A 219,634-nucleotide genomic window follows, 5' to 3' on the forward strand; every position below is an offset into this window, starting at 1 on the left:
GCACGTAATCGCGCACCGGCGCGGATTCGCGGCGAAGTTCGTACAGGTTGTGCGTCAGGCTGCCGGAACCGACGATCAGCGCCCCCTGTTCACGCAGCGGCGCCAGCGCGCGGCCGAGCTGCAGGTAATGCGCAGGGCCGAAATGCGGATGCAGCGAAACCTGCACGACCGGAATGTCGGCAGCCGGATACATGTGCATCAGCGGCACCCAGGCGCCATGGTCGAGCCCGCGCCGGGGATCGGCCTGGGCGGAGATGCCGGCGGCGGCGAAGGCGTCCAGCGCGCGCTGCGCCCAGGCAGGCGAGCCCGGAGCAGGGTAGGCCAGCTCATACAGCGGCTGAGGAAAGCCGCCGAAATCGTGGATCGTTTCCGGGTGCGAGCCGGATGTCACCGACAGGCGTGGCGCCATCCAGTGCGGCGAGGCGATGATGATGGCTTCGGGGCGTGGCAGGCGCGCGGCCAGCGCGTGCAGTTCGCTGCCGGCGATGCCGGGTTCGAGCGCGAACAGCGGGGAACCGTGCGAGACGAAGAGGCTGGGCAGCCCGGGAGCGGAGGACGGGGGCATGGCGTGTTGATGTCGCGCAGATGAGTGGAGTGGGGTGCAAATGGCGAGGCCGGCGGCCTTGATGGCACGGACCATCTTAAGCATGTGGCACGCCGGGATAAACAGCGTGATTGTTGATTGACTGTTCCATTTTCAGCGCCAGTCGCCAGCGGCTGGCGCCGGGGAAGGCGCCGTCCGCTAGAATCCACGGTATCGAAAGACAGGTATCCGGATGAACGACGAAGACTACATGCGTGCCGCGATGGACGAGGCCCGCCAGGCCGGCGCCTGCGGCGAAGTACCGGTCGGCGCGGTCGTGGTGCTGGACGGTGAGATCGTCGGGCGCGGTTTCAACCAGCCGATCGGCCGCCACGACCCCACCGCTCACGCCGAGATCATGGCCCTGCGCGACGCCGCCGCGCGGCTGGGCAACTACCGTCTGCCGGGCTGCGAGCTGTTCGTGACGCTGGAACCCTGCGCGATGTGCTCGGGGGCGATCATGCATGCGCGCATCGCGCGGGTGGTGTTCGGCGCCCGCGACCCCAAGACCGGCGTCGCCGGCAGCGTGCTCGACCTGTTCGCCGAGCCGCGCCTGAACCACCATGCCGCGATCGAAGGCGGCGTGCTCGGCGAAGACTGCGGGCGCATGCTGTCCGATTTCTTCGCCGCGCGCCGCAGCAGGACGCTGGTGGCCTGAATGCACGTCCGCATCGACATCGGCCGCCAGTGCCTGGCGCTTTTCGGCGACGACGGTGCCTGCATCCGCCGCTATCCGGTGTCGACCGCGCTGAACGGCGCCGGCGAGGAAACCGGTAGCCATCGCACGCCGCGCGGCCGCCACCGCATCCGCGCCCGCATCGGCGCCGGCGCGCCCTGTGGCGCGGTGTTCCGCGGCCGCCGGCCGACCGGCGAATGCTGGACGCCGGAATTCGCCGCCGCGCATCCGGGGCGCGACTGGATTCTCAGCCGCATCCTGTGGCTGTGCGGCGAGGAGCCGGGGCGCAACCGCCTCGGCCGCGTCGATTCGATGCGGCGCTACATCTACATCCACGGCACCGGCGACGACCAGCCGATGGGCGTGCCGCTGTCGCACGGCTGCGTGCGCATGCGCAACCGCGACATCATCGAACTGTTCGAGCTGGTGCAGGCCGGAACGTGCGTGGAGATCTGCGAATGAAGGATGGGGAGCTTGGGGGCAGGGCCGAGGACATCCGTATCGACATCGTCGACTGGCCGGCCGCGCAGGCGCGCGTGGTGCCGCTGCGCATGCGGGTGTTCGTCGTCGAGCAGGGCGTGCCGGCCGAAATCGAGCTGGACGAGTTCGATCCGCAAAGCCGCCACGCCATCGCCACCGATGCCGGCGGCGGCGTGGTCGCCACCGGCCGGCTGCTGCCGGACGGCCACATCGGCCGCATGGCGGTGGACGCTGCCTGGCGCGGATGCGGCGTGGGCGGGGCGGTACTCGAAGCGCTGGTGGCGGAAGCCGGCGCGGGCGGTATGGCGCAGGCGCTGCTCAACGCCCAGGTGCAGGCGCTGGATTTCTACCGCCGGCATGGTTTCGAGGAGTACGGCGAAGTCTTCATCGAAGCCGGCATCCCGCACCGGGCGATGCGGCGCACGCTCGCGGAGCGGCGGGACGGCACGGGATGAGCGGGCAGCAGCACGACAACCCCTGCGTGTCCGACTTCGGCGACCTGCGCTCGCTGCAGTTCGACGGCCTGACGGTGCAGAGCATGATGTCGATCACCTGGCCGCATCTGCTGGCGCTGGACTACACGCGGGCGATGATGGGCTTCCTGCTGTTCAGGCCGCAGCCTCGCCACATCCTGATGATCGGCCTCGGCGGCGGTTCGCTGGCCAAGTACTGCCTGCATGCGATGCCGGAAGTCCGTTTCACCGCGGTGGAAATCAATCCCGAGGTGATCGCGCTGCGCGAGCGCTTCGGCATTCCGCCCGACGACGAGCGCTTCCGCGTGATCTGCGCCGACGGTGTCGACCATGTGCGCGATTGCGGCGATGGCGACGATGGGCCAGACGTGCTGCTGGTCGACGGCTTCAATGCCGCCGGCATGCCCGAGCGCCTGGGCAGCGCCGCCTTCTATGCCGATTGCCGCCGTGCGCTGGCGCCCGGCGGGGTGCTGGCGATCAACCACTGGGCGGGAGACAGCCGCTACCCGATCTACGCTTCGCGGCTGCGCCAGGCCTTCGACGGCCGCGTGCTGTCGATTCCGGCGGAAGAGGGCGACAACCGCATCAGTTTCGCGGTCGCCGATACCGCCTTCCCGCCGTCGCGCAGCCAGATCCTGGCACGCAGCACCGCGCTGGACGCGATGCACAGCTTCGACATCGGCAACATCGCCCAGCGCGTGCTGGCGCGGCTCGACCGGATGCCGGCCCATCGAGCCGGCAGCACGGGCTAGCGGGCAGACCCTCCGGGCGAGGAGAGGTGAAAGTCAGGACACAGGCTGCGGGTCGCCGGCCGGCTGTTGCACAGTGAAGCGATGGGTGACGTCGCCGTGCAGGTCACCGTGCGTGTCCCAGGTCCATTCGCGCAGGCGGGTGCCGCCCTGGCGGTCGACCGTCAGCAGGCTCGAGCAGCGTGTGCCGTAGCCCGGTGCGCGGATGAAGGCGGGCGACAGCCAGCGTTCCCATTCCAGGCTGACGCCGGTTTCCGGCAGATGGGGGTCGGGGGCCGGCGTGCTGTCGCGCAGCAAGGCCAGCAAGGCATCGTCGTCCGGCAGCTTCGGCAGCAGCGCGGCGAGGCCTTCGCGCAGCTTCAGCAGCTTGGGCCAGGGCGTGTCGAGCAGGTGGTTCGACAGGCCGTAGATGCCGGGTGCCAGCATCCTGACCGCGCCGGTGGCGCTTTCCAGCACGCCGAGACTGCGGCCGTCGCCGACCAGCAGGTTGAAGGCGGCGTAGGCCGCACTCTCGCCGGCGAGGCGTTTCAGCGTGGTCTCGGCATCGTCGGTGGATTCGAGCGCGTTGCGGACCAGTGCGCCGCGCGACGGTGCGCCTTCGATGTGGCGGCTGGGGTCGCGGTAATTGGTCAGCGCGGCGAAGCGGCCGCTGCGGCTCAACCCCATCCAGGTGCCGCCGGCTTCCAGGTCGCGGCCGGCGAGCAGCTCGGGAGCGTCGGTCCACCAGTGCGCGGGGACGGCCGGGCGGGCGAGGTATTCGTCGCGGTTGGCGGCGACCACCAGCGGATAGTCGGGATGGCGCTGCCAGGCGAAGACGATCAGGCACATGGGTTCAGGCTTCCTCGGTGAAGCATTCGACGTGGCGTGTGCCGCCGGCTTCGAGCAGATCGGCCAGGCCGTGGGCAAGCGCGGCGGCGTCCAGCGCCTGCATGAAGGCGGCGCGGTCGGCGACGCCTTCGTAGACTTCCATCCAGGTCAGCGGGTCGTCTGCACGCCGCATCAGCCGCCCCTGGATGCCGGTGTGCCGTGCCAGCCCGGCCTGCATCGCGCGCACACGGCTCCGTGCGACGTGGACCCCGGCATCGGGCCTGAGCTTGTAGTACAGATAAAGATGCACGGCGGCCGTGAACATGCCGGTCCGGGACGAGGCGGCTGCGGGTGCGATGTTCCCGGAGCCGCCGTCGGCAGGCATGGCGGGCGATGTGCTCATCTCGGAGGCGCCGGAGTGCTGCGGGCGGACCTGGCGCGAGCCGCTCAAGCGAGCGCGTAGGGCAGGTCGAGCAAGGCCAGGCGCGGACCATCGACGCTGCCGAGGTGGAGTTCGCCCGCTTCGGCGCTGCTGGTCTGCAGCACCGCGAGCGCCTCGAAGCCGCCGTCGGCCGTCGCTGCGGCATTGACGATCTTGCCGGCGGACTGCTCGCCGAAGGCCGGCGCGTAGACGTCGGTGCCGGCAGCCGGCAGCGCCGTGCCGGACGGGCCGGCGACGCGGTACATGCGCTTCTTCAGCTTGCCGAGGTATTGCGTGCGGGCGACGATCTCCTGGCCGGGGTAACAGCCCTTCTTGAAGTCCACGCCGCCGATCAGATCGTAGTTCAGCATCTGGGCGACGAATTCTTCCTGCGTCGGCTGGGTGATGAGCGGGATGCCGGCGCGGATCATCGCCAGTTGCCAGGCGCCGGTGCCGGCCTTGACGGCGCCGGCTGCCTGCAGCGCGTCGAACAGCGCGGGCGCGGCGTCGGCCGCCACCGCGACGATGAAGTTGCGCTCGTCGAGGCGGATGCAGCGTGGTCCGCTGGTGCCGCCGGTTTCGTCGCCGCCAGCCTGCTTCATCGCCGCGTCCGGTACCGCGACGCCGGCGCGGGCGAGCACCGCGCCGGCGTCGGTGCCGCCGACCCCGAGCAGCACCAGCGCTTCGCTGGCATCGGACAGCTTCACCTTGCTGCGCAGCACGTACATCGAGAACTTCTTCAGGAAGGCCGGCAGCACCTCGGCCGACAGCACCATCGAATGGCCGTCACTCTCCGGCCAGATCAGGAAGCTGGCGATCATGCGGCCCTTGGGCGAGTTGAAGCTGTTCCAGGCCGCGCTGTCGGCGGCCATCTTCTGCACTTCGTTGGAGACCAGGTTGTGGATGAAGGCGGCGGAATCCGGGCCTACCGAGCGTACCGTGCCGAGATGCAGCAGTGGCACGGCGACGGTGGATTCGGCCACGGCGCGGGCTTCGGCGGCGGGGTCGGCGAAACGAAGATGGTGGTCTGCCAGCTCGGCGCCCTGCCGGGCGAGGAAATCGGTCCAGGCGGTCATGTTCTTGCTTGTGTGTTCCAGCGGGTTGGGGGTGGAGAAGGGCTGCGCCGGGCGGGCCGGCGGCGCGATGCAGTATTATAGGCGCCCGCCAAACGGTGGTCGCCCCTGCGCCCGCCATGGTCTTGTCGATCGACGATGATACGTTTCCTGCTTCGTTCCGTATTGCTGCTCGTACTGCTGGCCGCCCTCGCGGCGGGCGCCGGCACATGGTTCGCCCATCGTCCGCTGGCGCTGAAGAGCGAAGTGGTGGACTTCACCGTGCAGCGCGGCCTGGGCATGCGCCAGGCCGCCAAGGTCATCGCCGAGGCAGGCGTGGACGTCGACCCGGCGTGGCTGAGCTGGCTCGCCCGCATCGGCGGCCGTGCCAACACGATCAAGGCGGGCAGCTACGAAGTCCACGCCGGCATCACGCCCTGGCAACTGGTATTGAAGCTCTCGGACGGCGACGTGTCGCAGGCGGACGTGCTGCTGGTGGAGGGCTGGACCTTCAGCCAGGTGCGCAAGGTGCTGGAAAGCCACCCCGAGCTGGAGCCGGATACCGCGGGCCTCGGCGACGCGGAAATCCTCGCCCGCATCGGTGCCACCGAGGCGCATCCGGAAGGCCTGTTCTTCCCGGACACCTATCTGTTCGACAAGCGTTCGAACGCGTCCGGCGTGCTGCGCCGCGCCTACCATGCGATGCAGCAGCGGCTCGACCAGGCCTGGGCCGCGCGCGATCCGGCGCTGCCGCTGAAGACGCCCTACGAGGCCCTGATCCTGGCCTCCATCGTCGAGAAGGAAACCGGCCGTGCCGAGGATCGCGGCCTGGTCGCCTCGGTCTTCGCCAACCGCCTGCGCATCGGCATGCCGCTGCAGACCGACCCGACGGTGATCTACGGTCTCGGCGCCGATTACGACGGCCGGCTGCGGCGCAGGCATCTCGAAACCGACCATCCCTGGAACACCTATACGCGCGGCGGCCTGCCGCCGACGCCGATCGCGATGCCGGGCCCCGACGCGCTGCTGGCGGCAGTGCGGCCGCAGCAGAGCGAATTCCTCTATTTCGTCTCGCGGGGCGACGGCAGCAGCCAGTTCTCGCGCACGCTGGCCGAGCACAATCAGGCGGTGAACCGCTTCATCCGCAACGCCGGCAAGTCCGGGAGCAAGCCTTGAACGAGGAAATCTTGAACGGGAAGGCCTCGAGCCGCGGCGAACAAGCGCCGCGCGGGCGCTTCATCACCTTCGAAGGCATCGATGGCGCGGGCAAGAGCAGCCAGATCGCCGCCACCGTCGAACTGCTGCGCGCCCGCGGCATCGATGTCGAGCAGTCGCGCGAACCCGGCGGCACGCCGCTCGGCGAGCGTCTGCGCGAACTGCTGCTGCACGAGCCGATGCACCTGGAAACCGAGGCCATGCTGATGTTCGCCGCGCGCCGCGAACATCTCGCCGCCCGCATCGAGCCGGCGCTGGCGGCCGGGCGCTGGGTGGTGTGCGACCGCTTCTCGGATGCCACCTTCGCCTACCAGGTCGGTGGCCGCGGGCTGGCGCGCGACAAGTTCGAGGCGCTCGAAGCCTGGGTCCATCCCCGGCTGCAGCCCGACCTGACGCTGCTGTTCGACCTGCCGCCGGAAACCGCCGCCGCCCGCGTCGCGTCGACCGGCGCCGATCCCGACCGCTTCGAGCGCGAGCGGCGCGACTTCTTCGAGCGTGTGCGGGATGCCTATCTCGAACGCGCACGGCTGGCGCCGCGGCGCATCCGCGTGGTCGATGCCGACCGCGCGCCCGAGTTGATCCGTGCCGACATCGAGCGCATCGTGCGCGAGAGTCTGTTGACATGATCCACCCCTGGATGCAGCCGGCGTGGACGCGCCTCGTCGAGCTCGGCGGGCGCCTGCCGCATGCGCTGCTGTTCGTCGGCCCGCCCGGCCTCGGCAAGCGCGAACTGGCCGAGGCGCTGGCGGCGCGGCTGCTGTGCGACAGCCCCGCTGCCGACGGCCACGCCTGCGGTCGCTGCGAGCCCTGCCAATGGCGGCTGGCGGGCAACCACCCCGATCTGCGTCACGTGGTGCCGGCTGCCGATGCCGCAGCCGACGGCGCCGAAGGCGAGGGGGCGGAAGCAGCGCCGGCCAAGGAAGGCAAGGCCAAGTCCGAGCAGATCCTCATCGAGCAGATCCGCGACCTGCAGTCGGCGCTGAGCGTCACCGGCCACCACAGCGCGCGGCGGGTGGTGGTGCTCGATCCCGCCGAGGCGATGAACGTGTTCACCGCCAACGCCCTGCTGAAGCTGCTGGAAGAGCCGCCCGAAGGCTGTGTGTTCCTGCTGGTGTCGTCGGCGCCGCGCCGCCTGCTGCCGACGATCCGCAGCCGTTGCCAGCAGTGGCCGTTCTCGCGCCCGGACGATGTGGCGCTGGCGCAGTGGAAGGCAGGTGCGGCGCCTTCGATGCAGGCCTTGCTGGCGATCGGCGGCGGCATGCCGCTGGCGGCCGAGCGCATGGCGCAGCGCGGCGCCGATGCCTTGCTCGATCGCTTCGTGCGCGACGTCTCCGGGCTGCAGGCAGCGGATGCGCTGCGCATCGCCGGCCAGTGGGAAGCCTGGCTGAAATCGAAGGAAGCGCTGGCGGCCGGTTTCGGCCTGCCCGAGCTCACCGACTGGATGCAGCGCTGGGTCAGCGACCTGGCGGCCTTGCGGCTGGGCGGCAGGGTCCGCTTCTTCCCGGCCCAGGAAGGGCTGTTGTCGGCGCTCGCCAGCCGCGCGAGCGTGGCCGCGGTGAGCGGCTGCTACAATGAGATCGCGCAGATTCGCAAGGTATCGCGCCACCCCCTGAGCCTGCGCCTGGTTCTCGAAGACATGTTGCTGCGCTATGCGCGCAGCTTCCCCGGAGCAAGAGGATGAGCAGCCACGCCAAACCGCAGACGGCGCGCCCCAGCGTGCTGTCGCTGAACATCAACTCGAAATCCGCGCTGTATGCGGCCTACATGCCTTTCCTGAGCAACGGTGGCTTGTTCGTGCCCACGCCGAAGCACTACAACCTCGGCGACGAAATCTTCATGCTGCTGCAACTGATGGACGACCCGACGCGCCATCCGGTGGCAGGGCGGGTGGCCTGGGTGACGCCGCAAGGGGCACAGGGCGGCAAGACGCAGGGCGTCGGCGTGCAGTTTGCGGATGACGACGCCAGCAAGGTGCTGCGCGGCCGCATCGAACAGGTTCTCGCCGGCCATCTCGGCTCCAGCCGGCCGACTCACACGATCTGAACGCTGCCGACCCGATCCATCCTTTCCGGTTTTCCCGATGTTCGTCGATTCCCACTGCCATCTCGATTTTCCCGATCTCATCGCCCGCGAGGACGAAGTGCTCGCCAACATGGCGGCCAACGACGTCGGCACCGCGCTGTGCATCAGCGTCAAGCTCGAGGATTTTCCGCAGGTGCGCGCGCTGGCCGAGCGGCATCCACACCTGTGGGCTTCGGTGGGCGTGCATCCCGACAATGCCGACTGCGATGAGCCAGACGTCGCCCGCCTGGTCGCGCTGGCCGACCATCCCAAGGTGGTCGCCATCGGCGAGACCGGCCTGGACTACCACTGGCAGAAGGACGCGCCCGAATGGCAGCGCGAGCGCTTCCGCACCCACATCCGCGCCGCGCGCGAAACCGGCAAGCCGCTCGTCATCCATACCCGCAGCGCCGCCGAGGACACGCTGCGGCTGATGCGCGAGGAAAAGGCCGGCGAGGCCGGTGGCGTCATGCACTGCTTCACCGAAAGCCAGGACGTGGCCGACGCCGCGCTCGAGCTGGGTTTCTACATTTCCTTCTCCGGCATCGTCACCTTCCGCAACGCCAGGGAACTGAAGGAGGTCGCCCGCCGTGTGCCGCTCGACCGCCTGCTGATCGAGACCGATGCGCCCTATCTGGCACCGGTGCCGCATCGCGGCAGGACCAACGAGCCCGCCTGGGTCGTGCATGTCGCCGAAGAAATCGCCCGCCTGCGCGACGAACCGCTGGCCCGCATCGAACAGGCCTGTACCGACAACTTCTTCCGACTTTTCCACCATGCACAAAGACCAGCCTGAAACCTCCCTGCGCCAGAATCGCAAGCATTCGGTCCGCCGCCTGCTCGCCGCGGCCGCCATCGCCACCCTCAGCCTGAGCGCGCATGCGGCCGGCACCTTCGACGATGCGCGCAACGCCGCCGTGCTGGGCGATGCGAAAGGCCTCGCCAGGCTGATCGACGGCGGCATCGATCCGAACAGCGTCGATGCCAGCGGCAACACCTTGCTGATCCTCGCCGCACGCGAAGGCCAGGCCGCCACGGTCGAAGCCTTGCTGCAGCGCGGCGTGCCGATCGACCAGCAAAACCCCAGCGGCGATTCGGCGCTGATGCTGGCGGTGCTGGGCGGCTACGACGATGTCGTCCGCGCGCTGCTGAAGGCCGGTGCCAAAGTGAATCACGACGGTTGGGCGCCGCTGCACTACGCCGCCTTCGAGGGCCGCGAATCCATGCTCGATGCACTGTTCGCCGCCGGCGCGGACGTCAATGCCCGGGCACCGAACCGTGCCACGCCGCTGATGCTTGCCGCGCGCAACGGCCATATCGGCGTGGTGCGCCGCCTGCTCGCAGTGCCGGAGACCGACCTGAACGCGCTGAACGACGCCGGCCTGTCCGCCGACGCCTGGGCGCTGCAGAACCGCAACACCGACATCGCCAAACTGATCGAGGCCGAGCGCAAGCGCAGGGGCCTGCCGGCGCCGTCGATGCGGATCACGATCGAATAAAGGAAAGAAGCATGAGCAGTCTGCCCAAGTGTCCCGAATGCAGCTCCGAATACACCTACGAGGACGGCATCAACTACGTCTGCCCCGAATGTGCGCACGAGTGGCCGCAAGCCGCGGAGGAAGCGGGCGAGGCCGAAAAGGTGTTCAAGGACGCCAATGGCAACGTGCTGCAGGACGGCGACAGCGTCACCGTGATCAAGGACCTGAAGGTGAAGGGCTCGTCGCTGGTGGTGAAGGTCGGCACCAAGGTCAAGAACATCCGCCTGATCGACGGCGACCACGACATCGACTGCAAGATCGACGGCATTGGCGCGATGAAGCTGAAGTCGGAGTTCGTGCGCAAGGCTTGATCACGTCCGCCGGACAGTCTGGCTCAAAGCGGCGGCAGGCTGCGCCAGCGGCGGATCGCGCGCTGGAAGAACAGGCTGTTGGGGATGTGCAGCACGGTGTCGCCGCCGTCGGGCAGGCGCTCGTGCAGCGTGGTGTAGATCAGGTTGATGTCGGTCACCTGTCCCTTCAGTCCGGGCTTCTCGCCGTTTTCGATCACTTCGATGTGATCGTGGAGGCGGAAGGGCCGGGTGGTGAAGATCAGCAGCGTGCAGAAGATGTTGGACAGCACGCTCCAGGCGGCGAAGAAGGCGACGGCGGCGACTGCGGCAAAACCGGTGAAGGCGGTCCACAGCACGGTGCCCGACACGCCGAAGCGGTCCAGGATCGTCAGCAGCGCGCCGGCATAGATGATGAATGCGATGCCTCGGCGCACGATGAGGGTCAGCTCGGGAGGCAGGTTGTAGCGCTCGCTCAGGCGGCGGACGATGCGCCGGACCAGCATGTTCAGCACCCAGGCGGCGAGCAGGATCAGCATGACCTGCAGGCCGAGCGTGATGAATTCGAGCCAGGGGTGGAGCCATTCGGGAAGCAGGGGTTTCATCGTCTTGCTGATGCGGCTCAACCCGCATTCTCTCCAGGGCGTGTGTCTTCTTCGAGCATGCGGGCGAAGGCGCGATCCAGCAAGCGCAGCTTGCGCTCGCTGTCTTGGGTGGCGCCGGATGCTTCGGCCTCGGCGACCACGCGCAGGCGTTCGGCGATTTCCAGCAATACGCGGTGAAGGCCGAGCTGCTGCTTGCGGCTTTCGTCCAGGTGGGTCCGGATCGGTTCCAGGGATTGCTGGAGCAAGGTAGCGAGGGTCTGTAGCGGCTGGCTGGTTCTCGCACGGGCCAGCGCGGCGACGTGGCGGGCCTGCTGGGTCTGTGCCTTGGCCGATTGCAGCAGGGCAGCGAGGATTTCCGCCCAGGGTAGTGCTTCCTCGGGCCGAGTGGCCGCCTGTTCGGCCAGTGCGGCGGTGTGGCGGGTGGCTTCGACCAGGTCCATCAATTGCACGACGATCTTGCCGGCGACGTCGGCGTCGCTGCCGCCGATGGCCTTGTTGCGCAGGTAGTCACGCTTGATCTGTGCCCAGCGAACGGCATCGTCGCCTCTCAGGCTGCCGCGAAGTTCGGCGAGCTTGAGCAGGTTTTCCTCCGCCCCGCTGGTGAGCAGTTGGGCCTCGCCGACGTAGTGGTCGGCCAGCAATTGCTGGAGCTCGGCGTCGTTCATTACCGCCGAGATCTTTTCCGCTAGCTTGTTCATGTTGCGGTAGGAGCCTTGCAGCTTGAACGGCGGCTCCGTGCGGTAGGCCTCGGCCTGGGCGGCGCTGGCGATGTATTGCTGGTTGATGCGATAGACCACTTCGCGCACCTGCAGCATGCGCTGCAGCGTGGTTTCGATGTCGCGCAGTTCGGCGGCACTGTAGCCGTGGCTGAGCGCGTTGGCGGAAAATTCCTTGCCTTGCAGCTTGTCGATGATGCGGTAGAGATCGTTCAGGTCGCGCGTAGCCAGCGGCGCCAGCACCGGGTTGCTGGTGAGGCTGTTCTCGATGTAGCTGAGTTTGAACACTTCCTCCATGCCGCCCAGCACGTCGCCGAGGTTGTAGATGTCGGCGCGGTTGGCGAGCATGTCGGGAATCTTGAAGACCTCGCCGGATTCGGTGTAGGGGTTGCCGGCCATCACCACGCAGAATTTCTTGCCGCGCATGTCGTAGGTGCGCGTGCGCCCTTTCCATACACCTTCGATGCGGCGCGTGCCGTCCGACAGCGAGATGAACTTCTGCAGGAATTCCGGGTGGGTGTGCTGGATGTCGTCCACATACAGCATCACGTTGTTGCCCATTTCCAGCGCCAGGTTGAGCTTTTCCAGCTCCTGGCGCGAGGTGGCGTCGGGTGCCTGGGCCGGGTCGAGCGAGCGCACCTCGTGGCCCAGCGCCGGGCCGTTGATCTTCATGAAGATCAGCCCGAGGCGGTGCGCCACGTATTCCATCAGCGTGGTCTTGCCGTAGCCGGGTGGCGAGATCATCATCAGCAGGCCCATCAGGTCGCTGCGCTTGTTGCTGCCGGCGGTGCCCATCTGTTTGGCGAGGTTGTCGCCGATCACGCCCAGATAGACGTCGTTGATCAGCTTGTTGCGCACGAAGCTGCTGAGCGGGCGCGGCTTGAACTCGTCCAGCCGCATCGCCTCGCGCTCGCGCACCAGGATGTCGTGGCGCAACTGCTGGTAGCGTTGCAGCTGCGGCATGAATTCGTGGCGGTGCCAGTGCTCGCGCCGTGCCACGTCGTCCACCGCCAGCACCAGTGCGCCATCGACGATGCGCGGGTGCTCGCCGAGCAGGCCGGTCACGCTGGCGCGCAAGGCCACGCTGCTGAAGCGGTGCGGCACGGCCTCGGCCGCCACCAGCCAGGCGGCGGCCTCGCTGGCGTAGTCGCCGAGCGCGGCCAACCCGGCGTTGGCATCGCCGGACGCGGCACACAGTGCCTGCGCCCATTGCAGCGCGCTTTGCCAGCGCGCTGCCAGCGGCAGGCCGTCGCCGGCGCTGTGGCGCCAGTCCTGCAGCAGACCGCTCCAGCGCCCGTCGGCCTCCAGCCGTGCCTGCAGCGCTTCCACCAGTTGCCGCGCCTGCCCGGTGAAGCTGAAACGCGGAGCCGCATCACCCAGCTCGCTCAGCAGGTAGTCGGCTGCCGGCGCACTCAATGCGGGGTCGATGGCGAGCGCGTGCTGCTCGATGAAGGTCCGCAGCGCCGCGGCCATGTCGTCCACCAGGCTGCGGCGGGCAGCTTCGCTGCCGAACAGCCGCCGCATGTCCATTGCATGGCGGGCCCGCGCCGGCCATTGCGCCAGCGCGGCGCTGGCCTCGGGGTTGAGCACCTGGTTGCGCTGCCCCCAGAACAGCACCGCCAGCGCCCGCGCGTCCGGTGCCGTGGCGAGCACGCCGGCGGCTTCGCGCATCGGCACCAAGGCCCGCAGGATGCGCGCGGCGTCGTGGTCGTGGATGCCGCGCTCGTAGCCTTCGCGGTAGCGCGGCGCAGCGAATTCGCGCAGCGCGCGGTCGAGCGCCTCGGGTTGCAGCAGCAGGCGGTGCAACTGGTCGCGGTCCCAGCCGTCGGCCTGCCGCTCGGCGGCATCGATGACTTGCAGCGCCAGATATTCGCCGCGGTACAGTTGCGGCGACTCTGAGGCCAGCGACACGTCCCAGAACGGCCGCAGCGCGGCCAGTTGCGGGTCGTGCAGCGCTTCCATGTAGTCGGTGCCGACCAGATGCAGGTACAGCGTGTCGCCGCGCGGCATCAGCGTGAGGTCGAGCACCTGGTTGTTGACGCTGAAGCGGTGGCGGCCCAGGCGGATCACGTTGCCGCCGCCCTCGAACAGCTCGCTGCGGTCGCGCAGCGAGCGTACCGCCTGGTCGCGCACGCCCTTGAGGCGCGCCTCGACGTCGTCGGCCTTGACGCTGTCCTTGAGTTCGCGCAGCCGCTCGGCCAGTTCGCGCAACTTGAGGATCAGCGGATCGCCGGCGAAGAAGGCGTTCAGTTCGTCCAGCGTCGCCAGCCGCTCGGTGCGCCGGCCCAGGCCATCGACAATGCGCACGGCGGCGTCCTGCACCGACTGTGCCTTGCGCTGGCGCTCATCCAGCAAGGATTGCTTGTGGCTTTCGAAGCTCTCCAGCAGTTCTTCGCGCTTGGCGACGATGTCGCCAAGAAAGGCCTCGTGCTCGCCGAACTGGCTTTCCAGCTCTTCGAGCTGGATCAGCAGGCGCGACAATTGTTCGTCGCAGCGTTCCGGGTCCTGCGCCTGCGCCAAGGCGCTGACGATGCTCTGGCCGAACAGCGAGAACTGCGCGCCGAACTGCGCCACCCGCTCGCTGGCGCCGAGGCCGCGGCGGCGCTGCTCGGCGCGCGCCTTGGCCTGGTTGAGGCGCGCGTAGATGGCCGAGATGGCCTCGACGATACGGGTGCGCTGGGTGGCGTCATCCACCTTGAGGGTGGCCATCAGTTCGGACAGCATGTCGAGTTCGCCGGACATCGCCTGCATGGCCTGCAGCGGTTCGTCCAGCTGCATGCCGGTGTCGGCCTTCTGCGCCTGCTGGTCGAGTTCGGTGAGACGCTCGCCATAGGGCAGCAGCGCTTCCTCGCTGGACAGGAACGCGGCGGTGTCGGCGGCCACGCTGGCCTGGCTGGCGAGCAGCTCGCTTTCCATCGCGTCGATGCGCGCGGTGTCGACGTAGCGCAGGTCGCGCACGCTGAGCAGGTGGCCGCGCTCGGCGGCGATGCGCTGCAGCGCCTGCACGTAGTCCTGCACGTGCTTCCAATCCTGCTGGCGCAATTGTGTCAGCAAGGCCTTGTGGCGGGTTTCGGCTTCGGCCATTGCGCGCGCCGAGGCGGCGCGGATGCTTTCGACTTTCTCGAATTCGTCGAGCACCGCTTCGCCCGAGGCGACGATCTCGTGCAGCGTCCGGGCCAGCGTGCCGTCGCAGGCTTCGGCCATCCAGTGATAGCGGTCGAACAGCCGCCGCGCCTGGTCGATGAGCCGCTGGTAGCGCTGCACCGACACTTCCGCGGCGCCGATCTCGCGCACCAGGCTGAACAGTTCGGAGATGCCGCGCACCAGTTCGGCGTTGCCGATGCGGCCGAAAAAGCTGCCGCCGGGCGCCTGGCGTGCGGCGAACTCCTCGCTGAAGAAGGGCGTGCGCCACACCTGCATCGGATGGATGCGTGTCGGCTCGTCGGATTCGGAGCTGAACAACACCATGCGCCCGTCTTCCAGCCGCGCGTAGCCGTGGCCGATCAGAGGTGGCTGCAACTGCCGCTCGATGAGGTTGTAGTTGAACAGCGCCATGCGGCCGCTGTGCGGCTCGTAGAACACGTACAGCACGTCTTCGCCGTTGGGCGAACGGATGCTGCGGCGGTAGCGCATGCCTTCCATCTGCTGCTCGAAGGCCTTGCTTTCGCCGTTCTGCAAGTAATAGCCGCCGGGGAAGATGATGCCGTGGTCTTCCGGCAACTGGATGCAGGCCAGGCCGATGGCGTCGATGCGCTGCACCTTCTGCGTCAGCGTGTTGAACACCAGATAGCGCCACTGCTCTTCGCGATACGGCAGGATCTTGAGCAGGATCAGGCTGCCGACGCGGGCGTATTCCACCGTGGCGTCGTCGAGCGACTGGGTCTTGTCCACCACCGCTTCGCGGTAGATGCCCATGCCGTCCTCGGTGTTGTTTTCCACCTTGACGGTGAGATCGCCGCCCAGGGTCTCGACGAACACGGTGTCGAGGATGTTCAGGTGCGGGTGGCGGCCATGCACCGCGCTGTCGCGCCCGGCGCGTATCCATTCGAAGTCGAACGGTGCCGGCAGGGCGATGTCGCGCTCGCCACGGTTGTCGATGTAGCGCACCTCGCGGCCATCGGGCGACACCGACCAGCGGAACACGCGGATGTCGGTGATGCGCGCGCCGATCTGGAAGCTCGCCAGCAGCTTGCCGTCGCGCACCGCCAGTTGCAGCAGGCGGGCGTCCTTGTAGTAGGTGTACAGCTCGCGGAAGTCCTGCACGAAGCTGGTGATGCCGAGAAAACTCTGCGCCGCGTCGAGCGGCACCACGTCGTAGCCGGCCTCGGTCTCTTCCAGCCGGTACAGCGAGAACACGTCTTCGATGCGGGTTTCCTGCTTCAGCCCGATGAACACGTTGTAGCCGAACAGCAGCGTGTCGCCGACCTGCACGACGTCGCGGCCGACGCAGTTGTTCTCGCTGCGCAGGCGGAAGCGCCCCAGCAAGGCCATGCCGCTGCTGCCGAATTCCTCGATGCGGCCGGCGTTGATCTGCGACGCCAGGCCGCGCAAGCCGGCACCTTGTTCGGCCAGCCGCTTGCGCAGCACTTCATAGGCGCCGCCGCTGGCGACGGCCTGATCGACGAGGGCGGAGTCGGATGAGGGCAGGGTGTCGGACATCGTCGTTCTTCGCTTCGGGAATTGGCTTGCTTGAATTGAAGGCGGATATGGGGGTAGGCAAGAGGGTGTCGGCGAGATGGGTGACGTGTCGTGTATGGAGTCTGCGACCTACCTGCTGAATACTTTTGCAGGAGTGGCGGGGTAGGATGGGTAGAGCCGAAGGCGAAACCCATCACATCGGTAAAAACTCTGCCTTTGCCATTGATGGGTTTCGCTGCGCTCTACCCATCCTACTTTCACTGCTGACACAGTGTGATCAGGGTCTGTCCGCGGGTCACGAATTGCGGTCGGCTTGCCCAGGCGCCGTGGCCTGGTCCAGCGCCCTGGGCAGGTCTGCCTTGCCGCCGCTGGTGAAGCGCTGCAGCAGCTCGTCGACGATGGGGCTCTTGCCGGCCACGCCCTCGATGAACTTGCCGACCGACAAGCCTTTGGCGAACTGGTCGAAGAAGGCGCCTTCGCCGCCGACGATGTCGATGTTGGCCTTGGACAGCGCCGACGACAGCACTTCGGCCTGCTCGCGGGCGATGTGCTTGCTGGCATCGATGCCGGCGATCGCCTGTTCGAAGTTCTTCTCGAGCTGCATGCGGAATTCCTCGTGGGCGCGGGCGTTGTCGCTGAGGCTGGCGAGCGCGGCGAATTTCTCCACCAGGCCCTGGGCTTCGGCGATGAACTTCTCGCGCAGTACTTCGGCCTCGGCTCCGCCGACCTGCTGCGTGACCTTGGCCTTGGCTGCGCCGAGCTCGCTCTCGCCCCGCGCCTGGGCAAGCAGGCGTTCTTCGAGGACCTTGGCATCGGCCAGGCCTTCCTTCTCCTTGGCGTCGGCCAGTGCCTCGGTGACGCGCGCCTGCGCCAGGCCCTTTTCCTGCTCGCCCTTGGCTTCGGCGATCAGTTTTTCGGCGGTCACATGCGCTGCGGCCATGCCTTCCTTCTCGATCGCCGCGGCAGTCACTTCGCGCACGCGTGCATCGGCCAGCCCTGGTGCAGCGCGCTCGGCTTCGATGCCTTCGGCGAGCTTCTTCTTGGCTTCGGCCTGCTTGGCGGCAGCTTCCAACTCGGCCTGCGCGAGCACGGTGAGTTCCACTGCGCGGTGGCGTGCCGAATCCTCGTCGGCAGAGGCCTTCTTCACCTGGCGCACCAGTTCCTCTTCCGCCTGGGCTTGCGCAGCCAGCACCGTCACCTGCTTGAGGCGTTCGGCTTCCGACACTTCGCGCACTTCCTTGATGCGCTCTTCCTCGATTGCCACGGTCTTCTCGACCGCGATGCGTTCGCGGATCACGTTGGCGATGTGGGTGCGCTGCTCTTCCAGCGCCTTTTCCTTCTCGATGCGCTGGAGTTCCACGTCGCGTTCGCGGGCGACGATTTCCAGTTGCTGCGCGCGCACGACCTTTTCCTTCTCGATGACGACGGCGCGTTCGCGGTTCTGTTCGGCGACCTCGACTTCGCGGTTGGCGTTTTCCTCGCGGATGTCGATCTGTTCCTGGGTCTGGATGCGCGCCTGCTCGGCCTTCAGGCGTTCTTCTTCCTGCACGCGCAGGATCTCGGCCTGTTCGCGCGCCTGCACGGTCGCCACTTCGCGCTTCTGCCGCGCTTCGGCGTCGGCCTGCTGGCGTTCCAGCGCGAGCATGGCTTCGCGCGTCTCGACGTTCTTCTTGGTGATCGCCAGTTCCTCGTTGCGTTCGAGTTCGTTGGTGATGATGTTCTGCGCGGCGGTCAGCTCGGTGATCTTGCGGATGCCCTCGGCGTCGAGAATGTTGTGCGGGTCGAGCGAGGCCTTTGGCGTCTGCTCCAGGTAGTCGATCGCCACGTCCTCGAGGACGTAGCCGTTGAGGTCGTTGCCGATCACCTCGATGATGCGGTCGCGGAATTCCTGGCGGTTCTCGAACAGCTTGACGAAGTCGATCTGCTTGCCGACCGTCTTCAGCGCCTCGGAGAACTTGGCGTTGAACAGTTCGTTGACTGCCGCCTTGTCCGATGCGCGCTCCACGCCGATGGCCTTGGCGACCTTCAGCACGTCTTCCTGGGTTTCATTCACGCGCAGGTAGAAGGCCACGGTGATGTCGGCGCGCATGTTGTCGCGGCAGATCAGGCCGTCCTTGCCGCGCCGATCCACTTCCAGCGTGATCAGGGAGATCCGCATGAACTCCTTCTTGTAGATCACCGGGTAGACCAGCGCGCCGGTGAAATGCACCTTGGGTGTCGCCGACAGATCGTTGACGATCAGCGCCGTGCCTTGCGGCACCTTGATGTAGAAGGCCTTGAACAGCGCGAAAAGGCCGATCACGACCAGTACGAATGTGCCCACGCCGATCAGGAATGGCATGACCTGTGCCAGATTCATTGAAATGCTCCCTGCTTGTTCATTGCTTGGTTCATGGAGTCCGGACGTTTCGTCGCATGTGACTGGCATCAGCCCCTGAATTCGTCCTCGCCGACGACACGGTACAGATTCATGTCATTGACGTATTCTATCAGTATCACCCGGGTACCCCGCTGGAATTCAGCTTCTGCTGTCGCACTGCGCACTTGCAGGATCAGGCCGGCGCCGCCGTCTTCCACCCAGGCGTAGCCCTGCCCTGCGGTCACGCTGGGACTGCGCACCACGCCGACCTGGCCGAGCAGGCTTTTGCTGGTTGGCGGCGCGGCCTTGCGCAGCAAGGCGCGCACCGGCCGCAGCACCAGCGAGGTGAGCGGCACCGCGGCGAGGAAGGCGCCGGCGGCGATGCCTGAGCCCAGCAGGTAACGCATTGCGCTTGTGCCGAGCAGGGGAGACAACAACCAGGCTGCGTAGTAGCTGATGAGCCAGCAGAAGAACACCAGCACCGTCAGGATGATGGTCAGCGGAATGCCGGCCAGACCCAGACGCATCAGCAATCCCGCCAGCCCTTCCAGTTGCAGTCCGTCGCCATCGGGCAGGGCGAGGTTGTCGAGCAGCTCGATCTCGGCCAGCCCCAGCAGCGCGATCAGCCAGTACACCACCATGACGGCCAGCATGAAGCTGAACACCACGGTGGGAAAGGCAAGCGAAATGTTCAGGAATGCTTCCAAGGTCGTCCCTCGTGCCTGGTGTCTTCAACAGCTCATGCGCCGCGCTTTTCCTTCAGCCGTGCCAGCACCGCGTTGGCACTGCCGGTGTCGGAGGAGATGCCGGCGCTGCGCAGTTTGGCGTCGAGCGCATCCTCGCCGCTTTCCTGTGCCAGCTCCGACGCTGCCTGCATCCGCGCGCCGCGTTCGGCCTGCTTCTGCTTGATGCGTTCGAGCGAATCGAGCGCCGTTTGCACCCGTGTCTGCGCGCCGCTGTAGCGTTCGGCCACGGTGGCCTGTGCGCGCTGCACGCTTTCGGTCGCCTTCACCATGTCCACCTGCTGTTTCAGGCGCTTGATGTGGCTCTCGGCCTGGGCGATGGACTTGCGCAGGTCGGCGACGCTGGCGGTGTATTGTTCAACGACTGCGTTTTCCTCGTTGCGGCTGGCTTCCAGCGTGGCGATCTTGGCTGCGACTTCCAGCGCCAGCGCCTCGTCCTGCGCTTCGAGCGCCTTGATGGCGTAGTCCTCGTATTCGTCGATCCTGGCCTGTTGTTCCTTCACGCGCGATTCGGCGAGCTTCTGCTTCGCCATGATCTCGGCCAGCGCTTCTTTCGAGCGCCGCAGGTCGGCATCCGCGTCGCGGATTTCCTGGTCGAGAATGCGCAGCGCCTGGCCGTCCACCACCGCTTCGCCCAATTCGTGTGCGCCGCCGCGCAGCGCGGTCACCAGCTTGCTCCACATGTTCATCTTTGCTCTCCGGGTGTCTGAATGTCGGTTGGCTGCGTCAGTCTGCCGTGCGCAGTTGCGGCTCGAAGGCTTCGGTGGCGCGGATCACGTTGTCGGCCAGGGTCTCGATTTCGAGCACCACGTCGGGCAGGCCCGATGCCGCGCTGAGGGTGCCGAACATGATGTAGACCTCCTCGCCGTCGGGCAGGGTCTCGATGCTGATGCTCGACAGCGGGAAGAGTTTGTGGGTGCGCAGTACCTGGTCGTTGAATACCGCCACGTCCTGCACCAGCGCCACCGGCCACAGCAGGGATTCGACGACGATGTGCTCGCCGACCCCCGCCAGGAACACCGGCAGGTCGCCGTATTCGTGCATCTGCAGCAACAGGCTGGGGTCGGCGCCATCCAGCAGTTCCAGCCGCGCCGTGCCCGAAGCCACCAGCGGGTTGCTCCGCAGCGCGTCGTGCAGGGCGGTGACCGTCCACAGGGCTTTTTCCGTCATCGTGTTCTCCTTCTCCTGGCCTGGTTGTACGAGACCTGCCGCGCTCCGCGGCTGGCGCATGCTCTTTTCGATCGAGGACAGCGTTTCCAGGTGCTCGGGCAGTACCCAGAGCTCCTTCTTCACCAGGCCTTGCTCACGCAGACGGGCGCGATGGAGGCGTTGGTAGTAGGCTGATGTCTTGCGTTCCATGCGGCATACTCTAGAGCATCACATGTGATACTGCAAGGGATTACATGTGATGTTTTCCGGTATAGGGGGTGCCGGCTATCCAGCCTTCGAGCGGATCGGTCTGCGCCGGCAGGCCGTAACGGGGAGCGCCGGCGCGTGCGCAGGCTGCTGCCTGCATCAGGGCAAGTACCGCATCGAGATGGTCGCCGCTGGCGTCGTCGATCAGGCTGCCGGCCTGTGAGGGGGAGAACTGCAGTTGCAGGCCGTTTGCCAGGTGGCCCGTGCCGAGAGCGGCAAGGATGCGCTCGCGGGCGTTGCGGCGCTCGGTCGTCTGCTTGCGCTTTTCGTCGCTTTTATAGGAGTCGCGGGTGATGCTGCGCGCAAGCAGGCCGGGATAGGCTTCCAGCGCGATCCGCTGCGGATCGCCGGTGTGCAGGCCAGGCAGGCTGAGGCCGGCGGCGAGCAGGCGCGGGGCGCCTTCGAGGAACATCAGCCCGACCGGCGGATTCACCAGCTTCAGCGGGCTATGCGAGCGTGCCGGCAGGTCGGTGGCGCGGTGCGCGTAGCGGCGGCCGGCGGGGCGCGATTCACGGTAGGCGTCGAGCGCGGCGCGGAAGCCGGCTTTGCCGAGGGCGGCGCAGTGGCGGACGAGCTCGGGCCAGCTTTGCGGCCAGCCGAGATCGACGACCGCTTCGCGCGGCAGGCCGAAGGGGAAATCGAAGGCGCCGAGCCAGGGGCCGGGACGGGCGAGCAGGGCTTCGAAAGCGGGCCAGTCGTCGAAGGCTTCCAGGCCGGTCAGTTCGACCCTCGGTTCGCTCCTCTGTTGGGGCTCCTCGCCCGCGAGGCGGCCGAAAGCGGCAGTGATCGGCTTGGCCCGGCGTGGTGCGGAGGTGAAATCGACGCCGATCAGCAGCATCCCGCTTGCCTGCGCAGGCTGCCGTTCAGCGGCCATTGCGCAGCAGGCGGGCGGCGGTGGTCACGGTGTTGAAGTGGATGCTGACGGTGTCGTCGATCGGCTCGGCGTAGCCGCCGGCCATCGCGATCGCGACCGGCACACCGGCGCCGTGGCAGGCGCCGAGCACGCGCTCGTCACGCACCCGCAGGCCGTCGATGCTCAGCGCCAGGCGGCCGAGGCGGTCGCCGGCATAGGGGTCGGCGCCGGCGAGGTAGATCACGAGTTCGGGGCGGGCGCGGGCGAAGGTCGTTGCCAGCGCCTGGTCCAGTACCGCCAGGTAGGCGGCGTCGCCGGTGTCGTCAGGCAGATCGATGTCGAGGTCGCTGGTCTGCTTGCGGAAGGGGAAATTCTTCGCGCCGTGCAGGCTGCAGGTGAAGACTTCCGGCTCGCCGGCGAGGATCGCGGCGCTACCGTCGCCCTGATGTACGTCGCAGTCGATGATCGCCACGCGCCGTACCCGGCCTTCGGCGCGCATCGCCAGCGCGGCGATGGCGGCGTCGTTGAAGACGCAGAAGCCTGAGCCGAAGTCGCGGTGGGCGTGGTGAGTGCCGCCCGCCAGGTTGGCGGCGCAGGCGCTGCCGCCGTCGCCCGCCAGTGCGCTGCGGCAGGCGGCGAGCGTGGCGCCGGCCGAGCGGCGGGAACGCTCGACCATCGCCGCCGACCACGGAAAGCCGATGCGGCGGACTTCTGCCGCATCCAGCGTGCCGGCGACGACGCGCGCCAGATAGCCGGCGTCGTGCGCACGCAGGATTTCCTCGTCGCTGGCGGCGGCGGGCACGACGAAATCGGTCTCGTCGAATTCGTCGCAGGCCAGCAGGCGGGTGCGCAGGCGCGAATACTTCTCCATCGGAAAACGATGGCCTTCCGGCAGCGGCAGCACGAAATGGTCGGCGTAGTAGAGCTTCATGGCGTGCCTCGTCGATCGCTGTTGCGCATTTCTCAGACGGCGCCGCGGCGGCGGAAATCGCGCAGGCGGAAGCCGAGTACGAACAGCGTGGCGAAATAGGCCGTGGCGCCGGCAAGCACCACGGCCGCCAGACGCAGGCCGCGTTCCAGCCCGCCGATCTCTACCCACAGCGTTTCCGTGCCCATGCCGAACCACAGTACCGCGCCCATCGCCGCCAGCGCGGCCAGCAGCTTGAGCGCGAACAGGCCCCAGCCGGCTTGCGGGACATAGACGCCGCGCTTGCGCAGGCCGTGGTAGAGCAGGCCGGCGTTGAGGCAGGACGCCAGCCCGATCGACAGCGCCAGCCCGGCATGGCGCAGCGGCACGATGAAGGCGAGGTTCATCAGCTGGGTGGCGATCAGCGTGACGATGGCGATCTTGACCGGCGTGCGGATGTCCTGGCGGGCGTAGAAGCCGGGTGCCAGCACTTTCACCAGGATCAGGCCGGTGAGGCCGACGCTGTAGGCGACCAGCGCGCTGCGCGTCTGCATCACGTCACCGGCGCCGAAAGCGCCATAGTTGAACAGCGTTGCCACCAGCGGCACCGCCAGCAGCGCCAGGCCCAGGGCGGCGGGCAGGGTCAGCATCAAGGTCAGGCGCAGCCCCCAGTCGAGCAGCGATGAGAACTCGCCCGCCTTGTCGTCGGCGTGCAGTTTGGACAGGCTGGGCAGCAGGATCGTCCCCAGCGCCACGCCCAGCAGGCCGGCGGGGAATTCCATCAGGCGGTCGGCGTAGTACAGCCAGGACACGCTGCCGCTTTCGAGGAAGGAGGCGAAGATGGTGTTGATCAGCAGCGAGATCTGGCTGACCGAGACGCCGAGGATGGCCGGCGCCATCAGCTTCAGGATGCGGCGCACGCCGGGGTCCGACAGATCGAGGTCGAAGCGCGGCAGCATGCCGATCTTGCGCAGCGGCCGGATCTGCAGCGCCAGCTGCAGCAGGCCGCCGATGAATACCGCCCAGGCCAGCGCCAGCACCGGCGGGTCGAAGTACGGAACGGCGAACAGCGCCATGCCGATGAAGGCGATGTTCAGCAGCACCGGCGTGAACGCCGGGATCGCGAAGCGGCTCCAGGTGTTGAGCACGCCGCCGGCCAGCGCCACCAGCGACATGAAGAAGATGTAGGGGAAGGTGATGCGGGTGAGTTCGACCGTCAGCTCGAACTTGCCGGGGTCGCCCGAAAAGCCCGGTGCCGAAACGTAGATGATCAGCGGCGCGGCCAGCGCGCCCAATGCAGCGACGAGGGCGACGGCCAGCCCGAGCAGGGTAGCGACCCGGCTGACCAGGGTGTGGGTGGCCTCCGGGCTTTGCCGGTTCTTGTACTCGGCCAGGATGGGCACGAAAGCCTGCGAGAATGCGCCTTCGGCGAACAGCCGCCGCAGCAGGTTGGGCAGGCGGAAGGCGACGAAGAAGGCGTCGGTGGCCATGCCGGCGCCGAAGGCGCGGGCGATGACGAGGTCGCGCACGAAGCCGAGGATGCGGGACAGCAGCGTCATGCCGCTGACGGTGGCGAGGGCGCGAAGCAGGTTCATCTATGGCTGGAAAACGGATTCATGGCGGGGCGAGGCCTGCATGATAGCCGGTGCCCTGGCAACTGTAAGCCGGAACGGTGGCGCCGGCTTGTCGGCCATGCTTGCGTTGCGCTCCATTGGCGGATAGAATCGCGGGCTTTCCAGAACCATTCATCAACGGAATCAAATTTATGGCCAACTCGGCACAAGCTCGCAAGCGCGCCCGCCAGGCAGTCAAGTCTCGCGCCCACAACGCCAGTCTTCGTTCCCGCCTGCGTACCGCGATCAAGGCCGTGCGCAAGGCCATCGTGGGTGGCGACAAGTCGGCGGCTCAGTCGGTCTTTCGCACCTCGATGAGCACCATCGACAGCATCGCCGACAAGAAGATCATCCACAAGAACAAGGCCGCTCGCCACAAGAGCCGCCTGTCCGCCGCCATCAAGTCGATGGCTGCCTGACCGGTTCATGATCTTCGCTGCGGCCCTGGCCGCAGCAGGCAAAAGGCGACCCGCGGGTCGCCTTTTTATTTTCAGGGGGTGCAGCCTTCAAAGCGGCGTGTCGCCGACCCAGTCGATCTGCAGGTCGTTGTCCCTGGCGAAATTGATCATGAAGTTGTACGCCATCGGTTCGACGTCGTAGAGGCCGGCATCGACCAGTACGGTCTTGTCGCCCTTCAGCGTGCAACCGGGGCGGACATAGGGCGAGTAGGTCATGCGGTTGTCGGCGCCGAAGGCCGACATGACGCCGCACAGGCGATCGGCCCAGTCGCTCGGGCGGAATTTCTTCCCGTCATTGGTGATGCCGACGATGATGAAATTTTCGATCTTGTGAGTCATGTATGCGCCCTGGCGGCAGAGATGGTGCGCCCGGTGCGCCGTCCTGCGGGCGGCGCCCAAAGCGCCGCGCATTCTAGCAGAATGTCTCCATCGGCGGCGTACCGCGTGATATCGGCCGCTGTCGGCGGCGCCTGTACAGGGGCGGCGGTTTTGGCTTAAGATTCCGCTTCATTTCTGCACGGCGGCACCTGCCGCCGTGCGCATTTTCAGCTTCGTTCCGATCGAGGTTCCGATGTCCCATGTCATGAACACCTACGCCAGGCTGCCTGTTGCATTCACGCACGGGGAAGGCGCCTGGATGTATGACGAGACTGGCAAACGCTATCTCGATGCCTTGTCCGGCATTGCCGTCAATACGCTGGGCCACAACCATCCGCGCCTGGTCAAGGCGATTGCCGAGCAGGCCGGCAGGCTGATCCACACGTCCAACCTGTACCGCATTCCGCTGCAGGAGCAACTCGCCGACCGCATCGCCGAGACTTCGGGCATGGACGAGGTGTTCTTCTGCAACTCGGGCTGCGAGGCCAACGAGGCGGCGATCAAGCTGGCGCGCATGTACGGCAACAAGAAGGGCGTCGCGCTGCCGCACATCATCGTGATGGAAAACGCCTTCCACGGCCGCACCATGGCCACGCTGTCGGCCACCGGCAACCGCAAGACGCAGGCCGGCTTCGAGCCGCTGGTGCAGGGCTTCATCCGCGTGCCCTACAAGGACATCGAGGCCATCCGCAAGATCGCCGCGCACGACAACAGCGTCGTTGCCGTGATGCTGGAGATGATCCAGGGCGAGGGCGGCGTCAATGTCGCCGACGAAACCTTCCAGCGCGAGCTGCGCGCCCTGTGCGACGACAAGGGCTGGCTGATGATCTGCGACGAAGTGCAGTGCGGCATGGGGCGTACCGGCAAGTGGTATGGCTGGCAGCATGCCGGCGCCATGCCCGACGTGATGACCCTGGCGAAGGGGCTGGCCTCCGGCGTGCCGATCGGCGCCTGCGTGACCTCCGGCCGCGCCAAGGGGCTGTTCGGCCCGGGCAACCACGGCTCGACCTTCGGCGGCAATCCGCTGGCCTGCGCCGCCGGCCTCGCCACTTTCGACACCATCGTCGCCGATGGCCTGATGGAGCAGGCCGTCGCCATCGGCGAGCAGATCCGCAAGGGCCTGGCCGAAGCGCTGGACGGCGTCGCCGGCGTGGTCGACATCCGCGGCCGCGGCCTGATGATCGGTGTCGAGCTCGACCGCCCCTGCGGCCCGCTGATGGCGCGCGCAGCCGAACAAGGCCTGCTGCTCAGCGTCACCGCCGAGCGCGTGGTGCGCCTGCTGCCGGCGCTGACCTTCAGCGCCGAGGATGCCAGGGCCCTGGTGTCGATGCTGGCGCCGATGATTCGCGACTTTCTTGCGAACGGCTGAGGAATGCCGATGACCTCGATCAAGCACTATCTCCAATTCAAGGACTTCACCCGCGAGGAGTACGACTACCTCTTCGAGCGGGCGAAGTGGATCAAGGACAAGTTCAAGCGCTACGAGCCTTATCACCCGATGTTCGACCGCACGCTGGTGATGATCTTCGAGAAGGCCAGCACCCGCACCCGCCTGTCCTTCGAGGCCGGCGTGCAGCAGCTCGGCGGCTCGGCCATCTACCTCAACACGCGCGACTCGCAACTCGGCCGCGGCGAATCGGTGGAGGACGCGGCCCAGGTCATCTCGCGCATGAGCGACCTGGTGATGATCCGCACTTTCGAGCAGGAAATGGTCGAGCGCTTCGCCGCCAACTCGCGCGTGCCGGTCATCAACGGCCTGACCAACGAATACCATCCCTGCCAGATACTGGCCGACATCTTCACCTACATCGAGCATCGCGGCTCGATCGCAGGCAAGACCGTGGCCTGGATCGGCGACAGCAACAACATGTGCAACACCTGGCTGCAGGCTGCCGAGGTCCTGGGCTTCAACGTCCACGTATCGACGCCGCCGGGCTACGAAGTCGAGCCCGAGCGGGCAGGGCTGTACGGCACCGGCAATTTCGAGCAGTTCTCCGACCCGATGGATGCCTGCCGCGGCGCGCATCTGGTCACCACCGACGTGTGGACCTCGATGGGCTTCGAGGCCGAGAACGAAGCGCGCATGAAGGCTTTCGCCGACTGGTGCGTCGATGCCGAGATGATGTCCGTTGCCGCCGGCGATGCGCTCTTCATGCACTGCCTGCCGGCTCATCGCGGCGAGGAAGTCACCGCCGAAGTCATCGACGGGCCGCAGTCGGTGGTCTGGGACGAGGCCGAGAACCGCCTGCACGCGCAGAAGGCACTGATGGAGTACCTGATGCTCGGCCGCGTGGAGCCCAGGTAAGCCGCAACGAACAAGGAGGCGCGCACGGGCGTGCGCGCCGGCAACACAGCAGGAAACAGGAAAACAGCATGAGCGACGTCAAGAAAGCAGTGCTCGCCTACTCGGGCGGGCTGGACACTTCGGTCATCCTGAAGTGGCTGCAGGACACCTACCAGTGCGAAGTGGTCACCTTCACCGCCGACCTCGGCCAGGGCGAGGAGCTCGAGCCCGCGCGCACCAAGGCGCTGCAGTTCGGCATCAAGCCCGAGAACATCTTCATCGACGACCTGCGCGAAGAGTTCGTGCGCGACTTCGTCTTCCCGATGTTCCGCGCCAACACCGTCTATGAAGGCGAGTACCTGCTCGGCACCTCGATCGCCCGTCCGCTGATCTCCAAGCGCCAGATCGAGATCGCGCGCGCCACCGGCGCCGATGCGGTGTCGCACGGCGCCACCGGCAAGGGCAACGACCAGGTCCGCTTCGAGCTGGGCTACTACGCGCTGATGCCGAACGTGAAGGTCATCGCGCCGTGGCGCGAATGGGATCTGCTGTCGCGCGAGAAGCTGCTCGCCTACGCCGAGAAGAACGGCATCCCGATCGAGATGAAGCACAAGCAGGGCGGTTCGCCCTACTCGATGGACGCCAACCTGCTGCACATCTCCTACGAAGGCCGCCACCTCGAAGACCCGGCGGCCGAGGCCGAGGAATCGATGTGGCGCTGGACCGTGTCGCCCGAGGCCGCGCCGGACGCCGCCGAATACGTCGACCTGGAGTTCGAGAAGGGCGACCTGGTCGCCATCAACGGCACCCGCACGAAGCCGCACGAACTGCTCGCCAAGCTCAACGAACTGGGCGGCAAGCACGGCATCGGCCGCCTCGATCTGGTGGAAAACCGCTATGTCGGCATGAAGAGCCGCGGCTGCTACGAAACCCCGGGCGGCACCATCCTGCTGAAGGCCCACCGCGCCATCGAATCGATCACGCTCGACCGCGAAGTCGCCCACCTCAAGGACGACCTGATGCCGCGCTACGCCAGCGTGATCTACAACGGCTACTGGTGGAGCCCCGAGCGTCTCGCCATGCAGGCGCTGATCGACCAGACCCAGCAGACGGTCAACGGCTGGGTGCGGGTCAAGCTGTACAAGGGCAACGTCATCGTCACCGGCCGCGACTCGAAGACCGATTCGCTGTTCGATCCGACCATCGCCACCTTCGAAGACGACCAGGGCGCCTACAACCAGAAGGACGCGCACGGCTTCATCCGCCTCAACGCGCTGCGCATGCGCATCGCGGCGAACGCGAAAACCAGACGGCAGGGCTGAGTCCGGTTTTCGGAGCGCGTTGATTCGGGAGACGGATGATGGACGACATACTGATCTTCGGCCTGACCATGGCCGAGTTCGAGGATTGGTCGCTCAAGCTCGGCCTCGGGGCGCTGATCCTGTACATGATGTTCATCATCTGGAACCTGGGCAAGGAATCGAAAGCCGGCAAGTACGGCATGATGTGGATGTTCATCGGCCTCGGCGTCGGCTTCGTCGGCTTCGTCGCCAAGGGCATCATCCAGAAGCTGCTCGGCATCGAATGAGGAAAGCATCACCATGAGCATCACTGAAAAGATCGACGGCGTCGCCGTCGCCACCAAGGCCAGCGTCTATTTCGACGGCAAGTGCGTCAGCCACGGCATCCAGTTCGCCGACGGCACGAAGAAGTCGGTCGGCGTCATTCTGCCGGCCGCGCTGACTTTCAACACCGGCGCGCCAGAGATCATGGAAGGCGTGGCCGGCAGCTGCCGCGTGCGCCTGAAGGGCAGCGACGAATGGAAGACCTACGGCGCGGGCGAATCCTTCGACGTGCCGGCCAACTCCAGCTTCGACATCGAAGTGTCGGGCGAGCCCTACCACTACATCTGCCATTTCGGCTGAACCGAGCAGGACGAGGGGAAGCGATATGCCTTCATTCGACATCATGTCCGAGGTCGACCAGCCCTCGCTGCGCAATGCCGTCGAGCAGGCCAACCGCAAGGTTGCCGGCCGCCACGATTTCAAGGGCACCAGCGCGAACATCGAGCAGGCCGACAAGCTGCTGACCCTCTATGGCGACAGCGATTTCCAGCTCGACCAGATCAAGACCATCCTGCTGCCCGAGATGACGAAGAAGAACGTCGACGTGCGTTGCCTGGACTACGGCGACGTGCAGAAGATCTCCGGCAACAAGGTCAAGCAGGAAGTGAAGGTCTGCGTCGGCGTCGACCAGGACCTGGCCAAGAAGATCGTCAAGCTGCTGAAGGACAGCAAGCTCAAGGTGCAGGCCGCGATCCAGGGCGACGCGGTGCGCGTGTCCGGTGCCAAGCGCGATGTGCTGCAGGAAGCGATCGCGCTGGTCAAGAAGCAGATCACGGATTTTCCGCTGCAGTACGGCAACTTCCGCGACTGAGCTCCGGCGGCGCGGGAACATCCCGCAGATCACCCTCAAGCGGCCGCATTTGCGGCCGTTATCGCTTGAAGAGCGCCATGCCGCATTCCGGCTGGCACCACAAACGTTTTGGAGTACAGATCATGGACGTTTCCTCCATCGCCGCCGCAGCCAGCGCCAATGCGGCCGCCAAGGTTCAGGCCGAAGCTTCGGTCAAGGTGCTGAAGATGGCGCTGGACATGCAGGCGGAGAGCGCCTTGCAGTTGTTGCAGGCAATTCCGGCGCCGGTACAGCCGCCGGTATCGGCGGTGGGCAGTGCGGCGGGTGGGGTGGTGGATACCTGGGCTTGAGCAGGGTTTGATGAATCGATAATCGGCTATTGCAGGCAGGACAGTGTCCCCTGTCTACCGGTTGTTTTACCAGCAGGTGCCGGTACCAGTGGCGGTGCGCTTCCCGGTATTGGTCAGCTCCAGCGTGCCGCAACGGTCATGGGCCTGCGTGCCCGCCGGTGTCGCGGTCAGCTTGAAGCTCGCACCATCATCTTCTTGCTCGTACTCCAAGTCATAGGTCGCTGTGCCTCCGCCGACCGGGCAAGAGAAGCCGTTGAGCGCGTTTTCCGGGTAAATACTGTTGACCGAAAACTGTCGCTCAAGTGCATTTGCGTAGCTGAGCATCACCGCCTTGCAGTCCGCGCGACGGGAGTCGCGCAGGTAGTTGGTGTAGTTCGGATAGGCCACTGCGGCCAGGATGCCGACGATGGCGACTGCGATCATCAGTTCGATCAGGGTGAAGCCGTCCGCATGCCATGCCTTCATTTTGCCCCCCCGTCAGCGGCTGGGCTTTCATTCTCGTCCTTCAGGATGTGGAGCATCGTGATGAGGTAGCGGCTTTCGTGCTCGTAGGCGTCGAGCCCGATGTTCATGCCAATCATGTCGGGGCTCAACTCGGCTCGCGTCGCTTCTTTGCTGCCGATCCAGATTCGTGTTTCGGGTTGCAGGTAATAGTTGCGGCCGTCGGCGAAAAGTACGCCGCTTGCCGGGTCAAGGCGCTGGATCACTGTGTAGTGCTCGAAGGGTGGTACCCCGGCCTCTTCGTCGGATTGTTGTGCATGGATGCCGTGCGGCATCGTGACCAGGATGGCGGTGAGGCCGCCGAGAAGGAGCGAGTGGTATTTCATGGTTCGAATCTCGGTTCGTTAAGTTTTATGCCTTACTGTATTTGCTGCCAAGACTGACGGTTGACCAAATTAGGGTCGGGCTTGTTGGCAATACTCTGGTTGGCGCCGGTCTGGGTACCGATCTTGTACGATTTGTCGGCCCCATGCAGGATCGCTGGAGTGGCGCCGCCCGGGGTGCGCTGGCCACTGACGACGGTGTCGCCCTTGCGGTCGCCGCCATTGAAGAGCCCGTCGCGGTTCATGTCGAACACCGAATAATCGGTGCGCCCCCCTGAAAAGGGGTCGATTTCGATGAGCCAGCCGTCGGCTCCCTGTTCGCAGGGGTCGTCGTTGGGCAGGATCGTGGTAAAGATCACCCGGTCACTGAAGGCGACGCTGGCGGGGCCAGTCACACGCTCGCCCTTGGCAATACCTGAAGGCGGCGTCAGCGTGATGAAGAAGCCACGATGTTCAGCGGGGTCAAGTGCATTCTGCGTGATCAGGCGATAGTCTTGGTATATATCGTCGAATTCGGCGTTGCCCTCTTCGTAGATATCCTGTTCCAGTAGTTCGGATTTAAGCACGCGCTGTGCGCGGGTGACGCCTGTGTCGACATTGGCGCTTGCGCAATCATCGCTGAAGGAGCTGCCGCACAGATCAAAGATGCCATATAGCGCCTGTTCGGACATGTCGCCCTGGTCCCCCACCAGCATCAGCTTGCCAGTGCCAAAGTAGACCACCAAACCACCTCTGCTCGGGTGGCGTCGTACCGTGGGCTGGACGGTGATGGGCTGGCTGTTGCCAGCGCTGTCCGTGGCCTTGAACAGCGGCTTGCCGCCGAAGGCCACTTTCCATGCGCTGGAGGTAGCGCCCCTCAGATCGAACTTCCAGAGATTGCCGCGGTAATCGCCGGCATAGACCAAGTCGGCATTGCCGTCGAGGTCGACGTCCACCACCTGCGGTGCGGCCAAGCCATTCGATTGGCTGGAGTTGCCGACGCCGGTATCGATTGCCTTGATAAGCTCGCCAGTGCTCAGGTCGACGATGAACAACTGGGCGCGATGGGAACTGCTGTTGTAGCCATTGCCAAAAATCGCCACCCAGCGACCGTTTGCGGCGTTGCCAACACGGGCGATCGTGGCTTGGCCGATGCTTAGGCCGAGTTCGTCATGGGTGAACTCCCACAGCACTTTGCTGGCGTTCATGCTGCTGGGGGTCTCGATATCCAGGGCGAAATAGCTGCGGCCGCCGGCTCCGGTGGAGCCGACCAGCACCGTCTTCCAGGTGCCACCGATCCAGGCATCGCCGGCGACCGGGCTGCCATCGACGAAGTAGAGGTGGCGGTCTACGTAGTCGGGGTGGGCGAGGGCGGGCAGGTTGGCGTAGACGGCGGCGGGCACATAGGCGAAAGTTTCGACGCCATTGCCGTTATTGAAATCCTTGATGGGGTCGAAGACGCCATCACCGTCGTCGGCATAGGTGCCGGTATTGAAGGCATGGAGCATGCCGTCATTGGCGCCGACATAGACGGTGCGCTGGCGCTTTCTGAAGGCATCGGAAGTAAGGCGGGTCTGGTAGGCCGCGCGTTGGTTCTGCGGGATGCCGCTTGCCCATGCATAGCCGTCGTTGCGCGCGCCGATGTACAGGGGCTTGGAGTTGACGATGTCGCCGATCAGGCCGGTGCTCTTGCGTTTGCGGAAGGAGCCGCCGGGTTCTTCCTGGCTTTGATTGCCACGCACCCAGTTCAGCACCCCTTGTGCACCGAGGCCAGGCTTGCTACCCAGCAGATCTTTCTGTGCATCGCTGATGTTGGCCCACTGGAAGGATGCCCCGCTACTGGTTGCGGTATTGTAGGTCAGGATATTGCGCGTGCCGGGCAGGCTGGATGTCCATGCCGTGGTCGCTTTGAGATTGCCTGCGACCGGATCGAACTCGGTGGCGGTCAGCCAGCCCGACCAGTCGCTGGTGTCGAATTTGGCCTGGTACAGCATCGTGTCTGCTGTCGAACTCGACGAACTCTGGCCCAGCGGAGCGATGGCGCCGACTTGGTCGGAAATGGAGGCCAGGGTGTCGAGCATGGCTGCGGCAAATTCTTCGGGGTTGCCGGCGCTGAAGAAATCACCACGGCCGTTGACCGCGGCGTGCAGCAAGTCGGCGATGTTGTTGCTGGAGTTCGCACCGGGTGTCGGCCAAGTGATAGTCGGTGCCGATGGATTGCCGAGTGCCGCAAAGACCGTGTCGCGCACGTTGCTCGTCAGTGTGGTGCCATCGGATTTGACGCCGGTCGGCTCGAAACCCATGCTAATGGTGTAAGTGGCCATGTGCTGCCAGGTCGCGGGATTGCGAGTAGTGGGGGGAACCCTGTTTTCGAGGCCACCCAGCAAGTCGCGGCTCCAGTAGTACCACGCTATGTCCGCAAGCGTGTTGCTGTCTTCGTCTTCGAATGGATTGCCTTCACCACCATCATTGTTTTCACGGGCGCCGGAAGTTGCTGCTTGTGCGTCGTTCCAATATCCGTCTGTCATTAGAATGGTGAAGCTCTTGCGGCAGGAAAGAAGATTACCGCCCGTAACGCCCGGTGTGGTGCTCCAGGGGCCGTTTGCTGCATCGTTTTCGTAATATTGCCCGGCCGCATCCAAGGCGCGCCGCAGCGGGGTGTTGCCGGATGAGTTGAGCGCAAATAGCCAGTCGAAGAACTGTTTACGATTGTTTGTGGTGTTGCCGTCCTTGTCGACATCGCTGAACTCGCGCACTCCACGCATGATCGTGGTGATGGACTTTCCGTCGATGGTTGAAGCAGCGCTTTTGTTTATTCGCCCGTAACCGAGGCGGGCACCTTCACCGAGCTGAGCAAAGGCACGACTGATGCCTGCTTTGGAGGCCATTTCCCTCGAACGATAATAGGAATACCAGTTGGCAAAATTCTGCCGCTGCGCAGTGGTGACGGTTCTTTTGACGTAGCAACTGTCGTTGGTGATGCTGCCTGTACCGCTGCAACCGGATTGGGGTGGTGAAAACTCATGGTAGAACGCGGTTTGCTCTGGCCAGGTTCCCGTTCCAGCAAAGCCGAAACTCGTTCCGTTTACACTGGTCGGGACACGGAACTTGGTCGACAGGTTTCTTTTGTATGAATTCCGGTTCGACAGGTAGCCGTTTTCCCAAGCGTCGGTAAAGCTTGCATTGCCCAGGCTCTCTCCCTTGTGATCAAGGGGCGGGAGATAATCTATGTCCGGATTGAAATAGCTGCCGTTCCATGAATGAGATGTATAGCGCTTCAGCGAAGAACTACTATTGCTGTCCGGCATGTAGGTTCGTTGCATTGAACCCGAATCATCTTGAATGTAGAGAATGTTCGGTGCCAGCGTCTGCCCCAGCGCGGGAGGAACCTGAGAAACGTCCAGTGGTGCCGCAGTTGCCGTCGTCAACGTGCCGGCCAGCCCGAGGATGGCCAGGGTGAAAACTGAAAACCGGGGAAGAGCCTGAGCGGGGGTGTTCATGGAAAGCTCCTGCTGGAACATGGGCTGGCTGATGTCTGTGGGGGTGTCAGAAGACGGGAACGCCGAAAGTGGTTTGCAGCACCACGGTGGTGCCGGGGCGATTACCGTAGCCGATGGCGCTGAGGCGGTAGATCGCGGGCTGGCTGTCGGAAACCTTGATCTGACGTTCGATGCGGTAGCGGGGGGCGCTGGAAATACCGTCGATTGCCGGTGCGCTCAGATAGCCGTCGTCCCAGGCGTCGATATCGCTGGGGGCAGGCTGAGGCGTGTCAGTGTTCAGGTCATAGACGGCTGTACCCGTTTCCACATCGAGGTTGGCGTTGTTCTTTTTATTTACATGATCTTCCGCGCGTCTGAGCGCCATTTCGGCAGCTTGGAAGGCGAGGTTGCGGTCCATCAGGCTGCCCGACATCCGTTCCTGCAAAGTGACGTTGGAAATTGCCGTAACGCCGAGCAGCGTCAGGATCAGCAGCATGATCAGGCCGATGATGAGTGCCGCACCGCGCTGGCGATCTGGAGCATGGTGGGGAAAATTCATGGGCTGTTTCATGGCTGGCGTACCTGATTGCGCAGGCCGACGGTGGTGCTGAAGACCTTGTACATGCGGCGATTGAGCACCAGTTCGTCCTCATCGGGCTGGGGGCGGTCGCACAGCGTTGGTACCGCGGCGCGGGTATCGACCACATTGTCGTCAACGCTGGCGAGCAGCAGCTCGACGCGGACGGCGATGACCTGCTTCCAGTCTTCGACCTCGTCTGCCTCGACATATTCGCCAACTGCCTCGTTACTGGAATTGGCCGCGATGCCGTAGCGCACGCACAGATCGCGGGCACCCTCGATCAGTTCATCATTGTTGCGGAACAGTGCCAGCACGGTATTGCCATTGTTGTCATTGCGTTCTGTTTCGCGTATCGAATAGCTGACGGCGGAAATCGGCGTGACGCTGGCGTCGGTATCGTAGGCGCGCTGGAATGCGTAGCTGGCGTGCGCGATCGTCGTGCCCGCTACGGCGACCAAGAAGGCCTCGGCAGGGGCGGGAACGCCGGTGGGTGTCGTGTCGGACAGGGAAAGGCTGTCGAAACGGCAGTCGGAAATGATCGCGGGGCCTGCGGGCACGGTGTCGGTGGTGACGATGTCAGCGGTGCCACTGCTCATGGGCGTGTCGAGTGGAATTTCGGTTGAGCCCGACAGCACCGTCAGGCTGTCGGTGCCTGAAACCTGGTCGGTGACTTCATGGCTGAAAACGAAACCGCTGTCTGCAAGCTTCAGTTCGCTTAGGCCCAAGCTGGTTTTGACAGCGTTGGTGAATTCGTCAGAAAAATAGATCGACGAGGCCGAAATACTGCCTGCGGCGGTAGGGGGCGGCAGGTAGGCCGCCAGCCGGCGGCAGCCGATGAAGCCGGCCATGCGCAGGTCCTGTCCGATCATGTCGATGGCCATGCGGCCGTTCTCCTGAAGCCGTCCCATCGTGTCGTTGTACTTGTAGGTGAGGCGGGAGCCGAGGAAGACGTAGAGCACCGCGCCGATGACGAGCATGCCGACGATCAGGCCGATCATCAATTCGACGAGGGTGAGGCCGCGTTGCTGCCCGATCCGGATAGAGATTCGTCGCATCACAGCCTCCCGACCACGATCAGCGTCTGGGTGCCGCCGGCCAGCGAAGTGGTGCCATCGGCATTTTCGATTCCGGTTTCTGTCCACTGCACACTGATGCGAAAGACGTCCGAGCTTGTGTCCGTGCAGTCCGTGTCGGCTGGGGCAGCGATGCGGCAGACCTCCCCCTCGGCTGATGCGCCGAGCGAACGGGTGACTTCGTCGCGCCAGGCTGCGAGGGCACTGCCTTCGGCGGGCTCGCCATCGTAGTCGCCAGCCTTGGCTGCAGCGGTGTCGGAACGCATCTGATCCAGGATGCTGTAGGCGAGGATGGTGGCTTGCGAGCGTTGCATCGAAGTCTGGTTGAGCTTGAGTGCGTTGGCTTGCAGGCCGGCCATGCCGAGAAGGCCGATGGACAGCACGACGACGGCGACGAGCGCTTCGATGAGGGTGGTGCCGCGCTGGCGGAAGGCGTTGCCACGGGTGGGGCGGATGAGTGTGTGCGGGGACATGTCGTGTTCCATGTGCCGTGTGATTCATGAGCAGTGGTCGCGCGAAACGCTGACGCGGCCGATGGCGTTGATGCCGATAAGCCGTTTGGGACTGTCCGATTCGCAGATCTTTGGGGCGATTTCGATGGTTCTGGCGTCAGCAGGTGTGACGAGCGCGCCGAGACGGTTGAAAGCAATGTGGGGTTTCTGGGGAGGGGGCGGTGCGTTGGTGTCGGCCAGTTTGAGCCGGGCGTCGAGAGCGGGATGGTCGAGCAGGTCGGGGGGGGATGCGGTGCCGCAATCATCGTCGCTGGCGCGCACGCACCAGCCCTTGTTGAAGTCGTCTTCCTTGGCGATGAGCCAGATGGGCCTTCCGGTGCGGATGGCTTCTGCGCGGGCAGCATTGAGCGCGGTGACTAATTCATTGACCTGCGTGCTGAGCCGGGCGTTTTCGATGGCTTCTCTGAAAGATGGCACGGCCATTGCCAAGATGATCGACATCACCGCGACGGTGATCATCATCTCGATCAGGGTGAAGCCACGGGCACTGGTTTGCATGTTTGCCTCCATGAGCAAATTATCGGCGGCAGCAAATGGGGATTGCATCCGGCAGCGGACGAGCGTGCAGCTTTGGGGGGCGAATGGTTGGATTGCTTGTATGATCGGGTGCGGCATGACGACGAGACAAAGTGTGGCGGGAAGGGAGCGCTGGATGAGGTGGCGAGGCTTGAGGGGAATGCTGGCAGGCATGCTGCTTTGCGCCAGTGTGCTGAGTTCGGGGGCAGCAGATGCCGCCGGCGTCGGCCTGTCCGGCGTGTTCGGCAATCGCGCGGTAATCGTCACTGATGGCGACCGTCTGCATACCTTGCGTGTGGGACAGGCGACGCCCGATGGTATCCGGCTCGTTTCGGTCGGGGCGGATTCGGCGGTGGTGGAAATCGGTGGCGTGCGCCAGACGCTGCGACTGGGCGAGCGGGTGGTCAGCGCGGCGTCGGAGGACACGGCCCAGCGGGTGATGATCGAAGGCGACAGCCAGGGGCATTTCGTTGCGCAGGGCAGCGTCAATGGTGCGTCGATGCGGTTTTTGGTCGATACTGGCGCGACCGCGGTGTCCATGGGGGCGGCGGATGCCAGGCGGGCGGGGATCGATTTCCGCCAGGGGCGGCAGGCGTACAGCCAGACGGCCAATGGCGTGGCGCCGATATGGATCGTCAAGCTGAATTCGGTGCGTCTCGGTGGAATCGAACTGGCGGGCGTGGATGCGGCCATCCACGAGGGCGACATGCCGGTGGTACTGCTGGGCATGAGCTTCCTGAACCGCATGCAGATGAGCCGGGAAGGGAACCGCCTGATACTGGAACGGCGTTATTGATCGATGGGAGGATGAGGTGAGTCTGGGGCAACACGTGGCGCCCGAAATCTGGTCCGAGCCACTGGATCGCCTGCGTACGATCCTGCAGCAGGCGCCGGGGCAGCCGGGCGGGGATTGGCCCGAGACGATGGAAGACAATCGTCATCGCCCCGCGGCGGTACTGGTCCCGGTGGTTGCCGGGCAGTTCGCGCCCGCGCTGCTCCTCACCAAGCGCACCGACCACCTCCATCACCATCCAGGCCAGATCAGCTTTCCGGGCGGGCGGGTCGAAGCACAGGATGCTTCGCCGGTCGAGACGGCGCTGCGCGAAACGGAAGAGGAGATCGGCCTGGACCGCAGCCATGTCGAGCTGCTCGGCGCCTTGCCCGATTACTATACCGGCACGGGTTTCCGCGTGACGCCGGTGGTGGGGGTGGTGCACCCGCCCTTCGAACTGCAGTTGGATACCTTCGAGGTGGCCGAGGCTTTCGAAGTGCCGCTGGCGCATTTTCTCGACCCGGCCAATCATCTGCGCCACAGCTTGATGCACGAAGGGCGGGAGCGCCAGTTCCACGCCATGCCCTACAAGGATTACTACATCTGGGGCGCGACGGCGGGAATCATCATGTCCCTGTACCGCCTGCTGTCCGGGCAGGGCGGCCGGGTCTGAGCCGGCAGTGAGGTGCCGGTGAAGGTGCCATCGCGGCGGTTCCGGGCCCTGTGGTATCTTGGCGATATCCTGATTGCGTTTCCACAGTAGTCCGGCATGACTCTTTTCGTCCTGATCATTGCGCTGCTCATCGAGCAGATTCGTCCGCTGCCAGTAGATCGCTGGGTACTCCAGCCCTTGCGTTCCCTGTCCGGGAATCTGTTCGCGCGTTTCGGCGACGGCCAGGGCGGGCATGGCCGCCTGGTCTGGCTGAGTGTCGTGGTGCTGGGGACGCTGCTGACGGCGGTGCTGCACTATCTGCTGTGGGAACTGCATCCGGTGTTCGCGTTCGCGTTCAATGTCGCGGTATTGTTCCTGACGATGGGTTTCCGCCGGGAGAACCGTTTCTTTTCCGAGATCCATCTGGCCTTGCGCATGGGTGAGCTCGATCGTGCGCGGGCCTTGCTGGCTGACTGGCGGGGGCGCGACTGCGGCGGGGCGGATGCCAGCGAGCTGGCTCGGCTCGCCATTGAGCAGGCGCTGGTGGGCGCGCATCGCAGCTTGTTCGGCGTCGCTTTCTGGTTCGTGATTCTGCCGGGGCCGAGCGGTGCGGTGATGTACAGGCTGGCGAGGTTCTTTGCCGACGAATGGGGGCGCGGCGCGCAAGCGGAGTCCGATGATTCCAGCCGGTTCGCACGGCGCGGATTCGAGCTGATCGACTGGCTGCCGGCGCGGCTGACGGCGGCATCGTTTTCGGTCGTGGGCGATTTCGAGGGCGCCGTCTATTGCTGGCGCACTCAGGCGGTGCTGTGGCCGGACAAGTCGTCGGCTATACTGCTTGCAAGTGCTGCGGGTGCGCTGGGCGTCAGGCTCGGCATGCCTGTCCATGAGTCCGGCGGCATCGTCGATCGGCCCGAACTGGGGCTGGGCGACGAGGCGAGCGCCGATTACATGCAAAGTACCGTAGGCCTGATCTGGCGGGCACTGCTGGTATGCTTGTTTCTGCTTGTCCTGGTTGGCCTGGCCGGCTGGGTGGGCGGATGATTTTCGTACCCAATAGGAGGGAGTGTGCATGGCAAATCGTGAAGTCGTTGTTCTGAGCGCTGTTCGTTCCGCTGTCGGTGGTTTTGGTGGCTCGCTGAAGGACATGGAGCCGTCCGATCTCGGCGCAGTGGTGATCAAGGAAGCGATCGCGCGTGCCGGTGTGGACCCGAAGGCGGTTTCGTTCGCTTCCGTCGGCCATGTCATTCCGACCGATGCCCGCTATGCCTATGTGTCGCGCGTCGCCACCATCAACGCCGGCATGTCGATGGATTCGGTCGCGTTCCAGGTGAGCCGCCTGTGTGGCTCGGCCCAGCAGGCGATCGTCAGCTCGGCCCAGGCGATCATGCTGGGTGATGCCGATTACGCCATCGGTGGCGGTGTCGAAGTGATGTCGCGCGGCGCCTACCTGCTGCCGGCGCTGCGCAGCGGTGCGCGCATGGGCGATACCAAGGCGATCGACTCGATGGTCGCGGTGCTGACCGACCCCTTCGGTGTCGGCCACATGGGGATCACTGCCGAAAACCTGTGCTCCAAGCACGGCATCAGCCGCGAAGAGCAGGATGCCTTTGCGCTGGAATCGCAGAAGCGTGCTGCCGCAGCCATCGCCGAAGGCCGTTTCAAGAGCCAGATCGTGCCGATCACCTTCGAAACCCGCAAGGGCACCGTGGTGTTCGATACCGACGAGCATCCGCGCATGACCACCATGGAAGCGCTGGCCAAGATGAAGCCGGCTTTCAAGAAGGACGGTTCGGTGACGGCCGGCAACGCGTCGGGCATCAACGACGCTGCTGCTTTCCTGCTGCTGGCCGACGCTGCCAAGGCGGCATCCGCCGGCCACAAGCCGATCGCCCGCCTGGTGTCCTACGCCATCGCCGGTGTGCCGAACGAAGTGATGGGCGAAGGCCCGATCCCCGCCACCAAGCTCGCGCTGCAGCGCGCCGGCCTGACGCTGGACCAGATCGACGTGATCGAATCCAATGAAGCCTTTGCGGCGCAGTCGATCACGGTCAACCGTGGTCTGGGCCTGGATCCGGCCAAGGTCAACCCGAACGGCGGCGCCATTTCGCTGGGCCACCCGGTGGGCGCGACCGGCTCGGTGATCATCACCAAGCTGCTGCACGAGCTGATCCGCACCAATGGCCGTTATGGCGTGGCCACGATGTGCATCGGCGGCGGCCAAGGCATCACCACGGTGTGGGAACGCGTGTAAACGCTGCTTCCACCCATGAAAAACCGCGCTTGCCTCAGGGCAGCGCGGTTTTTTTCTGACTACCCAACTGCCGGATTACGGCGGAGAGGGTTTGTCCGTGTCTTCTTCCAGCTCGATCGACGCCGAGTTGATGCAGTAGCGCAGCCCGGTCGGCTGCGGGCCGTCGTCGAACACGTGCCCGAGATGGGCGCCGCACTGGCTGCAGAGCACTTCGGTGCGCACCATGTAGTGGCTGTGATCAGCCGCGGTGGCGACGTTGTCGGGTTCGGCCGCGGTCCAGAAGCTGGGCCAGCCGCAGCCTGCGTCGAACTTGTGCTCCGAGCGGAACAGCGGGGCGCCGCAGCACACGCAGTTGTAGGCGCCCTTGTCCCAGGTATCCCAGTACTGCCCGGTGAACGCGCGCTCGGTACCCTTGCGGCGCGTCACCCGATACTGCTCGTCGGTAAGCTGGGCGCGCCATTCGGCGTCGCTCTTGTCGATCTTGCTCATGCTTTCCGATCTCCGTCAGTGGCTGCAACAGCGATTAGTGCAGATGGCGGGGCATTTGTTCCATCTGCTCTTCCGGCATTTCGGCATGCACGGTTTCGCCTTCGGCGGAGGGGTACATCGGCGCTCCGCAGTCGTCGCAGTATTCGAGCGGGAACTGGTGGTCGAGGTGGATGACGTCGGTGAGGCCGCATTCGCGCAGCACCGCTTCGATCTGGCCGGGAATGTCGGTGCTGTCGTCTTCGGCGCCGAGCAGGGGCCAGACCACGCCATGCACGACCTGCTCACCGCCGCGCACGCTGAAGCCGATGCGGTATTCCTCGAGCTCACGGTCCCAGAACGGCGCGATGACGGCGCGCAGGTTGGAGGCAGGGACTTCGAGCGCCGTTCCCAGGTAGGCGACCGAGGCGCGCACGGAGTACGGGCGGCTGTCCTTGTCGGCAGCGCGGCTGGCGGCGAAATAGGGCTCGGGCAGCACGAGGTCGACCGCACAGCCCGGCAGCAGGGGCGCCAGACAGGCGCCGCCCTGGATGCGCCATTGTTCGCGCGCACTGTCGCGGCTGCCGTCCCTTTCCTGCCAGCGGAAAACCGGCTTGCCGCGGGGCACGGCAGCGGCGGCGAGCAGGTAGCGGGTGTCGGACAGGAATTGTGCGGTGTCCGGCATGCCTTCGGTGTCGATGCGAAGGTCCGAATCGTTCATCGCCGCATTGCCGAGCATCTTGGCGAATTCCGCCGTGGCGCAATAGCCCTGGGGCAGTTGGTCGGGGCTGAACAGGAAGTTGGCGACGGCGAGGCGGGCGTCCTGGGCGAGGACGTGGGCCTGGAAATGGACGCGCAGATTGGCGAGCACGGCCGACGGCACGGCGACTGCCGGGATGCGGTAGCGCGACCAAGCAAGGATGGGTGCGGCGATGAGCACGACGTCATGGTCGGCGAAAGCACCGGTGGCACATTCGGCGCGCGACTCGATGAAATCGGCCAGTTCGTCGTACGCGCGTGCTTCGGTGCTGTAGAGGTGGTCCAGCGCGATGTTGAGTGCTTCTTCTTCGTTGTTTTCGAGGTGCTCGTCCAGCGCGGCACTCAACTGCTGCTCCCAGTAGCTGTCCTCGATGCGGCTGCTCGATTCGGCAAGGCCGTTTGCGAGCCATGTCAGTTGTTCAGCGATGCGTCCGAGGCCGCCGCGGCGCTTGATGCGCGTTCTTTTCATTGTGCAGTCCTGTTGCTTCTTGCGGTGACGCCTGTGTCGGATTGCAGGCGAGAGGATCACATTCTAACCGAATAAGCGGAGGCCGCCGCCGACGGCGGCTCGACGCAGCGCTTCAGAACGCCGGGCGTTCGACATGCACGGTCTGCAGGATGGTGGCCGAGATCTCTTCGATCGACTTGGTGGTCGAGTCGAGCCAGCGGATGTTCTCGCGGCGCATCAGCTTCTGTGCGGCATCGATCTCGTAGCGGCAGTTTTCCAGCGAGGCATAGCGGCTGTTGGGGCGGCGTTCCTGGCGGATCTGCGACAAGCGTTCGGCGGCAATGGTGAGGCCGAAGAGCTTGCGGCGGTACTTGTGCAATTCGCCGGGCAGCTTGTTGCGCTCGAAGTCTTCGGGGATCAGTGGGTAGTTGGCGGCCTTGACGCCGAACTGCATGGCCAGATAGAGGCTGGTCGGCGTCTTGCCGGAGCGGGAGACACCGACCAGGATGACGTCGGCTTCTTCCAGTTCGCCGTTGTTCGAGACGCCGTCGTCGTGGGCCATGGCGAAGTTGATCGCTTCGATGCGGTGTTTGTAGTCGATGCTGTCGGCGATGCCGTGGAAGCGCCCGACCGCGTGCGTCGAGCGCTGGCCGAGCTCGGTTTCGAGCGGGCCGATGAAGCGGTCGAACAGGTCGAGAAACAGCGCATCGGCGTTGTGCAGTGCAGCGACCGTGTCTTCGTTCACCAGCGTGCTGAACACGATCGGACGTGCTCCGTCGCTTGCAGCGGCTTCGCGGATCTGGCTTGCACAGTCGATGGCCTTGTCGATGTCGTCGACGAAAGGTGCGCGCACCTGCCGGAAGCGCCCCTCCGGAAACTGCGCAAGCAGGCTGTGGCCAAGGGTTTCGGCCGTGATGCCGGTGCCGTCGGAGACGAAGAAGACGGTGCGGATGGGGGTGTCAGTCATGATCGCTGCCTGTATTTGCTCGGAGCGGGACAGGGTCGGCATTGGGGCAAACCCTGTCGTGCGGCAGAGCACAATAAAACGTTAAAATCGAATTTTGCTTTCTATCTCTCTTTTGCGGAAGGTCATCCATGACGCGCTACGTGATTCCTTTCAACGAACTTCGCATGACCGACGTCGAAAAGGTCGGCGGCAAGAACGCCTCGCTCGGCGAACTGATCAGCCAGCTGCCTTCGAGCGTCCGTGTTCCGGGCGGTTTTGCGACCACCGCGGAAGCCTACCGCGAATTTCTGGCGCACGATGGCCTAGCCGATCGCATCAATGCCGCGCTCGACGCGCTCGACGTCGATGACGTCGATGCCCTGGCGAAGACGGGCGCGCAGATTCGTCAGTGGATCATCGACATTCCGTTTCCGGCCAAGCTCGAAGCCGAGATCAAGGCCGCCTACAACAAGATTACCGCAGAAGGCGAGGGCAGTTTCGCCGTGCGCTCCTCGGCCACCGCCGAAGATTTGCCGGACGCTTCGTTCGCCGGCCAGCAGGAAACCTTCCTGAACATCCACGGCTATGAGAACATCCTGCACGCGATGAAGGAAGTGTTCGCGTCGCTGTACAACGACCGCGCGATCGCCTATCGCGTACACAAGAACTTCGCCCATGCCGACGTGGCGCTGTCGGCCGGCGTGCAGCGCATGGTGCGCTCGGATTCGGGCGCCTCGGGCGTGATGTTCTCGATCGACACCGAGTCGGGCTTCGACCAGGTGGTGTTCATCACCGCGTCCTACGGTCTGGGCGAGACCGTGGTGCAGGGCGCGGTGAACCCGGACGAGTTCTATGTGCACAAGCCCACGCTGGCACAGGGCAAGCCGGCGATCATCCGCCGTAACCTGGGTTCCAAGCTGATCAAGATGGTGTTCACCGACAAGGCCGTGGCCGGCAAGTCGGTGCGCACGGTGGATGTGCCCGAGGCCGACCGCAACCGCTTCTCGCTGACCAACGAGGACGTGCTGGAGCTGGCGCGCTACGCGGTCATCATCGAGAAGCACTATGGCCGCCCGATGGACGTCGAATGGGGCAAGGACGGCCAGGATGGCAAGCTCTACATCCTGCAGGCCCGCCCCGAGACGGTGAAGAGCCAGGATACCGGCCTGGTGATGGAAAAGTACCGCCTGAAGCAGTACGGCAAGGCGCTGACCCACGGCCGTGCGATCGGCCAGAAGATCGGCGCCGGCGTGGTGCGCGTGGTGGGCGATGCATCCGAGATGAATCGCGTGCAGGCGGGCGACGTGCTCGTCACCGACATGACCGACCCGAACTGGGAGCCGGTGATGAAGCGCGCCAGCGCCATCGTCACCAACCGCGGCGGGCGCACCTGCCACGCCGCGATCATCGCGCGTGAGCTGGGCATTCCCGCCATCGTCGGCTGCGGCAACGCCACCGACGTGCTGGGCGAAGGCGAATCCGTCACCGTGTCCTGCGCCGAGGGCGACACCGGCTACGTCTATCGCGGCAAGCTGGAGTTCGAGGTCATCACCACCGACATGGGCAATCTGCCGGAAATCCCGGTGAAGATCATGATGAACGTGGGCAACCCCGAACTGGCCTTCGAGTTCGCCCAGATCCCCAACGGCGGCGTCGGCCTGGCGCGGCTGGAGTTCGTCATCAACAACATGATCGGCATCCACCCGAAGGCGATCCTCGACATCGGCCAGGTGCCGGCCAATCTGCGCGACGAGATCAACCGCCGTTCGCGCGGCTACGCGACGCCCAAGCAGTTCTTCATCGAGAAGCTGGTCGAGGGCGTGGCGACGATCGCCGCTGCCTTCTACCCGAAGCCGGTCATCGTGCGCATGTCCGACTTCAAGTCGAACGAATACCGCAAGCTGCTGGGCGGTGAGATCTACGAGCCGGAAGAAGAAAACCCGATGCTCGGCTTCCGCGGCGCCTCGCGCTACATCGCGCATTCCTTCCGCGACTGCTTCGAGATGGAAGTGGCGGCGATGAAGAAGGTGCGCAACGAGCTCGGCCTGACCAACGTGCAGATCATGATTCCGTTCGTGCGCAATCTCGAAGAGGCCGAAGGCGTGGTCGATTTGCTGGCCGAGCACGGCCTGAAGCGCGGCGTGAACGATCTCAAGCTCATCATGATGTGCGAGATCCCGTCCAACGCCATCCTGGCCGAGCAGTTCCTGGAACACTTCGACGGCTTCTCGATCGGCTCCAACGACCTCACCCAGCTTACGCTGGGCCTGGACCGCGACTCCGGCCTGGTTGCGCACGCTTTCGACGAGCGTGATCCGGCGGTCAAGCAACTGCTGTCGATGGCGATCCGCGCTGCCAACAGGCTCGACAAGTACGTCGGCATCTGCGGCCAGGGGCCGTCCGACCATGCCGACTTCGCCGAGTGGCTGATGGACGAAGGCATCCAGACCATTTCGCTGAACCCGGATACGGTGGTCGATACCTGGCTGAAACTGGCCGCGCACCGCGCTGGCTGATTCGTAATTCCGCTCGTCTGATGGGGGCATCCGCCGGCTGGCGGATGCCTCTTTTTTCTGCGTGTGCTGCACCAGGATCGATCAGTTCTGCTGAAATTATGTCTATACGTCAAAATGAAAAGATGTTCTAGAATGAACTCTCCTGAACAAGCATCGAAGGGGACACAATGAAGAAACATCTGCTCGCGATTGCCATTACGGCGCTGGCCGCCACCTCGACCATGGCGCAGACTGGTGACACCCTTGCGAAGATCAAATCTTCGGGCAGCATCACGCTGGGCGTGCGTGAATCCTCCGGCCTGGCCTATACCCTGGGCGGCGGTAAATATGTCGGCTTCCACACCGAAATGGCGGAGAACATCGTTCAGGATCTCCAGAAGGAACTGGGCCTGTCGAAGCTGAACGTCAAATATCAGCCCGTCACCTCGCAGAACCGCATTCCGCTGGTGGTCAATGGCACGGTCGATCTCGAATGCGGCTCCACCACCAATGACCTGAACCGCCAGAAGGAAGTCGATTTCGCCAACACCACTTACGTGGAGCAGGTGCGCATTGCGGTGAAGGCGGATTCCGACATCAACGACGTCAAGGACCTGGATGGCAAGACGGTGGCGACCACCACCGGTACCACCTCGGTGCAGTTGCTGCGCCAGAACAAGCGCGCGTCGGGCATCAAGTTCAAGGACATCAATGGCAAGGATCACGCCGACAGCTTCCTGCTGCTGGAAACCGGCCGCGCGGATGCCTTCGTGATGGACGCCTCGATTCTGGCTGCCAACATCTCCAAGTCCAAGAACCCGAAGGACTTCAAGATCGTCGGCGAGCCGCTGTCGACCGAACCCATCGCCTGCATGCTGCGCAAGAACGATCCGGCTTTCCTGAAGGCGGTGAATGATTCGATCGCCCGCCAGGTCCAGGACGGCACGCTCGAGAAGCTGTGGGACAAATGGTTCCTGCAGCCGATTCCGCCGACCAACACCGCGGTGGGCTTGCCGCTGTCCGACGCCACCCGCGAGGCCTGGAACAATCCCAACAACAAGCCCAAGGAAGCCTACAACGAGTAAGCTCCGATCCTGAAAACACCCTTTCCCGCCCGGATGGCCGGCGGGAAAGGGTTTTTCAATGGGTGGCCGCAGAGCTGCAGGCCGCCGTTTCTGTACCTGGAAGGAAATCCTATGGCCTGGGATTGGCAGATGTTTTGCGAGGACACCCTGGACCGCACGGTCCGTGAGGGCTGTTTCGGCACCGGCGGGGACATCACCTACCTCGACTGGATGCTGTCCGCATGGGGCTGGACCGTCTCCGTATCGCTGCTGGCGCTGCTGCTTGCACTGGTCACGGGGGTGGTGATCGGCACCTTGCGCACCTTGCCCGACAGCAAGTGGATCGTGCGCTTCGGCAACGCCTGGGTGGAAGTCTTCCGCAACATTCCGCTGCTGGTACAGATCTTCCTGTGGTATCACGTGGTGCCGGCCGTCTTCCCGGCGATGAAATCGATGTCGGGCTTCACGCTGGTGGTGCTGGCGCTCGGCTTCTTCACTTCGGCGCGCATCGCCGAGCAGGTGCGCTCGGGTATCCAGGCCCTGCCGCGCGGCCAGCGCTATGCCGGCATGGCGGTGGGCTTCACGACCTGGCAGACCTACCGCTACGTGCTGCTGCCCAATGCCTTCCGCATCATCATTCCGCCGCTGACCAGCGAGACGATGAACATCTTCAAGAACTCGTCCGTGGCCTTTGCGGTGTCGGTGACCGAATTGACGATGTTCGCGATGCAGGCACAGGAAGAAACCGGCCGCGGCATCGAGGTCTATATGGCGGTGACGGGCCTGTACATCGTCTCCGCGTTCACCATCAACCGCATCATGACCTTCATCGAGAAGCGTGTGCGGGTGCCCGGGCTGGTGGCGCCGGGTGCGGCGGGAGGGCACTGAACATGAACCTCTCGTTCGATTTTTCCTTCTACAACTGGGATCTCATCTCCAACTTCATTCTGAAGGGCTTGTATTTCAGCGTGATGTTGACCGTGGTCGCCACCCTGGGCGGCATCTTCTTCGGCACGCTGCTGGCGATGATGCGGCTGTCGGGCCGCAAGTGGCTGGTGATGCCGGCCACTATCTATGTGGACGGCATGCGCAGCATTCCGCTGGTGATGGTGATCCTGTGGTTCTTCCTGCTGGTACCGATGATCATCGGCCGGCCCATCGGCGCCGAGATGTCGGCGGTCATCACCTTCATCGCCTTCGAGGCGACCTACTTCTCAGAGATCATGCGCGCCGGCATCCAGTCCGTGCCGCGCGGGCAGATGTCCGCAGGCCAGGCGCTGGGCATGACCTACGGCCAGAACATGCGCCTGATCGTGCTGCCGCAGGCTTTCCGCAACATGCTGCCGGTATTGCTGACGCAGACCATCATCCTGTTCCAGGATACCTCGCTGGTCTATGCCATCGGCGCCTACGACATGCTCAAGGGCTTCGAGGTGGCGGGCAAGAACTACGGCCGGCCGATCGAAGCCTTCGTCGCCGCTGCAGTCGTGTATTTCGTGATCTGCTATACGCTGTCGCATCTGGTGAAGCGGCTGCACAAGAGGATCGCCATCATCCATTGAGCGGACCGTGCAACAAAAGGCTGTCGCGTCGATTGCGAAGCTGCATGAGGATTTATTCATGATCGAACTCAAGAACGTCTCCAAGTGGTATGGCAGCTTCCAGGTGCTCGACGATTGCTCGACCCATATCGAAAAGGGCGAAGTCGTCGTCGTCTGCGGGCCTTCGGGTTCGGGCAAATCCACGCTGATCAAGACCATCAATGCACTGGAGCCCATCCAGAAAGGCGAGATCTGGGTCAATGGCACGCCGGTGCATGACCCCAAGACCAACCTGCCCAAGCTGCGCAGCAAGGTCGGCATGGTGTTCCAGCATTTCGAGCTGTTCCCCCATCTGACGGTGACGCAGAACCTGACCATCGCCCAGGTCAAGGTGCTCGGGCGCAGCCAGGACGAGGCCAGGAAGCGCGGCCTGAAGATGCTCGACCGCGTCGGCCTGATGGCGCACAAGGACAAGTTCCCGGGCCAGTTGTCGGGCGGCCAGCAGCAGCGGGTGGCGATCGCCCGCGCATTGTCGATGGACCCGATCGTGATGCTGTTCGACGAACCCACTTCGGCGCTCGACCCCGAGATGGTCGGCGAGGTGCTGGACGTGATGGTCAGCCTCGCCAACGAGGGCATGACCATGATGTGCGTGACCCACGAGATGGGCTTTGCCCGCAAGGTGGCGAGCCGCGTCATCTTCATGGATGTCGGCGGCAAGATCCTGGAGGACTGCACGAAGGACGACTTCTTCGGCAATCCCGACGCCCGCCAGTCGCGCACCAAGGATTTCCTGGGCAAGATCCTGCAGCACTGAGCCTGCCGCAGCCGCACAACGAAACGTGGCCTCACGCTCTCCTGCCGCGTGAGGTCGCTGCCCCCCAGGAAGGCGGTCCGGCGATGAAAAACCCGGCTCGCGAGGCCGGGTTTTTCGTTTGTTGTGGCGGGAGGGTCAGACGACCGCGACCGGGATCTTGCCGATCTTCGCCTGCCATTCCTTCGGGCCGGTGTTATGCACGCTGGTGCCGTTGGCATCCACCGCGACCGTCACCGGCATGTCCTGCACGGTGAACTCGTAGATCGCTTCCATGCCGAGATCGGCGAAGCCGACGACCTTCGCTTCCTTGATCGCCTTCGACACCAGGTAGGCCGAGCCGCCGACCGCCATCAGGTAGGCGGACTTGTTGTCCTTGATCGCCTCGATCGCGACCGGGCCGCGCTCGGACTTGCCGATCATCGAGATGAGGCCGGTCTTTTCCAACATCATGCGGGTGAACTTGTCCATGCGGGTGGCGGTGGTGGGACCGGCGGGGCCGACGACTTCGTTGCGCACCGGGTCGACCGGGCCGACGTAGTAGATGACGCGGTTGGTGAAGTCGACCGGCAGCTTCTCGCCCTTTTCGAGCATGTCGGCGATGCGCTTGTGCGCGGCGTCGCGGCCGGTGAGCATCTTGCCGTTGAGCAGCAGGATCTGGCCCGGCTTCCAGGAGGCGACTTCTTCCTTGGTCAGGGTGTCGAGATTGACACGGGTGGCGACGTTGGTGTCGGCGGTCCAGGTGACCTGCGGCCAGTCTTCCAGCTTCGGCGTCTCCAGCTTTGCCGGGCCGGAGCCGTCGAGGTGGAAGTGGACGTGGCGGGTCGCCGCACAGTTCGGGATCATTGCCACCGGCAGCGAGGCGGCGTGCGTCGGATAGTCCATGATCTTGACGTCGAGCACGGTGGTCAGGCCGCCCAGGCCCTGGGCGCCGATGCCCAGCGCGTTGACCTTGTCCATCAGCTCGAGGCGCAGTTCCTCGACGCGCGTGAGCGGGGCGCCGGAAGCGGCTTTTTCGCGCAGTTCGTGGATGTCGACCGGCTCCATCAGCGATTCCTTGGCCAGCAGCATCGCCTTTTCCGGCGTGCCGCCGATGCCGATGCCGAGGATGCCCGGCGGACACCAGCCGGCGCCCATGGTCGGCACGGTCTTGATCACCCAGTCGACGATCGAGTCGGACGGGTTCAGCATCACCATCTTCGACTTGTTCTCCGAGCCACCGCCCTTGGCCGCACAGATGATCTCGACGTGATCGCCGGGGACGATCTCGTAATGCACCACTGCCGGCGTGTTGTCCTTGCTGTTCTGGCGCTTGCCGGCGGGGTCGAGCAGCACCGAGGCGCGCAGCTTGTTGTCGGGGTGGTTGTAGGCGCGGCGCACGCCTTCGTTGATCATTTCCTGCACGCTCAGCTTCGAATCCCATTGCACGTTCATGCCCACTTTCATGAACACGACGGCGATGCCGGTATCCTGGCAGATCGGGCGGTGGCCTTCGGCGCACATGCGCGAGTTGGTCAGGATCTGCGCGATGGCGTCCTTCGCCGCCGGGCTTTGTTCGCGTTCGTAGGCTTCGCCAAGCGCCTTGATGTAGTCGAGCGGGTGGTAGTAGCTGATGTACTGGAACGCATCCGCAATCGACTGAATGAGGTCTTCTTCGCGAATAATCGTCATGGCGCTTGGTCTCCGGGATGGCGTGGGGGCAGAATGCCGAAATTGGATCGGACTTCGATCAATCGGCGAATTTTAGCATCGCCGTGCGCCGGCCATGTCGTCGATGCAGGGCAGGGGCTTGTGTAAGTCCTGTGTAAGATACATATTCTTAAATGTGTCGAATTCGGCGGTAGCCGGCGGGAGCGTGGCTGCCGCAACCATTTCAAGGCCGGAACCAACCGGTCGACGACCCGCAAGGGGTCAGCTTCAACCATTTGATCAGTTGAGGAGAGGTGAGCATGTCCAATGAGCAGCAAGTCCGCATTTACAACCCCTCGGAAGAGATGGTGAAAAACGCTGCGGTATCCGGCATGGACGGGTACCGTGCGTTGTGCAAGGAAGCAGAAGACGACTACGAAGGTTTCTGGGCGCGCCACGCCAAGGAACTGCTCGACTGGAAAGTGCCCTTCACCCAGGTGCTCGACGAAAGCGACGCCCCCTTCTTCAAATGGTTCGCCGACGGCAAGCTGAACGTCTCCTACAACTGTCTCGACCGCAACGTCGAAAACGGCCTGGGCGACAAGGTCGCGCTGATCTTCGAAGCCGACAGTGGCGACGTCACCAAGGTCACCTACAAGGATCTGCTGGCCCGCGTCGGCAAGTTCGCCAACGCGCTGCGCGGCATGGGTGTCAAGAAGGGCGATCGTGTCGTCATCTACATGCCGATGTCGATCGAAGGCGTCGTCGCGATGCAGGCCTGCGCCCGCATCGGCGCCACCCATTCGATCGTCTTCGGCGGCTTCTCTGCCCAGGCGTTGCGCGACCGCATCGAGGATGCCGGCGCCGTGGCGCTGATCACCTCCGACGGCCAGCACCGCGGCGGCAAGGCGCTGCCGCTGAAGCCGATCGCCGACGAGGCGCTGTCGCTGGGCGGCTGCGACACGATCAAGAACGTCATCGTGGTCAAGCGCACCGGTGGCGACTGCAACATCGTCGCCGGCCGCGATACCTGGTTCCACGACGCCTGCGAAGGCCAGTCCGAAGTCTGCGAACCGGAATGGGTCGAAGCCGAGCACCCGCTGTTCATCCTCTACACTTCGGGTTCCACCGGCAAGCCGAAGGGCGTGCAGCACTCGACGGGCGGCTACCTGTTGCAGGCCGTGATGTCGATGAAGTACAGCTTCGACATCAAGCCGGAAGACATCTTCTGGTGCACCGCCGACATCGGCTGGGTCACCGGCCACACCTACATCGCCTACGGCCCGCTTGCCTGCGGCGCGACCGAGATCGTCTTCGAAGGCGTGCCGACCTATCCGGACGCCGGCCGTTTCTGGAAGATGATCCAGGACCACAAGGTCACCGTCTTCTACACCGCGCCGACCGCGATCCGCTCGCTGATCAAGGCCGCCGACAACAACCCGGTGGTGCATCCGACCAAGTACGACCTGTCCAGCCTGCGTCTGCTCGGCTCGGTCGGCGAGCCGATCAACCCGGCGGCCTGGCAGTGGTACTACGACAACGTCGGCGGCGGCCGCTGCCCGATCGTCGATACCTTCTGGCAGACCGAAACCGGTGCGCACGTGATCACGCCGATGCCGGGCGCGACGCCGATGGTGCCGGGTTCGTGCACATTGCCCTTCCCGGGCATCCAGGCCGCGGTGGTCGATGAGACCGGCACCGAAGTGCCGTGGGGCCAGGGCGGCATCCTGGTGATCAAGCGTCCGTGGCCGTCGATGATCCGTACCATCTGGGGCGATCCGGAGCGCTTCAAGAAGTCCTACTACCCGGACGACTTCAAGGGCAAGCTCTACCTGGCCGGCGACGGCGCCATCCGTGACGCCGAGACGGGCTACTTCACCATCACCGGCCGTATCGACGACGTGCTGAACGTGTCCGGCCACCGCATGGGCACGATGGAAATCGAATCGGCGCTGGTCGCGCACGAGAAGGTCGCCGAAGCGGCCGTGGTCGGCCGTCCGGACGACGTCACCGGCGAGGCGATCGTGGCCTTCGTGGTGCTGAAGGGGCCGCGCCCGACCGGCGAAGAGGCCGCCGCGGTGATCAAGGAGCTGCAGACCTGGGTGGGCCACGAGATCGGGCCGATCGCCAAGCCGAAGGACATCCGCTTCGGCGAGAACCTGCCGAAGACGCGCTCGGGCAAGATCATGCGCCGCCTGCTGCGCCAGCTGGCCAAGGGCGAAGACGTCACCCAGGACACCTCGACGCTCGAGAACCCGCAGATCCTCGAGCAGCTCAAGGGCTGAGGCAGTTCGGCCGAGCCGGGCCGCAAGAGCCCGGCCGGCACAGGAACAAGGGAAGGTCCGGCCATGAAGCCGGGCGGGGGAGAGGGGGCGGCGTGCTCGATGCCGCCGCCCGTACGTGCGATGCGCCCAACCTGCCGCAAGAGCGGGGGGCGCATTCGTTTTTTGCCGGAGCGGTCATCATGGGAGGGGCATGATGCGCAAGGGACTTGCCGGGCAACGGCTGGTCGCGATGTTCATCGCGGGCGTCCTGCTGCTCAATTTTCCGTTGCTGTCGCTGTTCGACCGGCCCGTGACCTTGTTCGGGCTGCCGCTGCTGCATGTGTACCTGTTCACGGTCTGGGGCGGACTGATCGCCGCCGTGGGCTGGATCGTCGAGCGCGGCGCGCGCTGAGGGCAGGCGGATGCTTCCGGGCTGGCTCATCATCGGCGCTTCGTTCGCCTATCTGCTGACGCTTTTCGCGGTGGCCTATTTCGGCGACCGCCGCGCCGACCAGGGGCGCTCGGTCATCGACAACGCCTGGACTTACGGCCTGTCGCTGGCCGTCTACTGTACCGCCTGGACCTATTTCGGCAGCGTCGGCCGCGCCGCTTCGGGCGGCATCTGGTTCCTGCCGACCTATCTCGGCCCCACGCTGGGCATGGCGCTCGGCTGGCTGGTGGTGCTGAAGATGATCCGCATCTCGCGCAGCCACCGGATCACCTCGATCGCCGACTTCATCGCTTCGCGCTACGGCAAGAGCCACATGCTGGGCGGGCTCGTCACCATCATCGCCGTGGTCGGCATCCTTCCCTACGTCGCGCTGCAGCTCAAGGCCATTTCCAGCGCCTATGCCTTGCTGGTGGAGGATGCCGGCAGCCCGCTGCCGCTCGGCGCGAACACCGACTGGTGGCTGGACAGCACGCTCTACATCGCCCTGACGCTGGCAGCCTTCACCGTGCTGTTCGGCACCCGCCATCTCGATGCCACCGAGCGGCACGAAGGCATGGTCGCCGCGATCGCCTTCGAGTCGGTGGTCAAGCTGCTCGCCTTCCTTGCCGTCGGCGTCTATGTCACCTACTGGCTGTACGACGGCTTCACCGACCTGTACGCGCGGGCGCGCGAGCACTCCGGGCTCGCCAGTCTGCTGATCTTCGACAGCACCGGCAAGATCGGCTACGGCGGCTGGTTCGCGCACGTGCTGCTGGCGATGCTGGCGGGCATCTTCCTGCCGCGCCAGTTTCAGATCGCGGTGGTGGAGAACGTCAATGAGCAGCACCTGCGGCGCGCGACCTGGCTGTTTCCGGCCTATCTGCTGGCGATCAACATCTTCGTGATCCCGATCGCGCTCGGCGGCCTGCTGCATTTTGGCCAGGGCACGGTCGATCCGGACACTTTCGTGCTGACGCTGCCGCTGGCGCACGACAATGCCGCGCTGGCTCTGTTCGTGTTCATCGGCGGCCTGTCGGCGGCCACCGGCATGGTCATCGTTGAAGCCATCGCGCTGTCGACGATGGTGTGCAACGACCTGGTGATGCCGATCTTGCTGCGCAGCCGCCGGCTGGGGCTGTCGGCGCAGCGCGACCTGACCCGGCTGCTGCTCGGCATCCGCCGCGGCGCGATCGTCGGCGTGCTGCTGCTCGGCTACCTGTACTTCCGCCTCGCCGGCGAAGCTTATGCGCTGGTCAGCATCGGCCTGATCAGCTTCGCCGCCGTCGCCCAGTTCGCGCCGGCGATGCTGGGCGGCATGTACTGGCGCAACGGCACGCGCGACGGCGCCTTCGCCGGCCTGCTCGCCGGTTTCCTGGTGTGGGCCTACACCTTGCTGCTGCCGTCCTTCGCCAAGTCCGGCTGGCTGGATCCGGCCTTCCTCGACGACGGGCTGTTCGGCCTGGCCTGGCTGCGGCCGGAGCAGTTGTTCGGCCTTGCCGGGCTCGACAACATCAGCCATGCGCTGTTCTGGAGCCTGTTCGCCAACATCGGCTGCTATGTGTTCGTGTCGCTGCTGCGCGTCCCGACCACCGCCGAGGCGGGGCAGGGCGCGTTGTTTGTCAATGTCTTCCGCCGCGGCGACAGCCCGCCGGCAGGTTTCTGGCGCGGCCGCGCGGAAGTCGCCGACCTGATTCCGCTGGTCGCCCGCTTCCTGGGGCAGCGCCGCACCGAGGAGGCTTTCCATGCCTATGCGCGCAGCCGCGGCGTGGACGGCATGGACAAGCTGAAGGCCGATTCCGACCTGGTCAATTTCGCCGAATCGCTGCTGGCCGGCGCGATCGGCAGCGCCTCGGCCCGCGTCATGGTGTCGACCGTGGTGCAGGAGGAGCCGCTCGGCCTGGGCGAGGTGATGGACATCCTCGACGAGGCCTCGCAGGTCAGGGCCTACTCGCACCAGCTCGAAGAAAAGTCGCGCGAGCTCGAAGCGGCCACGGCAGAACTGCGCGCGGCCAACGACAAGCTGAAGGAACTCGACCGGCTGAAGGACGACTTCATGTCTTCGGTCACGCACGAGCTGCGCACGCCGCTGACCTCGATCCGGGCGCTGTCCGAGATGATGCTCGACGACCCGGACATCGACGTCGACGACCGCCAGCGCTTCCTCGGCATCATCGTGTCCGAGACGGTACGCCTGACGCGCCTGGTCAACCAGGTGCTCGATCTGGCCAAGATCGAAGCCGGCCATGCGGAGTGGCACAACACCGACATCGACATGCGCGAACTGGTGACGCATGCCATCGAGGCGACACGGCAGCTGTTCCGGGATCGCGATGCCGAGATCGGGCTCGAGCTGCCCGACGCGGTGCCGATGCTGCGTGCCGATCACGACCGCCTGTTGCAGGTGATGCTCAACCTGCTGTCGAATGCGGCCAAGTTCGTGCCGGCGCAGGGTGGGCGCGTCGATGTGCGGTTGACTGCCGACGAGGGCCGGATCAGGGTCGATGTGCGTGACAACGGGCCGGGCATCGCGCCCGAACTCGAAGCGGTGATCTTCCAGAAGTTCAGGCAGGGTGGGGACGAGCGCTCGCGCCCGCAGGGCACCGGGCTGGGCTTGCCGATCAGTCGCCAGATCGTCGAGCATTTCGGCGGCCGCTTGTGGCTGGAGTCGATACCCGGAGACGGCGCGACTTTCTCGTTCGAGCTTCCCTTGCCGCCTGCCGCGGACGGCGAATGACATAGAATGGCGCAGGAGGGAGGAGAAGAGCATGACCAAGAAGATCCTGATCGCAGACGACGAACAAAACATCGTCATATCGCTGGAATTCCTCATGAAGCGCGAGGGTTTCGAGGTGCTGGTGGCGAACGATGGAGAAGAGGCGGCACGGCGGATCCGCAGCGAGCATCCGGACCTCGTCCTGCTGGACGTGATGATGCCGAAGAAGAGCGGTTTCGAGGTCTGTCAGGAAATCAAGGCCGATCCGGCCATGGCGGCGGTCCGCATCCTGATGCTGACCGCCAAGGGGCGCGACACCGAGGTGGCGAAAGGGCTGGCGCTCGGCGCCGATGCCTACATGACCAAGCCGTTCTCGACCAAGGAGCTGGTGGAGAAGGTCCGCAGTCTGCTGGGAGGCTGAACGATGATGTCGGCCCGCACGCGCTTTGCCCTCGCGGTCGTCGTTCTCGGCCTGTTGATGACCGGCCCGTTCGTTCTCACTGCCCTGATCGTCTGGCTCGAGACGCATGACGAAGGCCGGCAGCAGTTGACCGAGGTCCTGCTGCCCCATCTCGGTATCGGCACGATGCTGACCATCGTGGGTTTTGCCGCCGGCGTCGGCGTGCTGCGCATCCTGTTTCGCCAGTACGTGCAAGGCCTGCTGCGGATGGCGGAGAACCTGCGCCTGATGCTCGGCGCCAACCGCGGTTTCCGCGTTCAGCCCGAAGGGCCGCCCGAAGTGCGGATGCTGGCGAGCGCGGCGAACGAGCTGGCAAGCCAGCGCGACGAGATCCTTGCCGACGTCGAGGCGCAGATCGCCCGGGCCAAGGATTCGGTCGAGCAGGAGAAGAACCGCCTCGCCGCGCTGATGTCCGAGCTGACCCAGAGCGTGGTGGTGTGCAACCTGGACGGCCGCATCCTGCTCTACAACAACCGCGCGCGCATGCAGTTCCGTGCCCTGTCCGACGCGCCGGGCGTGGCCGGCGGCGGCGAGCTGATCGGCCTCGGCCGTTCGATCTACGCGGTGTTCGAGCGCAACCTGATCGCCCATGCGCTCGAAACCATCCAGCAGCGCCTCAGGCGCGGTGCCGCCCAGCCGCAGGCCAACTTCGTCACCACCACGCGTGCCGGGCAGTTGCTGCGGGTGCAGATGGCGCCGGTGCTGTCGGTGGCGAAGCCGCAAGGGGAAGGCGCAGCCGGGGAGGAGGCCGAACGCACGCAGACCGGCTTCATCCTGATGCTCGACAACATCACCCGCAACTTCGAGACCGAGTCGCGCCGCGACCAGATGCTGCACAACCTGACCGAAGGCAACCGCGCCGCGCTGGCGAACGTGCGGGCGGCGGCGGAAATGCTCGAGTACGGCGACCTGCCCGACGACATGCGCGACCGCTTCCGCCGCGTGATCCGCGACGAGGTGCAAGGCATGAGCCAGCGTCTCAACGAGACCGCCGAGGCCTTCGCCGATTCGCTGAAGGCGCGCTGGCCGCTGGAGGAAATGCTCGGCGCCGACCTGGTCGCGGCCGTCCAGCGCCGCATCGAGCAGCGCATCGAGTTGCGCACCAAGCTCGAGGAGATCGATGAAAACCTGTGGGTGAAGGTCGATAGCTTCTCGCTGATCCAGGCCCTGACCTATCTGGCGAGCCGCCTGTCCGACGAGTTCGAGGTACGCGAAGTGCGCTTCCGCCTCACCGCGGCCGGGCGCCTCGTGCACCTCGACCTGATCTGGTCGGGCCAGGCGATGAGCACCGAGACGGTGATGAGCTGGGAGCTCGAGCCGATGCGGATCGAGGACGAAAGCAGCCCGCTGACGGTGCGCGACGTCATCGATCGCCACGACGGCGAAATGTGGCTGGAGCGCGAGAAAGTCCGCCACCGCGCCTTCTTCCGCGTGCTGCTGCCCGCCGCCGTGCCGCAGGAGCAGGCCGAGGCCGAGCTGTTCCTGCGCGGCGAGAGCCGGCCGGAATACTACGATTTCGACCTTTTCGCCTGGTCGGAGAAATCGCACGGGATCGAGGACCGTCCGCTGACCGAGCTGGTGTTCACGGTATTCGATACCGAAACCACCGGGCTCAACCCTTCGCAGGGCGACGAGATCATCCAGATCGGCGCCACCCGCATCCTCAACGGCAAGCTGCTGCGCAACGAATCCTTCGAGCAGCTGATCGACCCGCGCAGGCCGCTTGCGGCGGCGTCGGCGGAGATCCACGGCATCACCGAGGAGATGCTGAAGGGACAGCCCGCGATCGACACGGTATTGCCGGCTTTCCATGCCTTTGCCGCCGATACCGTGCTGATCGCCCACAATGCCGCTTTCGACATGCGCTTCCTGCAGCTCAAGGAAGAAGCGACCGGCTTGCGCTTCGACCAGCCGGTGCTCGATACTCTGCTGCTGTCGGCGGTGGTGCATCCGAACCAGGAGTCGCACCGCCTGGAGGCGATCGCCGAGCGGCTCGGCCTGACGATCGTCGGCCGGCATACCGCGCTCGGCGACGCCATCGTCACCGCCGAGGTGTTCCTGAAACTCGTTCCGCTGCTGGCGGACAAGGGCATCCGGACCCTGCGCGAGGCGCGCGAAGCCGCGGAGCAGACCTACTACGCACGGATCAAGTATTGATGCATCGCACCCCAGCCGGCGCCTTCGGGCGGGATAGACCGTGAGCGCCCAATCCGCTTTCACCAGCCGGCTCAAGCGTTACTACGCCTGGTACACAGGCATCTTCCTGCTGTTCGTCGTCGGGCTCGCCATCGGCGAATACCTGGGCCTGCCGCAAGGCGTGATCGGCCACACCTTCCTGTTCGTCACTATCGCGATCTACGCCGGCATCGGCGTCATGAGCCGGACCTCGAACGTGTCGGAGTACTACGTCGCCGGCCGGCGCGTTCCCGCGCTGTTCAACGGCATGGCCACCGCGGCCGACTGGATGAGCGCGGCATCCTTCATCGGCCTGGCGGGCACGCTGTACTTCTCCGGCTTCGAAGGGCTGGCCTTCGTCACCGGCTGGACCGGCGGCTTCGTGCTGGTGGCGCTGCTGATCGCGCCCTATCTGCGCAAGTTCGGCCAATACACCATTCCGGACTTTCTCGGCGAGCGCTATCAGGGCAACGTCGCGCGCGTGGTCGGGCTGGTGGCGACGGTGCTCGCCAGTTTCGTGTACCTGGTGGCGCAGATCTACGGCGTGGGCCTGGTGACCAGCCGCTTCATCAGCATCGAGTTCGAGATCGGCCTGTTCATCGGCCTCGCCGGCATTCTGCTGTGCTCCTTCCTGGGCGGCATGCGGGCGGTGACCTGGACCCAGGTCGCACAGTACGTGATCCTGGTCATCGCCTACTTGGTGCCGGTGGTGATCCTGTCGTACAAGCTCACCGACGTGCCGATTCCGCAGGCGGTCTATGGCGCGGTGCTGCAGCAGATCAGCGCGCGCGAGGAAGTCTTGTTCGACGCCCCCGACGAAGTCGAGGTGCGCGGGCTGTACCGCCAGCGCGCCGAAAGCTATGCCGACCGGATGGCGCGGCTGCCGGAGTCGCTCGAGCTCGAGCGCCGCGCCATGATTGAACGTCTCAATGCGCTGCGCCTGGGCAATGCCTCGGCACGCGAGATCGCGCTGGCCGAACGTGCGCTGCGCGATTTGCCGCGCACGCCCGGTGACGCGAAACTGGTATGGGAGAAGGCGCGTGCCGAAGCACTCGAACGAGCCCGGCCGCCGCCGCGCCATGCCGAGGCCCATCCCGGCGAAACGCCGGAGGAGTCCCGCATCGCGCGCAACAACTTCCTCGCGCTGATGTTCGTGCTGATGCTCGGCACTGCGGGCCTGCCCCACATCCTGATGCGCTACTACACCACGCCGGGTGTGGTCGATGCGCGCAAGTCGGTGCTGTGGTCGATGTTCTTCATCTTCGTGCTCTACGTCACCGCGCCGGCCTATGCAGTGTTCGCCAAGTGGGAGGTCTATCACAACCTCGTCGGCTCCAGCCTCGACATCCTGCCCGACTGGGTGATGTCTTGGGGCAAGGTCGGGCTGGTGAAGATCGAGGACCTGAACGGCGACGGCATCCTGCAGCTTGCCGAGCTGAGCCTGAACACCGACGTCATCGTGCTCGCCACGCCGGAGATCGCCGGCTTGCCCTACGTGGTGTCCGGGCTGGTGGCGGCGGGCGGCTTGGCGGCGGCGCTGTCCACCGCCGACGGGCTGCTGCTGACGATTTCCAACGCCTTTTCGCACGACCTGTATTACAAGGTGCTGCGGCCGACGGCCTCGGCCCATCGGCGCCTGGTGATCTCCAAGTCGCAGTTGCTGGTGGTCGCCGTGGTGGCGGCCTGGGTCGCCTCGCTGCGGCCGGACAACATCCTGTTCACGGTCGGGCTGGCGTTCTCGATCGGCGCTTCGGCGCTGTTTCCGGCGCTGGTGCTGGGCATCTTCTGGAAACGGGCCAACCGGCCCGGCGCGGTCGCCGGCATGCTGGTCGGGCTGACGGTCACGGTGTTCTACATGGTGCGCACGCACGGCTTCTTCGGCGGTTCGATGGACAATGCCTGGTTTGGCATCAGTTCGATTTCGGCCGGGGTGTTCGGCGTGCCGTTGGGTTTCCTGACCATCGTCGTCGTCAGCCTGCTGACCAGGCCGCCACCGCAGGAAATCCAGGACCTCGTGGATTATGTGCGCTATCCGCAACTGCCGTCGGACGTGCACAGGCCGAATTGAGCCGATAGCATCCCACTTGAAGCGCGGGCAATGCACCCCACATAGGGTTCAGTTCAACGAATCCCGAGGATGGCTTCCATGCGCTTCGACAAGCTCACGACCAAGTTCCAGCAGGCCCTCGCCGATGCGCAGAGCATCGCCGTGGGCAACGACCAGCAATTCATCGAGCCGCTGCACGTGCTGCAGGCGCTGCTCGAACAGGACGACGGCGGCAGCGTGTCGCTGCTGCAGCGCGCCGGCGTCAACGTTCCGCCGCTGAAGAACGCGCTCGGCAAGGCCATCGGCCGGCTGCCCAAGGTCGAAGGCCATGGCGGCGAAGTCAGCATCGGCCGCGACCTCAACAACCTGCTCAACGTCACCGACCGCGAAGCGCAGAAGCGCGGCGACCAGTTCATCGCCAGCGAGATGTTCCTGCTCGCGCTCGCGGACGACAAGGGCGAAGCCGGCCGCCTGCTGAAGGAGCACGGCCTGTCGCGCAAGGCGCTGGAAGCCGCGATCGAGGCGGTGCGCGGCGGCGCGAGCGTCGGCAGTCAGGACGCCGAAGGCCAGCGCGAATCGCTGAACAAGTACTGCCTGGACCTTACCGAGCGCGCCCGCAGCGGCAAGCTCGACCCGGTGATCGGCCGCGACGACGAGATCCGCCGCGCGATCCAGATCCTGCAGCGCCGCACCAAGAACAACCCGGTGCTGATCGGCGAGCCCGGCGTCGGCAAGACCGCCATCGTCGAAGGCCTGGCGCAGCGCATCGTCAATGACGAAGTGCCGGAGACGCTGAAAGGCAAGCGCGTGCTGTCGCTCGACATGGCGGCATTGCTGGCCGGCGCCAAGTACCGCGGCGAGTTCGAGGAGCGGCTGAAGGCGGTGCTGAAGGAGATCGCCCAGGAAGAAGGGCAGATCATCCTGTTCATCGACGAAATCCACACCATGGTCGGCGCCGGCAAGGCCGAAGGCGCGATGGACGCCGGCAACATGCTGAAGCCTGCGCTGGCGCGCGGCGAACTGCACTGCATCGGCGCCACCACGCTGGACGAATACCGCAAGTACATCGAGAAGGACGCCGCGCTGGAGCGCCGCTTCCAGAAGGTACTGGTGGAAGAGCCGACGGTGGAAGCCACCATCGCCATCCTGCGCGGCCTGCAGGAGAAGTACGAGATCCACCACGGCGTCGACATCACCGACCCGGCCATCGTCGCCGCCGCCGAGCTCTCCCATCGCTACATCACCGACCGCTTCCTGCCGGACAAGGCGATCGACCTCATCGACGAGGCCGCGGCACGGATCAAGATGGAGATCGACTCCAAGCCCGAGGTCATGGACAAGCTCGACCGCCGCATGATCCAGCTCAAGATCGAGCGCGAGGCGGTGAAGAAGGAAAAGGACGAAGCTTCGCAGAAGCGCCTGCAACTGATCGAGGAAGAACTCGAGAAGCTGCAGCGCGAGTACAACGACCTCGAGGAAATCTGGAAGGCGGAGAAGGCCAAGGTTGCCGGCTCGGCCCACATCAAGGAAGAGATCGACGCGCTGCGTGCGCAGATGGCGGAATTCCAGCGCAAGGGCCAGCTCGACAAGGTCGCCGAGCTGCAGTACGGCAAGCTGCCCCAGCTCGAAGCGCAGTTGAAGGTGGCGGAGCAGGCCGGTGACGGTGGCGCGCCGAACAAGCTGCTGCGCACCCAGGTCGGCACCGAGGAAATCGCCGAGGTGGTGTCGCGCGCCACCGGCATTCCGGTCAGCAAGATGATGCAGGGCGAGCGCGAGAAGCTGCTGCACATGGAAGACAAGCTGCACGAGCGCGTGGTCGGCCAGGACGAGGCGGTGCGCCTGGTGGCGGATGCCATCCGCCGCTCGCGCGCCGGCCTGGCGGACGAGAACCGGCCTTATGGCTCCTTCCTGTTCCTCGGCCCGACCGGCGTGGGCAAGACCGAGCTGTGCAAGACGCTGGCGAGCTTCCTGTTCGATTCGGAAGAGCACCTGATCCGCATCGACATGAGCGAGTTCATGGAGAAGCACTCGGTCGCCCGCCTGATCGGCGCGCCGCCGGGCTACGTCGGCTACGAGGAGGGCGGCTACCTGACCGAGCAGGTGCGGCGCAAGCCCTACAGCGTGATCCTGTTCGACGAGGTCGAGAAGGCCCACCCGGACGTCTTCAACGTGCTGCTGCAGGTGCTCGACGACGGCCGCATGACCGACGGCCAGGGCCGCACGGTGGACTTCAAGAACACCGTGATCGTGATGACCTCGAACCTCGGCAGCCAGATGATCCAGGCCATGGCCGGCGACGACTACGGCGTGATCAAGCTCGCGGTGATGGCCGAGGTGAAGACCTACTTCCGCCCCGAGTTCATCAACCGGATCGATGAAGTCGTGGTGTTCCACGCCCTCGACGAGAAGCACATCGCCGGCATCGCGAAAATTCAGCTGCAGTACCTGCAGCGGCGCCTGGCGCGGCTGGACATGGCGCTGGAGGTCACGGATGCCGCACTGGCCGAACTGGCGGAAGCAGGCTTCGATCCGGTGTTCGGCGCACGGCCGCTGAAGCGGGCGATCCAGGAGCGCATCGAGAATCCGCTGGCAAAGGCGATTCTCGAAGGGCGCTTCGCCGCCAAGGATCGCGTCAAGGTCGATGCCAGGGACGGCAAGCTGCAGTTCGAGCAAGCCTGATCGTAGCAGCAGAATGCGATAAACTGCCGTCTTGGCAGATGAACCCGGCAGGGGCCTCACAGCCCCTGCCGGGTTTTCTTCATGCCTCATGCAAGAAATTCCCCACGGCTTTCCACGGAAAACGAGATGTTCGAGGCTGTACGCAACAACAAGCGCATTGCGCAAATCATTCTGGCCATCCTCATCGTGCCGTTCGCATTCTTCGGCATGGATGCTTATTTCAGCGATGCGCCGGGCGGGAATGAAGTCGCGGTCGTGGCGGGCACGCCGATCGGTGCGCTCGAGTTCGAACAGGCGCTGCGCGACCAGCAGGACCGTCTGCGCGCCGCCGCCGGCGGCGAAGTCGACCGCGCCCTGCTCGAATCGGATGCGCTGCGCCGCTCGGTGCTGGACAACGTCATCAACCGTCGCGTGCTGGCCCTCTACGCCGCCGACAACCGCTTCAGCGTCACCCCGCAGGAATTGCAGGAAACGATCGCCGCCGTGCCTTCATTCCAGGAAGACGGCCGCTTTTCCCTCGAGCGCTATGAGATGCTGCTGCGCGCCCAGGGCATGACGCCGGCGATGTTCGAATCCCGCCTGGCGCAGGATGTCCGCATCCAGCATGTCTCGCTGGCCGTGGGCGACGCCGGCTTCGCGCCGTTGCCGTCGGCCCGCCGTTTCCTCGAGGCGCAGCTCGAAGAGCGCACCGTCAGCGAGTTGCGCCTGTCGGGCGCCGAGCTGGCTGCCGACCTCCAGGTCGGCGACGACGAGATCAACGCCTGGTATGCCGCCAACGCCGCACGCTTCCAGCGCCCGGCGCGCCTGCAGGCGGAATACGTGGTGTTCGACCGTGAAGCCGTGGAGAAGCAGGTCAGCGTCAGCGAAGACGAGATCAGGGCTTTCTACGACGGAAATCCCGGCCGCTTCGGTGTGGCCGAGGAGCGCCAGGCACGCCACATCCTGCTCGAACTCGCGGCCGATGCCGATGCCGCCGAAGTCGAGCGGGTGATGGGCGAGGCGCGGGCGATCGCCGAGCAACTGCGCAAGGATCCGTCGGCCTTCGCCGAAGTCGCGAAGGAAAAGTCGAAGGACAGCGGTTCCGCCTCGCGCGGCGGCGATCTGGGCTTCTTCGGCCGCGGAGCGATGGTCCCGTCCTTCGAGGAGGCGGCGTTCTCGCAGCAGAAGGACGAGATCGGCGAGCCGGTGCGCAGCGACTTCGGCGTCCATGTCATCCAGGTCACTGCCATCAAGCCGGCGTCCATCCGTCCGTTCGACGAAGTCCGCGGCGAAATCGAAGCCGAACTGCGCAGCCAGGTCGCGAGCAGGCTGTTTGCCGAACAGGCAGAGCAGTTCGCCAACATGGTCTACGAACAGCCGGACAGCCTGGCGCCGGTCGCCGAGGCACTGAAGCTCGAAATCCGCACTACCGACTGGGTGTCGCGCAACGGCGGCAAGGTCGGCGGCTACAGCAACGAGCGCCTGCTCGATGCGCTGTTCGCCGACGACGCAGTGTCGAATGCACGCAACACCGAGGCAATCGAAGTGGCGCCGAACACGCTGGTCGCCGCACGGGTGAAGGCCTTCGAAGCCGCAGTGCAACCGCCGCTCGACGAGGTGCGCGACCAGGTCGTGGCCGAACTGCGCCGCGAGGCGGGTGCAAAACGCGCCCAGGAACAGGGCAGTGCGATGCTGGCCGCGCTCGACAAGGGCGAGGCGGTCGAGGGCAACTTCGGTGCCGTGCGCAAGCTGCAGCGTGCGGCGCCGGGCCTGCCCGGCGAAGCGATGCAGGCGGTGTTTTCGGCGCCGACGGCCAAGCTGCCGGCCCATGTCGGCCTGGCCCTGCCGGATGGTGACTATGTGATTTACCGCATCGAAGCAGTCGACCGTCCGCAGATCACCGATGGCGACGAGCGGGTCAAGGCGGTGGCCGAGCAATACGGCCAGTTGCTGGCGGAGCGCGATTTCGCCGCTTTCATCGCCGAACTGCGCAAGCGTTACGAAGTCCAGGTCAAACTGGCGCCGCAACAGGCCCGGTAGTGGCCTTCGGAGGAAGCCCGCCATGGGCTTCCTCCCCCGGTAGCCGCCCGGTTTGGACGGCGCCTGGCAAACCGGATTCGACCAGCCGAAAAGGCCTGGCTCCTGCGTTGCATGGAGGCCAGGCCTTTTTGCTTATGGCTATTTCGGCGGCGGGCTGAATGCCAGCGTGGTACTCCTTGAAACGCAACGGCCCCGGCGGATCTTTCGCCGGGGCCGCAGGAAGGGGCCGGGAGGCCGGCCTTCAGCGTGCGGCGAGGCGCTGGGCCATGCGCTCAGCACGCGCCCCCGGTGCCGGATGGCTGGAGAACACGCTACGGTCGTTGCCGAACATCGTTTCGAGCTTGCGCAGCGCCGTCACGGCCCCGTCGGCCTTCAAACCGTTCTTGCGCAGGAAATCCACCGCGTAATCGTCGGCTTCGTTTTCCTGTTTCTGGGAGAACTGGGCATTCACGAAGGCTTCACCGATCGCACCGAGCTCCGATGCAGAAATGGCCGCGACCGCGTTGTTGTTACTGGCAGCGGCGGCTTCGCGCACCGCCGAGGCCGCGTAGGCGGTTCTCAGTTGGCTCTTCGAGTGGCCGAGCATGACGTGGCCGATTTCATGCGCGATGACATAGCGCACTTCGTCGTCGTTGAACTTCTCCAGCAGCCCGGCATGGACGCGGATGGCGCCATTGGGGACAGCGAAGGCGTTGACCTCGGACGTGAGATAGACCTTGTAATTGAGCTTCATGCCATCGACGGTCTGCCACTTGGACGCCAGCTTCGCCAGCCGCTTGGCGTGCTTGTTGCCCGCTGGCGCGACCGGGGTCTTCTTGTCGTAGTGGGCGGAGGTCCGATTGCCGAGGGCACGAACTTCATCGTCCGACAGGGTGGCTGCGGTGGCAAGGTTCTGGCCGGCACTGACCATTTTGCTCAGGTCCATGCCGGTGGTCTTGCAACCCGACAGCACGAGCAGCGAGGCGGTCGCTGCGGCCGCGAGAGGGAGAAGTTTCATGGTGTATTCGTGGCTGGTTGGAAAATTTCCGCATGATGCCATAAAAATATACAGAATGAAACATTTGTTGACGCCATGTTATGTCAACGGATTTCTCGAGGGCGCTTCTCCATCCCTTGGCAGGTGCTTGCCAGCAATTGCTCAAGGCCCTTGTGAGGGGGCCGGGGTCGAGTTTTCATGGGCGCCAATGCCCGGGCGGATGGAACCCGGCCCGCTCGTGAGCGGGCTCGACTTTGATCGCGAAAGGAAGCTGCCCGGTCAGATGAATGGCTTGATTGAAGCAGGCCATGCGCACATGGCCTGCTCAGGATGCGAAAGGCAGTTCAACGAATTGCTGGATGCCTGCCTGGCCGAAGGGCCGCAAATGGTGACGGCGCGGCGCCGAAGCGGCAGTCCTGGTGCTCGTGCAAGGGTGGCGGCGTTTGCAGTCCGCTGCCCGTCCGTCGCTGAGGCAGTTGCCGCTGACCGACAGGGCGTGCACGGAAAGATCAGGCCATGGGCTCCGGATTGCCCAGGGCAGTGATGTTGAAGCCGCCGTCCACGTACATGATCTCGCCAGTGATACCGCTGGCGAGGTCCGAGCAGAGGAAGGCGGCGGCGTTGCCGACTTCGTCGATGCTGATGCTGCGGCGCAGCGGGGCGTTGTGCTCGTTGAAGGCGAGCAGCTTGCCGAAGCTGCCGATGCCCGACGCCGCCAGCGTCTTGATCGGGCCGGCGGACACGGCATTGACCCGGGTGCCTTCCGGGCCGAGGGTGACGGCGAGGTAGCGCACTGAGGCTTCGAGGCTGGCCTTGGCCAGACCCATGATGTTGTAGTTGGGCATGGTGCGCTCGGCGCCGAGATAGGACAGCGTCAGCAGCGCGCCGTTGCGGCCCTTCATCAGCGGCCGGGCGGCCTTGGCCAGCGCCGGGAAGCTGTAGGCGCTGACTTCTTGGGAAAGCCGGAAGGCCTCGCGCGACAGGCCGTCGAGGAAATCGCCTTCGAGACTGTCGCTGGGCGCGTAGGCGATGGAATGGACCAGGCCATCGAGACCGTCCCAGTGCTGGCCGAGTTGTTCGAACAGGCCGGTGATCTGGGCGTCGTCCTGGACGTCGAGCGGGAACAGCAGGCTGCTGCCGAACTCGGCTGCCATCTTGGTCACGCGTTCCTGGAAGCGCTCATTCTGGTAGGTAAACGCGAGTTCTGCTCCTTCGCGGTGCATCGCCTTGGCGATGCCGTAGGCAATCGAACGGTTGCTGAGCAGACCGGTGATCAGGATTCGTTTGCCGGCAAGGAAAGCCATTGATCCTACTCCGAATGACAGGCGTTCGATTATAGCGAAAACCCTGATGGCGACAGAGATCTGTCGCGATGATGCCATTGGCGCAGGTGATGGCCGCAGTGAAAGCCATGCGCGCCGCCGCTATTGGCTGCAGGCGCTGCGATGGCCGGCAAAACCTGCCAGAATCGCGGCTGTCCTGATTCCTCCGTCTGCCTGTGCCCCGTCTTCCGGCTCCTTCCGTGTCGTCGCTCCTGTGCCGTCCGCCCGGCTTGTTCCGCCGTGCCTTCGCACGGAGTGCGGCGGCAGCTTGCGCGCTGGTGCTGCTGGGCTGTTCGGCGGGGCTGAACGATCCGTATCCGAGCGCCGAGCGCGGCGAGAACATCTTCTACACCGCCTTCACCGAGCGCCCCAAGCATCTCGATCCGGTGCAGTCCTACAGTGAGGACGAGGCCGCCTTCCTGTACCAGATCGTCGAGCCGCCGCTGCAGTACCACTATCTGAAGCGCCCGTATGTGCTGGAGCCTGCCACTGCCGCGGAGATGCCCGGTGTGCGGCGCTACGACCGCAACGGCCGGGAACTGCCGGCCACGGCGGATGCGGCGAACGTGGCGAAGACGGTGGTCGAGATCCGCATCGAGGAGGGCATCCTCTACCAGCCGCATCCGGCTTTTGCTTTGAACGAAGACGGTTCGCCGCGTTATCTGGGCCTGACGGCGGACGATCTACGCGGCATTCGCGGCTTGGGCGACTTCGAGGAAACCGGTACGCGCGAACTGCTGGCGGCAGACTATGTGCACCAGATCAAGCGGCTGGCCCATCCGAGCCTGCATTCGCCGATCTTCGAACTGATGGCCGAGTACATTCCCGGCCTGAAGACCCTGCACGAGCAGTTGGTGGCCGCGCAGAAGGCCGCGGCGGAGCAGGGCGGTGGTGCGCTGGATCTGGAGCGTTTCGAGCTGCCGGGCGTCGAGGTGGTGGATCGCCATACTTACCGCATCACGCTGCAGGGCGTTTATCCACAGTTCATGTACTGGCTGACGATGCCTTTCTTCAGTCCGGTACCGCCGGAGGTCGACCGTTTCTTCGCCCAGCCCGGCATGGCCGAGCGCAACCTGACGCTGGACTGGTGGCCGGTCGGCACCGGCCCCTACATGCTGGTCGAGAACAACCCGAACGCGCGCATGGTGCTGGCGCGCAACCCGAATTTCCGCGGCGAGTCCTATCCTTGCGAGGGCGAGCCGGACGATGCGGCGGCCGGGCTGCTGGCCGACTGCGGCAAGACCATGCCTTTCATCGACCGCGTGGTGTTCTCGCGCGAACGCGAAGGCATTCCGTACTGGAACAAGTTCCTGCAGGGCTATTACGATGCCTCGGGCGTGTCGTCCGACAACTTCGACCAGGCGGTGACGATGACCAGCCAGGGCGACGTGGCCTTGTCGGACGAGATGGAGGACAGAGGCATCCGGCTGTTGACGTCGGTGGCGCCGTCGATCTTCTATCTCGGCTTCAACATGCTCGATCCCTTGGTCGGTGGCGGCAGCCGGGAAAAGGGGGTGGCCGGCTCGGGCGCCCCCAGCGGATCGCGGGAAAGCCGCGAACAGGCGCGCAAGCTGCGGCAGGCGATCTCGATCGCGCTCGACATGGAGGAGTTCGTCTCGATCTTCCTCAACGGCCGCGGTCTGCCGGGCATGAGTCCGATTCCGCCCGGCATCTTCGGCGCACGCGAGGGCCGCGAAGGCATCAATCCGGTCGTCTATGAATGGCAGGGCGACGATGTGAACGGCAGGCCGGTGCGCCGCGGCCTGGACGAAGCTCGCCGCCTGCTGGCCGAAGCGGGCTGGCCCAATGGCCGCAATGCACGCACCGGCGAGCCGTTGGTCGTCAACCTCGATACCACGCCGGGATCGTTCGGCGACAAGACGCGCTCGGATTGGCTGGCCAAGCAATTCCGCTCACTGGGCGTGCAGTTCGTCGTGCGCCCGACCGACTGGAACCGCTTCCAGGACAAGATCCGGCAAGGTAATGCCCAGCTTTTCTTCCTCGGCTGGAATGCCGACTACCCCGACCCGGAAAACCTGTTGTTCCTGCTGCATGGTCCGCAGGGCAAGGTCAGGTTCAGCGGCCAGAACGCGGCGAACTACGAGAACCCGGAATACGACGCCTTGTTCGAGCGCATGAAGGGAATGCCCGACGGCCCTGCGCGGCAACAGGTGATCGACCGCATGGTGGCGATGCTGCGGCACGACGCGCCCTGGGTGTTCGCCTTCCATCCCAAAACCTATTCGCTGCAGCACGGCTGGGTGTACAACCGCAAGACCGGCGCGATGGTGCGCAACAACATCAAGTACCTGCGTCTCGACGTCGAGCGCCGCGCCGCCGCCCGGGCGGAATGGAACGAGCCGGTGCTGTGGCCGCTGGTGCTGGTGGCGCTGCTGCTGCTTGCGATGGTCTCGCCGGCGGTGCTGCACTGGCGCCGGCGCGAAGTCGCCACCGCGGTACCGGACGAGGCAGGGGAGAAGCGCTGATGCTGGCCTATCTCGTCCGCCGCGTGCTGTATGCGATCCCGATCCTGATCGGTGTCAACCTGCTGACCTTCGTGCTGTTCTTCGTCGTCAACTCGCCGGACGACATGGCGCGCATGCACATCGGCGTCAAGCGCGCCACGCCGGAGGCGATCGAGCGCTGGAAGGCCGACCGCGGCTACGACAAGCCGATGTTCGTCAATGCCGATGCGGAAGGCAGCGCACGCTTCACCGACACGATCTTCTTCGACAAGTCGCTGCGCATGTTCGCACTCGAGTTCGGCCGCGCCGACGACGGCCGCGACATCGGCCAGGAGATCCGCGACCGCATGGGGCCGTCGCTGGCGATCGCGCTGCCGACCTTCGTGCTGAGCCTGTTCGCGTCGATCAGCCTGGCGCTGCTGCTGGTGTTTTTCCGTGCCACCTACCTGGATTTCTGGGGCGTGGTGATCTGCGTGGCGATGATGTCGATCTCCAGCCTGTTCTACATCATCGGCGGCCAGTGGCTGGTGTCCAAGCTGTGGGCGCTGGTGCCGATCTCGGGCTACGCGCCGGGGCTGGACGCGACGCGCTTCCTGATGCTGCCGGTGCTGATCAGCGTGCTGGCCGGCATCGGCTCCTCGGTGCGCTGGTACCGGACGATCTTCCTCGAAGAGATTTCGAAGGACTACGTGCGCACCGCGCGTGCCAAGGGCCTGTCCGAACTGGCGGTGCTGTTCCGCCACGTGCTGCGCAACGCGCTGATCCCGATCCTGACCGGCGTGGTGGTGGTGATTCCGCTGCTGTTCATGGGCAGCCTGCTGGTGGAGTCCTTCTTTGCCATTCCGGGCCTCGGCAGCTACACCATCGACGCGATCAACGCGCAGGACTTCGCCGTGGTGCGGGCGATGGTGTTCATCGGTTCGGTGCTCTACATCATCGGCCTGATCCTGACCGACATCTCCTATACGCTGGTCGATCCGCGGGTGAGGCTGGAATGAGCACGCCGATGAGCTTCCAGCCCGTATTGTTATGGACCGACCTTCTGCTGTTCGTGCTGCTGGCGGTGGCGCTGCTCGCGATCGTCCACGTGCGTGGCAATGAGCCGCTGCGTGCGGCCTGGCGCAAGGTCGGCAAGCGCCCGACCGGCATGGCGGCGGCGACGGTGCTGCTGGCCTTCGTCGTGGTCGGCGTGCTCGACAGCCTGCACTACCGGCCGCTGCTGCCGGCGGCACAGGCCGAGACATCGGCTGCCGAGGCCGAGAACGGCACTGGGGCCGCAGTCGATGCCGAAGCGGCGACGGAAGCCGAATCTGCCACAGCAGGCGGGCAGCTTGGGCCGGTGTATTCCACCGAAGTGCTGTCGGTGTTGGATGCGCTGCTGGAACCGCTGCGCGCCCAGACCGAGAAAACCTATTCGGCGCCGTTCGCCTGGCAGCTCTACCAGCGCGAGGCGATGGAGCTGCCGGACGGCCGCCAGGTGCGCGGCTATCCGCGCCTGGTGCATGGCGCAGCCCATCTGCAGGAGCCGGAGGACGAACTCGCCGCCGACGTCGCGGCGCGTGTCGCCAGCGGTGCCGGACTGGCGGTGGCAGTCTGGCTGCTGTGCTTCGTCGTGCTCGCCACCATCGTGTGGCAGGGCAGCGGCCTGGGCTGGGGGCAGGTGGCGCTGGCGATGCTGGCCGGCCACACCGTGCTGGCCTGGCGGGCGGCGCTGGTGACGCTGGCGGTCATCCTGCTGATCGTCGGTCTGTGCCTCGAACTGGCGCCGCTGTACCATGTGCTGGGCACCGACAAGGTCGGCCAGGACGTGCTCTACCTGTCCTTGAAGAGCGTGCGCACCGCGTTGGTGATCGGCACGATCACGACGCTGGTGATGATGCCTTTCGCGGTGGCGCTGGGCATTGCCGCAGGCTATCTCGGCGGTTGGGTGGATGACGCGGTGCAGTATGTCTATACCGTGCTGAACGCGATTCCCGGCGTACTGCTGATCGCGGCGGCGGTGCTGATGATGCAGGTGGTCATCGACACCCATCCGCAGTGGTTCGACACCGCGGCCGAGCGTTCGGATGCGCGCCTGCTGGCGCTGTGCTTCATCCTCGGCATCACGAGCTGGACCGGGCTGGCGCGCCTGCTGCGCGGCGAGACGCTGAAATTGCGCGAGCTGGAGTACGTGCAGGCGGCACGGGCTTTCGGCGTCGGCACGCCGGCGATCCTGCGCCGTCACATCCTGCCGAACGTGATGCACATCGTGCTGATTTCGCTGGTGATGGATTTTTCCGGGCTGGTGCTGGCGGAGGCGGTGCTGTCCTATGTGGGCATCGGCGTCGATCCGACGACGATCAGTTTCGGCACCATGATCAATCTGGCGCGTGCCGAGCTGGCGCGCGAGCCGATGGTGTGGTGGTCGCTGGCGGCGGCGTTCGTGTTCATGTTCGTGCTGGTGCTGGCGGCGAACCTGTTTGCGGACGTGGTGCGGGATGCGTTCGATCCGCGGCGGGGCTGACGCCTTTAACGGCCTGCGGGAACGAGTGACGCTGACAGTCGTGTGGGGTGTTCGAGGAAGCTGCGAGGACTGTAACTCGCCCTGCGGGCTCGGACAGTCCTCGGCTGCTTCAGGAACACCCCGCACTCCGGTCAGCGTTGGTGCTGGCTTGATGATCTGAAAACCCTGGGATGGCTTCATGCGAGAATTTCGTTTCGACAATCGCTTCGTGCGCGAACTGCCGGGCGATCCCGTGAGCGGGCGGCACGTGCGGCAGGTGCATGGCGCGTGCCATTCACGGGTGGAGCCGACGCCGGTGCGGGCGCCGCGGCTGCTGGCGTGGGCGCCGGAGGTGGCGGAACTGCTCGGGCTGGACGCGACGGACGTGCTCGATCCCCGTTTTGCCGAAGTGTTCGGCGGCAATGCCTTGCTGCCGGGCATGGAGCCTTATGCGGCCTGCTACGGCGGGCATCAGTTCGGCAACTGGGCGGGGCAGTTGGGCGATGGAAGGGCGATCACGCTGGGCGAGGCGATCAACCCGCAGGGGCAGCGCTGGGAGCTGCAACTGAAAGGAGCCGGGCCGACGCCGTATTCGCGCATGGCGGACGGGCGGGCGGTGCTGCGTTCGTCGATCCGCGAATTCATCTGCAGCGAAGCGATGCACCACCTGGGTGTGCCGACGACGCGCGCGCTTTGCCTTGTGGCGACCGGCGAGCAGGTGGTGCGCGACATGTTCTATGACGGCCATCCGCGCCCCGAACCGGGTGCGGTGGTGTGCCGGGTGGCACCGTCCTTCATTCGCTTCGGCAATTTCGAGATATTTGCGTCGCGTGGCGAGGAGGCTTTGCTGCAGCAGTTGATCGATTTCACCATCGACCGCGACTTTCCCGAACTGGTCGAGGCCGAAGCCGATCCGGTGGTGCGCCGGCTGCGCTGGTTCGAGGAAGTGTGCCGCCGGACGGCAGTGCTGATGGCGCACTGGATGCGGGTGGGCTTCGTCCACGGGGTGATGAACACCGACAACATGTCCATCCTGGGTATGACGATAGACTACGGTCCCTACGGCTGGATCGATGATTTCGACCCCGACTGGACGCCCAACACCACCGACGCCGGCGGGCGGCGCTATCGCTTCGGGCACCAGCCGCGCATCGCGCAGTGGAACCTGTGGCAACTGGCGAATGCGGTGTATCCGGTGATCCAGCAGGTCGAGCCGCTGGAGCGGGCGCTGGCGATGTATGCCGACGTCCACGAGGCGGAGAACCGCCGCATGACGCAGCAGAAGCTCGGTCTCGAAACCTGGCGCGAAGGGGAGGGCGGGGAGGAAGGCGAGGACGGGGCACTGGTGGCCGAACTCCATCGCATCCTGCAGGCCGGCGAGATGGACATGACGCTTTTCTTCCGCCGTCTGGCCGAACTGGATGTGGCGCAGCCCGATCCGGTGCACGTTGATGAACTGTTCGGCGAGGTGTTCTACAAAGAAGCCCGCCGGAACGAGGTCGCCGCGGCATTCCAGGCCTGGCTCGCGCGCTACGCAGCGCGGCTGCGTGAGGAAGGCGTGCCGGCAGCGTTGCGCAAGGCGCGCATGGATGCGGTGAATCCGCTCTACGTGCCGCGCAACTACCTGGCGCAGCAGGCCATCGACCGGGCCGAACAGGGTGATGCGAGCGGTGTCGTGGAGTTGCTCGAGGTGCTGCGCGGGCCGTATGCCGAGCAGCCGGGGCGGGAAGCCTTTGCAGCGAGGCGGCCGGACTGGGCGCGCCACAAGGCGGGCTGCTCGATGCTGTCCTGCAGCTCCTGAGGCTCGGAGCAGGATGGGTCGGCCCGACCCATCCTACATCTGGGTGCGCATCAGGCGCTGCTTCTCGCGGTCCCAGTCCTTCTTCTTCTCGTCCTCGCGCTTGTCGTGCAGCTTCTTGCCCTTGGCGAGACCGATTTCGAGCTTGATGCGGCCCTTGACGTAATGCAGGTCGAGCGGCACCAGGGTGAAGCCGGCGCGCTCGACCTTGCCGATCAGGCGGGCGATTTCCTTCTTGTGCAGCAGCAGCTTGCGGGTACGCACCGGGTCGTGGCGGACGTGGCTCGACGCGGTGCTGAGCGGTGCGATGTGCATGCCGAACAGGAAGATCTCCTCGTTGCGGATGATGACGTAGGATTCCTTGATGTTCGCCCGCCCGGCCCGGATCGCCTTCACTTCCCAGCCTTCGAGGACGATGCCGGCCTCGTGCCTTTCTTCGATGAAGAAATCGTGGAAGGCCTTGCGGTTTTCGATGATGCTCATTGCTCGATGATCCTTCGGCGGCGTCGCGCCGATGCGGTGCGCGGCCAACGGGCTGGTCCGCATACGGTAGAATCGCGCATTTTAACAGCACGGCGCTGTCCGTTTCGCACCGTGCACCGCTCCAGGTTGTTCATGGCCGACGTCAAGAAGCTCGTTCTGATCGAATTCACTCCCGCGCAGATGTTCGAACTCGTCGACCGGTGCGAAGACTACCCGCAGTTCCTGCCCTGGTGCGGCGGTGCCGACGTGCATCAGCGCACCGACACCGTCACCGCGGCGACGCTGCACATCAACTACCACGGCATCAAGGCGCACTTCAGCACCGAGAACACCAAGCGCTGGCCGAATGAAATGGACCTGCGCCTGACCGACGGCCCCTTCACCCACCTAGACGGGCATTGGCGCTTCACGCCGCTCGGCGACACCGCGTGCAAGGTCGAATTCAGCCTGCACTACCAGTTCTCCAGCAAGCTGCTGGAAAAGGTGCTGGGGCCGGTCTTCAATCACATCGCCAATACCTTCGTCGATTCCTTCGTGAAGCGCGCGGCGCAGGTTTACCCGCGGGCCTGAACATGGCGACGATCCGCGTCGAAGTGGCCTACGCGCTGCCGCAGCAGCAGGAATTGATCGAGCTGAGGCTGGAAGAGGGCGCCACCGCACGTGATGCGGTGGAGGCGTCGGGGCTGCTGGGCAAGCATCCCGACATCGATCTGGACGGACGCAACAAGCTCGGCATCTTTGGCAAGCTTGCCAAGGCCGATACGGTGCTGCGCGACCGTGACCGGGTCGAGATCTACCGGCCCCTGATCGCCGACCCCAAGGCGGTGCGCAAGAAGCGCGCGGAAGAGGGCAAGGTGATGAAGAAAGGCGGCGGCCCGGCGGAAGAGAAGCCCGAAGCTTCAGGCGCTTGAGTCGTCGAGCGCCGACACGCCGGGCGTCGACATGCCGCGCGCTGGGCGCCGAAACTCCGGCGCTTCCTTCAGTTGCAGTGCTGCTCGATCTGTTGGCGCAGGCGCGCCGATTCCGCCGCGCGCGCAGTGTCGTCGAGGAATTCGCGCTCACCCGCCGCGTTCATTCGTGCGATCCGCTGCCCGGAGTCGAGTGCCGTGAGCTGGTTGCGTGCGTCGGTACAGAAGCGCTGTTTTTCAGCTTCTTCGGCGGCGTCCCGTGCCGCCTTGGCGGCGGCCTCGGCTTCTTCCGCACGGCGTTGACGGAAGGCGGTGTCCGGGTCGACCGGTTGTTCAGCTTCCGGCTGCGCAGTCTCCTCGTTCGCAGCGTCATCGGAGGCTTCGCCTTCGGTCTGCGGGGCCGAGGCGGGGGGCGGGGTGCCGCGCAAAGTCTTGACCGGACCGCTGGGCGGCGGGATGTCGGAATAGTGGGTCCGCCCGTCCTTGTCCTTCCAGCTGTAGATTTCCGCGGCTGCGGGCAGCGCGGTCAGCAGTGCGAGAAGGAGAATTGCAGGACGAATCATTCGAGGACTCCGGAAGGCACGGCTTACATGCTGCGGGGGGGCTCTGTATAATACGGATTTGGTCGAAAGGATAAAAGCCATGCGAGTGATTCAGAAGGCGCTGACGTTCGACGACGTCCTTCTCGTTCCCGCCCACTCCACGGTCCTCCCGCGCGATGTGAGTCTGCAGAGCCAGATCACCCGGCGCATCCGTCTCAATATCCCGCTCGTGTCCGCCGCCATGGACACCGTCACCGAAAGTCGCCTGGCCATCGCGCTGGCGCAGGAAGGCGGCATCGGCGTCGTGCACAAGAATCTCACGCCGGCCGAGCAGGCGGCGGAAGTGCACAAGGTCAAGCGCCACGAGTCCGGCATTCTGAAGGATCCGATCACCATTCCGCCGACGATGACCGTCGGCGAGGTGGTCGCGCTGCAGCGGCAGAACCGTTTCTCCGGCGTGCCGGTCGTCGAAGGCGGCAAGGTCGTCGGTATCGTCACCAACCGCGATACGCGCTTCGAGACCAATCTCGATCAACTCGTGTCGGAAATCATGACCCCGCAGGACCGTCTGGTCACCGTGCGTGAAGGTGCCAGCCTGGAGGAAGCGCGCGAGCTGCTGCGCGTGCATCGCCTCGAACGCGTACTGGTGCTGAACGACGTCGGCGAGCTGTGCGGCCTCATCACGGTCAAGGACATGATGAAGGCCACCGAGCACCCGTTCGCAGCCAAGGATGAACACGGCCGCCTGCGGGTGGCGGCAGCGATCGGCGTCGGCGCAGGGACCGAGGAGCGTGCCGAACGCCTGGCCGAAGCCGGCGTGGACATGATCGTCGTCGATACCGCCCACGGCCATTCGCAAGGCGTGCTCGACCGCGTCAATTGGGTGAAGAAGACCTTCCCGCACATCGAAGTCGTCGGCGGCAACATCGCCACTGCCGATGCAGCGCGCGCGCTGGTCGATGCCGGCGCGGACGGCGTCAAGGTCGGCATCGGCCCCGGCTCGATCTGCACCACCCGCATCGTCGCCGGCGTCGGCGTACCGCAGATCACCGCAGTCGATAACGTCGCCAACGCGCTGGCCGGTACCGGCGTGCCGATGATCGCCGACGGCGGCATCCGCTTCTCGGGCGACATCGCCAAGGCGATCGCCGCCGGCGCCAACGTCGTGATGCTGGGCGGCCTGTTCGCTGGCACCGAAGAAGCACCGGGCGAGACGGTGTTGTTCCAGGGCCGTTCGTACAAGTCCTATCGCGGCATGGGTTCGCTCGGTGCGATGGAGAAGGGGGCGGCCGACCGCTACTTCCAGGACGAGAACTCCGGCAACATCGACAAGCTCGTGCCCGAAGGCATCGAAGGCCGCGTGCCCTACAAGGGCTCGGTCGGCGCCGTCATCCACCAGTTGATCGGTGGCCTGCGCGCCTCGATGGGTTATCTCGGCTGCGCCGATATCCCGGCCATGCACGAGCGTGCCCAGTTCGTGCAGATCAGCTCGGCCGGCATGCGTGAATCCCACGTCCATGACGTGCAGATCACCAAGGAAGCGCCGAATTACCAGATCAGCTGATCGATTCGTTTCCAATCTCCCAGGCGGCTGACAGGCCGCCTTTCCTTTTTCCGCCGTTCGACATTCCCGCGCCATGGCCCACCAGAAAATCCTCATCCTCGACTTCGGCTCCCAGGTCTCCCAGCTCATCGCCCGCCGCGTGCGGGAGCAGCAGGTGTACTGTGAGCTTCACCCCTTCGACGTGTCGGACGAGTTCGTGCGCAACTTCGGCGCCCAGGGTGTGATCCTGTCCGGCGGTCCCAATTCGGTGTATGAGGCCGAGGACTGGCGCGCGCCGCAGGCGGTGTTCGAGCTCGGCGTGCCGGTGCTCGGCATCTGCTACGGCATGCAGACCATGGCCAGCCAGCTCGGCGGCAAGGTCGAGAGCTCGAGCCATCGCGAGTTCGGCTACGCCGAAATGCGCGCGCGCGGCCATTCGAAGCTGTTCGAGGGCATCGAGGACCGGACCAACGCCGAAGGCCATGGCCTGCTCGACGTCTGGATGAGCCACGGCGACAAGGTCACCGAGCTGCCGCCGGGCTTCAAGGTGATCGGCAGCAACGAATCCACCCCGATCGCTGCGATGGCGGACGAGGCGCGCGGCTTCTACGGCGTGCAGTTCCACCCCGAAGTCACGCACACGATCAAGGGCAAGGAAATGATCGCCCGCTTCGTGCACGACATCTGCGGCTGCGGCCACGACTGGAACATGCCCGACTACATCGCCGAAGCGGTGCAGAAGATCCGCGAACAGGTCGGCGACGAGGAAGTCATCCTCGGCCTGTCGGGCGGCGTCGACTCCTCGGTGGCCGCGGCGCTGATCCACCGCGCCATTGGCGACCAGCTCACCTGCGTGTTCGTTGACCACGGCCTGCTGCGCCTCAACGAAGGCAAGCTGGTCATGGAAATGTTCGCCGGCCGCCTGCACGCCAAGGTCGTGCACGTCGATGCCACCGAACAGTTCATGGGCCACCTGAAGGGGGTCACCGACCCCGAGCAGAAGCGCAAGATCATCGGCCGCGAGTTCGTCGAGGTCTTCCAGGCCGAAGCGAAGAAACTGCCCAACGCCAAGTGGCTGGCGCAAGGCACCATCTACCCCGACGTGATCGAGTCCGGCGGCGCCAAGAACAAGAAGGCGCACACCATCAAGAGCCACCACAACGTCGGCGGCCTGCCCGAAACCCTCGGCCTGAAGCTGCTCGAACCGCTGCGCGACCTGTTCAAGGACGAAGTCCGCGAACTCGGCGTCGCCCTCGGCCTGCCGCACGACATGGTCTACCGCCATCCTTTCCCCGGCCCCGGCCTGGGCGTGCGCATCCTCGGCGAAGTCAAGCAGGAATACGCCGACCTGCTGCGCCGCGCCGACGCCATCTTCATCGACGAACTGCGCGCCGCCGACTGGTACGACAAGACCAGCCAGGCCTTCGCCGTCTTCCTGCCGGTCAAGAGCGTCGGCGTCATGGGCGACGGCCGCACCTACGAATACGTCGTCGCGCTGCGCGCGGTGCAGACGCAGGATTTCATGACCGCGCATTGGGCGGAACTGCCCCACAGTCTGCTGGGCAAGGTGAGCAACCGCATCATCAACGAGGTGCGTGGCATCAACCGGGTGGTGTACGACATCTCCGGTAAGCCGCCGGCGACGATCGAGTGGGAATGATTCCGCGTCTGGCACAGCCAGGCACCTGATGGCATGAAATGCCGCTAAGCCCGCGTAATTGCGGGCTTTTTTTTGTTTGTGTTTGGCACGATCTGGCAACGGGAGGAAGCGCCAAGCACCGTTTGAGCATGGCATTAAAGCTGGTATTATGGTTTGGCGATGCCATGATTGATGCCGATACCATGCTGCGTTCTTTTGTGTGTTCATGGTATTAATATTCTATAAGTTACTGTTTCGTAAGAAAAAATACGATAAATTCGAGATTTTTTCAGCATGGTATCGGAGACGAAGAAGGACAAGGTACATGCTGACCGATACCAAGCTGCGCAATCTCAAGCCCAGGGACAAACTCTACAAAGTGAATGACCGGGAAGGTCTCTATGTGGCAGTGACTCCAGCCGGCTCCATCTCGTTCCGTTACAACTACTCAATCAACGGTCGGCAGGAGACCATCACCTTTGGGCGTTATGGTGTCGGTGGCATCACCCTGGCCGAAGCCCGCGAGCTGTTGGGTGACGCCAAGAAGATGGTTGCGGCGGGCAAGTCGCCGGCCAAGGAGAAAGCCCGAGACAAGGCGCGGGTGAAAGATGCAGAGACGTTCGGTGCCTGGGCGGAGAAGTGGCTGCGTGGCTACCAGATGGCCGACTCCACCCGCGATATGCGCCGCTCGGTTTATGAGCGTGAGCTGAAGCCGAAATTCAGCAATCAGAAGCTGGTGGAGATCACCCACGAAGACTTGCGGGCGCTGGCTGATGCCATTGTTGAGCGAGGCGCACCGGCCACCGCCGTTCATGTGCGTGAAATCGTGTTGCAGGTATTTCGCTGGGCCATCGAGCGTGGGCAGAAGGTCGAAAACCCGGCAGAACTGGTGCGCCCAACAAGCATCGCTCGATTCGAGCCACGTGACCGAGCGTTGACGCCAGAAGAAATTGGGCTGATGTACCAGTACATGGAGCGAGTGGGCACAAGCCCAACAAACCGTGCGGCGGCCAAGCTGTTATTGCTGACGATGGTGCGCAAGAGCGAGCTGACCAATGCGACCTGGAGCGAGATCAATTTCAGCGAAGCGTTGTGGACGATTCCAAAGGAGCGGATGAAACGCCGTAACCCGCACCTGGTATTTCTGTCCCAGCAGGCTCTGGATATTTTCATTGCCATGAAAACCTTTGCCGGTGGTTCCGACTTCGTTTTGCCATCACGGTACGACTCGGATGCGCCGATGAGCGCTGCCACACTTAACCAGGTGCTGACGCTGACTTACAAGGCGGCGCAGAAAGATGGGAAGTCACTTACCAAGTTCGGACCGCATGATTTGCGGCGCACAGCCAGCACGCTGTTGCATGAGGCCGGCTACAACACCGACTGGATCGAGAAGTGCCTGGCGCACGAGCAGAAGGGCGTGAGGGCTGTCTACAACAAGGCTGAGTACCGCGAGCAGCGGGCGGCGATGTTGCAGGATTGGGCCGATATGATTGATGAGTGGACTTCGGGAGGCAGTAAGGGTTGATGTTTTTGCTATCTTTGATAGCATTGAAGTTGATGCCGTGAATTTATAAATAAGGCCGCCATTGGCATCGGGCAGGTCAATTACCGATTAGCTGCTTCGCGCAGCTACTCGATGAATAGCAACTATTCATTTGAGAGGTATTGACCCATGCAAAATATAAAGACCCTCATCAACAGGAAGAAGCTCCTGGAGATGATCCCGCTTTCGACACGAACAATTTATAACCTGGAGCAGCGAGGGGATTTTCCACGCCGTATCGCGTTAACCAGTAGAAATGTCGCCTGGGATTTGTCAGAGGTCGAAGAGTGGATTGAGGCACGTAAATCATCGGGTGATCAAGCTGCGCGACCTGGCCCTATAGAGGGCTAGTTATATGGCTCTTGATCTTATGGCGGCTTTCACGGAATTGCCGCCACCCATTGATTATGTTCTGCCTAATATGGTTGCTGGCACTGTTGGTGCTCTTGTGTCGCCTGGTGGGGCTGGTAAATCCATGTTGGCCCTTCAATTGGCTGCACAGATTGCAGGCGGGCCTGATTTACTTGAAATAGGCGAGTTTCCCACCGGGCAAGTGGTCTATCTGCCTGCTGAAGATCCACCGGCCGCTATTCACCATCGTCTGCACGCCCTTGGGGCACACCTCAGCGCAGCGGAACGGCAAGCCGTGGCTGATGGTTTGCTCATTGAACCCTTGATCGGTAAATGCCCAAACATCATGGCTGCTAGCTGGTTCGATGCTCTCAAACGAGCCGCTGAAGGTCGTCGCTTGATGATCTTGGACACTTTGCGGCGCTTCCACATTGAGGAGGAGAACGCTAGCGGGCCGATGGCGCAGGTTGTTGGGCACATGGAGGCCATAGCCGCTGATACAGGCTGCTCCATTGTGTTTCTGCACCACGCGAGTAAAAGCGCAGCCATGATGGGGTCGGGCGATCAACAGCAGGCCAGTCGTGGATCGTCCGTACTGGTTGATAACATCCGTTGGCAATCGTACCTATCCGGCATGACGCAAGGCGAGGCCGAGATACTGGGGGTCGATGATTGTCAGCGTGGGTATTTTGTCCGCTTTGGCGTCAGCAAGGCCAACTATGGCGCACCTTTTCAAGAACTCTGGTTTAGACGGCACGACGGCGGCGTGTTGAAGCCTGCTGTACTGGAGCGGCAGTGCAAGGTGAAAAGGAGACAGCGTGAAGAAGCCTAAGCATGACCTGACCCACGTCCGACATGATCCCGCGCACTGTTTGGCACCTGGCCTGTTCCGCAGCCTCAAGCGTGGCGATCGCAAACGCTGCAAGCTGGACGTGACCTACACCTTTGGCGAGGACGAATCCATGCGTTTCGTCGGATTCGAACCTCTCGGGGCCGATGATATGCGTCTTTTGCAAGGCATCGTGGCCCTTGGCGGCCCGAACGGCATCTTGCTAACCCCGGAACCGACCAGTGAGACGGGGCGACAGCTACGGCTATTCCTTGAACCCCGTTTCGAAGCCATTGAGCAAGACGGCTTGGTGGTTCGTGAGAGCCTGACCAAACTGCTCTCAGAAACGGGCATGACGGATAGCGGCGACAACATCAAGGCGCTCAAAGCCAGCCTGCTGCGCATGTCGAACGTCACCATCCTTGTGACGAAGGGACGGCGGCAAGCCGCGTTCCACCTGATGAGTCATGCTTTTGACGAGACGGACGGCAGGCTATGGGTTGCCCTGAATCCGCGTATTGCCGAAGCGATCCTGGGGCATCGTCCATATGCCCGTATCGACATGGCGGAAGTGCGGGTGCTACAGACTGATCCGGCACGGCTGATGCACCAACGGCTATGCGGCTGGATCGACCCCGGCAAATCCGGGCGCGTGGAACTGGACACGCTTTGCGGCTATGTCTGGCCAGATGAAGCCAATGCCGAAGCTATGAAAAAACGCCGTCAGACTGCCCGGAAGGCACTGGCCGAACTTGCCGCCGTGGGTTGGGTAGTGAACGAATACGCCAAGGGAAAATGGGAGATCAAGAGGCCTGGCCCCACGGCAACTGCACCCGTTTACCGTCGTAACGTTCCCTTGTTACCGTCGTAACGCTCCCCTTCTGCCGTCGTAACGTTCCCCGTCCCAATTTGGAAAACCCAGACGGTGCGCTGCTTTGCGGGCAGTTTGGGAAATCCATCCAAGATTATCTAAAGATAATCCATCATGCGCGGTGCAGCTCGCGCCTTGAGGGCGCGTTCTGACCTTGCCAATAAAGCCCTGGCGGGCTTTATCAATCGGCCATAGGCCGATGGTTTAACGCCAAGAAGAGAAGGCGGCTTCAGTGGCCGCTGAAACGCCTTGTGAGAGGGGAAAACAACCCGGAGTCCCTTATTCCATGAGCTGAAGCAGAATCTGCGTCTAACGGTGCTGGAGGGCCGCTGTGTGCACTTGTAGTTATCTGTACTGAAACCTTGGCTCGAAACGTGAAATGGCTAAGCAGTGCCCATTCGTTCGGTAAGAATAATAAGAAGATTATTATTCTTATTATTACCAAGCAGGAATGAGCCGTGTGTGTTGGACGCCCATAACCAGTAACCTGCGTGAAGGTGTCAACATCAGGAAAGGTTGCCCCTCAAGTATCAATACGTCGCCTTAGTGGTATGACGGGAGGGGAGGCAAATTTCTTGTGTTCATTGACACTTGAGGGGCGGGTTATGCCCTTCTTTTTTGGCGTCCAACTCGCCCCATCGGGGCGAATGGTTTGTGTCGATTGTTGGCATTTTAGGTTCCGATTTAAAGCCGATTGAGCAGCGATTTTGAAGCGACTATGTCGATTGCAGGCCGATTTGGTGACGATTACGGTTATGTTGCCAAGAATCGGTGTTTGTTTGACGATAAAACGCTTTACGTTCGATATGCGCTAGATTTTCAATAGTGGGTGAAATGCGGGCAGGATGGGTGAAGTTAGCTAACCGGCAAGCCGGTTATCTATCTTCACTGTCCCTTATTCGCGCCGGGGGCACTCAACGGGAATCCTGCCCTGCGGGGCTGATCGGCTACCGCCGGTTGCAAGAGTATAGGTCTTGCTATTTTTAATATCTTTGATAGCATGGTTGTCGGGTACACCAAAAGGGTATTGATATGGCAAATGTGCTTATCAGGAATTTACCCGCCGAGGTGCACCGTGCGTTGAAAGTTCGAGCAGCGCTCAACGATAGGAGCACCGACGCGGAAATACGCGAAATACTGACGGCGGCAGTACAGCCGCTAGAGCTTGAAGAGATTGGCCGGGAAGTTGGCTTGTCCGAAAGCGATAAAAAAACAGAGTAGTTTTACGTTTGTAAGTCCGGGCCTCAGCGCCAAGGGCAATACCGATCAGCTAGTGGCGTAGCTCTTCGATGAAACGTTGCCGAGAACAAGCACAACGCTTGGTCAAGGCAATGCCTTCTTTTCATCGACGGAGTACGACCATGAAGTCCAAAATTTTAGCGGCTAAAAAAACCGCTCTAGCCGTTGCACTCGCAACCGGCTTTATCACCACTACCACCGCCCCTGTGCAAGCTGGTATCCCCGTCATCGACGGCGGCAACCTGGCCCAGAACATCATGACGGCCATCGAGTCGGTGGCGCAGACGCTCAAGCAGATTGAGCAGTACCAGACCCAGTTGCAGCAGTACGAAAATCAGCTCCAGAACACGATGGCCCCAGCCGCGTATATCTGGGATCAGGCGCAGACTACGATCAACCGGCTGATTGCCGCGCAAAACACGCTGGCCTATTACGAGAACCAGCTAGGCAGCCTGGATCGTTACCTGGCCAAGTTTCAGGACGTGGCCTATTACCGCAGCTCGCCATGCTTCAACGGCAGCGGCGGATGCACGCCGGCCGAAAAGGCAGCGATGGAAGAGAACCGCCGCCTGGCGTCAGAGTCGCAAAAGAAGGCCAACGATGCCCTGTTCCAGACCGTTGCCGACCAGCAAAAGGCTTTGAAGGATGACGCCCGTACCCTGGAGCGGCTGCAAGGCGCGGCCCAGGGTGCAACTGGCCAGCTACAGGCCATCGGCTACGCCAACCAGCTCGCCAGCCAGCAGGCCAATCAGCTCTTGCAGATTCGCACCATGTTGACCGCCCAACACAACGCGGAGGCAGCCCGGATTGCAGCAGAACTCGATGCCGAGGCGCGAGGTGATGCCAGGGCCGAGCAAATGCGTACCTGGACGTTTCGCCCGAGTCCGGCAGACAACTACTAGGGAGGCGGTGAGATGAAAAAAATCTTTTTTACTACCGCGGCTACGTTGCTGTTGTTGGCTGGATGTGAACAGGAAAGGATGCCCGAACCAAATGCGGCGACGTGTGCCCCCGATGCGTTCCAGGCAGCACTGAATGAAATGCGCAGCGAAGCGAACCGAGAGGCCTTTACCGAGGAATGCAGAGCATTCCAGAAGGCCAAGCAGATGCGTCAGTGGGAGTTCAAGCCCAGCCCTAAAGATGATTATTGAGGTGGTCGCCATGAGAAAGAAAATTGCTCTAGGTGGCTTGATGATGGTCGCCACAATGGTGCTGGCTGAACCTGCAATGGCGCAGGAGCTAAGTAGCAGCGGTGTTATGAATGATGTGCTCAAGCGTTTTCATGATGCTGCCGCAACATGGGGGCCAGCTATTGAGTCCGCTGCATCGCGTTTGTTCTGGACGCTGGTTGTGATTTCGATGGTCTGGACATTCGGCATGATGGCTTTGCGCAAGGCCGACATTGGCGAGTTCTTCGCGGAGTTCGTTCGCTTCACGATCTTCACCGGCTTTTTCTGGTGGTTGCTGACGAATGCGAACCAGGGCATGAATATCGCCGGTACGATTGTTCAGTCATTGCAAACTCTGGGCGCGCAGGCGGGGGGACTTTCCAATAGCAATCTTGGGCCCTCCAGCATCCTTGATCTTGGTTTCGAGTTATACAACCGCACAGTACAGGCCACCTCGGAGCTGGGATGGCGGCAGATGGCAACTGCTCTGGTCATGGAGCTAATGGCCCTGGCTGTTTTGTTTGTCCTGGCGTTGATTGCGGTCAACCTGTTGCTGTTGCTCGCATCAGCCTGGATTCTGTTGTATGCCGGTGTGTTCTTCCTTGGCTTTGGTGGAAGTCGTTGGACTTCCGACATGGCGATCAATTACTACAAGACCGTGCTGGGCCTGGCCGCACAGCTTATGGCAATGGTGCTTCTGGTTGCGATTGGCAAAGAGTTCATCAATCACTACTACACGCAAATCAGCGAGAACATGGCATCCCAGGAACTGGCCGTGATGTTGGTTATATCGGTCATCTTGCTTTTCTTGGTCAACAAAGTTCCGCCGATGATTTCTGGTCTTGTGTCTGGTGGTGGTATTGGCGCAGCCGGTGGAATTGGAAACTTCGGTGCGGGTGCGGCAGTTGGGGCGGCGGTGACGGCGGCCAGTATGGCAACTGGCGGCGCTGCCCTGGCAGGTAAAGCGGTTATGGGTGCCGCAGCCGGTGCAGCCGGAGGTGCAAGTGCACTCCAAGCGGCTTTTCAGAAAGCATCAGCGAGTATGGAAACCGGCGGTGACATGTCCAGCATGGGGTCAGTTGTCAGCAGTGGCGGAAACGGTGGTGGTGAAGCGGGTACTGCTGGCAGTAGCCCATTCGCCCAAGCGGCTGGCTTTGGTGACAGCGGCAGTAGCTCAAGCGGTGGCGGCTTTGCCAAGGCCGCGAAGCTGGCCACAGGCACGGCCTCCGAGTTAGCCAAGGGTGTCGGCTCTCAAGTGAAGCAGGGATTCCAGGAGCGAGTGAGCGAAACCACAGGCGGAAAACTGGCTGCTTCGATACGCGAAAGCATGGAGCCGAAAGAAGCAAGCCAATCTGGCCAGTTCGAGGGCAATAGCTTGGGCGCCGATTCTGGCCCAGATAGTAACGAAGTCAGGAGTTAGCACGATGACGACATCAACATACATGGCCGCATTGGCGGCCCTGGATGAAGCGCCAAGGGAAGAAGTCAGCCAGGTATTTATTTCGCCGCTGGGTGATCAATCGACCGAGGTCGATGCAGAGACAGAAACAGCCGCTTTTGTATCACGGCCAGACCCTATGAGAGAGAGCGAAACTAAGCCGATAAGTATTGAGGTTAATGGCGGCAGGAATGAGCGGTCAGCATTCGCGGAGGCGGCGGGGCTGTACCTGTAGGCGCACCGGGCTGGCCACAACCAGCCCGGCACTTTCAATCAACACCTACTGGAGAGGTGAATTATGACAACACAACATATTATCGAACCAGGGCAAGCAGTGCATCAAGCAGCGGCTATTCTTTCTTCTTTGGAGTACATCAACCAAGCGGAAGCGCGGAGCCTTGGGCCATTGGCCGAAGCCGTCGCTAATGCTTTTATGGTGGTGTACTACCAAGCTGAAACGGGCCGGGCGACACAGGCTGATTTTCAAGAAGCAATGAACGCCTTGCGCCAAGCGTGCAGCTAATGACGAAAGGGCGGCCACTCGAACTGGCCGCCTTTTTCAATCTTCACTGTTTGGCCATTCCCGACCCACAGACGGCGCATCCATCCATTCGCGTTCCTCCGGCGGCAGCGGGTAAGCCCCGGATGCTTCCGCGTCGGCCAGTAGTTCGGCCAGTGTGTAGCGCACCCGACCAGTGGAAACGGCGCGGGCCGGGTCGGCCTTCTCATGCAGCCTGTTCTCTAGGTTCTTTGGGTCTGTCATCGGGCGACCTCAGCAAGCATGGATACTAGGTGTTCCAGGTCAGTGATCGAATGCGCCAGGAAGCGGCCGGCGCGGCAATCTGCAATCATTTCCTCAGTTTTTTCCTACTCATGTTCAACCTCGTTCGTACCAGCTCTTCGAGCGATTCACCACGCGCACGACCAGCAGCATCACCGGCACTTCGACCAGGACGCCGACCACGGTTGCCAATGCAGCGCCGGAGTGCAGACCGAACAAGCTGATGGCGGCCGCCACGGCCAGCTCGAAGAAGTTGCTGGCACCGATCAGGGCCGAAGGACAGGCGACAGAGTGCTTTTCCCCCGCCCGCTTGTTCAGCCAGTAGGCTAACCCGGAATTGAAGAACACTTGAATCAAGATCGGCACGGCTAGCATGGCGATCACTAACGGCTGCCGGATGATGGCCTCGCCCTGGAAGGCGAACAGTAGAACCAACGTCAGCAGCAGCGCGGCCATCGACCACGGCCCGATCTTCTGCATGGCCCGTTCAAAGGCGGCCTGTCCTTGCTTGAGCAGATGCCGCCGCAAGAGCTGCGCCAGGATCACCGGCACGATGATGTAGAGCACGACCGAAATCAGCAGCGTGTCCCAAGGCACCGAGATCGAGGACATGCCCAGCAGCAGGCCGACGATGGGCGCGAAGGCCACGATCATGATGGCGTCGTTCAGAGCCACTTGCGAGAGCGTGAAAAGCGGGTCGCCGTTGGTAAGGCGGCTCCACACGAACACCATTGCCGTGCAGGGCGCGGCGGCCAGCAAGATCAAGCCCGCGATGTAGCTGTCCAGTTGATCGGCCGGCAGGAACGGAGCGAACACTTGTCGGATGAACAGCCACCCCAGCAGGGCCATCGAGAATGGCTTGACGGCCCAATTCACGAACAGCGTGACGCCGATGCCGCGCCAATGCTCTTTGACCTGGTGCAGCGCCCCGAAGTCGATCTTGACCAGCATCGGGACGATCATTACCCAAATCAGCAGGCCCACCGGCAAATTGACCTGGGCCACTTCCATGCGGCCTATGGCCTGGAACACGTCAGGAAGGCCCTGGCCGAGCGCAACACCGGCGACGATGCACAGGGCCACCCACAGCGTCAGGTAACGCTCGAAGCCGCTCATCGGGGCCTGGCGCGGCTTCGCGGCGATGGCCTGTGCGCCGGCGCTCATGCTTCCTGCTCGGTCTTGCCGATGTTCGCCAGCTCGCGCTTGATGGCCGTCTGGTCAAGCATTTTGAGAGGCAGATTCACGAACAGGCGGACGCGGTTCATCATGTGCCGGAAGGTTTGTTCGAAGGCCCGGCGCTTCTCGGCGTCAGTGCCTTCGACGGCGGCCGGGTCTTCAAATCCCCAATGCGCCGAGATCGGCTGACCAGGCCACACCGGACACATTTCGCCGGCGGCGTTGTCGCAGACGGTGATGATGAAGTCCATCTTCGGTGCGTCGGGCGTGGCGTACTCGTCCCAGCTCTTGCTGCGCAGATTCTCGGTCGGGTAATTCACCGACTCCACCTTTTCGACGGCGAAGGGATTGACCTTGCCGGTTGGGTGACTGCCGGCGCTGTAGGCGCGGAAGCGCCCTTGCCCCATCGTGTTGATGAGAGCTTCGGCCATGATGCTGCGCGCCGAATTGCCGGTGCAGAGGATGAGGACGTTATAGATTCTTTCGGTCATGATGTTTCGCTTTCTGGTAGTGGCTGGGGAGCAATGGCGATGGATGAAAGATCGGTGGCCTCGTCGATGACGTGGCCGGCCGCTTTCCGTTCGGAATAGCGGTCTGTCAGTGCTTCACGGTGCGGCCGTACCAGCGCCGTGAAGCGCACCAGTTCTTCCATCACATCGGCTATTCGGTCGTAGTACGGCGAGGGCTTCATGCGGCCCGCCGCGTCGAACTCTTGGAACGCTTTGGCGATACTCGACTGGTTCGGAATGGTGAACATTCGCATCCAGCGGCCGAGCAGACGCAAGGTGTTCACGGCGTTGAAGCTCTGCGAGCCGCCGGATACCTGCATCACGGCCAGGGTGCGGCCTTGGGTCGGCCGGATGCCGGCCATTTCAAGCGGCAGATGGTCAATCTGCGCCTTCATGACACTGGTAATCTGACCGTGGCGTTCCGGGCTGCACCAGACTTGTCCCTCTGACCACTCGGACAGGGCGCGCAGCTCCTTGACGGCCGGGTGATCGTCGCTTTGCACTTGATCGGGCAACGGCAAATCGGACGGGTCGAAGATGCGTGTTTCTGCGCCAAAGAATTGCAGCAGCCGGGCCGCTTCCTCGACGGCCAGCCGTGAGAACGAGCGGGCGCGCAGCGAGCCATACAGCAGCAGGATACGCACCGGCGGGGCGTCGGGTGCCAGCCCGAGCGCCGGGCGCTCGATGGCAAAGGATTTGTCCAAAGCGGGCAAAGAATCGGGGTCGGAAAGATGGCGAAGTCTCATGCCAACACCTTCCCGGCTTCCGTGGTGCAAGACAGGTTGCACACCTGGCCGCCGCAGCAGTTTTCCGTGAGAAAGGCCACCAGGTTAGTGGCCGTCGAAAAGTTCGCCTCGTAGATCACAAATCGGCCTTCTTGCCGCGACGTGACCATGCCGGCGTGTGCCAGCTCTTTCAGGTGGAAGGATAGCGAAGACGGCGGGATGCCGGCCGCTTCGCTGATTTTTCCGGCGGCCATGCCGGCGGGGCCGGCCTGGACGAGAAGCCGGAACACCGCGAGGCGCGATTCTTGAGCGATGGCCGCCAGGGCGGCTACAGCATTTATCGTTTCCATGTTTCAATAATAGTCGAAATATGGAGTGTGCTCAATAGCTCATTTAAGCTGTAAAAATGAGCTAGGCGCATTTAGATCGATATGTGATAAATTGGCCTGCCAGTTTAAGATGGGTGCATTTGAGTATGCCCAAAGGAGCCCGCAAGTATGCGCAGGACGAAGCCAGTAGCCGCGCCGATGGTGGCGCGGGTCTATCTGCGCGTCAGCACCGACGCGCAGGACTTGGAACGCCAAGAGGCGATCACTACGGCCGCGAAGGCCGCCGGCTACTACGTCGCCGGCATCTACCGTGAGAAGGCATCCGGCGCACGCGCCGACCGGCCTGAGCTGCTGCGCATGATCGGCGACCTACAGCCCGGCGAGGTGGTCATTGCCGAGAAGATCGACCGCATCAGCCGCCTACCTTTGCCCGAGGCCGAGCGCCTGGTGGCCTCGATACAGGCCAAAGGCGCACGCCTGGCCGTCCCTGGCGTGGTCGATCTATCCGACCTGGCGGCCGAGGCCCAGGGCGTCGCCAAGATCGTGCTGGAAGCCGTGCAGATCATGCTTTTTCGCCTGGCCTTGCAGATGGCCCGCGACGACTACGAGGACAGGCGCGAACGCCAGCGCCAAGGCATTGAGTTGGCCCGCCAGGCCGGGCGGTACAAGGGCCGCCGTGCTGATCCGAAGCGCCGCGCCCAAGTTGTCGCGCTGCGCAAGTCCGGCTACAGCATCAACAAGACCGCCGAGCTGGCCGGGTACAGTGCGGCCCAGGTGAAACGGATATGGGCCGAGGTCAGCCAGGCCGAAGCGAAGCAGCACGGCGCGTTCGTGGAGGACGCATTGACGGAAGCCGATGCCCTGGCCGCTGTCGGCCAGGATGAGCGCCAGGAGGAAAGGGCATGAAGAAGCCGAACCAAGACGACGAGCCGTTTTTCATCACCGAGGAGATTGCGGCCGAAATGATCGCCGGCGGCTATGAGTTCGAGCTGCCGCCCATTCCTTGCACCATCCGCCTACGCGACGTGCTGGAGCGCATGACCGATGCTGAGCTAGCATTGCAGCCGGGCGAGATCGCCGACCAGGAGCGTGAACGCTGCCGGCGCAAGCCGTGTTCAACCTCATGATCTGGTCATGGTATTTTTCATGGCACTGAGCCTGATAGTTCTTGCAAATTGTTGTCACTAAAGGGTTTTGTGTGCTTGTTTACAATCGAGTGGGAGTGACGGGCACTGGCTGGCAATGTCTAGCAACGGCAGGCATTTCGGCTGAGGGTAAAAGAACTTTCCGCTAAGCGATAGACTGTATGTAAACACAGTATTGCAAGGACGCGGAACATGCCTCATGTGGCGGCCAGGACGGCCAGCCGGGATCGGGATACTGGTCGTTACCAGAGCCACCGACCCGAGCAAACCCTTCTCTATCAGATCGTTGACGAGTATTACCCGGCATTCGCTGCGCTTATGGCAGAGCAGGGAAAGGAATTGCCGGGCTATGTGCAACGGGAATTTGAAGAATTTCTCCAATGCGGGCGGCTGGAGCATGGCTTTCTACGGGTTCGCTGCGAGTCTTGCCACGCCGAGCACCTGGTCGCTTTCAGCTGTAAGCGTCGCGGTTTCTGCCCGAGCTGTGGGGCGCGGCGGATGGCCGAAAGTGCCGCCTTGCTGGTTGATGAAGTACTGCCTGAACAACCCATGCGTCAGTGGGTGTTGAGCTTCCCGTTTCAGCTGCGTTTCCTGTTTGCCAGCCGGCCCGAGATCATGGGGTGGGTGCTGGGCATCGTTTACCGCGTCATTGCCACGCACCTGGTCAAGAAAGCGGGCCATACCCACCAAGTGGCCAAGACGGGCGCGGTCACCCTGATCCAGCGTTTTGGATCGGCGCTCAATCTGAATGTTCACTTCCACATGCTGTTTCTCGACGGTGTGTATGTCGAGCAATCCCACGGCTCAGCGCGTTTCCGCTGGGTCAAGGCGCCGACCAGCCCAGAGCTCACCCAGCTGACGCACACCATCGCCCACCGGGTGGGTCGCTATCTGGAACGGCAAGGCCTGCTGGAACGGGATGTCGAAAACAGCTATCTGGCCTCGGATGCGGTGGATGACGACCCGATGACACCCCTGCTGGGGCACTCGATCACTTACCGTATCGCTGTCGGTTCACAGGCGGGGCGAAAGGTGTTCACTTTGCAAACTCTGCCGACCAGTGGTGATCCGTTCGGTGACGGGATTGGCAAGGTAGCCGGGTCCAGCCTGCACGCCGGCGTGGCGGCCAGGGCCGATGAACGCAAGAAGCTCGAACGGCTGTGCCGGTACATCAGCCGCCCGGCGGTATCCGAGAAGCGGCTGTCGTTAACACGAGGCGGCAACGTGCGCTACCAGCTCAAGACGCCGTACCGGGACGGCACCACGCACGTCATTTTCGAACCATTGGATTTCATTGCAAGGCTGGCCGCCCTGGTACCGAAGCCCAGAGTCAACCTAACCCGCTTCCACGGGGTGTTCGCACCCAACAGTCGGCACCGGGCGTTGGTCACGCCGGCAAAACGGGGCAGGGGCAACAAGGTCAGGGTGGCTGATGAACCGGCAACACCAGCACAACGGCGAGCGTCGATGACATGGGCGCAACGGCTCAAGCGTGTTTTCAATATCGACATCGAGACCTGCAGCGGCTGCGGCGGCGCCATGAAAGTCATCGCCTGCATTGAAGACCCTATAGTGATCAAGCAGATCCTTGATCACCTGAAGCACAAAGCCGAAACCAGCGGGACCAGGGCGTTACCCGAAAGCCGGGCGCCACCGGCTGAGCTGCTCCTGGGTCTGTTTGACTGACGAGCCTGAAGGCCAACGATACCAATCAAAATGCTGCGTTCACAGCGCCGCGGCAGGGATCCGCCGTGCTGGTTGTCGGAAAAGGAGCCGCTAGTGGGAAAGAGGAGGGTAAATTTTCAGCGTTGCTGGCTCCCCGTCAGCCGGATTGGGTTGCATCGCAGGGGTGTCGAAAGAGTCAACTGCGGTCCAAAGCTGTTGGACTTGGGTGAAAAGGGCGTTTATTCTTCCTATACGTTGTCGGCAGCGGGCCAAAAAGGAATACGTCCATGCCCATCGAGGTGAAACCGGCTGTGAGCGCGGGTTCAAGCATATAGCCCGACAGGCGCGTATCCTTGCCGATCACGACACGATGGCGGTGGTCACCGCGACGAAAGACACGGCCAGCCGCCATGCCGACGCGCAAGGCGGTTTCCGCCGTCATCGCGCCTTCGTTGGCTTTGCCACGAATACCGTCTGTGCCGAAATATTTGCGCACCATAAGGTCGATTATCCTGTCGTCGGGTCGCCCTCAAAGGGGACATGCCTGCTGAACCGCGAATATAGAGAAATATCCCGAATGTGCAGTTAACGAATTCTTGCGGTTTCTTTCAGCGCCGCCAATACCGCCAGCCCGTCGCGCAAGGGGCGCGGCTCGTGTGTGCGGATGAAGTCAGCTCCACCTGCGGCGGCGGCAAGCTCTGCAGCGAGTGTCGCGGCCCCGACATCCCCCGGACCACGGCCTGTGAGCGCGCGCAGAAAGGATTTGCGCGAAACAGACAGAAGCACCGGCAAATCGAAGCGCAGCCGCAATTCATCGAACCGCGCCAGCACCGAGAGCGAGGTTTCGGGAGCAGCCCCCAGAAAAAACCCCATGCCGGGATCAAGGACAAGGCGGTTGCGTTTGATACCGGCACCCGTCAGCGCCGCGATGCGCGCGTCAAAGAACGCCGCAATGTGATCCATGATGTCGCCAGCGGGTGCCTCGCGCCGATCTGCCTGCCCGTCTTGCACCGAATGCATAACGACGAGTTTGGCAGATGATTTCGCCAATTGCGGATAGAACGCAGCGTCTGGAAAACCGCGAATATCATTGAGATAGGCCACACCACGCGACAAGGCATAGGCTTGCGTCGCGGGTTGATAACTGTCGAGCGAGACGGGAATGCCATCTGCCTTGAGCGCGTCCAGCACCGGCGCGATACGCGCGATTTCTGTGTCGGACGAAACAGGCGCGGCGTCGGGATTGCTGGATGCCGGACCGAGGTCGATCACATCTGCCCCCTCGGCCATCAGCTTACGCGCCTGCGCAATGGCTGCGTCTGGCGCCAGATACCGGCCTCCATCGGAGAAACTGTCCGAGGTTATGTTGACGATGCCGAAAATGATGAGCGATTTATTCATGGGGGCTTCTATAATAATAATAATCGAGCATGAGTATCATACGGATGCTCGGGTCGAAAGGGAATCCCCAGGCGAGTAACCTGTTTGCGGTGATCCATTAGCTGCAGGAGCAGAAGAGCATACATCTGGAAGCAAAGCCAGGAAAGCGGCCTATGGAGCTGTGCGGCAGCGCTCAGTAGGCAATTTTTCAAAATATTGTTAAGCCTTTTCTGAGCATGGTATTTTTCATGGTATTACCAATTAGCAGGAAAATAAGCCATTGAATATAAAAGATAAAAATGTCTTGTTTACAATAGAGTGGGAGTGAGTTGACGTCCTTCGAGGACTATCGCTAGCTATCGAAAAACTGTCATAACGTGTTGATATAGAAAGGAATACGTCGCGACAGCTATCGGTGGCTATCGCCGGCCAGCGGAACAGGTTGGCGGTGAAACTGGCGGTAAGAATCGGAGGCCGGATTAAGACCCTCCCGTTCACTATTCAGACCCAAACCGTCTTTGACGGTAAAAGTCTTCTCGGGAAAGCTGGTTTTATGCGGCTTTCCGAGCATCAGCAGGTCTCCTGGCCCCTGACGGTAAAAGCCGTCACGAACCGGAGGAAAACCTCGATGCTCACCGACACTGCACTGCGCAATCTCAAGCCTAAGTCCAAGACTTACAAGGCTTTTGACCGCGACGGAATGTACGTGACGGTATCGCCTGTCGGTACCGTCACCTTCCGCTACGATTACCGTCTCAACGGACGCCGGGAGACGTTGACCATCGGCCGCTATGGGCCAGCCGGCGTCTCGCTGGCCTTGGCCCGCGAAAAGCTGATCGACGCCAAGAAGGCCGTCGCCCTGGGCAAGTCCCCTGCGCTGGAGAAGCAGCGCGAGAAGCGCCGTTTGACCGCCGCCAAGACCTTTGGCGAAGTGACCGAGAAATGGCTGGCCGGCGCCAGAATGGCCGACAGCACCAAGGCGATGCGCAAGAGCATCGTCGATCGAGACATCCTGCCGGCCTTTCAGAACCGGCAGCTCAACGAAATCACCGCCGATGATCTGCGCGCCCTCTGCAACAAGGTGAAGGCGCGCGGTGCGCCCGCGACCGCGGTACACGTCCGCGACATCGTGAAACAAGTCTATGCCTTCGCCATCCTGCATGGTGAGAAGGTGGACAACCCGGCCGAGGATGTGGGTGCTGCGTCGATTGCGACTTTCGTGCCGAAGGATCGCGCCTTGTCACCGCTGGAGATTCGCCTGATGGCGCGGCAGATGGAATCGGTGGCGACCTATCCGACGATCCGGCTGGCGCTGCGCATGATCCTGTTGACGCTGGTGCGCAAGAGTGAGCTGATCCAAGCCACTTGGGATGAGGTCGATTTCGAGAACGCGACCTGGACGATCCCCAAGCAGCGGATGAAGGGGCGCAACCCGCATGTGGTCTATCTCTCGCGCCAGGCGCTCGACATCTTCGTAGCTCTGCACACCTGCGCTGCCGGCTCGAAGTTCGTACTTCCGTCGCGCTACGACGCCGACCGCTGCATGTCGAACGCGACCTTGAATCGGGTCACGCAGATCGTCGCGAAGCGGGCGAAAGCTGCAGGCCTGCCCTTGGAGCCGTTCACCGTCCACGATCTGCGCCGTACCGGCTCGACGCTGTTGAACGAAATCGGCTTCAACCGCGATTGGATCGAGAAGTGCCTGGCGCATGAGGACGGGCGTTCCTCGCGCTCGATCTACAACAAGGCTGAGTACGCCGAGCAACGGCGCCACATGCTGCAAGAGTGGGCCAATATGGTTGATGCCTGGATCGATGGTCAGACCTACGTGCCGAAGTTGATGCCGGAGAACGTGGTCGTGCCGACGTTGAGCGCAACAGCCTGAAATAGCGGCTAGGTTGTCACTTGACAACCTAGCCAATCATCCCCATACTGGAGATCACTGATGGCTCGTTCCCCTCATCCGAAGAAAGAGGTCGAGGAAGCTCTCAGGCACGCCGAAGGGCAGGGCTGGCGCGTCGACGTCGGCGGCAGCCACGCTTGGGGGCGGATGTATTGCCCGTACAACGATGAGGAATGTCGCTGCGGCGAGTTCTGCATCACCAGCATATGGAGCACGCCGAAGAATCCCAGCAACCACGCGCGCGCCTTGCGGCGCGTCGTGGACAACTGCACCTCGCACCGCCAGCGGCGCGAAGCTGACGATGGTGCCAAGGAGTAGCGCGATGGAATACACCTTCACTCTGAAATACCAGCTCACCGATGATGACCGCGACCCGGATGCACTGGTGGAGCGCCTGTGCGAAGCCGGCTGCGACGATGCCTTGGTCGGCATCGGGCAGCCGGGGCGGTTGGCGCTGGAGTTCACCCGCGAGGCAGCGGATGCGGACGAGGCCGTGCGTAGCGCGCTGGCCGATGTGCGGCGCGCCGCACCGACAGCGCGACTGATCGAAGTGGCGCCGGATCTGGTTGGGCTGACCGACGTGGCCGACATCGTGGGCGTGTCGCGGCAGAACATGCGCAAGCTGATGCTGGCGCATCCGGGCAGTTTTCCGGCGCCGGTGCATGAGGGCAGCGCGTCGATCTGGCACTTGGCGGACGTATTGGACTGGTTGCAGGCCAAGGGCAGTTACTCGCTGGCCAAGGACGTGTTTGAGGTGGCGCGGGCGGCCTTGCAGGTCAACGTGGCGAAGGAGGGACGGCGATTGCCGCGCTCGGCATCCAAGGCACTGGAAGCCTTGGTTGGATGAGCGCCGTTGCTTGGCCTTACGCCTCGCTCGAACCCGCCCGAACAGGGCGGGTTTTTCGTAGATGGACATCCGGCTTCGAGACGCCAACGCGCGGAGCCTGCTTTCGTTCTTCGACCCACGCTTCCACTTCGGCCAAGTCCCACACCACGCAACGCGGCGTCAGATTGAAGCGGCGTGGGAACTCGCCGCGGCGCTCCATTTCGTAGATCGTCGTTTCAGCCAGGGGGACGATCTGCCGCAGTTCCTGGCGGCGGATGGTGCGACGGAAGGGCAAGACACTGCGCTTCGGGAACTGTGGGAGATCGTCGTAGGCGTCCGAGCCGGGCAGGGGAACGGATACCGGGCGCGAAGAATCCTTGGCGCCGGTGTCTCGGCTGTTGAGCTTTGTCGGGTTATTCTCCATATCGCACTCCGTGAGCGTTCAGCGCTGCAAGGTTCACTGCCGCACGAAGTAATGGTGGCTTTCATTGACTATCGTGGAAACTCGTTGGAGCGTAGAGAAGCGTATTCAAGAACAGTAGTTAAGTGAAAAGGGCAGGGGCATGGCAACTGTGACGGTTTCTCCGATCCACTTCGAGGACTACAGTGGTGTTCAGTTCGAGCGCCTTGTCTTTGCATATCACGTGCGCGCCGGCTGGCGTGACTTGGTTTGGCACGGCCAATCTGGAGGCGATCAAGGGCGGGACGTCTCGGGCATCGAACTGTTTGATGGCCAACCTGCACGCAAGACCATCATCCAGTGCGCGAACAGGGACACGCTCACGTTGGCGAAAGCCAAGGGCGACATGACCAAGGCCGTCAAGGCTATAGGCGGAACGCCAGATGCCTTCAAGTTCGTCTCTCGTGGCGCTGTTTCGGACGCCAATCGCACTCGGATCGAGCAGGCCGCAGCTTCCCTGGGGATTCCTCATGTAACGATATGGTCGGGTGTGGAGTTCGAGGAAAACCTGCGGCTTCGTGCCGAGTACCTGCTGCACCGCTTCGTCCTAGGCATTGAGTTTCCAGACATCGAAGCGGAGATACGAAAGTTCGTGGATGACTTCCCCGACCTCTCGGATGCCGACGTGCTGCAATTGATGGCGGCCGTGTTCGATCGACCGGCTTTTCGTACGCCATTTCAACAGGAAAGCTCCCTGCCTGCCTTTCAGCAGGCGATCGAAGACACCATTGGCGCACTCAACACCGGCGTTTGGCGGACGCGCGAGGGAGACGAGATCAGGCGTATCCCCTCGATCCATCATTTGCGAGATCAGCACATCCAGGCAGTGCTTGCAAAGGTGGTTCGTCAAGTCGATGAGTTGCGCCGTATCTTTGTGATCCGTCTCAAGGAAGGGGAGATCAGGCACTGCGGATGCGGTCAGCCGAATTGCCCCACGTACATGCTCTCGCATCGCGTTGCCAACGAACTGGACGAAGCCAGACGGAAAATTCTGACGACGTTTAGATCGGTGTACCTGTCCTTCGATGTGAGCCTTCAGTAGGCGATATGGCAATGGCGTTGTCCGAAGATCAAATTCAGTACCTCAACAGTCATCCTCCGGGCGAGGCTGTGGCGCGCGCGTTGTCCGAACTACTGGACAATGACCAGGACTTGCTCGGTGTCGACGCTAACGAACGATCCATCACCTTTCGCTTTGCGCTGTATCTCCAACAGCATTTTCCTGATTTGACCGTAGATTGCGAATACAACCGGGATGGCATAGAGCCAAAAAGACTTGGACATCTGGAGCTTTACCCGGACAGCGAGGATGATGATGCGAAGACTGTATTCCCAGATGTGATCGTTCATCAGCGAGGAACGAGAAAGAACCACCTGGTCTTGGAGTTCAAGAAGTCAACGAGTCACGTTGACCGACAGATCGACCTTCGGAAACTTCGAGGCTACAAACAGCAGCTTGGCTACGAGCATGCCCTGTTTGTGGAGGTCGGCACCGAGGGAAAAGCGATCATCACGGCGCTTGAATGGGCCTGAGAGGCGGAAGAGAAGAGCTCATGATACGTATTCCACCGTTCAGCTCACAGCATCTTGAAGCCGCTTGTCGCGTCCTCGCCGACACCGAGCGCGGCTTGAGCGGAACGCAGATCGAACGGTTGCTACAGGAGATCGAGGTCGTGGACACATCGCCCGGTATGACCAAGTGGAAGCGGCTGTTCAATGCGCTGGCCGGTGCGCAGAACCAGCATCAGCTTGGCAACCATCTCATCATGTTTATCAACCGCGCGATGAATCCGGTGAACTATGCCCGCGACGCTGCAGCGTTTGCATGGCGGCGCGACGAACTCAACGTCGTCCTGGCCTTCTCCGGCTTCTACGTGCGCGAAGATGGCAAAGTCGCGCATGCAAATAAGGCCACAACGCTCGATGCCGCGCGCGCCCGCGCGGGCCGACTCAAGGCCGCACTCGAAAGCCGCGTCGTCCATGCTGAAGTGCTGAACTATTGCCGCGCCGAGCTGCTGGACGACAACTACTTCCATGCCGTGTTGGAGGCAACGAAAGGCGTTGCGGAGCGGATTCGCCTGTTGTCGGGCCTGAACGGCGATGGCGCTGACCTGGTGAACAAGGCATTCGCGGGTCAGCAGCCCGTTCTGGCTTTGGGACCGCTTACCACCGAGTCCGAAAAGAGCGAACAGAAAGGCTTCGCCAACCTGCTGATCGGCCTGTTCGGCGCCGTGCGTAATCCGCTGGCCCATGCACCCAAAACGAATTGGCCCATGTCCGAACAGGACGCACTGGACATCCTGACGCTGGTGTCGTTGATTCACCGCAAGCTGGATGGCACCACGAAACTAGCGGCCGTATCGCCATAAGAGACAGACAGGAAATGGACGAGGCGATCGTTGTCTTCTCTCGAAAAGGGATTTTCCAGACCATGATTGCCGCGCGCGATGTTCGCAGCCGGGAACACGCGCGCAAGCTGTGGCCTCTGGTGTCTCCCGGCGCATCGCGTCAGATGGTGACATGGGTCAACCCCTCCTTTGAAAACGGGAAGCTGCGTCGGCGTTCCCATTTCCGGATGCTCCCTGCCCAGAACACCTTCAACCCCAAAGCGCACTTCGACGATGAAGAAGCCAGACGGTGGCGCGCCGTGCAGGAAAGTCCCGAACACCGGCAAGCGAAAGAACTTGTCGCGGCCGAACTCTCTCGACGCCTGAATGCTGGGCTTGCGATGCCGTGGGCATTCAAGGATATGGATGCGTCGGACTATCCGCTGGAAGGCAACTTGTTGCTCGGCTCCGACCGGGTGGCAACCGAGCATCCTCTGGAGACGCCATTCGGCAGCAAATTCCGGCTCGACGTTGCTGTGCTTGGCCCGCCGGTCCAGGCTGAGCCGATGGTGCTAGGCGGCGTTGAAATCGAACTCGGCCATGCCTTCGACGGGCGCAAGGCACTGATCGGGAAGTCGCTCGGATTTCCGCTAATCTCCATCGACATCACTGAGATGACGCTGGACGAACTCACGCCTGAGTGGGCGCAGCGGGTATTGACCGCAACCACGCGGAGCCACGAGCAAGGACGCCGGCAGACCTACATCTATCTCCACGACCTGCTGTACCCCCTCTACGCGCAATTGCCGGCGTTTCTGGACGACGAGCAGCGCCATCAGTTCCTTGTGTTTGCCGACGATGAGACCCTGAACAAGTTGGTGCGCTGGATGAACCTGCTCGCCGAAAAGCTGGAGTACCCGAAGGGTACGGTCGCCGTAGCCCTGGTCAATGGCAAGAACGAACAGTCGCGCAAGATGCTCGAACGCGCAGGACAGGTCGTTGGCCCCGACTGGAGTGAGTTCAATAGCCAGCGATGCCTGCGGCTGACCGTACCGCGTCCCAAAGGCCCGGCGGATCTGCAAGCCCATCGCTTCCACATGACGATGGCGCGCATCCTGCTGTCGCACACTGATGCGCTTGTTGGCTACAAGTATTGCAACGGCGTTGACAACAATCATCCCGAAGAAGACGTGTGGGTTGCGCATCGCTGGATCGCCGACCTGAAAACCCATACCCAGCACCGCGTATTGCCGAAGCGGCTGGCAGAACCGATCAACAGGTTGATCGCGGTGGTTTCGGACCTGCATCGCAGTCACGCGGCTGCCAGCCAAGAGGCGTGACCGTCCCATGTCCGAAATCATCCTGCGTGCAGACACCCCAGCGGAGCTAAGGGTCGGGCTTGCCAAACTCGATATCGACGTCCCCCTGCGATCGGAGGGACGCCGGAACCACCATGCAGAACGCTATTGCATCGCGCATGTGCTCGCAACGCTGCCGTTTGATCGTAAGCGTCCGGCAATCCCATCTTGAGATAGACCCAGTGTCGAGGCATCGTGTGCACGATGAACATCACGCACACTATGGCGAACGACACGATCGCCCAGCGCCCCAAGCGGCACTACTACTCCCCGGAACTTAAAGGCCAGATCGTGGCCGAATGCCAGGTCTCCGGCGCGTCAGTGGCCGGCGTAGCGCTTGCACACGGAATCAACGCCAACATCGTTCATCGCTGGATGCGCGAGCAAGCAGACTCCCTGTTGCCAGCGCCCCGGAATGAGTTCGTTGCGCTGAATCTGCCTCCACCAGTTGAACAGCTCCCAGCAACCGAGACCAGCTCGCCGCCCGTGTCGCGTGCGATTCGCGTTGATGTTCGGCGCAGCGCCAGCGTAGTCACCGTGAACTGGCCCCTGGAAGATGCAGCGTCATGTGCAGCGTGGCTGCGCGACTGGCTCCGATGATCCGCATTGATGCGCTGTGGCTCTCCACCGAGCCGCTGGACATGCGAGCAGGCACCGAGACGGCGCTCGCCCGGGTAGTGGCTGTCTTTGGCGCAGCGCGCCCACACCACGCCTATCTGTTCGCCAATCGACGAGCCAACCGCATGAAGGTGCTGGTGCACGACGGCATCGGTGTCTGGCTGGCGGCCCGGCGCCTGAATAGCGGCAAGTTCGTCTGGCCGCGCGATGCCGCCACCACCGCCACACTCAGCCGAACGCAGTTCGATGCGCTCGTGCTGGGCCTGCCCTGGAAGAACGTCGGCGAGGCTGGAGTCATCACTGTACTTTGAGTGCTCCGGTCGTTGGCCAGGCAATCAGCGCTTGCACCGATGCGCGAATGTGATGTTAGCCGCATCATCTTCTCCCGTGATCACCGCAGACCACCTTGACACCCTGGAGCCGCAGCAGATGCGAGCGGCCCTGCTGTCGTTGATGGGTGAGCTGGCCGAGCGAGACGGCGTGATCGCACGCCAGGGCCAAGAGGCGGTCTTCAAGCAGGCGCAGATCGACAAGCTCACGCACGAGAACGCACTGCTCAAGCGCATGAAGTTCGCCGCACAGTCGGAGCGCTTCAGCGCCGAGCAGAAGAGCCTGCTCGATGAATCGCTGGATGAGGACCTGCAGGCGGTGGCCGATGAGATCGAGCAGGCCACGCCGCCAGTGGCAGGCCGCCAAGACAAGCAAGTCCCCAAACGCGCACCCCTGCCGGCCAACCTGTCGCGGCGCGAGATCCGCCACGAGCCCGAGTCCACCACCTGCGCCTGCGGTTGCCAGATGAAGCGCATCGGCGAGGACGTGGCCGAGAAGCTGGACTACGCGCCCGGCGTGTTCACGGTGGAGCGCCACATCCGGGGCAAGTGGGCCTGTGCCCAGTGCGAGACGATTCACCAGGTGCCTGTCGATCCTCACATCATCGACAAAGGCATCCCTACCACTGGGCTACTGGCGCAAGTGCTGGTGGCCAAGTACGCCGACCACCTGCCGCTGTACCGCCAGGAAGCGATCTTCGGCCGCGCCGGCCTAGCCATCCCCCGCTCCACGCTGGCGCAATGGGTGGGCTCGTGTGGCGTGCAGTTGCAGCCACTGGTTGACGCCATGAGGACAGAGCTGCTGCAGCGCCGCGTGCTGCATGCCGACGAGACGCCGGTGTCCATGCTCAAGCCGGGCAACGGCAAGGCGCACCGGGCGTACCTATGGGCCTATGCCACGGGCGCCTTCGAGAACATCAAGGCGGTCGTCTACGACTTCTGCGAATCGCGCTCGGGCGAACACGCCCGGCGCTTCCTGGGCGACTGGAGAGGCAGCCTCACCTGTGACGACTTCAGCGGCTACAAGGCCTTGATCGCAAGTGGTGTGACCGAGGTCGGCTGCCTGGCGCACGCGCGGCGCAAGTTCTTCGATTTGCACGCGGCGAACCAAAGCCAGATCGCCGAGGTCGCGCTGCAGCAGTTCGCGCGGGTCTACGAGATCGAGCGTGAGGTCAAGGAGATTGCGACCGATCAGCGCCAAACCATCCGGCAACAACAAACGAAGCCGCTGCTTGATGCCTTGCACCAGTGGATGGTGCTGCAACGCCAGAAGGTGCCGGAAGGCTCGGCAAGCGCCAAAGCGCTGGACTACAGCTTGCGGCGCTGGGAGGCTTTGACCCGGTTCGTCGATGACGGACAGCTGCCCGTGGACAACAACTGGATCGAGAACCAGATTCGGCCGATTGCCATTGGCCGCAACAACTGGCTCTTTGCGGGCAGCCTACGAGCTGGTCAGAGGGCAGCAGCCGTCATGACGCTCATCCAGTCAGCACGACTCAATGGGCATGATCCCTATGCGTATCTCAAGGACGTTTTGGCTCGCTTGCCGACGCAACGGGTTAGCCTGGTTCACGAGTTGCTACCGCATCGTTGGTTCGCACCGAGCTGAATGTCGTTATTTGAGGCTCCGCTCAGCGAACGGTTGGCCAGCTTGCCCCAGTGGCGCTGCGCAGCGATTCAAGTGCACCGCAATCGCCAACGCATACCCCTCCCGCACAGGTACTGCGGATGGCACGCAGTTGCTTGCGCAGCGCCTGCAACTCGGCGATTCGCTGCTCTACCAAGCGCATTTGATCGTCTAGCAAGGCATTGACCTCGTCGCAGGACATGGCGGGGTCGTCCTGCAACTGCAGCAGAGCCCGGATATCGTCGTGCGACATGTCCAGCGAGCGGCACCGAACGATGAAGGCCAACCTGTCGACATGCTGTTGGCCATATTGCCGATAGTTGTTGGCGGCCCGCAGGGGCGCCTGCAGAAGGCCCTCTGCTTCATAAAAGCGCACCGCGGGAACGGAGCACCCTGCCAATGACGATAGTTCACCGATTTTCATATTTGCCTACCTACCGCTTGACTCTACAGCTACTTGAGGGTTTCTAATACGGGACATGAGTACATGTCAAAGCAGTAGCTGCTCGAGCAGTTGCAATTCGCAGACGGTCGACGAGGCCCCAAGCGCCATTGCTTCCGTGGAGAGCACATTTTCAGTTCCGGGAATGGACTGCCCCTCCGAGGAGAACCTCATTCGCATGGCGCTGGGTGGTCTGACCGGGGTTGGGCCGATGACCTTCGATCTGGCCCATCGGCAGCTCCGGGTGGTGCACTCGGGCGAGCCCGCCAGGATCGCCCAGAAGCTGACGCCCCTGAACTTGGGTGCGGTTCTGCTGACAAGCGAGAGGCGCACCGAAGGCGGGCAGTGGAAGACGCGTTTCTCCGTGCCGAAGATGGATTGCCCGTCGGAGGAGAATCTCATTCGGATGGCGCTGGCCGATGCGTCGGCTGTTGCGGCACTGGACTTCGATCTGAAGGACCGTGTACTCACCGTGCAGCATGGGGGAAGTACGCAAGAGCTGCTGGGCCGTCTCATCCCTCTCAACCTCGGCGCGCAAGTGTTGGACAGCGTGCAAAGCGACGAGTCTACGGCCCCAGACGCAGAGGGGAATGCCTCTGAGGCTCGGACCTTAAAGCTGCTGCTCGCTATCAACGGTGCGATGTTTGTCTTTGAGTTGATCGTTGGCCTGATCGCCCAGTCCACAGGTCTCATAGCGGACTCGCTTGACATGTTCGCCGATGCGGCGGTCTACGGACTGGCGCTCTATGCGGTGGGCCGCGCCGCCGCCTTGAAGATGAAGGCAGCGCACATCGCTGGTTGGTTGCAAGTCGTGCTTGCGCTTGGCGCGCTTTTGGAGGTCGTTCGGCGGGCAGTTGTGGGAAGTGAGCCGGCGTCCATGCTCATGATGAGTATCGGGCTGGTCGCATTGATCGCCAACGTCACCTGCCTGGTGCTGATCGCCAAGAAGCGGGATCGGGGCGCCCACATGACGGCAAGCTACATTTTTTCTGCGAATGATGTGATCGCAAACGCGGGGGTGATAGTCGCTGGTGTTTTGGTCGCTTGGACGGGCTCCTCGTACCCTGACCTCGTGATTGGCGCAGTCATTGCGCTGATAGTGCTCAGCGGTGCCCGGCGCATCCTGAACCTCCGATAGCCAATCTAGCGGCATCCCACACCGATGCCTAGCCAAGGTGGGATGGCCGGCCGCTTACGTTTGATCGGCTCTCGTTTCCGTTGACCTTGACCCATTCCGACAAGCCGGACTTCCTCTTGGCAATGCCCGGTGCGGACGTGGGGATCGAACATACCGAAGCTGTTCCGGAGAACATCGCCCGCGCCGATTTCCTCCGTCAGAGGGAAGGCTTAGGGCCGGATGTCTACTTCACACCCCATGCGTTACCTGGGGAGCCTAGGAAGACGGCCGATGAACTTCGCTGCGAGATCGCGGACGATGAGCCAGGCTCAGGCTGGTGGGGTGACTCGCCGGAGCGCGAATGGGCCGCGGCGATGGCGCACTACGTCAAGGAAAAAATGCCGAAGGCGATGGCAGAAGGTTTCGCTCGCCACCAAGCCAACTGGCTGATCGTCTATGACAACTGGCCGCTGCCAGCCATCGACTACACCAAGGCGGCATCGCACTTAATGCCACTCCTGACGGACATGGGCGCCTTCTCGGTATTCGATGCGATCTTCGTGCATGATGACTCGCATATATGCGAGTTCGGTAACACTCCAATCGTCCGCGCACTGGTCAAGCCAAGCATCAATGCTCAGTCCGCTGGATTGACGCATCGCTGATACGACAATCAGATTGCAGACGCTCAGCTCTTTGCTCCGAGAGCTTCCGAAAACATCACCCTGTCGATCCCCCAGAAGTCGAGCAAGCAGAAAAGCGTACTTCGAAGCTCGATGCTCGCGGCACCATGAGAAGTGAACTCCCTTGCCATAGCCAGTTGCTCGAACTCCTTGGCGACAGTGAATAACGTCCGAGCAACATCGTTCTTCGAGAAGAAGTCCCCCAGGATAGACGTATTCAGTTGGGACAATTGCTTCTCAACGCTTGCTCTCACTTGCCGGGAAATGGCTGGCCCATCGTTCGCATGTTCTTCGACCAGCCCCATTGCGACATTCAATACTTTCTTCAAGCCCGAGCTGCCTCTGGAACCATACGTGAATCCATCTTTAATTAGCGCGCTGCGCTCGGATTGCTCGTGGAACGAAAGCTCCTTCATGCAGTAGTCAACTGCAATGGCAATGAACGAGCACACCAGGTAAAGACACCTGAGAGCTGTTTCACGCTGGGTTCCCTTGGTGATGGATTGCTCGGCAAAGAATCTTCCCTGGCCAAGCCATTCGTTGCAACTGTCGAACGAAAGCGATTTGGCCAGTAGGCTCTTGGAAAGAACTATTCGTCCTCGCCAGTCACCGTCCAATTTACTCAGGGAGTATTCGTTTATCCTGGCAAAAAACTCTTCGTCCGAAAGTCTCGTTGCATTTGGGTCATCCGAATTGGCGAGCTTTCCGAGGAAGCTGCCATCGAGAACGAGCACGCCAAGATCTCGGCCAAAATCTTTGACTTCTTGACGCTTCTCCGTCGTTGCAACGATCGCGTTTGTCGCTTTCGTGGCGATCCGCAATCCCTGCACCCAGAAGATGCGTTCTATGGCCTGGGGGGTTCTCTTGTTCTTGGCATCAACCAAGGCAACTTCGCGCGATACGGAAGACGTTCGGCTGTAGAGCCACAGATCAATATCAGTGACATCAAAACCCTCGTACACAAACGGAACGCCGCGAACAACGTAATACCCGGCCTTAAGGAAATAGCTGCGTAGCAGCTCTTCCATCTTCGGCCCCTTGGACAAGGCCTGTTGACTCTTGCTCACAGCCCACCTCCTGTCCGGAGGATGGAGAGCATATCGTTCGTTGCTTTCGGACTCATCTTGGTTTGTGTCCTCCGAACCTTCTCACGATTGTGCTCAGGGCCGTTGAATGTGGTAACTGCCGCCGTCGGTAGTGCGTTCAAAGAATGCTCGCTGACATCCCCTTGTCGAATCGCTTGAAGAGCCAGTTCGCCAACCTCTGTCTTCAGAAGACGAAGCATCGGGCCGGTACGCCCCTTCTTGGTCCCTTGTTTTACTTCAACTACTCCCTTCAATTCGAGCACTTTGTAATCTTCAGCGATCGCCCGGACCGGACCAACGCTTTCGCCCCGCACCAAAGCACCCAACAAGGCATCGACCATCTGAATTTGCCCGCGCTCGTAGTAGCTCTTTGTCATGCCGTAGGTAACGGAACTGACAAAGGCTTTCGCAAGGTCGAAGGCATCATCAATCATCGAATTGCTGTACTTGGAGAACGCAGACGGCAAGGTCAGGAAACCAACATCTTCTGTTGAGTTACTGACGACACTGATGTCGAATAGGCCGATCGCCGTCACTTTCTGGAAGAGAGCCTCCCCCAGAAACTGCTTTGCATGGTCGGTACTGACACATGCTCGCTTCCGCAATGTTTCGGTAAGCTCATTGAGCTTCGCCTGCTCTGCCGCGCTCAACGAATCCAGGACGGCTTTGATCTTTTGAGTGGTGTCACGGCGAAAAAGGTTGCCGTTGAACAACAGCGTCTGGTTACCACCAAGTTTCTCAGCGTCGACAAAACCAATCTGCTCTGCCTCTGAGAATAGCTGGCCTAGATCGGCGGATGCCAGCCTGTACGTATCCGCCAAATCATTGGCGACATCATTTGCGAGAATCGGCGCTACTGAGGCGCGCTCTGCAAGTGCGATTGAAGCAACTTCGTTGGCACCGGGGGTGAGCGAGTCGAAGAGGTCAGAGGTGTGCTGCAATGCCGTGGCGGTTGTTACGCCAAGCACAGCAACTCCGCCTGATGATTTGTCGATGAGCTTCTGCTGCTGCAATACTTCAATAAGCTTTGGAAGCTCAAATGTTGCATTGATGTTGGCGGCCTTCGCCAAAACTGCCAGCCTGTCATTGTTGACAGTGGTGTCCTTGTTGGCGGAAATAGCGGAAAGTAATATGCCGGCCTTTCCCGCCAAGTAGGTTTTCTCATACCCGGATTGGTTGGTGACCCCTTGCAGCTTGTTTGTGTGGTGGATCAACCACGATCCCTTGGTCTTTTTATCCATTTTTCTTCCTTAAGGGTCGCGATGGACCGCTGCCTAAACCCCAACGGCTACCAATATATTTACCCAAACCTTATGCCAAATAATCCGCCATCCTCGGTGGCATCGGTTAAGCGCGTGGGAAGTACATACTCGTTGAGATCGAAGCCATCGATGGTCTCCTTGAAGGCATCGTCCTCGTTCATTGTCACAATGTACTGAAAGCCAAGTTCCTGCGCGATCTCCGAGCCAAGGCGCAACGCACTGATGACCTGGCGCCCGTCAACGCCATCGAAGAGGTGGCTGTCATGGATCAGGAATCCTGGCCCCATCTGCCGCTTGGTGCACAAGCGCATAAGCATCATGTCGAAGCAGAAAATCTGCATGTTCTTGATGCCCTTGCTGCGTTCGCCCTGCATCGGAAACTTGAAGATCGGTCCGTTGGAGGTTTCGTCGACCGTCATACTACCGGCCGATTCATACAAGCGTTGCGAGGTTTCCTCGAAGGCGACGATGGCCTCCGCCAGTCGATCCTTCTGCTCGGTGAAATCACGCCGTAGGCGGATCGTGAGACGGTTGCGCTCGATCTCCAACTCGTTCTTGGTGCCTTCGAGCTGCTCGGCGGCTTCAAAGCGTTGCCGCAATGATTCCACTTCGGACTCAAGTCGCCCCAGTTCGCCTTGCAGCTTGAGGAACTGTTCGAGCGCGCCATGGCTCTTGAGAATGCCCAGAATTTCAACGCGCCGATGGTCGAGTTGCGCTTTCTTGCTATCGCGCAGCTCGATACGCAGCCTGGCAGCTTCGAGTTCGCTGGACAGATAGTCCTTGCGATTACGAACCACCGATTCGTGAAAGCTCTTTACGTCCTCGTAACGGCGCTTAACCAAGCCAGGTAGCACGACGCCTGCTTCTTGATAGACCGCCTGAAGGTCTTCATGGTCTGGAGGAACCTCGGAGGCGAGTGCGCCTTCTAGATCACGAATGACTGAGAAGTCAATAGTGTTAGCGTTGGCCAACTCGTTGAGCTGCCGTGTCAATGTGGCGCTTTCGACTTCCAGTTCCCGGTATTCCGGCAAGACCTGGAAAGTCTCAACTTCCGCCTGGAGCTTCTTGAGACGGGCTTCTTGAATGGTGAGCTCAGTGCGCAAGTCGGCGGCCTTGCCGATGATTGAACCGAATGCGCCGTTCCCAGCCGCCTTCTTCAGCTCTTCCAGGGTCTTTTCGCGATCACGGACAGCTTGCCAATCTCGGGCGATCTGCCAGTCCAACCCGAGCAGGAACATCAGCGCCATTTGCATGTCGCCGGTGCCCTGCATCGTGGCCTGCTTCTCCGGTGTCATGAACGCGCCACTCGCCTGTCGGCGCACAAAGTAGGCGAACAGTGACCGGAACGAAGGCGGCTTGCTGCCTGCAGCTTCAAGGCTGCTCAGGCCGAACATTTGTTCGCCGAGGAACGTACACCACTCGGTGGCCGAGAACTTGACCTTCGCGGCAGGCGGGACGGTCACGAAGATTTTGGCCTTAGAACTACCGCTGCGCTCGACCACCGTCCGTTCTGACTTCAGATCGAAGTCCATGCCGAAGGTGTATTCAGCCAGTTCCGGGGAGCGGAAAATCGCGTCCGGTCCGGCGTCGGCGCCAAGCAGAAAATGTACCAGCTCAACGAAACTGGTCTTGCCGGCGCGATTGCGTGTTTGCTTGGTGGTTGCCCCTTCGGTTTTTTGGGCGAGCAGCACATTCAGGCCGGGCTTCAGATCTCCAAGATTCTTGAAGCTAGGCAGCGTGCTGAAGATGTGATGAATCACGCTGCCCTCCGTGCAACACGGCCGCTTTCGAGTTCGATAGTTCCAAGGGCGTACAGGAGGTCGAGGGCGAGCAGGAACCAGTCATAGGTAATGCGCCGGGGCGTCGCCGCCAGGCCGGCGTCATGCCTGTTCAATTCTTCCCAGAGCGCGGAGACAGTCTTGGGGTGCGCGAGGAACGTCAAAACATGCGCGCCGACGGTCAGTAGCGCTCGATCCTGCGGCAGATGCTTGGATGGCAGGATCATGCCGTCACCACCGCTTGAGCGTCTTCAAAGATCTCGCACTTGTCGAACAGATAGGCCATCACGGCCAACACGGCTGCCTTGTGCGCGGGCGTGGTGTTCGCCGTGCCTCCGGCCCATACTTCAAGGCGTCCGAATATCTCATCAGGGTGGAGCTGAGGAATACCATCTCGCAGTCCCACGTATTCGGTCTTGAACGCCTGTGCGATCTGCTCGCCGTAGGTAGGGTTCTTCCAGCTATTGAAGAACTGTGCAACGAGCGGCGACTTCTGCATGCCGATCTTCAGGAAGTCGGCAACAGCCTGAGACAGGAGGTTGGCCTCGATCTTTCCGCGCGACACGTCCTTCACCTCGCTCGTCGTGGGTACGGGCGTGATGCTGATATGGGTGAGTACAGCGGCCAGGTCGCTGAAGCCCAGGTTGACGTTCGCTTCCATAGTCAGTGAGGGGCCAAACCAGGATTCAAGATCCTGAAGGCTCAACTGACGGAACTTCGCCAGCATTTCCTCGTATCCACAATGTCCGATTCTGATCTTCGGATTGTCTTGCCTGAGTTTGGCCAGGGCTTCGATGATGTGGGGGCCGAGACGCCCATCGGGTGCGTTGTGGACAAAGGTCCACTCATCAAAATATTTTTCCCAGTGTTCTTTGGCCCCCTCGAAGTCCTCGTTGATCTTCTTGGTGGCTTCGGCGGCGCTCATTTCATTCGGCGCGTAGCTCTGGAACAGGACTCGCGCGGAAGGTAGATACCCGTCGTTCTTCCGATCTCCAACATTGCCCCAGGGCCGGCAAGCCATGAAGTCGTTGGGGTGTACCTTCGACATCAGCTTCTCGAACAAACGCTGAAATCCGTCCCCCTTGGATTCCAGGAAGGCGATGCGGAAGTCCTTTTCGTAGTTGAGCTGCTGTATGCGATCCATGCGTTCAGGCCCTGACCTTAGCGTTCTTGGAGTTCTTCAGGCAGAAGCTCATGGCTTCTTGGTTTCGGGTTGGGCCTGCACCCGATTGATATCGAAAGGAAGTGCCTTATCGGCTGCGATGCGCGTGAGCAGCATCCGAATGGCGTCCGACACGGACAAACCCATTCCTGCCAACACGTTCGTGGCTTCCTCTTTGATATGCCCGTCAATCCGGGCGCGAACGACATCACTGCTGCTTGCCATTACATGCCCCAAGCTTTTTGTAGCTACATTGTGCTTCATTTGGGCTTCAATGTCATTTGCTTCTTGTAGCAGTCTCCCTGGGTTCCCCGCCTCGGGTTCGCAGGCTGTACCGCACGGCCTCGTGCCGAATCGCGGCCATCCGGCTTTGTTCCCTGGCGCTTCCGGCCCTTGAGGGTCTGCGGGCTCCTCTTGCAAGGGCAGGGGGCTACGAAAGGGTGGGGCGGTCTTGCTGTTTCCTTCACCGTACCACGGCGTTCTCGCCGTCAAGGGCGGCGCGCGCCTTGCGCGCTGGCGTCCTGGCGGCCGGCTTCGCCCCCTGACTGCTTGCGCTGCGCCGTGCTGGCGCCGGTTCCGGGCAATTCCGCCCGAGCAACCGGAGCACTATCATGTCGCAGCTTTCCCTCTCTTCTGATGCCTCGCTGCTGGTGCGTGACGGCCGTGGCCGCTATCTGCCGGCGTCGGCCGACCAGATCCTGGACGCCGCGCGTCGGGTCATCGACCAGAAGATGCAGCGCGGTACCGAGTTCAGTTCGCCCGCGTCGGTCAAGGAGTACCTGCGCACCAAGCTCGCGGGCTTCGAGCACGAGGTCTTCGCGGTCCTGTTTCTCGATACGCGCCATCGGCTGATCGAATACGTCGAGATGTTCCGCGGAACGATCGACGGCGCCGAGGTTCATCCGCGCGAGGTGGTCAAGGAGGCACTGCAGCACAACGCGGCGGCAGTGATCTTCTCGCACAACCATCCGAGCGGGAATCCCGAGCCGAGCGCTGCCGATCTAGCCTTGACTCAGCGGCTCAAGGAGGCGCTGGCGCTGATCGAGGTGCGCACGCTGGATCACATCATCGTTGCAGGCGACCAGACGACGGCCTTCGCCGAACGCGGCTGGCTGTGACGAAGGGGGCTTCGGCCCCCTTTTTGCTGCGCCTCAGTGGAGATTGCGCTTCGCTGGCGACGGCACGTCGTCACTTGCCGCCGTTGCGTTCTCGCTGGCGAAGCCGCTTCACATAGGTGCTGTCCGCCAACTCGTCTGGCCCAAGGTCCAATGCGCAGTTCGCCAACGAGGCCAGGGTGCCGTCGGTAAGCTTGAAGCCCGTAGGTAGCAGCCCGTAGTTACGTGCGCTGTTTTCCTCGATGGAGGCGAACAGCGCCTTGAAGAAGTCGGCCCGTGACGGGCGCGACGCCACGGTGGCCGCCGCAGTCAAAGGATCTGTGGCTTCCATGCCGGCGTTCTCCGCGTCGGCGGCCAGTTCTCGAAGGAACTGATCCAGCGAGGGCCAGTATTTCAGGTCGAACTGGCCGCGAAGGGCATCCAGGCGATCCTTGACCCAGGAGTTGAACAAGTAGTTGTTGTCGGATGCCGCTTCGATCACGTCGCAGACGTGGTAGTGCGTTTCGCTGCTGAAACCGGAGGTGTTGTTGAGGTCGGTACGCCGCTCCAGCAGTTGCGCCAGTTCCTCGGCCTTCCGCGCGATCTGCCGGTTGACGCTGGCCAGCTCGTCCCGGGCGACACGTGCCTGGGCGATCTTCTCCGGGCTCCAGAACGCCGCCGTACTCAGCAGAAGGTCCAGGAAGACCTTGAGTGCCGGCGGGCGCGGGTGCAGCTTCTCGTACAACTCGCCGTAGGCGTCCCTCAGCTCGACGCCACGGGCGAGCAGACGGTCGGCGACGGCGTTCTCGCTGGGCAGGATGCCGTGCTCGATGTTGTAGCGCTTTCCTTCGATGAGGATGGCCTCACAGGCTTGCTGCGGGTTTGTTGTCTGGGGTGAACTCATGCTCCGGCCCTGTTATTGAAGACGCTGCGCAGCGTATTTAACCAAGGCGGGCTTGTCGGTACCCGAGTCTTCGTCGACCGATTGGCTTTCAGGTACCTACTGCGATTTGGGCGTCCCCGGCCACCTGGGAGATGGCCGGTCGCGCTGTCGTGCGCGTGGCCCATCGAGCCGCCTGTGGCGTCTCGCCCCTGACGGGCTTCCATCGTTCCCTCGCTCCGCTCGGCTGACGCCTCCGGCCCGGCTTCCAGCTTCGGGCCTGCGCGCTTCGCTTGCCGTGCGGTCGGCGTATGGGGAAGGCCGTTGCCATGTCCAGCCGTCTTCCCTGACTCCATCACCTTGTCCGCGACTGTAGCCCGCGTCCGTGTGCCGTCAAGGCGCGCAGGGCCGTGTCCTCGCTGCGCTGCGGGCCGCACCAACCCTGCGCTTGTCTCCTTGACGGCCCCCGTCCGCGCGCTCCTGACCGTCGCGGGCGATGAACTCAGGAAAGACGGTGGCAACAGGGCCAACCGGGTTCCTCGTGCCGACCGCACCGAACAGCCGAAAGGCTGGGCTCCGAATCTAGGAATCCGGTGTGCGGTTTGAACAGCAAACCCTTTTTTTCTTTGTCAGGAGAAATGCCATGCAACTCGCATCCCGCTTCGCTTCCCGTTCCCCGGTGCTGCGTTCGGAACGTCCCTTGTCCGATGACCAAATTCGCGCCGTGGCCCCATCCATCTTTGCCGAGGCCCCGCACGAAAGCCGCTCGCAGCGCTACAGCTACATCCCCACCGCCACCGTTCTGCAGGAACTGCGCGGTGAAGGCTTCGAGCCTTTCATGGTGTGCCAGACCCGCGTGCGTGCCGACGACCGCCGCGACTACACCAAGCACATGATTCGGCTGCGCCACGCCAGCCAGATCAACGGCCGCGAGGCCAACGAAATCATCCTGCTGAACTCCCATGACGGCACCAGCAGCTATCAGATGCTGGCCGGGATGTTCCGCTTCGTTTGCAGCAACGGCCTTGTCTGCGGCGACACCGTGGCGGACGTGCGCGTGCCCCACAAGGGCGACGTAGCCGCCCACGTTATCGAAGGCGCTTACGAAGTCCTGCATGGTTTCGAACGGGCGCAGGAATCGCGCGATGCCATGCGTGCCATCACGCTCGACGGCGGGGAATCGGAAGTGTTCGCCCGCGCTGCGCTGGCGTTGAAGTACGACGAGGGCAAGCCCGCGCCCATCACGGAATCGCAAATCCTGATGCCGCGCCGCCACGACGATGACCGCCGCGACCTGTGGAGCGTGTTCAACCGCACGCAGGAGAACTTGACCAAAGGCGGCCTGTCCGCTCGCGCCGCGAATGGCCGCCGCCAGACCACCCGGCCCGTGCAGGGCATCGACCAAAGCGTGCGCCTGAATCGCGCCCTGTGGCTGCTGGCCGATGGCCTGCGCCAGTTGAAAGCCTAAATCCCCACGCGGCAGGGGCAGGCAGCAGCCCTTGCCGCTTTCTCTCGCTGCTGCATCCCAACCGCAAGGAGTTATCACCATGAACGCCGTACTCAAAACCGAAACCGTCGCCATCGAAGCCGCCGCACCGCTGGAAGTGGCCGACCCGACCAAGAACCTGATCTTGGTTCCCCTCGCGCAGTTGCTGCCGCGCCGTTCCAAGCGCAACGTCCGCACGACCCCGCGCCAGTCCATCCCCGAACTGGCCGCGAGCATTGCCCGCATCGGCTTGCTGCAAAACCTGATCGTCATCCTTTCCGCTGATGGAGAGGCTTACGAGGTGGTGGCCGGTGATCGCCGCCTGACCGCCTTGAAGTTGCTGGCGAAGAAGAAGCGTATCCCCGCCGACTACGAAGTGCCGTGCCTGCTGGTGGCCGATGCTTCCGCCCGCACCGTCAGCCTCGCGGAGAACGTGCAGCGCGAGAACATGCACCCCGCCGACCAGTTCGCGGCCTTCGCCGCGCTGGTCAAGGAAGGCCGACCCATCGAGGACATTGCCGCCGACTTCGGCGTGTCCCCGCTGGTGGTGCAGCGCCGCTTGAAGCTGGCGAACGTCTCGCCGCGCCTGATGGCCGACTACCGGGCCGGTGGCGTGACGCTGGAACAGTTGATGGCCTTGACCATCACCGATGACCACGCCGCGCAGGAAGCCGCGTTCTATGGTGCGCCGGAATGGCAGCGCAGCCCGTCCAAGCTGCGCGAGCGCCTGACCGAGCGCGAAATCGACGCCACGCACGCGCTGGTGCGCTTCGTCGGGCTGGACACCTACCGGCAGGCAGGGGGTGGCGTCCGCCGTGACCTGTTCGCCGAAGGCGATGCCGGAACCTACCTCACCGATACCGGAGTGCTGGAAACGCTGGTGCGCGACAAGCTGGCAACGCTGGCCGAGGACGTGCGCGCCGAGGGCTGGGCATGGGTGGAGGCCGTGCCGCATCTGGCCTACGAGGAACGGCAGGCTTTCCAGAACGCCCCGCGCCACCGCCGCGAGCCGACCACCCGCGAGGCCCGCCGCATCGCCTCGCTGGAAACCCGCCTCGAAAAGATCGACGCCGAACTGGAAGATGCTTGCGACGCCGAGGAAGAGGCCAAGGCGGAGAAGCTGGAACAGCGGCGCGATCAGGTTGTCGGGGAACTGCAAGACGCGGAGGACGCCTTGCAAGGCTATGCGCCCGAGGTGCGCGACGTGGCCGGTGCCATCGTCACCATCGACCGCAACGGCGAGGCCGTCATTCATCGCGGCCTGCTGCGCGAAGCCGAGGCGAAGGCGCTGCGCACGCTGGAAAAGCTGCGGCGCGGTTTCGACAGCGTGGAAGGCGAAGCCGACAACGACGAAGGCCACGACACCGAGGGCGCACCCAAGGCCGAGAGCCTGTCCGACCGGCTCGCGCAGAGGTTGAGCGCCCACCGCACGGCGGCGCTGCAAATCGAAGTGGCCCGGCAGCCGCAAGTCGCGCTGGCCGCGCTGGTGCATGGCATGGTGCAGAAGGTTTTGCAGGACAGCTATTACGGGCACGACTTGCCGTTGGGCGTGCGCCTGACGCTGCAAGACCGGCTGGAAGGCATGGCCTCGGACTGGCAGGCATCGCCCGCCGCCGTGGCACTGCGCGAACTGCAACAGGTGGCCGGTGAAGCCTTGCCGCAGGCCAGCGCCGAACTGTTCGCGGCGCTGCTGGCAAAGCCGCAAGACGAACTGGTCAAGCTGCTGGCCGTGTGCGTGGCTTCCACGGTAGACGTGGTGACCCCTCGCGCCACGCTGCACCAGCCCGGCGAGGAACTGGCGCAGGCCGTGGGCCTCGACATGGCCGCGTGGTGGAAGCCCACCGCAGAGGGGTATTTCCAGCATGTACCGAAGGCCGCGATTCTGGATGCCGTGGGCGCGTTTGCACCGGAATCCGTCACCCGGCTGGCGAAGCTCAAGAAAGCCGACATTGCCAGCGAGGCCGAGCGGCTGGCCAATGGCACGGGCTGGATGCCCGCCATCTTCAAGGCCGCAGGCCCGCAGGATGCCGCGCAGGAAGGCCCGGAGCAGGACGCCCCGGAGGATGCCGAAGCAATGGCGGATGAACCCGCCGAGGCGCTGGCCGCTTGACTCGCGCTGAAGGCAAACGCCCCGGCCTCGACCGGGGCGCTTCGCTGGAAGGAGAACTGCCCATGACCCGCACCACGACCGGCCGCCCGCGCATGGCGACGACCTATGCCCCCGGCACAGGACGCGCCCGCCGCTGGCATGGTGAAGGTGATGTGCGCGGCTACCGCCCGCCCTCGGGCTGGACGGCCTGCGCCGACCTCACAGACATTCATCCCATTACGGGCCGCGCCTTGCCGCGCGCCGTGTGGTGGCTCATCGAGACGAAGGAATAACCGCGATTGGCACCGTGCCCAAGCCGTTTCGTCTTGGGCGCGGTGGACGCAAAAATCCGGGCGCGGCAGTGGCCGCGCCCGGATTCAACGCCCAAAGCAAAATCGCCCCGTTGCCGCCTTCGGTCAGGCGGCGACAGGGCGGGCGCACAACGGTCTTGCGCGCGGCACAGCAATCGGTGCCCGCTGGTGCAGACAAGGTGCCGATATCGCCCCGCCGCGGTGGGCGGGACGCGCGGGGGCTACGCCCCCGCTTGCTGCGGCAGGTTGTGCGAAAGCGTGCCGTCCTCGACGCTGGCAGCTCGTTGCCTGTGCATCACGAAGGACGGTTCACCGACACCCGCTCGACCGCGCTATGGAGCTTCCAAGCCGCGCCTCAAGCACGTTGCCGCGATATGCGGCAGGGGCGTTCTTGCTTTGTCGTCGGAGCGTTGTCCTGGCCTGTGTCAGGACGCGCACCAGTGCAGCCTTCATGCGGGGATGCCGAGTCGGCCCCATCTCCTTTCGGAGCGGTTCGGCCCAAGGCGTCCTTGTCTCGTTGTGAATCCTGGCGGGGGCGCGGCTGCGCCTCGGGCTTCTGGCTGCAACCGTCCGGCGAAAACAATTTCCCCGCCGCTACGCGGCTTCCTCGCGCAACAAATTCTTTTCGCCTCCCGGCTCTCCACTGCGTTGCGACCGCAAGCGGTGCAGCCAGCCCGTCCCCCGCCGGCCGTATCACAACAAGGACGCGATGGGCGCGAACCTTGTTCAACCGAAAGGAGAAATCATCATGGCCAACATCGGCACCTTCACCACCGACAAAGACGGCTTCACCGGCACGCTGCGCACCCTGACGCTCAACGTCAAGGTCAAGCTGGTTCCCAACGACAAGGGCAGCAGCGAGAACGCCCCCGACTTCCGCCTCCAGGCCGCAGGCCACGACATCGGCGCGGCATGGAACAAGACCAGCGAGGCCGGGCGGGATTACAAATCCGTGACCCTCGACGATCCTTCGTTCCCGGCTCCGGTCTATGCCCGCCTGATCGAAGGCGAGGACGGCACGCACGACCTGATCTGGTCGCGCAGCAAGCCCCAGGCGGCGTGACCGCCGCAGCGCCCCGCCCATCGCGGCGGGGCGCTGTGCTGCTGCTCGCAGCACATCACCACGTCACGCGCGCGTCTTCGCCGCGTCGCGCTCCTTCAACACCGCCTCCAGCTCCCGGCGCACCTGCGCCAGCAGCTCGTCGGCCTTGTGCGGACTATCGCCCGCGTAGGCCAGCGTCAGCAGCGTGAGCGGGTGGATCTCCATCACCTCGCACAGCTCGGCCAGCTTGTTCAAGGTCGGGCTTTTGAGGTCGCGTTCGAGGGTACTCATATAGGTGCGGCTGGACACGTCAGAGAAGGCTTCCTGGCTCAAGCCACGCGCCTTTCTAACGGTCTTCAACGCCTTCGCCAATGAGTTCCCAGCCGCCACCTATGGTTTCCCTTCAAAAACCAAGATGACAGCCCATTGCGCCCTATAGGGCTACAATCTATAGTGTTCATTTTGTGTTCTACGTTTTTGTGCCTTTGCGGAAGTCTGCATCGGCGGGCTTCAGCAAAGCCACGCAAGCGCATCCGTGCGTGCGCACGAAGGCGTAAATCCGGTTTGCCGGTTCTGCGCTTGGGCGTGAAACCGCATCCGTGCATCATTGGATTTGTGGGATTGCCGACCATGCCCCAGCCACTCGCCACCGTCCCGGAGCGCGCGCAACTGCTCGCCAACGGCGAGGCCCGCGCCGCTGGCCGGGCCATCGACCCGATGCCCGTAGTGCGGCTGTTCACGCCGGACGCGCATGTGACCTGGCTGCTGGCGGCGCTCGACCCGGCCGATGGCGACACCGCTTGGGGCCTCATCGACCTGGGGATCGGGATGCCAGCGCAGGGCACCGTCAAGCTGTCCGAGCTGGCCGGCATCGTCGGGCCGCACCAGCAGCCCGTTATGCGCGACCTCTACTTCCGTCCCACACGCACGCTGTCGGAGTACACCCGGCTGGCCGAGCGCGACGGAGCGATCCCGGACTGAATACGTCCGACTGTGACTTTTTCAGTCCGGTGTCATACCGGGTAAGTCTCAATCCACATTCTTGCGGTGTAGCCCCACCAGTCTGATCCAAATAGACATGATGCCTGGCGCGGGCTGCGGCAGGCTGGCTTGTGCAGTACCCCCTTTTGGGGCGCTGCCGCCGCAGCATTGAGACGAATACCGCAACGCATCGGAGCCAATCGGTCTTGACAGCCCCATCCGCCTTTTTAACCCATGAGGTTCCGACGAGGGCGATGTAGCGCGTAGTTCTTCCGTGGCGGCAAGTCCTGTTCGCAGGAGGAGGCGTCATGGTCAATCCTCATCACTTCGCGCATTGGTATCCAACTGCGGCATACCTCTACGTTTTGTGGCTGGATGCGCTCGCGCTCGCTTGGGAATACCTGCGCAGGCATCCCGACTACCGGCTCGACTGGCGGCGCCGTCATCGCCGGCCGGAAGCGGCGCATCGCTGGGGATTGCGCCTGCTGGAAGACCCGGCTTTGGATGCGCGTGAAGCACATCCCGCTTGGCTGCCTGGTCATGCGGCCGTGGTGCAGCTCTACCCCGATGCCGATCCGCCACAGGATGCGGCGACCTTCGCGTTCTGGCGCATCCCCGGTCACAAGCAACTGCTCCATGACGGCAAAGGGCTGGCGCTGATCGCGCGCAGCCCAGGTCATTGCCTGCGCTTCGCGCTCGCGCCCGGCCTGGAAGACGGCATGGCCGTGGCCTATGCCCACCGCGGCGAGGCTGCCGCGCCTGCGCGCGGTCATGCGCTCCAAGCGGCACTGGCAGCCGCCAAGCCCAGGCCGACACCTACCGCGCTGCTGGAACTGCACAGCTTGCAGGCGCTCGACGCGACCCTCGCGGGCGCGTCCTTGCGTGAAGTCGCGGAAGGACTGTTCGGCGTAGATGCCACAGCCGATTGGTACAGCGATGGCGGGCTGCGCTCCAAGGTGCGTCGCCTGGTGCATCGCGGCGATGCGCTGATGCGCGGCGGCTACCGCCGATTAGCACGGCTTCCGCCGCTTGAGAAGGGTCGTTTTGATGCGGACGCAAAACGGCCCTGATCTAAAACCCCTCGCTTCTTGAGACTGCCTCCATCCGGTCGCGCTGTGTGGCCGGGCGCTTTCAACCGATGGAGGTTCACACCATGCGTCCCGCTCCCTTGCGGCCTGCCGCCACTGTCTCGACCGCTGCCGCGCAGCCACAGCGTTATCTCACCAACGACGAAGCCGCCGAGTACCTGCGCTTGTCGCCGCGCACGCTGGAAAAGCAGCGCGTGATCGGCGGCGGCCCGCGTTTTCGCAAGTTCGGCCGGCGCGTCATGTACGCCGTGGCCGACCTCGATGCCTGGGCTGCCGACCGCAGCTTCGAGACGACTTCCGATCCCGAATACGCCGAGCACCACTCGGCCGACAGCCGTGCGCGCTGATCGGCGGCGCGCGGCAGGTCATCGCCATGTCCAGCACCGCGCTGCCGTCCCGGCAGCGGCTGTTGCCGGAGCGCGAACAGCTCGACCTGTTCCGCGCCTTGCCCGGCGACATGGCGCCGCGCGACAGCCAGGACTTGATGGCCTATCCGTTCTTCTCGCTCGGCAAGTCCAAGCGGGTCAAGCCCATCGACTTCCGTGCGGGCAACGTGACGATTCGCGTGGAAGGCACGCAGGAGCACGGCATCGCCACGATCTGGGATGCGGACGTGCTGATATGGGCGGCCTCGCAGATCGTGGAGGCGAAGGATGCGGGCCTGCGCCCGTCGCGGCTGATGCGCGCCACGCCCTACGAGATCCTGCGCTTCATCGGGCGCGGCAAGTCGCTGCGCGACTACCAGCGCCTCAAGGCCGCGCTGGATCGCCTGCAATCGACCACGGTGGCCACGTCCATCCGCGAGACGACAGGGAGGCGTCTGCACCGCTTCTCGTGGATCAACGAATGGAAGGAACTGGCCGATGCCAGCGGCACGCCGCTGGGCATCGAACTGATCCTGCCGGACTGGTTCTATGCGGGCGTACTCGACGCCGCCCTGGTGCTGACCATCGACCCGGCGTACTTCCGGCTCACTGGTGGCATCGAGCGGTGGCTGTACCGCCTGGTGCGCAAGCACGGCGGCAAGCAGGCATACGGCTGGCAGTTCGACTTTCGCTACCTTCACCAGAAATCCGGCAGTACCGCCAAGCCCTACGACTTCGCCTGCGACCTGCGCGCGCTGGTCGCGCGGCAGTCGCTGCCCGGCTACGTCCTGGGCATCGAGCGGATGCCGGACAACGGCATGGAGCTGCTGACCTTCCGGCCCGTGCCGCAGACGGCACGGGGATAACTTCGGGAAAGCCTGTGGATGGTGTCGTGCTATCAGGCGTGCGGGGTATCGTGCTATCAGGCGTGGGACTATCGTGCTATCAGGCGTGCCGATCGGCCGCAAACCCGCGCCAGCATTGGGTTTGTGCACCCTCTAACTTCCCTAACTTAATTTCTCTAACTTTTAGTAGGGAAACGCCGCTGCGGTGGACAACCACCACGCGGCCACAAACGGCAGGCAATACCAGCCAGCAGCCGACAGGTTTTGCAGACCGATCAAAGCAAGGCTTTCCAGCATGGAGGGCCGCATCATGATCGTCGCTCTGCTCAACCAGAAAGGCGGCGTGGGCAAGACCACGCTCGCCACGCACATCGCCGGCGAGCTGGCGCTGCGCGGCCAGCATGTCGTTCTGCTCGATGCCGACCCGCAGGGTTCATCGCTGGACTGGACACAGCGCAGAAGCCAACAAGGCTTGCCACGACTATTCAGCGCCGTGGGCCTCGCACGCGAAACGCTGCACCAAGAGGCACCAGAACTCGCCAGGCGGGCCGATCACGTCATCATCGACGGCCCGCCGCGCATCGCCGCCTTGGCGCGCTCCGCGCTGCTGGCGGCCGAGCGCGTGCTGATCCCGGTGCAGCCCAGCCCCTACGACCTGTGGGCCAGCGCCGAGATGGTGGCGCTGATCCGCGAGGCGCAAGTCTTCCGGCCTGCGCTACGCGCGGCTTTCGTCATCAACCGGCGCGTCAGCACCACCGTGATCGGGCGTGAAGCGCGCCAGGCGCTCGCCGACCAGCCGCTTCCTGCGCTGCGCGCGGAAGTGCATCAGCGCATCGTGTTCGCCGACAGCGTGGCCGCTGGCCGGCTTGCACGCGAGACGGCGCCGGACAGCGCCGCCGCCCGCGAAATCACCGCCCTGGTGGACGAACTGCTGCGGTGGCCGACATGACAGCGAAGCCACCGATACGCGCAAAGCGCGTCGGCATCGGCGCGCGTCCGCCCGCGAATCCGCACGCCGAGGCGTGGATTCGCCAAGGCGACGCCGATGCGCTGGGCAAGGGCGACCTCTACACCGCCCGCCTGACCCTCGACATCACGCCCGCGCTGCGCGCGCGCATCAAGGTGTCGGCCTTCACGCAGGGCATGACCGTGGCCGATCTGCTGCGCGGCCTGCTGGAGCGTGAGTTTCCAGAGCATCGCAGGGAGAATACACCATGACCGCATCCGCTTCGCCTGCCGCTGGCGCGGCTACGGCTGCGCTCGCAGCACCTTCCGGCCAGCCTGCCAGCGCGCCGCTGACGCGCGTGGCGCTGGCCTACATCGAACCGCGCTTCAAGCTCTACCTGCGCTTCGGCGAACCTGCACGCACGCATCAGCTCGACCGCTGGCGGCGCTGCGCAGTGTTCCTGCCGGGCGCCATGTTGTGCCGCATCCGCTGGCACGCCAACGACTACGGCACGATCCGCTGGCAGCTCGTGGTGATGCAGGCTTGCACGCCGCTCGATGCGGCGCAGCGCATTCCCGGCGTGCAGCCGGGCGCGCGCCTGCTGCTGCACGCCGAGGGCGAGAATCAGGTGCGCGCCGTGCTGGAGCGCATCGACGCCATCGAGGCGCTGGGCATCGCGCCTGTCGGTGCCTCGCCCGTGTACTGGCGCACGCTCGCCAACCGGCTCGCTGCGCGCCTGCCGCTGCCCGAATACACCGCCGAGCGGCACACCGCCTGGCTGACCGGGAGAGCGCTGCCATGACCGCCGTTTCCACTGCCGGCATCGCGCCGCGTCCTCGCTCGCGCCTGCGCGCTCGCCTCGTGCTGGCGGGCCTGTCCGCCTGCGGCCTCGCCTCGCTGGCCTGGGCGTCCTTCGTGCATCCGCTGCCGCGCCTGATCTACAACCCGTCCGACAGCGTGGCGATCGGCTGGTATCGCGTCGATCCGCAGGGCCACGGCACCGACTCGCTGCCACGTCCTTTGTCCGTGGACAGCATCGTCCTGACCACGCTGCCGCCAGAGGCTGCCGCGCTGGCCGCGCAGCGCGGCTATCTGCCGGCGCGCGTGCCGCTGCTCAAGCGCGTGGGCGCCGTCGCGCCGCAGGAAGTGTGCATCGCTGGCGGCATTGTCCGCGTCGACGGAGTGGCTTCGGCCACCGTGCTGCCTGCTGACCGCTGGGGCCGGTCGCTGCCATCCTGGCAGCAATGCCGCCGTCTCGAACCCGGCGAACTGTTCCTCTTGAGTGTGACCAACCCGGCGTCGTTCGACAGCCGGTATTTCGGGCCGGTCAGCACGTCCGCCGTGATCGGCATCGCGCGTCCGATCTGGCTGGAGGCCCGCCCATGATGGCCGCCGACTCGCTGCACGTTGCCGTGCATCTCATCGTGCCATTGGGCGTGTCGTTCTGCTGGCCGTCGCCGTGTCGTCGCGCGTGCAGTGCGGGTGCAGTCGCACCGCACTTCGCGCTGCCTCGGGCGCAGCCGTCCACCGTGCAGGCGTCTTGCCGCCGCCGCTGCCCGGAGCGACAGCGAGGGGCAAAGGCGGAAGGCAAGACAAAAGGACGCGGCACCGGGCCGCGTAGAAAGCCTGTCTGCACGTGGGGGTTGCGCGGCACGCAGCGGCTTCGCCGCCGTGCCGCGTGGGGCGCGAGGCCCGCGCCAATGCAGGCATGTCCGCGTGCTTCGCACGACCGAACACGCCAGAGCTTGCAGAGAGCACGGCCATGACCGACCGCCGCGACGACGATTTCCGCATCCGCCCCAGCGCCCCGAAGAACCGGGGCCAGGGCTTCGTCTCCAAGGTGCTCAAGCAGGCAGGCAAGGCCAGCAGCGGCAAGTCGTCGGTGCGTCGTCCTGGCGCTGCCAGCGGCTCCGGGAAGGGCACCGGCCAGCGGCCCGGCTCGCGCCTGGGCCGCGGCCACACGGCGGCGCGCTTCGCCGGAGCGAAGCTGACACCAATGTCGCGGCGCGTGACCATCAAAACGCTGCTGGTGAATCACCAGCGGGCCAGCCCGCAGTCGCTCGCCAAGCACCTGCGCTACATCGAGCGCGACGGCGTGGGCCGCGACGGCGAGCCGGGCCAAGCCTACGGGCCGCAGACCGATGCCGCAGACCTTGACGCCTTCAAGGAGCGCTGCGCCGACGACCGGCACCATTTCCGCTTCATCCTCTCGCCTGAGGACGGCGCGGAGCTGGAAGACCTGCGCACCTACACGCGGCATCTGATGGGCCGCATGGAGGCCGACCTAGGCACGCGGATGGAATGGGTGGCCGTCAACCACTGGAACACCGACAACCCGCACACGCACATCGTCGTGCGCGGGTGCGACGACACCGGCAAAGACCTCATCATCGCTGGCGACTATATCGCCGATGGCTTCCGCCATCGCGCCGCTGAACTGGCGACCGAATGGCTGGGGCCACGCACCGAGCTGGAGATCCAGCAGACCTTGCAGCGCGAGGTGGAACAGGAGCGATGGACAAGCCTGGATCGCACGCTGCAACGCGAAGCCGGCGAGGATGTCCGAGTGCAGATCGAACGGTTCAACGAACCGCGGCTGCAACGCCAGCGCCTGCTGCTGATCGGCCGGCTGCAACGCTTGCAGCGCCTGGGTCTGGCCGACGAGATGCAGCCCGGCACCTGGGCTGTCCATTCCGATGCCGAAAAGACGCTGCGCGCCCTGGGCGAGCGTGGCGACATCATCCGCACCATGCAGCGGGCCATGCGCGGCGAGCCGCGCGAGCTGGCGGTGTTCGAGCCGGGAGACGATGGCCGAACCATTCTCGGTCGCGTGGTCGCGAAGGGGCTGGCCGACGAGCTGCGCGACCGGGGCTATCTGGTCATCGACGGCGTGGACGGCAAGGCCCATTACGTTGCACTCAACGCCCGCGACGAGCTGGCGAACTATCCAACCGGTGCCGTGGTGGAGGTGAAGGGATCGGCTGACGTGCGCGCGGCCGACAAGAACATCACCGCACTGGCAAGCGATGGCCTGTACCGCACCGACCATCACCTCGCCATCGCGCAGGGGCAGGCCGCACCGGGCCGCGACCCGCAGGAAGTCGTCGCAGCCCACGTCCGCCGGCTGGAAGCCCTGCGCCGGGCGGGCATCGTCGAGCGCGTGGCCGAAGGGCTATGGAAGGTGCCGGACGACCTGGCCGAACAGGGCCGCCGCTATGACGCGCAGCGCCTGGGCGGCGTGGCGGTAGAACTGAAATCGCACCTGCCCATCGAGCGACAGGCCCGCGTGATCGGCGCCACCTGGCTCGACCAGCAGTTGATCGGCGGCGGCTCGGGCTTGGGCGACCTGGGCTTTGGTGGTGAGGCCAAGCAGGCGATGCAGCAGCGCGCCGACTTCCTGGCCGAACAGGGGCTGGCCGAGCGGCGCGGGCAGCGCGTGATCCTGGCGCGCAACCTGCTGGGCACGCTGCGCAACCGGGAGCTGGCGCAGGCCGCGAAGGACATTGCCGCCGACACCGGCCTGGAGCATCGGCCCGTGTCCGACGGCCAGCGCGTGGCTGGCATCTACCGGCGCTCCGTCATGCTCGCCAGCGGACGCTACGCCATGCTCGATGACGGCATGGGGTTCAGCCTGGTGCCGTGGAAACCAATAATCGAACAAAGGCTGGGACAGCAACTCACCGCCACCGTGCGCAACGGTGGAGTGTCTTGGGGATTTGGCCGGGAGCGTGGTTTAGCGTGACGTAAGCATCAATCAGCATCTTCGCGCAGCGGATTTCTGATGGATCTAAGGGAGAACTGCTTCGGTGTGACGCCGAAAGTTGCACTGAATTTATCTATGAATCTGCTTGCTCCATCGTATCCGAGCGTATACGCGATGCTGGTCACGCTATGCCCCGCTGCCAACAATTGCACAGCCCGCTGCATGCGAGCGGCATCACGCCACTCCACGATTGACATCCCAGTCTCCGCCCGAAACTGGCGCGTGAGACTTCGCCTGGACATGAATGCTAGCGCGGCCATGTCGTCAAGAGAATTTGCTACTGCCAAGTCATCAATAATTTTTCTTGCGATATCCGCGAGCCTAGAAGTCTTAGGGTACGGCAAGCACATAGGCTGGGGCGGGAGCAAACCCAACTCATCGACGAGGGCCTCTAGCAGACGAAGCTCACGTTTGTCGCTCGCGGAGGACACTCCGCTCCCAGGCAATCTTTCAAGGATTGCGGCTGATAAGGCACTTTGCCTGAAGGCCGTCGGCCGGCCAGGGAGGTCCAAAGATAGCTCAGGGGCAAGATGGCCCACCCAGCCTGACATTGTCCCGTGAACACGTGCGCTGTGTGTCACCTCGGGTGGTATCCACCCAATTTGCCCAGGCGCTACTAGCCACGTTTCATGGGCTGTTGCGACAATCATTGAGCCTTCTGCCACCACGTAGAGTTGACCTTCGCGGTGAGTGTGCGGGGGCATCTCTACATCGGAGACCTGTGTTTGATGGCTTAGGGAAAACAAGACGTCCTCGCCGACGCGTGAACCACCAGTGGATAGCATCTTTTGGCCCGATACGCATACTTATTGACCCAGTGAGTGTATCAGGCAACATCGTTCGGAGCGATCATGGACGTCCTGCGAATAGTTGGAAAATGCTATGCAACTGGATATGGATTTGTGCAGCCAGCACCTAAAAACGGTTACTCAACTACTAAGAGAAAATCCAGCAGAAAGAAACCTTCGAGATGCAGGGGGAATGATTTCCTACGTCAAAGAAGCCAACTCTCGGGCGTGCTCTTTACTCAAGACCGCACTGGCAGAGGCATACCCGGATATTTCTTGGGGATATTCTGAGCGCACAGGTGCGTCGTTCAGCAACGGCTCGGGTTCCGGGGCGTCCTGGATCTATGATCCAATTGACGGCGCATACCATTATCTTATGGGTCTCCCGTTGTGGTCGTCGTCTCTCGCGCTGGTAGTGAATGGAGAAACCAGGGCTGCTTTTGTCTACGATCCTGTCCTGGACGAAATGTTCACAGCGGTCAAAGGCGAACAGGCGTCACTGAATGGAAGAGAAATTAGATCGTCAGATCGAAAGCTGCTTGAAGCCGCAGTTGTCGCTACGACGATGCCATCTTTTAAATTCGACGGAAGGGATGCAACCGACGCGACCATTGCGTCTATACAGAAGGTCGTCCCGGCTGTGTTTTCCTTACGGATTATGGCGTCGTCATCACTTCAGCTTGCATATGTTGCGGCGGGAAGACTCGACGCCTACTGGTCTATGGATGGTGACGTAGAGGACTGGCTGGCAGGTGCGCTTTTGGCTGAAGAGGCCGGCGCATTGGTCACTAATGCAGAATCAGGAAATTTCACGATTGGGGATAAATCAATTGTCGCGTCAGGGCAGAACCTATCCACACAAATTGCACATTTGCTAGAAAAAGAAACGGAACCCGATAATGGCGGATAGAAAATATGGAGAGCCTGCGCCCCCAACTAGCGAAAGGATTTCGGGCGCAGATTGGTATGGGCAAGAGTTGCTAAGAAAAGAATATAGCAATACGCTTTTTGTCGACATTGACTTAACTGAAGTGCAGTCCAGTGGCTGCGTCTTTAATGAATGTACCTTCCGGCGAGCACGCTTTAACGCATCGATCCACAAAGACAGCGCTTTTGTAAATTGCACGTTTGTGTCGTGCAATTTCTTCGACAGCAAGTTCTTGGAATGTAAACTCTTGGGCAGCATGTTTGATGACTGCCAATTTCACCACATGCAAGTCATCGGAGGCGATTGGGGCTTTGTGGGATTACCCGGTGCCGATTTGAGCCGAGCATCGCTCTTGGGTATCAGGTTGAGGGAGGCCGACCTCACAGGGGCAAGATGCCAAGGTGGAACAATTCGCGACACAGACTTATCGGGTGCTTGGCTGCATAGTGCGGATTTTTCCGAATGTGACCTTAGAGGAAGTGATCTGAGTTCTTTGGAGCCGGAAAACGTTCAGCTTAAAGGCGCAATTATTACGATCGACCAAACAATAATTGTTGCTCAAGCTCTTGGGTTTGAGGTTAGAGTTGATTAGGGTATTTTCATCCGCTGTGGAATTGGTTTTCGCAATTCTATGTTAGCTCTCCGCAAGAAGGTCACTCATTGCGGCTCTTTTGAAAACCGAGTGGGTCAGGTTGCATGCTGATTGAGTTTTCCGAAGTCCAGCTTGCCGGCGAGCAGGAACACCATTGTGCGAATGGTAGAGAAGCTGGCGTAGCCACGCGCCTTGCGCTTGGCCGCTTGGAACAGGCCGTTGATGGCCTCAAGGAAGCCGTTGGTCTGGCGGGTGCGAGTCCAGGCGACGATGCCCTCAAGGTGTTTGCGGATCATCTTGGCCACCGCCTTCATTGGCTCGACCTTGGAGCGCATGACGTTGACAGTCCATTGCCAGAGCATGTCGCGCACGACATTGACCTGCTTGCGGTTGAGGATCTCGCGCAGTTGCTCCTTGTAGAGCCAGGCCCGCGCGGTGCGCTTGGTGGCCACTTGGGCAACCAACGCATCAAGGTCAGCTTTTGCAGCGGGCGCGAGTGCATCGCGGTCCCTCAGCAGCTTCCAGCGCAGCCCCTTGAGCGAGGGGTCGGTACGTTGCTCGATGCGGCGCATCTTGTCGACGGCGGCGCTGGCGTGGGCGATAACGTGAAACTTGTCGAAGGTGATGGTGGCGTTGGGCAGGTTGGCGGTCACGCCTTTGATGAAGGCCGGCGACATGTCGATCGAGATCGATTCGATCGCCAGCGCGTTACCGCCATGGTCCTTCAGATCCTCAGCGAACGCTGCGATCGTGGCCGCATCGCGCCCCTCGGTGACGAAGAGCACGCGTCGAGCGTCGGCATCGGCCACCAGAGTGATGTAGTCATGGCCGCGGGCGCGCGAGGTCTCATCCGCGGCCAGGCGCTTGACCTCGGAGAAGTCGGCCTGAGCCAGTGCCAGAGCCACGTAGCGCTTGCAGATCGCGGCCACGCGGTGCCAGGACAAGCCCACGACACGCGCGACCGCCGCGAAGGGCATCTCACGTGCGAGCGTCAGGATCAGCGCCTCGAACAGCAGCGTGAAGCCGGCGAGCTTGCCGGCCCAGTCGGGTTCGACCTGACGGATGCCGCCGTCTGGAAGACGCACACGCGGCACGCGTACCTCAAGATAGCACTCATGCTGGAAGAAGTTCAGGTGCCGGTAGCGCTTGGCGACCGTGTCATGCGCCGGATGCGCTCCGGCCACGCCCGACACCTCGAAGCGGCTGCCCGCAACGAAGTCCACCGAGATCGTCAGTACCTTCTTGGCGGCGTCGAAATCGACCCCGGCCACGCGCCATGGATCGGTGATGCCCAGTGCGGCCTCGAACAACTTTGCATGCATAACGTGTCAGATCTACAGAGAGTCAAAAAACCGGCGACGGTACTGCACTGCGTCCGAAGCACACCCCGCCGCACTTGTCTCCATGGCTGGATGCCCAACTGCGCTGCATCCAGCCATGGACCAGCGTACCGCCGGCCCCTTGGCGTCAAGGGTTCGCTACGCCGGGCTGCGCCCGCCCTTGACCCCAACGGCCCGGCAACCCGAATCGTGCATCACCCACTCAAAATTCAAAAGAGGCCTCATTGCGTTAGCTAGACATCTGAATACCGCTGTTACTCGCGCTATATTTCGCGAGCTTTCAGGCATTGCAATCCACACATCTACATCCAGGTTGAAATCCTGCTCAAGCACACGGGTGAGCTGATAACGCTTGGCAAGCATGCTATGGCACGGCCCTATGCCAAGACCTGATCGAACCGCTGCCAACTGTGCTAAATGATTGTCAGCCCTGAGGACTACTTTCGCACTATGAGATGGATATCCGAGCTGCAAAAGAGTTGCCCAGTCGTCTGATGCTCTATCTGGCGTAATCAATGGGCACTCCCGGAGCTGCTCAAGGCTCCTTGGCTCTCCGTTTGCCTCAAAAAATTCAGGCTTAGCATAGAGGCCGACTTTGGAAACTCCAAGACGTCGAGCAATCAAAGAATCATGAGTCGGCTTTACGGTTCTAATGGCTATATCAGCCTCGTGCTCGATCAAATCCTCGACTCGATCAGAAAGTGCCAACTCGATCGACAGCATAGGGTGATCTGTCCGCAATGACTCCAGCATAGTGGGAAGAAGTTCGACACCCAACAGTTCGCTGGCTGCAAGGCGAACAGTGCCTGCAAGTGCATTGGCGTCTGCACTGACCCCACGTTGAAAAGCGGAAGACGCTCGTTCCATAGCCTCTAAATGGGGAACAAGGTCGAGTGCTGTCTGTGTGGGTACAACCGCGGCAGCGCAGCGAGTAAAAAGCGCTACCCCCAAGGCGATTTCTAGGGCTTCAATGCGCCTTCGAATTGTCGGCTGGCTTACGCCAAGAACGCGAGCAGCGCCCAGAAGGCTGCCCGCTCTTAGCACCGCAAGCAAGATGCGCTGGTCGTCCCAGTAGGGTACAGGCATGGTGAACAAAACTGTCTAGTAAGAGGTTCAATCTTAACAGTATCAATCTTCTGGTTTACCCGGCAACATAACTATTTTCGTGAGCAAACGTGCCATGTCTGTAATTGTCAATGTCTTCAATCTTGAGCCCGAACCTCTTCCGGCGCCCTACGCACCTACGGGCGCAGGCGCCGTTTGCTATGAGCCACGGTTGGCCCGCTTAGCCGGCACGCCTGGTAGCAGCAGACTCGGTGCCAACTTGCTCGTTCTTGCGCCCGGGAAATGCGCTTTTCCCTTTCATTCGCATAGAGGAAGCGACGAGCTTTTCTTCATTATTTCTGGTAGCGGAGTGCTCCGCTACGGGGAAAAGGCATATCCAATTCGCGAGGGCGATTTCATTTCATGTCATGCCGGCGGCCCAGAAACAGCGCATCAAATTCGCAACGACGGCACCGAAGAATTGCGTTACATAGCCATAGGCACTAACCCAACAATCGACATTGTGGAGTATCCGGATACAAATAAATTCAAATCACACACTCTTCCCGGCGAGGCGGCTGCATTTGATGAAATAGCTCGCGTCGGTCAGGGCGGAGATTATTGGGATGTAGCCAAGGAGTAGTTTTGTGTACTTATCAATTAAAACCATTCACGTCTTGATGGCGATAGTTTCTGTCGGGAGCATGATGGCGCTTCCGGTGCTGGCATATACGCGACCAAAAATGGCCTCGGCAGATTGGCAAAGGGCGACGACTCTAATTAGTCGAATGATATCCATCAGCGGAATCGCGCTGACCCTATCTGGCTTTGCGCTGGTGAGCGTGATTGGCTGGGAAATAATGGCGTCACCTTGGTTAATTGCGTCATTAGCTCTCATTGCGCTTGGATTGGTAGCCGGCAAATCAAGAAGAAGTGAGTGGCTGGAAAGCCAAATGCGCCGACACGTACCAGGGCGGCTGGGCGGGATTTTGATATCCAGCGTAAAGCCGGCGCTCTTCTTGGCAGTAGCTGCCCTTATGACGATCAAGCCCGTGTGACGTGAAGCCTTGAGCGGCAAATAGAAGAGCAGGTTGCAAGGCTTGACTGATACGAATGACCTCAGGGCGCGATTCCCTACGGCGGGCTTGTATGGATCTTAGGCATTTTAGGTACTTTATTGCCGTAGCCGAAGAGCTGCATTTTGCCCGTGCCGCGGAAAAACTGCATATCGAGCAATCGCCGCTATCGCGAGCCATAAAAGAACTAGAAGAAGAGTTGGGGGTGACACTCTTCTCACGTACCACGCGCAGCACTAGATTGACTCGCGTGGGTCAACTTTTTTTGGAGAGCGCATACAGGGTGATGGCTGCCTTTCAACAAGCCCAGGACAGTGTCAAGGCTGTCGCCAACGGCTTCCAGGGACAACTGCGCATTGCGTTATCGGATGGCATCACACCGTCGCGTCTACCGATATTGCTTGCGCTCTGTCGGCAAGAAGAGCCGGAAATTGAACTCCGGTTTTTTGAGGTGACGCTTTCGCAACAGATAAAAGGCCTTCAAAATGATTTGTATGACGTCGGCTTCGCGCAGTCCGATGAAGTCGGCGATGGAATTGTGGCAATACCTGTGTGGAGCGATGCGCTTATGGTGGCAGTGCCGGCCCGACACCCACTTCTGGCTCACAAGCGAATACCTTTGGATGAGCTATTGCGCTATCCGTTGGTCCTCTGCGATCCGCAGATCTGCGAAGGTCACGCAAAGCACGTTGATAGAGTGTTACGTCAGGCAGACATGGAGCCGCTGATTGCTGAACGGGTTGCTACTGGCAATTTAATGATGGCGCTGGTATCGGCTGGCTTTGCGTTAGCACTGACGGGCGCGACTCATATTGCTGCGAGCCGTGAACCAGGTGTCGTAGCACGACCACTGGCTTCGCGCGTGCCACCATTGACGACCTACCTGCTTCACACCGAAGGCGAACCCTCAGATGTATTGGCTCGCTTTATTGAGCGCGTGCAAGCCATCGAAGTACCTGATACCCCTCGATCCGCAATGGGCCACCGCCCCAATCCACCCGAGGAAGCTGTGCCATGAAGAAGATCGTTCCGCTGTTGCTAGGTGTCGCCTTGACTGCCTGCGGCCAATCTGAGGTGCCTCAGAAGGCCAATACGTCGGAGGCGGATATTGCAACGGTGGAAGAACTGGCGGCCAATCCCGAACGGCTTAAAGAACTGCGCCAGCAGTGCAAAACCGACCGCCCCAAGGTGGGAGACGTGCTCTGCAATCGAGTGGCGGAAGCCACGCGCAAGCGATTCTATGGGGACGGCGAAACGCCCTATACACCGCCGAAAGAGTCGCCAAAGTTCTGACTGTTGGTCGCTCGCCGATTCGCCTTCACTTTTTTTTTCTCGACACGCCGCAATGCGCCCGCGCTTGCGGCGTTTTTCTTTGGCTCGCCACCGCACTCATTCTTTCTTTTTCCTCGACCTTTCTGCTCTAAACGGTCTTTGACCGGCACTGACCCGGCACCGATTCTGACGCTTGCGGCACGTCCTTGTGCCGCGCTTTCCATGAGGAAAAAGCGCAGGAGAAATCGGAGGCTAGGTCATGCAAGGGACGAACGTGCTGTTCGGTCAGATTGCCGTGGTATTCGGCATCGTGATCGCCGGCGTGTGGGGCGCCACACAATGGACAGCAGCCGCCCTTGGCTATCAGCTACGCCTTGGCTCGCCCTGGTTCGATCTTCTTGGCAGGCCGATCTACCACCCGTGGAAGCTGTTTGAGTGGTGGTTCTTCTTCGGTGCCTATGCGCCGGAGGTCTTCGACACCGGCGGTGCCATTGCCGGCGCCAGCGGCATGGTCGCGGTGGTCGTCGCCATTGCCATGTCGGTATGGCGCTCGCGTCAAGCGCGCCTGGTCACGACCTACGGCTCTGCGCGCTGGGCGAACGCGCAGGACATTCGCCAGGCCGGCCTCACGCAGCCTGCCGGCGTGTTCCTGGGCCAGCATGATCGGCAGTACCTCCGTCACGAAGGCCCAGAACACGTCCTGACCTTCGCGCCCACGCGCTCGGGTAAAGGTGTCGGCCTGGTGGTGCCGACGCTCCTATCCTGGCCGGCCTCGGCCGTCATCCACGACATCAAGGGCGAGAACTGGCAGATCACCGCAGGCTGGCGCTCACGTTTCTCGCATTGCCTGCTGTTCAACCCAACCGATGCGAAGTCGGCAGCCTACAACCCGCTGCTGGAGGTGCGGCGCGGTGCGCATGAAGTGCGCGACGTGCAGAACATCGCGGACATTCTGGTCGATCCCGAAGGCGCGCTGGAGAAGCGCAACCATTGGGAGAAGACCTCGCACGCGCTGCTGGTCGGGGCCATCCTGCACGTGCTCTACGCGGGTGCAGACAAGACGCTGCGCGGCGTCGCCAACTTCCTCTCCGACCCGGCCAGCCCGTTCGAGCTGACCTTGCACCGGATGATGACCACGCCCCACCTGGGCGATGGGCCGCATCCGGTCGTGGCCTCGGCGGCGCGCGAAGTGCTCAACAAATCGGACAACGAGCGTTCCGGCGTGTTGAGCACCGCCATGTCGTTCCTCGGCCTCTACCGTGATCCCACGGTGGCCGAAGTCACGTCGCGCTGCGACTGGCGCATCGCTGACCTGATCGCGGCCGAGCATCCGGTATCGCTGTATCTGGTGGTGCCGCCTTCGGACATATCGCGGACGAAGCCGCTCATTCGTCTGATCCTCAACCAGATCGGGCGGCGCCTCACCGAATCGCTCGATGGCTCCGACGGCATCGAGCGCCGCCACAAGCTGCTGCTGATGCTCGACGAGTTTCCGGCGCTGGGGCGCCTGGACTTCTTCGAGACGGCGCTGGCGTTCATGGCGGGCTACGGCATCCGCAGCTTCCTCATTGCGCAGTCGCTCAACCAGATCGACAAGGCGTATGGGCAGAACCATTCGATTCTGGACAACTGCCATGTGCGCGTGACGTTTGCGACGAACGACGAACGCACGGCCAAACGGATCTCCGAGACGCTGGGCACAGCCACCGAGCTGCGCGCCCAGCGCAACTACGCGGGGCACCGGCTCGCGCCGTGGCTCGGGCACCTGATGGTGTCGCGCCAGGAAACCGCACGCCCACTGCTCACGCCGGGCGAGGTGATGCAGCTTCCGCCCGACGAGGCCGTGGTGATGGTCTCCAGCGTGGCGCCGATCAAGGCCAAGAAGCTGCGCTACTACTCGGACGCCAATTTCAAGCGCCGCGTGCTGCCACCGCCCACGCTAGCGGACGGGCAGTACGCAGACGCGCCGCCGTCGCGGCCCGACGACTGGAGCGGGCTGGCGATTCCGTCCATGCCGACTGCGCCTGCCACGGCATCCGCCGATGGCCTGGAGAACTTGGGTTCGGCCGACGACGGCGGCCCGCGCCGTCAGCCCGAACTTTCCGAAACCGTCGCCTACGACCCCGAGGTGGCCGCGCCCGCGGCCGACCTCGGGCTGCTCGATGACGACGACGACCTGCCGCTTCCCCTTCCTCGCCAGCTCGATCCAGCCATGCAGCGCACGGCCCGGCTGGCTTCCCTCGACCCCAACGACGGAATCGAGCTATGAGCCACTATCGCCTGAACCTCTTTATCCAGCCCGAGCACGCCCAGCGGCTCGATGAACTGGCCGCCAAGAAAGGCGTGTCCAAGTCGTCCATTGTCGCGGCGGCGCTCGCATCGTGGCTGTCGCCCGATGCCGCCGACCAGCGCGAGGCGGCCATCGCGAAGCGCCTGGATCGTCTGTCGCGCCAGGCCGAACGCATGGAGCGCGACCAGAACATCGCCATCGAAACGCTGGCGCTGTTCATCCGCTACTACCTGACCGTGAGCACGCCGGTTCCCGAGGCGCACCAGGACGCGGCACGCGCGCAGGGCAAAGCGCGCTTCGAGCAATTCACCGAGCAGCTTGGCCGCCACCTGCTGCGGGGCCGCAGCCTGGTGCGCGACGTGGTGGAGGAACTGCATCCCGACCCGATGCGGATGGAAGACGCGGCGGCAGCCGCGCAAGCGCAGGAGCGTGCGTCATGAGCGCCGTTCCGCAGTCCATGACTGCCACGTCGCTCGACCGCCGCATCCAGATGCTGCGCACGGCGATGGGGCCGCTGATCACCGCCGCGCTCGAAGACCCGGACGTGGTGGAGGTGATGCTGAATCCTGATCGCACCCTTTGGGTGGATCGGCTTTCCAGTGGACGCGCGCCGATGGGCGTGGAGCTGCCCGAGGCGGACGGCGAGCGAATCATCCGCCTGGTCGCGGCCCACGTCGGTGCAGAAGTCCATCGCGGCCAGCCGCTGCTGTCCGCCGAGCTGCCCGAAACCGGCGAACGCTTTGAGGGCATTCTGCCCCCGGCTGCGCCAGGGCCAGCCTTTGCGCTGCGCAAGCGCGCCATCGGCGTGATTCCGCTGGAGCGGTACGTCATCGACGGGATGATGACCAGCGCGCAGGCGGGCTTTCTCGTTCGCGCCGTGCGCGAACGGCAGAACGTGCTGATCGCCGGCGCCACCAGCAGCGGCAAGACCACGCTCGCCAATGCGCTGCTGGCCGAGATTGCCGCCACGGGCGACCGCGTGCTGGTGCTCGAAGACACCGTGGAACTGCAATGCGCGGCCCGCGACCACGTTCCGCTGCGCACGCGCGCAGGCGTGGTGTCCATGACCGAGCTGGTGCGCTCGTCCATGCGCCTGCGGCCTGATCGCGTCGTCGTCGGCGAGGTGCGCGGCGCCGAGGCGCTGGATCTCATCAAGGTGTGGGGTACGGGCCACCCCGGCGGCATCGCCACGATCCATGCCGGCTCCGCGCTCGGCGCGCTGCTGCGCCTGGAGCAACTGATTCTCGAAGTGGCGGTGAACCCGCCCCGTGCGCTGATCGCCGAGGCGGTCAACGTGGTGATCCACATCGCAGGGCGCGGGCGCAAGCGCCGCATCGAGAGCATCGCCCGCGTCGTCGGCTTCGACGGCGTGGGCTACCAACTGGCGGATGCGCTGGAAACGCCGTTTCCCGAGCTACCGCCACTTCCCAATGCCGCACCCGCTGCGGCGACTTCCCCATCCCCTGACTCACTTGGAGAACTGCCATGACGCAGATGACCATTCCTGCTTTCCGTTTTTCTGTAAATCCGGCTTTGCGTCTTGCGCGGCTGCGCTGCCTGGCCCGCCCTGCGGGGCAAGGGCTGCTGCTGGCCGCGCTGCTGCTGTTCCTGGCCGGAACCGCGCAGGCCGCCGGTTCCTCGATGCCGTGGGAAGGCCCCTTGCAGTCGATTCTGGAGTCGATTCAAGGGCCGGTGGCACGCATCGTCGCGGTCATCATCATCATTGCCACCGGCCTTGCGCTCGCCTTCGGCGACACGTCCGGCGGCTTCCGCAAGCTGATCCAGATCGTCTTCGGTCTGTCCATCGCCTTTGCGGCTTCGAGCTTCTTCCTGTCGTTCTTCAGCTTCTCCGGCGGGGCCGTCGTATGAGTGCCCCGGACACCTTCGCAGACGGTTTCGAGGTGCCGCTGCATCGCTCGCTGACCGAGCCGATTCTGCTGGGCGGTGCGCCGCGCACCGTGGCGATCGCCAACGGCACACTCGCCGCCGCCGTCGGGCTGGGCCTGCAACTGTGGATTCCCGGCGTGGTGCTCTGGATCGTCGGCCATTCGCTGGCGGTGTGGGGTGCACGCGTCGATCCGCAGTTCATGCAGGTCTTCGCCCGGCACATCAAGCACCGCCCGCTGCTGGACGTGTGAGGGGAGGACGCCGCGATGCTGAACCTCGCCGAATACCGCCAGCGCCCGGCCTTGCTTGCCGACTGGCTGCCCTGGGTCGGGCTGGTCGCGCCGGGCGTCGTCTTGAACAAGGACGGCGGTTTCCAGCGCACGGCCCGGTTTCGCGGGCCTGACCTCGACAGCGCGACGCAAGGCGAGCTGATCGCCACGTCGGCGCGGTTGAACAACGCGCTGCGCCGCATGGGATCGGGCTGGGCGCTATTCATCGAAGCCGAGCGCCGGCCTGCGGCCGATTATCCGCACTCGGAGTTTCCCGAGCCGCTTTCGTGGGTAGTGGAGGAAGAACGCCGGGCCGCCTTTGAGGAATCGGGCAATCACTTCGAGAGCGGCTATCACCTGACGTTGCTTTACCTGCCGCCGGAAGAATCCCGCGTCCGTGCAGCCAAGATGCTCTACGAGAACACGCCGACGAATGGCGTGGACTGGCGCGAGCGGCTGCAAGCCTTTGTCGCGGAAACGGATCGCGTCTTCGACCTGCTCGACGGCGTGATGCCGGAAATTGACTGGCTCGATGACGCGCAGACGCTGACCTACCTGCACGCGACCATCTCGACGCGGCGCTATCGCGTCGGCGTGCCCGAAGTGCCGTTCCACATCGACGCGCTGCTGACCGACTCGCCGCTGGTCGGTGGCCTGGCACCCATGCTGGGCGACCAGCACCTGCGGGTGGTGTCAGTGCGGGGCTTCCCGACCTCGACCTGGCCGGGGATCCTGGACGACCTCAACCGCCTCGGCTTTGCCTACCGCTGGGGTACGCGCTTTCTCTGCCTCGACAAAGCCGAAGCGGAAAAAGAGCTTTCACGCCTGCGCCGCCAGTGGTTCGCCAAGCGCAAGAACGTCATCGCGCTGCTGCGCGAAACGATCTTCCAGCAGGAAAGCCCGCTGGTCGATACCGACGCCAACAACAAGGCCGCCGATGCTGACGCTGCCTTGCAGGAGCTGGGCAGCGACCAGGTGGCCTTCGGCTATCTGACTGCAACCGTCACCGTCATGGATGCAGACGCTGCTGTGGCCGACGAGAAGCTGCGGATGGTGGAGCGTGTGATTCAGGGCCGGGGTTTCGTGACGATCCCCGAAACCTTGAACGCCGTGGATGCGTGGCTGTCGTCGATCCCCGGCAACGCCTACGCAAACGTGCGCCAGCCCATCGTCTCGACGCTGAACTTGGCGCACATGATGCCGGTGTCGGCGGTATGGGCCGGGCCAGAGAAGAACGAACACCTGGACGGCCCCCCGCTGATCGTCACGCGCACCGATGGAGCAACGCCGTTCCGGCTGGTCACGCACATCGGCGACGTGGGGCACACGCTGGTGGCCGGGCCGACTGGCATGGGCAAATCGGTGCTGCTCGCCACCTTGGCAATGCAGTTCCGGCGCTACCCCGGCTCGCGCATCTTCGCCTTCGACATGGGGCGCTCGATGCGGGCCACCATCCTGGGCCTCGGCGGCGAGCACTACGACCTGGGCACGGATGGCGAAATGGCTTTCCAGCCGCTGGCCCGCATCGACCGCGAGGGCTACCGCACCTGGGCTGCCGAATGGATCGAAGGCCGCTTGCTGCACGAAGGCGTGGCTGTCGGCCCCGACGAGAAAGCGGCTATCTGGTCGGCGCTGGGAAGCCTTGCCGGTGCGCCGGTTGAGCAGCGCACGATGACGGGCCTGTCGGTGCTGCTGCAATCGAACGCGCTGCGGCAGGCGCTGTCGCCCTATGTGCTCGGCGGCGCCCACGGCAAGCTGCTGGACGCGGATTCGGATCGCCTGGGCACCGGCTCCGTGCAGTGCTTCGAGATGGAGGAGCTGATGCACAGCAAGGCCGCCGTCATGGCCGTGCTGCATTACCTCTTTGCGCGTTTCGATGAACGCTTCGACGGGGCACCCACGCTGCTGATCCTCGATGAGGCGTGGTTGTTCCTCGACGACCCGGTGTTTGCCGCGCGTATCCGCCAATGGCTCAAGACGCTGCGCAAGAAGAACGTCAGCGTCATCTTCGCCACGCAGAGCCTGGCCGACATCAAGGATTCGAGCATCGCGCCCGCGATCATCGAAAGCTGCGCGAGCCGCATCTTCCTGCCCAATCCGCAGGCGACCGAACCGCAGATTCGCACGATCTACGAGGGCTTCGGCCTCAACAGGCGGCAGATCGAAATCGTCGCCACCGCGCAGCCCAAGCGCGACTACTACTACCAATCCCGCCTCGGCAACCGCCTGTTCGACCTCGACCTGGGGCCGGCGGCTCTGGCGTTTGCGGGCGCTTCCACGCCGCAGGACCAGCGCGACATAGACCGCGTGCTGCTGGACGCCGGCGTGCCCGGCTTCACGGGCGCCTGGCTGCGCCATCGCGGCCTCGATTGGGCGGCCGACCTGCTGCCCTCGTTCCCCGGCCTCGCGCCGGGTTCCCTCGCTGACCAACCCCTGGAGAACCTGTCATGAAAAAGCGTCTCATCGCCGCCGCCATCGCGGCCATGCTTTGCACCGCCACCGCCCATGCGCAATGGGTCGTGATCGACCCCACGAACCTCGTGCAGAACACGCTGACCGCGATCCGCACGCTGGAGCAGATCAACAACCAGATCAAGCAGCTCCAGAACGAAGCACAGATGCTCATCAATCAGGCGCGCAACCTAGCCAGCCTGCCGTCCAGCGTGGTGAACCAGTTGCGCACCAATCTGGCGACGACCGAGCGGCTGATCGCCCAGGCTCGCGGCTTGGCCTACGACGTGACGAATCTGGATCGGGAGTTTCAGCGCCTGTATCCCGAGCAGTACGCCGCCACGGTAAGCGGCGACCAGATGTACCGCGACGCGCAGGAGCGTTGGAAGAACACGCTCAATGGCTTGCAGACCACGATGCAGATGCAGGCCCAGGCATCGCAGAACCTCCATGATGATGAAGGCGTGCTGGCCGATCTGGTCGGCAAGAGCCAGTCCGCCGTTGGCGCATTGCAAGCCATGCAGGCCACGAACCAACTGCTGGCCTTGCAAGCCAAGCAGTCCATCCAGACCCAGCGGCTCCAGATCACGCAGGATCGGGCGGCGTCGCTGGAGCTGGCGCGGCAGGCGGCGGCCACGGAGCGCGCCCGCGAGATGCGGCGGCGCTTCCTGGGCGACGGCACGCCGTACACGCCGCAGCGCGTAGATTTCTACGGCAACTGACGGGAGGCCGCCATGCGATGTGTCCCCGCCCCGCCTGTTGTGGTGCTTGTCGTGCTGCTGGCCGCTTGCGGCAAGCAGTCGGCCGGCAACCTTGCCGACGCCCTGGCTGCCGATCCCGTGTGGCTCAAGGCATTGCGCGCGCAATGCGTGGCCCATCCGCAACAGGTCGTGCAGGCCACGGGCGAAGACGCTTGCCGCGCCGCCGCCGAAGCCTTCCGGCGGCGCTTCTTCTCCGGCCAGGCCGGGCCGGATGAATACCAGACCTTGGCCGACCTGCCGCCGATCCCACCCAGCTTCGAGGAGCCGGCCGATGGCATGGCACCAGCCGTTCCCGCCCAACGGGAGGACACGCCATGAATGACGTGACCATCATCGACCAGTTCCTGAACACCTTTTCCACCTACATCGACTCGGGTTTCGGGCTGCTGCGGGGCGAAGTGGCGTTCCTCACGGCCACGCTGATCGTCATCGACATGACGATCGCCGGCCTGTATTGGGCCATGAGCCACGCCACAGGCCAGGGCGAGGACGTGATCGCCAAGCTGCTGCGCAAGGTGCTCTACGTCGGGGCCTTCGCCTACATCATCAACAACTTCAACTGGCTGGCCGGCATCGTCTTCCGATCCTTTGCCGGGCTGGGCATCACCGCCACCGGCTCGGCCATCACGATGGAGAACTTCTTGCAGCCGGGCCGGCTGGCGAAAGCCGGCATCGACGCCGGGGCGCCGATCCTGAAGCAGATTGGCGAGATGGCGGGCTTTCCGGAAGTGTTCGTGAACCTCGACCCCATCGTGGTGATGTTCCTCGCCTGGCTGGTTGTGGTGTTGTGCTTCTTCGTGCTGGCGATTCAGCTTTTCATCACGCTGATCGAATTCAAGCTGACCACGCTGGCCGGCTTCGTGCTGGTGCCGTTCGCGCTGTGGAACAAGACCAGCTTCCTGGCCGAGAAGGTGCTGGGCAACGTGGTATCCGCCGGCGTCAAGGTGCTGGTGCTGGCCGTGATCGTCGGTATCGGCTCGGGCTTGTTCGCGCAGTTCCAAGTCCATCCCGCCGAGCCGTCCATCGACCACGCGCTGGTCATCATGCTGGCCTCGCTCACCTTGCTGGCGCTCGGGATCTTCGGCCCCGGCATCGCCACGGGCCTCGTCTCCGGTGCGCCGCAGCTCGGCGCGGGCGCAATGGCCGGTGCTGCTGTCGGCGCAGCCGGCACGGCCGTCGCCATCGGGGCCGCCGCGACGGGCGTGGGTGGCGCCGTGGCTGCTGGCGCTCGCATGGCCCCGGCAGCCGCCAAGCTGGCCGGCAGCGGTGCTCGCGCCGCCACGTCGGCGGCCAGCAGTGCGAAGTCGGCGTTCCAAGCTGGTTCCGCCGCCGCTGGCGGCGGCGCAAAGGGCGCGATGGCGGGCCTGGGCAACGTCGCCAAGACCGGCGCGCAGTCCGCCGGACGCGCTGCCGCATCCCGCGCTTCCGCGGCCGGGCAGCGCATGGCTGCGCCGTTCCGCGCGGGCTGGAACAGTGACGCTGGCGCGTCAGCCGGCCAGGCCGCCACCAGCGCCCCCCCCGCAGGCGCTGCCGCTGCACAGGCGCCCGAGCAACCCGCTTGGGCGAAGCGGCTGCATCGCCGCCAGCAACTCACCCATGCCGCAACCACCACCGCCCACGCGCTGCGTGGTGGCGATGGCGGCGGCTCCGGCCAAGGGCCGAGCCTGCGCGATTCCGATTCATAAGGAGAACTGACCATGCGATTCAAGAAACCGCAGGTGCGCTACGCGGACACGCCGCCGCCTGCCACGCCGTACCAAGCTGCCGGCCAGGTGTGGGACGAGCGCATCGGCTCGCCGCGCGTGCAGGCGAAGAACTGGCGGCTGATGGCCTTCGGCTGCCTGACGCTCGCGCTGCTGATGGCCGGCGGCCTGGTGTGGCGGTCGGCGCAGTCCATCGTGACGCCTTACGTCGTGGAGGTGGACAACGCGGGCCAGGTACGCGCCGTGGGCGAAGCCGCCACGCCATACCGGCCCAACGATGCGCAGACCGCGCATCACATCGCGCGCTTCGTGACGCTGGTGCGCTCGCTATCCATCGACCCCATCGTCGTCCGCCAGAACTGGCTCGACGCCTACGACTACACGACCGACAAGGGCGCGGCCGTGCTCAACGACTACGCGCGGGTCAACGACCCGTTCGCGCGCATCGGCAAGGAGTCGGTGACGGTGCAGATCACCAGCGTCGTGCGCGCAAGCGACACGTCTTTCAACGTGCGCTGGACGGAGCGCCGCTACGTCAACGGCGCCGCGGCGGGCCTGGAGAGATGGACGGCCGTGGTGTCCACCGTGCTCCAGCCGCCGCGCACCGAAGAACGCCTGCGCAAGAACCCCCTGGGCATCTACGTCAACGGCCTGTCGTGGAGCCGCGAACTGGATTCTTCCGAAGGAGCCAAGCCATGAATGATCTTTTCCGTAAATCCGCCTTGCCGGTGATCTTGCTTGCCCTGGCGGGCTGCGCCACGCAGGGCAAGCCGCCGCCAACCATCTCGCTCGATGAGCCGGTGCAGGCCCAGCCGCTACCCGAGCCACCCGCGCCGGTGGAGGTGGTGACGGTGCCCGAGGTGCTGCCGATGCCGGCGCAGTTGAAGCCATTGCCCGAAGCCGAGGACGCCAAGCCCACGCCGGAGCCTGCCGACGAGAAGGTGCGCGTCTCGCGCGCCAATGCAGAGGCCCGCGTCGCGCCCACGCGCGAGGGCTACGTCAACGCGATTCAGGTGTGGCCATTCACCGATGGCGCGCTGTATCAGGTCTATGCGGCCGTGAGCCGCGTGACCGTGGTTTCGCTCCAGCCGGGCGAGGAACTGGTGACGGTGGCCGCCGGCGATACCGTGCGCTGGATCGTGGGTGATACGTCCAGCGGCAGCGGTGCCGACCTGCGCGTCAACGTGCTGGTCAAGCCGATCCGCTCGGGCCTCAAGACCAATCTGGTCATCACCACCAGCCGCAGGACGTACCTGCTGGAGCTGGCCTCGACCGAGAAGACGTGGATGGCCTCGGTGTCCTGGGAGTACCCGAAGGACAAGATGCTGGCCTTGCAACGCCAAGCGCAGGCGGCGAGCGCCGCCGCTCCGCTCGATGCCGGGCTGTCACTGGAGAAGATCCGCTTCCGCTATGCGGTCAGCGGCAGCAATCCACCGTGGAAGCCGCTTCGGGCCTTTGACGATGGCGAGAAGGTCTATATCCAGTTCCCGCCGGGCATCGCCCAAGGCGAGCTGCCGCCGCTGTTCGTGATCGGCGCGCAGGGTGATGGGCAGTTGGTGAACTACCGCTTTCGTTCGCCGTACTACATTGTGGATCGCCTGTTCGGCGCGGCCGAACTCCGCCTGGGCGGGGACAAGGGCGACGTGGTGCGGGTCGAGCGCACGGATGGCGTCGTGGGCGCGGTCGGGAGGAACTGACCATGAGCCAAGACGACACCCCCGACCTCGCCACGCCGCAGGCGGGCAAGATCGCGCCCGAGGCGGTGGCGCTGCGCGCCCAGCCGCGCGCGGTCACGCGCCTGAATCGGCGCACGCTGGCCATCCTCGTCGGCGGCCTGTCGGTCGCCGTGCTCGGCGCCACGATCTGGTCATTGCAGCCGCACCGGCGCGGCGCGGGCGAGCAGACCGAGCTTTACAACGTGGATCGCGTCTCGAAGTCCGAAGGGCTGGACGGCCTGCCGGCCGACTACTCGAAGCTGCCGCCGAAGGTGCCCGAGCTGGGGCCGCCGCTGCCGGGCGACCTCGGCCCGGCCATCGTGAACTCGCAGCAGCCGGCCGTGGCCGCCTACGCGGCCCCCGGCCATGACCCCAACGACGCTTTGCGCAAGGAGGCGGAAGCCGCTGCGGCCTCGTCGGTGTTTTTCCGCTCGGGCGGTCAAGCCGCCGCCGCGGTGGCGCAGGCAGCGCCGGGTGCGGCTGGCGCTGCAGGCGCGCTCGCGGCCTTCGACCCGCTCGCCGCCGGGCCGGCGTCGGTGGCGGCCCAGCCTGCCGACCCGACCGCTGCGCAGAACCGCCAAGACCAGAAAGAGGCGTTCCTGAAAGCCGGCTCTACGGAAACCCGCAATTCCGGCAATCTGGCGCTGCCGGCTTCGCCCTATCAGGTGATGGCCGGAACGGTAATCGCCGGTGCGCTGGTGACAGGCATCAAGTCCGATCTTCCCGGCGACGTGATCGCCACGGTGACGGAGCCGGTCTATGACACGGCCACGGGCAAGTTCCTGCTGATCCCACAGGGGTCGCGCATCCTCGGGCGCTACAACAGTCAGGTCAGCTACGGGCAGAGCCGCGTGCAAGTGGTGTGGAACCGGATCATCTTGCCCGACACGTCCTCGCTGACGCTCGACAACCTAGTGGGCACAGACCCGGCCGGCTACGCGGGCTTGGAGGACGACGTGGACTGGCACTGGAACCGCATCTTTGCCGGCGCGGTGCTGACGACGCTGCTGGGCGTCGGCGCAGAGCTGGCCGCGCCGGAGAACCGCCAGGACGGCAACCGCATCGTCATCGCCGGGCGTGACAGCGCCCAGGACAGCATCAATCAGGTCGGCCAGGAGATCACCCGACGCAACATGAACATCCAGCCGACGCTGACCGAGCGGCCTGGCCTACCGGTGCGAATCATCGTCAACCGCGACCTGGTGCTGCGGCCGTACCAGCCTCTGTTCTTCAATCGGGGAGCTTCGCAATGAACGCGACCAAGAAGCTGCGGCTTGGGCCGCTGCCCAAGACCGAGAACGTTAAGCTGACCTTTGCCTGCCCGGCCAGCCTGAAAACCGACCTCGACCGCTACGCCGCGCTGCACGCGCAGGCGTATGGCGAAGCGGTCGATGCAGAGAAGTTGATCCCGCACATGCTGGAGGCTTTCATGGCGGGGGATCGTGGTTTCAAGAGGGGAGGGCAGGCAACGTCGAAGCCACCGGCGAAGTGAGGCTTGGAGGAAGACCGCTGTGCTTGTCTGCGCTATCCTAGAGGGTGATTGACGATGGAGTTGCCAGAGTCGTCGCCCCTCAAATCCCTCCATCTTCCGCACCAGATCAAGCTCTTGTCGGATGACGGTAAAAGCGACGGTAATGGCCCATGTCGATCATCGCAAATCCCTTTAACCACGCGGGCTTGCGTGGCCTGTTGATGATCGAGTGGGAGTAGAGGTTGAAAAATTATTATTTTAAATCAATATGTTGCAGTGTTGTGCAAAAATAATTCACTGCAATCCAATATTTTTAAGTTGTTGATTTGAAATAGTCTTTACTCAGTACCTCCTGCGCATCAGGTGCTGTCAGGTGATGAATTTGACGGTACGGCTGACGGTACGAATGAGCTCTTTGCGCTAGGCCGCATTGGGGCGAGATCTGGTCGTCACAGAAATACCGTCCGTGACGGTAGGCATTGATCACAGAAGCTAGGTTTCATGCGGGTTCGCAGGCATCTGTACGCCTCTTGATTGGTGGCGGTATTTGGCCGTCTCGATCAGGAGAAAAATTTAGATGCTCACAGACCTCGCCCTTCGGAACCTCAAACCTCGCGCGACCCTTTACAAAGTTGCTGACCGCAACGGCATGTACGCGGCCGTCTTGCCGACGGGCTCCATTTCCTTCAGGTACGACTACCGCATCAATAGCCGGCGTGAGACGCTGATCATCGGCCGCTATGGTTTTGGCGGCATCTCGCTCGCCGCGGCGCGAGAAAAGCTGCTGGATGCCAAGCAACTGGTGCGCGACGGCATTTCACCGGCCCTGCAGAAGCGACGAGAGAAAGCTCGCGATCCCGAAACCAAGACTTTCAGTGACCATGCGACCCAGTGGCTTTATGGGGCCACCATGGCTGATTCGACGCGGTCGATGCGCAAGAGCGTGTTGGACCGGGATAACGGCAGCACGCTCAAGGCCACCACGGTGCTCGCGATGTTCCACTGGCTGGGCGTCAAACCGTCGTACTCGCGTCCACGCGTCTCAGACGACAACGCCTTCGTCGAGTCGTTGTTCAAGACGGCCAAATACCGGCCAGAATTCCCGGCGCACGGTTTCGCCAACCTTGAAGCGGCCCGCGCCTGGGGGCACGCCTCGAAAAGGCTTGACAGCGGAAATTTTTTAGGGCTGATCGGAGTTTATTGGCTCTAATACGGTGGCGTGGCAACCCGTAGGCGCCGCATATTGGTGGACGAGTTGAACGAAGGCGGCCTCGGGCAATGGTCGACCGAACAGGTATCCCTGGTAGGCATCGCAGCCGAGTTCTGCCAGAAAGGCACGCTGCTCCTCATTCTCCACGCCCTCTGCGATGGTCTCGAGGCCGAACGTTCGGGCCAACGCCAATATGGTTTCGATGATTGCTGCATCCGCGCTATTCTGCCCGGCTTGGTTTACGAAGGACCGATCAATCTTGAGCTGATTGAGAGGCAATTGGCGTAGATAGCTCAGTGATGAGTATCCAGTGCCGAAATCGTCCAGGGAAAATGCGATTCCATGATCCTTCAGGACATGCATCTTGTGGATGGTGTCTTGGGTGTCGCCGATCAGCAGGCTCTCTGTTAGCTCGAGCTTGAGGCGATGCGGCGGTGCCTGTGTAGAGGCCAGGATGCCAAGTACCTGAGTGGTAAATTCCGGCTCCCGGAATTGGCGAGCACTGATGTTAACGGCCAGCGTCAAATCGGAGAGCACTGGATCCTCAGACCACGCAACCAATCGCTGGCATGCGGTTTCCAGAGCCCAGTTGCCGAGCTCCACGATGAGATTGGACTGCTCGGCCACTGGGATGAAGATCGCAGGGCTGACGAGGCCTTTGTTGGGTCGGTGCCAGCGCAGCAGGGCTTCGGCACCAACGGCACGTCCGGTCGCGTCGACCTGGATCTGATAGTGCAGTTCGAGTTGTTGTTCTTCAACTGCCTGATGCAGGCAACTTGCCAGGCTGGCATAGTCAGCCGCGGTTTTTTGCATGGTCGGGTCGAAGAAGCGCAAGGTGTTGCGCCCGCTGGCTTTGGCTGCATACATCGCGAGTTCGGCATGTTTCAGAAGCTCTGCCGCATCGCCGTCCTGGCCATGAAATAGGGCAACCCCGATGCTGGATGTGCAGCGGTATATATCGTCGCCCACACGGTATGGCCCCTGGAGTCTTGCCAATAAGTTCTCGCCGATCGCGCGGGCATCGGCCTGTGCTGTCGCGAGCTTGGGGTCCAATTGTGTCAGCAGGACTACGAACTCGTCTCCGCCCCATCGAAAAACGGCATTGGGTTCATGCACCTGGTTCCGCAGGCGTAGTGAGATCTCCTGCAGCAGCTGGTCACCGAGCTTATGCCCCTGAGATTCGTTCAGGAACTTGAAGTTGTCTAAATCGATCAGGAGGATCGCTCCGCAGTTATCCTGCTGGCTCGAGCGGGCGCAGGCCTTCTGCACCGAATCCAGCAGCAGGTGCCTGTTCGGCAACTGAGTCAGCGTGTCGTAATAGGCCAGGCGTTCGATTCGTTCTTCGGCCTGTTTGCGTTGTGTGATGTCGACGAACGCACCGACGTAATGGGTGATCTGTCCTTGCGGATCACGTACGGCGGTTATGGCGAGCCATGCGGGGTAAAGTTCGCCGTTCTTGCGGCGGTTCCAGATCTCGCCATTCCATTTGTCGGTTTTGACAATGGAACACCACAGGTCTTGATAGAAGGATTTGTTTTGCCTCCCGGACTTGAGGGTCCGGACCGGCTTGCCCTGGATTTCATGGAGTTCGTAACCGGTGATCGCGCTGAAAGCACGATTGACGCGGGTGACGTTTGTCTCGGCATCGGTGATGATGACTCCCTCCTGGGACTCGAAAGCCGTCGCCGCGACCCGCAAGTCGACCTCCGCCTGTCGCTGGGTCTCGGTTTTTTCGAGGAAGATATTGAACCATCCAATCAGCTGATTGATCTCCCGCAGAGATTTCATCTGCGGCATGCGCCATCCATCACTGAGCCGGTTCGCTCGAAAGTTCTGAAATCCATCGGATAGGGCGCGAATTGGTCGAATTACTCGTTGGTCGAATAGCCAGCTGGGCCAGATCACCAGCAGCAAGGCAATGACCAGCAGAACGCTCCCAATACGGGTTATGTCCCGGAGGGGGGCGAACAACTCGTTCTCGGGCGTCAGGCTGACGATATGCCAGTTCCACTGAGGGAGCCAGCGGAAATTCATCAAGGTAGGATGATTCTCGAGCTGTATCGCGAATGTCCCCTCGGGGGCGCCGAGCAGGTCGATGATATCAGGAGAAACGGCAAGACCGATTAATTTGGAGTCGGGATAGTAAAGAACGTTTCCTGTATCGTCGACGACCATCAGTTTCGATCCGCGCACTGTTCTTGGCTCATTCAGGTCTCGAAACAGGGCCAGAGGATCATAGTTGACCAGCAGCACCCCAAGTGGCTTCTGCAGCGCCCCGCTGGCATCGGTTTGCCACAGGGTCTGGCTGGCCACGATGACCTTGTGCTGATCTGAAGTAAGACTGATATTGCTACGTATGCCGTGCCAGCGGATCTTGCCGTTCGCTTGTCTGGACTCCTGCATGAGCCGCTCAAGTTCTGCCTGGTCGATGTTGCTTGTATCCAGTGTGTCACCGACACGATGATGTTGCCCGCTGTATGTGATCAGATCGATAGAGACCAGCCCTGCCAAGTTTTCGTAGCTATTCAGGATCGCACTGATCCGAGATTGGATGGAGAGCTCGTCGTGGGTTCGAAAGCGAAAGCTTGGAATGCGGCTTGCCGTGCTCTGCTGGCCCACGGGTTCGTCAGCCGCATGGCTAAGCGCAATCTTGATCTCATCGATCGTGCTGATATTGCGCAACAGGTCCTCGATCCGGTCGAGTTGGTGCTTCAGGTAGGCTTCTCGGTCGGCCAGCAGGTCCATGCTGTGTTGAAGAGCCATCCCTGAAATGGTGCTTCGCACGATGCTGAATGTAAGGACTTGATACAGCAGAAACGGAGGGATGCAGAGGGCGAGAAGAAAGCCTATCAATTTGACGGAAATGCTGTTCGGTAGCTTCATCTCTTGATCTCATTCGCCATTCGCTTGAATCAACAGAACGGTATCGATCTCGACTCGCTGCGGGATGGCCTTGCCGGCCAACAGATCGATCGCGGCCTTTACGCTTTTATAGCCTTGCTCCATTGGCTGCTGGTCGACTGTGGCAACCATCTGGCCCTGCTCGAGCGCCTTCCGCGCTTCAGGAATGCCGTCGAAACCAGCAAGCTTGATGTGTGCGATGTTCCGGTCTGCAAGATACTTCATCGCACCAATGGCAATCACATCGCTGATGCAGTAGATGGCCTGTATGCGGGGGTGCTCCCTGAGAAGGATGCCGGTGACCTCGTAGACTTCGTCGGGAGACCACGTATTCTTGCTGGCAACGAGCTTCATCCCGGCATCGACGAACGCCTGACGGGCACCGAGGGCACGCTGCCGTGTATTGAGAGCGTTCGAGTTGCCCTCAAGAAGAGCGACCTCTGACCCTGCAGGTATGGCAGAGGCTAGGGCACGGGCCGCTTGATAGGCTGCCTTGGCATTGTCAATGCCCACGAAAGGCGGCGCTCTTACGCCCTGTCGAGTCAGTGCGTCGGCATCTAGCGGCGTATCGGCGACGATTACGGGAATGCCCGCATTGTGAGCCATTGCAACACTGGGGGCCAATCGTTCGGAATCGGTAGGGATGAGTACGATGGCGTCAGCTGTTCGATTGGAAACAATCTGCTCGATAAATTGAATCTGCTGATCGATTGCGGCCTCGGATCCAACCGATCTGACGAATAGCCCTGCGTTGGATTCGGCTTGAGCACGCCGTGCTCCCTGCTCCATCTCCAGAAAGTAAGGATTCGAGAATGATTTCAGCAGCAGTGCAATCCTCGGTGTTGCATCTTTCGGGGGGCGTTTTCTTGCTGAGCCACATGAGCAGATTCGCCCGAAACCACGAGCGCATCGACCCGACGGGATTTTTCATCGGAGCATGCGGCAAGTGTGAACACAATAAATGCCGATAGGAGAAGATGCTGCAATGTTTGCATTGATGTAAGCTCAGGTGGTGCGGCTCACAGATCGTGGTTGATTTTCCCAATATCGCCGCCAGGGTGTCGCTCAGAAAGATACGGTCGCGCGCTAGTGGAGACGATGTGTTTGAAGGAGGCAGTTCTTCGTCGAAGAAAATATTCCGGTATGTGTATGGCGTGGATCGTTGTGTGGCTGGTCACTCTGGATGCATGCACAAAGTTTCCAGCCTGGAAAAGCTCGAGCATATTTCGATACTAATCGTATCCGATTAATTTATCCAGAATCATGGCCCATTCTGGGAGATTGCGGCCCAGTATGGTTTCCGCGGGGGTGCAGATCAAGCATTCCCCTGACACGGGCCCCGAGCCGGTGTTGTTTCAGGCGGCGTGCGGCAGGCTCTCTCCGGGCTGTTGAGGATGCCTGCCGGGAAGGCCTGATCGGGGTTTCTGCCTTGCGTCATTCGGCCCTGGTGAGGCCGTTCGTGGTTGTAGTGGTGCAGATACCTGCACCGGTTCCGTGGGACACGACCGAAGCAGGGCGCAAGGCCAGCGACTTGACCGGTCATCGCACCGAGTCCGTGGTGTCGAAAGTGTATGACCGCAGGCGGATACGCAAAGCGCCCGCCGCGCGGTGATCTTACAAATTTTGTAAGAAGCCGCAGACGACGGGCGCTGCTTTCGGGGCTAAACCCCTTTAAATACTTGGGGCGACATACCGGGATCGAACCGGTGACACCTGGAGCCACAATCCAGAACAAATAACATTTCCCGTGATTACTATAAGAAAACGAAACCATACTTTTGCCTTGTAATCACTGGGGTGTAGCCTTACTATTAACGCCAGAACACAACCCATTTTTTACCAAGCCTTGCTTACTATGTGATTACTGTGGGTGACTTGGCGGAGTTCTGGATCATGCCGAAGTTGACGAAATCATATGTTGAGCGCCTGCCCGCGGCCGAACGTGAAACATTTGTATGGGATGACGAAATCAAGGGGTTCGGCCTCAAGCTCTTCCCGTCCGGCGCCCGTTCGTTCGTCTTCCAGTATCGAACCCCGGAAGGTAAGGTGCGCCGACTGACCATCGGCAAGTTCAGTGACGCCCTGACTGCTGACCAGGCCCGCCGGCAGGCCAAGGGTTACGCCCTGGAAGTGCACGGCGGGCGTGATCCGCAGGGCGAAAAGCAGGAACGGCGACGGGCGCTTACCCTGGGGAAACTGTTTGACGAGTACCTGGACAGCGAAGCCTTCCTGGGCAAGGCGGAGAGCACGCGGGCGGTTGATCGCGGGCGCATCGAACGGCACTTGCGTCCGCTGGTGGCCACCGAGTACGTCGACCGGCTCACAGCCGAGGCTGTCAAGCGCATGCACCGGCAGATCATCGAGGGCAAGACGGCCGCACGGATCAAGACCGGATACCGCGGACTCGCCCGCGTGAGCGGTGGCAAGGGCACGGCGGACAAGTCCGTGCTGATGCTCTCCGCTATCTACAAGTGGGCGCAGGACCAGGGCCTTGCCAAGAGCAACCCCGCTGGCAACATGAAGTGCTGGAAGACCGGCACGCGCGACACCATCCTGGAGACGCCCGAGCAATACCGCCAGCTCTTCACCGCCCTGCAGGACCTGGAAAACGAGAAACGCATCCGCCCCGCCGCGGCGGATGCCATCCGCTTCATTGCCCTGACCGGCGCCCGCCGCGGCGAAGCGGTGGGGCTTCGGTGGCGCTACGTCGATCTGAAAAATGGGCAGGTAGTTCTGCCGCCCCACGCCCACAAGACTGGCAAGAAGACCGGCAAGCCGCGCATCATCGGCCTGCCGACCGAAGCGCAGGCCATCATCGCCCGGCAGGCCGACGGCGATCCTGACGATTACGTGTTTTCTCCGAACAAGGGCGCCCCCATCGCGCTGAACAAGGATTGGCCCAAGGTCCGGGAGCAGGCGAAACTGCCGTCTGATCTGGGATTGCATGGCCTGCGGCACTCGATTGGCACCGCGCTCGCCATGTCGGGCGCGTCTGCGGTGGAACTGATGGAGTTGCTGGGCCACCGCCAGATATCCACGACCATGCGTTACGTTCACTTCGCCGAGCGCGCCCGTAGCACCCTGGCAGAGCGTGCAGCGGCGGTGGCACTGGCGGGTATGAAGCCGGAAGAGGGTAAGGCGGAAGTCATTCCGCTGAAGAAGGGGGCATTGTGATTCCTTACGTCAACGACAAACTGAACCGCTGGGCAGAGTGGCGGTTACGTGGTCGCTTCAGTAACGGCCTAGGCTATCCATCCGCCGCAACATTCATGCGCCTGACTCCGGCGCCTACCGGTCGGGCGTGCACTCCATCGTTGGATGAAGAAGGCTTTGAGGTGGAGAAGGCATTTACGGCTATGCAAGTGAAACAGCCGGAGCTTGCCAAGGTGCTGTTTCTATTCCACTGCCGAGGCGGTGGCATGACTGTCGCTCAAATGGCGCGGGAATGCGGCTTCTCCAGTAAGACGTTCTATAGCCGCGTAGATCGTGGCCACCGTGAAATGCTTGTCCTGCTGGATGGGCAAGCTGGTGGCGAGTTGCAGGACGATGAATGACCCGACCCTCTGATCCGCGCGCCGCTGTGTCTACCGAGAAGCCATCACTTGGTGAAGAGCTTGGAATATCCGATGACCGCACCTTGAAGCTGCTGGAATCCGGGCTTCATGATGCGACAGGGTATCAGGCCCAGATCGGCGAGAACTACTGCCCTGGCATTTCTCACAAAGAGTACAGGCAGCTAGTCAATCGGCTTCGCAAAGCGCTGCAGAAAATCAAGAGCGGCTGCGGGTGTCAAGAAAAGGCGCTTAATTCCGTTGCGCAAATCCTGAATTTGTTGCCACCGGAATATCTCGGGGCGTGGGATTCGTATGATCTGGAACTGGTGAGGCAGCCGCTGGCCATGCAAAACCCGCACGATAGCCATTTCGAGCAATGGGCACGGGCGCTACCACGCTTCGGCAAAGCGGACAGATCGGTATTGGCTGGGCGGCTTCTCGGCCTCATGGAAAAGATTGAATTCAATGAGTGTGGCCGCGGGGGGGGCCGCAATGATGCGAGAAAGTATATTCCCGGCATTCAATGCCTCGCCAGATGGTTTGCGGATGTTTTACCCGATTGTGCTATCAGCACCAGCAAAGACACTCTGTTTTACCGCTATGTCCGCTACTGGCTGAACCACTACATGGGCTGGAAAGGGGATTCTCCTGATCGACACATTGGGAACGCACTGCTTGATCTGTAGAACTGGGAAAAAATAGACCTCTAACGTCCCTACCAGGGGGCAAACCCCGCGCATATTGTCCGTGCTGTCCGTTACTTAGAAAGGAACCGGCAGCAATGGAAACCAAAATCTATCTTGATCGTACAGAAGCAGCCGCTTGGCTGACTGCACGCGGTCTGCGCTTCTCCGCAAGTACCTTGCAGAAACTGGTGACGGTTGGCGGCGGCCCTATTTACCGCCGTTTCGGCAGGCGGGCCGTTTATCAGGTTTCTGACCTGGAAGATTGGGCAAACGAAAGGCTATCTGTTCCCCGCCGCTCTTCCTTCGGCCAGCGGGGTGCGGCATGAGCACCGGCGCCCGCTTCATCCTGTACCGCACCCTGCGCCGCGTCACAGGCCCGGCACGGGCTTGGCTTCTGACCTTCGGCTGGCGGGCGTAAGCATGGTTGACAACATGAACAAGCCCGACGGCGCCGTAGATCAGGCCGCAATCGCAGAGAGCGTGCTGCGCCAGCTTCTGGCGCTGGGACACGCAATCAGGTTAGCGAACCATTGTGACAGCCACATTCCATATTTGGCTGATATGGCGATTCAAGTTGCAGAGGAATGGGCGAACCATTTTGAAGAGCAATGCGAGCTGCTCATGGCGTTGTACGAAGACCCGAGCGAGGGTGCAGGATGAGCCACAGCAGCTCGGCAGCCGGGCGCAGCGCCGTGAGATTCGGTGCCTGCTCAAGATGTATCGCCGGCAAGGCGTGCCAGGGCGCCGATGATGCCCTGGCGACGTTTGCCGGCGGGGTTCGCCAATCGGCCGGCGTGCATCTTCGGTGGCGTGTCACCCAGCCCGGCCGGGCGCCGTTCGTCGTTTTATGCGCACACGGTGCAACCGCGGACCAGGTTCGGGCACAGTGGCCTGGCGCCCTGGTGGAGGTGGTCGATGGAGACTGAATTCCTCGATGCCATCGCCGCCGCCGGCCTTGCACCGGTGAAGCCCTTCGACCTGCCCGAAGGGCGCATCGTCCGCTTCCGCGTGCAGGGCGACAAGGCCGGCAGCCGCAACGGCTGGGCCATCCTGCACCGCCACCCGATCCCGGCCGGCGTCTTCGGCTCATGGAAGACCGGCGAGCAGCACACGTGGAAGGCCACCACGAACGAAACGGTGACACCGGCCGAGCGTGCCGAGCTGCAACGCAAGCTGCAGGCGGCGCAGCAGGCCCGTGCAGCCGAAGAGGCGCGGGTTCGTGCCGAGGCCGCCGCGCGGGCGTTGAAGCTGTGGAACGGCGCCAAGCCGGCGACGGACGATCATCCCTACCTGCGGGCCAAGGGCGTGCATGCCTTCGGCCTGCGGGCGCTGCGGGATCAGTTGATGGTGCCGGCGCGCGATGCGGACGGGCAACTGCATACCCTGCAGTTCATCGGCCCGGACGGCGGCAAGCGCTTCCTGACCGGCGGGCGCATCGCCGGCTGCTATTACGCCATCGGCCGCCCCGACGATGCCTTGCTGCTGGCCGAGGGCTACGCCACCGCCGCCACCCTGCACCAGGCCACCGGGCGCGCGGTGGCGGTGTGCTTCAACTGCGGCAACCTGGTGGCAGTGGCCCGCGCCCTGCGGGCCAAATTCCCCCGCCTCAAGCTGGTGGTGTGCGCCGACAACGACGCCGCCACGGCCGGCAATCCTGGCCTGTCTGCTGCCCGAGAAGCCGCCCGCGCGGTGGGCGGACTGGTCGCAGTACCGAACTTCGGCGACCTGGCTCATGGGTAAGCCGACCGACTTCAACGACCTGGCGGCCGTCGCTGGCGTGGATGCGGTCAAGACCGCCGTCGACAAGGTGCTGGCGGGCGCAGCCGTAGCACCTGCCGTGCAGGCGTCTGCACAGGAATGGCCGGATCCGGTTCTGCCGGGCATGGTGAAGGCGCCGGAGATTCCTGCCGACATCCTGCCGGGCTGGATGGGCGCGATGGCCGGCGCGGTGGCGGACTCGACACAGACGCCGCCGGCGCTGGCGGTGATGGTCGGGCTGGCTGTCCTGGCGGCAGTGCTGCAACGTCGGTTCGAGGTGTCGCCGTTCGATGACGACTACACCGAACCGCTCGCGCTCTGGACCCTGACGGCCCTGCCCAGCGGCGCGCGCAAGTCGGCCGTGTTCAGCGCCATGACCGCACCGTTGTTGCGCTGGGAGAAGCGCGAATATGACCGTGGCCGGGCGGAGCGCGGGCGCGTGGCCTCGGCTCGCAAGGTGGCGGAAAAGCGCATCGAACGCCTGTTGGCCGATGCCGCCAAGGCAAAGGACGAGCACGAGCGCGAACGCATCCGGGCCGAGATTCAGCACGAGAAAGACACCATGCCGGCCGAGCTGCGGGCGCCGCGGCTCTTCACCGAGGATGTCACCGCCGAACGGCTGCAGGCGATGCTGGCCGAGTTCGGCGAACGTATGGCACTGCTGTCGGATGAGGCCGGCATCTTCCAGATCATGGCGGGCATCTACAACGGCGGATCGGCGAACCTGGATGCTTTCCTGAAGGGCCACGCCGGTACGGCGATGCGGGTCGACCGCGCTGGGCGCGAGGCCCATGTCGACAAGCCGGCACTGACCTTCGGCCTGGCGATGCAGCCGGGCGTGCTGGCCGAGGTGGCGGCGTCCCGGCGCTTCCGGGATTCCGGCCTGCTGGCCCGCTTCCTGTATGCCATGCCGGCCAGCAATGTCGGCCGGCGCGACGTGCGGCGCCGGGTGGCCGTACCTGACCAGGTGCGCGACAACTACGAGAGGGCGATCTTCCAACTGCTTGAGGATGTGCCGGCCGTGATCGGCAAGCCGCGCGTGCTGCCGATGACCGAACCGGCGCTTGAGCTGTGGGCGGACTTCGCGCAGGACATCGAGGACCAGCAGGGCGAGGGCGGCCGGTACGAAGCCATCAGCGATTGGACCAGCAAGCTGCCTGGCGCTGTGGCGCGCATCGCGGCACTGATCGAGCTGGCCGAGGTCGGGCGTGCTGCCGAGGAAGTCAGCGAGGTCGCCACCCGCCAAGCGGTGGCGCTGGGCCGGCTGCTGATCCCGCATGCACAGGCCGCGTTCGGGCTGCTCGGTACGGATGGCGTCGACACGGATGGCGCGGCCATCGTGAAGTGGGTGCAGGCCAATGGGCTGGCGGAGTTCAGCCGGCGGGAGTGTCAGAAGGCGATGGAAGGACGGTTCCGAAGCCTGGAGCGCCTGAACAAGGCGCTGCAACGGCTGCAGCAGCAGGACGTGCTCCGGCACTACACCAGGCGCGAGAAGGGCAAAACGCCCAGCGAGATGCACATCGTGAATCCCAAGCTGATGTCGATCATTTCGACCTTGTCGCCATAGAGCTTATTTAGACTTTTTTATTTCTTATGAATAACTTACGCCATACGAACAGAGGGCGGTCGACAACGTCGACAACCTCGACAACCGCGATATCGAAGGGGAACCGCTTGTCGACGTTGTCGACGTTGTCGACGGGTGGAGAAGCGCCGGGCAAATATCGATCACAAATGGGGGGTACTGGAAAAGTTGAAACCGATTCGCCCCTAGACCGACCGTTCTCCTCTTTGTGCAAAACCGCAAAATGACATAGGGGGGGGTGAATGATGAATCAATGGAGAAGACCATGAAACAGACACTGATCGATGTAGCCCGCCAACTGGCCAGCGCTGAGCTGGCGGCCCAGCCGCCTGAAATTCTGGAGCGGATGCGGGCCGCGCTGGGCGGGGCGGGCTGGCTGGTCGTGGAGGTCGTCCCGGACGCCGGGTGCCCGCAGATCCGCGTTCTGCTCGCCGGGCCGGGTGGAGACCGCTACGAGCTGTCCCGCATTCTGCCGGCCGAGGCCCGACAGGCTCTTAACTCTTGAGAGAATTACTGAAAATGAATAAATCTGATACCACTAATCTTATTCACTCTGCTGCACGGATCGTATCCGCCGTCGTGGAAGCCATGTCGCCTGACGAGCAAGCCAAGCTTGAGCAGGCATTGGCAGGCGGGGTCTGGCCCGTGGTGGAAGTCACCCCCTATCCCTATCCGCGCGGGCCTCAGGTCCACGTTGTGCTGGTGGAGGTGGAGGGCACCCGCCACGAGTTGGCGCGGATCGAGCTGGAGCAGCCGTCATGTGGACACTGAGGGCTACCCTGGGGCGGCTTCTGCTGGCAGCCCGGCAGGCCTGCGTTTGGGCGCGGCCGCCGCGGCGGCTGCCCGATGCACACGCGCACGCCCTGCGCAAGCGGCGCATCGAGGCTGCGCTGATGGCCGAGGGCCTGAGCCGCAGCGCTGCGCGCCGTTTGCTCCGGGTGGTCGACGAGGAATACTGCGATGCCGAGCGATGACCTGCCACGCCGGATCGAGGCGACCGCTGCCCGTCTAGAGGCGTGGTGCAGGGAGAACAAGCATTGGGTTTCGGCAGATGGGCGTGTCCGGGAGGCAACTGCCGCCGAGCTGGTCGGTATGTCCGCCGGCACGCTGCGCAATCGACGCTGTGCGCTGAACCCTGTGATGGCGTTCTATCTGGCGGGCGGTCGCGTCACCTACCGGATAGAGGATGTTGCAACCTGGCTGGAAGGTTGGCGCATCGAGTGTCATTCGATGTAACCGGCTGCTATCGGCTGAATCGGGTGCCAGCTCTAGCATCTGACATACGGGCGCTGTGCCTGATCAGATCGAGGATACTGTCATGAAAAACCAACATAAGTTTTCCCCCAGAACGGAAGCCATGATCGCGAACGCTGCGGCGGAGAGCGGGCGATTCGCGATGGGGGTGCATGGCGGCGGTGGGCGGCCCCACCACGCCAGAGAGCGCACCGACGATGAATTTTATGCGAGCGTCGACGAACTGGCCCGCGACACCAAGGAAATGTTCGCTGCCGTAAGCGCCTACAAGGATATGGTCGAAAGGCGGGGGGCAGAGACCAACGCCCGCATGGCCGCGCTCGAACAGGCATTCGTGGCCTCTCCGTCCTATGACAAGGGCAGCTATTCCGTCGGCGGGGTCGGCGTTGGCGTCTTGGCCATGAACGACCTGCGGGAGAGCCCCGCCTTTGCTTCCTTGAGTGAGTGGAACCAGTGCACCGCCCGCGCGCGACTATCGTCCAGCATCAAGTCTGCATTGACGAATATCCCGAGCGAAGGCCTTTCGAGTGACGGTAGTTACATGCCTTCCCGGCCCGAACGGGCTGGCATCGTCGGCCCTGTGCTGCGCCCGCTGCAACTGCTTGAGGTGCTGCCGTCCCGGCCGACCGAAGCGGATGCCGTGGAGTACATTCAACTGAACGCCACGGGTGAAGCGGCCGAGCAGGAGGTTGAGGGTGACGCGAAGGCATTGATCGACTTCGATGGCGAGTTGCGGAAGGCTGAAATTGCCACCGTTGCCGGGTGGACGGCTGCCAGTCGGCAGGTGCTGAGCGATCACGCAGCCCTGCAAGCCAATATCGACAACGTTATCCAGGGCAAGCTGCTCGACCGCCTGGAGAACCTGCTGATCAATGGAGGGGCCAGCGGCAGCGGCAAGATTGTCGGGCTGCTCGACCAGGGCACGGTATTCCTGCCCACGGTGGGAGCCACTCCGGCCGACATCATCGGCGAAGCCGCCGCGGCGATGGCGGAGCGGGGCTATTCGCCGTCCGTCATCGCCATGCACCCGCGGGACTGGTTCGCCATCCAGATCAGCCGCGACGACAACGACGGCGCCTATCTGTTCGGTTCCCCAACAGCGCCCATCCCGCCGTCCCTGTGGAACCAGCAGGTCGTGTTGTCCAGCGCCATTGACCGAGGTACGGCGCTGGTGCTTGATACGGCGCACGTTACGGTACTCGACCGGCAGCAGATGTCCGTAATGCTGTCGAACTCGCACGCAGACTTCTTTACCCGTAACCTGGTGGCGATCCTGGGCGAACTGCGGGCCGGCCTGGAAGTGCGCGACACCTTGGCGGTCTACATCGTTGATCTGGTTTCGAGTGGCGGATGATCGGGGGGTAATGCGATGGGCACCAAAAGGGATGAACCCTTGGCGGAAGCGGGCCGGCGACCGAAGCTGAAGCCCATCGCCCACTGAGCTACCCGCCCCGACTGCCAGACCCGCCCGCGTGGCGGGTTTTTCGTGCCTTACCGAGCTGATGGCCAAAAGCACGAAGGCCCGGTTTTCGCCGGGCCTTCGTGCTTACTATGCGCTTACTGCGGTTCGGTACTGGTTTCTTTGACCGCTGTAAGTACTTGATTTGATGGGGCGACATACCGGGATCGAACCGGTGACACCTGGAGCCACAATCCAGTGCTCTACCAACTGAGCTAATGCCGCCACTAAAACCTGTCCTGGCCTGCCCGGCAGGGATCGAACCTGCAACCCCCAGCTTAGAAGGCTGGTGCTCTATCCAATTGAGCTACGGGCAGAGTCCCGCGGGCAATCGGGGTGTGAGCTGGTCGGGGTGGAGGGATTCGAACCCCCGACATCTTGCTCCCAAAGCAAGCGCGCTACCGGACTGCGCTACACCCCGAGAGCCGCGAACTATACAGAGGTCCCGCGATGCCGTCAAATATCTTTTGCGGAATTTTTCACGTTTCCCGCGCGCGCTGCCAGTTACGCACAACGCGTAGCATGTTGAGCAGCAGCCACCCGAATTCGATAAGCATCAGCAGCCCGGCAATACGTGCGACAGTGTCTGCGAACACGCCCAGCACGAGGGCGGCGAGTACCGCGAGATGGAGCTTCAGCTGCTGCTTGACAGGGGTGTCGGGCAGCAGCTTCTTCATGTTCGGTGCGCGGATGCCGGCCTGGGTGAGGTGCAGCCAGGCAAGGAAAGGGACGATCTTGTACAGCATCGCGCTGATGGCGCCGGCGAAGCCGCCGTGCAGGATCAGCACGCCGGCGAGTACCGACCAGTGATCGGAATCGACGACGAGATTGCCGCCCAGCGCGGCGATGCCGGCGAGCATCGCGAGCATCGCCGCGCGGAAGGCATGGAAGGGCGCATCCGGCGTGCTGCGGCGGGTGCGCGACTGCAACCTCAGAGTCTGCACCGAGAAGACGCCGGAGGCGAGCATCAACGCGATGCCGAGCACGATGCCGGTGCCCTCGGCATCGAAGCTGCGGGCCAGCGACCACGAGGCCAGGCCCGCCAGCACTGCGGGTGCCCACCAGCGGGTGAAGCGGGCCGGGTAGCTCGGCGTGATCTGGAACATCGGTACCACGACCCAGCTTGTCGCGGCCAGCAGGATGCCGCCCCAGCCCAGCCAGCCCCAGGCGGCATGCAGATCCACCGCCTGGGCCAACGGTATCGGCAAGGTCGCGCCGCGGCCGATGGCGAGTGCGAGCGCCAGCCCGAGCACCGCGGTCACTGCCAGGCCGGCCATGGCCAGGCGCAGATCTCGCGGGGCGTGGCTGGGGATCTTGACCGATGGCGAGCGGATCAGGCCTGCCAGCGCGGCGATCAGGAAGATGCCGATGCCGCCGAGCAGCAGCATCGCACCGCCGATGATGGCGTCCGGGAGGCCGAAGGCGAGGCCGCCGGCGAGCCCGGCGGCGCCGAACGTGAGCAGTGCGTGGCTGCTGCTCGCGACGCCCAGCACTGCGGGGAAGCGGACGCCGGCAACCACGGGCAGGATCTGTTGCAGTGCGCCGATCATCACCTGCAGCATGAAGCCGGCTGCCAGCAGGTGGACGGCAGCGAGCGCACCCGGCGTCCATCGCGAGCCGAGCACGCCGTCGCCGAACAGCAGCACGAGTCCGGCACACATGCCGAACAGTGGCGCCGTCAGGAAGAAGCGCAGCGGTGCCGACAACGGCGGTGTGTCTTCGTAGGCGAGCCCGGGATTGGCGCTGCTCATGGTCTGCTTGCAGTGTTGCGTGAGGGGGCCGTCATGGACGGCCGATCAGGATCTCCACGGCGCCGTCGTCGCGGATGTTCACCTCGTTGCGATAGCCGTCGCGGTCGAGCATGCGCAGCAGCGGATGCGGCATGCGATCGAGCAACAGCGTGAATTGCTGGCCGGGCTGCAACTCGGCCAGCGCTTCCATGGCGCGTTCGAAGGGTTCGGGAGGCTCGAGGCCGCGGGCGTCGACGATGGTCATGATGTGTGCTCCACGGCAAGCGCTTGGGAAAGATGGCTACAGAGCTCGTCCCGGGCATGGGCGAGGCGGGCGTCGCACATCGGATAGAGGATGTTCTCCTCCTTCATGTTGTGCTGCTGCATCATGATCAGCAGGGTTTCCGCCTCGCCGGCGAAATCGTCCGCATCGCGCGCCTGCAGCGCTGCGCGCAGGCGTTCGAGTGCGGCGCGCATGTCGACGTGCTCGCCGCGCATGACCTGGGTCGGCCCCTGGGTCATGCCGGTGGCGGCTTCGAAGGCGGGGAAGAGCTGCTGCTCCTCGGCGTCGAAATGGGCGTTCAGGCCGTGGGCGAATGCTTCCAGGGCTTCGCTTGCGCCTTGCCAGTCGTTCTCGGCGGCGAGCGTTTCTGCGCGGGCGAAATCGTGATCGCAGGCGCGGTGATCGTGGGTCATCAGTTCGGCTATCGTGCTCATGGTCTGCTCCGATGGGACTGAGGCCATTCTCCGCCGTGACCGGCGGCTGGCATTGATACGAGTCAAGTCGGGTAAGGCGCTGCCGGCCGGAGCCGGGCGGTTCGCATTCGATTCGTTTGAGGAATCGTATGCCGCGCAGGCACAATCGCGCTTTTCGTTCCGCCGGAGGCGGCATGTCGAATGCGGCTGCGCCGGGCGCCTGGAGCCGGATCTTCCTGCCCTTTGCGCTCGGCTACTATCTGTCCTACCTGCTGCGCACGGTCAATGCGGTGATCTCGCCGGCGCTGACCGGCGAGCTCGAGCTGTCGGCGGCGCAGCTCGGGCTGTTGACCAGCATGTACTTCTTCGCCTTCGGGCTGGCGCAGATTCCGGTCGGGATCGCGCTCGACCGCTATGGCCCGCGCCGCGTCGAGAGCGCCTTGCTGCTGCTGGCCGCGCTGGGCGCGGCGCTGTTCGCGCAGGGCGACTCGATCGGCAGCCTCGGGCTGGGGCGGGCGCTGATCGGGCTGGGCGTGTCGGCCTGCCTGATGGGCGCGCTGAAGGGTTTTGCGCTGTGGTATCCGCCCGAACGGCAGAGCTCGATGACGGGCTACGTGATGGCTTGTGGAGCGATGGGGGCGCTGACCGCCAGTGCACCACTCGAAGCGATGATTCCGCTGCTCGGCTGGCGGGGCGTGTTCTGGGGCATCGCGGCCGTCGCGCTGGCGGCTTCGGCGAGCCTGTTCTTCAGCCTGCCGCGCGAAACCGCGGCCGGCGGCAACGTGCGTCTGGCAGGCATCGTGCAGGGCGTGGCAGGCATTTTCGCCGCGCCGGCCTTCCTGCGCTTTGCCGGCTCCTCACTGTTTTTCGTCGGTGGCTTCATGGCACTGCAGAGCCTGTGGGCCGTGCCCTGGCTGATGCACGTCGAAGGGCTGGAGCTGGCCGCGGCGGCCCGCATCCTGCTGGTGCTGAACCTCGGCATGCTGACCGGGCAGCTGTCCATCGGCATGTTCGGCGTGCGTCTGGTCCGCCTCGGCGTGCAGCCGCTGCGCCTGCTGCAGGTCGGCTATGCCTGCCTGCTGCTGGTATTGGCGGCGATCCTGTTCAGGGTCGGCCCGGTCGTCGTGGTGTGGTTCCTGTTCGGCGTGCTGTCGGCGGTGAATTCGCAGTCCTACCTGGCGGCGGCGAACAATTTCCCGCGCGAGATGTTCGGCCGGGTCAGCACCTCGATCAATCTGATGGTCTTCCTCGGCGCTTTCCTGGTGCAGTGGGGCATCGGCCTGGTGCTCGATCTGCTGCGCAGCTGGGGCTGGGCGATGCCCGAAGCGCTGAAGTTCGCCCTCGCCGTGCTGCTGTTGCTGCAGGCCTTCAGTTATCTGCCGCTGCTGGGCTGGCGCGCGGGAAAAAGCGGGAACTGAAAGCGGCGGAGTCTTTCGAGGCGGCGAGCTGCCCCCGGTCAGACCGTTGCATGCCGCTGCTGCCGGGCGGCGCGCGCGGCAACGCCCAGGCCGGCCAGCCCGGCCGAGCAGACGCCGAGCACCAGTGCCAGGGCCGAACCGTAGAAGATGCCCGAAGTCATGCCGGCATCGAGCATCGCGCCGAATATCGGTGCCGCGATGCAGAAGCCCAGGTCCAGTCCCGAATACACCGTGCCGTATACGCGCCCGGTCGCACCGGGCGGTGCCGCACGCTTGATCAGCATGTCGCGCGAAGGGCCGGCCAGGCCGATCCCCAGGCCAGCCAGGGCCGTCAGCGCCAGCGCCGCGATGCCCGACGGCAGGCCGGAGCCTGCCAGCGCCAGCAGCACGGCCGTCGCGAGCAGGCACACGCCGATGGTTTTCTCGAGCCGCTCCACGCGCGCGACGAGGAAGCCGCCGACCACCATGCCCGCGGCGCCGCACAGCATGTAGCCGGTGACCACCATCGCCGTCAGCGACAGCGGCAGGCCGTAGAGCTGCTGCAGCGTGGGGCCGGCGAAGCTCTGGATGGCCGACAGCGAGCAGGTGCTCCAGAAGAAGAAGGAAAAGCACAGCCACACGGACGGCAGCTTGAGGAAGGCGAGCGGATGCTCCTCGGCGGCGGCAGCGGCGTGTTTCGCTGCCTGGCCACCCCACGCGCCCTGGCGGTCGTCGAGCGCATCGCGGTTCCAGACCATGATCGCCAGCACCGCCAGCGCCAGCCCGGCGCCGGACAGGCAGGCGATGCGCCACGAGCCCGTGGCTGCGGCGATGCCGGCCATGAACACCGGCGCCGCAGCCCAGCCCAGGTTGCCCGAGATGCCGTGCACCGAGAAACCGTGTCCCAGCCGCTGCGGCGACACGCGCTTGTTGAGAATGGTGAAATCCACCGGGTGGAAGGGGGCATTGCCCAGCCCCGCCAGTACCGAAGCCAGCAGCAGGCCGGCATAGCTGCCGGACGAAGCCGCCACCAGTCCCGCCAGCACGAAGCAGGACAGCGCGCAGAACAGCACCGGCCGGGCACCGACGCGATCCACCAGAAACCCCGACAGCGCCTGCCCGACGCCCGAGATCACGAAGAACACCGATACCAGCAGCCCCAGTTCGGAATAGCTGAAGCCGAACTCCGCGATCAGGAACGGAAACAACGGTGGCAGCAGCATGTGGAAGAAGTGCGAGGAGCCGTGCGCCAGGCCGATCAAGCCGATGGTGCGGGCGTCCTGCCGCAGCGAGGGGGCGTGTGCGATGGAGCTCATGCAGCGGATGATAGGCAGCCTGCCGGCGGCAGATATGCGACAGCAGGACATATACTGTCGCGATCATGCCAAACCAAGCCAGACTCCGGCCTGCCGCGCCTGCTGATGCCAAGCCACGGATGAAGCCCCGCGCGAGAAGCGCCCCGGCCTGCGTGGTGGCGGCAGCGACACCGCATCTCTACGTGCCCACGGCCGAACGTCCGGTGCGGGCGAAGATGCGCAAGCTGCGCGCCGATACGCAGGTGATGCCTCATCGCCACCCCTGGGCGCAAGTAGCCATCTCCGCCACCGGCGTGATCCGCCTGGGCACCGAGCGCGGCACCTACATCGTGCCGCCCTGGCGCGCGCTGTGGATTCCGCCCGGCGTGGAGCACGCGGTGACGGTGGTGGAGGACGCCGACATGCGCACGCTCTACTTTCATCAGCCGGCCGGGCGTTTCGGGCCGGACGTGGCGCCCGAGGACGATGGCCCCTGGCGCGGCTGCCGGGTGCTGGAGATGTCGGAGCTGCTGCGCGCCCTGGTGCGCGAGATGCCTTGCGTGCCCGACGATGCACCGCCGCTGCCGGCCGCGCTGCGGCAGCGCGAGCAACTGCTGAGCACGCTGATCCTGGACGAACTGCGCAGCGCCAGTGCGGTGCCGCTGGGCGTGGACCTGCCCCGCGACAAGCGCCTGCGCCAGTTGTGCGAGGCGGTGCTGGTCGATCCCACGCGCCATGAGACCCTGGCCGACTGGGCGTCCGGCACCGGGGCCAGCCCGCGCACCGTCGCACGCCTGTTCCGCCATGAGCTGGGGCGGACTTTCACGCAATGGCGGCAACAGGTCGTCCTGGCCCGGGCCGTGGCCCTGGCCGCGGGCCGCATGCCGGTGAAGCAGATCGCCGCGGAGCTGGGCTACAACAGCCCGAGCGCCTTCAGCGCCATGGTGCATCGTGCCGTGGGCATGCCGCCGGCGCGTTTCCTCGGGCTGCAGGACGACTGAAGGAGGGCGGCAGCGGCTGCCGCCGGTGCGCGGATCAGGCCGCCAGCCCGCAGGCCACGCCCGACGACCAGGCCCACTGGAAGTTGTAGCCGCCCAGATGGCCGGTGACGTCCATCACTTCGCCGATGAAGTACAGGCCGGGGCAGGCGCGCGCTTCCATCGTGCGCGAGGACAGCGCATGGGTATCCACGCCGCCGAGCGTGACTTCGGCCTTGGCATAGCCTTGCGTGCCCGAGGGCGCCAGCTTCCAGCCCGAAAGCGTGGCGGCGATGGCGCGCAGTTCGGCATGGCGGAAGCCGTTCATCGGCTTCGTCCAGCCCTGCAGTTCGCACCAGGCATGGGCGAAGCGGCGCGGCAGGCGCTCGGCCAGCAGGTTGGCGAGCAGGGTGCGTTCGCCGGCGTGTTCGAGCAGCCAGCCCTCGGTGTCGAGGTCCGGCAGCAGGTCGAGCGTGACGGGTTCGCGCTCGCCGTCGGCGTAGGCCTGGGCCTGCCAGTAGTTCGACACTTGCAGGATGGCCGGCCCCGACAGGCCGCGATGCGTGATCAGCGCGGCTTCGCGGAATACCGGGCCGCGGCAGCGGGCTTCGACTTCGAGCGAGATGCCGGCCAGCGGCGCGAGCCGTGACAGGGTCTCCGGCGGCAGCGTCAGCGGCACCAGCGCCGGCAGCGGCGCGATCACCGGCAGGCCGAACTGCTCGGCCAGCTTGTAGCCGAGCGGGCTGGCGCCGATCTTCGGGATCGACAGCCCGCCGCTCGCAACGACCAGGCTGTGCGCAGCGAAGCGACCGATGCTGGTGTCGACGAGATAGCGTTCGGCCTCGGCATCGCCTCGGGTCACTTCCAGCACCTTGGCGGGCATGGCCCAATCGACGCCGCCGTCCCCGCATTCGCTGCGCAGCATGTCGATGATCTGCTGGGCGGAATCGTCACAAAACAGTTGGCCCCAATCCCTTTCGTGGAAATCGATGCCGTGGCGCTGCACAAGACCGATAAAATCCGCCGCCGTGTAGCGCGACAGCGCGGAGCGCACGAAATGCGGATTGCGGCAGAGATAGTTTTCCGCGCCGACGCGACGGTTGGTGAAGTTGCAGCGCCCGCCGCCGGAAATGCGGATCTTTTCGGCCAGCTTTTCGGCGTGATCGACGAGCAGCACACAGCGGCCGCGCTGGCCGGCGGTGGCCGCGCACATCATGCCGGCGGCACCGGCGCCGATGACGATCACGTCGTAGCTGCGGTCGGCCGGCCGGCGGCCGGAGGGGGCTGGGTGCGCCACGTGGGTACCTGCGATGACGAAAGCGGCGCAGAATACGCGCTGCGCTACCGGGCGGCAAACCGCACCGGCCGGATGCCGCGACGAACAGAACGAGAATGTCAGCTTGCTGGAGTGCTTTATGACTGATACCACCACCGGCCCGAATGCACCGCTCCGCAAACGGAGCCTGCTTCGCCCGGCGTTGTGGGCTGCGGGCGTGGTGATCGTGATCGGCGCAATCGGCTTCTTTGCCGTGCCGCCGGTCGCCAGGCATTACGCCGTGAAAATCCTGGGCGAGACGCTGGACAGGCCGGTGTCGATCGAAGGTGTCGCCCTCAATCCCTTCACCGCCACGGCCGAAGTGCGCGGGCTGAAGATTCTCTCCGCCGATGCCGGCAGCGAGGCGTTCGCCTTCGATGCGCTGCGGATCAACGCCGAACCGATCCAGTCGCTGATCCAGCGCGGCGTGGTGGTGCACGAAGTGGCGCTGCGCGGGCCGCGGCTGGAAGTCGGCATCGACGAGGGCGGGCGCCACAGCTGGAGCGACGTCGCCGAGCGCATCGAAGCGATGCTCGCCGACCAGGAAGAGCCGGCCGGCGACGAAGCCGGCGCGCTGTTCTCGATCGGCAACATCCGCATCAGCGGCGGCCACGTCCGCGTGGACGACAAACCGCGCGGACTGGTGCACGAAGTGGCGGACCTGGAGGTGGGCCTGCCCTTCATCTCGAACCTGCCGGTGAAGGTCGATGTCTTCGTCGAGCCCAGCCTGTCGGCCACGCTCGACGGCAACCCGCTTCACATGAAGGCGCGGCTCAAGCCGTTCGCGGACTCGCACGACACCATCCTCGACGTGGTGCTGGACAAGTTCGACCTCACGCCGTGGCTGGTCTACGCACCCTTCGATCCGGCATTCAGCCTGCCGTCGGCCCAGCTCAGCAGCAACATCGAACTGTCGTTCAGGCAGGCCGAAGGCGGTGCGCCCAAACTCGCGCTGAGCGGGCCGCTGAAGCTCGAAGCTTTCCAGTTGCTGGACAAGGAGGGGACGGCGGTCGCGAACATCCCCGAGTTCGAGCTCGAGTTCGCCGACGTGCAGCCGCTGATCAACCGCTGGCATTTCACCCGCCTGCGGCTGGCCCAGCCCGAGATCGATCTGGTGAGGCTGGAGGACAGTGGCATCAACCTGATGAAGCTGCTGCCGGTGGCGGCGGAGCAGGCGCCCGAGGCGAAGCCGAACGGCAACAAGCAGCGGAAGGGGAAGAAGGAGGACGCGAAGGAGGCCGGAGAGCCCGCGGCGGATGCCGCTCCCAGAACCGCCGCGGCCGACAAGCCTGACTTCCTGCTTGCGCACGCGCGCATCCGCGACGGTGTCGTGCGCTTCGAGGACCGCAGCCTGAAGCAGCCTTTCAGCACGCGCATCGAGGCGATCAACCTCGACCTGCGCGATCTCGCCACCGATTCCGACATGCCGGCCGAGATCCGGCTCGACTACGTCACCGATGCCGGCGAGAAGCTGGTGCATGAAGACCGCCTGCGTCTCGAGCCCTTCGAGTTCGACGGCCTGCTGAACTTCGAGGCCATCCAGGCGCCACGCTACGCGCCTTACCTTGCCGAAGCCCTGCCCGGCGGCGAACTGCGCGGCGGCGTGCTCAGCGGTGCGCTGCGCTATCGCGTCGCGCTGGACGACAAGGGCGAACCCCGCATCGATCTCAAGGCCGACACGCTGGCGGTGCGCGACTTCGCCCTCGCACTGAAAGGCGCCAAGGATGCCGCGCTGAAAGTGCCCGAACTCGATGTGCGCGAGGCGGTGCTCGACCTCGACGCGCAAAGCGTCAAGCTCGCCGCGCTGGACATCAAGGGCGCAAGCGTGTCGGCGGTGCGCCTCAAGAACGGCGACATCGACCTGCTGGGAATCACCGGCCCGGCGGCGAAACCCGGCAGCAAGCCTGCCGCCCGGAAAGCCGGCAAGCCCAAGGGCGGCAAGCCGGCCGCCGAAGCGCCGTGGGTCGTCGCCGTCGACAAGTTCGCGCTGCAGGCCGCGTCGGTGCGGATCGAGGACCGCACGGTGAACAAGCCGGTAGTGCTGGCCGTCGACAACATCGGCCTGGAAGTCGACGGCTTCTCGACTGCCAAGGATGCGCTCAGCCAGCTCAAGCTCGACTCGCGCATCAACCGCAACGGCCGGCTTGGCGTCACCGGCAGCCTCGGGCTGGAGCCGCTGAAGGCGGACCTCCGCATCGACGCGCGCAGCGTCGACCTGCTGCCGGTCCAGCCCTACGTGCTCGAGCAGGCCAAGATATCCATTTCCCGCGGCGCACTCAGCACCCAGGGGCGGCTCAGGCTCGACACCGGCCGGCGGGGCGACCTGCGCGCCAGTTTTCGCGGCGACCTCAGCGTCGGCAACTTCGCCTCGGTCGACCGGCTCAATGCCACCGATTTCGTGCGTTGGCGGACGCTGCGCATCAGGGGGATCAACGCCACTTCCGAACCCTTCTCGCTGGCGGTGCAGCGCATCGCGCTCGACGACTTCCAGACCCGCCTGATCCTCGACGAGCAGGGCCGCCTGAACCTGCGGGAAATCCAGGGCGAGCAGGCCGGCGGCGGCGAGGCCGTGGCCGCCGCGCAGCCGTCTCCGCAGCCTTCGGCGCTCGACCCCTTCATCGACCCGTCGCTCGCCAATACCGGCCCACGCCAAGTCGAAGGCCGGCGCAGCGCCGAACTGCCGCCGGCGCCGGCCGAACCGCCGCCGCCGATCCGCATCGACCGCATCGAGATCAAGCGCGGCAACATCGCCTTCAGCGATCGCTTCATCCAGCCGCACTACGACGTCAACCTGACCGACATGGCGGGTGAACTGACGGGCTTGTCGACCAATCCCGACACGCTTGCCAAGCTGGATCTGAAGGGCAGGGTGGACAAGGCCGCGCCGGTCGAGGTCGCGGGCGAACTGAACCCCTTTCGCCACGACGCGCATCTCGACATCCTCGCCTCGGTCAAGGATTTCGAGCTGACCGGCCTGTCGAGCTACGCCGGCAAGTACGTCGGCTACGGCATCGCCAAGGGCAAGCTGTCGGCCGAGCTCAACTACAAGATCGAGGACCGCAGGCTCAGCGCCACCAACCAGATCTTCCTCGACCAGCTCACCTTCGGCGACAAGGTCGACAGCCCCGACGCCATGAACCTGCCGGTGCAGCTCGCGGTGTCGCTGCTGCAGAACAGCCGCGGCGAAATCGACCTGCACCTGCCGGTCAGCGGCACGCTGGACGACCCCGAATTCAGCGTGTTCGGGCTGGTGGTCAAAGTGCTGGTCAACCTGATCGGCAAGGCCATCACCTCGCCGTTTGCGCTGCTCGGCTCGGTGCTGGGCGGCGGCGAGGAGCTGTCGCAGCTGGAACTGGCGCCGGGCATGGTCGAGCCGGGAGAGGCGCAGCAGGAAAAGCTCGCCACCTTGGCAACTGCGCTGGTCGACCGGCCGGCGTTGCGGCTCGACATCACCGGCCGCGCGGACCCGGTGGTGGATACCGATGGCCTCAAGCAGGCGGCGCTGCAGCGCGCGGTCAAGGCGCAGAAGCTCAAGGCGCTGATCGACAAGGGCGAAGCGGCGCCTTCGCTCGACGACATCGAAGTGGGCGCGGAGGAATATCCCGAACTGCTGAAGAAGGCTTACCGCGAAGGCGACTTCAAGAAGCCAAGGAACTTCATCGGCATGACCAAGGATGTGCCGGTGGCCGACATGGAGGCGCTGATCCTGGCCAATACCACCGTCGGCGACAACGAACTGCGTGCGCTGGCGCAACAGCGTGCCCAGGCGGTGCGCGACTGGCTGGCGGGTGAGGGGCAGGTGCCCGGCGAACGCATCTTCGTGCTCGAACCCAAGGTCGAGGCGGCCGGCGAGAACGGGCAGGTGCAGTTCTCGCTGCGCTGAACTGCATCCGCCGGGCAAGCGTTCAGTGCGCGGGCGGCTCGGTCGGCTTGGCGAGGTTCAGGTTGCCGACGCCGTTCTGGCCCTTGATCAGGAACTTGCCTGCCGCTTGGTCGCTGCGGCAGGGCCCGAGCCGGCGGCCATCGATCTCGCTGCGGACCACCACAGCGCCGCCGCCTGCCGGAGTCGCGCTGAGCTCGCCCTGGAAGTTGTACTGGAAATCGCCGGAGAACCTGCCTTCGATCGTCGCGGTGCCGTCCTGCGTATCGCACTGCGCACGGTAGTGGATGTAAGGGCCGTCCTTCGACCATGCCTGGTCCCGGCAGGTGGTCCCGGCGTTCGTCGGCGTGGCCAGCACGTCGTCCCGGCCTTCCTTGGCGATGCAGACGTGGAAACTCTCGGTCTTCGCCGCTTCGCCTGCGGGCCCATGGTTGACCAGCCACAGGCCATGCATCCGTTGCGGTGCTTCGATGGCGCCTGGGGCGGGCGTCGGATCGGCGTGAGCGGTTTGGAGCGTTGCGGCGGCGGCGAGCAACAGCGGAACGAGGGCGCGCATGTTCAGTTCCAGGGTTGGGTGCGGGTGTGGGGGTGACCGCAGATTAACCGTGTGCCGTAGCGAATGAAAGGGCTTTCCTCGTCCCGGTCTGACCGCATTGCGGCAATGGGCGTGATCAACGGTCGCAGTTTGCAGACAGTTGACGGAAAGTCCCTTGGGGATGGGTTAGCGTTCATTGGCAGGGAGCGCATGTCGCACCTCATGGTCACAATTAAAACCTCATGGGCGCCGATCTCTAGAAACGTAAACAGACACTTTATGATACGTCAAGTCAAAATTAATATCTCTCGCTTCAATTCTCAGCTTTCGTTTGCTGCAAAAAAAACTCCAAGTTGCTGACTGGCGTGAAATCACCTTTACCCACAAACCTTTTCCCGGATTGTAGCTCCACCCAGTATTAATAAGGTCAACGATATGTTTTTCAGGCCTCTTGGTTTTTGCCTGCATGATGGATAGTTCAACATTTCCAGAGATGGCTGTTCTTGCCTCCTGTATGTGATTAATCTTGATTGGCGGATTAATTTCAAATCCTATTTCAAGAGCGTGAAACCTGTTGCATGGCAGGTTAAATTCAGCGCTGAACCCATTTTCCCGCAAAGCAGGGGCTTTTGCTTCTATACTGGATATTGATTTTCGCTCAATAAAAATTAACAGAAAAATTGAGAAAAAGACGGCGGCAACGATGGTGATCAGCAATTTTGTTACCCTCATTTTTATCAAAACCCTTCCCTGGCTGCATCAACAGAATTATAGAATTCTTATAAAAAATGCCGTTCATTTTTTTCATGCAAATGGATCCGCTGGCGTCCGGAGGCGACCCGGAAACGGCTGGTGGTGCTGCCGATGGTGCCTTCGTAATCGTTGCCGGTGATGTCGTAGGTGACGGCAACGAAGGTCAGTTCGCGGTTCTGGTTGGCGCGCGGGTCAGCATGTTCGGTGGTCAGACAGGGCTACCGCAGCTACGCGAATGGAATTGAAGTGCGGGCAGAATGTGGCCGCCTGGTTCTGGCAAATCGTTGATAACACGTCAGGTGACCATCCCGCTGACCGTCTTGCGTTCATGCGGAACACGTAGCTGCGGGAGCCCTGGGTGGTCAGAGCAGCCGAGGGGCGCTCGAAGTCATCGTCGATTGGAAGGAAACGAAATCCTCGCTTAATCTATGGTGAACGAGGATTTCGAAAACCATTCCGGATTATTAAAGAAGTCAGAACGGCGTGCTGCACCGGAGTCTATGCACCAGCTTCTTCAGAGCGTTTCTGCGTATGCACCCAATCACCACTGCGCACCAGACTGAACGTCAGCAACGTTTTGCTGGCGGGGTCGAACATGCACTGCACGATCCAGCGGCGATCATCGAAGCCCGGCACTTCGAAGCAAGCCATGCCGTCGGTCATCAGTACCGCATCGTCGTCATCCTCGGCCAGGAGGCTGACGATATCTCCGGCCGTGGCGGTGTCAGGATCGATGCCGCTGGGCCACTTTTGGCGCCAGAAGCTGGCCGGTTCCGAGCGGGCAGTGTGGAAAGTGAGCGAGTGAAGCCCCCACTGACGCTCAGCATCCGGTACATGTGGATTGAGGCATTGCAGCATCAGGTCCAGACCATGGCCTGAAATGCCGAAGCGATACATGTCACCGTTGCGCGCCTGACACAGGCCAGAAGCAGGAAGATCAAGCCGGGAGAGGTTTTCCTTGAGCACTGTGCGGCCAGCAGTGCAGCCAAGGTTGTTGAGCAAGTCTACTGGCAGAGGAGAAAGTCGTTTAGGCATCGATATTTAATTGCGGTAGTGCTGAGCCAAATCTTTAGGGCAATATGCTCGATCTTCATCTTGACGATGGCGTCGTTCTCATTCTCATTCTTGCCCACCCGCTTGGTGCAGGTCTTGCCGACGGTGAAAGCCTAGTCGTCGCCGATGTCGGCCTTCTTGTTCAGGTCCAAAGATATCCTGCACTACTCGTCCAATTGAAGATTATTGATGAAGCTTTCGAAGCTTTCGGAAATTTTATTAACTCTAGCGCCGTCTTTGAAAGTGCGATCATGAAGCCAAAAATATATTCCATCAAAATTATCTTTTTTACATCCGATTAAAAAATAATTTCCACCTGGGTCTGTCGCGATTGGAATGTAGCCACCTCCAATCTCTTTCAAAAAAGCTGATTTCGCTCTCCAGGGAATTCTCATGGCTTTCAGAAATCGGGAGAAAGTATGATGCGACAAGAACTCCAAGAGTAGCTTCCTCAAATAAAGACTCGTTAAAAATTCCGCCATTGTATTTAATTAAAAATTCCTTATACAGAGGCGGCATGACTGCCCCTATTTTTTTTTCTAAACTATAAATTTGATCTGCGGTTGCCGGATGTGACTCCCCATATTGGTTCGGAAAATTTTTGTCACGGGTTAATTTTCTCAACATTATGGACTCCCCTAATTTCTGCTTGACGAAACTCCACCCGCATGGGGGAAGCCCCCTTTCGCTGCGTTATGGATAGATGTTGGAACAAGTTGCATAGTCTTTCCGTCCTGATGATGCCACGTAAAATCAGGCGCGCCAGGCGGTTTGCTTCCACCTATTCCAAGCTTTTCATTTGCGGCTTTGAAATCATGATAATGATCAAATCGCATGTTATCAAGCGATACAGATTCTTTGGCAAACGGTGGGAAATCAGGAAATTCATCTTTATTATAAGTTGCTAATTTACGCCATTCAATACCCCATTGGAAGTGCACAACCGAATAATTAACGAATTAGGCAACAGCAATTTGTACTTCAAGCTTGAAATCGCCTTCTATTTATTAAAATCTTTCTTTACAATACTTCCATTTTTCCCGTAAATAAAATACTGATGACCATCCCAGTCTCTCAAGCGCATTAAATCAGTGAAATCATCCACAAATTTGACATCAGTAAATATATTGCCTTGGCTAATATTTTTTGGCGCCTTTAATTTGTTAACCAAATTCAGCTCATTGTCAAATAAATAGAGATTTTCAATATTGGCTTGCGCAGGAGTTTCAAGAGTTGCTGCTGCGTAATTTTCATTATTTGACAGATCAATAATATTGAAACCAGTCGCCAATTTCACGACTTTCAAGCCATCAGTCAAAATGATGTTTTTCCCATTTTTTGATATATTGATCATGGCAAAGACATCAGACTTTCATAGTTTCCTGTTGGGATAAGTTCCATTGTCTGAGCTCGCCCATCGCTCGCAAGACCTCCTTTCAAAATCGCTTTGTCAGCCGTTGAGTACGACTTGTCACCCCTTCCTTAAACCAGAAAGAAATGCGCTCCATTTATTAACTCATAGAGGTAAGCCCCCGGCTGTGCCGGGGGACTCACCAAGGTTTGACCTTTACGACGGTCGGCGTGAATTTCTGATCTCTGCCAAGAGAAGGAGATTCACGATGAAAGAGTACCAGAGCCTGAGTCACACGAGATGGGACTGCAAGTACCATGTGGTGTTCATACCGAAGAGGCGCAAGAAGCGGGTGTTCGGGATGTTGCGTCGTCACTTGGGGGAACTGTTTCACGAACTGGCTTCGCACAAGGAGTCCAAGATTGTCGAAGGACATCTGATGGGCGGTCACGTTCACATGTGCCTGAGCATTCCTCCGAAGTACGCAGTGTCGAATGTGGTGGGCTACCTGAAGGGGAAGAGCGCGATTCAGATCGCGCGCAAGTTCGGCGGGCGACAGAAGAATTTCACCGGCGAGCATTTCTGGGCGAGGGGCTACTTCGTCTCGACGGTCGGATTGGACGAGAACATCGTTCGGGCGTACATCCGCAACCAGGAAGATGAGGACGAGCGCTACGACCAGATGAAGCTGGAAATAGGGTAAGCCGCCAAGGGCGGCTCACGGTTTCATGGGCGCCTTTGAGGCGCTCACCATCCAAGCCACCGGCTTTGCCGGTGGTATTTGACTGGTCGGGATCGTACGGGCGGTAGGTCGTCGGCATGATGGCTAGCCTACCGAAAAAATCCACTTCTACCGCCCACGCTCCTAGGGCCGCACGAGCAACATCTAGACCGCCAAGTTCGTCGAGGATCGAATCGCCCAATATAGTGAGCCAGTTAACACACTTGAGGCGATTAAATACGCCACGCGACTGTCTGATGAAGGCCGCAGGGACATGAATGTCTAGACCTGGGTGGCGCTGCAGGGTAGCGTGGACGTACGGTTGACTCCAGAGGGAGCCAATTTCAAGGATGACAGAGAATCCAGCTTGGCCGTGTGTGGGCTTGAGACGAGTGGCCCAAGCCAATGTACATTCAAGCAGGCGGTCGAAATTCGGCCCGTTTTGCCCACCATCGGCAGGTAGATGGAGTCCATAAAACGATAGCTCGTCAGCTATTTCAGCTGCAACCAAGAATTCTGACATCCAAGGGGTGACCGTTCCGGCATCGCCGGGAAAGTTGGGATGAACATAACGCTGAAAAGTTCGTTGGAGTATCCTCGGTCGGATGGCCACTCACCCATTGAGTCGCGAATCGTCGGGAAAGGGTTGTCGCCCTTAAGTGTAATGATTTGCCCGTCGGGTTTGCTCTTGGACGGAAAGCGGCAGCGATCGAGGTAATCCTTGAAACGAAGGTAGTAGTCCTCCTGAACGTCGAGCATATCCAGGCGCATCTGTGCTCGGTCATGGGGCGCCACGTACAGTTCCCCGCCCAAGCCGAACATCGCCATGAGTTGTCCGCGAGGCGTGGAGATGGCCAGATGATCGAGCCGGGTTGGGCCGGAAACATCGCTTGCTGCCGATCCCACGACAATGCCGGCTACCTGATGGGTGTGCTCAGTCAAAGCGCGCAATCCACTTGAGCACTTCATCACGTTCTTCAAGCGGCTCAAACACTCTGAAAAGACCGGACTGTGAGTAACCCTCGAACCGCACCGGCCGCGTGAAACGAGCAACCTTGCGATAGGTTTCGGGGATGAGTCCATTGAAGCTGTCGCCCAATTGCGGCACCGGGCCGGCCTGGATGAGCACGCCGCCGGGATAGGGGTGCAGCATGCAGTCTGGCTCCAGCGCCTTGCGGGCGGTGTCGAGTCCGCCGAGTTCTTCGAGGATGGGCTCGCCGAGTACGGTGAGCCAGTTGACGCACTTGATGCGGTTGAAGATGCCACGAGTCTCGCTCTTGAAGGCTACCGGCTCATGGATATCGAACCCCGGGTGACGCTGCAGGGTGGCATAGACGTAGGGCTCGGCCCAGATGGAACCGATTTCTAGGATGACCGAGAATCCCCCCTGCCCATGTGCGGGTTTGAGCCGAGTGGCCCAGTCGAGCATGCATTCACGCAAGGTGTCGAAATGCAGAACGCCCAGGCCGTCTCCAATGGGAAGGTGAAAGTCCAGAAAGGACAGAGCATCTTGGCGCTCTGCTGCAACCATGAAGTCGCTGAGCCACGGTGTCACACTGCCGGCGTTTCGACGAAAGTCTGGATGTACGTAGCGTTTGAACAGGTTGTTCCCATACGAACGATCGGCCGGCCAATGCCCCATGACTTCCCGAATCATCGGAAAAGGGTTCTCACCCTTGAGTGTGACGATTTGCCCATCCGGTTTGGCTTGGGATGGAAAGCGGCAGCGGTCTAGGTTGCCTTTGAATCGACGATAGTAGTCTTCCTGCACATCGAGCATGTCCAAGCGCAATTGTGCGCGGTCATAAGGTGCAATGTACAACTCCCCGCCCAGGCCGAACATGGCAGCCAGTTGCCCCCGTGGTGTGGCAATCGCCAATCGATCAAGCAGTGCAGGATCGGAGAAGTCGATCGTCTCTGTTTCGTTAGCCATGGATGAATCTCCTTTCGGTGCGTGAGGTCAGGGTAGCGGCACGGCATTGCGGGGCGGATACAGCCGGGTCGCCACCGAAACCACCGCATAAGCGACCAGTGCCGCGCCGGCCAGACGCACACCGGTGGACTCAAACAGCGCGTCCCCCAGCTTGTCGAGGAAGCCGCGCTCAGCTTCCTTGGCGCCGACGGCCACCGGGATCAGGTTCGGATCGCCGCAGCCGCCGCATTTCTCGTCGATGTTGAATTCCTTGAAATTTCGTTTGTCGCCTGTATGCCGCTCAGCGATGTCGCGGTAGTCCTCAACCCGCTCGGGTGGCATATTCCCGCCCCCACTCGGATCGGTCGGAAACTTCACATCATAGATGGTCTGCATGCCGTCCTTGCCGACCCTGATCACGTCGGGGCGGCGGGAGTTGCCACGGATGGGGTTGCTCGTCGGGCTTCCCGGCTGGGTGCCGCTTTCGATCATGTCCCAGCCGCTGCCCCGGTCGAAGGGCACTTCGCGCCAGGCTCCGGCATCGTCCCTAGGATAAGGGCCGTCGTAGCACTCCTCTTCGATTTTCCTGTTCAGGCAGCTCTGGTATTGCTGTCCCTGCCCAAGCGGTTCCGGGCCATCGGGTTTATGCTGATTCCAGCATTCGCAGGCAAGCTTGCACAGCCATTCCTCGAACTCCGCTGGCGACAAATCCTTCTGGCACTCCCCGCTCATACTCACCGTATTGCGATGATTCATGAACATCTTGTCGGTGAGTCGGCAGGCGGGCTTGCCTTCGAAGAAGACGTCGAAGGAGTGCGATATCCAGTCGGCCTCGGCCATGTGGGTACCGGACTTGATACCGCCCATGGTTCCGGGCTCGTCGAAGACCGAGATGGCAAACTCGGAGCCGAGGTTGGCGATCATGTTGCCGCCGTCGGCAAAGACCGTGGTTGTTCCTTTGACGAGGTCGCGCGAGTATGCCTCGTTTTCATAAGGGATGGGTTTGCCCTTGCTTGGTGTCTTGCACACGTCGGGCAGGGTGTTGTGCACCCAGCCTTCGCTGCCCTTGTGGCACAGGCTCAGGCCGTTGATGTTGATGGTGATGGGCATTTCAGCGACTCTCCGGGGCGGTCAGGACGAGCGCGGCACGTGGGCTGTCGTCGTTACTGGCAAGCAACAGGGTGGGGCCGGCGTGGGCGGGCCCTGCCTGGTGCATGCGCCAGGCAGCAATCGCCAGATGGGTGGCGAGGCTGGCACTCATCAGATCTCCGCTTGCCAGGGCAGGCGTGAGGCGTTGCCAGCCGTCCGCAAGGTGATCGGCAAGACGCAGCGCGGTGAAGCCGAACTCGTCGGCACGGTAGGGCTCACCGTTGAAGTCATGCACGATCGTGGAGATGGCTTGCGGTGTGAGCCCGGCTTCTCCGAGGGCCGCATGGGCAGCGGCACTCAGGCCCGCGCCCACGCAAGGGCCGTCGGTGTCGAAAGTGAGCGTTTCGTCAGCCTGGCCGATGCCAGCCAGTTCACACCAGGCGGGATACAGCCCTCGGGGTGCAAGCATGAAAGCAGCTGACCCTTCGCCAGGAACGCGGCCGTATGGATTGGCGCGTGACTGGCCGTTATACGGTTCATGTGCAGCATGAAGCAGGCCGCGGTATTCGAGCCAGCTCAAGGTTTCGGCAGGCCAGGCGCTGTCGACGGCGAGTACGCAGGCGGGCGTGCCATGTTCGTCGATCCAGGCGCGGGCGGCGGCAATAGCCTGGGCGCAGGCAGCATGCCCGCCACGCACGATATGCAGCATGGGCCAGTGCCGGGCGAGTATCTCGGTGAGTGAGGTTTCCAGCGATTCCGGGCGACCGGGGCGCTCACTTGCGGACAGCACCAGCCACAGTGGTATCGGAGACCGCTCGATGGCCGCCCATATCGGCGCGGGCAAATGGCTGGCCAGGTCGCGCATGGCGGCGTCAGCCAGTTCCAGCCAGCGGCGTTGCGCTGCGGGTTGGGCGCGGCAGAGTATGCCTTTGACCGGGATGCCGCACGCATCGACAAAAAAAGGGTGCCGAATCGTCAGGCACAGGCTGGTACGCAAGGCGATATCGGCCAGCGCGACCGTGGGGCCGGAAGGGAAGGCACAACCGGCCGCGACGACGACGGACCTCATGAGCGTGCGCCCTGAAGGGCAAGCGGCCGATCGAGCGGCCGTTGCTTGACCCTGATGATGGTGCGATCGAGCAGATTGACCTTGGGGTGACAGGGTAAGGCCATATGGTGGACAACGCCGATGCGGGGATGGTCCGGTTCGAGGATAAGCGTGTGGATACGGCTACGGCTACGTTCCCGCGTATTGTCGTAGAAGCGTGTTTCGAAGCTCAGCGACAACTTGGGCACTTGAAAGCTGAGTCTGCCCTTTGGCGCAATCGCGGGGGGCACGAGGTGGGTGAGCATGACCTCTTCGCCACCACGCAGATATCCAGGGTACTGCTGTTCCGGCGGCGCAATCTGCCAGTGACGGGGATCGAGATCGATCGGCTGCAAAGGGCGCCGTGTATTTGACCAGACCTCGTCGTAGGTGCCGGCGTAGCGCATACGCCACGGCCAATGCCTTGGCACCGGACCGAAGCCGAACACCGGGGGAAGCTTTGTGAGCGACGCAAGCGGGTGTGCCGGATGTTCGATGTTTGGTAGCGCTCCTTCTACGGCCAGACCACAACCTACCGGGTTTCCTGTTGCCTGTACTGCCGGCTCGTCAGTGCCGCCAAGCGAGCGGGTCCATGTGAGTGGCATGCATACGAACGATTCGGGGGGCGTGGGTGATGTACCGAGCAGGGAACGCTTCCATTGCCGGCCGCCGACGATGCGCGCCATTCGTTGAAGCTTGCCGACCTGGAACCCCGCTTGCAGTTCAGTCACCGGCCGGCCGCCCTGCGCATAGGCGTGCCCGGCCAGGATGATGTCAGTGGCCGGTTTCGGGGGGCCGAGATCGGTGTCGTAGCGGGGACTGCCATCCTCGTCCTTGACAGGCCCGGAGAGTACCGGCGGCTGCTCTGTGGCGATACGCGTGGAGCCATCGGCCAGGATGTCATAGGTTGCCTTGACCGCGACGATCCATACCTCGCGGCCATCCACGTCGCGTATCCATTCGCGCCCGACGGCAAAAGGGCTGTGGTTGTCGATTTGCCACATTGTCTCGGTCAGTTCAGTTCGATCCGTCCGCCGGCGATGCGGTTGACGTCTTCGGCTTCGGTGAGGATGTATTCGCCGCGCAACACGATTTTTCCGTTGGCGTGGAGCGTCAGACTGGATTTGCCGCAGCGCAGAACAATGCGGTGGCGGGCATCGATCACGACCTCTCCTTCTTCTTCAACCGTGGGAGATTCGGTAACCCCGTTGGGGGTGGCGGCTGGGTCGCGGCGCTCCGTCAGCAGTGAGTCGGGCAGGATCAGTTCAAGATCGTTCATGAGCAGGATTCCGTAAATCGGGACAGATAGGCGCACTGGGTCGAAGCGGGCAGATCTGTGATCAGCACGCAATCAGGGTCGAGCCGTTGAAGGTGCCACGCAATCATGGGGCGCCAGCGCAATGGCGCGGAGTGCAATAGTTGAAGGAGATGCATGCGATCCACTTCACGACCGAGCAAGTATCGCCGCTCCGGATCAAAGTTCTTCCGGTTGTTCATCCACCATGATTCGAAGCCGTGCTTATCCGGCCAAGGCGAGTCGCGCTCGGAGCGATCGTGGGGAAGTGCGTGATCGGCAAGCGAAGAGGTGTCAGGTGATGCTGCCAGCCAAGCGTCATGGCGCGGATCTGATCCAGTCAGTAGTGTGATGGCTTCTGCTGCATGGCGAGCATGCACAGCTTGGTCCAGCATCGGGATCAGCCAATCGATTGCACGAGCCATGCCAGACCATGCGAGAGCCTCGGTAAAACGGTTCTGCAGCATTGGATTGCGCTGCAGGATTGTGAGAATCTGAGATGCAGCCTGGTTGTTTTCGAGAATCAGGGGGCCGACGAGCGTGTTGCCCTGCGGGTTTGCGTCACACGCAATTGCTGAACCTGTGTGGCAGGCTGCTTGCCGCTGGCGCGATGACCCGCGCACCAGCAGGAAACGGACTGCTGCAGCACGTACCGACGTGTCGCCATGGGTCAGTGCATGTTCTGCTTGTACGTCCCATTGGGGCCATCCATGCAAGCGTGCCAAGTCCAGCGAGTAGGCTAGCGCGGTGTGACGCTCGATGGCGATATCGAGCAGAGGTTTTGCCCACACGTGCGCGGATTGTGCACGTGGGGTAGAACGCAGGCTGGCGAGGGCAAAAAGAAGATGGATGTCCGAGATGACGCCGTCGGGCTTGAAGCTGCGCCAAGCATGCTCGGTCGCTTCGGGCGACATCGTGGCGCACCAGTCGGCGGCTTCCAGAAAAGCCGTACCCATGCTTGGCTGTGTGCCGGCGACTGCCATGCATGCCGCAAACAGGCTGCTCTCCTGAGTGCTGACCGCTTGAATCGTTGCGGCAAACAGATCACGCGCCGTTAGAGGGTCGGCCATCCGCTGATGGGTCTGGCCGACGGATGAGGAGCCAAGATGGGTGAATGCCTCGGCTGCGGCGAGCATACGTGCGTCTGTTTTTTTAAGTGCCAGGAAATCGGCATCGCGACTGTCCAGCATGCGCCCCCGCCTGCGCCAGTCCAGACCGAGGCGGTCGAAGTACTGATCGGCAAGGCGGCTCAAGGTTTCTGCGCCAAGCATCGTTTGAGTCGAGGCCGTCATGAGTGGCACTAGTTTTGATGGATTTCGGATGCTTTGAGGCGTATTTCTCCGCCAGCAGTCGTTTGTATGTCGTCAGATGCATCGGTAAGAATGCTCTTGCCGTTGATCGTGATGGTGCCGTCGGCTTTCATGACGAGGGTGGAGGCGCCGACCTTGAGGGTGATGGACTCGCCCGCCTGCAAGGTGAGGTGCTGCCCCACGGTGGTGGTCTTGTCGATGCCGATCTGGCTGGTCTGGCTGAGCCCCACGAGGGTGTTCATGGCCATGCCGACGTTCAGGCTGTAGCCCAGGCCGACGTTCTCCATGCGCCCGAGGCCGACGTTCTGCAGGTAGGCCATGGCGATGGTCTCGGTCTTGTTCTTGCCGACCTTGATCGACCAGTTCTTGCCGATGCGGTCGGTCTCGTTCCTGTCGACGGTCTTGGTCCGGCTCTTGTGGATGGTGAGCGCTTCGTTGCCATCGACCGTGCGGGTCCGGTTCTGGTGCACGGTCAGCGTCTCGTCCAGATCGACCGTCTCGGTGCGCCAGCCGTGGACGTCGATCTTCTCGTTGCGATCGACGACCTCGGTGCGGTCGCGGTGGATGGTGTTGAACTCGTCGCGGTCGATTTCCTTGCGCCGGTCGTTGCCGACCCACTTGGATTCGTCGTGCTCGACCTCGGTCAGAGCGTCCTTCTGGGCGTGGAACCAGACCTGTTCGGCGCCCTTCTTGTCCTCGAAGCGCAGCGCGTTGGCGTCGCCCGCGCCGTCGCGCAGGCCGGCACCGGCCGCGCCGCCCTTGCTCGAGCGGGTCAGGATGCCCGACTGGGTGCGGTTGGCCGGCAGCGACCAGGGCGGCATCTGCTCGGCGTTATAGACGCGCCCGGTGATGATCGGGCGGTCCGGGTCGCCGTGCTCGAAGTCGACGATGACTTCCTGGCCGATGCGCGGGATGTGGATGGCGCCGAAGTTGCTGCCCGCCCAGGGCGAGGCGACCCGGATCCAGCAGGTGTCGGTGCCGTCCTTCTTGCCGTAGCGGTCCCAGTGGAAATGCACCTTGACGCGGCCGTATTCGTCGGTGTGGATCTCTTCGCCCGGCGGGCCGACCACCACCGCGGTCTCGACGCCGCGGGCGCGCGGCTTGGGCGTGGCCAGCGGCGGGCGGAAGGGGCGCTCGGCGGGCAGCGCCTCGACGTCGACGTGGAAGTGGCTGGCGGTGCTGCCGGCGGCGCCTTCGTAGTCGTTGTCGGCGATGTCGTAGCTGACGGCGACGAGCGTGAGTTCGCGGTTCTGGTCGGCGCGCGGGTGCCCGGTGAGCGTGAGCCGGTGGCCCGGGGCGGCGCCGCGCACGCGGCCCGACAGGTGAATGGTCTCTTGCTGGCGCTGCAGCCGCTCGAGGGTGTTGGCGGCGTACTGGGCGCCGTCGCCGGGGTCGAGGTAGTCGCCGGGGTAGTGATAGCGGGTGTAGTGGTCGAACAGGTGGCCGCGCGGGTCGGCGTGTTCGGTGGTCAGGTCCGACGAGGGGCGCTCGAAGTCGTAGTCGGCGTGGATGAGCCGGCCGGTCTCGACGCGCCGGGTCAGGCGCCAGGCGTCGAAGTGGTCGCGGTCCGGGCGGGTCTGCACGCCGCTGTAGTAGGGCACGGTGGCGTAGCCGGGGCAGTCCGGGTGGGCCGACAGGTGGTCGGCCAGCACCAGGGTCTCGCCGTCGGCCGCGTGCTCGAACCAGAAGAAGATGCCTTCGTGTTCGAGCTGGCGGCAGATGAAGGACAGGTGAAATCCCCGCTTGGCCTATGACAAGCGAGGGCTTTTGAAATATTCCAGATTGTTAAAGAGGTCAAAAGGGAGCACTACACCAGAGTCTCGGTGATTTGCAGCAGAATGTTCAGGTACAGACTCAGTAATCCTCGATGGGCTTCCAAATGCCAGGAGCGATCAATTTGACCCTCATCAGGCGATTGTCCACACAACTGTAGAGAACGTGCAGCGTGTAGTCGTGAAAATTCCAGACAGCATGTCCGGTAATTTTTCCTTGCGATGTACTAATCGGCTGCTCCTGGATTTTCTGGAATAGGATGTTCGGGCTGTCCTCGAAATCCAGTCCCTGTGGCAACTTACCTCGCCACCCTACAGCATTTGCATCGCGATTGCCATGCAGGGTGATGGCCCTCAACAGAGGGGCGCCATCATCCGGCTCAACATGCAAAGTTACGCCAAAACTATCGGCTAGATCGATCTCTCCGCTATCACTACCTTGCTTGATTGCATTATCATCCAGCCAATGACTCCATAGCGCTCGCCAATCGGTTTGCGTTACTGAATGCCCCCAGTGAACGATAATCTGGTCAAGGTTTGGAGGGCTCACTGGCTGAGATGGGCGAAGTGGTACGGGAACCTGTTGGCAAACCATTCGCTCGGCGTGTATTGGGTTACCGCCGTAGGTGACAGTTAGCCGATAGCCTTCGGGTACATCCCAGGTATCGCTGATGGAACTGCTATGCAGCGTGGCTGCTGCTCCGGCCATGCGGCCGCGTACTTTTTCCCGGCTGTCTTTCCAACTCAGGCCATATGGCATCAGGATTTCGCAACATTGGACATCGTCGAACCCGGCGTAGTAATAGGCTTGGACAAACAGCAACTGCCCTGTACCCCAGAGATGTTTCGCCTTGCCAAGGTGGTAATTTTCCTCCACGAAACCCAACTCTAATCCTTGGCGGCGTACCAGCACCCAATCGTAAAAAATGTACGGGTCGTCATCCGGTAGCTGCGGCCGCCTCAGTGTATTGAGCTGGCGAAATATCTCCTCCATCCGTGGAGAGTCGGCTGCCTCGCCGAAATCTGCTGTCAGATTCATGCTTGGTCGAGTGGGAGCTGAATGGACATATTCGAGATCGAGCCATCCTCATTGAAGGTAAAGAAAATACAATGATCCGTCCGGTCCCAACGCATTTTCCACTCATTCTCGCCGAGGGGAAGTTCTTCCTTGTCTGAATAAAATTTACGAGAGTCCGGAGCGCCGAGGACGTGAAGTACGTCTAACCTTGTTGAGTCCATGGTGATGCCTAGGAAAATGCATCCGCTGTAGACGCCATACCCGGGGTTGTCCTTTCCATAAAACCGGATGTTCGAAAGCACTAGGGCACCTTCAGGAAACTGCTTCCCCGTAATTTTTACAGAGCGCTCTTCATCGAAACACAACTCGACCCCCTTTTTTTTTGCTGATAAGTAGGTGGTTGAGTCGCCTCTCGCGAGTTTCGGCGCCTTGGTCAACTCCAACTCAGTCAGGAGTGGTTGCAAGGGCGCTTCGCCATAATACAGCCCCAGATATTCGACATAATCAAAAATTGTCATGACAACCTCTTATTTCGATTTAAGCAATTTTTCCAACTCTCTTGCGTAATCTGCGTTGGTCATGTTTGTAATTTTTTTACTTGCTTGCTTGTACGCCTTCTTACATCCACCATCCGCATCATACTCACCGATGTGATCTAGCATTTTCTCCACATCCCGTTTGGCTGCTGCTGCTAGATCTTTAGCATCTGCTGCTGGATTGTTTCTTCCACCAAAGGTAGGACTGTATTTCTGATGCGCTTCTCTTGGGATGGAGATCGCATCTCCCCAGTCAGTGATTGCTTTTGTCTGCGCAGGAGTTAATTTTTCGCCATCATTCAACTGCTTGGCACGTTCAAGTAGTGCCGCTTTCGACGGAATGTGATCCCTATCAAATTTGCCATCGCCAGACTGTTTTTTCAAGTCACCATATGAACCATGCTGGCCACATTTCAGCTTCCCTCTCGGTTTCCCCCTATCCTTCCCGCCACCGCTCCCTTGAGTCTTCTTTGCCCCCCGCTGGGATGCCTGCTGGGCGGTCTCTTTGCCGACAGCCTTGCCAGTGCCCTCGACGGCGGCGCCGACAGCCCGCTTGCCGACCTTGGCGCCGGTGGCGGCCATGCCCAGCCCGGGCACCATCGCCGCTGCGCTCAGGGCGGCGTTGACTGTGTCACCCTCGGCCAGATAGATCAACGCATTGGCCCCGTCAGCTATCTCACCGACCACCGGGATGAGGCCGACGACGTCGAGCACCCCGTGGGTGACGGCGCTGCCCCAGCGCCCCCACCAGCCGGTTTCCTTGGCGGTGGCCTGGATGGGCGGTGCGCTGTTGCCGTGCGGATTCGGCCCGGTATCGGGGACGATGATCCCTTGGGTATTGCCCATTGGCCCCGGGGACGGATAGTGGTTGGGGCGCACCTTGGCCGCGTGTGCGGAGGAGGAGCCGGTGTTGGGTAGTTTGGGCCGAGTTGCCATGAGGTTGATGTGACGAGGCTGCCGGTGTCAGGTGTTTTGCAGCGCAATGCTCGCCAAGCAATCCGGGACGCTCCACTTGAATCCCAACGCCAGACGTTGGTCGGCTATCTTGGCTTCGCGTGTGATATGGGCGTTGGGTACCGGGTTGGAGGGGGGAGATTGACGAACTTCGAGGATGCCGACCACGACACCGTGAGCCAGCGATAAGGCCCAGGATGTTGTGGTCATCGCCTGGCCCTTCTATACGGTTCGTAATCCGCTATATTTTTCCGGAAATTCACGCCAAAACCGTTGAGACAATCAGGGGATGCATTCTTGAAAGAAAATAAAAAAACTTTATTGTTTATTTCTTTCCCAAAATATGTCGACGCACCAGGGGCTGGGCTTCTTGGCGGAATAATAAAAGAGAAATCTCCGAGCTGGTATTCTATTTCTGATTTTGTTATGCATAGGCCGGATAAATTCATTGAAACAGATGCGAGGTTGCCGTCCGCTCCGTATAAAAATGAAATTTCGCCTTGCGATTTTTTGTCTTGGGTTATGTCAATTTTGGATATGTATCCTATATTTCCATGGCTTTCTTCATTTTTTCTCAGTTCTATGTTCATGCTGCCTGATATCTCGCTGATTTTTGTACTTGGGTTGAACTGTGAAATTGTCTCGATGAGAGTCCATAGCAACATAATTGAAAGTCCTTTCATTTTTTCGCGCCATATGTTTCGTCATACCACGATCCGTAGTAGTCGGAATAGGTCTGACCCGTTGTGGAGGTTTGTTCCCCGCTGCCAAAGATATTGCCGATGCTTTGTCGTGCGGCGGCACCGTCACCCGTCTTTAGATAGGCTTCGTAGGTGGCGTTGTAGCTAGCATGATTGGTAGGGTTACCGGCTATGCCGATGTCTGGCCCGCCATTGGCCAGGATTTCCCGCTGAATCTGGATGTTTTTCATCGTGGCCGCGCCCTCGTCAGCCAAGGCCCCATTGACGTAGGCGGCCTTGGAACTGAAGTCGGGAGTATAGGTGTAGGTGGCGTGCCCTACTTCATGGGACAGCACTTGTACGGCCTGTTTCGGATCATCTTGGAGATTACCGTCGAGAATTATTTGCGGCCCATTCGGATTGGCGGGGTCAGCATAGCTGCCTTCTCCTGGTGGCCCATATTCAATTTTCCAGCCGTTTTCCTTGAGCTTCTCGATATCTGCCTTGAGTGTTGGCGACTTGTCTACCAAGTCATCAACAGATTCACCCAGGCCACTGGAGACGGGCGTCTTGGGGCTCGGTGCTGCAGGGCTGATGCTCTCCCAGTTCATCCATACCGAATCGCCGGTACGCACGATGGGCTGGCCATTGACAAAGACGTTGCTGCTCTTGTCGATGTTGTGGCTGATGGTGGTATGCGTGCCCGAGACGACGCCTTTGCCCGCGCCGGGTTCGTCGCCCTTGACCTTATCGACGAAGCTCTCGTTGTGCAGATAGACGGGCTTGCCCTGCAGGAAGACGTTCGGCGAGCACTGCTGGCTCTGGTCCATCGTATGGGTGATGGGGTAGGGCACCGGAGAGCCTTTCTTGCTGGGAGTGATGCACACGTCGGGTGCCAGGCTGACCAGACGGAAGCGGCCATCCTTGGAGACGATGTTCTCATCGGCCATGCGCCGTCTCCGGTGTGTAATACGCCTGTGTGCCTGGCGGCCAGGTACCGAGTTCGAGTGCCCGTACTCCGGTGCGCGCGCTGACCGTGGCACGGCGAACCACCGAAAGGGTGGCGGCTGTTGGATCGATGATGACCGTGTCGATGTGCATCGGTGCGAACAACAGCGGACCGGCCTGCAGGCGCAACAGCAACTGCAGGTCTTGCCGGGGCAGGGCGAAGCGGATGCCGCCGCCGTTGGCGGGCGGGTCTGGCGTCAGATTGGCCAGCGCGATGATTTCGCCGCCCTGGGGATAGTCGATCTGTTGATCCTGGGGCGCGCAGTTCCAGTAGCGATAGTCGTGGTCGAGCGGCGACTTCGGCCACTGCGTGGCTTTCCAGGTCTCGTCGTGCGTGCCGGCCAGCTTGAGCCGGGGTTGCCACCAGCGGCCGATCGGTCCCAGCCCCAGTGCCGGATAGTCGTCCTGGCCCTTGAATGGCTTGTCGGGTAGCTCGATTTGCGGTGCTAGGTGCAGGGCCGCTTCGACTTGTTCCCAATCGGGCGCGGACGGGTGCTGCACGTCGCGGACCATGCCAACCGCCTCGAGCACCTGTGCTGGATTACGGCCGCAGCCGATGGGATTGACCGCGTCGTAGGCGGGCATGCGCGCCAGGGCGCGGGCAACCTTGTCCCTGTCCGCTTCACTCAGGCCCGGGGCATCTTCGAGCCGTTCCAGTACGTTCTGGAGGGCGATGGAATTGGGGCCGCCGCAGGCCAGCTCGTAGAGGATGGGAACTTGCGTGGCGGGCTCGGGTGCGGTGAGCGACCAGCCCAGCATCCCCTTTTTCTGGTGGCGCGGGCCGGTGACCTGGAGGACCTTGTAAATCGCATTGCCGAAGGCGAAGCCGACCGCCCAGCGATCCTTGGGTCTGCCGCCGGGGCTGTAGGCGTGCGCGTTGACGACGAGGACGTCGCACTTGGGTTTGTACGGTGCGTAGTCGCTCTCCTGGATGAGGCTGGAGGTGTTGACGCCAAGGCGGAATTCGTCCGATTCGCACAGCGGGGCCTGTTCTTCGGGTGGAAGCAGTTCCGGCACGGGGACGGCGCCCGCGCCGGCGTCCAGCGTGCGCAGGCTGTAGGTCGTCCGGCACACCATGACGTGGAAGAGCTCGCCCTGCGGGTCGACATGCTGGAAATACTGACTCGGCCAGGGGGTGTGGTTGCTCACCTCCGGCAGCGGGGCGCTCGCCAGGGGGGCGGGAAGCGTGTTGTCCGGGCCGTTCATGGTCAATTGATGTCGATCCGCTCTGAGTCGAGGCCGATGTGTTCGCTGCCGACGACATCGATGCTTTTGCCGTTGATCGTGATGGTGCCGTCGGCTTTCATGACGAGGGTGGAGGCGCCGACCTTGAGGGTGATGGATTCGCCCGCCTGCAAGGTGAGGTGCTGCCCCACGGTGGTGGTCTTGTCGATGCCGATCTGGCTGGTCTGGCTGAGCCCCACGAGGGTGTTCATGGCCATGCCGACGTTCAGGCTGTAGCCCAGGCCGACGTTCTCCATGCGCCCGAGGCCGACGTTCTGCAGGTAGGCCATGGCGATGGTCTCGGTCTTGTTCTTGCCGACCTTGATCGACCAGTTCTTGCCGATGCGGTCGGTCTCGTTCCTGTCGACGGTCTTGGTCCGGCTCTTGTGGATGGTGAGCGCTTCGTTGCCATCGACCGTGCGGGTCCGGTTCTGGTGCACGGTCAGCGTCTCGTCCAGATCGACCGTCTCGGTGCGCCAGCCGTGGACGTCGATCTTCTCGTTGCGATCGACGACCTCGGTGCGGTCGCGGTGGATGGTGTTGAACTCGTCGCGGTCGATTTCCTTGCGCCGGTCGTTGCCGACCCACTTGGATTCGTCGTGCTCGACCTCGGTCAGAGCGTCCTTCTGGGCGTGGAACCAGACCTGTTCGGCGCCCTTCTTGTCCTCGAAGCGCAGCGCGTTGGCGTCGCCCGCGCCGTCGCGCAGGCCGGCACCGGCCGCGCCGCCCTTGCTCGAGCGGGTCAGGATGCCCGACTGGGTGCGGTTGGCCGGCAGCGACCAGGGCGGCATCTGCTCGGCGTTATAGACGCGCCCGGTGATGATCGGGCGGTCCGGGTCGCCGTGCTCGAAGTCGACGATGACTTCCTGGCCGATGCGCGGGATGTGGATGGCGCCGAAGTTGCTGCCCGCCCAGGGCGAGGCGACCCGGATCCAGCAGGTGTCGGTGCCGTCCTTCTTGCCGTAGCGGTCCCAGTGGAAATGCACCTTGACGCGGCCGTATTCGTCGGTGTGGATCTCTTCGCCCGGCGGGCCGACCACCACCGCGGTCTCGACGCCGCGGGCGCGCGGCTTGGGCGTGGCCAGCGGCGGGCGGAAGGGGCGCTCGGCGGGCAGCGCCTCGACGTCGACGTGGAAGTGGCTGGCGGTGCTGCCGGCGGCGCCTTCGTAGTCGTTGTCGGCGATGTCGTAGCTGACGGCGACGAGCGTGAGTTCGCGGTTCTGGTCGGCGCGCGGGTGCCCGGTGAGCGTGAGCCGGTGGCCCGGGGCGGCGCCGCGCACGCGGCCCGACAGGTGAATGGTCTCTTGCTGGCGCTGCAGCCGCTCGAGGGTGTTGGCGGCGTACTGGGCGCCGTCGCCGGGGTCGAGGTAGTCGCCGGGGTAGTGATAGCGGGTGTAGTGGTCGAACAGGTGGCCGCGCGGGTCGGCGTGTTCGGTGGTCAGGTCCGACGAGGGGCGCTCGAAGTCGTAGTCGGCGTGGATGAGCCGGCCGGTCTCGACGCGCCGGGTCAGGCGCCAGGCGTCGAAGTGGTCGCGGTCCGGGCGGGTCTGCACGCCGCTGTAGTAGGGCACGGTGGCGTAGCCGGGGCAGTCCGGGTGGGCCGACAGGTGATCGGCCAGCACCAGGGTCTCGCCGTCGGCCGCGTGCTCGAACCAGAAGAAGATGCCTTCGTGTTCGAGCTGGCGGCAGATGAAGGACAGGTCCGTCTCGCGGTATTGGACCAGGTAGGTCCAGCGCTTGTAGCGCGCCTTGAGCCGCATGTCGAAGCGCACCGCGTTCTCGCCCAGTACCTGGTAGAGGATGTCGGGCACGCTCTGGTTCTGCCAGATGCGAAAGTCGGCGCGGCGCGAGGCGTGCCACAGCCGCGGGGCGAGGGTGGTTTCATAGACCCAGTGCCGGCCTTCGTGGCCGACGGCGGCGAAGTCGATCATCTGGCCCGACAGCCAGCGCCGGCCGCGACGGTCGGTTTCGAGTTCGATGGCGCAGCGCTCGCCGATCATGGCCTGGCAGTCCAGCTCGGGCGATTCGGACTTGAAGCGCACCGTGAAGCGGTACAGCGAGGACAGCGCCTCGCGGCCCGACAGGCTCACCGCCCACAGCGCATCGCCCAGCGGCGTGTGGGCGACCAGAAGACGATTCATGGCCGTGGCTCCCGTATCGATCCATGAAAAGCGATAACGGTAACATATGAGAGATATATAGTAAAAGGTTAAGGGCATACTCCGGGTGGGTCGGCTTGCACCCGGAATATGCCACCCTTCGAGCAGGGGAAGCTCGAATGACGCGATGCTTGTGGGGAAATCGGCGGGCGGCGAAACCGCCCATGCCCGTCACGAGGTGATCGGCCAAAGGCCCGGCACCATCGTCAGGCGCAACGACACGCAGGCCGAACCGCCTCAGGGTTCATTGAATGAAAGGGACTTCCCCTTCCCGGTCTGACCGCATTGCGGCAATGGGCACGTGAGTGTCACGACGGGATGTGTGCACTCTCATCAATCCGTCCGAAAGTGGAAGGCGCTCCTGTTTTCGCAAGACTCAGAACAGCCCCATTTCCAGCCGTGCCGCTTCGCTCATCATCTCCCGGCTCCACGGCGGGTCCCAGGCCAGCTCGACGCTGGCCTCTTTCACGCCCGGCAGTTCGAGCAGCTTTTCGCGCGCCTCGTCGGCGATCAGCGTGCCCATGCCGCAGCCGGGCGCGGTCAGCGTCATGCGCACTTCCAGGCGGAAGCCGCCTTCGGGCAGCGGCTCGGCGGTGCAGCCATAGACCAGGCCGAGATTGACGATGTCGATCGGAATTTCGGGGTCGTAGCAGGTGGCCAGCACTTTCCAGGCGTTCTGCTCGACGGCGGCGGCGTCGACTTCGCCTTCGGCCGGCGCGGGCATCGGCGGCGGGAGCTGGGGTTCCAGCCCCAGCGCATCGGCGTCGCGTTCGGCGATGCGGTACAGGTTGCCGCCGCACATCACCGTGATCGAACCGCCCAGGCGCTGCGTCACCAGCGCATAGGCGCCTTCGGGCAGGGTCTCGGGCTGGCCCCAGGGCACACTGACGGCGTCGCAGTCGCGCGCCAGCACGCGGGATTCGGTTTCGGCATAGCGTTCACCCATGGTCGTCTCCGCTCATTCGGTGCGGGCCGGCTCCTGGGCGCCGACGATCGCGTTGTGCAGGGTATGCCAGGCCAGCGTGGCGCACTTCACCCGCGCCGGAAACTCGCGCACGCCGGACAGCACCGCCAGCTTGCCGAAGTCGCGGTCGGGCGGGGCGTCGGTAAGCAGGGCGTGGAAGTCGTGAAACAAGGCTTCGACTTCGGCCACCGGCTTGCCCTTGACCGCTTCGGTCATCAGCGAGGCCGAGGCGGTGGAAATCGCGCAGCCGTGGCCGACGAAGCTGACGTCCTTCACCACGCCGTCCTCGATGCGCAGGTAGACCGTGAGCTGGTCGCCGCACAGCGGGTTGTGGCCGTCGGCCTGGTGGTCGGCATCGGCCATGGCGTGGAAATTGCGCGGCTGCCGGTTGTGGTCGAAGATGACTTCCTGGTACAGCTCGCGCAGGTCGGGGGCGCTGTCGTTCATGGGGCGTCCTTCAGGTTCCGAACAGTTTCTGGGCCTTGCCGATGGCGGCGGCCAGGGCGTCGACGTCGGCTTGCGTGTTGTACATCGCCAGCGAGGCGCGTGCGGTGCCGGGAATGCCGAAGCGGGTCATCAGCGGCATCGCGCAATGGTGGCCGGCGCGGATCGCGACGCCTTCGGCATCCAGGATGGTGCCGAGGTCGTGCGGGTGGATGCCGTCGACCAGGAAGGACAGGATGCCTGCCTTCTCCCTGGCGGTGCCCACCAGCCGTATCCCGGGCAGCGTGCCGATCGTTGCCGTGGCGTAGTCGAGCAGGGCGTGCTCGTGGGCGGCGATGTGCGCCAGGCCGATGCCCTGCACGTAGTCGATCGCGGCGGCCAGGCCGATGGCGCCGGCGATGTTCGGCGTGCCGGCTTCGAAGCGCTGCGGGGCGTCGGCCCAGGTGCTGCGCTCGAAGGATACGGTGCGGATCATGTCGCCGCCGCCTTGCCAGGGCGGCATCGCCTGCAGGATGGGCTTGCGTGCGTAGAGCGCACCGATGCCGGTCGGGCCGTACAGCTTGTGGCCGGAGAAAGCGTAGAAATCGCAGCCGATGGCCTGCACATCCACCGCCTGGTGAGCCACGGCCTGGGCGCCATCGACCAGCACCAGCGCACCGGCGGAATGGGCACGCGCGGTGAGCTCGGCCACCGGGTTGATGCTGCCCAGCGCGTTCGACACGTGGGTGATGGCGACGAGCTGGGTGTCCGAGCTCAGCAAGGCGTCGAAGGCGTCGAGGTCGAGCTCGCCGGCGTCGCTGACCGGCGCGACCTTGAGCACCGCGCCGGTCTGCTCGCACAGCAACTGCCAGGGCACGATGTTGGAGTGGTGCTCCATCGCCGTGATCAGGATCTCGTCGCCAGCGCGCAGTTCGGCGCGGCCCCAGCTCTGCGCGACCAGGTTGATGGCCTCGGTGGTACCGCGGGTGAACACGATCTCGTCCGCGCTCGCGGCATTGATGAAGCGCTGCACCGTGACCCGCGCGTCGTCGTACAGCTCGGTCGCATGCTGCGACAGCCAATGCACGCCGCGGTGGATGTTGGCGTTGGATTCCAGATAGAAGCGCCGTTCGGTTTCGATCACGGCTAGCGGCTTCTGCGTCGTCGCGCCGTTGTCCAGATAGGCGAGCCGGCGGCCATGCACCTTGCGGGCGAGGATCGGGAAGTCGGCGGTGACGTCGAGCTGCGCCGCGTGGATGTCGGCAGGGGAATTCACAGCAGTTCCTCCAGCAGGGCGCCGCCCGGCAGGCGGGCGAGCAGGGTGGCGCGGGCGTGGCGGCGCAAGGCGTCCTGGGCGATGCGCTCGATCACTTCGGCGGCGAAAGCGTAGGTCAGCAACTGGCGCGCATGGGTTTCGTCCACGCCGCGGGTGCGCAGATAGAACAGCGCGTTGTCGTCGATCTGGCCCACGGTGGCGCCGTGCGCGCATTTGACGTCGTCGGCGTAGATCTCCAGCTCGGGGCGGGCGTCGGCTTCGGCCATCTTCGACAGCAGCAGGTTGTCGCAGCGCTGCACCGCGTCGGTGCGCTGTGCGTCCTGGGCGACGATGATGCGGCCGGCGAACACGCCGCGGGCGTTGCCGTCCACCAGGCCGCGATAGTGCTCGCGGCTGGTGCCGTGCGGCCGGGCATGGTCGATCAGCGTGTGGTGGTCTACATGGCGCCGGCCATCGACGTGGTACAGGCCGTTGAACAGCGTCTCGCAGCCTTCGCCGTCGAAGCGGGTGCGGATGTCGTTGCGCGCCAGCCTGGCGCCGAAGGACAGCGAGTGGGTGGCGAAATGCGAACCGCGCGCCTGCTCGGCCTCAATGCTGGCGAGGTGGATGCTCTGTTCGTCCTGCTGCTGCAGCTTGATGTGGCTGATGCGCGCATCCTGCGCTGCCTGCACGCGGGTGACCACGGTGCCGAGCGTGGCGCCGCCGCCGAGATGATGTTCGACGATATTGGCCTCGGCATTGGCTTCGGCCAAGATCAGGTTGCGCACGTGGCTGTCGGCCGCGCCGGTGGCGCCGATGAAGACCAGATGCAGCGGCTGCTCCAGCGCCGTGCCGGGTGCCAGATGGACGAAGGCGCCGTCGCTGCACAGCGCGAGGTTGAGCGCGTACGGGCTGCTCACGACGGCAGTGTCATCCCCTGCGGCGCTGCCGAAAGCGGCTTCGACCGCCTCGGGCCGGCGGACCAGGGCTTCGGACAGGGCGCTGATCGTGACGCCCGCCGGCAGCGGCGGCCTCACCGACAGTGTCGGCTCGAAATGCCCGTCGACGAATACCAGCCAGTGGCCGCCGTCGTCGAAATCGGCGCGCAGCGCCGCCAGCGTGGTGGCTGGATGCGGCGCGTCCTCCGGCGCCGCCAGCGGGTGCTGGTCGAGGAAGGCGAGCGAGGTGTGGCGCCAGGCTTCGAGCCGGCTGGTCGGCCAGCCGGCGGCGGCAAAGCTGTCGATCGCGTCGCGGCGGCGGCCGGTCAGCCAGGGCAGCGCGGCGCCCGGCAGCGTGGCGGCGCGCTCGCGGTGGCGTGCGACCCAGGTATCGATGGTATTCATGGTTCAGCCTCCGGCCGCGCCCGCGGCGGCTTGCGCGGCGCCGGCTCCGCTTTCGATCCAGCCGTAGCCGTGCTGTTCCAGTTCCAGCGCCAGTTCACGTCCGCCGGAGCGCACGATGCGGCCTTTCGACAGCACGTGCACCCGGTCGGGCACGATGTAGTCGAGCAGGCGCTGGTAGTGGGTGATGACGATCATCGAGCGCTCGGGCGAGCGCAGGCGGTTGACGCCTTCGGCGACCACTTTCAGCGCGTCGATGTCCAGGCCCGAGTCGGTCTCGTCCAGCACCGCCAGCTTCGGTTCCAGCAGCGCCATCTGCAGCACTTCGTTGCGCTTCTTCTCGCCGCCGGAAAAGCCTTCATTCACCGAGCGGTAGAGGAATTCCTCGCGCATTCCGACGGCCTTCATCTCGGCCTTGACCCGCGACAGGAAGTCCATCGCGTCGTATTCGGGCAGGCCGCGATGGCGGCGGATGGCATTGACCGCCGCCTTCAGGAAATAGGCGTTGGAGACGCCGGGGATCTCGACCGGGTACTGGAAGGCGAGGAACAGCCCGGCGCGGGCGCGTTCCTCGGCGGGCTGTGAGAGCAGATCGGTGCCGTCCCAATCGACGCTGCCGGCGGTGACTTCGAAAGTGTCGCGCCCGGCCAGCACCTGGGCCAGCGTGCTCTTGCCCGAACCGTTGGGGCCCATGATGGCGTGCACCTCGCCGTCTTTCACTTCGAGATCCAGGCCGTTCAGGATGGCCTTGCCATCCACCGCGGCGTGCAGGTTGTCGATCTTCAGCATGTCATTTCTCCCTGTTTCACTCAGCCGACGCTGCCTTCGAGGCTCACGCCCAGCAATTTCTGCGCTTCCACCGCGAACTCCATCGGCAATTCCTTGAACACCTCGCGGCAGAAGCCATTGACGATCATCGATACCGCATCCTCGGCGCTGATGCCGCGCTGCATCGCGTAGAACAACTGGTCTTCGCCGATGCGCGAGGTGGTGGCCTCGTGCTCGACATGGGCGGTCGGGTTGCGCGCCTCGATGGTGGGGAAGGTGTGCGCCGCGCAGCGGTCGCCAATCAGCAGCGAATCGCACTGGGTGTAGTTGCGCGCGCCTTCGGCCCTGGGCGTGACCCGCACCAGGCCGCGGAAGGTGTTGCTGCCGCGGCCGGCCGAGATGCCCTTCGAGAGGATGGTGCTGCGGGTGTTGCGGCCCATGTGGATCATCTTGGTGCCGGTGTCGGCCTGCTGCAGGTTGTTGGTCAGCGCCACCGAATGGAAATCGCCCACCGAATCGTCGCCGCGCAGGATCACGCTCGGGTATTTCCAGGTGATCGCCGAGCCGGTCTCGACCTGGGTCCAGGAAATGTGCGAGCGGGCACCGCGGCAGTCGCCGCGCTTGGTGACGAAGTTGTAGATGCCGCCCTTGCCGTCCTTGTCGCCGGGGTACCAGTTCTGCACGGTGGAGTACTTGATCTTGGCGTCGTCGAGCGCGATCAGCTCCACCACCGCGGCATGGAGCTGGTTCTCGTCGCGCATCGGCGCGGTACAGCCTTCCAGATAGCTGACCGACGCGCCTTCCTCGGCGATGATCAGCGTGCGCTCGAACTGGCCGGTGTCGCGCGCATTGATGCGGAAGTAGGTGGACAGCTCCATCGGGCACTTGACGCCCTTGGGGATGAAGACGAAGGAGCCGTCCGAGAACACTGCCGAATTGAGCGCGGCATAGAAGTTGTCGCCCGGCGGCACCACGGTGCCGAGGTATTGCCGCACCAGTTCAGGGTGCTTCTTCACCGCCTCGGAGAAGGAGCAGAAGACGATGCCGTGTTCGCCCAGTTCCTTCTGGAAGGTGGTGGCGACCGATACGGAGTCGAACACCGCATCCACCGCCACGCCCGCCAGCCGTGCGCGCTCGTGCAGCGGCACGCCGAGCTTCTCGAAAGTGCGCAGCAGTTCGGGATCGACTTCGTCCAGGCTCTTCGGGCCGTCCTTCTTCGACTTCGGCGCGGAGTAATAGACGATGTCCTGGAAATCGACCGGCGGGAAGCTCACCGCGGCCCAGGTCGGTGGCGCCATCGTCAGCCAGCGGCGATAGGCCTCCAGCCGCCAGTCGAGCAGCCAGTCCGGCTCGCCCTTGCGTGCCGAGATCATGCGGATGACGTCCTCGGACAAGCCCTTGGGCACGGTATCGGTTTCGAGCCGGGTCTCGAAGCCGGCGGTGTAGTCCTGTTCCAGGAAGGCGCCGAGGGCGTCGCCGCGCGTGGCGGCAGAGGCGCTCTTGGGGGGGGCTGGGGAGGTCACTGGGGAGGGGGTGGCAGAGGTCGGGGCGTTCATCTCGGTTTCTCCTGTCGTTCAGCCCGGGTGGCGTGCCAGGCGGCTGGGGCCGCGCATGCGCTGGGCGGCTGGGGAAGAGGCGTCGGCAAACCTGGGGGGTGGCGTCATCTCGGCGATGCTCACGCCCTGCAGGGCTTCGCGGACCACGGTGTTGATGCGCAGCCAGCCGTCGCGGATGCGACAGCCCGTTTCCAGCGTGCAGGTGCCGCTGCCGGCGCTGCATTCGGTCAGTCCGAAAGGCTGTTCTTCCAGCGCATCGACGATGTCGGCGATGCTGATCCGTTCGGGCGGCCGCGACAGCAGGTAGCCGCCGCGCGTGCCGCGCTGGCTGACCACCAGTCCGTGCCGCCCCAGCGCCTTCAGGACCTTGCTGACGGTGGCCAGGCCGAGGCCGAGGGCGTCGGCCAGTTCGGTGGTGCTGACGACCTGCGTCGGCGTCGCCGCCATGTGGGTCGCGATCAAGGTTCCGTAGTCGGTGAGCTTGCTGATCCGTAGCATGATGAAGGGCCTCCGGGGTGGCCTTGCTGTCTAGCGTGTTTAAACTGTACTAAATTAGTACTGTATTTGCAAGACGGCACCACGGCCAGGGACGGCGGTCGAAGAATGCACGGGAACTGCCGCCGGAATGGCGCGTGGATGCGCCGCCGGGCCTATGATGCGAAGAGGAGCACGCAGGAGGAAGCGATATGGAGCTGGAAGTGGGGCGGGTCTATCCGGTGCGCCTGTGCAGCGGCGAAATCCGCGCCTGGCGCTTCGATGGCCGCGATGGCCGTGGCCTTGCCTGGTGGCATGACACCGAGACCGGCAAGGGCTTCAACGAGTCGGGCGTGCTCTACGCCTGGGAACTGCTGCCGGAGGGAGAGAGCGATGGCTGAGCCGTGGTGGATTCGCGTGGCGCTGCCTTTTCCCGCCTCGCTGGCGTTGCCGGCACTCGGTCTGGGCGTCGCCTGGCTGACGTGGCCGCAGGCGGCCGGCGCCTGGGCGCCGATGCTGGCACTGCTTGCCGGGCTGGCTGCCTGGACGCTGGTCGAATACCTGCTGCACCGCTTCTTCATGCACGGCGTCGAGCCCTTTGCCGCGTGGCACCTTCAACATCACCGCGATCCGCTGGCGCCGCTGCGGGTGCCGGTCGCGTTCAGCCTGATGCTGGTGCTGGCCATGCTCGGCCTGCCGCTGATGGTGCTGGGGCCGGACAGTCTGGCGGCACCGTTTTCGGCCGGTCTGTTGCTGGGCGACATCCTGCAGGAAAGCGTCCATCAGCGGCTGCATGCACATGAGGTGTCCGGCCATTGGTTGCCGTATCTGCGTGATCACCACGCCTGGCACCACTTCAGGGACGAAGGCCTGGCCTTCGGCACGCTGACGGATTTCTGGGACCGCTGCTTCGGAACCTGCCCGCCATCGGAGCGGGGACGCTGACGACGGCGGTGCGGAGGCCGGATTCAGGACCGGTGCTTGCCCGTGCGAAGCGCCTGCCAGGCGAGCACGACCCAGCCCAGGATCATCAGGCTGCCGCCGACCGGCGTCACCGCCCCGAGCCAGCGCGGCCCGCCCAGCGCCATCAGGTACAGCGTACCGGCGAAGATCACCGTGCCCGCCGCCAGCAATGCGGCAGGCAGCAGGCTGCGCGGCAGCCGGGCCGCTCCCAGCGCGACCAGGCCGACCGCATGCCACATCTGATATTGCACCGCCGTCTGCCACCAGGCCAGCGCATTGGCGTCGAGCAGGCTGCGCAGGCCGTGCGCGCCGAATGCGCCCAGGGCGACACCGAGCGCGGCGAGCAGGGCGCCGGCGAAGAGGGGGAAGCGTTGGAGATCGTGCATATCGAGCTGTGTTCCTCCGGGCGAGGCAGGGAAGGGTAAGGCGCGGATGTCAGGTTTGGCGCGGGTTCTCATGCTGCCGCTCAGGACGCGGGAGCGATCCGCAACGGAATCGTCACCGGCCCGTCGTTGATCAACTGGACTTTCATGTCGGCGGCGAAGCGGCCGGTCTGCACTACTGGATGTGCGGCGCGCGCGCTGGCGACGAAGTGTTCGTACAGCGCCTCGCCGGTGCACGGATCGGCGGCCTTGCTGAAACTCGGGCGGTTACCGCCGCCGGTGTCCGCCGCCAGCGTGAATTGGCTGACCACCAGCAGACCGCCGGCGACGTCCTGCAGCGAGCGGTTCATCCTGCCGGCCTCGTCGGCGAAGATGCGCAGCTTCAGGATCCTGGCGAGCAGTTTGTCGGCTTCGGCCGGCGTGTCGCCGCGCTCGGCGCAGACCAGCGCGAGCAGGCCGGGGCCGATTTCGCCGATGGTTTCGCCATCGACGACGACGCGCGCTTCGGAGACGCGCTGCAGGACTGCGAGCATTTTTTTCGGGAGCCTTCAGGCCGGCGCCCCGAAGGGCGCCGGGTGTGGACGCGCCGCCGGGGGGTGGCGGCGCTTTCGGTCAGACGGCGGCGAGCGCCTGCTCCAGGTCGGCGATGAGATCGTCGATGTGCTCGATGCCGATCGACAGCCGCACCATGTCGGGCGTCACGCCGGCCTTGGCCAGTTCTTCCGGCGACAGTTGGCGATGGGTGGTGGAGGCCGGGTGGCAGGCGAGCGATTTGGCGTCGCCGATATTGACCAGGCGGGTGAACAGCTTCAGCGCATCCTGGAAGCGGGTGCCGCCTTCGATGCCGCCCCTGTTTCCGTTCCCCTTTACGCCGAAGGACAGGATGCCCGAGGCGCGGCCGCCCATGTACTTCTGCACCAGGCCGTGGTCGGGGTGGTCGGGCAGGCCGGCGTAGTTCACCCATTCCACCTTGGCGTGGCCCTTCAGGTACTGCGCCACCTTCACGGCGTTGTCGCAGATGCGGTCCATGCGCAGCGCCAGGGTCTCGATGCCTTGCAGGATCAGGAAGGTGTTGAACGGCGACAGCGCCGCGCCGGTGTTGCGCAGCGGCACCGTCCGGGCACGGCCGATGAAGGCCGCCGGGCCGAGCGCCTCGGTATAGACCACGCCGTGGTAGGACACTTCCGGCTCGTTCAGGCGGCGGAAGCGCACCTTGTGCTCGGCCCACGGGAACTTGCCGGAATCGACGATCACGCCGCCGAGCGAGTTGCCGTGGCCGCCCAGGTACTTGGTCAGCGCGTGCACCACGATGTCGGCGCCGTGCTCGAAGGGGCGGCACAGGTAGGGCGAGGGCACGGTGTTGTCCACGATCAGCGGCACGCCGGCCTCGTGCGCGATCTCGGCCAGGCGGCCGATGTCGGTGATGTTGCCCAGCGGGTTGCCGACGGATTCGCAGTAGATCGCCTTGGTGCGTGCGTCGATCAGCCCGGCGAAGCTGTCGGGGTCGCCGGAGTCGGCGAAGCGCACTTCGATGCCGAACTGGGGCAGGGTGTGGGCGAACAGGTTGTAGGTGCCGCCGTACAGCGCCGTCGCCGAGACGATGTTGTCGCCGGCCTCGGCGATGGTCTGGATGGCATAGGTGATCGCCGACATGCCCGAAGCCACCGCCAGCGCGCCGATGCCGCCTTCCAGCTCGGCCACGCGCTGCTCGAGCACCGCGTTGGTCGGGTTGGTGATGCGGGTGTAGATGTTGCCCGCCACCTTGAGGTCGAACAGGTCCGCGCCGTGCTGAGTGTCGTCGAAGGCATAGGACGTGGTCTGGTAGATCGGCACCGCGACGGCCTTGGTCGTGGGTTCCGGCGAATAGCCGCCATGCACGGCGATGGTTTCGAGCTTCATGCGAGGGTCTCCCCTTTTGGGTGAAAGTGTGGCGAGAGTATAGCGAGGGTGGCGGAAATGGCGGGGGCGCTCCGCCGATCGGGGGCGAAGCGCTCCTGCTACGGGACGGTCTGTTCCTGTTCCCAGCGCTGGAAATATTCTTCCATGTGCTTGACGCAGAGCTTGATCTTCGCCGATGAGCTCAGGCGCTCGGGATAGACGGCCCAGATGTTGGCTTCCTGGGTGTATTCGGGCAGTACCGTCACCAGTGCGCCGGTCTGCAGGTGGCTGCGTACGTCCCAGATCGAGCGCAGCGTGATGCCATGCCCGCGAACCGCCCAGGCGACGGCGATCTCGCCGTTGTTGGTGACCAGCGGGCCGCGCACCTTGACGTTGTAGTTGCGGCCGCGCCGCGTCAGTTTCCACAGGCCGACCGGATGGTCGCGCTCCTTGATGATCAGGCAGTTGTGCTGCATCAGCGTGCCCAGGTCCGGCGGTGCGCCGTGCTTCTCGATGTATGAGGGCGAGGCGCACAGCACCCGGTGGTTGCGTGCCAGGCGCTTGGCGATGTAGTGCGGCGAGATGACGTCGCCTATGCGGATGTCGAGGTCGATCTTGTTCTGCGCCAGATCGAGCAGGTGGTCCAGCACGTCCAGCCGGACCTGGATTTCGGGGTATTTGCGCGAGAACTCGGCCAGGCTTTCGCCCACCACCCGGCGGCCGAAGCCGAAGCTGGTGGATACCCTCAGCACGCCGCGCGGCTCGTTGCGCTTGACGCCGAGTTCCTCGTGCAGCTCGATGACGTTGTCGAGGATCCTGCGCCCCAGCTCATACACCTGCTCGCCCTGTTCGGTCAGGGACACATGGCGTGTCGAGCGGTGGAAAAGCTTGCATTCGAGCTGGGTTTCCAGGGTCTGGATGCGCTTCGTGACGTAGGCCGGCGAGGCGCCGAGACGCTGCGCCGCCTGCGAGAAATTCAGTGTCCGCACCACTTCGCAGAACACCTGCAGGTCTTCGATAGAGAACTTGTTGTTCATGATCCGTAAAAACTGTTTTCAACTTCGGTTGCTTGTTCGGCCCTGCCCCGGATCGTACGATGAATTGAACTTATCGATCCATCGAACGACGCAAAGGAAGGGGAAGAGCTTGAACGCGACCGGTCTCTCGCTTGCCGAACTTGCCCGCGGGCTCCGCAGCCGCAGGTTCAGCGCGGTCGAAATCGTCGATCGCTGCCGCGACGCCCATCGGCGCAGCGAGCCGCTGCTGAATGCCTGGAAGACCTGGAACGGCGATGCCGCGCGCCTGCTTGCCCAGTCCGTCGACAAGCTGTTCGACAGCGGGATGGATTTCGGTCCGCTGATGGGCTTGCCCGTGTCGGTGAAGGATCTCTACGGTGTGCCGGGCATGCCGGTGTTCGCCGGCACCGACCAGGCGTTGCCTGCCGCGTGGGAGGCGGCCGGCCCGGTGGCGGGCGCGGTGCTGCGCCAGTTCGGCATCGTGATGGGCAAGACGCATACCGTCGAATTCGCTTTCGGCGGACTCGGCGTCAATGCGCACTGGGGAACGCCGTTCAACCCCTGGAGTGCCGATGGGCACCGGACGCCCGGTGGCTCCAGCTCGGGCGCCGGGGTTTCGCTGGCGCAGGGCAGTGCGCTCGTCGCCCTTGGCACCGATACCGCCGGATCGGTGCGGGTGCCGGCCTCGATGACCGGGCAGGTCGGACTTAAGACCACGCATGGCCGCTGGCCGCTCGAAGGCATCGTGCCGCTGTCGCCGTCGCTGGACACCGCGGGCCTGCTGACCCGCAGCGTGGAGGACATGGCCTTCGCCTTTGCCGCCGTCGACGCTCTGCTCGGCCGCCGCCGGCCTGCCTGCGCCATGCCGTCGCTGAACGGCCTGCGCCTGGGCGTGGCCGACAATTTCTTCTGGGACGGGCTCGACCCCGGCATCGGCGAGAGCGTTTCCGCCGCCATTGAGCTTCTGGCGGGCGCGGGAGCGCGCATCGTCCCGGTGCGGGTGCCGCACTGTGACGACGTCTACGAAATCTTCCGCCAGGGCGGACTGGCGGCCTCCGAGCTTGCCGCGTTCATGAACATGGAATTCCCGGCCAGGATCGCCCGCCTCGATCCGGTCGTGCGTGCCCGCGTCGCCGCTGCGGAGCAGGTGTCCTCGGTCGAATACCTGCGCCGCAGGCAGGTGCTGCAGGCCTGCGCGCAGCGGGCGACCGCCGTGTTTGCCGACGTCGATGCGCTGCTGGCGCCGACCGTCGCCATCACGCCGCCGCTGCTGGACGGCCTTGCCGACGGTGCCGCCTATGCGCGGGCCAACATGATGGCGCTGCGCAATACCGTGATCGGCAATCTGTTCGGCTGGTGCGCGCTGACCCTGCCGGTCGGTCTCGATGCCCGGCGGATGCCGGTCGGCCTGCAACTGATGGGGGCGCCGATGACCGAGGCGCGCCTGATCGGCATCGGCCTGGCGGTCGAGGCGAGGATCGGCCGCGGGCCGGAAATCCTCGGCCATGCGCCGGCCCTTGCCTGAGCGGCCCTGCCGCGTTCCACCGGTTTTAGTGTGTGTCTGTATGTTCATCAAGGAGGAGACTCTCATGTTTGCCAACAAGAAAGGCTGGAAGAAGATCGTTGCCGCGTCCGTCGTCGGTGCACTGTTCGCCGGTGCGGCGCATGCTGCGGAGTTCAATTTCACTTTCGCCCACGTACTGGTCGAAAGCACGCCCAACGCCAAGGCCGCGGTGAAGTTCAAGGAGGAGGTCGAGCGCAACTCGAACGGGCGGATCGCGATCAACATCCGTCCCGCGGCGCAACTGGGCGGTGACGTCGAGATCATCGAGCAGACCCAGATGGGGCTGGTGCACATCGCGATTCCGCCGACCGGCAACTTGGCCAACTTCGAGCCGAAGATGTACCTGTTCGACCTGCCTTTCCTGCTCCCCAACACCGCGTCGATGAAGCGCGTGCTGGACGGTGAAGTCGGTCGCGAACTGCTCGACACGCTCGACAAGAGCAACCTGTACGGGGTGAATTTCTGGGGCGCGGGCTTCCGCCACATGACCAACAACGTCCGTCCGATCACCGGGCCGGACGATCTCAAGAACATCAAGATGCGCACCCTGCAGGCGCCGGCGATCCTCGCCACCTACCGTGCCTTCGGCGCCAACCCGACCGCGATGGCCTTCACCGAGGTCTACAACGGCTTGCAGCAGGGCGTCGTCGAAGGCCAGGAGAACCCGCTCGCCAACATCTACTCGATGCGCTTCCACGAAGTGCAGAAGTACATGACGCTGACCGGCCATGCCTACCACACCTATGTCGCGGTGATGAACAAGGCCGCCTGGAACTCGCTGCCGGACGATCTGAAGCAGGTCATGCGCGATGCCTTCGATGCGGGCCGCGACCATGGGCGCCAGCTCACCGACGACGACGAGGCGCGGATCGTCGCCGAGATCAAGGACAAGATCGAGATCCGCGAGCTGACCCCGGAAGGGCGCGCCGCCTTCATCGAGAAGTCGCAGCCGATCTACAAGCAGTTCGAAAACCGGGTGACGCCGGCCCTGCTGGAGAAGGCGGTCAAGGCCGCGGCCGGCAACTGATCCTGGAATCGTGAGAGGGGACGGCAATGCTCGAAGCGCTCAACAAATGCATCGACTGGGTCGAGAACGTGATGATGGTGGTCCTGATGCTGGTCGCCACCATCGTCGCCATCGTCCAGGTCGCGGCGCGGTATGTCTTCAACAATTCCCTGTACTGGTCGGAGGAACTCATCCTGTATTCGCTGATCACGATGAGCTTTCTCGCCGCCAGCATGGGTGTGAGATATGCCGCCCACATCTCGGTGGAGATGCTCTACGCTTTTGCCGGTCCCCGGCTCACGCGGGTGCTGAAATACGTGGCCGCGGTACTCGGCCTGCTGTTCGCCGTGTCGCTGATCCATTACGGCGGCCGGTTGTTCATCAACACGCTGAACATGGGGCAGTTGTCGCCGGCCATGCAGATTCCGGTGGCCTACGTCTATCTGCCGATTCCGATCGCCGGTGCGTTCATGACCCTGCGCTATCTGCTGATCCTGCGGACGCTGTGGGGCGGGCGGGACTATCGGCCGCTGCTGGCTTCGATCAGCCCGACGACCTGAGGAGCGCCGAATCATGATTTCCGCCCTGATTCCGATTTTCTTCGCCCTGCTGCTGTTCGGCCTGCCGATCTTCGCCGCCCTGGCGTTTGCCGTCACCACGGTGCTGAACGTTTCCGGCGGTATCGACGCGCTGGTGGTGCCGATGCGGATGTTCTCGGGGATGAACAACTTCTCCCTGATGTCCATTCCGTTCTTCATCCTCGCGGCCGAGCTGATGCGCATCGGCGGGCTGTCGGACCGCCTGATCGAACTGGCCAAGGTGCTCATCGGCTGGCTGCCCGGCGGGCTGGCGGCGGCCACGGTGCTGGCCTGCCTGTTCTTCGGCTCGATCTCGGGCTCCAGCCCGGCGACGGTGATCGCCATCGGCACGATCATGTACCCTGCGATGGTCAAGGCGGGCTACGACAAGTATTTCGCCATCGGCCTCATCGCCACCGCCGGCACGCTCGGCCCGATCGTGCCGCCGAGCATCGCGCTGATCATCTACGGTTCGGTCACCGGCACCTCGGTGGGCAAGCTGTTCGCGGGCGGCCTGCTGCCCGCGCTGCTGATCGGCAGCCTGCTGATCGGCTATACCACCTGGTATTCGATCCTGCGCAAATATCCGCGCGACCCTTTCCCGACGCTGCGCCAGATCGGCCATGGCTTCGGGCGCGCGGCCTGGGGCCTGGGCCTGCCGGTGATCCTGCTCGGCGGCATCTACAGCGGCGTATTCACGCCGACCGAATCGGCGGCGAGCGCATGCCTGTACGGTTGGTTCGTCGGCGCGGTGATCTATCGCAACATCGGCCTGCGCAGCCTGCTCGAGATCCTGCGCAACACCGGCCTGCTGTCGGGCACGCTGCTGCTGATCACCGCGGGCGCATCGGCTTTCTCCTGGCTCCTGGCCTCGACAGGCACGCCGACCCAGATCGCCACCCAGGTGCTGTCGAGCACCGATTCGCCGCTGCTGATCATGCTGCTGTTCAACGTGATCATGCTGGTCGCCGGCTGCTTCCTCGACAGCGCCTCCGCGATCATCATCCTGGCACCGCTGATGCAGCCGATCGCCGCGCAAGTGGGCGTCGATGCGGTGCATTTCGGCATCATCACCCTGGTCAACCTCTCGGTGGGCATGCTGACGCCGCCGGTGGGCCTGAACCTGTTCGTCGCCATGGGCATCGCCAGGATGACGCTGTACGAGATCTTCCGCGCGGCGATGCCCACCATCGCCCTGATGCTGATCGCGCTGCTGCTGGTGACCTACATCCCGACGATCAGCATGCTGCTGCCCAACACCCTGTATTGAGGACGGCGATGAAAACCATCCATCTGCTATCGACCGGCGGCACCATCGCCAGCGCGCCGGGCCAGGACGGGCGCGACATTTCCGGCGCACTGCCCGGCGAGGCGCTGGTGCAGGCGCTGGCCCTGGGCAGCGAGATCCGGCTCGAAGTGCATTCGGTGTTGCAGAAGCCGAGCAATGCGATCGACGCCGGCGACTGGGCCCTGATCGCCCGCGAGTGCGCCGCGCTGATGGCCTCGGGGAAGGCCGACGGCATCGTCGTCACCCACGGCACCGACACCCTGGAGGACACCGCCTACTACCTGGAATGCGTGCTCGACACGAGCCGGGCGCCGGTGGTGGTGACCGGCGCCCAGCGCGTGCCGCATGCATTGGGTAGCGATGCCTACATCAACCTCCGGCGCGCGATCGAGGCCGCGGCCGACGATGCCTGCCGCGGCCTGGGCGTGCTGGTCGCCTTCAACGAGTCGCTCTACGGCGCAAGCTTCGTGCGCAAGGTGAGCAGCTTCCGGCTCGATGGCTTCGATGCGCCCGGCCTGGGCTGCCTGGGCTTCATCGACAACGGCCGCGTCGCGCTGCTGCAGTATCCGGCGCGCCAGCCGCGCCTGGGCCACGAAGCGCCGCTGCCCAGGGTGGACATCGTCCCGGCCTATGGCGGCGCGGCCGCCGCCATGCTGGCGGCCGTGGTCGCCAGCGGCCCGGCAGGGCTGGTGCTCGATGGCGTGGGGCGCGGCCATGTGCCGCCGGAATGGATGCCGGTACTGCGCGAGGCCATCGCCGGCGGCCTGGCGGTGCTCGTGTGCAGCAGCACGCTGCACGGCGCCACCCATCAGAGCTACCAGTTCGCGGGTTCGCTGCACGAACTCGAACAGGCGGGCGCGCTCGCCGTGGCCCATCTTTCGGCACGCAAGGCCCGCATCCGGCTGGCGGTCGCCCTGGCCGGGGGCATGAGGGCGCCCGAGGCATTGCGACAAGCATTCACCTGGCAGCGCGAGCGCTGCTGAACCTCTCGACAAGGAAGAAAAAATGTCCGCACTCAAGATCGCCGTCATTCCGGGGGACGGAATCGGCAAGGAAGTGATGCCCGAAGCGATGCGCGCGCTGGACGTGCTGTGCCAGCGCCACGGCCTCGAACTGGCGTTCGAGCATTTCGACTGGGCCTGCGCCGAGTACTACCGGCAGCACGGCGACATGCTGCCGCCGGACTGGTTCGAGCGCCTGAAGGGCTTCGACGCGATCCTGTTCGGCGCCGTCGGCTGGCCCGACGTGGTGCCGGACCACGTCTCGCTGTGGGGCTCATTGCTGAAGTTCCGCCGCGAGTTCGACCAGTACATCAACCTCCGCCCGGTGCGGCTGATGCCGGGCGTGCCGTGCCCGCTGGCCGGCAAGAAGCCGGGCGACATCGACTTCATGGTCGTGCGCGAGAACACCGAAGGCGAATACACCGACCTCGGCGGCCGCATCTACGGCGGCACCGAGCGCGAGATCGTCATCCAGGAATCGGTCTTCTCGCGCCACGGCGTCGACCGCGTGCTGGAATTCGCCTTCCAGCTCGCCGCCCGGCGCGAGCGCAAGCACCTGACTTCGGCAACCAAGTCGAACGGCATCGCGATCAGCATGCCGTACTGGGACGAGCGCCTGGAAACCGTCGCCGCGGCCCACCCCGACGTGCGCTGGGACAAGTACCACATCGACATCCTGTCGGCGCGCTTCGTGCTGTCGCCGGAGCGCTTCGACGTGGTGGTGGCGTCCAACCTGTTCGGCGACATCCTGTCCGACCTCGGGCCCGCCTGCACCGGCACCATCGGCATCGCGCCGTCGGCCAACCTCAACCCCGAGCGCCGTTTCCCCTCGCTGTTCGAGCCGGTGCACGGTTCCGCGCCGGACATCTACGGCCGCAACATCGCCAACCCGGTCGGCATGATCTGGTCGGCGGCGCTGATGCTCGAATTCCTCGGCGAACGCCAGCCCGCCTGCGCGGCGGCGGCGCAGGAACTGCTGCGCGCGATCGAGCAGGTGCTGGAGCACGGCCCGCGCACGCCGGACCTGGGCGGTAATGCGGATACGACGGTGATGGGCAAGGCGATCGCTGACATCCTCGAGCAAGCCTGAGGAAAGGCGCGGCAATTGCTGATGGCATCTGGCGGGTAGCGGCTGGGGGCGCCAGTCCCCAGCGGAGATCAGCGAATCAGCTTGAACAGCGACGAGACCTGCTTCTGGTGTTCCGCAAGCTTGAAGACCTCAGGCCGGTAGGGGCCGAGCCACTCGAGCACTTCACGGCTCTCTGCCCGGCGAGGCGTGCGCTTGGCGTCGAGGATGCGATAGTAGCCATGAACGCCGCCGCAATCTTCAGGCGGGCATGCCCGCCCGCCTTCGAGCAGTGCGGCCGGTTTGTGCAGGGGGGCGCTCGGCAGCCGCTTCTCGATCGTGATGTGATGGTGCCACGCATCGCCGAAGTCGTAGATGTAGGTGAAGCTTCTGCGGCGGCCGATCACTTGGCCGAGTTCGACATGCTCGCCGGGCAGTGTGTCGCTGAAGGGGAGGCCGTGGTCTCCGCTGGTACTGATGCGGTGATCGCCGACCTTGAATTCGTGCAGGTGCGCATCTTCCCAGCCCATGGCGCACTGGATCACGTGATGGAGCGCTTCGAAAGTCAGCGTGTTCTCCACTTCGACGCGGCGCCATATCGGCGGATCGATGCCTTCCAGCGCGATGTGCAGCAACAACCGGCGTTGCGGATAGTCCTGGGGAAGATCAGCGAGTGGGTCGTCGAGGCGATTTGCCAGCAAGGCATGCAAGCTCTCGATCAGATGCCGGTTGTCCTGTTCCGGATCCCGAGCCAGTTTGGCCGTCCAGTATTCGACCCGGGCGCATGCGTCGGCGTCCCGGCCTTCAGCCAGCAGCAGCAGCACTTCGAGGTGCGGCAAGGAGCTGTCGTTCGGGGTGAGACGTTGGGCCTCGTTGAACGCCCGCCAGGCGCCCTGGCGGTCACCGCGGTCGGAGCAGAGGGTTGCCTCGCGCTGCAGCGCAGCGCTGCGCAGTTGGCGGTCCGGTGATGTCTTCAGCCGTGCGACCAAGTCTTGCCGTGCCTCATCCTGCTGGAGTTCCAGGTAGCAGTTCATGAGAACGGTGAAGGCATCTTCGGCGCGTTCGTCGAGCTTGCTGACGTCGGCGAAAAGGGGGCCGAGCAAGCTGAGTACGTCGCTGAAGCGACCTGCGTGAAACCAGTGATCGGCAACGAAGGCGAGATGCTGAGGTGGGGCACCGAGCGCGGCAACTTCAGCCAGGCGGGATTTTGGCAGGTGCTCGAGCACGCGTGCCAGCATTTCTTCGGGCGGGAGCATCAGGTTCATACCGGCATGATCGCCGGCGCCGCAGCATTGCTTGTATTTGCGCTGCGAGCCGCAGGGGCAAGGTGTGTTGCGCTCGGGGCGAGCCAGTTTCCGCGGGTGGAAGTGCTTGTCCGGGATCGGGGTCGCATTCCAGAGGTCGTAGGCGATCTGGGTGGCCAGGCCGCGAGCGGTACGATCCAGATCGGCTTTCGTGCTCGGTACGCCTGCCTGAGCGATGATGGCCGCAGCCAGCCGATGCAGGGCTTGCTGCAGGTGGGTCAGTAGGGCAGGGAAGTCGTTCGACTCGAGAATGACGCCTACGGCGCTGTCCAGCGCATCTTCCAACAAGGTCTGCAGGGTCTGGTCGGAGCCGGCTGCGCGGGTAGGAGTGTTCATGGGGCCTCGATATCGATGGATGGCTCCGGCCTTCACCGGTTTTCGGAACGGGCAAGACCTTAGCGCCAAACGCCGCATTTCGTCCACGTGATTCTTGGTTGCCGGGAGTGAGGAGAATGGGTGGAACCAAGCATGACGCGATGCAAGACGCCAATCGGGTTTGGGCCGGCTCGGCCCGAACGATATTCTTGCTTGCCGGGTCGATGGCCAAGCCTTGACCCGCATCATTTTCCCCCGCCGAGCGCTCGGCTCTAATGGGCTCCACACAGGAGAGCCCTCATGTTCCGTATCGCCAACTTCATCCGCGAACTCGATCAACCCACGCCGGTCGGCCCGCGCCGCAATCCGCCCGGTCCGGTGGTCATCTGGAACCTGATCCGGCGCTGCAACCTGACCTGTGAGCACTGCTACTCGATTTCGGCCGACAAGGATTTCCCCGGCGAGCTGAACACCGCCGAGGTGTTCAAGGTCATGGACGACCTGAAGGCAGCGCGGGTGCCGGTGCTGATCCTGTCGGGCGGCGAGCCGCTGCTGCGGCCGGACATCTTCGACATCGCCCGCCGCGCCAAGGCGATGGGCTTCTACACCGCGCTGTCGTCCAACGGCACGCTGATCGACGCCTCCAACATCGATGCGATCGACGGCATCGGCTTCGACTACGTCGGCGTCAGTCTGGACGGCATCGGCGCCACGCACGACCATTTCCGCCGCAAGCAGGGCGCTTTCGCGGCCTCGATGGACGGCATCCGGCTGTGTCTGGAGCGCGGCATCAAGGTCGGCGTGCGCTACACCATGACCGAAGGCAATGCCCACGATCTGCCGGCGTTGCTGAAGCTGGTCGAAGACGAAGGCATCGACAAGTTCTATTTCTCGCATCTCAACTATGCCGGCCGCGGCAACAAGAACCGCGCCGGCGACGCCCGCCACCGCACCACGCGCGAGGCGATGGAGCTGCTGTTCGAGACCTGCCTGGACCTGCACCGGCGCGGCATCGAGAAGGACTTCGTCACCGGCAACAACGATGCCGACGGGCCTTTCCTGCTGCAGTGGGTGCAGCGCCGCTTCCCCGATCGTGCCTCGCACATCGAGGCCAAGCTGCGCCAGTGGGGCGGCAACGCCAGCGGCGTGAACGTGGCCAACATCGACAACCTCGGCATCGTGCATCCGGACACGATGTGGTGGCACGTGCCGCTGGGTGACGTGCGCAAGCGCGCCTTCGGCGAGATCTGGAACGATCTGGACAATCCCTTGCTGGCCGGCCTGAAGCAGCATCCGCGCGTGCTCGAAGGGCGCTGCGGCGGCTGCCGCTACCTGGACATCTGCAACGGCAGCTCGCGCGTGCGTGCCTCGCAGATCACCGGCAACCCGTGGGCGGAAGACCCGGGCTGTTATCTGGACGACGACGAGATCGGCTTCGCCGGGGGCGGCGAACGCGTCGTCACCACACCCTGGACGCGTATCGCGAAGGTGCCGGCATGAGCAAGAATTCCTGCGCCCGCAGCAAGGCAGCGGCGCTGTCCTTCGAAGAGGCGTTTCCGTTCCGGGGCAGTCCGGCGATGAAGGCGTCGTTGAGCGCGACCCTGTTCGGTGCCGCGATGCTGGCGGCCGGAAGCGGTCATGCAGCCGACGCGGGCCGTCCCGACGTTTCCGCGCTGTATGCCCAGCACTGCGCCGCCTGCCATGCCCCCGACCGCCTCGGCGGCATGGGGCCGGCGCTGCTGCCGGACAACCTGTCCCGCCTGCGCAAGCCCGAGGCGCTGAAGATCGTCGCCGAAGGGCGCACCGCGACGCAGATGCTGGGCTTCGCCGAGCAGTTGAGCAAGGACGAGATCGCCGCGCTGGTCGACTGGATCTACAGCCCGGTCGATCCGCCGCCGCGCTGGACCGACGACGACATCCGCGCCTCCTGGATCCAGCACGTCGATCCGGCCACGCTGTCCGACAAGCCGGTGTTCGATGCCGATCCGCTGAACGTCTTCCTCGTCGTCGAAGGCGGCGACCACCACGTCAGCGTGCTCGACGGCGACAGGCTCGAACCCATCCACCGCTTCCAGTCGCGCTTCGCACTGCACGGCGGCCCGAAGTTCGCCGCCGACGGACGCTACGTGTTCTTCGGCTCGCGCGACGGCTGGATCACCAAGTACGACCTGTGGAACCTGAAGGTGGTGGCCGAGGTGAGGGCGGGCATCAACACCCGCAACGTCGCCGCGTCGCCGGACGGCAAGCACGTGGCGGTGGCCAACTACCTGCCCAACACGCTGGTGCTGCTCGACGGCGACCTTAACCTGGTCAAGACCATCGCCGCCACCGACCGCGACGGCAAGCACAGCTCGCGCGTCTCGGCGGTGTATGACGCCACGCCGCGCCAGTCCTTCATCGCTGCGCTGAAGGACGTGCCGGAAGTGTGGGAGATCAGCTACACCAAGGCGGTGGAAGACATCCCCACCGGCTTCATCCACGACTACGCGCAGAAAGAGGGCAGCTTCATCCCCGGCTACCTGAACCCGCGCCGCACCATCCTGCAGGAAGTGCTGGACGATTTCTTCTTCACCCAGGACTACGCCGAACTGATGGGCGCCTCGCGCGAAGGCGTCGGCCAGGTGGTCAACCTCGACATCCGCCGCAAGATCGCCGACCTGCCGCTGGACGGCATGCCGCACCTGGGTTCGGGCATCACCTGGGAGTGGACCGGCACCGACGGCAAGCCGCGCACGGTGATGGCGAGCACCAACCTGAAGGCGGGCGAAGTCACGGTGATCGACATGAAGACCTGGGAGGTCATCAAGCGCATCCCCACCCGCGGCCCCGGCTTCTTCCTGCGCAGCCACGCCAACAGCCGCTATGCTTTCGTCGATTCGATGATGAGCCCGCAGGCCAAGCACATCCTGCAGGTCATCGACAAGCAGACGCTGGAAGTGGTCAAGGAGATCACCGGCGAACCGGGCAAGACCCTGGCGCACGTCGAGTTCACCCGCGACGGCCGCTACGCGCTGGCCAGCCTGTGGGAAGACGAGGGCGCGGTCATCGTCTATGACGCGCAGACCCTGGAAGAAGTGAAACGCCTGCCGATGAGAAAGCCGGTGGGCAAATACAATGTGTGGAACAAGATCACACGTGAAGAGGGCACCAGCCACTGAGTGCCCCGTAATCCCTGACGAAGAATGAAGCCATGGCCCTGATACCCCTCGAAGAACCGACCACCAAACGCATCCCGCCCGACACCTTCTCGCTGTGGGCGCTGGCCTTCCGCCCCTTCTACCTGCTGGCCGCGGCCTTCGCCGCGATTGCCGTGCCGATATGGGTGGTGGTCTTTTCCGGTGCGCTGCAGACGCCGATTCCCGGCATGTGGTGGCACGCGCACGAGATGATCTTCGGCTTTGCGGTAGCGGTCATCATCGGCTTCCTGTTCACCGCCGGGCGAAACTGGACCGGACTGGACACGCCGTCCGGCGGCCAGCTCGCGGCGCTGGCCGCGCTGTGGCTGGCCGGCCGGCTGGCGATGGCCTTCGGCAGCGGCGTGTGGGTGGCGGTGGTCGATCTCGCCTTCCTGCCGGTGGCCGCGGCGCTGCTGCTGCGGGTGCTGGTAAGGGCCAAGAGCAAGCGCAACTACTTCGTCGGCGTGCTGCCGGGCCTGCTGGCGCTGGCCAACCTGGTGTTCCACCTCGCGGTGCTGGGCGTCATCGGCGCCGACCCGCTGGCGGCGATGCATCTCGCGCTGGGGCTGATCGTGGTGCTGGAAACCATCATCGGCGGGCGCGTGATTCCGATGTTCACGTTCAACGTGATCCAGGGCATCAAGCAGTGGCGCGACAAGCGCCTGGACTGGGCGGCCGCCATCGCCACCGGTATCGCGCTGCTGCTGTGGGCGGCCGGGGCGGGCGCCTGGGCCGCCGTGCTGTCCTTCGCCGCCGCCGTGTTCCAAGGCTTGCGCGTCGGCGGCTGGAACCCGTGGGCCACGCGCAAGGTGCCGCTGCTGTGGATCCTGCATCTGTCCTACATGTGGATTCCCATCGGCCTGGCCCTGATCGGCCTGGCGCAGCTCGGCCTGCTGCCGCGCACCGCCGGCATCCATGCGCTGGCGATCGGTGCCACCGGCGGGCTCATCATCGGCATGATCACTCGCACTGCGCTCGGCCACACTGGCCGCATGCTGGCGGCCGGGCCGCTCGAAACCGTCGCCTATGCGCTGGTGCAGCTTGCGGCGCTGACCCGCGTGCTGACCGTGGCCGCGGTCCCCATCGCCGCCACCGGCGGTATCCACGCCGCCGCCACGCTGTGGGCGCTCGGCTTCCTGCTCTACCTGTGGCGCTATACGCCGTTCCTGCTGAAAGCGCGGGTGGACGGCAAGGAAGGCTGAAGAAAATCCAGCAGGCTGGGGGTGGCGCCTGGCTCTCGAAGCGAGAGGGGTACCCAGGCGCTGTCCCGATGCAGCGGGTCGGCTTGGTGCTGTACCTGGCCGGGGAAAGGGTGCCGAGCACCCTGCCTAGAGATCCGGGGCACGTGCGGGGGCATCGGCGAACCGCTGCCCCCGCGCAGCGTCTACCGCGTCTCAGTCGCGGACCTTGGCGATTTCGGCCTGGGCCGCTTCGAAGATTTCCTGGCCGGCTTCCTGCGAGAAGGCGGACCACAACGGCATCGAAGCTTCGCGCATCCGCGTACGCTCCGCGGCGCTGATCTCATTGACTGCCAGGCCTTTCGCCGTCATTTGCGCGATGGCGCTGAGCTCCTGCTCCCGGGCCACGTTGCGCTGGTAGCTGCGGGCATCGGCGGCGGCCTGCATCAGCAGCTTCCGGTCGTCCTCGGAGAGCTTGTCCCAGAACTTCTTGCTGGCGAGCGGAATGAACGCACCGTAAGTGTGACGCGTCAGCGAGAGGTACTTCTGGACCTCGTCGAGGCGCAGTGCCGCGGTCACCGCCGCAGTCGTGCCCTGGCCGTCCACCGTGCGGGTCTCGAGCGCGGTGTACAGTTCGGGAACCGCCAGGGGTACAGGAGTCGCCCCCAGAACCTTGATCGACTCCTGGGAGATCCTGGCCTGGATGGCTCGTAGCTTGAGGCCGTTGAAATCTTCCAGCTTGGCGATCGGACGGCGCGAGTTGGTGAAGTTGAAGAAGCCGTTCTCCCAGAACGCCAGGCCCACCAAGCCCTTTTCCGGCAGGCTGTCGAGCAGGCGCTGGCCCACCGGACCGTCGAGCACGGCCTCGACTTCTTTCTCGCTGTCGAACAGGAAGGGATAATCGAGCACTTCGAAGTCCTTGATCATGCCGGTGAGCGTGGTGGTCTGGGGCACGACGAACTGGATGCTGCCGCCCTGCAGGGCGGAGGTGACCTGGACGTCGTTGCCGAGCGCGGCGTTGTAATAAGGCCTGATGTTGATCCGGCCCTGGCTGCGCTCCTTGACGAGTTCGACGAACTTCGCCACGCCCTGGCCTTGATGCGAGGACTCCTGCAGGGTGACGGCGAACTTGGCCGTGATTTCCGCCGCGGCGGCGGATCCTGCGAGCAGGGCGCCACAAGCGAGCGATGCGGCGAGAAGCGCCGATCCGAGTTTGGTATTCATGTGAGTCTCCTCCTGTTGGAACGGAAGTGGGGGTGGGGTGAATCAGCGCCACCAGCCTGCCGGCACGGTGACGAATGCGGGGAACAGCAGCAGCAGGACCACGATCATGGTCTCGGCGACGAGGAACGGAAGCACCCCGCGTATCACACGCTCCACGGATACCTTGCCGATGGAAGCGATCACGTTGAGCACCACGCCGACGGGCGGGGTGATCATGCCGATTGCGGCGGTCATGATGAAAACCACGCCGAAGTAGACCGGATCCACCCCCGCTTGATGGATGATCGGCATGAACACCGGGGTCAGGATCAGGATGATCGGGATGAAGTCCAGCACCATGCCGAGCAGGAAGGCGACCAGCACCATTGCCGCGACCAGCATCCCGGGGCTGCCGGCAAAGGGTTCGAGCCATGCGCCGATCTGGTCGGGGACGTCGGCGATCGTGATCATGTAGGACGCCACCATCGCCATTGCCACCAGGATCAGCACCACGGCCGAGGTCCGCGCCGCGATCAGCAGGCAGTGGTAGATCGATTGCAGGTTCAGTTCGCGATACACCACGAGACCGACGAAGAGCGCGTAGAAGGCCGCGACCACCGCTGCCTCGGTGGGCGTGAAGATGCCCATCTTGAGGCCGCCGATGATGATCACGGGCATCATCATCGCCCACACTCCGCGCCCGAGCGCGCGCATGCGATCGGGCCAGGGCGTCCTCGGCGCCGGAGTGAAGGCATCGCGCCGCGACACCCACCACCACGCCACCACCAGGGAGATGGCCATCATGGCGCCGGGTGCGATCCCTGCCATGAAGAGTTGAGTGATCGAGACGTTGGCGACCACACCGAACAGCAGGAAGCCGATCGACGGCGGGATCACCGGCGCGATGATTCCGCCTGCGGCGATCAGCCCGCACGAGCGCTCGGTGTTGTAGCCCGCCTCGCGCATCATCGGCACGAGCAGGGCGCCGAGCGCTGCGGTATCGGCCACGGCCGATCCGGACAGGCTCGCCAGCACCAGCGCGGCCATGATCGCGACGTAGCCCAGGCCGCCGCGCAGATGCCCGACGAAGGCCATCGCCATGTCCACGATGCGGCGCGACAAGCCGCCCGCGTTCATGAACTCGCCCGCCAGGATGAAGAAGGGCACCGCCATCAGGATGAAGTTGTCCGCGCCGCCGACCGCATTCTGCGCGACCACCTGCGGATCGAACTCGCCGAGGAAGAGCATCAACAGCACGGCGCTGATCAGCACTGCGAAGGCAATCGGCATGCCCAGGAGCATCGCCCCGAGCAGCCCGCCGACAAATACTGTTGCCGTCATTTTCCGGCTCCCTTGTGCTTGTTCTGTTCGAAGGCTTCGGCTTCTTCCGCGAGCAGGCCGAGCTCCTCGTCGATGCGATCTTCCATTTGGCGGATCAGCACGAGTTCCTCCGGAGCGTGCGGCCGGGTCACGGCGTCGAAGATGTTGTATGCGATGCTGATCGCCATGCCGATGCCGAACACCACGGCGGCGGCATAAAGCCAGGCATAGGAGATCCCGAGCACCGGATAGGTGTTGTCGAGGTTGATGATCGTCTGCGACCAGCCGCCGATGACGAAGAGGGCGCAGCAGGCGAGCATCAGCACGCCAGAAAGGCAGAGGAAGATCTTCTTCCAGCGCGGCGAAAGACGGCGCACGAGCGCGTCGAAGCCGATGTGGGCGTGCTCGCGGGAGGCGAGGATGGCCCCCAGAAAGATGACCCAGACGAATAGAAGGCGTGCCAGTTCGTCCGACAGGGCGAGCCCCGAGTCGAACACATAGCGCAGGATCACGTTGCCGAAGACCAGGATCGCCATCAGTGCAAGGCTGACGACGAGAACCAGCTCCAGTGTTCGTGTGACCATTCGGGTCAGACGATCGAAAAACATGCTGTTCTCCTTGCGTCCCGGCGGCGCGGCGGCCCTCGCCGGCAGCCGGGAACGGTCTGCCCCCGCATCGTAAGAACGAGTGAGATAAATCCACAGGCTCCGGCGAGATAAATGGCGGGAAGACCATGGATTTTGTTGGATGAGCTGGGGCGGAATTGCAAATACCTTGCAGAGAACGCGGGCGGGTTACGGATGGGAGTAGACCCACCTGAGCAATGATTCGGCGTGCTCGATGGCCGTGTCTGAGCTGTCTGCAACGCCCAGCGTCGCCACAACTTCGAGGCACCGGAGTTTGGCCTCTGGGGCGGATAAGCTGGAGTCTATGCGCTCGCTCGCAAGAAGATCGGATGCATGCTCGGTTGCGTATCTATGTATGGCCGACTTTGAGACTGAATACCCTTGCTGCTGAAGCCAAGCAGAGTG

At 63.5% G+C, this 219,634-nt stretch carries 226 protein-coding genes, 3 tRNA genes and 4 pseudogenes (2 of these 233 only partly in view); 133 read left to right on the forward strand and 100 right to left on the reverse strand.

Annotated elements, in window-relative coordinates; genetic code table 11:
• On the reverse strand, positions 1-565 hold the 5' portion of the coding sequence (locus ACNQFN_RS10140) for a DODA-type extradiol aromatic ring-opening family dioxygenase (RefSeq protein WP_068636565.1). Its footprint begins 239 nt before the window's first position; 565 of the gene's 804 nt are visible here — the first part of the coding sequence; its start codon is at positions 563-565; its stop codon lies beyond the left edge, outside the window.
• A 211-nt stretch (positions 566-776) separates the two neighbouring features.
• Between ACNQFN_RS10140 and tadA the strand changes: the two genes are divergently transcribed.
• The 4 genes from tadA to ACNQFN_RS10160 are packed head-to-tail and all read left to right on the forward strand — an operon-like array spanning position 777 to position 2,964.
• Positions 777-1,241: a tRNA adenosine(34) deaminase TadA gene (gene tadA / locus ACNQFN_RS10145; protein WP_068636564.1), complete on the forward strand. Its 465-nt coding sequence runs from the start codon at positions 777-779 to the stop codon at positions 1,239-1,241.
• Positions 1,242-1,721 (forward strand): L,D-transpeptidase, encoded by a 480-nt coding sequence (locus ACNQFN_RS10150; RefSeq protein ID WP_068636563.1) that lies wholly within the window; start codon positions 1,242-1,244, stop codon positions 1,719-1,721.
• Entirely contained in the window at positions 1,718-2,194 is a 477-nt protein-coding gene (locus ACNQFN_RS10155) for a GNAT family N-acetyltransferase (RefSeq protein WP_068636562.1), read from the forward strand. The genes ACNQFN_RS10150 and ACNQFN_RS10155 overlap by 4 nt, the downstream gene beginning before the upstream one ends.
• Positions 2,191-2,964 (forward strand): transferase, encoded by a 774-nt coding sequence (locus ACNQFN_RS10160; RefSeq protein WP_418648719.1) that lies wholly within the window; start codon positions 2,191-2,193, stop codon positions 2,962-2,964. The genes ACNQFN_RS10155 and ACNQFN_RS10160 overlap by 4 nt, the downstream gene beginning before the upstream one ends.
• Positions 2,965-2,997: 33 nt before the next feature.
• Here ACNQFN_RS10160 and ACNQFN_RS10165 read toward each other — a convergent pair whose 3' ends face one another.
• Genes ACNQFN_RS10165 through ACNQFN_RS10175 form a run of 3 tightly spaced genes read right to left on the reverse strand, consistent with a single transcriptional unit; the run spans position 2,998 to position 5,265 of the window.
• On the reverse strand, positions 2,998-3,789 hold the full coding sequence (locus ACNQFN_RS10165) for an NRDE family protein (RefSeq protein WP_068636560.1): 792 nt from the start codon (positions 3,787-3,789) through the stop codon (positions 2,998-3,000).
• A gap of 4 nt (positions 3,790-3,793) precedes the next feature.
• Positions 3,794-4,171: a DUF4936 family protein gene (locus ACNQFN_RS10170; protein WP_418648720.1), complete on the reverse strand. Its 378-nt coding sequence runs from the start codon at positions 4,169-4,171 to the stop codon at positions 3,794-3,796.
• A 44-nt stretch (positions 4,172-4,215) separates the two neighbouring features.
• Entirely contained in the window at positions 4,216-5,265 is a 1,050-nt protein-coding gene (locus ACNQFN_RS10175) for a YgfZ/GcvT domain-containing protein (RefSeq protein WP_418648721.1), read from the reverse strand.
• A 135-nt stretch (positions 5,266-5,400) separates the two neighbouring features.
• Between ACNQFN_RS10175 and mltG the strand changes: the two genes are divergently transcribed.
• The 7 genes from mltG to ACNQFN_RS10210 are packed head-to-tail and all read left to right on the forward strand — an operon-like array spanning position 5,401 to position 10,366.
• Positions 5,401-6,417, forward strand: coding sequence for an endolytic transglycosylase MltG (gene mltG / locus ACNQFN_RS10180; RefSeq protein WP_068636558.1), 1,017 nt, complete (start codon positions 5,401-5,403; stop codon positions 6,415-6,417).
• Between the two features lie 11 nt (positions 6,418-6,428).
• Positions 6,429-7,082: a dTMP kinase gene (tmk, locus tag ACNQFN_RS10185; protein ID WP_418648722.1), complete on the forward strand. Its 654-nt coding sequence runs from the start codon at positions 6,429-6,431 to the stop codon at positions 7,080-7,082.
• Positions 7,079-8,137, forward strand: coding sequence for a DNA polymerase III subunit delta' (gene holB / locus ACNQFN_RS10190; RefSeq protein ID WP_068636556.1), 1,059 nt, complete (start codon positions 7,079-7,081; stop codon positions 8,135-8,137). Before tmk ends, holB begins: the two co-directional genes overlap by 4 nt.
• Positions 8,134-8,499, forward strand: a complete 366-nt coding sequence (locus tag ACNQFN_RS10195; protein WP_418648723.1) for a PilZ domain-containing protein — start codon at positions 8,134-8,136, stop codon at positions 8,497-8,499. The genes holB and ACNQFN_RS10195 overlap by 4 nt, the downstream gene beginning before the upstream one ends.
• Positions 8,500-8,536: 37 nt before the next feature.
• Positions 8,537-9,313 (forward strand): TatD family hydrolase, encoded by a 777-nt coding sequence (locus ACNQFN_RS10200; RefSeq protein WP_068636554.1) that lies wholly within the window; start codon positions 8,537-8,539, stop codon positions 9,311-9,313.
• Positions 9,294-10,016, forward strand: a complete 723-nt coding sequence (locus tag ACNQFN_RS10205; protein WP_068636553.1) for an ankyrin repeat domain-containing protein — start codon at positions 9,294-9,296, stop codon at positions 10,014-10,016. Before ACNQFN_RS10200 ends, ACNQFN_RS10205 begins: the two co-directional genes overlap by 20 nt.
• Positions 10,017-10,027: 11 nt before the next feature.
• On the forward strand, positions 10,028-10,366 hold the full coding sequence (locus ACNQFN_RS10210) for a zinc ribbon domain-containing protein YjdM (protein WP_068636552.1): 339 nt from the start codon (positions 10,028-10,030) through the stop codon (positions 10,364-10,366).
• Between the two features lie 23 nt (positions 10,367-10,389).
• On the opposite strand, the gene ACNQFN_RS10215 is transcribed toward ACNQFN_RS10210, so the two are convergent.
• From ACNQFN_RS10215 to murJ, 9 genes are all read right to left on the reverse strand, one after another.
• A complete protein-coding gene (locus ACNQFN_RS10215; protein WP_068636610.1) occupies positions 10,390-10,947 on the reverse strand; it encodes a mechanosensitive ion channel family protein in 558 nt (185 codons plus the stop codon).
• A 17-nt stretch (positions 10,948-10,964) separates the two neighbouring features.
• On the reverse strand, positions 10,965-16,322 hold the full coding sequence (locus tag ACNQFN_RS10220; RefSeq protein WP_418648724.1) for a DNA repair ATPase: 5,358 nt from the start codon (positions 16,320-16,322) through the stop codon (positions 10,965-10,967).
• Between the two features lie 274 nt (positions 16,323-16,596).
• Positions 16,597-18,660, reverse strand: a complete 2,064-nt coding sequence (locus tag ACNQFN_RS10225) for a hypothetical protein (protein WP_068636551.1) — start codon at positions 18,658-18,660, stop codon at positions 16,597-16,599.
• A 68-nt stretch (positions 18,661-18,728) separates the two neighbouring features.
• Positions 18,729-19,367: a hypothetical protein gene (locus tag ACNQFN_RS10230; RefSeq protein WP_418648725.1), complete on the reverse strand. Its 639-nt coding sequence runs from the start codon at positions 19,365-19,367 to the stop codon at positions 18,729-18,731.
• Positions 19,368-19,399: 32 nt separating this feature from the next.
• On the reverse strand, positions 19,400-20,092 hold the full coding sequence (locus ACNQFN_RS10235) for a PspA/IM30 family protein (protein WP_068636549.1): 693 nt from the start codon (positions 20,090-20,092) through the stop codon (positions 19,400-19,402).
• Positions 20,093-20,129: 37 nt separating this feature from the next.
• Complete coding sequence (locus ACNQFN_RS10240) at positions 20,130-20,762, reverse strand: YjfI family protein (protein WP_418648726.1); 633 nt, start codon at positions 20,760-20,762, stop codon at positions 20,130-20,132.
• Positions 20,763-20,802: 40 nt separating this feature from the next.
• Positions 20,803-21,657 (reverse strand): DUF429 domain-containing protein, encoded by an 855-nt coding sequence (locus ACNQFN_RS10245; RefSeq protein ID WP_068636547.1) that lies wholly within the window; start codon positions 21,655-21,657, stop codon positions 20,803-20,805.
• A gap of 25 nt (positions 21,658-21,682) precedes the next feature.
• A complete protein-coding gene (locus ACNQFN_RS10250; protein ID WP_418648727.1) occupies positions 21,683-22,603 on the reverse strand; it encodes a histone deacetylase in 921 nt (306 codons plus the stop codon).
• A 32-nt stretch (positions 22,604-22,635) separates the two neighbouring features.
• Positions 22,636-24,174, reverse strand: coding sequence for a murein biosynthesis integral membrane protein MurJ (gene murJ / locus ACNQFN_RS10255; protein WP_418648728.1), 1,539 nt, complete (start codon positions 24,172-24,174; stop codon positions 22,636-22,638).
• A 170-nt stretch (positions 24,175-24,344) separates the two neighbouring features.
• On the opposite strand from murJ, the gene rpsT reads away from it, so the two are divergent.
• On the forward strand, positions 24,345-24,611 hold the full coding sequence (gene rpsT / locus ACNQFN_RS10260) for a 30S ribosomal protein S20 (RefSeq protein ID WP_068636544.1): 267 nt from the start codon (positions 24,345-24,347) through the stop codon (positions 24,609-24,611).
• 87 nt (positions 24,612-24,698) lie between these two features.
• On the opposite strand, the gene ACNQFN_RS10265 is transcribed toward rpsT, so the two are convergent.
• A complete protein-coding gene (locus ACNQFN_RS10265; protein ID WP_418648729.1) occupies positions 24,699-24,989 on the reverse strand; it encodes a DUF3579 domain-containing protein in 291 nt (96 codons plus the stop codon).
• Positions 24,990-25,221: 232 nt separating this feature from the next.
• On the opposite strand from ACNQFN_RS10265, the gene ACNQFN_RS10270 reads away from it, so the two are divergent.
• The 7 genes from ACNQFN_RS10270 (at position 25,222) to ACNQFN_RS10300 (ending at position 30,077) form a co-directional block, all read left to right on the forward strand.
• Positions 25,222-26,397, forward strand: coding sequence for an aspartate aminotransferase family protein (locus tag ACNQFN_RS10270; RefSeq protein ID WP_068636608.1), 1,176 nt, complete (start codon positions 25,222-25,224; stop codon positions 26,395-26,397).
• Between the two features lie 9 nt (positions 26,398-26,406).
• Positions 26,407-27,333, forward strand: coding sequence for an ornithine carbamoyltransferase (gene argF, locus ACNQFN_RS10275; RefSeq protein WP_068636543.1), 927 nt, complete (start codon positions 26,407-26,409; stop codon positions 27,331-27,333).
• A gap of 68 nt (positions 27,334-27,401) precedes the next feature.
• Complete coding sequence (locus ACNQFN_RS10280) at positions 27,402-28,634, forward strand: argininosuccinate synthase (RefSeq protein ID WP_068636542.1); 1,233 nt, start codon at positions 27,402-27,404, stop codon at positions 28,632-28,634.
• Between the two features lie 35 nt (positions 28,635-28,669).
• Positions 28,670-28,900, forward strand: a complete 231-nt coding sequence (locus ACNQFN_RS10285; protein WP_068636541.1) for a DUF2788 domain-containing protein — start codon at positions 28,670-28,672, stop codon at positions 28,898-28,900.
• A gap of 13 nt (positions 28,901-28,913) precedes the next feature.
• Entirely contained in the window at positions 28,914-29,237 is a 324-nt protein-coding gene (locus ACNQFN_RS10290) for a pyrimidine/purine nucleoside phosphorylase (RefSeq protein WP_068636540.1), read from the forward strand.
• Positions 29,238-29,262: 25 nt separating this feature from the next.
• Positions 29,263-29,748 carry a YajQ family cyclic di-GMP-binding protein gene (locus ACNQFN_RS10295; RefSeq protein WP_068636539.1) on the forward strand — a complete coding sequence of 162 codons (486 nt, stop codon included), beginning with the start codon at positions 29,263-29,265 and terminating at the stop codon, positions 29,746-29,748.
• Positions 29,749-29,870: 122 nt separating this feature from the next.
• Positions 29,871-30,077: a YjfB family protein gene (locus ACNQFN_RS10300; RefSeq protein ID WP_068636607.1), complete on the forward strand. Its 207-nt coding sequence runs from the start codon at positions 29,871-29,873 to the stop codon at positions 30,075-30,077.
• A gap of 66 nt (positions 30,078-30,143) precedes the next feature.
• Here the strand turns inward: ACNQFN_RS10300 and ACNQFN_RS10305 are convergent, their stop codons facing one another.
• From ACNQFN_RS10305 to ACNQFN_RS10335, 7 genes are read right to left on the reverse strand one after another with little or no spacing between them, the layout of a single operon-like run.
• Entirely contained in the window at positions 30,144-30,542 is a 399-nt protein-coding gene (locus ACNQFN_RS10305) for a type IV pilin protein (RefSeq protein ID WP_418648730.1), read from the reverse strand.
• Positions 30,539-30,904, reverse strand: a complete 366-nt coding sequence (locus tag ACNQFN_RS10310) for a hypothetical protein (RefSeq protein WP_418648731.1) — start codon at positions 30,902-30,904, stop codon at positions 30,539-30,541. The genes ACNQFN_RS10305 and ACNQFN_RS10310 overlap by 4 nt, the downstream gene beginning before the upstream one ends.
• 32 nt (positions 30,905-30,936) lie before the next feature.
• Positions 30,937-34,380 carry a pilus assembly protein gene (locus ACNQFN_RS10315; RefSeq protein ID WP_418648732.1) on the reverse strand — a complete coding sequence of 1,148 codons (3,444 nt, stop codon included), beginning with the start codon at positions 34,378-34,380 and terminating at the stop codon, positions 30,937-30,939.
• Positions 34,381-34,426: 46 nt separating this feature from the next.
• Positions 34,427-34,918, reverse strand: a complete 492-nt coding sequence (locus ACNQFN_RS10320) for a pilus assembly PilX family protein (protein ID WP_418648733.1) — start codon at positions 34,916-34,918, stop codon at positions 34,427-34,429.
• An 8-nt stretch (positions 34,919-34,926) separates the two neighbouring features.
• Positions 34,927-35,994, reverse strand: a complete 1,068-nt coding sequence (locus ACNQFN_RS10325; protein ID WP_418648734.1) for a PilW family protein — start codon at positions 35,992-35,994, stop codon at positions 34,927-34,929.
• Positions 35,994-36,485, reverse strand: coding sequence for a type IV pilus modification protein PilV (gene pilV / locus ACNQFN_RS10330; RefSeq protein ID WP_418648735.1), 492 nt, complete (start codon positions 36,483-36,485; stop codon positions 35,994-35,996). The genes ACNQFN_RS10325 and pilV overlap by 1 nt, the downstream gene beginning before the upstream one ends.
• 24 nt (positions 36,486-36,509) lie before the next feature.
• Positions 36,510-37,022, reverse strand: coding sequence for a GspH/FimT family pseudopilin (locus ACNQFN_RS10335; RefSeq protein ID WP_418648736.1), 513 nt, complete (start codon positions 37,020-37,022; stop codon positions 36,510-36,512).
• 178 nt (positions 37,023-37,200) lie between these two features.
• Here ACNQFN_RS10335 and ACNQFN_RS10340 point away from each other — a divergent pair, with 178 nt between their 5' ends.
• The 4 genes from ACNQFN_RS10340 (at position 37,201) to ACNQFN_RS10355 (ending at position 40,718) form a co-directional block, all read left to right on the forward strand.
• Positions 37,201-37,836 (forward strand): TIGR02281 family clan AA aspartic protease, encoded by a 636-nt coding sequence (locus ACNQFN_RS10340; protein WP_418648737.1) that lies wholly within the window; start codon positions 37,201-37,203, stop codon positions 37,834-37,836.
• Positions 37,837-37,963: 127 nt separating this feature from the next.
• Positions 37,964-38,485, forward strand: coding sequence for a CoA pyrophosphatase (locus ACNQFN_RS10345; RefSeq protein WP_083953563.1), 522 nt, complete (start codon positions 37,964-37,966; stop codon positions 38,483-38,485).
• A 96-nt stretch (positions 38,486-38,581) separates the two neighbouring features.
• Positions 38,582-39,508, forward strand: a complete 927-nt coding sequence (locus tag ACNQFN_RS10350; protein WP_418648738.1) for a CobD/CbiB family protein — start codon at positions 38,582-38,584, stop codon at positions 39,506-39,508.
• Positions 39,509-39,536: 28 nt separating this feature from the next.
• Positions 39,537-40,718: an acetyl-CoA C-acyltransferase family protein gene (locus ACNQFN_RS10355; protein ID WP_068636530.1), complete on the forward strand. Its 1,182-nt coding sequence runs from the start codon at positions 39,537-39,539 to the stop codon at positions 40,716-40,718.
• 75 nt (positions 40,719-40,793) lie between these two features.
• Here the strand turns inward: ACNQFN_RS10355 and msrB are convergent, their stop codons facing one another.
• From msrB to ACNQFN_RS10370, 3 genes are all read right to left on the reverse strand, one after another.
• Positions 40,794-41,207, reverse strand: coding sequence for a peptide-methionine (R)-S-oxide reductase MsrB (gene msrB, locus ACNQFN_RS10360; RefSeq protein WP_068636529.1), 414 nt, complete (start codon positions 41,205-41,207; stop codon positions 40,794-40,796).
• Between the two features lie 34 nt (positions 41,208-41,241).
• Positions 41,242-42,411, reverse strand: coding sequence for a DUF2863 family protein (locus ACNQFN_RS10365; protein WP_068636528.1), 1,170 nt, complete (start codon positions 42,409-42,411; stop codon positions 41,242-41,244).
• Positions 42,412-42,523: 112 nt separating this feature from the next.
• A complete protein-coding gene (locus tag ACNQFN_RS10370; RefSeq protein WP_068636527.1) occupies positions 42,524-43,357 on the reverse strand; it encodes a pyruvate, water dikinase regulatory protein in 834 nt (277 codons plus the stop codon).
• A 128-nt stretch (positions 43,358-43,485) separates the two neighbouring features.
• Between ACNQFN_RS10370 and ppsA the strand changes: the two genes are divergently transcribed.
• The 5 genes from ppsA (at position 43,486) to ACNQFN_RS10395 (ending at position 49,253) form a co-directional block, all read left to right on the forward strand.
• Positions 43,486-45,852: a phosphoenolpyruvate synthase gene (gene ppsA / locus ACNQFN_RS10375; protein ID WP_418648739.1), complete on the forward strand. Its 2,367-nt coding sequence runs from the start codon at positions 43,486-43,488 to the stop codon at positions 45,850-45,852.
• 167 nt (positions 45,853-46,019) lie between these two features.
• The gene (locus ACNQFN_RS10380; protein WP_068635484.1) at positions 46,020-46,916 is read left to right on the forward strand and encodes an amino acid ABC transporter substrate-binding protein; all 897 of its coding nucleotides are present in this window, start codon (positions 46,020-46,022) and stop codon (positions 46,914-46,916) included.
• 111 nt (positions 46,917-47,027) lie between these two features.
• Entirely contained in the window at positions 47,028-47,783 is a 756-nt protein-coding gene (locus ACNQFN_RS10385) for an amino acid ABC transporter permease (protein ID WP_418648740.1), read from the forward strand.
• Positions 47,784-47,785: 2 nt separating this feature from the next.
• Positions 47,786-48,457 carry an amino acid ABC transporter permease gene (locus ACNQFN_RS10390; RefSeq protein ID WP_418648741.1) on the forward strand — a complete coding sequence of 224 codons (672 nt, stop codon included), beginning with the start codon at positions 47,786-47,788 and terminating at the stop codon, positions 48,455-48,457.
• 58 nt (positions 48,458-48,515) lie between these two features.
• Complete coding sequence (locus tag ACNQFN_RS10395) at positions 48,516-49,253, forward strand: amino acid ABC transporter ATP-binding protein (RefSeq protein WP_068635481.1); 738 nt, start codon at positions 48,516-48,518, stop codon at positions 49,251-49,253.
• A 135-nt stretch (positions 49,254-49,388) separates the two neighbouring features.
• Here the strand turns inward: ACNQFN_RS10395 and ACNQFN_RS10400 are convergent, their stop codons facing one another.
• Positions 49,389-50,921 carry a fumarate hydratase gene (locus ACNQFN_RS10400; protein WP_418648742.1) on the reverse strand — a complete coding sequence of 511 codons (1,533 nt, stop codon included), beginning with the start codon at positions 50,919-50,921 and terminating at the stop codon, positions 49,389-49,391.
• Positions 50,922-51,199: 278 nt separating this feature from the next.
• Here ACNQFN_RS10400 and acs point away from each other — a divergent pair, with 278 nt between their 5' ends.
• The 8 genes from acs (at position 51,200) to ACNQFN_RS10440 (ending at position 65,666) form a co-directional block, all read left to right on the forward strand.
• Positions 51,200-53,164, forward strand: a complete 1,965-nt coding sequence (gene acs, locus ACNQFN_RS10405) for an acetate--CoA ligase (RefSeq protein ID WP_418648743.1) — start codon at positions 51,200-51,202, stop codon at positions 53,162-53,164.
• A gap of 193 nt (positions 53,165-53,357) precedes the next feature.
• Positions 53,358-53,555 (forward strand): hypothetical protein, encoded by a 198-nt coding sequence (locus ACNQFN_RS10410; protein WP_418648912.1) that lies wholly within the window; start codon positions 53,358-53,360, stop codon positions 53,553-53,555.
• 10 nt (positions 53,556-53,565) lie between these two features.
• Positions 53,566-56,307 (forward strand): ATP-binding protein, encoded by a 2,742-nt coding sequence (locus ACNQFN_RS10415; RefSeq protein ID WP_418648744.1) that lies wholly within the window; start codon positions 53,566-53,568, stop codon positions 56,305-56,307.
• 31 nt (positions 56,308-56,338) lie between these two features.
• Entirely contained in the window at positions 56,339-56,707 is a 369-nt protein-coding gene (locus ACNQFN_RS10420; protein WP_418648745.1) for a response regulator transcription factor, read from the forward strand.
• A 6-nt stretch (positions 56,708-56,713) separates the two neighbouring features.
• A complete protein-coding gene (locus ACNQFN_RS10425; RefSeq protein WP_418648913.1) occupies positions 56,714-58,903 on the forward strand; it encodes a PolC-type DNA polymerase III in 2,190 nt (729 codons plus the stop codon).
• 40 nt (positions 58,904-58,943) lie between these two features.
• Complete coding sequence (locus ACNQFN_RS10430; RefSeq protein WP_418648746.1) at positions 58,944-60,989, forward strand: VC_2705 family sodium/solute symporter; 2,046 nt, start codon at positions 58,944-58,946, stop codon at positions 60,987-60,989.
• 78 nt (positions 60,990-61,067) lie between these two features.
• Positions 61,068-63,647 carry an ATP-dependent chaperone ClpB gene (gene clpB / locus ACNQFN_RS10435; protein WP_418648747.1) on the forward strand — a complete coding sequence of 860 codons (2,580 nt, stop codon included), beginning with the start codon at positions 61,068-61,070 and terminating at the stop codon, positions 63,645-63,647.
• Between the two features lie 126 nt (positions 63,648-63,773).
• Positions 63,774-65,666: a SurA N-terminal domain-containing protein gene (locus ACNQFN_RS10440; protein WP_418648748.1), complete on the forward strand. Its 1,893-nt coding sequence runs from the start codon at positions 63,774-63,776 to the stop codon at positions 65,664-65,666.
• Positions 65,667-65,907: 241 nt separating this feature from the next.
• On the opposite strand, the gene ACNQFN_RS10445 is transcribed toward ACNQFN_RS10440, so the two are convergent.
• Both ACNQFN_RS10445 and ACNQFN_RS10450 read right to left on the reverse strand, forming a co-directional pair.
• Positions 65,908-66,663 (reverse strand): M48 family metalloprotease, encoded by a 756-nt coding sequence (locus ACNQFN_RS10445; RefSeq protein WP_068635473.1) that lies wholly within the window; start codon positions 66,661-66,663, stop codon positions 65,908-65,910.
• 488 nt (positions 66,664-67,151) lie between these two features.
• Complete coding sequence (locus tag ACNQFN_RS10450) at positions 67,152-67,946, reverse strand: enoyl-ACP reductase FabI (RefSeq protein ID WP_068635472.1); 795 nt, start codon at positions 67,944-67,946, stop codon at positions 67,152-67,154.
• Between the two features lie 230 nt (positions 67,947-68,176).
• On the opposite strand from ACNQFN_RS10450, the gene ACNQFN_RS10455 reads away from it, so the two are divergent.
• The 4 genes from ACNQFN_RS10455 to ACNQFN_RS10470 all read left to right on the forward strand — a co-directional run bounded on the left by ACNQFN_RS10455 (position 68,177) and on the right by ACNQFN_RS10470 (position 74,712).
• Positions 68,177-70,450 (forward strand): ABC transporter substrate-binding protein, encoded by a 2,274-nt coding sequence (locus ACNQFN_RS10455; protein WP_418648914.1) that lies wholly within the window; start codon positions 68,177-68,179, stop codon positions 70,448-70,450.
• The gene (locus ACNQFN_RS10460; RefSeq protein ID WP_068635471.1) at positions 70,450-71,427 is read left to right on the forward strand and encodes an ABC transporter permease; all 978 of its coding nucleotides are present in this window, start codon (positions 70,450-70,452) and stop codon (positions 71,425-71,427) included. Before ACNQFN_RS10455 ends, ACNQFN_RS10460 begins: the two co-directional genes overlap by 1 nt.
• Positions 71,428-71,435: 8 nt before the next feature.
• Complete coding sequence (locus tag ACNQFN_RS10465; RefSeq protein WP_418648749.1) at positions 71,436-72,932, forward strand: ABC transporter permease; 1,497 nt, start codon at positions 71,436-71,438, stop codon at positions 72,930-72,932.
• A 178-nt stretch (positions 72,933-73,110) separates the two neighbouring features.
• Positions 73,111-74,712 carry a protein adenylyltransferase SelO gene (locus tag ACNQFN_RS10470; RefSeq protein ID WP_418648750.1) on the forward strand — a complete coding sequence of 534 codons (1,602 nt, stop codon included), beginning with the start codon at positions 73,111-73,113 and terminating at the stop codon, positions 74,710-74,712.
• Positions 74,713-74,745: 33 nt separating this feature from the next.
• Here ACNQFN_RS10470 and smpB read toward each other — a convergent pair whose 3' ends face one another.
• A complete protein-coding gene (smpB, locus tag ACNQFN_RS10475; protein WP_281178404.1) occupies positions 74,746-75,255 on the reverse strand; it encodes an SsrA-binding protein SmpB in 510 nt (169 codons plus the stop codon).
• 69 nt (positions 75,256-75,324) lie between these two features.
• Here smpB and ACNQFN_RS10480 point away from each other — a divergent pair, with 69 nt between their 5' ends.
• Together ACNQFN_RS10480 and ACNQFN_RS10485 are read left to right on the forward strand one after the other, a co-directional pair.
• On the forward strand, positions 75,325-75,762 hold the full coding sequence (locus ACNQFN_RS10480) for a type II toxin-antitoxin system RatA family toxin (protein ID WP_068635468.1): 438 nt from the start codon (positions 75,325-75,327) through the stop codon (positions 75,760-75,762).
• A 2-nt stretch (positions 75,763-75,764) separates the two neighbouring features.
• Complete coding sequence (locus tag ACNQFN_RS10485) at positions 75,765-76,103, forward strand: RnfH family protein (RefSeq protein WP_068635467.1); 339 nt, start codon at positions 75,765-75,767, stop codon at positions 76,101-76,103.
• Between the two features lie 68 nt (positions 76,104-76,171).
• Here the strand turns inward: ACNQFN_RS10485 and ACNQFN_RS10490 are convergent, their stop codons facing one another.
• On the reverse strand, positions 76,172-76,663 hold the full coding sequence (locus ACNQFN_RS10490) for a DUF4124 domain-containing protein (RefSeq protein ID WP_068635466.1): 492 nt from the start codon (positions 76,661-76,663) through the stop codon (positions 76,172-76,174).
• A 79-nt stretch (positions 76,664-76,742) separates the two neighbouring features.
• Between ACNQFN_RS10490 and guaB the strand changes: the two genes are divergently transcribed.
• The 12 genes from guaB (at position 76,743) to ACNQFN_RS10550 (ending at position 87,790) form a co-directional block, all read left to right on the forward strand.
• Positions 76,743-78,206, forward strand: coding sequence for an IMP dehydrogenase (guaB, locus tag ACNQFN_RS10495; protein WP_068635465.1), 1,464 nt, complete (start codon positions 76,743-76,745; stop codon positions 78,204-78,206).
• A 73-nt stretch (positions 78,207-78,279) separates the two neighbouring features.
• A complete protein-coding gene (guaA, locus tag ACNQFN_RS10500; RefSeq protein WP_068635464.1) occupies positions 78,280-79,845 on the forward strand; it encodes a glutamine-hydrolyzing GMP synthase in 1,566 nt (521 codons plus the stop codon).
• 304 nt (positions 79,846-80,149) lie between these two features.
• Entirely contained in the window at positions 80,150-81,352 is a 1,203-nt protein-coding gene (locus ACNQFN_RS10505; protein WP_000954590.1) for a tyrosine-type recombinase/integrase, read from the forward strand.
• Positions 81,353-81,499: 147 nt separating this feature from the next.
• Positions 81,500-81,721: a helix-turn-helix transcriptional regulator gene (locus ACNQFN_RS10510; protein ID WP_001179606.1), complete on the forward strand. Its 222-nt coding sequence runs from the start codon at positions 81,500-81,502 to the stop codon at positions 81,719-81,721.
• Between the two features lie 4 nt (positions 81,722-81,725).
• Positions 81,726-82,553 (forward strand): helicase RepA family protein, encoded by an 828-nt coding sequence (locus ACNQFN_RS10515; RefSeq protein WP_001162384.1) that lies wholly within the window; start codon positions 81,726-81,728, stop codon positions 82,551-82,553.
• A complete protein-coding gene (repC, locus tag ACNQFN_RS10520) occupies positions 82,540-83,421 on the forward strand; it encodes a replication protein C, IncQ-type (RefSeq protein ID WP_000743064.1) in 882 nt (293 codons plus the stop codon). The genes ACNQFN_RS10515 and repC overlap by 14 nt, the downstream gene beginning before the upstream one ends.
• 1,032 nt (positions 83,422-84,453) lie before the next feature.
• A complete protein-coding gene (locus tag ACNQFN_RS10525; protein ID WP_000024442.1) occupies positions 84,454-84,642 on the forward strand; it encodes a FitA-like ribbon-helix-helix domain-containing protein in 189 nt (62 codons plus the stop codon).
• A 140-nt stretch (positions 84,643-84,782) separates the two neighbouring features.
• Positions 84,783-85,562 carry a P-type conjugative transfer protein TrbJ gene (gene trbJ / locus ACNQFN_RS10530; protein ID WP_000836966.1) on the forward strand — a complete coding sequence of 260 codons (780 nt, stop codon included), beginning with the start codon at positions 84,783-84,785 and terminating at the stop codon, positions 85,560-85,562.
• 12 nt (positions 85,563-85,574) lie between these two features.
• A complete protein-coding gene (gene trbK / locus ACNQFN_RS10535) occupies positions 85,575-85,811 on the forward strand; it encodes an entry exclusion lipoprotein TrbK (protein WP_000718002.1) in 237 nt (78 codons plus the stop codon).
• Positions 85,812-85,821: 10 nt separating this feature from the next.
• On the forward strand, positions 85,822-87,249 hold the full coding sequence (trbL, locus tag ACNQFN_RS10540; protein ID WP_001405816.1) for a P-type conjugative transfer protein TrbL: 1,428 nt from the start codon (positions 85,822-85,824) through the stop codon (positions 87,247-87,249).
• 4 nt (positions 87,250-87,253) lie between these two features.
• Positions 87,254-87,502 carry a hypothetical protein gene (locus ACNQFN_RS10545; protein WP_000213809.1) on the forward strand — a complete coding sequence of 83 codons (249 nt, stop codon included), beginning with the start codon at positions 87,254-87,256 and terminating at the stop codon, positions 87,500-87,502.
• Positions 87,503-87,565: 63 nt separating this feature from the next.
• Complete coding sequence (locus ACNQFN_RS10550) at positions 87,566-87,790, forward strand: type I toxin-antitoxin system ptaRNA1 family toxin (RefSeq protein ID WP_000211355.1); 225 nt, start codon at positions 87,566-87,568, stop codon at positions 87,788-87,790.
• Between the two features lie 36 nt (positions 87,791-87,826).
• Here the strand turns inward: ACNQFN_RS10550 and ACNQFN_RS10555 are convergent, their stop codons facing one another.
• From ACNQFN_RS10555 to ACNQFN_RS10575, 5 genes are all read right to left on the reverse strand, one after another.
• Positions 87,827-88,030, reverse strand: coding sequence for a hypothetical protein (locus tag ACNQFN_RS10555; protein WP_000131871.1), 204 nt, complete (start codon positions 88,028-88,030; stop codon positions 87,827-87,829).
• Between the two features lie 114 nt (positions 88,031-88,144).
• Positions 88,145-89,212, reverse strand: a complete 1,068-nt coding sequence (arsB, locus tag ACNQFN_RS10560) for an ACR3 family arsenite efflux transporter (protein WP_001272375.1) — start codon at positions 89,210-89,212, stop codon at positions 88,145-88,147.
• Positions 89,209-89,715, reverse strand: coding sequence for an arsenate reductase ArsC (locus tag ACNQFN_RS10565; protein WP_000140066.1), 507 nt, complete (start codon positions 89,713-89,715; stop codon positions 89,209-89,211). Before ACNQFN_RS10565 ends, arsB begins: the two co-directional genes overlap by 4 nt.
• A complete protein-coding gene (gene arsH, locus ACNQFN_RS10570; RefSeq protein WP_001239389.1) occupies positions 89,712-90,479 on the reverse strand; it encodes an arsenical resistance protein ArsH in 768 nt (255 codons plus the stop codon). Before arsH ends, ACNQFN_RS10565 begins: the two co-directional genes overlap by 4 nt.
• Positions 90,476-90,808 (reverse strand): ArsR/SmtB family transcription factor, encoded by a 333-nt coding sequence (locus ACNQFN_RS10575; RefSeq protein ID WP_000447876.1) that lies wholly within the window; start codon positions 90,806-90,808, stop codon positions 90,476-90,478. The genes arsH and ACNQFN_RS10575 overlap by 4 nt, the downstream gene beginning before the upstream one ends.
• A gap of 147 nt (positions 90,809-90,955) precedes the next feature.
• On the opposite strand from ACNQFN_RS10575, the gene ACNQFN_RS10580 reads away from it, so the two are divergent.
• The 3 genes from ACNQFN_RS10580 to ACNQFN_RS10590 all read left to right on the forward strand — a co-directional run bounded on the left by ACNQFN_RS10580 (position 90,956) and on the right by ACNQFN_RS10590 (position 93,618).
• Positions 90,956-91,693 (forward strand): recombinase family protein, encoded by a 738-nt coding sequence (locus tag ACNQFN_RS10580; protein ID WP_001366550.1) that lies wholly within the window; start codon positions 90,956-90,958, stop codon positions 91,691-91,693.
• Entirely contained in the window at positions 91,690-91,914 is a 225-nt protein-coding gene (locus ACNQFN_RS10585) for a hypothetical protein (protein ID WP_000743213.1), read from the forward strand. The genes ACNQFN_RS10580 and ACNQFN_RS10585 overlap by 4 nt, the downstream gene beginning before the upstream one ends.
• Positions 91,915-92,124: 210 nt before the next feature.
• Positions 92,125-93,618 (forward strand): IS91-like element ISVsa3 family transposase, encoded by a 1,494-nt coding sequence (locus ACNQFN_RS10590; protein WP_001120888.1) that lies wholly within the window; start codon positions 92,125-92,127, stop codon positions 93,616-93,618.
• A gap of 175 nt (positions 93,619-93,793) precedes the next feature.
• On the opposite strand, the gene ACNQFN_RS10595 is transcribed toward ACNQFN_RS10590, so the two are convergent.
• From ACNQFN_RS10595 to ACNQFN_RS10605, 3 genes are all read right to left on the reverse strand, one after another.
• Complete coding sequence (locus tag ACNQFN_RS10595) at positions 93,794-94,096, reverse strand: phosphoglucosamine mutase (RefSeq protein ID WP_000251875.1); 303 nt, start codon at positions 94,094-94,096, stop codon at positions 93,794-93,796.
• A gap of 86 nt (positions 94,097-94,182) precedes the next feature.
• The gene (gene sul2, locus ACNQFN_RS10600; RefSeq protein WP_001043260.1) at positions 94,183-94,998 is read right to left on the reverse strand and encodes a sulfonamide-resistant dihydropteroate synthase Sul2; all 816 of its coding nucleotides are present in this window, start codon (positions 94,996-94,998) and stop codon (positions 94,183-94,185) included.
• A 388-nt stretch (positions 94,999-95,386) separates the two neighbouring features.
• Positions 95,387-95,548 (reverse strand): hypothetical protein, encoded by a 162-nt coding sequence (locus tag ACNQFN_RS10605; protein WP_418648751.1) that lies wholly within the window; start codon positions 95,546-95,548, stop codon positions 95,387-95,389.
• 57 nt (positions 95,549-95,605) lie between these two features.
• On the opposite strand from ACNQFN_RS10605, the gene ACNQFN_RS10610 reads away from it, so the two are divergent.
• From ACNQFN_RS10610 to ACNQFN_RS10620, 3 genes are read left to right on the forward strand one after another with little or no spacing between them, the layout of a single operon-like run.
• Positions 95,606-96,862: a tyrosine-type recombinase/integrase gene (locus ACNQFN_RS10610; protein WP_263088747.1), complete on the forward strand. Its 1,257-nt coding sequence runs from the start codon at positions 95,606-95,608 to the stop codon at positions 96,860-96,862.
• A gap of 60 nt (positions 96,863-96,922) precedes the next feature.
• A complete protein-coding gene (locus tag ACNQFN_RS10615; RefSeq protein WP_263088746.1) occupies positions 96,923-97,198 on the forward strand; it encodes a hypothetical protein in 276 nt (91 codons plus the stop codon).
• A gap of 4 nt (positions 97,199-97,202) precedes the next feature.
• Entirely contained in the window at positions 97,203-97,727 is a 525-nt protein-coding gene (locus ACNQFN_RS10620; RefSeq protein ID WP_418648752.1) for a helix-turn-helix transcriptional regulator, read from the forward strand.
• 16 nt (positions 97,728-97,743) lie between these two features.
• Here the strand turns inward: ACNQFN_RS10620 and ACNQFN_RS10625 are convergent, their stop codons facing one another.
• Entirely contained in the window at positions 97,744-98,130 is a 387-nt protein-coding gene (locus ACNQFN_RS10625) for a helix-turn-helix transcriptional regulator (protein ID WP_263088744.1), read from the reverse strand.
• Positions 98,131-98,269: 139 nt separating this feature from the next.
• Here ACNQFN_RS10625 and ACNQFN_RS10630 point away from each other — a divergent pair, with 139 nt between their 5' ends.
• The 8 genes from ACNQFN_RS10630 (at position 98,270) to tnpC (ending at position 104,407) form a co-directional block, all read left to right on the forward strand.
• Positions 98,270-99,208: a hypothetical protein gene (locus tag ACNQFN_RS10630; RefSeq protein WP_263088743.1), complete on the forward strand. Its 939-nt coding sequence runs from the start codon at positions 98,270-98,272 to the stop codon at positions 99,206-99,208.
• A gap of 11 nt (positions 99,209-99,219) precedes the next feature.
• Positions 99,220-99,699 (forward strand): hypothetical protein, encoded by a 480-nt coding sequence (locus tag ACNQFN_RS10635; protein WP_263088742.1) that lies wholly within the window; start codon positions 99,220-99,222, stop codon positions 99,697-99,699.
• A 20-nt stretch (positions 99,700-99,719) separates the two neighbouring features.
• Positions 99,720-100,535, forward strand: a complete 816-nt coding sequence (locus ACNQFN_RS10640) for a TIGR02391 family protein (protein ID WP_418648753.1) — start codon at positions 99,720-99,722, stop codon at positions 100,533-100,535.
• A 14-nt stretch (positions 100,536-100,549) separates the two neighbouring features.
• On the forward strand, positions 100,550-101,833 hold the full coding sequence (locus ACNQFN_RS10645) for a hypothetical protein (RefSeq protein ID WP_418648754.1): 1,284 nt from the start codon (positions 100,550-100,552) through the stop codon (positions 101,831-101,833).
• Positions 101,834-101,840: 7 nt separating this feature from the next.
• The gene (locus tag ACNQFN_RS10650; RefSeq protein ID WP_418648755.1) at positions 101,841-102,023 is read left to right on the forward strand and encodes a hypothetical protein; all 183 of its coding nucleotides are present in this window, start codon (positions 101,841-101,843) and stop codon (positions 102,021-102,023) included.
• Positions 102,024-102,055: 32 nt separating this feature from the next.
• Complete coding sequence (gene tnpA, locus ACNQFN_RS10655; RefSeq protein WP_006217728.1) at positions 102,056-102,451, forward strand: IS66-like element accessory protein TnpA; 396 nt, start codon at positions 102,056-102,058, stop codon at positions 102,449-102,451.
• Complete coding sequence (gene tnpB / locus ACNQFN_RS10660; RefSeq protein WP_003121550.1) at positions 102,448-102,780, forward strand: IS66 family insertion sequence element accessory protein TnpB; 333 nt, start codon at positions 102,448-102,450, stop codon at positions 102,778-102,780. Before tnpA (ACNQFN_RS10655) ends, tnpB begins: the two co-directional genes overlap by 4 nt.
• A 76-nt stretch (positions 102,781-102,856) precedes the next feature.
• Positions 102,857-104,407, forward strand: coding sequence for an IS66 family transposase (tnpC, locus tag ACNQFN_RS10665; RefSeq protein ID WP_031757192.1), 1,551 nt, complete (start codon positions 102,857-102,859; stop codon positions 104,405-104,407).
• A gap of 22 nt (positions 104,408-104,429) precedes the next feature.
• Here tnpC and cadR read toward each other — a convergent pair whose 3' ends face one another.
• A complete protein-coding gene (gene cadR, locus ACNQFN_RS10670; RefSeq protein ID WP_010791743.1) occupies positions 104,430-104,849 on the reverse strand; it encodes a Cd(II)/Pb(II)-responsive transcriptional regulator in 420 nt (139 codons plus the stop codon).
• 55 nt (positions 104,850-104,904) lie between these two features.
• Between cadR and ACNQFN_RS10675 the strand changes: the two genes are divergently transcribed.
• Both ACNQFN_RS10675 and ACNQFN_RS10680 read left to right on the forward strand, forming a co-directional pair.
• Entirely contained in the window at positions 104,905-106,005 is a 1,101-nt protein-coding gene (locus tag ACNQFN_RS10675; RefSeq protein WP_077446928.1) for a cation transporter, read from the forward strand.
• An 86-nt stretch (positions 106,006-106,091) separates the two neighbouring features.
• On the forward strand, positions 106,092-106,649 hold the full coding sequence (locus tag ACNQFN_RS10680; RefSeq protein ID WP_418648756.1) for a hypothetical protein: 558 nt from the start codon (positions 106,092-106,094) through the stop codon (positions 106,647-106,649).
• Between the two features lie 23 nt (positions 106,650-106,672).
• Here the strand turns inward: ACNQFN_RS10680 and ACNQFN_RS10685 are convergent, their stop codons facing one another.
• The 6 genes from ACNQFN_RS10685 to ACNQFN_RS10710 are packed head-to-tail and all read right to left on the reverse strand — an operon-like array spanning position 106,673 to position 112,179.
• The gene (locus ACNQFN_RS10685) at positions 106,673-107,734 is read right to left on the reverse strand and encodes a hypothetical protein (RefSeq protein ID WP_263088738.1); all 1,062 of its coding nucleotides are present in this window, start codon (positions 107,732-107,734) and stop codon (positions 106,673-106,675) included.
• On the reverse strand, positions 107,731-108,993 hold the full coding sequence (locus tag ACNQFN_RS10690) for a hypothetical protein (RefSeq protein WP_263088737.1): 1,263 nt from the start codon (positions 108,991-108,993) through the stop codon (positions 107,731-107,733). Before ACNQFN_RS10690 ends, ACNQFN_RS10685 begins: the two co-directional genes overlap by 4 nt.
• A gap of 59 nt (positions 108,994-109,052) precedes the next feature.
• Entirely contained in the window at positions 109,053-110,774 is a 1,722-nt protein-coding gene (locus ACNQFN_RS10695) for an ABC-three component system protein (RefSeq protein ID WP_263088736.1), read from the reverse strand.
• The gene (locus ACNQFN_RS10700; RefSeq protein WP_263088735.1) at positions 110,771-111,019 is read right to left on the reverse strand and encodes an ABC-three component system middle component 6; all 249 of its coding nucleotides are present in this window, start codon (positions 111,017-111,019) and stop codon (positions 110,771-110,773) included. Before ACNQFN_RS10700 ends, ACNQFN_RS10695 begins: the two co-directional genes overlap by 4 nt.
• Positions 111,016-111,936 carry an ABC-three component system protein gene (locus ACNQFN_RS10705; protein WP_418648757.1) on the reverse strand — a complete coding sequence of 307 codons (921 nt, stop codon included), beginning with the start codon at positions 111,934-111,936 and terminating at the stop codon, positions 111,016-111,018. Before ACNQFN_RS10705 ends, ACNQFN_RS10700 begins: the two co-directional genes overlap by 4 nt.
• Positions 111,937-111,984: 48 nt before the next feature.
• Complete coding sequence (locus ACNQFN_RS10710) at positions 111,985-112,179, reverse strand: type II toxin-antitoxin system RelB/DinJ family antitoxin (protein WP_104727288.1); 195 nt, start codon at positions 112,177-112,179, stop codon at positions 111,985-111,987.
• Positions 112,180-112,565: 386 nt separating this feature from the next.
• Here ACNQFN_RS10710 and radC point away from each other — a divergent pair, with 386 nt between their 5' ends.
• Positions 112,566-113,072: a RadC family protein gene (radC, locus tag ACNQFN_RS10715; protein ID WP_418648758.1), complete on the forward strand. Its 507-nt coding sequence runs from the start codon at positions 112,566-112,568 to the stop codon at positions 113,070-113,072.
• A 70-nt stretch (positions 113,073-113,142) separates the two neighbouring features.
• Here radC and ACNQFN_RS10720 read toward each other — a convergent pair whose 3' ends face one another.
• Entirely contained in the window at positions 113,143-113,952 is an 810-nt protein-coding gene (locus tag ACNQFN_RS10720) for a hypothetical protein (RefSeq protein ID WP_418648759.1), read from the reverse strand.
• Positions 113,953-114,571: 619 nt separating this feature from the next.
• Here ACNQFN_RS10720 and ACNQFN_RS10725 point away from each other — a divergent pair.
• The 4 genes from ACNQFN_RS10725 to ACNQFN_RS10740 all read left to right on the forward strand — a co-directional run bounded on the left by ACNQFN_RS10725 (position 114,572) and on the right by ACNQFN_RS10740 (position 118,877).
• Entirely contained in the window at positions 114,572-115,396 is an 825-nt protein-coding gene (locus tag ACNQFN_RS10725) for a DUF932 domain-containing protein (RefSeq protein ID WP_418648760.1), read from the forward strand.
• A 79-nt stretch (positions 115,397-115,475) separates the two neighbouring features.
• The gene (locus ACNQFN_RS10730) at positions 115,476-117,524 is read left to right on the forward strand and encodes a ParB N-terminal domain-containing protein (RefSeq protein ID WP_418648761.1); all 2,049 of its coding nucleotides are present in this window, start codon (positions 115,476-115,478) and stop codon (positions 117,522-117,524) included.
• A gap of 62 nt (positions 117,525-117,586) precedes the next feature.
• The gene (locus tag ACNQFN_RS10735) at positions 117,587-117,796 is read left to right on the forward strand and encodes a hypothetical protein (protein WP_418648762.1); all 210 of its coding nucleotides are present in this window, start codon (positions 117,587-117,589) and stop codon (positions 117,794-117,796) included.
• Between the two features lie 766 nt (positions 117,797-118,562).
• The gene (locus ACNQFN_RS10740) at positions 118,563-118,877 is read left to right on the forward strand and encodes a DUF736 domain-containing protein (RefSeq protein WP_418648763.1); all 315 of its coding nucleotides are present in this window, start codon (positions 118,563-118,565) and stop codon (positions 118,875-118,877) included.
• A gap of 63 nt (positions 118,878-118,940) precedes the next feature.
• On the opposite strand, the gene ACNQFN_RS10745 is transcribed toward ACNQFN_RS10740, so the two are convergent.
• Complete coding sequence (locus ACNQFN_RS10745) at positions 118,941-119,246, reverse strand: helix-turn-helix domain-containing protein (RefSeq protein WP_418648764.1); 306 nt, start codon at positions 119,244-119,246, stop codon at positions 118,941-118,943.
• 240 nt (positions 119,247-119,486) lie between these two features.
• On the opposite strand from ACNQFN_RS10745, the gene ACNQFN_RS10750 reads away from it, so the two are divergent.
• The 4 genes from ACNQFN_RS10750 (at position 119,487) to ACNQFN_RS10765 (ending at position 122,156) form a co-directional block, all read left to right on the forward strand.
• Entirely contained in the window at positions 119,487-119,837 is a 351-nt protein-coding gene (locus ACNQFN_RS10750) for a DUF2958 domain-containing protein (protein WP_418648765.1), read from the forward strand.
• Positions 119,838-120,145: 308 nt separating this feature from the next.
• A complete protein-coding gene (locus ACNQFN_RS10755) occupies positions 120,146-120,907 on the forward strand; it encodes a DUF2285 domain-containing protein (protein WP_418648766.1) in 762 nt (253 codons plus the stop codon).
• Positions 120,908-120,990: 83 nt separating this feature from the next.
• Positions 120,991-121,272, forward strand: coding sequence for a helix-turn-helix transcriptional regulator (locus tag ACNQFN_RS10760; protein ID WP_003107109.1), 282 nt, complete (start codon positions 120,991-120,993; stop codon positions 121,270-121,272).
• A 26-nt stretch (positions 121,273-121,298) separates the two neighbouring features.
• Positions 121,299-122,156, forward strand: a complete 858-nt coding sequence (locus ACNQFN_RS10765) for a replication initiator protein A (protein ID WP_418648767.1) — start codon at positions 121,299-121,301, stop codon at positions 122,154-122,156.
• 162 nt (positions 122,157-122,318) lie between these two features.
• Here ACNQFN_RS10765 and ACNQFN_RS10770 read toward each other — a convergent pair whose 3' ends face one another.
• The gene (locus ACNQFN_RS10770; protein ID WP_418648768.1) at positions 122,319-122,447 is read right to left on the reverse strand and encodes a hypothetical protein; all 129 of its coding nucleotides are present in this window, start codon (positions 122,445-122,447) and stop codon (positions 122,319-122,321) included.
• Here ACNQFN_RS10770 and parA point away from each other — a divergent pair.
• From parA to ACNQFN_RS10795, 5 genes are all read left to right on the forward strand, one after another.
• The gene (gene parA / locus ACNQFN_RS10775) at positions 122,446-123,084 is read left to right on the forward strand and encodes a ParA family partition ATPase (RefSeq protein WP_418648769.1); all 639 of its coding nucleotides are present in this window, start codon (positions 122,446-122,448) and stop codon (positions 123,082-123,084) included. The genes ACNQFN_RS10770 and parA overlap by 2 nt on opposite strands.
• On the forward strand, positions 123,081-123,353 hold the full coding sequence (locus ACNQFN_RS10780) for a chromosome partitioning protein ParB (RefSeq protein ID WP_418648770.1): 273 nt from the start codon (positions 123,081-123,083) through the stop codon (positions 123,351-123,353). The genes parA and ACNQFN_RS10780 overlap by 4 nt, the downstream gene beginning before the upstream one ends.
• Positions 123,350-123,883: a DUF2840 domain-containing protein gene (locus ACNQFN_RS10785; protein WP_418648771.1), complete on the forward strand. Its 534-nt coding sequence runs from the start codon at positions 123,350-123,352 to the stop codon at positions 123,881-123,883. The genes ACNQFN_RS10780 and ACNQFN_RS10785 overlap by 4 nt, the downstream gene beginning before the upstream one ends.
• Entirely contained in the window at positions 123,880-124,467 is a 588-nt protein-coding gene (locus tag ACNQFN_RS10790; RefSeq protein ID WP_418648772.1) for a S26 family signal peptidase, read from the forward strand. Before ACNQFN_RS10785 ends, ACNQFN_RS10790 begins: the two co-directional genes overlap by 4 nt.
• 376 nt (positions 124,468-124,843) lie before the next feature.
• A complete protein-coding gene (locus tag ACNQFN_RS10795; RefSeq protein WP_418648773.1) occupies positions 124,844-126,823 on the forward strand; it encodes a relaxase/mobilization nuclease domain-containing protein in 1,980 nt (659 codons plus the stop codon).
• An 8-nt stretch (positions 126,824-126,831) separates the two neighbouring features.
• On the opposite strand, the gene ACNQFN_RS10800 is transcribed toward ACNQFN_RS10795, so the two are convergent.
• The gene (locus ACNQFN_RS10800) at positions 126,832-127,629 is read right to left on the reverse strand and encodes a helix-turn-helix transcriptional regulator (RefSeq protein WP_023087431.1); all 798 of its coding nucleotides are present in this window, start codon (positions 127,627-127,629) and stop codon (positions 126,832-126,834) included.
• A gap of 97 nt (positions 127,630-127,726) precedes the next feature.
• Here ACNQFN_RS10800 and ACNQFN_RS10805 point away from each other — a divergent pair, with 97 nt between their 5' ends.
• Positions 127,727-128,542 (forward strand): inositol monophosphatase family protein, encoded by an 816-nt coding sequence (locus ACNQFN_RS10805; protein ID WP_376818199.1) that lies wholly within the window; start codon positions 127,727-127,729, stop codon positions 128,540-128,542.
• Positions 128,532-129,152: a pentapeptide repeat-containing protein gene (locus ACNQFN_RS10810; RefSeq protein WP_023087429.1), complete on the forward strand. Its 621-nt coding sequence runs from the start codon at positions 128,532-128,534 to the stop codon at positions 129,150-129,152. The genes ACNQFN_RS10805 and ACNQFN_RS10810 overlap by 11 nt, the downstream gene beginning before the upstream one ends.
• Before the next feature lie 95 nt (positions 129,153-129,247).
• Here ACNQFN_RS10810 and ACNQFN_RS10815 read toward each other — a convergent pair whose 3' ends face one another.
• Positions 129,248-130,474, reverse strand: a complete 1,227-nt coding sequence (locus tag ACNQFN_RS10815; protein ID WP_418647565.1) for an ISL3 family transposase — start codon at positions 130,472-130,474, stop codon at positions 129,248-129,250.
• A gap of 156 nt (positions 130,475-130,630) precedes the next feature.
• A complete protein-coding gene (locus tag ACNQFN_RS10820) occupies positions 130,631-131,578 on the reverse strand; it encodes a LysR family transcriptional regulator (RefSeq protein ID WP_418648774.1) in 948 nt (315 codons plus the stop codon).
• Positions 131,579-131,657: 79 nt separating this feature from the next.
• On the opposite strand from ACNQFN_RS10820, the gene ACNQFN_RS10825 reads away from it, so the two are divergent.
• From ACNQFN_RS10825 to ACNQFN_RS10915, 19 genes and pseudogenes are all read left to right on the forward strand, one after another.
• On the forward strand, positions 131,658-132,179 hold the full coding sequence (locus ACNQFN_RS10825) for a cupin domain-containing protein (RefSeq protein ID WP_153995488.1): 522 nt from the start codon (positions 131,658-131,660) through the stop codon (positions 132,177-132,179).
• Positions 132,180-132,183: 4 nt separating this feature from the next.
• Positions 132,184-132,594, forward strand: coding sequence for a hypothetical protein (locus ACNQFN_RS10830; protein ID WP_418648775.1), 411 nt, complete (start codon positions 132,184-132,186; stop codon positions 132,592-132,594).
• A gap of 91 nt (positions 132,595-132,685) precedes the next feature.
• Positions 132,686-133,630 carry a LysR family transcriptional regulator gene (locus ACNQFN_RS10835; protein ID WP_418648776.1) on the forward strand — a complete coding sequence of 315 codons (945 nt, stop codon included), beginning with the start codon at positions 132,686-132,688 and terminating at the stop codon, positions 133,628-133,630.
• Positions 133,627-133,905 carry an EexN family lipoprotein gene (locus tag ACNQFN_RS10840; protein ID WP_011516286.1) on the forward strand — a complete coding sequence of 93 codons (279 nt, stop codon included), beginning with the start codon at positions 133,627-133,629 and terminating at the stop codon, positions 133,903-133,905. Before ACNQFN_RS10835 ends, ACNQFN_RS10840 begins: the two co-directional genes overlap by 4 nt.
• A gap of 238 nt (positions 133,906-134,143) precedes the next feature.
• Positions 134,144-136,153 (forward strand): conjugal transfer protein TraG, encoded by a 2,010-nt coding sequence (locus tag ACNQFN_RS10845; RefSeq protein ID WP_418648777.1) that lies wholly within the window; start codon positions 134,144-134,146, stop codon positions 136,151-136,153.
• Positions 136,150-136,614 (forward strand): CopG family transcriptional regulator, encoded by a 465-nt coding sequence (locus ACNQFN_RS10850; RefSeq protein WP_418648778.1) that lies wholly within the window; start codon positions 136,150-136,152, stop codon positions 136,612-136,614. Before ACNQFN_RS10845 ends, ACNQFN_RS10850 begins: the two co-directional genes overlap by 4 nt.
• Positions 136,611-137,663: a P-type conjugative transfer ATPase TrbB gene (trbB, locus tag ACNQFN_RS10855; RefSeq protein WP_418648779.1), complete on the forward strand. Its 1,053-nt coding sequence runs from the start codon at positions 136,611-136,613 to the stop codon at positions 137,661-137,663. Before ACNQFN_RS10850 ends, trbB begins: the two co-directional genes overlap by 4 nt.
• On the forward strand, positions 137,660-138,043 hold the full coding sequence (locus ACNQFN_RS10860) for a TrbC/VirB2 family protein (protein ID WP_105845278.1): 384 nt from the start codon (positions 137,660-137,662) through the stop codon (positions 138,041-138,043). Before trbB ends, ACNQFN_RS10860 begins: the two co-directional genes overlap by 4 nt.
• Positions 138,040-138,312, forward strand: a complete 273-nt coding sequence (locus ACNQFN_RS10865; RefSeq protein ID WP_003103993.1) for a VirB3 family type IV secretion system protein — start codon at positions 138,040-138,042, stop codon at positions 138,310-138,312. The genes ACNQFN_RS10860 and ACNQFN_RS10865 overlap by 4 nt, the downstream gene beginning before the upstream one ends.
• 15 nt (positions 138,313-138,327) lie before the next feature.
• A complete protein-coding gene (gene trbE / locus ACNQFN_RS10870; protein ID WP_418648780.1) occupies positions 138,328-140,781 on the forward strand; it encodes a conjugal transfer protein TrbE in 2,454 nt (817 codons plus the stop codon).
• Complete coding sequence (gene trbJ / locus ACNQFN_RS10875; RefSeq protein WP_418648781.1) at positions 140,778-141,503, forward strand: P-type conjugative transfer protein TrbJ; 726 nt, start codon at positions 140,778-140,780, stop codon at positions 141,501-141,503. The genes trbE and trbJ (ACNQFN_RS10875) overlap by 4 nt, the downstream gene beginning before the upstream one ends.
• A 12-nt stretch (positions 141,504-141,515) precedes the next feature.
• A complete protein-coding gene (locus ACNQFN_RS10880; protein ID WP_418648782.1) occupies positions 141,516-141,860 on the forward strand; it encodes a hypothetical protein in 345 nt (114 codons plus the stop codon).
• Entirely contained in the window at positions 141,857-143,227 is a 1,371-nt protein-coding gene (trbL, locus tag ACNQFN_RS10885; RefSeq protein ID WP_418648783.1) for a P-type conjugative transfer protein TrbL, read from the forward strand. The genes ACNQFN_RS10880 and trbL (ACNQFN_RS10885) overlap by 4 nt, the downstream gene beginning before the upstream one ends.
• Positions 143,228-143,239: 12 nt before the next feature.
• A complete protein-coding gene (gene trbF, locus ACNQFN_RS10890) occupies positions 143,240-143,944 on the forward strand; it encodes a conjugal transfer protein TrbF (RefSeq protein ID WP_418648784.1) in 705 nt (234 codons plus the stop codon).
• Entirely contained in the window at positions 143,941-144,942 is a 1,002-nt protein-coding gene (gene trbG / locus ACNQFN_RS10895; protein ID WP_418648785.1) for a P-type conjugative transfer protein TrbG, read from the forward strand. The genes trbF and trbG overlap by 4 nt, the downstream gene beginning before the upstream one ends.
• Positions 144,943-144,944: 2 nt before the next feature.
• Positions 144,945-146,213, forward strand: a complete 1,269-nt coding sequence (locus ACNQFN_RS10900; protein ID WP_418648786.1) for a TrbI/VirB10 family protein — start codon at positions 144,945-144,947, stop codon at positions 146,211-146,213.
• The gene (locus ACNQFN_RS10905) at positions 146,210-146,452 is read left to right on the forward strand and encodes a DUF2274 domain-containing protein (RefSeq protein WP_418648787.1); all 243 of its coding nucleotides are present in this window, start codon (positions 146,210-146,212) and stop codon (positions 146,450-146,452) included. The genes ACNQFN_RS10900 and ACNQFN_RS10905 overlap by 4 nt, the downstream gene beginning before the upstream one ends.
• A 556-nt stretch (positions 146,453-147,008) precedes the next feature.
• Positions 147,009-147,389: pseudogene (locus ACNQFN_RS10910) on the forward strand (Arm DNA-binding domain-containing protein); the annotation flags it as partial.
• A pseudogene (locus tag ACNQFN_RS10915) lies at positions 147,366-147,581 on the forward strand (integrase core domain-containing protein); the annotation flags it as partial. The pseudogenes ACNQFN_RS10910 and ACNQFN_RS10915, both read left to right, overlap by 24 nt.
• Positions 147,582-147,611: 30 nt before the next feature.
• On the opposite strand, the gene ACNQFN_RS10920 reads toward ACNQFN_RS10915, so the two are convergent.
• Together ACNQFN_RS10920 and ACNQFN_RS10925 are read right to left on the reverse strand one after the other, a co-directional pair.
• Positions 147,612-150,524: an EAL domain-containing protein gene (locus ACNQFN_RS10920; RefSeq protein ID WP_418648788.1), complete on the reverse strand. Its 2,913-nt coding sequence runs from the start codon at positions 150,522-150,524 to the stop codon at positions 147,612-147,614.
• A gap of 9 nt (positions 150,525-150,533) precedes the next feature.
• Positions 150,534-151,466 carry a substrate-binding domain-containing protein gene (locus ACNQFN_RS10925; RefSeq protein WP_418648915.1) on the reverse strand — a complete coding sequence of 311 codons (933 nt, stop codon included), beginning with the start codon at positions 151,464-151,466 and terminating at the stop codon, positions 150,534-150,536.
• A gap of 969 nt (positions 151,467-152,435) precedes the next feature.
• Here ACNQFN_RS10925 and ACNQFN_RS10930 point away from each other — a divergent pair.
• From ACNQFN_RS10930 to ACNQFN_RS10985, 12 genes are all read left to right on the forward strand, one after another.
• Positions 152,436-153,716, forward strand: a complete 1,281-nt coding sequence (locus tag ACNQFN_RS10930; protein ID WP_418648789.1) for a tyrosine-type recombinase/integrase — start codon at positions 152,436-152,438, stop codon at positions 153,714-153,716.
• Positions 153,713-154,096 carry a hypothetical protein gene (locus ACNQFN_RS10935; protein WP_418648790.1) on the forward strand — a complete coding sequence of 128 codons (384 nt, stop codon included), beginning with the start codon at positions 153,713-153,715 and terminating at the stop codon, positions 154,094-154,096. Before ACNQFN_RS10930 ends, ACNQFN_RS10935 begins: the two co-directional genes overlap by 4 nt.
• Positions 154,093-154,782: a hypothetical protein gene (locus tag ACNQFN_RS10940; RefSeq protein WP_418648791.1), complete on the forward strand. Its 690-nt coding sequence runs from the start codon at positions 154,093-154,095 to the stop codon at positions 154,780-154,782. The genes ACNQFN_RS10935 and ACNQFN_RS10940 overlap by 4 nt, the downstream gene beginning before the upstream one ends.
• 95 nt (positions 154,783-154,877) lie before the next feature.
• On the forward strand, positions 154,878-155,108 hold the full coding sequence (locus ACNQFN_RS10945) for a helix-turn-helix transcriptional regulator (protein ID WP_418648792.1): 231 nt from the start codon (positions 154,878-154,880) through the stop codon (positions 155,106-155,108).
• 106 nt (positions 155,109-155,214) lie between these two features.
• Positions 155,215-155,442, forward strand: coding sequence for a hypothetical protein (locus tag ACNQFN_RS10950; RefSeq protein WP_418648793.1), 228 nt, complete (start codon positions 155,215-155,217; stop codon positions 155,440-155,442).
• A 255-nt stretch (positions 155,443-155,697) separates the two neighbouring features.
• Positions 155,698-156,522, forward strand: a complete 825-nt coding sequence (locus ACNQFN_RS10955) for a toprim domain-containing protein (RefSeq protein WP_418648794.1) — start codon at positions 155,698-155,700, stop codon at positions 156,520-156,522.
• 67 nt (positions 156,523-156,589) lie between these two features.
• Positions 156,590-158,107, forward strand: a complete 1,518-nt coding sequence (locus tag ACNQFN_RS10960; RefSeq protein WP_418648795.1) for a YfjI family protein — start codon at positions 156,590-156,592, stop codon at positions 158,105-158,107.
• Between the two features lie 283 nt (positions 158,108-158,390).
• Positions 158,391-158,630: a hypothetical protein gene (locus ACNQFN_RS10965; protein WP_418648796.1), complete on the forward strand. Its 240-nt coding sequence runs from the start codon at positions 158,391-158,393 to the stop codon at positions 158,628-158,630.
• A gap of 14 nt (positions 158,631-158,644) precedes the next feature.
• The gene (locus tag ACNQFN_RS10970; RefSeq protein ID WP_418648797.1) at positions 158,645-158,896 is read left to right on the forward strand and encodes a hypothetical protein; all 252 of its coding nucleotides are present in this window, start codon (positions 158,645-158,647) and stop codon (positions 158,894-158,896) included.
• The gene (locus ACNQFN_RS10975; RefSeq protein WP_418648798.1) at positions 158,884-159,099 is read left to right on the forward strand and encodes a hypothetical protein; all 216 of its coding nucleotides are present in this window, start codon (positions 158,884-158,886) and stop codon (positions 159,097-159,099) included. The genes ACNQFN_RS10970 and ACNQFN_RS10975 overlap by 13 nt, the downstream gene beginning before the upstream one ends.
• Positions 159,086-159,361: a hypothetical protein gene (locus ACNQFN_RS10980; RefSeq protein ID WP_418648799.1), complete on the forward strand. Its 276-nt coding sequence runs from the start codon at positions 159,086-159,088 to the stop codon at positions 159,359-159,361. Before ACNQFN_RS10975 ends, ACNQFN_RS10980 begins: the two co-directional genes overlap by 14 nt.
• Before the next feature lie 82 nt (positions 159,362-159,443).
• A complete protein-coding gene (locus tag ACNQFN_RS10985; protein WP_418648800.1) occupies positions 159,444-160,733 on the forward strand; it encodes a phage major capsid protein in 1,290 nt (429 codons plus the stop codon).
• A gap of 254 nt (positions 160,734-160,987) precedes the next feature.
• Here the strand turns inward: ACNQFN_RS10985 and ACNQFN_RS10990 are convergent.
• The 6 genes from ACNQFN_RS10990 to ACNQFN_RS11015 all read right to left on the reverse strand — a co-directional run bounded on the left by ACNQFN_RS10990 (position 160,988) and on the right by ACNQFN_RS11015 (position 163,285).
• A tRNA-His gene (locus tag ACNQFN_RS10990) sits at positions 160,988-161,063 on the reverse strand.
• Between the two features lie 15 nt (positions 161,064-161,078).
• Positions 161,079-161,155 (reverse strand) — tRNA-Arg (locus ACNQFN_RS10995).
• A 27-nt stretch (positions 161,156-161,182) separates the two neighbouring features.
• Positions 161,183-161,259 (reverse strand) — tRNA-Pro (locus ACNQFN_RS11000).
• A gap of 58 nt (positions 161,260-161,317) precedes the next feature.
• Positions 161,318-162,589 (reverse strand): hypothetical protein, encoded by a 1,272-nt coding sequence (locus ACNQFN_RS11005; protein ID WP_068637684.1) that lies wholly within the window; start codon positions 162,587-162,589, stop codon positions 161,318-161,320.
• A 31-nt stretch (positions 162,590-162,620) separates the two neighbouring features.
• Positions 162,621-162,833: a DUF2249 domain-containing protein gene (locus ACNQFN_RS11010; RefSeq protein WP_068637685.1), complete on the reverse strand. Its 213-nt coding sequence runs from the start codon at positions 162,831-162,833 to the stop codon at positions 162,621-162,623.
• Positions 162,830-163,285: a hemerythrin domain-containing protein gene (locus ACNQFN_RS11015; protein ID WP_068637687.1), complete on the reverse strand. Its 456-nt coding sequence runs from the start codon at positions 163,283-163,285 to the stop codon at positions 162,830-162,832. The genes ACNQFN_RS11010 and ACNQFN_RS11015 overlap by 4 nt, the downstream gene beginning before the upstream one ends.
• Before the next feature lie 173 nt (positions 163,286-163,458).
• Between ACNQFN_RS11015 and ACNQFN_RS11020 the strand changes: the two genes are divergently transcribed.
• Positions 163,459-164,682, forward strand: coding sequence for an MFS transporter (locus tag ACNQFN_RS11020; RefSeq protein ID WP_418648801.1), 1,224 nt, complete (start codon positions 163,459-163,461; stop codon positions 164,680-164,682).
• 38 nt (positions 164,683-164,720) lie between these two features.
• On the opposite strand, the gene ACNQFN_RS11025 is transcribed toward ACNQFN_RS11020, so the two are convergent.
• A complete protein-coding gene (locus ACNQFN_RS11025; protein WP_068637690.1) occupies positions 164,721-165,977 on the reverse strand; it encodes an MFS transporter in 1,257 nt (418 codons plus the stop codon).
• Positions 165,978-166,096: 119 nt separating this feature from the next.
• Between ACNQFN_RS11025 and ACNQFN_RS11030 the strand changes: the two genes are divergently transcribed.
• A complete protein-coding gene (locus tag ACNQFN_RS11030; protein WP_245650934.1) occupies positions 166,097-166,957 on the forward strand; it encodes an AraC family transcriptional regulator in 861 nt (286 codons plus the stop codon).
• Positions 166,958-166,991: 34 nt separating this feature from the next.
• Here the strand turns inward: ACNQFN_RS11030 and ACNQFN_RS11035 are convergent, their stop codons facing one another.
• On the reverse strand, positions 166,992-168,230 hold the full coding sequence (locus ACNQFN_RS11035; RefSeq protein WP_068637694.1) for an NAD(P)/FAD-dependent oxidoreductase: 1,239 nt from the start codon (positions 168,228-168,230) through the stop codon (positions 166,992-166,994).
• 118 nt (positions 168,231-168,348) lie between these two features.
• On the opposite strand from ACNQFN_RS11035, the gene ACNQFN_RS11040 reads away from it, so the two are divergent.
• A complete protein-coding gene (locus ACNQFN_RS11040; RefSeq protein ID WP_418648802.1) occupies positions 168,349-172,131 on the forward strand; it encodes a DUF748 domain-containing protein in 3,783 nt (1,260 codons plus the stop codon).
• A 22-nt stretch (positions 172,132-172,153) separates the two neighbouring features.
• Here ACNQFN_RS11040 and ACNQFN_RS11045 read toward each other — a convergent pair whose 3' ends face one another.
• Both ACNQFN_RS11045 and ACNQFN_RS11050 read right to left on the reverse strand, forming a co-directional pair.
• Positions 172,154-172,684, reverse strand: a complete 531-nt coding sequence (locus ACNQFN_RS11045) for a DUF3617 domain-containing protein (RefSeq protein WP_418648803.1) — start codon at positions 172,682-172,684, stop codon at positions 172,154-172,156.
• 219 nt (positions 172,685-172,903) lie between these two features.
• Complete coding sequence (locus ACNQFN_RS11050) at positions 172,904-173,380, reverse strand: hypothetical protein (RefSeq protein WP_418648804.1); 477 nt, start codon at positions 173,378-173,380, stop codon at positions 172,904-172,906.
• A 71-nt stretch (positions 173,381-173,451) separates the two neighbouring features.
• Between ACNQFN_RS11050 and ACNQFN_RS11055 the strand changes: the two genes are divergently transcribed.
• Positions 173,452-173,661, forward strand: coding sequence for a hypothetical protein (locus ACNQFN_RS11055; RefSeq protein ID WP_418648805.1), 210 nt, complete (start codon positions 173,452-173,454; stop codon positions 173,659-173,661).
• A gap of 253 nt (positions 173,662-173,914) precedes the next feature.
• On the opposite strand, the gene ACNQFN_RS11060 is transcribed toward ACNQFN_RS11055, so the two are convergent.
• The 4 genes and pseudogenes from ACNQFN_RS11060 to ACNQFN_RS11075 all read right to left on the reverse strand — a co-directional run bounded on the left by ACNQFN_RS11060 (position 173,915) and on the right by ACNQFN_RS11075 (position 175,823).
• Positions 173,915-174,418: a hypothetical protein gene (locus ACNQFN_RS11060; protein WP_418648806.1), complete on the reverse strand. Its 504-nt coding sequence runs from the start codon at positions 174,416-174,418 to the stop codon at positions 173,915-173,917.
• A 215-nt stretch (positions 174,419-174,633) separates the two neighbouring features.
• Positions 174,634-175,096 (reverse strand): annotated as a pseudogene (locus ACNQFN_RS11065) (SMI1/KNR4 family protein).
• An 11-nt stretch (positions 175,097-175,107) separates the two neighbouring features.
• A complete protein-coding gene (locus tag ACNQFN_RS11070) occupies positions 175,108-175,410 on the reverse strand; it encodes an HNH endonuclease (protein ID WP_418648807.1) in 303 nt (100 codons plus the stop codon).
• Between the two features lie 59 nt (positions 175,411-175,469).
• Positions 175,470-175,823, reverse strand: coding sequence for a hypothetical protein (locus tag ACNQFN_RS11075; protein WP_418648808.1), 354 nt, complete (start codon positions 175,821-175,823; stop codon positions 175,470-175,472).
• Between the two features lie 265 nt (positions 175,824-176,088).
• On the opposite strand from ACNQFN_RS11075, the gene tnpA (ACNQFN_RS11080) reads away from it, so the two are divergent.
• Positions 176,089-176,523 carry an IS200/IS605 family transposase gene (gene tnpA / locus ACNQFN_RS11080; RefSeq protein ID WP_418648809.1) on the forward strand — a complete coding sequence of 145 codons (435 nt, stop codon included), beginning with the start codon at positions 176,089-176,091 and terminating at the stop codon, positions 176,521-176,523.
• 175 nt (positions 176,524-176,698) lie between these two features.
• On the opposite strand, the pseudogene ACNQFN_RS11085 reads toward tnpA (ACNQFN_RS11080), so the two are convergent.
• The 24 genes and pseudogenes from ACNQFN_RS11085 to ACNQFN_RS11200 form a co-directional block, all read right to left on the reverse strand.
• Positions 176,699-177,064: pseudogene (locus tag ACNQFN_RS11085) on the reverse strand (type VI immunity family protein); the annotation flags it as partial.
• Positions 177,034-177,483: a hypothetical protein gene (locus tag ACNQFN_RS11090; RefSeq protein WP_418648810.1), complete on the reverse strand. Its 450-nt coding sequence runs from the start codon at positions 177,481-177,483 to the stop codon at positions 177,034-177,036. The gene ACNQFN_RS11090 and the pseudogene ACNQFN_RS11085, both read right to left, overlap by 31 nt.
• Positions 177,476-178,474 carry a type VI immunity family protein gene (locus ACNQFN_RS11095; RefSeq protein WP_418648811.1) on the reverse strand — a complete coding sequence of 333 codons (999 nt, stop codon included), beginning with the start codon at positions 178,472-178,474 and terminating at the stop codon, positions 177,476-177,478. The genes ACNQFN_RS11090 and ACNQFN_RS11095 overlap by 8 nt, the downstream gene beginning before the upstream one ends.
• A gap of 27 nt (positions 178,475-178,501) precedes the next feature.
• On the reverse strand, positions 178,502-179,563 hold the full coding sequence (locus ACNQFN_RS11100) for a DUF4150 domain-containing protein (RefSeq protein WP_418648812.1): 1,062 nt from the start codon (positions 179,561-179,563) through the stop codon (positions 178,502-178,504).
• A 1-nt stretch (position 179,564) separates the two neighbouring features.
• Positions 179,565-180,611 (reverse strand): hypothetical protein, encoded by a 1,047-nt coding sequence (locus tag ACNQFN_RS11105; protein ID WP_418648813.1) that lies wholly within the window; start codon positions 180,609-180,611, stop codon positions 179,565-179,567.
• Complete coding sequence (locus ACNQFN_RS11110; protein ID WP_418648814.1) at positions 180,608-181,633, reverse strand: DUF2169 family type VI secretion system accessory protein; 1,026 nt, start codon at positions 181,631-181,633, stop codon at positions 180,608-180,610. The genes ACNQFN_RS11105 and ACNQFN_RS11110 overlap by 4 nt, the downstream gene beginning before the upstream one ends.
• 8 nt (positions 181,634-181,641) lie before the next feature.
• Positions 181,642-181,908 carry a hypothetical protein gene (locus ACNQFN_RS11115; protein WP_418648815.1) on the reverse strand — a complete coding sequence of 89 codons (267 nt, stop codon included), beginning with the start codon at positions 181,906-181,908 and terminating at the stop codon, positions 181,642-181,644.
• A complete protein-coding gene (locus ACNQFN_RS11120) occupies positions 181,905-183,215 on the reverse strand; it encodes a hypothetical protein (RefSeq protein ID WP_418648816.1) in 1,311 nt (436 codons plus the stop codon). The genes ACNQFN_RS11115 and ACNQFN_RS11120 overlap by 4 nt, the downstream gene beginning before the upstream one ends.
• Before the next feature lie 8 nt (positions 183,216-183,223).
• Complete coding sequence (locus tag ACNQFN_RS11125; RefSeq protein WP_418648916.1) at positions 183,224-184,963, reverse strand: type VI secretion system Vgr family protein; 1,740 nt, start codon at positions 184,961-184,963, stop codon at positions 183,224-183,226.
• 124 nt (positions 184,964-185,087) lie between these two features.
• On the reverse strand, positions 185,088-186,044 hold the full coding sequence (locus tag ACNQFN_RS11130; protein WP_418648817.1) for a hypothetical protein: 957 nt from the start codon (positions 186,042-186,044) through the stop codon (positions 185,088-185,090).
• The gene (locus ACNQFN_RS11135; protein ID WP_418648818.1) at positions 186,041-186,541 is read right to left on the reverse strand and encodes a hypothetical protein; all 501 of its coding nucleotides are present in this window, start codon (positions 186,539-186,541) and stop codon (positions 186,041-186,043) included. The genes ACNQFN_RS11130 and ACNQFN_RS11135 overlap by 4 nt, the downstream gene beginning before the upstream one ends.
• 9 nt (positions 186,542-186,550) lie before the next feature.
• Positions 186,551-187,405, reverse strand: a complete 855-nt coding sequence (locus tag ACNQFN_RS11140) for a hypothetical protein (protein ID WP_418648819.1) — start codon at positions 187,403-187,405, stop codon at positions 186,551-186,553.
• Positions 187,406-187,522: 117 nt separating this feature from the next.
• Positions 187,523-187,723: a hypothetical protein gene (locus ACNQFN_RS11145; protein ID WP_418648820.1), complete on the reverse strand. Its 201-nt coding sequence runs from the start codon at positions 187,721-187,723 to the stop codon at positions 187,523-187,525.
• Positions 187,720-188,196, reverse strand: a complete 477-nt coding sequence (locus ACNQFN_RS11150; protein WP_418648821.1) for a hypothetical protein — start codon at positions 188,194-188,196, stop codon at positions 187,720-187,722. The genes ACNQFN_RS11145 and ACNQFN_RS11150 overlap by 4 nt, the downstream gene beginning before the upstream one ends.
• Positions 188,193-189,143 (reverse strand): DUF4150 domain-containing protein, encoded by a 951-nt coding sequence (locus ACNQFN_RS11155; protein WP_418648822.1) that lies wholly within the window; start codon positions 189,141-189,143, stop codon positions 188,193-188,195. Before ACNQFN_RS11155 ends, ACNQFN_RS11150 begins: the two co-directional genes overlap by 4 nt.
• Positions 189,133-190,407 (reverse strand): DUF2169 family type VI secretion system accessory protein, encoded by a 1,275-nt coding sequence (locus ACNQFN_RS11160; protein WP_418648823.1) that lies wholly within the window; start codon positions 190,405-190,407, stop codon positions 189,133-189,135. The genes ACNQFN_RS11155 and ACNQFN_RS11160 overlap by 11 nt, the downstream gene beginning before the upstream one ends.
• Before the next feature lie 2 nt (positions 190,408-190,409).
• A complete protein-coding gene (locus ACNQFN_RS11165) occupies positions 190,410-192,566 on the reverse strand; it encodes a type VI secretion system Vgr family protein (RefSeq protein WP_418648824.1) in 2,157 nt (718 codons plus the stop codon).
• 394 nt (positions 192,567-192,960) lie between these two features.
• Entirely contained in the window at positions 192,961-193,530 is a 570-nt protein-coding gene (gene sufT / locus ACNQFN_RS11170) for a putative Fe-S cluster assembly protein SufT (protein WP_068637700.1), read from the reverse strand.
• Between the two features lie 12 nt (positions 193,531-193,542).
• The gene (sufU, locus tag ACNQFN_RS11175; protein ID WP_068637704.1) at positions 193,543-193,995 is read right to left on the reverse strand and encodes a Fe-S cluster assembly sulfur transfer protein SufU; all 453 of its coding nucleotides are present in this window, start codon (positions 193,993-193,995) and stop codon (positions 193,543-193,545) included.
• A 10-nt stretch (positions 193,996-194,005) separates the two neighbouring features.
• Positions 194,006-195,247 carry a cysteine desulfurase gene (locus tag ACNQFN_RS11180; RefSeq protein WP_418648825.1) on the reverse strand — a complete coding sequence of 414 codons (1,242 nt, stop codon included), beginning with the start codon at positions 195,245-195,247 and terminating at the stop codon, positions 194,006-194,008.
• Positions 195,244-196,569, reverse strand: a complete 1,326-nt coding sequence (gene sufD / locus ACNQFN_RS11185; protein WP_418648826.1) for a Fe-S cluster assembly protein SufD — start codon at positions 196,567-196,569, stop codon at positions 195,244-195,246. The genes ACNQFN_RS11180 and sufD overlap by 4 nt, the downstream gene beginning before the upstream one ends.
• 3 nt (positions 196,570-196,572) lie before the next feature.
• Positions 196,573-197,355, reverse strand: a complete 783-nt coding sequence (sufC, locus tag ACNQFN_RS11190; protein WP_418648827.1) for a Fe-S cluster assembly ATPase SufC — start codon at positions 197,353-197,355, stop codon at positions 196,573-196,575.
• Between the two features lie 20 nt (positions 197,356-197,375).
• Positions 197,376-198,890, reverse strand: a complete 1,515-nt coding sequence (sufB, locus tag ACNQFN_RS11195; RefSeq protein ID WP_418648828.1) for a Fe-S cluster assembly protein SufB — start codon at positions 198,888-198,890, stop codon at positions 197,376-197,378.
• An 18-nt stretch (positions 198,891-198,908) separates the two neighbouring features.
• Positions 198,909-199,388: an SUF system Fe-S cluster assembly regulator gene (locus ACNQFN_RS11200; protein ID WP_418648829.1), complete on the reverse strand. Its 480-nt coding sequence runs from the start codon at positions 199,386-199,388 to the stop codon at positions 198,909-198,911.
• Between the two features lie 188 nt (positions 199,389-199,576).
• Here ACNQFN_RS11200 and ACNQFN_RS11205 point away from each other — a divergent pair, with 188 nt between their 5' ends.
• Both ACNQFN_RS11205 and ACNQFN_RS11210 read left to right on the forward strand, forming a co-directional pair.
• On the forward strand, positions 199,577-199,765 hold the full coding sequence (locus tag ACNQFN_RS11205; protein ID WP_418648830.1) for a hypothetical protein: 189 nt from the start codon (positions 199,577-199,579) through the stop codon (positions 199,763-199,765).
• On the forward strand, positions 199,758-200,309 hold the full coding sequence (locus ACNQFN_RS11210; RefSeq protein WP_418648831.1) for a sterol desaturase family protein: 552 nt from the start codon (positions 199,758-199,760) through the stop codon (positions 200,307-200,309). The genes ACNQFN_RS11205 and ACNQFN_RS11210 overlap by 8 nt, the downstream gene beginning before the upstream one ends.
• Before the next feature lie 23 nt (positions 200,310-200,332).
• Here the strand turns inward: ACNQFN_RS11210 and ACNQFN_RS11215 are convergent, their stop codons facing one another.
• From ACNQFN_RS11215 to ACNQFN_RS11230, 4 genes are all read right to left on the reverse strand, one after another.
• Complete coding sequence (locus tag ACNQFN_RS11215; protein ID WP_418648832.1) at positions 200,333-200,713, reverse strand: DUF423 domain-containing protein; 381 nt, start codon at positions 200,711-200,713, stop codon at positions 200,333-200,335.
• A gap of 80 nt (positions 200,714-200,793) precedes the next feature.
• Positions 200,794-201,243: a D-aminoacyl-tRNA deacylase gene (gene dtd, locus ACNQFN_RS11220; RefSeq protein ID WP_418648833.1), complete on the reverse strand. Its 450-nt coding sequence runs from the start codon at positions 201,241-201,243 to the stop codon at positions 200,794-200,796.
• Between the two features lie 79 nt (positions 201,244-201,322).
• Positions 201,323-202,609, reverse strand: coding sequence for an O-acetylhomoserine aminocarboxypropyltransferase/cysteine synthase family protein (locus ACNQFN_RS11225; protein ID WP_418648834.1), 1,287 nt, complete (start codon positions 202,607-202,609; stop codon positions 201,323-201,325).
• A gap of 98 nt (positions 202,610-202,707) precedes the next feature.
• A complete protein-coding gene (locus ACNQFN_RS11230) occupies positions 202,708-203,625 on the reverse strand; it encodes a LysR substrate-binding domain-containing protein (RefSeq protein WP_418648835.1) in 918 nt (305 codons plus the stop codon).
• Between the two features lie 109 nt (positions 203,626-203,734).
• Here ACNQFN_RS11230 and ACNQFN_RS11235 point away from each other — a divergent pair, with 109 nt between their 5' ends.
• The 6 genes from ACNQFN_RS11235 to ACNQFN_RS11260 all read left to right on the forward strand — a co-directional run bounded on the left by ACNQFN_RS11235 (position 203,735) and on the right by ACNQFN_RS11260 (position 210,131).
• Positions 203,735-205,129: an amidase gene (locus ACNQFN_RS11235; RefSeq protein WP_418648836.1), complete on the forward strand. Its 1,395-nt coding sequence runs from the start codon at positions 203,735-203,737 to the stop codon at positions 205,127-205,129.
• A gap of 64 nt (positions 205,130-205,193) precedes the next feature.
• Positions 205,194-206,195, forward strand: a complete 1,002-nt coding sequence (locus tag ACNQFN_RS11240) for a DctP family TRAP transporter solute-binding subunit (protein WP_418648837.1) — start codon at positions 205,194-205,196, stop codon at positions 206,193-206,195.
• 26 nt (positions 206,196-206,221) lie between these two features.
• Entirely contained in the window at positions 206,222-206,734 is a 513-nt protein-coding gene (locus ACNQFN_RS11245) for a TRAP transporter small permease (protein ID WP_418648838.1), read from the forward strand.
• Positions 206,735-206,747: 13 nt separating this feature from the next.
• Positions 206,748-208,022: a TRAP transporter large permease gene (locus tag ACNQFN_RS11250; protein WP_418648839.1), complete on the forward strand. Its 1,275-nt coding sequence runs from the start codon at positions 206,748-206,750 to the stop codon at positions 208,020-208,022.
• An 8-nt stretch (positions 208,023-208,030) separates the two neighbouring features.
• Complete coding sequence (locus ACNQFN_RS11255) at positions 208,031-209,023, forward strand: asparaginase (protein ID WP_418648840.1); 993 nt, start codon at positions 208,031-208,033, stop codon at positions 209,021-209,023.
• 22 nt (positions 209,024-209,045) lie between these two features.
• Entirely contained in the window at positions 209,046-210,131 is a 1,086-nt protein-coding gene (locus tag ACNQFN_RS11260) for a tartrate dehydrogenase (protein ID WP_068637744.1), read from the forward strand.
• Between the two features lie 68 nt (positions 210,132-210,199).
• On the opposite strand, the gene ACNQFN_RS11265 is transcribed toward ACNQFN_RS11260, so the two are convergent.
• Positions 210,200-211,747 (reverse strand): IS1096 element passenger TnpR family protein, encoded by a 1,548-nt coding sequence (locus ACNQFN_RS11265; RefSeq protein ID WP_418648841.1) that lies wholly within the window; start codon positions 211,745-211,747, stop codon positions 210,200-210,202.
• Positions 211,748-212,026: 279 nt separating this feature from the next.
• Here ACNQFN_RS11265 and nirJ point away from each other — a divergent pair, with 279 nt between their 5' ends.
• From nirJ to ACNQFN_RS11280, 3 genes are all read left to right on the forward strand, one after another.
• A complete protein-coding gene (gene nirJ / locus ACNQFN_RS11270; protein ID WP_418648842.1) occupies positions 212,027-213,226 on the forward strand; it encodes a heme d1 biosynthesis radical SAM protein NirJ in 1,200 nt (399 codons plus the stop codon).
• 116 nt (positions 213,227-213,342) lie between these two features.
• Positions 213,343-214,884: a cytochrome D1 domain-containing protein gene (locus tag ACNQFN_RS11275; protein ID WP_418648917.1), complete on the forward strand. Its 1,542-nt coding sequence runs from the start codon at positions 213,343-213,345 to the stop codon at positions 214,882-214,884.
• Positions 214,885-214,916: 32 nt separating this feature from the next.
• The gene (locus tag ACNQFN_RS11280) at positions 214,917-216,104 is read left to right on the forward strand and encodes an NnrS family protein (protein ID WP_418648843.1); all 1,188 of its coding nucleotides are present in this window, start codon (positions 214,917-214,919) and stop codon (positions 216,102-216,104) included.
• 192 nt (positions 216,105-216,296) lie between these two features.
• On the opposite strand, the gene ACNQFN_RS11285 is transcribed toward ACNQFN_RS11280, so the two are convergent.
• The 4 genes from ACNQFN_RS11285 to ACNQFN_RS11300 form a co-directional block, all read right to left on the reverse strand.
• Positions 216,297-217,304, reverse strand: a complete 1,008-nt coding sequence (locus ACNQFN_RS11285; RefSeq protein ID WP_068637751.1) for a DctP family TRAP transporter solute-binding subunit — start codon at positions 217,302-217,304, stop codon at positions 216,297-216,299.
• Between the two features lie 42 nt (positions 217,305-217,346).
• On the reverse strand, positions 217,347-218,624 hold the full coding sequence (locus tag ACNQFN_RS11290; protein ID WP_418648844.1) for a TRAP transporter large permease: 1,278 nt from the start codon (positions 218,622-218,624) through the stop codon (positions 217,347-217,349).
• Complete coding sequence (locus ACNQFN_RS11295) at positions 218,621-219,139, reverse strand: TRAP transporter small permease (RefSeq protein WP_418648845.1); 519 nt, start codon at positions 219,137-219,139, stop codon at positions 218,621-218,623. The genes ACNQFN_RS11290 and ACNQFN_RS11295 overlap by 4 nt, the downstream gene beginning before the upstream one ends.
• Positions 219,140-219,397: 258 nt before the next feature.
• A protein-coding gene (locus ACNQFN_RS11300) for a phage protein Gp27 family protein (protein WP_418648846.1) crosses the window boundary here: on the reverse strand, positions 219,398-219,634 show its 3' portion. The gene runs 93 nt beyond the window's last position; the window shows 237 of its 330 coding nt (coding positions 94-330); the start codon falls outside the window, past its right edge; its stop codon occupies positions 219,398-219,400.

This window comes from Thauera butanivorans (assembly GCF_048398245.1).
Classification (GTDB): domain Bacteria; phylum Pseudomonadota; class Gammaproteobacteria; order Burkholderiales; family Rhodocyclaceae; genus Thauera; species Thauera butanivorans.

Coding starts and splice junctions, on each gene's coding strand:
- ACNQFN_RS10290 (WP_068636540.1), top strand. CDS start 28,914: ATGAGCATCACTGAAAAGATCGACGGCGTCGCCGTCGCCACCAAGGCC.
- ACNQFN_RS10380 (WP_068635484.1), top strand. CDS start 46,020: ATGAAGAAACATCTGCTCGCGATTGCCATTACGGCGCTGGCCGCCACC.
- cadR (WP_010791743.1), bottom strand. CDS start 104,849: ATGAAAATCGGTGAACTATCGTCATTGGCAGGGTGCTCCGTTCCCGCG.
- tnpA (WP_006217728.1), top strand. CDS start 102,056: ATGAACATCACGCACACTATGGCGAACGACACGATCGCCCAGCGCCCC.
- ACNQFN_RS10335 (WP_418648736.1), bottom strand. CDS start 37,022: ATGCAAACCAGTGCCCGTGGCTTCACCCTGATCGAGATGATGATCACC.
- ACNQFN_RS10700 (WP_263088735.1), bottom strand. CDS start 111,019: ATGATCCTGCCATCCAAGCATCTGCCGCAGGATCGAGCGCTACTGACC.
- ACNQFN_RS10720 (WP_418648759.1), bottom strand. CDS start 113,952: ATGAGTTCACCCCAGACAACAAACCCGCAGCAAGCCTGTGAGGCCATC.
- ACNQFN_RS10750 (WP_418648765.1), top strand. CDS start 119,487: ATGCCCCAGCCACTCGCCACCGTCCCGGAGCGCGCGCAACTGCTCGCC.
- ACNQFN_RS10270 (WP_068636608.1), top strand. CDS start 25,222: ATGTCCCATGTCATGAACACCTACGCCAGGCTGCCTGTTGCATTCACG.
- ACNQFN_RS11095 (WP_418648811.1), bottom strand. CDS start 178,474: ATGGCTAACGAAACAGAGACGATCGACTTCTCCGATCCTGCACTGCTT.
- ACNQFN_RS10235 (WP_068636549.1), bottom strand. CDS start 20,092: ATGAACATGTGGAGCAAGCTGGTGACCGCGCTGCGCGGCGGCGCACAC.
- acs (WP_418648743.1), top strand. CDS start 51,200: ATGTCCAATGAGCAGCAAGTCCGCATTTACAACCCCTCGGAAGAGATG.
- tnpB (WP_003121550.1), top strand. CDS start 102,448: ATGATCCGCATTGATGCGCTGTGGCTCTCCACCGAGCCGCTGGACATG.
- ACNQFN_RS10485 (WP_068635467.1), top strand. CDS start 75,765: ATGGCGACGATCCGCGTCGAAGTGGCCTACGCGCTGCCGCAGCAGCAG.
- ACNQFN_RS10690 (WP_263088737.1), bottom strand. CDS start 108,993: ATGGATAAAAAGACCAAGGGATCGTGGTTGATCCACCACACAAACAAG.
- ACNQFN_RS10865 (WP_003103993.1), top strand. CDS start 138,040: ATGAGTGCCCCGGACACCTTCGCAGACGGTTTCGAGGTGCCGCTGCAT.
- ACNQFN_RS10505 (WP_000954590.1), top strand. CDS start 80,150: ATGCTGACCGATACCAAGCTGCGCAATCTCAAGCCCAGGGACAAACTC.
- ACNQFN_RS10350 (WP_418648738.1), top strand. CDS start 38,582: ATGACTCTTTTCGTCCTGATCATTGCGCTGCTCATCGAGCAGATTCGT.
- ACNQFN_RS10985 (WP_418648800.1), top strand. CDS start 159,444: ATGAAAAACCAACATAAGTTTTCCCCCAGAACGGAAGCCATGATCGCG.
- ACNQFN_RS11135 (WP_418648818.1), bottom strand. CDS start 186,541: ATGACAATTTTTGATTATGTCGAATATCTGGGGCTGTATTATGGCGAA.
- ACNQFN_RS10710 (WP_104727288.1), bottom strand. CDS start 112,179: ATGGCAAGCAGCAGTGATGTCGTTCGCGCCCGGATTGACGGGCATATC.
- nirJ (WP_418648842.1), top strand. CDS start 212,027: ATGTTCCGTATCGCCAACTTCATCCGCGAACTCGATCAACCCACGCCG.
- ACNQFN_RS10210 (WP_068636552.1), top strand. CDS start 10,028: ATGAGCAGTCTGCCCAAGTGTCCCGAATGCAGCTCCGAATACACCTAC.
- ACNQFN_RS10950 (WP_418648793.1), top strand. CDS start 155,215: ATGAACAAGCCCGACGGCGCCGTAGATCAGGCCGCAATCGCAGAGAGC.
- ACNQFN_RS10835 (WP_418648776.1), top strand. CDS start 132,686: ATGGATCTTAGGCATTTTAGGTACTTTATTGCCGTAGCCGAAGAGCTG.
- tadA (WP_068636564.1), top strand. CDS start 777: ATGAACGACGAAGACTACATGCGTGCCGCGATGGACGAGGCCCGCCAG.
- ppsA (WP_418648739.1), top strand. CDS start 43,486: ATGACGCGCTACGTGATTCCTTTCAACGAACTTCGCATGACCGACGTC.
- trbK (WP_000718002.1), top strand. CDS start 85,575: ATGAAAAAAATCTTTTTTACTACCGCGGCTACGTTGCTGTTGTTGGCT.
- murJ (WP_418648728.1), bottom strand. CDS start 24,174: ATGAACCTGCTTCGCGCCCTCGCCACCGTCAGCGGCATGACGCTGCTG.
- ACNQFN_RS10845 (WP_418648777.1), top strand. CDS start 134,144: ATGCAAGGGACGAACGTGCTGTTCGGTCAGATTGCCGTGGTATTCGGC.
- ACNQFN_RS10770 (WP_418648768.1), bottom strand. CDS start 122,447: ATGATGCGGCCCTCCATGCTGGAAAGCCTTGCTTTGATCGGTCTGCAA.
- ACNQFN_RS11100 (WP_418648812.1), bottom strand. CDS start 179,563: ATGCCCATCACCATCAACATCAACGGCCTGAGCCTGTGCCACAAGGGC.
- ACNQFN_RS10965 (WP_418648796.1), top strand. CDS start 158,391: ATGAAACAGACACTGATCGATGTAGCCCGCCAACTGGCCAGCGCTGAG.
- ACNQFN_RS10440 (WP_418648748.1), top strand. CDS start 63,774: ATGTTCGAGGCTGTACGCAACAACAAGCGCATTGCGCAAATCATTCTG.
- ACNQFN_RS10945 (WP_418648792.1), top strand. CDS start 154,878: ATGGAAACCAAAATCTATCTTGATCGTACAGAAGCAGCCGCTTGGCTG.
- ACNQFN_RS10320 (WP_418648733.1), bottom strand. CDS start 34,918: ATGAATTTTCCCCACCATGCTCCAGATCGCCAGCGCGGTGCGGCACTC.
- ACNQFN_RS11250 (WP_418648839.1), top strand. CDS start 206,748: ATGATTTCCGCCCTGATTCCGATTTTCTTCGCCCTGCTGCTGTTCGGC.
- ACNQFN_RS11130 (WP_418648817.1), bottom strand. CDS start 186,044: ATGAATCTGACAGCAGATTTCGGCGAGGCAGCCGACTCTCCACGGATG.
- ACNQFN_RS11055 (WP_418648805.1), top strand. CDS start 173,452: ATGCCGTTCATTTTTTTCATGCAAATGGATCCGCTGGCGTCCGGAGGC.
- ACNQFN_RS10645 (WP_418648754.1), top strand. CDS start 100,550: ATGGACGAGGCGATCGTTGTCTTCTCTCGAAAAGGGATTTTCCAGACC.
- ACNQFN_RS11045 (WP_418648803.1), bottom strand. CDS start 172,684: ATGCGCGCCCTCGTTCCGCTGTTGCTCGCCGCCGCCGCAACGCTCCAA.
- ACNQFN_RS11210 (WP_418648831.1), top strand. CDS start 199,758: ATGGCTGAGCCGTGGTGGATTCGCGTGGCGCTGCCTTTTCCCGCCTCG.
- ACNQFN_RS10280 (WP_068636542.1), top strand. CDS start 27,402: ATGAGCGACGTCAAGAAAGCAGTGCTCGCCTACTCGGGCGGGCTGGAC.
- ACNQFN_RS10345 (WP_083953563.1), top strand. CDS start 37,964: ATGGAAGACAATCGTCATCGCCCCGCGGCGGTACTGGTCCCGGTGGTT.
- ACNQFN_RS10905 (WP_418648787.1), top strand. CDS start 146,210: ATGAACGCGACCAAGAAGCTGCGGCTTGGGCCGCTGCCCAAGACCGAG.
- ACNQFN_RS10160 (WP_418648719.1), top strand. CDS start 2,191: ATGAGCGGGCAGCAGCACGACAACCCCTGCGTGTCCGACTTCGGCGAC.
- ACNQFN_RS10395 (WP_068635481.1), top strand. CDS start 48,516: ATGATCGAACTCAAGAACGTCTCCAAGTGGTATGGCAGCTTCCAGGTG.
- ACNQFN_RS11015 (WP_068637687.1), bottom strand. CDS start 163,285: ATGAGCACGATAGCCGAACTGATGACCCACGATCACCGCGCCTGCGAT.
- ACNQFN_RS11115 (WP_418648815.1), bottom strand. CDS start 181,908: ATGAACGATCTTGAACTGATCCTGCCCGACTCACTGCTGACGGAGCGC.
- ACNQFN_RS10920 (WP_418648788.1), bottom strand. CDS start 150,524: ATGAAGCTACCGAACAGCATTTCCGTCAAATTGATAGGCTTTCTTCTC.
- ACNQFN_RS10490 (WP_068635466.1), bottom strand. CDS start 76,663: ATGATTCGTCCTGCAATTCTCCTTCTCGCACTGCTGACCGCGCTGCCC.
- trbL (WP_418648783.1), top strand. CDS start 141,857: ATGAATGACGTGACCATCATCGACCAGTTCCTGAACACCTTTTCCACC.
- ACNQFN_RS10200 (WP_068636554.1), top strand. CDS start 8,537: ATGTTCGTCGATTCCCACTGCCATCTCGATTTTCCCGATCTCATCGCC.
- ACNQFN_RS11240 (WP_418648837.1), top strand. CDS start 205,194: ATGTTTGCCAACAAGAAAGGCTGGAAGAAGATCGTTGCCGCGTCCGTC.
- ACNQFN_RS10760 (WP_003107109.1), top strand. CDS start 120,991: ATGCGTCCCGCTCCCTTGCGGCCTGCCGCCACTGTCTCGACCGCTGCC.
- dtd (WP_418648833.1), bottom strand. CDS start 201,243: ATGCTCGCAGTCCTGCAGCGCGTCTCCGAAGCGCGCGTCGTCGTCGAT.
- ACNQFN_RS10590 (WP_001120888.1), top strand. CDS start 92,125: ATGCCTCATGTGGCGGCCAGGACGGCCAGCCGGGATCGGGATACTGGT.
- trbE (WP_418648780.1), top strand. CDS start 138,328: ATGCTGAACCTCGCCGAATACCGCCAGCGCCCGGCCTTGCTTGCCGAC.
- ACNQFN_RS10550 (WP_000211355.1), top strand. CDS start 87,566: ATGACAACACAACATATTATCGAACCAGGGCAAGCAGTGCATCAAGCA.
- ACNQFN_RS10780 (WP_418648770.1), top strand. CDS start 123,081: ATGACAGCGAAGCCACCGATACGCGCAAAGCGCGTCGGCATCGGCGCG.
- ACNQFN_RS11225 (WP_418648834.1), bottom strand. CDS start 202,609: ATGAAGCTCGAAACCATCGCCGTGCATGGCGGCTATTCGCCGGAACCC.
- ACNQFN_RS10620 (WP_418648752.1), top strand. CDS start 97,203: ATGGAATACACCTTCACTCTGAAATACCAGCTCACCGATGATGACCGC.
- ACNQFN_RS10735 (WP_418648762.1), top strand. CDS start 117,587: ATGACCCGCACCACGACCGGCCGCCCGCGCATGGCGACGACCTATGCC.
- ACNQFN_RS10725 (WP_418648760.1), top strand. CDS start 114,572: ATGCAACTCGCATCCCGCTTCGCTTCCCGTTCCCCGGTGCTGCGTTCG.
- ACNQFN_RS10305 (WP_418648730.1), bottom strand. CDS start 30,542: ATGAAGGCATGGCATGCGGACGGCTTCACCCTGATCGAACTGATGATC.
- ACNQFN_RS10850 (WP_418648778.1), top strand. CDS start 136,150: ATGAGCCACTATCGCCTGAACCTCTTTATCCAGCCCGAGCACGCCCAG.
- trbG (WP_418648785.1), top strand. CDS start 143,941: ATGAATGATCTTTTCCGTAAATCCGCCTTGCCGGTGATCTTGCTTGCC.
- ACNQFN_RS11155 (WP_418648822.1), bottom strand. CDS start 189,143: ATGGCCGATGAGAACATCGTCTCCAAGGATGGCCGCTTCCGTCTGGTC.
- ACNQFN_RS11025 (WP_068637690.1), bottom strand. CDS start 165,977: ATGAGCTCCATCGCACACGCCCCCTCGCTGCGGCAGGACGCCCGCACC.
- ACNQFN_RS10930 (WP_418648789.1), top strand. CDS start 152,436: ATGCCGAAGTTGACGAAATCATATGTTGAGCGCCTGCCCGCGGCCGAA.
- guaA (WP_068635464.1), top strand. CDS start 78,280: ATGGCCCACCAGAAAATCCTCATCCTCGACTTCGGCTCCCAGGTCTCC.
- ACNQFN_RS10900 (WP_418648786.1), top strand. CDS start 144,945: ATGAGCCAAGACGACACCCCCGACCTCGCCACGCCGCAGGCGGGCAAG.
- ACNQFN_RS10245 (WP_068636547.1), bottom strand. CDS start 21,657: ATGCTGCTGATCGGCGTCGATTTCACCTCCGCACCACGCCGGGCCAAG.
- ACNQFN_RS10555 (WP_000131871.1), bottom strand. CDS start 88,030: ATGACAGACCCAAAGAACCTAGAGAACAGGCTGCATGAGAAGGCCGAC.
- ACNQFN_RS11010 (WP_068637685.1), bottom strand. CDS start 162,833: ATGACCATCGTCGACGCCCGCGGCCTCGAGCCTCCCGAACCCTTCGAA.
- ACNQFN_RS11290 (WP_418648844.1), bottom strand. CDS start 218,624: ATGACGGCAACAGTATTTGTCGGCGGGCTGCTCGGGGCGATGCTCCTG.
- ACNQFN_RS10615 (WP_263088746.1), top strand. CDS start 96,923: ATGGCTCGTTCCCCTCATCCGAAGAAAGAGGTCGAGGAAGCTCTCAGG.
- ACNQFN_RS10565 (WP_000140066.1), bottom strand. CDS start 89,715: ATGACCGAAAGAATCTATAACGTCCTCATCCTCTGCACCGGCAATTCG.
- arsB (WP_001272375.1), bottom strand. CDS start 89,212: ATGAGCGCCGGCGCACAGGCCATCGCCGCGAAGCCGCGCCAGGCCCCG.
- ACNQFN_RS11040 (WP_418648802.1), top strand. CDS start 168,349: ATGACTGATACCACCACCGGCCCGAATGCACCGCTCCGCAAACGGAGC.
- ACNQFN_RS10800 (WP_023087431.1), bottom strand. CDS start 127,629: ATGCTATCCACTGGTGGTTCACGCGTCGGCGAGGACGTCTTGTTTTCC.
- ACNQFN_RS10295 (WP_068636539.1), top strand. CDS start 29,263: ATGCCTTCATTCGACATCATGTCCGAGGTCGACCAGCCCTCGCTGCGC.
- ACNQFN_RS10205 (WP_068636553.1), top strand. CDS start 9,294: ATGCACAAAGACCAGCCTGAAACCTCCCTGCGCCAGAATCGCAAGCAT.
- ACNQFN_RS10860 (WP_105845278.1), top strand. CDS start 137,660: ATGACGCAGATGACCATTCCTGCTTTCCGTTTTTCTGTAAATCCGGCT.
- ACNQFN_RS10980 (WP_418648799.1), top strand. CDS start 159,086: ATGCCGAGCGATGACCTGCCACGCCGGATCGAGGCGACCGCTGCCCGT.
- ACNQFN_RS10170 (WP_418648720.1), bottom strand. CDS start 4,171: ATGAGCACATCGCCCGCCATGCCTGCCGACGGCGGCTCCGGGAACATC.
- ACNQFN_RS10525 (WP_000024442.1), top strand. CDS start 84,454: ATGGCAAATGTGCTTATCAGGAATTTACCCGCCGAGGTGCACCGTGCG.
- ACNQFN_RS10585 (WP_000743213.1), top strand. CDS start 91,690: ATGAAGAAGCCGAACCAAGACGACGAGCCGTTTTTCATCACCGAGGAG.
- ACNQFN_RS10175 (WP_418648721.1), bottom strand. CDS start 5,265: ATGACCGCCTGGACCGATTTCCTCGCCCGGCAGGGCGCCGAGCTGGCA.
- ACNQFN_RS10340 (WP_418648737.1), top strand. CDS start 37,201: ATGCTGGCAGGCATGCTGCTTTGCGCCAGTGTGCTGAGTTCGGGGGCA.
- ACNQFN_RS10390 (WP_418648741.1), top strand. CDS start 47,786: ATGAACCTCTCGTTCGATTTTTCCTTCTACAACTGGGATCTCATCTCC.
- ACNQFN_RS11105 (WP_418648813.1), bottom strand. CDS start 180,611: ATGAGGTCCGTCGTCGTCGCGGCCGGTTGTGCCTTCCCTTCCGGCCCC.
- ACNQFN_RS11145 (WP_418648820.1), bottom strand. CDS start 187,723: ATGACCACAACATCCTGGGCCTTATCGCTGGCTCACGGTGTCGTGGTC.
- ACNQFN_RS10785 (WP_418648771.1), top strand. CDS start 123,350: ATGACCGCATCCGCTTCGCCTGCCGCTGGCGCGGCTACGGCTGCGCTC.
- clpB (WP_418648747.1), top strand. CDS start 61,068: ATGCGCTTCGACAAGCTCACGACCAAGTTCCAGCAGGCCCTCGCCGAT.
- ACNQFN_RS10740 (WP_418648763.1), top strand. CDS start 118,563: ATGGCCAACATCGGCACCTTCACCACCGACAAAGACGGCTTCACCGGC.
- ACNQFN_RS10415 (WP_418648744.1), top strand. CDS start 53,566: ATGCTTCCGGGCTGGCTCATCATCGGCGCTTCGTTCGCCTATCTGCTG.
- sufD (WP_418648826.1), bottom strand. CDS start 196,569: ATGAATACCATCGATACCTGGGTCGCACGCCACCGCGAGCGCGCCGCC.
- sufU (WP_068637704.1), bottom strand. CDS start 193,995: ATGAACGACAGCGCCCCCGACCTGCGCGAGCTGTACCAGGAAGTCATC.
- ACNQFN_RS10705 (WP_418648757.1), bottom strand. CDS start 111,936: ATGGATCGCATACAGCAGCTCAACTACGAAAAGGACTTCCGCATCGCC.
- msrB (WP_068636529.1), bottom strand. CDS start 41,207: ATGAGCAAGATCGACAAGAGCGACGCCGAATGGCGCGCCCAGCTTACC.
- ACNQFN_RS10940 (WP_418648791.1), top strand. CDS start 154,093: ATGACCCGACCCTCTGATCCGCGCGCCGCTGTGTCTACCGAGAAGCCA.
- ACNQFN_RS10755 (WP_418648766.1), top strand. CDS start 120,146: ATGGTCAATCCTCATCACTTCGCGCATTGGTATCCAACTGCGGCATAC.
- trbL (WP_001405816.1), top strand. CDS start 85,822: ATGAGAAAGAAAATTGCTCTAGGTGGCTTGATGATGGTCGCCACAATG.
- guaB (WP_068635465.1), top strand. CDS start 76,743: ATGCGAGTGATTCAGAAGGCGCTGACGTTCGACGACGTCCTTCTCGTT.
- trbF (WP_418648784.1), top strand. CDS start 143,240: ATGCGATTCAAGAAACCGCAGGTGCGCTACGCGGACACGCCGCCGCCT.
- ACNQFN_RS11245 (WP_418648838.1), top strand. CDS start 206,222: ATGCTCGAAGCGCTCAACAAATGCATCGACTGGGTCGAGAACGTGATG.
- pilV (WP_418648735.1), bottom strand. CDS start 36,485: ATGTCCCCGCACACACTCATCCGCCCCACCCGTGGCAACGCCTTCCGC.
- ACNQFN_RS11030 (WP_245650934.1), top strand. CDS start 166,097: ATGAAGCCCCGCGCGAGAAGCGCCCCGGCCTGCGTGGTGGCGGCAGCG.
- ACNQFN_RS10315 (WP_418648732.1), bottom strand. CDS start 34,380: ATGAACACCCCCGCTCAGGCTCTTCCCCGGTTTTCAGTTTTCACCCTG.
- ACNQFN_RS10650 (WP_418648755.1), top strand. CDS start 101,841: ATGTCCGAAATCATCCTGCGTGCAGACACCCCAGCGGAGCTAAGGGTC.
- ACNQFN_RS11110 (WP_418648814.1), bottom strand. CDS start 181,633: ATGTGGCAAATCGACAACCACAGCCCTTTTGCCGTCGGGCGCGAATGG.
- ACNQFN_RS10955 (WP_418648794.1), top strand. CDS start 155,698: ATGGAGACTGAATTCCTCGATGCCATCGCCGCCGCCGGCCTTGCACCG.
- ACNQFN_RS10510 (WP_001179606.1), top strand. CDS start 81,500: ATGCAAAATATAAAGACCCTCATCAACAGGAAGAAGCTCCTGGAGATG.
- ACNQFN_RS10195 (WP_418648723.1), top strand. CDS start 8,134: ATGAGCAGCCACGCCAAACCGCAGACGGCGCGCCCCAGCGTGCTGTCG.
- argF (WP_068636543.1), top strand. CDS start 26,407: ATGACCTCGATCAAGCACTATCTCCAATTCAAGGACTTCACCCGCGAG.
- ACNQFN_RS10595 (WP_000251875.1), bottom strand. CDS start 94,096: ATGGTGCGCAAATATTTCGGCACAGACGGTATTCGTGGCAAAGCCAAC.
- ACNQFN_RS10635 (WP_263088742.1), top strand. CDS start 99,220: ATGGCGTTGTCCGAAGATCAAATTCAGTACCTCAACAGTCATCCTCCG.
- ACNQFN_RS10820 (WP_418648774.1), bottom strand. CDS start 131,578: ATGCCTGTACCCTACTGGGACGACCAGCGCATCTTGCTTGCGGTGCTA.
- ACNQFN_RS10610 (WP_263088747.1), top strand. CDS start 95,606: ATGCTCACCGACACTGCACTGCGCAATCTCAAGCCTAAGTCCAAGACT.
- mltG (WP_068636558.1), top strand. CDS start 5,401: ATGATACGTTTCCTGCTTCGTTCCGTATTGCTGCTCGTACTGCTGGCC.
- ACNQFN_RS10605 (WP_418648751.1), bottom strand. CDS start 95,548: ATGCTCGGAAAGCCGCATAAAACCAGCTTTCCCGAGAAGACTTTTACC.
- ACNQFN_RS10310 (WP_418648731.1), bottom strand. CDS start 30,904: ATGAAATACCACTCGCTCCTTCTCGGCGGCCTCACCGCCATCCTGGTC.
- ACNQFN_RS11280 (WP_418648843.1), top strand. CDS start 214,917: ATGGCCCTGATACCCCTCGAAGAACCGACCACCAAACGCATCCCGCCC.
- ACNQFN_RS10250 (WP_418648727.1), bottom strand. CDS start 22,603: ATGAAGCTCTACTACGCCGACCATTTCGTGCTGCCGCTGCCGGAAGGC.
- ACNQFN_RS10815 (WP_418647565.1), bottom strand. CDS start 130,474: ATGCATGCAAAGTTGTTCGAGGCCGCACTGGGCATCACCGATCCATGG.
- ACNQFN_RS10515 (WP_001162384.1), top strand. CDS start 81,726: ATGGCTCTTGATCTTATGGCGGCTTTCACGGAATTGCCGCCACCCATT.
- ACNQFN_RS10285 (WP_068636541.1), top strand. CDS start 28,670: ATGATGGACGACATACTGATCTTCGGCCTGACCATGGCCGAGTTCGAG.
- trbJ (WP_418648781.1), top strand. CDS start 140,778: ATGAAAAAGCGTCTCATCGCCGCCGCCATCGCGGCCATGCTTTGCACC.
- ACNQFN_RS11020 (WP_418648801.1), top strand. CDS start 163,459: ATGTCGAATGCGGCTGCGCCGGGCGCCTGGAGCCGGATCTTCCTGCCC.
- ACNQFN_RS11150 (WP_418648821.1), bottom strand. CDS start 188,196: ATGAAAGGACTTTCAATTATGTTGCTATGGACTCTCATCGAGACAATT.
- parA (WP_418648769.1), top strand. CDS start 122,446: ATGATCGTCGCTCTGCTCAACCAGAAAGGCGGCGTGGGCAAGACCACG.
- ACNQFN_RS10220 (WP_418648724.1), bottom strand. CDS start 16,322: ATGTCCGACACCCTGCCCTCATCCGACTCCGCCCTCGTCGATCAGGCC.
- ACNQFN_RS10880 (WP_418648782.1), top strand. CDS start 141,516: ATGCGATGTGTCCCCGCCCCGCCTGTTGTGGTGCTTGTCGTGCTGCTG.
- ACNQFN_RS10470 (WP_418648750.1), top strand. CDS start 73,111: ATGCGAGAATTTCGTTTCGACAATCGCTTCGTGCGCGAACTGCCGGGC.
- ACNQFN_RS11215 (WP_418648832.1), bottom strand. CDS start 200,713: ATGCACGATCTCCAACGCTTCCCCCTCTTCGCCGGCGCCCTGCTCGCC.
- ACNQFN_RS10640 (WP_418648753.1), top strand. CDS start 99,720: ATGATACGTATTCCACCGTTCAGCTCACAGCATCTTGAAGCCGCTTGT.
- ACNQFN_RS11255 (WP_418648840.1), top strand. CDS start 208,031: ATGAAAACCATCCATCTGCTATCGACCGGCGGCACCATCGCCAGCGCG.
- ACNQFN_RS10385 (WP_418648740.1), top strand. CDS start 47,028: ATGGCCTGGGATTGGCAGATGTTTTGCGAGGACACCCTGGACCGCACG.
- ACNQFN_RS10805 (WP_376818199.1), top strand. CDS start 127,727: ATGCAACTGGATATGGATTTGTGCAGCCAGCACCTAAAAACGGTTACT.
- ACNQFN_RS10370 (WP_068636527.1), bottom strand. CDS start 43,357: ATGACTGACACCCCCATCCGCACCGTCTTCTTCGTCTCCGACGGCACC.
- ACNQFN_RS11285 (WP_068637751.1), bottom strand. CDS start 217,304: ATGAATACCAAACTCGGATCGGCGCTTCTCGCCGCATCGCTCGCTTGT.
- ACNQFN_RS11260 (WP_068637744.1), top strand. CDS start 209,046: ATGTCCGCACTCAAGATCGCCGTCATTCCGGGGGACGGAATCGGCAAG.
- arsH (WP_001239389.1), bottom strand. CDS start 90,479: ATGAGACTTCGCCATCTTTCCGACCCCGATTCTTTGCCCGCTTTGGAC.
- ACNQFN_RS11265 (WP_418648841.1), bottom strand. CDS start 211,747: ATGAACACTCCTACCCGCGCAGCCGGCTCCGACCAGACCCTGCAGACC.
- ACNQFN_RS11075 (WP_418648808.1), bottom strand. CDS start 175,823: ATGATCAATATATCAAAAAATGGGAAAAACATCATTTTGACTGATGGC.
- ACNQFN_RS10480 (WP_068635468.1), top strand. CDS start 75,325: ATGGCCGACGTCAAGAAGCTCGTTCTGATCGAATTCACTCCCGCGCAG.
- ACNQFN_RS10215 (WP_068636610.1), bottom strand. CDS start 10,947: ATGAAACCCCTGCTTCCCGAATGGCTCCACCCCTGGCTCGAATTCATC.
- ACNQFN_RS10575 (WP_000447876.1), bottom strand. CDS start 90,808: ATGGAAACGATAAATGCTGTAGCCGCCCTGGCGGCCATCGCTCAAGAA.
- ACNQFN_RS11200 (WP_418648829.1), bottom strand. CDS start 199,388: ATGCTACGGATCAGCAAGCTCACCGACTACGGAACCTTGATCGCGACC.
- ACNQFN_RS10545 (WP_000213809.1), top strand. CDS start 87,254: ATGACGACATCAACATACATGGCCGCATTGGCGGCCCTGGATGAAGCG.
- ACNQFN_RS10580 (WP_001366550.1), top strand. CDS start 90,956: ATGCGCAGGACGAAGCCAGTAGCCGCGCCGATGGTGGCGCGGGTCTAT.
- ACNQFN_RS10625 (WP_263088744.1), bottom strand. CDS start 98,130: ATGGAGAATAACCCGACAAAGCTCAACAGCCGAGACACCGGCGCCAAG.
- ACNQFN_RS11140 (WP_418648819.1), bottom strand. CDS start 187,405: ATGGGCAATACCCAAGGGATCATCGTCCCCGATACCGGGCCGAATCCG.
- ACNQFN_RS11230 (WP_418648835.1), bottom strand. CDS start 203,625: ATGAACAACAAGTTCTCTATCGAAGACCTGCAGGTGTTCTGCGAAGTG.
- ACNQFN_RS10325 (WP_418648734.1), bottom strand. CDS start 35,994: ATGCGACGAATCTCTATCCGGATCGGGCAGCAACGCGGCCTCACCCTC.
- ACNQFN_RS11275 (WP_418648917.1), top strand. CDS start 213,343: ATGCTGGCGGCCGGAAGCGGTCATGCAGCCGACGCGGGCCGTCCCGAC.
- ACNQFN_RS10795 (WP_418648773.1), top strand. CDS start 124,844: ATGACCGACCGCCGCGACGACGATTTCCGCATCCGCCCCAGCGCCCCG.
- holB (WP_068636556.1), top strand. CDS start 7,079: ATGATCCACCCCTGGATGCAGCCGGCGTGGACGCGCCTCGTCGAGCTC.
- ACNQFN_RS10445 (WP_068635473.1), bottom strand. CDS start 66,663: ATGAAACTTCTCCCTCTCGCGGCCGCAGCGACCGCCTCGCTGCTCGTG.
- smpB (WP_281178404.1), bottom strand. CDS start 75,255: ATGCGGACCAGCCCGTTGGCCGCGCACCGCATCGGCGCGACGCCGCCG.
- ACNQFN_RS10300 (WP_068636607.1), top strand. CDS start 29,871: ATGGACGTTTCCTCCATCGCCGCCGCAGCCAGCGCCAATGCGGCCGCC.
- ACNQFN_RS10425 (WP_418648913.1), top strand. CDS start 56,714: ATGTCGGCCCGCACGCGCTTTGCCCTCGCGGTCGTCGTTCTCGGCCTG.
- ACNQFN_RS11205 (WP_418648830.1), top strand. CDS start 199,577: ATGGAGCTGGAAGTGGGGCGGGTCTATCCGGTGCGCCTGTGCAGCGGC.
- ACNQFN_RS10970 (WP_418648797.1), top strand. CDS start 158,645: ATGAATAAATCTGATACCACTAATCTTATTCACTCTGCTGCACGGATC.
- ACNQFN_RS10975 (WP_418648798.1), top strand. CDS start 158,884: ATGTGGACACTGAGGGCTACCCTGGGGCGGCTTCTGCTGGCAGCCCGG.
- ACNQFN_RS11165 (WP_418648824.1), bottom strand. CDS start 192,566: ATGAATCGTCTTCTGGTCGCCCACACGCCGCTGGGCGATGCGCTGTGG.
- ACNQFN_RS10765 (WP_418648767.1), top strand. CDS start 121,299: ATGTCCAGCACCGCGCTGCCGTCCCGGCAGCGGCTGTTGCCGGAGCGC.
- ACNQFN_RS11295 (WP_418648845.1), bottom strand. CDS start 219,139: ATGGCGATCCTGGTCTTCGGCAACGTGATCCTGCGCTATGTGTTCGAC.
- tnpA (WP_418648809.1), top strand. CDS start 176,089: ATGAAAGAGTACCAGAGCCTGAGTCACACGAGATGGGACTGCAAGTAC.
- ACNQFN_RS10165 (WP_068636560.1), bottom strand. CDS start 3,789: ATGTGCCTGATCGTCTTCGCCTGGCAGCGCCATCCCGACTATCCGCTG.
- ACNQFN_RS10790 (WP_418648772.1), top strand. CDS start 123,880: ATGACCGCCGTTTCCACTGCCGGCATCGCGCCGCGTCCTCGCTCGCGC.
- trbB (WP_418648779.1), top strand. CDS start 136,611: ATGAGCGCCGTTCCGCAGTCCATGACTGCCACGTCGCTCGACCGCCGC.
- ACNQFN_RS10810 (WP_023087429.1), top strand. CDS start 128,532: ATGGCGGATAGAAAATATGGAGAGCCTGCGCCCCCAACTAGCGAAAGG.
- ACNQFN_RS10265 (WP_418648729.1), bottom strand. CDS start 24,989: ATGACTCACAAGATCGAAAATTTCATCATCGTCGGCATCACCAATGAC.
- ACNQFN_RS10675 (WP_077446928.1), top strand. CDS start 104,905: ATGAGTACATGTCAAAGCAGTAGCTGCTCGAGCAGTTGCAATTCGCAG.
- ACNQFN_RS10450 (WP_068635472.1), bottom strand. CDS start 67,946: ATGGCTTTCCTTGCCGGCAAACGAATCCTGATCACCGGTCTGCTCAGC.
- ACNQFN_RS10460 (WP_068635471.1), top strand. CDS start 70,450: ATGCTGGCCTATCTCGTCCGCCGCGTGCTGTATGCGATCCCGATCCTG.
- radC (WP_418648758.1), top strand. CDS start 112,566: ATGTCGCAGCTTTCCCTCTCTTCTGATGCCTCGCTGCTGGTGCGTGAC.
- trbJ (WP_000836966.1), top strand. CDS start 84,783: ATGAAGTCCAAAATTTTAGCGGCTAAAAAAACCGCTCTAGCCGTTGCA.
- ACNQFN_RS10400 (WP_418648742.1), bottom strand. CDS start 50,921: ATGACGATTATTCGCGAAGAAGACCTCATTCAGTCGATTGCGGATGCG.
- sufC (WP_418648827.1), bottom strand. CDS start 197,355: ATGCTGAAGATCGACAACCTGCACGCCGCGGTGGATGGCAAGGCCATC.
- ACNQFN_RS10150 (WP_068636563.1), top strand. CDS start 1,242: ATGCACGTCCGCATCGACATCGGCCGCCAGTGCCTGGCGCTTTTCGGC.
- ACNQFN_RS10365 (WP_068636528.1), bottom strand. CDS start 42,411: ATGAAAAGAACGCGCATCAAGCGCCGCGGCGGCCTCGGACGCATCGCT.
- ACNQFN_RS10630 (WP_263088743.1), top strand. CDS start 98,270: ATGGCAACTGTGACGGTTTCTCCGATCCACTTCGAGGACTACAGTGGT.
- ACNQFN_RS11005 (WP_068637684.1), bottom strand. CDS start 162,589: ATGAGCAGCGCCAATCCCGGGCTCGCCTACGAAGACACACCGCCGTTG.
- ACNQFN_RS10420 (WP_418648745.1), top strand. CDS start 56,339: ATGACCAAGAAGATCCTGATCGCAGACGACGAACAAAACATCGTCATA.
- sufT (WP_068637700.1), bottom strand. CDS start 193,530: ATGGGTGAACGCTATGCCGAAACCGAATCCCGCGTGCTGGCGCGCGAC.
- ACNQFN_RS10240 (WP_418648726.1), bottom strand. CDS start 20,762: ATGGAACGCAAGACATCAGCCTACTACCAACGCCTCCATCGCGCCCGT.
- ACNQFN_RS10355 (WP_068636530.1), top strand. CDS start 39,537: ATGGCAAATCGTGAAGTCGTTGTTCTGAGCGCTGTTCGTTCCGCTGTC.
- rpsT (WP_068636544.1), top strand. CDS start 24,345: ATGGCCAACTCGGCACAAGCTCGCAAGCGCGCCCGCCAGGCAGTCAAG.
- ACNQFN_RS11160 (WP_418648823.1), bottom strand. CDS start 190,407: ATGAACGGCCCGGACAACACGCTTCCCGCCCCCCTGGCGAGCGCCCCG.
- ACNQFN_RS10155 (WP_068636562.1), top strand. CDS start 1,718: ATGAAGGATGGGGAGCTTGGGGGCAGGGCCGAGGACATCCGTATCGAC.
- sufB (WP_418648828.1), bottom strand. CDS start 198,890: ATGAACGCCCCGACCTCTGCCACCCCCTCCCCAGTGACCTCCCCAGCC.
- ACNQFN_RS10410 (WP_418648912.1), top strand. CDS start 53,358: ATGCGCAAGGGACTTGCCGGGCAACGGCTGGTCGCGATGTTCATCGCG.
- ACNQFN_RS10730 (WP_418648761.1), top strand. CDS start 115,476: ATGAACGCCGTACTCAAAACCGAAACCGTCGCCATCGAAGCCGCCGCA.
- ACNQFN_RS10465 (WP_418648749.1), top strand. CDS start 71,436: ATGAGCTTCCAGCCCGTATTGTTATGGACCGACCTTCTGCTGTTCGTG.
- ACNQFN_RS10225 (WP_068636551.1), bottom strand. CDS start 18,660: ATGAATCTGGCACAGGTCATGCCATTCCTGATCGGCGTGGGCACATTC.
- ACNQFN_RS10840 (WP_011516286.1), top strand. CDS start 133,627: ATGAAGAAGATCGTTCCGCTGTTGCTAGGTGTCGCCTTGACTGCCTGC.
- sul2 (WP_001043260.1), bottom strand. CDS start 94,998: ATGAATAAATCGCTCATCATTTTCGGCATCGTCAACATAACCTCGGAC.
- ACNQFN_RS11120 (WP_418648816.1), bottom strand. CDS start 183,215: ATGACGGCCTCGACTCAAACGATGCTTGGCGCAGAAACCTTGAGCCGC.